The following is a 230686-nucleotide window of genomic DNA, read 5'->3' as shown; positions in this document are numbered from 1 at the left end:
TGGTCGAAGGGCTGAAGCAGGCTGGCGGCGATGCATCCAAGCTGAGTGAAGTACTGGAAAAAGTCAAATACGTTGGGGTAACAGGTGAATTTGTCTTCACGGCTGAAGACCATAACGGCTTGACAGAAGACAGCATGATCATGGTAGAAGTCAAAGATGGCAAATTTCAGATTCTCAAATAAAGGACAATAAGGCTGAAGAATAAAACGGCTGTTCTTTCCGCAAACGGAAGATGCGGGAGGGACGGCTGTTTTCGTCACCTGACGTCAGGGGGGAATGGACATGTCACTACTAAACAGTCTTTTGATGGTAGCGCCGATTTTGCAGAAAGCGTTTTTGTTTGATTGCATGGTGGGGGTCACGGACAGAGAAAAGTTTTTGGCGTATTATCCGGCATCAGACTTGAATCTGGGAATCAAGGTAGGGGACCCTCTACGTGCTGGTAGCATCAATGCGACAGCGGTGGCAGAAAATCGGAGGGTAGTCCGCAAGATTGGCAAGGAGCTTTACGGCATTCCTTATATCGCTGTAGGCTATCCGATCGTGGAGAACGGACAAGTGGTCGGTTGTTTGGCCACCGGCGTGACGACTGATCAGGAAGATCGATTGCGTGCACTCGCTGAGAATTTGACCGATGCGCTCGAAAACATCGCGAACCACACGGAGAGTCTGGCAAAAGAAGCGAACGATCTTGCTGTGGCCAGTCATACATTATCAGAGACGGCAGTTCAGATGGAATCCAAAATTACCGAGACTTCGCAAATCAATCAATTGATTCGTGACATATCCACCCGCTCAAATGTACTAGGGTTAAATGCGGTGCTAGAAGCTGCTCGTGCGGGAACAGCAGGACGAGGATTTTCTGTCGTGGCAGAAGAGATTCGAAGACTTTCCCAGTCGTCCTCGACATCGGCAAAAAGCATTTTTCGCATTCTAGATGAGATGAATGGTCTGGTAGGGACGGTTTCAGGCGAACTTGAAAAGACGATGAATCACAGCCTGCAGCAGTCTACGCGAATTCAGGAACTGGATTCCGTCATGCAACAACTGCGGCAGATGGCGGAGCAATTGAAGGAAGCAGCGGTATCCGGAGGAAGGATGGAATAAATCGGCTGCAATGAAAACGTTTGCACCTATTGCAGAATCGTATGACGATATGTTATTATTACGTTACAAAAACGTATTATAAATTATATGAAATAGACAAGTGCGAAACAGAAGGAGGTCGTTCTTCATGCAAACACCGATGGAACGTTCAGATTTGACAGAAGATGCAAAAATGGAAGCGTTTTTAGCGCGAATTGACCGCGGGGAAAAAATCGAAGCGGACGACTGGATGCCTGATGATTACCGCAACCAATTAATCAAGCTGATTTCGATGCATGGTATCAGCGAGATCATGGGAGCTTTACCGGAAAAAGAATGGGTACCCAAAGCACCGACTCTTCGCCGCAAACTGGCGATCATGGCCAAGGTACAGGATGAGATGGGCCATGGACAGCTATTGCTGCGAGTCGCAGAGGATCTGATTGCTCCTCTGGGCAAAACTCGTGAAGACATCATGCAAGATTTGTTCGCGGGTCGATTGAAGTTTCACAACGTATTTCATATGGAAGCACCGACCTGGGCAGATGCAGGTGTCATTGGCTGGCTAGTAGACGGAGCTGCAATCATTACGCAATCGATGTCGCTGGATACTTCCTATGCGCCGTATGCACGCGCCCTGCACCGAATCTGTGCGGAAGAAAAATTCCACGCACAGCATGGCGAGAGCATCGTACTAGAACTGGCTGAAGGAACAGAGGAGCAGCGACAAATGCTGCAGGAATCGATTACTCGCTGGTGGCCTTCGCTCCTGATGTTCTTCGGACCACCCGAGAATGGCAACATCACGAGCAATCAGGCTTCAAACATGCGTTACAAGATCCGTTCGCAAACCAATGAGGAACTGCGACAAATCTTCTTGAAAAAATATCTCCCACGGATATTCCACCTCGGGTTTACTGTACCGGACGATACGATTTATTTCGATGAAGCAGAAGATAAATGGGTGTACCAACAACCGGATTGGGAAGAGTTCAAGCTGATTGTCAAAGGCAAGGGCCCACGTTCTGCCCAACGTCTGCATCTGCGAGAAATGTCCTATGAAGAAACAAAATGGGTGCGCGACGCGATTCTGTCGTTCGGCCGCCAAGTAGGGTAGGTGAATGCAATGAGCAACCAAACAAACAACGAGAACTTTTTCATCTACGAAGTGTTTAGTCAAAAAAACGTAAGCGCTTCATTCGTCCATCAATTCAGCTTGCTCGCACCAAACGCTGAGGTCGCGCTGACGATGGCACGGGAAAACTTCCTGCGTCGTGAGCCTTGTTTTAACCTTTGGGTAGTCAAGCGAGATGATATCACGGGGTTGCCGCCAGAGGAGCGTCCTTTCCTGGAGCGCATTGACAACAAGAGCTATCGGGAAACAAAAGGATACGGTGATCTGCAGGGAAGATGGCGCCATCACAAAGAAGAATACGAAGCACAGCAAAACACCGGGAGTGGCAGCTGAGAAGGAGGAATCGATCATGGGTGAAGCATTACACGTAGAAACCGTAGAACAGGCACTGCAAAATCAGGAATACAAGCAAGCCTTGGCAGATCTTCTCTTCCAGCTGGCAGACGACGATTTCATTCTGGCCTATCGTGGATCGGAGTGGCTTGGTCTCGCACCTCATATAGAAGAAGATGTTGCGTTTTCCTCCATGTCGCAGGATATGATGGGACACGCGGTCATGTATTATGAAATGCTCGAGGAGCTCGGGTTGGGCAAAGCAGATGACATCGCTCAGCTTCGCGAGTCTGCAGCATTTCGCAATGCGATTCTCGTCGAGCGCAAAAATGGTGTGGGAGAGTACAATGACGATCCCCACTACGACTGGGCGTATGCCATTGTCCGCAGCTATGTATACGGCTTGCATAAGCAGGTACGCTTGGAAGCCTTGCAGCAGTCCTCCTATGCACCGCTCGTCCTCATCAGCCGCAAGATGCTGACCGAGCACCGCTATCACTTGATGCACTGGCAAGTATGGCTGAAGCAACTCGCCAACAGTACACCAGATGCCCGCCAAAAGCTCGAGGCGGCGATAGCAAAAGTATGGCAGGATGCAGGGGAACTCAGCGATCTCGGCTTGGACGCAGACAACATCGTTCGGTTTGGACTGATCGCGGGTGAAGACATACATCGCCAAAAATGGATCAACCTGACAAAAGACATTTTCCAAAAAGCAGGTTTGAGCTGGCCGGGTGAGCCAGGCAAAGCCGCGGAACGCGGTCGTGCTGGAGAGCACACCCCTGAGCTGGCGCAAGCGGTGGCTACCCTTTCTGAAGTGTACCGGATCGATCCGGCAGCGAGTTGGTAAGAAAACGACTACCTAGGACGATTCATGGAGGCGATCTGCATGGCGCACGAGAATATGGAAACGCTTGACCAACAAGAAGCGGCATGCTGGGAACTGCTGCAAGAAGTGAAAGATCCGGAGATCCCAGTGATCAGCATGGTAGAAATGGGTATGATCCACAAGGTACGGGTAGAAGCTGGCGTAGCGCACGTAGAAGTGCTGCCTACCTTTGTCGGCTGTCCTGCACTGGAAATCATGAAGAAAAACATCACTGAAAAGCTGGTGGAAGGGGAGGGAATCAACGAGGTACAAGTGCGTTTCGTGTACGATCCTCATTGGACCTCGGACCGTATTGCCGTAGATGCGCGAGACAAACTGCGCAGCTTTGGTATTGCACCGCCACCGCTTGGGTTTAAACCAGGGGATACGTGGGAAGTGGCTTGTCCCTACTGCGATTCTCCTTATACAACGATTGAAAACCTGTTTGGACCAGCAGCCTGTCGCAGCATTTTGTATTGCAGGCACTGCAAGAATCCGTTTGAGGCTCTAAAACCAATCTATTGAGAGAATGAGAGGAGCGAGTGTCATGGGAGAGAGCAAGCAAATGTATATCAATGGGGAATGGGTATCGGCAGAAAGCGGGGAAACCGTGTCGATCGTCAATCCCGCTACCGGGGAAACTGTCGGGACCGTTTCTTTCGGTGACGACCGCGAAGCCAAAAAAGCAATCGATGCAGCACACGAGGCATTTGGCAGCTGGTCTCGCCTGACCGCACGTGAACGCTCCAAGTATTTGTACAACTTGTCCGAGTTGGTAAAAAACAGCCGCGATGAACTGGCGGGCATCATTTCCGCGGAGATGGGAAAACCGATCGGGGAAGCAAAAGGCGAAGTGCTGGGCGCTGCTGACAACTTCGTCTGGTACGCGGAAGAAGCCAAACGTGTCTACGGCGAAACGATCCCATCATCTGTCGCGAACAAACGGATCATGGTTCTGCGTCAGCCAGTGGGTGTCGTAGGTGCGATCACTCCTTGGAACTTCCCGGTCAACATGGTCGTGCGCAAAATCGCTCCAGCACTCGCAGCAGGCTGCACAGTAGTACTGAAGCCGGCAGAGAGCACACCTCTCTCCGCGATCCGTCTCTTTGAGCTGATTGAGCAAGCAGGCTTTCCAAAAGGTGTCGTAAACCTCGTCGTAGGAAAGCCAGAGGAGATCGGCAAGGAGTTCGTAGAGAATCCAAAGCTGAGCAAAATCGGCTTTACTGGGTCTACGCGCGTAGGGAAACTCCTCATGGAAGGGGCAGCCAAGCAAGTCAAGCGCGTCAGCATGGAGCTGGGCGGTCATGCACCGTTCATTGTGTTCCCTGATGCTGATCTGGACGCAGCTGTAAAAGGACTCTTTGAGAGCAAATTCCGCAACTCCGGACAAATGTGCATTTGTACCAACCGTTTGTACGTGCATGAAGAGGTAGCGGATGCATTCACCGAGAAGCTGGTTGAGAGACTGAAAAAAGCAACAGTAGGGGACGGTCGCCAAAAAGAAACGGAGATCGGTCCACTCGTTAACGAACGTGCGCTGAACAAGGTACTGGAGCACATCGAAGACGCAAAAGGCAAAGGCGGCCAAGTCGTTTACGGCGGAGCTCGCTTGACAGAGGGCGATTACGCAAAAGGCTTCTACTGCGAGCCGACTGTCATCACAGATGTGACGGACGAGATGAAGATCGCTTATGAAGAAACCTTTGGTCCAGTCGTACCAATCGTTCGCTTCACGGATGAAGCGACTGTGGTTCAACAAGCCAACAATACACGCTACGGATTGGCAGCCTATGTCTACACGCGTGACAACCAACGCTGCTTCCGCATGGCCGAACAGCTGGAATACGGAATCGTGGGTATCAACGACGGTTCGCCGACACAGACGCAGGCGCCATTCGGCGGATTCAAAGAAAGCGGAATCGGTCGTGAAGGCGGTCACTTCGGAATGGATGAATATTTGGAAACGAAATTCGTTTCTTTCGGACTGTAATTGAAGGCTTAAGCATGAAGGGGCTATCCCAGTAGTTTTTCTACATTGGGATAGCCTTCTTTTTGTTCTTATTTTGGTTTCTGTTACAAAGTGCAGGCTGGTAAGGTGGTCTCAGATCATTAAAGGATGAAATAGCTTATTAATATTTGCTGAAAAAGCCCCCTCCGTGCGAATTGTATTGCAACCAGCATGCTTTTAATAGACTCAGTAAAAGGCTGTTCCAGAAATGAAAGCTGGTCAGGAAAAAGGAGAAAAAAGCGAAGGTATTTGGGGCACAGCCGTGCAGGGATGACCCCAGCGCAGGTGACCCTACTAACCTGGAGCGTTTTCTCCTTTTTCCTACCCACGGCTACCGCCCATCGATTAGCAAATGGATGAAGGTTTTTTTCTTGCGACTGAGGCTTGTCTACATGAATGTACGTTTGACAAGCTCTTTGTGGGCACTCCATTTTTGTCAACACTTTGTTCATTTTTAACCGGGAAAGAACGTTGGATCAACGGTATAATGGAGAATGTATAGAGGGCACCCTTTCTAGTATGAAGGGAGGATATTCATGGATAGTCAGAATCACCTGCACGGCGTGTCATCGAGCGTGGGGGGCGCGACATTTTCCGACTTATGGAGTCCGGATGTTATGTTGTTGACCTTGCTCTTTGCGATTGTCTATTTTTTGTTGACAGGTCCGTTTCACCAAAGGTTTGCTCGTGCAACGCCGGCGACCACCAGGCAAAAATGCTTGTTTGTATTTGCGTTGATATTGTTTTATGCAGCACAAGGGAGTCCCATCAGTTATTACGGCCATCATTACCTGTTTAGTCTTCACATGCTGCAACAGTCGATTTTGTACTTTGCCTTGCCGCCACTTGTCTTGGTTGCAATACCAGAGTGGCTCATGGAAAAGATTTTTCAACCCAAATGGCTAAAAGCCTTGTTGCGGATCTTTACGCAACCATTAGTGGCAGCCCTTCTGTTCAATACACTGTTCTCGTTCTATCATATTCCTTTCATTTTTGATGCAGCTGCACTCAACCATGAATGGATGACGGTCTATCATGTTGTGTTGTTGCTCGCTGCCTTTTCCATGTGGTGGCCAATTGTGAGTCCGCTCTCGGATAACAAAAAGCAACTGGCGGGATTGAAGAAGCTCGCGTACATCTTTGCTAACGGTGTGTTGATTACACCCGCCTGTGCGCTGATTATCTTTGCCGAAACTCCGTTATATGCCACATACATGCAGGCACCTCAGCTGTTTGTCAGCCTGGATAGCTTCAGTGACCAACGACTGGGCGGGATCATCATGAAGCTCGTACAAGAGCTCGTTTACGGCTCAGTGCTTGCCTACGTCTTCTATAACTGGTATAAACAGGAGAAGCAGGACGATTTATCGATGGATCAGCAGCCTGCAAATATCTTGATGAAGACACCTGCCACTGAAGAAGGTAGCGTGTAAAAAAAGAGACAGAAATACGTGAATGAGGTGTAGGAAATGTCCATCTTGTTGCCTACCATAAGCACTTCGTTTATCGTCCTCAGCGGCATCTTGGTCGCCTTTGGCTGGTATGCGATTGCGAAGCGACAAATAGAGAAACATATGAAAATCATGAAGTGGGCCGCCATTTGTGCGACGATCTTCTTCATTACTTACGTATCCCGCACTGCTTTTTTAGGGAATACGCATTTCGGCGGGCCCGATAGTCTCAAGCCGATCTATCAGACCTTCCTGATCTTCCATATTACATTGGCTACCGTAGGCGGAGTGATGGGGCTGATTACGCTTCGCTTTGCTTACAAAAAAGAATTTGCCAAGCACAGAAAGATTGGACCGTGGACGTCGATTATCTGGTTTGTTACAGCCATTACAGGCGCGACGGTTTATACGTTGCTGTATCTGATTTACCCTGGTGGAGAGACGGCGGGTGTCCTCGACGTTATCTTTGGATGGTAATGGGAATCCCTCTTACAAGTTGACTTGCCTCGCGAAAATTGACTACAATGATGGATAGTTTGTCAATTGCGAATTCGGATGTTCAGATAGATTCAGACAGGAGGTACAAAATGTGGACCAGCAAGTAACGATGCAGGAATCGCTCGAAGCCGATACTGCCTTGCAGGCACAATCGGTAGAACAGGCAACCTGGCGTGACTATGTAGAACTGACAAAGCCTGGTATTACCATGTCCAACCTGATGACGACATTTGCTGCTTTATGGTTGGCATCCTACGGTTTCCCAGACTGGAAGCTAGCGATCCTCACCATGCTTGGCACCGCTTTGGTGATCATGTCGGGTGCGGCGTTGAACAACTTTTACGATCGTGAATTGGATTTGAAAATGAAGCGTACCAAAAACCGAGCAGTAGCTACTGGGCGCATTTCGCCCCGTAATGCATTGCTTGTGGGGATTGGATTGCTTTTGGCGGGATTGGTCGTTCTCGCAGTCTTTGCCAATCCGTTGGCGGCTGTATGGGGATTGATCGGCCACATCTTCTACGTGCTGATTTATACGCCTCTAAAACGTGTGACTACGTTGAACACTGTTATTGGCGGTATTTCCGGTGCTGCTCCTCCTGTCATTGGTTGGGTAGCGGTAACGAATAACATGGACCCGGCCGCTTGGCTATTGTTCCTGATTATGTTCCTGTGGCAGCCTCCGCACTTTTTGGCGTTGGCCATGTTGAAAACGGAAGAGTATCGCGCAGGGAATTTGCCAATGCTACCAGTAGTCAAAGGTTTTGCAGAAACCAAGCGTCAAATGGTGCTCTGGGGTTCTGTATTGTTCCCGGCGTCTTTGCTGCTCTTTATTCACGGCAGTGTAGGATACGTTTACCTGATTGTCATGGGGATTATGGGCCTCGTGTACATGGTGCTGTTGTTCCAAGGCTTCCGTGCCAAGGACGATCTCGCATGGGCTCGTAAGCTTTTCGGCTATTCCATTTTGTACCTGACCGTCTTCTGTGCATCGATTGTCATTAGCACAATGGTGTACCATTATTGACACGAAACACTCACTAAATGTTCACGGAACATCCCTTGCTTAGCAGGGGATGTTTCATTATCGTAAGAGAGGACACTACGCAAGAGGTCAACGTTTCGACAGACCTCAATCCTCACAGGAAACAGGGTGTATTCACTATGGAAAAATGGCTGAAACCTCTCGCCGTTATTGCTACTCTCGTCATGTTTATCGTCATGATTGCCGGGTCGCTTGTAACCAAAACGGATTCCGGCCTTGGATGCGGAAATGACTGGCCACTTTGCAATGGCAAATGGGTCCCGGAGTATACCTTGGCTTCGATCATTGAATACACGCATCGCTTGATTACAGGTATTGCCGGCATCGTTGTGATTGTCTTCTCGGTGCTCTGCTGGCGCTTCTATCGCGGCAATCAAGAAGTTCGCAACCTTGCTTTGTTCGGTTTGTTTTTCATCGTGTTGGAGTCGATTCTCGGTGCTTCTGCCGTGATCTGGCCGCAGTCGTCAGCTGTACTCGCGCTCCACTTTGGCTTTTCCTTGCTAGCATTTACAGGCGTGTTTCTGTTGACCGGGTTCGTATTGCAGCGGGACAGAATGGAAAGCATGGTGCAGACGGGCGTATCCAAAGGCTTCCGCAACTGGATCTGGGGCGTGACCATTTACGCTTATGGCGTCGTTTATTTGGGTGCATACGTCCGACACACAGGTTCCAGTATGGCGTGTACCGATTGGCCACTGTGTCAAGGCAAGCTGATTCCAGAGCTGTCTGGGCAGGTGGGAATCCAATTCGTCCATAGACTTGGTGCCATGCTGCTTTTGATCTTGCTGCTACTGAACTTGATTTATGCGGTCAAGCACTTCAAGGAAACGCGTCGGGATCTTTACGGAGCCAGCATTCTTGCCTTCGTGCTCGTTACTTTGCAGGTATTTAGCGGTGGTTTCGTTGTACTGTTCCAGCTGCATCTGTATGCGACGCTCTTGCACTCCATGATTATCACCATATTGTTTGGGGTTATCTGCTACATGTGTCTCCAGTCACTGAAGACACCTCGATCAAACAAGCTAAGAAAATGAACGGACATGACGAAAAAGCCGCTTGCCCCGCAACAGGGTAAGCGGCTTTGCTGTATGTGGCTCAATCACCACTGTATTCGCTGCGAATAATGCGGACATTTTCCTTGTGAGATTCCTGTGTGGTCGGGGAGAAAAAGGCGTGCTCCTTTTCCATGCTGGCAATCAGTGCTTCATCCTTCGCGATGACGGCATTCGTCAATCTCTCCAAATGATCCAGAGCCAGATGAGCTCGCCTCTTCATCTCCGCTTGGCTGTCGGTCGTTTGACCATGACCGGGAACGAGTAGCAAGATACCGTGGGCGTCGATGATTTGCGAGGCTTTTTCGATGGTCTTTTTGTAGCTCTTGGCGCTGTCATAAATATAGGGCAGCTCGAAGTCAGAGAGGTAATCACCTGCGACGAAAAGGCCAAGGGAATCAACGATGGTAAACAATCCGTCAGCGGAATGGCCGGGAGCTAGGTAAAAATGAAGAGTGGACGTACCAAGGGTCAGCTGCTGGTGATCCTCGGAGATGACGATGTCCAGCTCGGGAAACTCGATCGGGTAGTCTCGGGTCAAATAATAGGTAGCGTCAAAGTCGTGAATTAAATGAAGCTTGTGGTCTTTCTTGGGATGGTTTTGCAAGCCAATACTGCCGATCGACTTGGCGTCAGGAAAGGCACGATAGCCGATAATGTGATCGAAATCCCCGTGAGTAAACAGCAAATAGAGCTCTTTGTCACCTCGAATGGATTGCACGTAGTCTTGAATGGCTCTGACTTCATGAGGGAGCCAGTTTGGATCCACGATCACGATATGCTCGTCCAGTGAAATGACTGTGGATGTCGTTTGAAACAGGGCGCTTTGAAAAACGGTGACTTGTTTTGTGGCGTATTGGATCATGGCAGAAAGTCTCCTTTCCAGGATAATTGCGAGGTGTACCTGTCGATCAGCGTGAAGGTTTGGCTAGTAAATTGCCACTCCACGCCTCTACGATACTGCCGTTTTCGAGATACCACAAGTGGGCTTCATAGATATCGAGCCCTGTTCCACCAGGCTCCTCTCCCAATCTTGATTAGTAAGTAGACGCTAGGGAAACGCCAAAAGTTACCCCTAAAGTGGAGTAAATTTCAACCGCGCACCTCGCTGTCTTTTGTTACAATAAAAAGCAAACACATGATCGTGATGAGAGGATGAAAGGCATGCGCATATTACATACGGCCGACTGGCATTTCGGACGCCAGCTGGAAGGTCGAGATCGCCGGGCAGAGCAAGCGGCATTTGTGGACGAGCTGTGCCGAATCGCGGATGAGCGTAGCGTCGACTTGGTGCTGATCGCAGGCGATGTGTACGATTCCGTCAACCCGCCTGCATGGGCAGAGGAGCTGTTTTACGAAGCCTTGGAGCGGCTATCCTCCGAAGGCACACGGGGAGTCGTCGTCATCGCGGGAAACCACGACCAGCCGGAGCGTGTCAGAGCGGCTGCGCCACTGGCGACGAAGCATGGGATTGTGCTGCTGGGCTTGCCAAAAGAAGCACCGCTCACGCCTGAAGAGACGTTGGAAGGTCGCGTGAGGATCGTTGCAGGTGGGCCTTCATGGCTGGAGCTTTCGGTGCCAGGATGTGAGCATCATGCCGTCGTGCTGGCTTTGCCGTATCCATCGGAATCCCGTTTGAAGGAGCTGCTTTCGGAGAGCTTCTCACAGGAACAGATGCAGCTGGCCTTTTCCGAGCGCATCGCGGAGCTTTTAGCAGACCTTTCCCGTCATTTTCGCGACGATACGGTCAATCTGGTCACTAGTCATCTGTTTGTCATGGGTGGACTGGAGACGGATTCAGAGCGACCCATTCAGATCGGTGGAACCATGACCGTATCACCGATGGCTTTCCCTGAAAAGGCTGACTACGTGGCGCTCGGGCATCTGCATCGACTGCAAAAGCTCAGAGACAAACCAGTGGTCCGCTACAGCGGGTCGCCTTTATCGTACAGCTTTTCGGAGGCAGGACAGAGCAAGGCCGTCGTACTGGTCGATGTCGTGCCGGGTAAAGAGGTGCGGGAGGAAATTATTTATTTGACGAGCGGGCGACCATTGGCGCGGTGGAAGGCGACGGAAGGAATCGGACAAGTAGAGCGTTGGCTTGCTGAAGGCCGAGATGCAGGTGCTTGGATCGACTTGGAGCTGCATGTGTCAGATGTGATTGACCCGGCAGAATTCCAGCGTTTGCGCAAATTAAGCGATGATTTCCTCAAGATTCAACGTGTGGTCGTGCGGGAAGACCACCAGGAGGATGACCATACAGAGCGTGTGGAGTTGACTGAGCTGACACCGGACCAGTTGTTCCGCCGTTTCTATGAACGAAGACGGGGAGCACAGCCAGATGAGCGTCTGGTTGCGATGTTTGAGCGTTTGCTGGCAGAAACCGGGGGAGAGGAGGAAGCAGAGTGAAGCCGATACGTTTGAAGCTGTCTGGAATGCACAGCTATCGGGAAGTGCAGGAAGTCGATTTCGAAATCCTTTGCCAGGCTGGACTGTTCGGGATATTTGGTCCAACCGGTAGCGGAAAGTCCACGATTTTGGACGCGATCACACTCGCCCTCTATGGGCAGGTCGTTCGTCTTGGCGGAGGTAACCATCCCAAGGAAGTACTCAATCAGCTGGAGCAGCGCGTCTTTGTATCCTTTACCTTTGAGCTGGGTAAAGGTGAGGATCGCAAGCAGTATACTGTCGAGCGTGAATTTGGGCTGGATAAAAAGGGTAATAAGCGTCAGCCAGAGGTTCGGCTGATCCAGTCGGGTGCGTTGACGGGAGAGCCGGATGTGGTATTGGAGTCCAAGGCAACGATGGCTACGGCAGCGATCGAAGCATTGATTGGGTTGACTCTGCAAGATTTCACCCGTGCTGTTGTGCTCCCACAGGGGCAGTTTTCCCGGTTTTTGACGTTGAAAGGCAGTGAGCGCAATGAAATGCTGCAAAGGATGTTCCGCTTACATATTTATGGCGAAAAACTGAGTGAGCGCGTTCGACATGCACTAGAACTGGCAAAGGAGCAGCTACATCGCTTGCAGCTGGAAGCAGCAGCCCTGGGAGATGCCGGGTACGAAGCGCTGGAAGCTGCCCGACAAACGTGGACAGATGCGGCGCAAAAGGAACAGGAGTACGTGCAGCAAAAGCAGGAACTGGCGGGTAAGCTTAAGGCAATGGAGCAGCTGTATCAGTGGCAGCAGGAGCTCGTGCGTGTACGAGAGCAGTTACAGGATTTCGAAGCGCGTCAGCCTGAGATCGAGTCGTGGAAAATGCGAATCCGAGGCTGGGAATCCAGTATCCGACTATTCCCACTCGTACAGCAATGGGAGCGTCTGGATCAGGAGTGGCTCAATACCGGACAAGCTGTCGAGCGTAGTCGCGAGGAGCAGGAGAGCGCTCGTATCATGATGGAAGCGGCCGAGCTCGAATACCAGAATGCCCAGTCTGTCTTGCTGTCTCAAGAACCTGATCTGACCCTGCAAAAAGGCAGGTTGGCCCAGGCAGAGGAATGGGAAGTAGAGCTGGCAGCGATCCGCGAAGAGTGGACGGGCTTGGAGCGGGAGCGTAATGAGATTGCGGTAGCACTCAAGCAAACGGAAGAGCAGCTGGCTCGGGATGAGGAAGCTCTGCAAGTCTGGGAGCAGGAGTGGAAGCGGATTGACGAGCAGATGAAACAGGCTGTCGTCACACCGGAATGGCGCGATCAGGTGTCTGCAGCCAGAGAAGCCAAGCAGCAGTGGGAGCGTGAGCGTGCAAAGCTTCTGGAGCAGCAAGATGAAGTCACTGCCGCAGAGCAACAGCTGCAGGAGGCTACAAAAAAGGCCGAGCAGCATCGTCTGACATGGGAGGCGAGTGCGAAGCGGTTGGAGCAAGCCAAAGAACAATTGGCAGCACCCGATTCACAGCCGATTCTCACTGATAGCGAATGGGAGCAAGCAAGGGCTGTTCTGAACGATATGAAGCAAGTAGGTCGCCAGTGGCGTGAGCTTTTGCAGCAACAAGCGGATTGGCAGGAAAAGTGGGAGCGGATCACAGGCGAGCAAGAGCAGGCTAAGTCTCGCTGGAGCGCATTGCAAGCCGAGTGTGAAGCGAAGGAGGAGCAGGTAGCCAAACATCAGGCTCTCTCTCATGAGCTGCGTGAGTCGTTGGAACGCTGGCAGCAGGATAATATGGCGCGGTATTTGCGTGAACGGCTGGAGGACGGTGGTGAGTGCCCGGTTTGCGGCTCGACGCATCACAAGAGCGGGGACGTGCAACACATCGGAGCAGAGGAGGTTCGCTCCGAGGGAGATGAGCTGCGTGCTCGCAGCAAAGCAGCAGAAGAAGCATTACGCGAAGCAGAACGCCTGGCTCGCTTGGCAAAGGAGGCAGTGCTCACCGCAAAAGCCGAGCAGGCAGCTTTCGAGGAGCGGCTGACTACCCTGAAAAACGAACGGGAATCTCTGCTCACACGTGTGGACGCACTCAAGAAAGAATGCCGCAGTTACGGGGAAATGTGGGTGGTCGAATCGTTTGAAGAGCTCTTGGGCGTCTACCAGCGCGAGGAAAAAGAGCTCGCCGCCAAGCAGGCAGAGAGAGAACGCTTGAAGGAAGCACGGGAAAAGCTGACGCAGCAGATCGAAGTGCTACGTGAGGAAGAAGCGGGGCAGAAGCGGCTGTTGGAGCGTAGCACCCTGATCCTCGAGCAACTGGACAAGTCGATTGCAGAGGGGAAAATTCGTTTGCAGGCGGCAGATGAAAAGGTCCAGCGTGTAGCAGACGAGCTGGATTCCAAGCGCAAAGACTTGCTCATCGATGAAATCGAGCAGCACTACGAGGAAATTGGCAGAAGAGATCGCCAAATGGCTGGATTGCAAAACATTCGCGCGGAAAAAGAACAGCTTCGTGGGACGCTGCTGGCACAATGCGATAGCGCCCGAGCTCGTCGCAGTGAATGGAAGTCGCGAGAAACCTCTGTGAGCGAAAAACTTGATGACCGCAAGCGGATGTGGGAGCAAAAGCATGTGCAGTGGCTGGAGCGGACAGGTGGACAGCCTGCCAAGCAGCGATTGCAGCAGGTCGAAGAAACACTCACACGTTTGCGTCAGGCCATAGCTACTGCAGAAGAAAAGCGAAAAGAATCCGCAGCCGTGCGAGAATCGGTGCAGAACAATCTGGTCAAGCATACGGAGGCATACGCTGTTCTGACTCGCCAACGTGCAGAGGCACACGAATCCCTGCAGCATGCCTTGGTGGAAAGTGGCATGGAGACGGTCGAGCAGGTCCGCCAGCAATACGCAGAGCGTGATCAGCTGCAAGAGGCAGTCCAGCTGGTTGAATCCTTTGAGAGAGCGCGGGACCAGCATCGATACGACGAAGGTCGTCTGGTGCAATCGTTGGCGGGACGCTTGGTATCCCCTGAAGAGTTTTTGTTCGCCCGACAGGAATGGGAGGCGTGGGAGCAGACCTTCCAGGAGGTACAAAAGCAGGTCGCCGTGGCCAAAGAGCAGGTAGACCGGATGGAGAGCAACCACGAAAAATGGCTGGAGCTGCAAAACCAACTGGGAGAACAACAGGATGAGCAGAGTCGTCTGGAGGAACTGAAAAAGCTGTTCGAAGCAAAGGCATTCGTCCAGTTCATCGCTGAGGAAAAATTGGCTTCTATCGCGAGGGATGCTTCGTATCACCTAAAGCGGATGACCGCCAACCGTTACGCACTGGAAATCGGAGACGAAGGCGAATTTGTCCTGCGTGATGAGGCAGCGGGGGGAATGCGTCGCCCTGTGAGTACCTTGTCCGGCGGCGAAACGTTCCTGACCTCATTGTCGCTGGCATTGGCGCTGTCGATGGAGATTCAAATGCGTGGCGGCCGGCTGGAGTTCTTTTTCCTTGACGAAGGCTTTGGGACGCTTGACCCTGAGCTATTGGAAGTGGTTATGGACGCATTGGAGCGTCTACGCATGGACGACTTTACGATCGGGGTCATCAGTCATGTCCCGGAAATTCGTGTCCGGATGCCACGTAGGCTGGTCGTCACACCAGCAGAACCGATGGGAGCAGGAAGTAAGATTCATTTGGAAATGGAATAGCGAGGGGAGAAAAACATGGCAGTTCAATTTGTGCTGGGGCGTGCAGGGACCGGGAAAACGACAGCGATACACCAGCAGATTCACGAGCGCCTAAAGGTCGATCCGCTGGGGACGCCGATGATCCTGCTCGTTCCTGAGCAAGCCAGCTTTCAAGAGGAATATGCCTTGGCTACTTTACCGGGCCTGAACGGGGTGATGGGCACACAGGTGCTCAGCTTCGGCAGGTTGGGACATCGTTTGCTGCAGGAGCTAGGAGATTTGACGCTAGTTCCCGTAGATGATCTGGGCAAGCATATGGTATTGCGCATGCTGCTGGAGCGGCATAAGGAAGAGCTGCAAATGTTCGTGCGTTCGGCGATGCAGCCTGGCTTTGCTTCTCAGCTCGGACGTCTGATCAGCGAATTCAAATCCTATGGAGTCACGCTGGCTCACTCGGAGAATCTGGAGTGGGGCAGTGCGAATCTGAATCAAAAGATCAATGATCTGCGACTGATCATGACGGCCTACGAGGAGTATTTGTCCGAAGGGTACTGTGATGCTGATGACATATTGAATCGCGTGGCGGTCATGGTTCCCGACTCTGCGTATATCAAGCGAGCGGAGATTTTTATCGATGGGTTTACAGGCTTCACCAATCAGGAGCTGCGTCTGATCGAGCAGCTGATGATCCATGCCCGTAAAGTGACGATTGCCCTTACACTGGACCCGGCCGAGCGGAATGCTTCTGTAGACGAGCTCGGATTGTTCCATCCTACCTTGCGTACCTACCAGGCCCTGGAGTTGATGGCACGGGAGTCAGGAGTAGGCATCGAGATACCGCTGTTGCTAAACGAATCCATCCGTTTTTCTACAAGTCCTTGGTTACAGCAGATGGAGCACGCCTATTTTCAATGGGGTGATCCGGGTGCAGCTCCCGAACCGAACCGGTCGAATGAGGTATCTCTGCTGTCGGCCGCTAACAGACGGGCTGAAGTGGAGGCAGTGGCCCTCCATATTTTGAAGCTTGCGCGGGAAGAAGGATACCGCTGGAAGGAAATGGCGATTCTGCTCAGGGAAATTGGGACGTACGCGGATGAAATCAGCTCTGTCTTTACGGACTACGGCATCCCGCACTTCCTCGACCAAAAGCGTACCGTGCTGCATCACCCGTTGGTGGAGCTTGTCAGGTCTGCGCTTGAGGTCATCGTGACAAAATGGCGGTACGATGCCGTGTTTCGCTGTCTAAAGACAGACTTGTTCGCTGTAGATATTTTGGATGATGCTGCGACACGCAGAGAAGTCGATCATCTGGAAAACTACGTGCTGGCTCATGGCGTCTATGGATCGCAGTGGGCGGATGAATCAGCATGGCACTTCCGTGGATCATATGGAGCGGAGGAGGATGCGGCAGCAGATGCCTTGCGCCGCAAGTATGGTGCTCCATTGCTCGCCTTTGAAAAAGAAATGAAGCAGGCGGCAGGAAAGAACGTCAGGGAAATGACGACTGCCTTGTACAACCTGCTGATTTCACTGGATGTACCGAACAAGCTGGAGCGCTGGCAGCGAAAAGCAGAGGAATCAAGCGATCTAGATTCGGCGCAGGTTCATGGTCAGCTATGGACAGGGCTTATTGAACTGATGGATCAGGTAGTAGAGGTCATGGGCGGGGAATCTATGGATCTCGCAACGTACGCTCGCGTCCTGGATACCGGTCTGGAGACGATCGAGCTCGGGTTGGTCCCTCCAGCCCTAGATCAGGTACTGGTAGGCTCGATGGAGCGTTCACGTCAGCCGGACGTCAAGGCTCTGTTCGTGATTGGTGTAAACGAAGGCGTCATTCCGTTGCGCCCCAAGGAAGAAGGCATACTTGACGAGGCAGAGCGGGAACGACTCGCGGAGCTGGGGGTAGAGCTGGCTCCAAGTGCCAAGCAACGTCTGATGGCAGAGCCGTACTTACTATACCAAGCGATGACGAGGCCATCTGAGCGACTGATGCTGAGCTGTGCTTTAGCGGATCACGAAGGGTCAGCTTTGCTTCCTTCCTCTGTTTTTTCTCGGGTGAAAGAAGTCCTGCCTGCCATCCCACATCAGTTTTTTCACAATGAGCCGACGGGTGACCCAGAGGCGGACGCTTTTTTGCTAGGGAGTCCCCGACGTGTTTTTAGTCATCTCTTGACCTTGCTGCGCGCGATGAAAAAGACGGGAGAATTGCCGGTTTTCTGGTGGGAGGTCTATGACTGGTTTTTTCGTGCCTCCACCGACGCTTCACGTGAGAAATGGCTGTTGTCCGGATTGCGTTACGTAAACCTGCCGTCAGAGCTACGCTATGAGACGAGTCTCGGACTTTATGGCAAGCAGCTGAAGATGAGTGTCTCTCGTCTCGAGCGCTTTCAGTCCTGTCCATTCTCGCATTTTTCTTCACATGGGCTCAGGCTGTCCGAGCGTACGCTGTATAAGCTCGAACGATTTGATGTAGGTGAGCTCTTCCACGCATCTATGAAACGGGCAGTGGAAAAGATGAACGAGGAACATCTGGAGTGGGGCAGGCTGACAGAGGTAAACAGTATGCAGCTGGCAAGCGATGTTGTCGAAGAACTTGTTCCTGCCACGAGAAGCAGCATTTTGACGCGGACTGCGCGTTATCGTTACCTGTCTGGAAAATTGAAGCGGGCAGTGGGCAGAGCTATCTACGTCCTCGGAGAGCACGCCAAGCGAAGCCGCTTTGCACCGGTTGGTCTAGAGGTTTCCTTTGGACCGAATGGTGATCTGCCGGGCCTCGCCCTCAAGCTGGAAAATGGCGTGGATCTGCAGCTGATTGGACGGATCGACAGGGTGGACCAATCGCTGGATGGAGACGTGCCGTATCTGCGTGTGATCGATTACAAATCCAGTCCCAAGCAGCTGCAGCTCTCGGATGTGTGGAACGGCCTCAACCTGCAGCTGTTGGTCTATCTCGATGTCGTGGTAGCCAATGCCGAAGAATGGCTGGGAAAACAGGCCCAGATGGGCGGAGTCTTCTATTATCAGGTGGCAGACCCGTTCGTTACGGCAAAGCGGCTCTTGTCATCGGATGAGGCAGCAAAGGAACGTGCCAAGCGCTTGCGGATGAAAGGCTTGATGCTGGCTGATCCGGAGCTGGCGCGAATGATGGATGCGCAGGTCGAACAAGGTGCATCCGAGCTGTTGCCATTTGAAATCAAAAAGGACGGGACGCTTTCTTCCCGATCGTCTGTCGCGACCGCAGAACAATTCCAGTCGCTGACGACGTATGTGCGCGATACGGTAAAGGAAATCAGCACGCGCATGACCAATGGTGACATTCACATCGATCCGTATTCAAACGGCACGATGACAGCATGCGATTACTGCTCATACAAGCCTGTATGCCAGTTTGACGGAGAGACGGGCGGCAATCAGCATCGCCAATTGACGAAATGGAACAACAAGCAAATCTGGAGCATGCTCGAACAGCAACAGCTGACAGGAGAGGAGGGGGCACCGCATGACGACACAACAACTCACACAGGCCAAGCCTGAGCAGTGGACGGATGAACAGTGGCAGGCGATTACTCAGCGTGGGAACAATTTGCTCGTGGCCGCTGCGGCTGGTTCCGGTAAAACCTCTGTACTGGTAGAGCGGATCATCCGCCGTATCATGGATGAGACAGAGCCGATTGGTGTAGACCAGCTCCTCGTGGTGACCTTTACGAATGCAGCTGCGGCAGAAATGCGCCATCGGATCGGCGATGCTTTGCGCAAGGCATTAAAAGAAGATCCGCATTCAGCACATTTGCGTCGACAGTTGGCTCTGCTTCAGCGTGCGACGATTACGACCTTGCACTCTTTTTGTTTGGGGATTCTGCGGCAGTACTACTATCTCATTGATCTCGATCCGGATTTTCGTATTGCCGATCAGATGGAGGGTGAGCTGCTGCGGCAGGACGTCCTCGAAGAACAATTGGAAGGCTGGTACGAGGATGACGTCGACTTCCATGCGCTCGCAGATGTCATGCTGGATGGGCAAGACGACCAGATTCTAGCGACTCTACTCTTGCGGCTGTATGAGTTTTCTCGCAGTCATCCGGAGCCTTCGCATTGGCTGCAGGATGCGGCTGACATGTTTGCAGCAGCAGGAAGAAATGGATTGGATGGTCTGAAGTGGGCCAAAAGCGTCTTGCGCTCTCTGGAGCTGGAGCTGGCTGCGATGGAAGGCAAAATGCGCCGTGCCGTGAGTCTCGCATCCTCACCGGAAGGTCCTGCAGCGTATTTACCACTACTCGAAGCAGAGGCGGATGCGCTCAAGCGTGCCAGCTATGCGTGTCGCATGGGCTGGGAAGCGACGCAGCAGGCAGTGAATCTTGTTTCGTTCGCGAAATTGCCTCCAGTCAAAGGTACGGATACTGAAATCAAAGAACAGGTGCAAGACTTGCGCAACAGCGTGAAAAAGTCGTTGGGGGAGCTAAACGAGCAGTACTTTTCTATGTCTGCCGACCAGTACGTGGCTGACTTGCATGCGATCGCTCCGCACATGAATACACTCTCCCGTCTGGTGACGGCTTTTGCAGCAGCGTTCCAGCAGGAGAAGCGGTCTCGATCCATTGTCGACTTTGGCGACTTGGAGCATCTCGCTTTGCGTGTGCTGACGGAAAAGAGAGAGGACGGTACGACCGTGCCATCGCAGGTTTCTTTGCAGCTCCGCGAGCAATTTGCAGAAGTTCTCGTCGATGAATATCAGGATATCAATCTGGTCCAGGAAACGCTGCTGCAGATGGTTTCACGCGATGCCGTGATCAATGGTACAGCGAATCGATTCATGGTAGGAGACGTAAAGCAGAGTATCTATCGTTTCCGTCTAGCGGAACCAAAGCTGTTTCTGGAGAAGTATCTCACCTACCAAAAGGACGGAGAATCCATCGAGTCAGCTAGAGATACCGAGCCAACGGGTCTTCGCATTGACTTGGCAGCCAACTTCCGCAGCAGACGGGAAGTCGTGGACTCCGTCAACTACTTGTTCCGACAAATCATGTCACCTGGAGTAGGGGAAATCGATTACGACCCGTCAGCTGAGCTGATCAACCGGGCGTCCTATCCCGAGGTGGAGGAAGGACGGCTACAGGCTGAGGTTCACCTGATCGATAGGAAAAGCAGCCAAGCAGATGGGGAAGTATTGCCAGTATCAGAAGGAACTGAAGAGGCAGAGACAGCCAGCATCCCGGATGGTACGGTTGAGAATGCAGAAGAAGTGAGTGTAGCTCAGCTCGAGGCGAGATTGATCGCAAGCCGAATCCGCCGCTGGATGGAACCAGGTGAGGGAGAAGCTCCATTGCTCGTCTTTGATAAAAAGGCGGGAGGACTTCGACCGTTGGCGTACCGTGACATCGTGATCCTGCTGCGTGCTACGTCTGGCTGGGGAGAAACGATGCAGGAGGAACTGCGCGAGGCAGGAATCCCTGTGTATGCGGAGCAAACGGCAGGCTATTTTGCCGCAACCGAAGTAGAGACGATGCTCTCCCTTTTGCGAGTCATCGACAATCCGCTTCAGGACATTCCGCTGGCGGCGGTCCTCCGTTCGCCGATCGTTGGTCTGAGAGAGGAGAATTTGGCACAGATTCGGATTCGTTACACATCCGGTCCGTTTTATCAGGCAGTCGTGCAGTATGCGGAAGAGCAACAGGCAGAAGAGGGCTGGGAAAAAAGGCTCCGCTACTTTTTCTCTCGTCTGCGAGATTGGCGGACACATGCACGTCGTGGTGCTTTATCAGAGCTTCTGTCAGTCTTGTACCGTGAGACAGGCTATCTGGATTATGTGGCTGCGCTGGAGAACGGACAGCAGCGCCAGGCCAATCTGCGTGCGTTATACGATCGCGCCCGTCAGTACGAAGCAGGCTCCTATCGCGGACTCTTTCGTTTTCTGCGCTTTGTCGATCGGCTACAGGAGGCGGGCAATGATTTGGGCGAGGCGCGGACGATCGGGGAAAATGAAGATGTCGTTCGCATCATGACGATTCATAAAAGTAAAGGGCTGGAGTTTCCTGTCGTGTTTGTGGCAGGGATGGGTAAACAGTTTAATACGATGGATCTCAAGAGCCAATTCCTGTTGCATAAGGATCTGGGATTTGGACCCATGGCGTTCGAACCCACACTGCAATTGCGCTACCCGAGCCTTGCTGCGTTAGGCATTCGTCAACAGCTTCGTCGGGACATGCTCGCCGAAGAAATGCGGGTCTTGTACGTAGCTTTGACTCGTGCTCGCGAAAAGCTGATCATGGTTGGCTCCGCCAAAGACTTGGCAAAGAGTGTCACAGATTGGGGCAGGCAAGGAGACCAAGAGCGGCTGAGTGACGAGGATTTGATTCAGGCAAAGGGCTACCTCGATTGGGTCGGGAGAGCGCTGTTACGTCATCCGGCTGCGGGACTGCTCAGAGCTTATCCTCAGGAGCGCGGGACAGGAGAGACGGTCAGTGTTAGATCCATTCCGGACGATTCGGAGTGGTCGTTCCACTTTTATCAGGCAGATGAGCTGCGTGAACAGGCTGCTGCTACGGCAGATGCCGCGGCAGTGTGGGAACGTATGAGCAGGCGAGAGGAAATCATCGAGCGACCGGAGGATGCCGGTCAACGAGAGAAGATTGAGAGTACGTTGGGCTGGAGTGATCCCCATCCCGTAGCGCCGCACGTCCCTGCCAAGTGGAGTGTCAGTGAGTTGAAGCGACAAGCGCGAACAGGGAAAAGCGGCGCGCCGATTGTCCTGCCTTCGATCACGGAAAAGCCCAAGTTTTTGACGGAGCAAAAGCCCAGCCGATTGAGTGGAGCAGAAAAAGGAACCATCACCCACCTGCTCATGCAGCATCTCGATTTGCATCGACCTCTCGATGAAGCGGACATTCGCGAGCAATTAGCAGATCTGGCCGCACGTCGCTTTTTGACAGAGGAACAGCTGGGAGCTGTAGATGTTGGACAGATTGTCCGATTCTTCGCTGATCCACTGGGGTCGAAAATGAAGCAGGCAAAAGTGGTGCATCGCGAATTGCCATTTACGATGACCATTCCGGCTCATGAAGTAGAGCCTGAGCTTGAAGAGGAATCAAATGAACAGGTCATTGTTCAGGGTGTCATCGACTGCCTGTTGGAGGAGCAGGATGGACGCTTGGTCCTGATTGACTTCAAGACTGACTGGATGGCAAAGGAGCCTTCGCCTGCTGTCATCGAAGAAATCACCAAGCGTTATGAAGGGCAAATTAAGCTATACGTGCAAGCCATCCAGCAAATTACGAAAACGGAGCGGGAAATTGATAGTTATTTGTATTTGCTCGCAGGTGGTTTTGCAGTACGGGTGTAAAAGATAATGCAGGAAGAAGAACGTACGCTGGTCTGTTACAGGGCCAGCGTTTTTTTGTTGTTTTTTCCTATCATGCATAAATTCTCCTGTTGCGGCTCAAACTTCAACTGTTTTTCTTCTTAAATGAACAACAGAAAGTATGGCCATTATTGGAGGTTCTCATCATGTCATTAGGTAAGCAATTGCTGCGGAAAAAAGCGGTGGAACAGCTGCTTGAGCAATCGGAGAGCAAGACGGGCTCCCTGAAAAAGTCTTTGAGTGCTTTTGATTTGACGATGCTGGGGATTGGCGCGATTGTCGGTACAGGCATTTTTGTATTAACTGGTGTGGCTGCGGCTGTGCATGCAGGTCCTGCTCTGGTCCTTTCGTTTGTGCTATCCGCACTGGCTTGTGTCTTTGCGGCCCTATGCTATGCCGAGTTTGCTTCGACTGTCCCTGTGTCTGGCAGCGCCTATACCTACAGCTATACCGCGTTTGGTGAACTGGTCGCATGGATGATCGGCTGGGATCTGATTTTGGAGTATGGCGTCGCTGCAGCTGCGGTAGCGAGCGGATGGTCCGGATATGCTCAAGGTCTGTTAGAAGGGTTTGGCATTACGTTACCCGTGGCCATCACCAGCGCATTCGACGCTTCGAAAGGAACCATTATTGATTTACCTGCAGTCGTCATCATTTTTGTTATTACCATGCTGTTGATGAAAGGAACAAGTGAATCCGCACGCATAAATACGATCATGGTGTTTGTCAAACTGGTCGTCATTCTCTTGTTCCTGATCGTCGGAATTGGATACGTAAAGCCTGAGAACTGGAGCCCATTCATGCCTTTTGGCTTTTCCGGGGTAGCGACGGGAGCAGCGACTGTGTTCTTTGCTTTTATCGGTTTTGATGCGGTTTCGACTGCTGCTGAAGAAGTGCGCAATCCGCAACGCGATATGCCGATCGGGATTATTGCTTCGCTCCTGATTTGTACAGTTCTCTATATCGCGGTTTCTTTGGTACTGACCGGGATTGTTCCTTATGAAATGCTGAACGTCAAAAATCCAGTGGCGTTTGCGCTGACGTATGTCCATCAGGATTGGGTGGCGGGATTCATTTCACTGGGAGCCATCGTGGGGATTACGACGGTATTACTCGTGATGATGTATGCACAGGCACGTCTGTTTTTTGCGATGAGCCGAGATGGCTTGCTGCCACATATTTTTTCTCAGGTACACAAAGAAACGCAAGTCCCGCGCAAAAGCACGTTGATCGTCGGGATTCTGGTCGCGGTCTTCAGCGGTTTGCTTCCACTGAACAAACTGGCGGAGCTGACGAACATCGGCACATTGTTTGCGTTTATTCTCGTCTCCATCGGCGTCGTCGTCCTGCGCAATACGAATCCAGACTTGCGGCGGTCGTTCCGTGTTCCGTTCGTTCCTGTGATTCCGATCCTTGCCGTGGTATTTTGCGGTTATTTGGTATACAGCTTGCCTTTGGTAACCAAGCTCGGGTTTATCAGCTGGCTCATTGTAGGAGCAGTCGTCTATTTTCTCTATGGTCGCAAGCATAGCCATTTGCAAAAGCATTTCTTAAAAAACCGATAAGCCAGCGATCAGACATGTCTCACGAGGATATGTCTTTCTTCGCATCTGACAAAAAGATCCAATTCGTGGTAGAGTGAAGATAAGAAAACAAGAAAACTTGCTTTGCCAAGCCTTGGCGCCGGCGAAGAACGATAATGATGAGGAGAACGGGCTATGAAGCGAAAACGAGCAGACCGTCCAGGCTGGAGGCGCGTCAAACGGATGGGCTATCAAGAAAAATGGGTAGAAGCTCTTTCTTTTACCGGATATACCGTTCGCTTGACGTTGGACGAAGTAAGTGACCCGGCGTTTATGCCAGTCGGAGGAAAAAATCTTTGCGTGGGCGACAGAGGTTATGTCTATTTGCAGTATTTCCCACAGGGAAAGCCCTACGCTGTGACCAAAATGCTGAACGAGCTGGGGAACACCGTGCAATGGTACATTGATATTTGCAAAGGTCATGGTAAGGACCAAAACGGCTACCTATGGTACGACGATCTTTATTTGGACATCGTCGTTTTGCCTGATGATAGCGTGTATTTACTCGATCAGGATGAACTGGATGAAGCGATGCAAAAAGGGATCATTAGTGGAGAAGATCATCGTTTTGCATGTGAGGTTGCGGATGGGCTCATGACAGAAATTTTGGCAGGCAAGCGGGATGCTTTTGACTTTCCGAACTTCTTTGCTTAAAATAATGGAGAGTTTTGGAATAAACAAAAAAAGGAGGGCAGGTTATGCAAAAAATTGCGCGGATGGACCTGTCTTATTCCTTTGATCCGAAGAACGAAAGCGATTTTGGCTTTCGTTCTTTTTTTGTACGATAGGAATGTTTAAAAAAGGGAAAGGGGTGCACAGCATGCGTTACAAACGAGTCTTGGTCAAATTGAGTGGGGGAGCTGTAGCGGGCGATAACGGCTTTGGGTTCAGCCCGGAGCAGCTCGAGTATATCGCCGGTGAAATATTGGGGCTTTTGGATTTGGGAGTTGAAGTAGCCATTGTTATCGGTGGGGGCAACATTTTCCGGGGGAACATGGCAGACATGTGGGGAATCGAACGGGTAGAGGCCGATAACATCGGGACACTGGCGACTGTCATCAACAGCTTGATGCTTCGTGGCGTCCTCAAAGCGAGAGTAAACCGGGAAGTCCGTGTCATGACTGCTGTCCCGATCAATGCGGTCGCTGAGCCGTACATCCGTCTACGCGCTGTGCATCATTTGGAAAAAGGCTATGTTGTCATCTTTGCTGGGGGGAATGGGCAGCCCTACGTCACAACAGACTATCCCGCCGTCCAACGTGCGTTGGAAGTCGAGGCGGATGCGCTATTGGTTGCCAAACATGGTGTAGATGGCGTATTCACTGCTGATCCACGAAAGGATACAGCGGCAAAGCAATATACGGCGCTATCCTGCGACGAGGTCATTCGGCAAGACTTGCGGGTGATGGATCAGTCCGCCATGATTTTAGCAAGGGACCATGGGCTGCCGCTCCATGTGTTCAATTTCGATGAGCCAGGAGCGATGGTGAAAATTTGCCAGGGTGAACAGGTGGGCACGTATATCGCCAGGGACGTAGAAGTCGCACTGAAATAAAGGGAAAAGCTCTCTCCAGTAGGAGGGAGCTTTGTTGTCTCGTTATACCAAGATGTGCCCGCCTTCAACATGTAGCACAGTTCCTGTCACGAAGCTGTTTTGAAGAAGATATAGCACGCTCAAAGCGACGTCTTGAGCGGTACCCACCCGTTTGACAGGCAGCTTGTTTCCTACTGTCGCATAGAATTGCTGGCGAGTGTCCTCGGGCATTTTACTGCGGGACGGTGTATCAATAATGCCCGGAGAAACGACGTTCACCCGGATCGGAGACAGCTCCAATGCAAGTGTCTGACCGAGGTTCGAGACGGCTGCGTTGACGGCACCTAATGCAGACGAGCCAACCATTGATTTGTACGCGACGACTCCAGAAAATAGTGTGATCGTACCGTTTGGTGAAAGGTGAGGCGCCCCGTATTTCGCTGCGTAATACTGGCCCCAAAATTTATTTTCAAATAGCTGACGGGCTTGAGCAGTCTCGGTTTGCAGGAAGGCACCACCCGTGGTTTCCGCCGCCGTCACGATCAGATGATCAAACGTTCCGACCTGTGCAAAGAATTCCTGAACTTGTTTTTCTTGGGTGGTGTCCAGGACATGAGCCGTAGCTCTTGGACCTAGCTGTTCGAGAGCATGCTGTAATTTTTCCTCGGAACGACTGGCGATGATCACCTCTGCGCCTCTAGCGATGACTTCTTTGGCTGATTCCAGACCAATTCCCGAGCTCCCGCCGATTACGACGACTTTTTGCTCATGCAACATGTTGATTCCTCCTCGTGATTATAAGATGACTACTGAAGACGCTACTCTTTTAGGTATAGTAAATGTAGTTACTTCATTTAGGGAAGTAGTGATATTTATTTCATATAGTTTCCCTGAGGGAAGTATTTTGCTACACTTGAGAAAACAAAGGTTAGGGAGGACCCTGCCATGAATGCCGGTGAGCCGATCGTACTGACCAAGGGAATCCCAGGCGAAACGTGTCCTATCGCGAAAACACTAGATGTGATCGGGACGAAATGGACCTTTCTCATTATCCGTGACCTACTGATTGAAGGGACGATGCGATTTAGTGACCTGTTGAAATCGATGGATGGAATCAGCCCCAAGACATTATCTCTCCGTCTGAAGGAGCTGGAGGAGCATGGGATTGTGGATCGAAAAGTGTATCCGGAAGTGCCTCCTCGGGTGGAATATACGCTGACGGAAAGAGGACGACAATTGGAAGGCATCTTCATTGAGTTAAAAAGATTTGGATTGTACTTATAGGAGTAGGTAAAGAGTAGCGACCACCGGTACGATGAGGTAGTCGCTTCTTTATCGTCGGAAAAAATGATTTGCACGTTTGCAAGGTGGAGCATATAATCACAGTGAAAGCGAGTAATCACTCACTTTTGTAAAACAGTCGTTCGTTCTTATTCATTTATGTTGGAACCAGCAAGCACGCTGGTGTTTTTATTCATACAGATAAGAATTTATTAGATTCTTATCCTGTATAAGTGACTAAGGCTACGCCAAAGGCTTGGCGGAGCCAAGTTTTCTAATAATATCGGAAAGTGCTTTTCAACATAGCGGAGGTAGGAAGAAGCAGGTTTCCGATCTACGCTCCAGCCTACACCCCGCGAAGAAGATTAGACTGTCCGCTCCACAACGATTCACGGGGAAGCGGTAAAGTAGTAGCCGCTACGCAGGGAACTCAGAGGTACCGCTTCTTGATCCCATGAATTCGTTGTTCCGCTAAGCTGGGTTCCGGAGTCGCTCCGCCTGGAAACCTGCTTCTCCTGCGAGCATTTGTTGTTTCTAGCCACCCTTTTTAGCGATTATTCAAGGGGGAGGAGCTTATTCTCCCAATGGTTATCTTCCGTAGGCAGTGCCCCCAGTAGCGTTTTTTTCAAAGAAACCCCATGAAAAGCTCCCCAGGAAAAGGAAAGTTGGATAGCCAAGGATGGCCGAGGAAAAAAGGGAAAAAAGCGGAGGCGTTTGGGACACAGCCCAAGCGGAGTGGAGAAAGGGGAACACGCCTGAGCGTCCACCTCTGAGGAGCTCCCGCGAGCCGGCTACTTTGGACGCCGTTCCACTTTTGGAATGGAGCTGGACAGTTAATCATCTAAGCAGTGTCCCTATCGCTGTAGTGTTTTCCCTTCTTTCCTTCCCTCCACCACCGTTCGATTTACCACCAAACCAAAGGACGCGGGCATCATATCCACGTTTTTCTTAATTGTAAAGCGAGTGATTACTCACTATTTCACAAGAGGTGATCGTATGAAACGTATCAGTCATTTTTTGTTGATCGCTGGACTGTTGTTCACGCTATCAGGTTGTGCTGGATTCTCTCAACAGGAAGCATTGCTATCTGGCACGATCGAAGCGGATGAATGGCCCATCGTGGCAGAGGTCGGTGGCATGGTCACTGAAGTAAAGGCAGAGGAAGGGAGCCGCGTAAAAGCCGGGCAAGTGCTGGCCGTGATCGATGAGCGAAGCTACCAGATCAATGTTTCAGATGCAAAAGCGGCATTGGAGCAAGCGACGGCGCGTCTAGAGGAAGCGAAAGCAGGCTCACGGGATTCATCCATTCAAAAAGGAATAGCGGCTGTGCAACAGGCGGATGCGAATATAAGAATGGCTCAAGCTCGGAAGCAGCAAGCAGACGCGGGAATTAGCAAAGCAAAGGAGCAGCTCGAACAGACGCAGTCTCAGATGCAGGGAGCACAACACACGCTTGCCTATCAGCAAAACCGTCTGACGGAGGCAAATTCGCTGTACCAGCAAGGAGCGATTTCCCAAAAAGACTTCGAAGCGCAAGAGGAGCTAGTCAGTCAGGCTAAGACGCAGGTGAATCAGTTACAAGCCCAGGTGGCGGCAGCCGGGTCTCAATATGTGTCTGCACAGGGAGAGGTCTCGGCAGCAGTCGCTCAAATCGGAACGGCACAGGCTCAACAAGCAGGTGCGACTGCGGATTTACATCTATTGAAGGAAGGCAGTACGGGCTACACGATTCGGGCGCTATTGGCGGCTCAGCAGCAGGCGCAGGCCAAACTCGATCAGGCGCTGCTACAGCTGGAAAAAACCAAAATAACGGCTCCGGCAGATGGCATTCTGCTGCGTTCCGCGATCGAACAAGGCGAGGTGGCGAAAACAGGGGCCAACCTGTTCACGATGATGAAGGCGGATCAGCTTAAGCTGAAGGTATACATTCCCGAAGCCCAGTTAAACCGCGTGCAGGCAGGACAAACGGTAGGTATCCAGGTAGACGCCTATCCGGGGGAAACGTTTGCGGGCACGATCAGCTTGGTAGCGGAGAAGGCAGAATTCACTCCGAAAAATGTGCAAACGCCCGATGAACGAACCAAGCTCGTCTTTGCCGTTACGATCCAGATTGCGGAAGGTCAGGGCAAGATCAAGCCAGGGATGCCTGCCGATGTGATCCTGTCCGCACCAGCCAAGGGGGAAGGACAATGATATCCGCCATCTCCTGCAATCAGCTGACCAAACAATTCGGGGATCGGGTCGCAGTCAATAGCCTGACGTTGAATGTACCAAAAGGCTCGATTTATGGATTTTTGGGTCCAAATGGCTCCGGAAAGTCTACGACGATCCGGATGCTATGCGGACTGTTAGCGCCGACTTCTGGCACCGGCACGGTCCTTGGTCTGGATGTCATGACCCAGAGTGAGGAGATTAAACAACGAATTGGCTACATGTCTCAAAAGTTTAGTCTGTACGAAGACTTGACGGTCGAGGAAAATCTCGATTTTTACGCAGGTGTCTATCAGTTACATGCAGCAGAGAGAAAACAACGGAAGAAAGAATTGATTGAGATGGCGGGGCTGACCGGTAGAGAAAAGCAGATTGCGGGCTCACTCTCAGGAGGCTGGAAACAACGTCTGGCACTCTCCTGCGCATTGCTGCACAAGCCTGAGCTGTTGATCCTGGACGAACCGACAGCTGGAGTCGATCCAGTCTCACGGCGTATCTTCTGGGACGTCATTCACGAGCTGGCCGGCCAGGGCATCACGGTGCTGGTCACCACGCACTATATGGATGAGGCGCAGACCTGCGACTGGATCGGGTTTATCTTTTTCGGAAACCTGCTGGCACAGGGGACGCCACAGGAGCTGATTGATCGCATGGGTGCAGGCAATCTGGAGGATGTATTCATTGATCTAGTCAAACAGGAAGAAGCTCGCTTGGCCGAAAACGGTGCGAGGGGGGCAGGACGATGAAACGCTTCGTCTGGGGGCGCTACTGGTCCGTGGTCAAAAAGGAAATGATCCAGATCAAGCGGGATCGGCCGAGTCTGGCGATCGCTCTCGTCATGCCGCTGATGATGTTGTTTTTGTTTGGATATGCTGTGAATACGGACGTAAATGATATCAAGATGGCGGTATGGGATCAAAGCTCAACTCCCTACAGCAGAGAGCTGGTCGATCAGTTTACCAATACGCGTGTGTTTGAGGTGACGGCCTATACGAGTGGCTACGACGCCATAGAATCGATGCTGGACGATGGTAGTGCCAGTGTTGCGCTAGTGATTCCGCCAGATTATGCACGCAAACACGACCGGAATGAGCAGGCCAACGTGCAGATGCTCATCGACGGCTCTGATCCAAATATTGCCCGTACGGCGACATCCAATGCCCAGCTCATTGTGCAAAACCGTTCCATTTCCATGCAGGAGCAGCGCATGCAAAAAGAAGGGATGGGCGAGCTGGAGTCACCGCTTTCGCTAGATACGCGGGTCCTGTTTAACCCGAACATGGAGAGCATCGTATTTAACATCCCAGGTTTGATCGGGCTTATTATGCAAAACGTGACGATGATTCTGACTGCCTTTTCGCTCGTGCGTGAAAAAGAGCGGGGGACGATGGAGCAGCTCATTGTGACGCCGATTCGGCCACTGGAGCTGATGCTCGGGAAAATCACGCCGTACGTCGGGATCGGCCTGTTTTCCTTTTGCCTCGTGTTGGTAGTCGGGACTTATTGGTTCGGGGTGCCAGTGAAAGGAAGCGTATCACTCCTGGTCAGCCTCTCTGTTCTATTTTTAATCACCACCCTGATTCTCGGAATCTTTATTTCTACGATCGCCAAGACGCAGCTTCAGGCGATGCAGATCGCCTTTGCCTTCATTCTTCCGAGCGTCCTGCTATCGGGATTCATGTTCCCGCGCGAATCCATGCCTCTCGTGATACAATGGTTGGGTGGTCTCGTCCCGTTGACCTATTTTTTGGAAATTTTGCGGGGCATCTTTTTAAAAGCGGTCGATTTATCCGCACTCTGGAAGGACGCGGTGGGCATGGGAATCTTTTGTCTCTTGATCCTGTCCGTCTCGATGCTGCGTTTCCGCAAAAAGATCGAATAGAGGAGCGTATGGAATAAGATGAACAAGCCATCATTGGAAGAGGGCCTGTTGCAATATGTAGAGGAATTGAAAGACGAGAGTGAAATGACAGAAAAGCAGCGGAGCATTCTGCGAGCGTCGATCAAGCTGTTTGCCGAGAAAGGATTTCATGCCAGCTCTACTGCAGAAATCGCCAAGGAAGCCGGGGTTGCTGAGGGCACGATTTTTCGGCACTACAAGTCCAAAAAGGATATTCTGTTAGCAGTAGTAGCTCCGGTACTGGTCAAGTTCGCTGGACCCTTTATCTTGAAGGACGTCCGTGAAATTTTTCGAGAGCAGGCGAAAAAACCGTTCGCTGAAATCGCGAAGGAGCTGTACCGCAATCGTCTTGAAATGATCATCACCAACGAAAGAACGATCCGCATCCTGTTACAGGAAGCATTCTTTCATGACGAGATACGAGAAGCACTGATAGCCACTGTTTTTTCCGATGTAAAGGCAATCGTACAAAAGCTGATCGAGGACAAAATCATCGCAAAAGAACTACGTTCCATGCCAACAGAGGTCGTCTTTCGGGCCCTGCTGTCCTCCATGATAGGCTTGGTGTTGTTTCGACAAGTACTGGATAAGGACGATTTTCGCAAGCATAGCGACGAAGAGCAGATTGATCTCACCGTAGATATTTTGATGAATGGGATTGGATATAGAGAATAATATTTTCGCTGTGAATAAAAATTTTATCGATAAGTGAACCGTGATGGGCCGATTTTGGCTATGGAAATTGATTCAGGGAATGGTATAATTGCAAACAACTTTTTGCTGTTAACCATGGAGGAGAGAAAAGATCATGTATCGTTTATCAGAGAGAGAATGGCAGGCATATACAGAGAAATACAAGGATCGTGCCCGCATGCTCATTTCTTGTCCGGACCGCCCTGGAATCGTGGCAGCGATTTCTCATTTCTTGTACCAGCAAGGGGCAAACATCGTTCAGTCGGACCAATACACGACGGATCCGGAAACAGGTCGCTTTTTCATGCGGATTGAATTTGACTTGACCAATCTGGAAGAGCGCTGCGAAGTGATCAAGGCAGCGTTTAGACCCATTGCCGAAAGCTTTGACATGGATTTTTCCCTGGTACAGGCGAGCAAACGCAAGAAGGTAGCGATCTTTGTGTCCAAGGAAGATCATTGCTTGCTGGAGCTGCTGTGGCGCTGGAAGTCGGGCGAGCTGTATGCAGATATTTCAGTTGTCATCAGTAATCATCCAGATATGAAAGAGACGGTCGAATCGTTTGGCATTCCGTATCACTGCATTCCGGTGACCAAGGATAACAAGCCGCAGGCAGAAGAGGAGCAGATCGCTGCAGCAGCAGGTGCGGATGTAATCGTGCTTGCTCGCTACATGCAAATCCTCTCCCCGCGCTTTTTGGACGATTACGCGATGCGAATCATCAATATTCACCACTCGTTCTTGCCAGCCTTTGTGGGTGCGAAGCCGTATGAGCAAGCATATCGCCGCGGCGTGAAACTGATTGGCGCGACTGCCCACTACGTGACAGAAGAGCTGGACGCAGGTCCGATCATCGAGCAAGACGTACAGCGTGTGACTCACCAGGAAGATGTAGAAACACTGAAGCAGCTGGGGCGCCAAGTAGAGCGTACCGTACTCGCGCGTGCTGTCGGCTGGCATCTGGAAGACCGCGTGCTGGTGTATGGTAACAAGACGATTGTGTTCCCTTAGATATAACGAAAGACTGAAAGGCCCATCCTTTTTGGAGTGGGCCTTTTTGCTGTCTACGCTCGCGTTCCCATTGTTAACTGAAAATAATCTTCTAGACTCTGAAAATAAAGATTTAGACTTGTCATCGAGTAAAATCAGAATACTTGTTAAGATAACAGGTTCGATAGCGGAATAAACACAAATAGAGGCTGCGGTAGTAAGTTCACTAGTGCGGCAGACTTTCTTTTTAGATACCGCTAGTGGGAAATACATCCGGGAAAGATCTACAATCCTGGGCATGTAGATTGGCATCAGAAACTGATTTTACGCCCGTGTCGTAGACAACCGTACCGATGGCATCACGCAAGATGAAGCGGAAGGCGTCGAAAGGGCCTGAAAGTTCTTGCAGCGTAAGCTCCGAGCTGAGAGTCTCGGTCGTGCCCGTTAGGGTGAACGTCCGGATACCGGTAGCGGTGACCACCAGTGACAGGCTGCCATCAGGGAGGGCTGTGCAAGTAGGTGAGCTGATTTGAACAGGCGTATAGACAAAGCTGAAGTCACCGAGGATTTCGTCTGTCGGCGTCGGCGTAGGAGTGGTTGGCACGGTATCGATAAATGTATAGGAGAACGAGCTGCTTCCCGGATCGCAGCTTGGGCAGATATCGGCGAGCAATTGTTCTGTCCCCGTATCAGCAACACCGTCGAAGAAGACAGTGGAGTTGGTCAAGAGAGCGTTGGCCGTTCCCTGGCAGTCGCAGTTTCTGCGCGGGAAGATATCCGGACACTGTGGTGGGAATGTGATCGGCGGGCAGATAAACGATGGAGTTGGTGGAGGTACGGGAATAATCGGACGCGGGTGACAGAACTTCGCCAACACTTCCAGCTTCACTTCTGCTTCTACCTGGATCTCTTTGCAGATGATGACTTCCAGTTCCACCATTCCGCCCAAAAGAATGGTGTTGTTCGGCATGCACTCGACGGCAGTAATGCGGCAGAGGATGTTGGATTCATCCAACGGTTCCGGCAGGCAGAGCACGATTTCGTCATCAAATTGGATAGTAGCCGGGAATTCGCACAGCAGCGTGCCGTTGGCAAATACGCGAATCAAGAGCGTTGCGCCGAACAAGAAACGAACGATAGCAATAGGAACGACGTTTCCATTGACGATGATGTTTTCGCGCCGGATGCCAATGATGGTGCAGGAAAAGTCCATAGACTGTGTAGGTTGTGGTTTGGGGATGAGCGGGAATGTCGGAGGAACGATTGGCTCCACGCATTGGATGGTGATGTTTTGTCCGGTACGGATGGCTTCATCTACCAGCGGTCGGCAATCGTCCGGGATCGGGACTTTATTTCGGTCCCTATTGGCGGCAACGACCCAGTCGTACACCTTTTGGACGCGGATGCAATCCGTCGGAAGTGGCGCAGCCGTTGGCAGAGGTGCAGGAGTCGGAGGGGGTGTGGGCGGTGGGAAAATGATGATCGCGATTCCGGCTAGAAAGGTTCCAGACACATCGATCAGAGCGATCTCGGTATTGAAGGTGGGACTGGCGGGATTCGTGTCGATCTCCGAAACATCGTTAGAAAATGCATTCGTGACATAGGCGCGATTGCCATCCGGTGTGATCGCAATAGCGGCGTGGCCATCTCCGGAGAGCGGGATTTTCAAGATCTCCGTGTTGAAATTGGGACTGGCTGGGTTCGTGTCGATTACGGAAGCGTCGGGGGAAAACAAATTGGCAATATAACCGCGTGTGCCATCCGGGGTGATCTGAATTTCTACGGGACCTACTCCAGTTAAGGATATGTTATCGATCTCGATGTTATAGGTGGGGCTGGCTGGGTTCGTATCGATAACGGAGACATCGTGGGTGCCTAGCTTGGTGACATAGGCGCGAGTGCCGTCTGGGGTGAAGGCTACGTCAATCGGATTCATTCCGGTTACGGGAATCAGGTCAATTTGGGTGTTGAAGGCGGGGCTGGCGGGATTGATATCGATTACAGAGACATTGGCCGAATCGAAATTCGGTACATAACCGCGGGTGCCGTCCGGGGTAATCATAAGAATAGTCGGCCCCAATCCTGTTAATCCGATTGTACCCGTCATCGTATTGAATGTCGGACTGGAGGGATTTGTGTCAATGATGGAGATATTGTTGGTCATTTGATTCGCGACATAGGCGCGATTGCCGTCAAGGGTGATCACGATACCGGTGGGGGCGGATCCAATTCCCAGCAGCGGTATCCGTTGAATCTCGGTGTTGAAGGTAGGACTGGCGGGATTCGTATCGATCACGGAGACATCACCGGAGGTATTGTTCGTGACATAGGCACGCATTGTATCCGGTGTGACTGCAATGATGAGAGGAGTCGTCCCCGATACTGTTATCAGTTTAATCTCGGTATTAAAGGTAGGGCTTGCCGGATCTACATCAATCACAGAGATATTGTCTGAGCCCCTATCGGCTACATAAGCTAGTTGAGTCATAGTTACACTCCTTCCTCTTGAAATTTTCGTTACAAGTAAGAACTTTTTATTTTATGGGGCTATTATCATTTAGGTATAGACTAATGATGACCTAAACAACAAATTAAAAAGAAAAATCCAGAAATGTTGAGTTGGGGGCTGGATCATATCCAAGTTAACGCTAATGACTTTGACTAGGCCTGCGACGTCAAGCGGTCTCTCAAAACATTAATAACGGTGTTATCAACGAACAAGAGTACGAACAGTTAAAACAAGCGTCTGAGAAAATTAAAAATTCCCCTGAAGCGTATGTTTCTGTAGTACCAACTCCATAAACCGAGCGGTCACAGGACGTTGCCCACTCTCTTTATCGCGCAAGCACAAGTACATGGGGCGCTTGAGATCGATCCCGGGGACAGTCACGCGTCCCACCTCTCCCCGTGCAACCAGCTCGCTGACTGCCAGTGCGGGCGCAAGCATAGTGCCGTAACCTGCACGAACGGACTGAATGGATTCAAACAGACCGTGGTACTGCAAGCCGACCTGTGGAGGCTGCACCTGGTGCTCACGACAAAGCGAAAATAGCTTTTCTCGCGTGGAACTGCCAGGCTCACGTAGTAAAAATGGCTCCTGAACCAGTGTCTCTAAAGGGATTTCCTGGCCAGCGTAAGGATGGCAAGGAGGCACGATGAACCAGAAGCGAATATCCATCAGGTGCATTCGATAAATGGGGAGATCATCCCACACCTCATTGGTAATGATAGCGAGATCTGCTTCGCAACGAAGTAATCGCTCGATCGACTTTTGCGAGTTTCCTGTACGGATGTCTACTTCTACATGGGCATACTTTTGTTTGTAGCTTGCGAGCCACTTCGGGACCAGATAATGAGAAGGAAGAAAAGTAGAGGCGAGGCGCAATCGTCCTTTTGTTCCTTCTTTCATTTCGTTGAGCTGCCATTCGATTTCTTTTTCCCAATCGTATATACGCCGGGCTTGTTCATAAAGAAAACGGCCTTCGTCTGTCAGGGAGATGCCTCTACCTTCTGGGAGTACCAGAGCGATGCCCAGCTCGTTTTCCAGCTTGCGGATTTGGGCGCTCACGGCTGGCTGACTGATCGTAAGGGCATCGGCAGCAGCGGTCACACTGCCGCGTCGAGCGACTTCTACAAAGATACGGAGGGCGTGTAAGTTCATAATCATTCTCCATTCATCACGTTTGCTTATGATTCAGTCAGAAAGATGTATTGGATAATCGTATGACTCCTTTGTACTGTAGAGCATAAAGCACGATCAGGCAAAGGAGAAAATCATGAAAGAGATAAAGGGGAAGACACAAGTCATCGCAGTAGCATTGGTGACAGCATTTTGTTTGTTGGGTGATTCCATGTTGTATGTGGTGTTGCCTATCTATTGGCAGGAAGCAGGCTTGTCCTCGCTATGGGAAGTGGGGATTTTGCTCTCTATTAACCGCTTGGTTCGCGTGCCGCTTGGACCGTTGGTAGGCAAATGGTATGAGCGAGCAGGGGGACGGATCGGGCTGGTCGTGGCGGTCATACTCGCGTTTCTTACTACGGTTTCCTATGGGTTTCATGGATTTTGGATTTGGCTCGTCATGCGCAGTGTGTGGGGGATTGCCTGGACGTTTCTCCGATTGGGGGCGTACTCATTGATCGTGTCTGTGTCAGAAGAGAACAATCGCGGTCAACTGATGGGGTTGTACAACGGGTTGTATCGATTAGGGAGTCTGGGCGGAATGATCGCAGGAGCTCTGCTTGCCTCCTGGTTAGGTCTCGGCACTACCGCTCTCATTCTGGGATGTTTTTCGCTACCTGCACTGGCACTAGTGTTTCTCTACATACGTCCCTCGTTTCAAAAGCGTCACGTATACACAGACGCGGTCAGAACCACCGAGCGCTTTTGGAAGCAAAAGAGTGTCTGGGCGACGATGGCGACAGCGCTCGTTGTGGCGATGGTGTACCAAGGGATGTTTGCATCCACACTGAGCAGGCTGATTGAAATTCGGCAACCAGTCGTTTGGATCGGGGGACTGGCGCTAGGCGCGGCTGTCATAGCAAGTCTTGTTCAGGGAGCGCGATGGGGCTGGGAACCGTGGGCGGCTCCCTGGTTTGGCAGATTGTCCGACCGTTATGGGAGAAAAAGCATCTTTGTTTGGGCCTTGTTGGCAGCAGCTGTTTTATTTGGCGTCTTGCACGCTCCGGTGTCCTTTTCCCTCTGGATCTGTATTCTGATGGGAATCCAGCTGACGGCGACCGTCTTGACTACGGTCATGGATACGCTAGCAGCAGACGAAGCGACCAGACAGGCAAACAGTACGGCGCTGATGACGCTGTACTCGGTCGTCACTGATGTAGGAGCTGCTCTAGGGCCGCTGCTTGCCTTTTGGATCGATGGTCGTCTGGGACTGGATGTGATGTACGTAGCGATTGCTGTTCTCTTGCTGCTGCTCGCGATTATTTGGGGAGGTCAGCTGCAGTGGCATAAGAAGCGAAGTGTTCTTTGATTTTGGTCATGACGTGCGCGATCGCCTCTTCTTTATCCGGGCCGTGTAGGATCATGTGGTTGGAATGCTCATACCAGCTGATTTCCGCGGAGGCTGCATCGTTTACGCTGGACGCGAGTATTTCGGCGCTGACGGCGTGGACGGTATCGTCATGGCGAGCCTGCAAGAGAACGTAGGGGGTGGTGATCTTGGGCAGGAGCGGCTTGGTTTCAGATAAAAGTCGACGGAACTGTACCATGCTACTCAACGGAATTCTGCCAATGCCTTGTATGTAGCGACGAGAGTGAGTCGGGAAGTCTTCGCGCAAGTAGTTCATAGCTTCCTTTACATCCCAGTATTTATAAGGGGTATTGAGTGTGATCAGGAGCTCCACCGGGTAGGTCGTCGTCAGGTGAAAGGCGAGGAGTCCACCCATGGAAAAACCGATGACAACGATCGAATCCGCTCGCATCCTCAGGCGTTTGTAGGCTTCGTCAGCGGACCGCAGCCAATCATGACGGGTGCTTTTCGCCATCTGACGGCGCGTGGTTCCGTGTCCTTCCAGTGTGGGGCACTCTACCTGGTAGCCTTCTTCACGCAGACGTTTGGCTAAAGGGAGAATGTCGTTCATGTCTCCGGCAAATCCATGAATAAGGAGACAACCGACTGTTTCTGTCATCCTGTATCGCCTCTCAAATGGGAATTTGTTTGTATACGTATTATATACCGGAAGCGGTAAGGGCGCGACTTTGAGCGTGCGGATTACAGATATGGATAAGAAAAACGGGGGTCCAGCTCCTTTCCAAAAGTGGAACGGCGTCCAAAGTAGCCGGCTCGAGGGCTTCTCAGAAGTGGACGCTCAAGCGTGTTCCACTTTTTCCACTCCGCTTGGGCTGTGTCCCAAACGCCTTCGTTCTTCGTTCTTTTCTTGTTTCACCAACGCCCTTCGAAGCGCAACGATTGGGATAATTAAATTTTCGCCTTGAATAACAGTAAAACAGGTTGCTAGAAACCACAACAGCTCGCAGGAGAAGCATGTTTCCAGGCGGAGCGACTTCGGAACCCAGCCCAACGGAGCAACGAATTCACGGGATTAAGAAGCGGTACCTTTGTGTTACCTCGAAGCGGCTACCACTTTACCGCTTCCCCGTGAATCGTTGTGGAGCGGACAGTCTATACTCCTTTGTGGGGTGTAAACGGGGCCCCGCCGAACACGAGCGTTAGCTTGTGTTCGGTGGGTAAAGACCGGAGCGCAGATCGGAAACCTGCTTCTCCCCACCTCAGCTATGTTGGTATTATAAAAAAAAGACCTCACGCGTCGGCATGAGATCAAAAATGGGTGTGTGGTTATGATGTCCGTGCAGCTTACAGTCCGATCGTTTTGAGAGCAGGGGATACAATCAGTTTTGGTTCTGTGCACGCCTGAATGTCTTCAGCCGTGTAGCCTTCTGCCACTTCCACGAGCACGAGGCCATCTGGAGTGACATCGAGCACAGCGCGGTCTGTAATAATGCGGTTTACGACCTGTTTCCCTGTGAGAGGAAGTGCGCACTCGTTCAAAATTTTCGTTTCCCCGTGCTTGTTGACGTGGTCCATGATGACGACGATCTTTTTGGCGCCATGTACCAGATCCATCGCCCCACCCATGCCTTTTACCATTTTACCAGGGATCATCCAGTTAGCCAGATCGCCCTGTGCGGATACTTCCATCGCGCCGAGAATAGCGAGATCGATGTGTCCACCGCGAATCATGGCAAAGGATTCGGCACTGGAGAAGTAAGCAGCACCTGGGATCGCGGTTACCGTTTCTTTACCCGCATTGATCAGGTCGGCATCGAGCTCATCTTCCGTCGGATATGGTCCGATTCCCAGAAGGCCGTTTTCGGATTGCAGGACGACCGTTTTACCTTCTGGGATGTAGTTAGCGACCAGAGTAGGCATCCCGATTCCCAGATTCACATAAAAGCCATCCTCGACTTCTTGAGCAGCACGAGTGGCGATTTGTTCACGCGTCAGCGACATATCTGTTTCCTCCTTATGAATGGCATTGAATTCCGGTTACGATTAGGAGCGGACCGTACGACGCTCGATTCGTTTTTCAAACGATGGCGCCTCGATGATGCGTTGTACGTAGACGCTCGGTGTCTGAATATGTTCTGGATCCAGCTCGCCTGTTTCTACGATTTCTTCGACTTCGACAATCGTGATTTTGCCAGCTGCCGCCATCATTGGGTTGAAGTTTTGTGCGGTCTTGCGGAACACGAGGTTCCCCATTTTGTCCGCTTTCCACGCTTTGATGAGCGCAAAATCGCCTGTGATGCCTTCCTCCAGCAAATACTCCTTGCCGTTGAATACGCGTGTTTCCCGACCTTCTGCGATCGGTGTTCCTACGCCTGCAGGTGTGTAAAAAGCAGGGATCCCTGCACCACCCGCGCGTACTCGCTCAGCCAGCGTACCTTGCGGAGTCAGCTCGACTTCCAGCTCTCCAGAGAGGAATTGACGTTCGAATTCCTTGTTTTCACCTACGTAAGAGGAAACCATTTTTTTGATCTGCTTTTCGCGCAGCAAAAGGCCCAGTCCCCAATCGTCTACACCGCAGTTGTTGGAAACGACTGTGAGATTGCCTACTCCTTTGTCGCGCAAGGCGATGATCAGATTTTCAGGAATCCCTACGAGTCCGAATCCGCCCACCAGCAAAGTAGCACCATCGTGGATATCGGCCACGATGTCTGTGTAAGAGGTAAAAATTTTTGCCATGTCGATCACTCCCACCGTGAAAAAATGACGTAAAAAGCTAAAGGAAAGCGCTAACAATCAGTAGCGCAACAACGTAATTAAACCGCTTTCTTTTATCATACAGGATTGGAGTTACAAAGAAGTGACGAAAGTAACAACTACATTAATAAAAAAATATAAAAAATGACAGAAAAGTGGTACAACTACTGTGTTTATTCTGTAAAATATATTTTGCCAATTATTATTGTTATTTGGAAGAAACATGAGGCGAAATACGCGGGGCAGCAGGGGTGTATGGTATGAAAAAATGGATCAGTCTTTCAATAGTAGCCCTCTTGCTCACGGGCTGCGAAAAGCTGGACAGCGAAATCGCCCAGTTGAAGAAAAACGATGAGGAGACCGTCATCAAGGTCAAGACGGTCAATGCAATAACGGTTGAACAAAGTCAGGATGCTTTGACGATGGAGGTATCTGGCGTAGTGACACCACGTCAGGAATTGGCTCTATCTTTCGGGGCATCAGGTAAAATTGCACAGATCTTGGTTCAAAAGGGAGCGAGCGTCAAGGCGGGTCAAACATTGGCTACACTGGACGCTGCAGCCCTGCAGCAAGGAGTAAATGCTGCCCAGGGGCAAGTGGCGAGTGCGAATATTCGTCGCAGCAAAGCCGCACAGGGACCAGAGACTCATGAACTGCAGACGCAAAAGCTGCAGGTGGAAAAGGCGAAACAGACAGCTGCAAAGGCAGAGCAGGAGCATGCGCAAGCCAAGGTGCTATACGCAGGTGGAGCCATTTCCAAAGATGAGATGGACAGACTCGCCCTGGCTGAACGGCAGACCAAGCTGGATTTGCAAGAAGAGGAAGTCGCTTACGGAAAGCTGTTAAAGGGTGCGGATCGATTAGATGTGGAGGAGGCCAACGCAGAAGTACAGCAGGCCAATGTCCAGTTGACTCGGGCCAAACAGGAAGCGGCTGACGCCGTGTTGAAAGCTCCCTTCTCTGGTGTAGTGGCAGCAATTCCACAGGCACAGTCCGAGCAGACAGGTCCGGGCAGCGAAGTCATCCGACTCGTGGACACATCGCAATGGCTGGTCAAGCTGCAAGTGGAGAGCGAGCAGATTAGCAGCTGGCAAGCAGGGGCTGCTGTCACAGTGAAAGCGCCAGATGGCAGTCAGGCAGAGGGGAAAGTCACATTCGTCTCGCCAGTCATGGATCAAGGATTGGGCACGTACCCGGTAGAGGTGACCGTTACGGGAAGTGATGTCAATTGGAAGGGCGGCATGACGGTTACCTGTCAGTACGCACTGGAGTCGAAGGATGTTGCTCTCGTGCCTGTCAGCAGCGTGGGGATTTCCGAAGAAGAAAACTACGTGTTGAAAATCATTGAAAATACAGTGGAAAAGACTCCGATCAAAGTGGGAGCCATCCATGGAACGTTCTACGAGGTAGTGGAAGGACTGGAAGTAGGCGATCAGATCGTAGGATCAGGACTTTCTTATCTGGTAGATGGCGAGGCGGTGAAGGTGGCTGATGAGTAATCGGTCGTTTGTATCCATAGTTCCCGCTTTGGCACGTCTTCTCGCAGTCGTTTGCTGCCTGCTGGGGATTGGCGCTGTGATTCGGATGGACATTACCACTTTTCCGGATCGTCCGGTACCAGTCTACACGATTCATTTGACCGTTCCGGGATTGACAACTGGCAAGATCGACGAGACGGTCACTCGGCCAGTAGAGGAATCTGTCCGAGCGGTTGGGAACGCGCTTACGATTACGTCCGAGTCACATCCAGGCTCTGCGTCCGTCACCGTAGAGACCACTGAACGCATCGGGTCTGATTATAAGGAACGTTTGGAAAAGAAACTGAGTGAAGTGACAAAGCAGCTCCCCGTTAAGCAGTGGAGCATCAATCAAGACAATCTGAATGAGAATCGAATCGGGTTTTACCTGCTGCACGGCAACGATGTACAGACGTTATCAGATGTGGCCCATTACACCGTGTACGAAAAGCTTATCAGCCTGCCCGGTATCGCACGTGTAGAGATCGATGACAGCTCGGTCCAAAAACAAGTAGACATTTTATTCCGTCCTTCCATGCTGCTCGCGTACGGGCTGACACCAGGCGATGTCCTCGATCAGCTCCCAGGAGACGTGATCGACGAACAGATGGGAACCGTAGGCCAAAACAAGGATCAGGCATCCTTTCTCTGGTCCAGCATGACGGAAGGGCCACAAGGCTTGGGCAAGCAATTGATTGCGACGGATCAAGGATACGTCACGTTGAAAACACTGGCGGACATTCGCGATTTGCGAGGCAGTAAAGGAGACGAAGTGAGTGTCTATCGCGGCTCACCTGCGGTAGGAATTACCCTTTTGGCTGCTGATGTGGGACAGGTTCCCTCGATGCGTACGCAGGCTGCCGAAGCGATACGCGAATTGAACGAAGCAGCTGGTGGCAAATACAGGATCGATCTGTTTGACGACCACGCCGGGCCTCTCGCGGGTGCGGTCTGGCAGTTCACTTTGCTCGCGGCACTTGCTGCAGTAGCATGCTCGGTGCTCCTCTACGTTTCCCAGAGGAGCGTGGGAGTTTCACTGCTCTCGTTACTGGCGGTCGTCATGGCGACTGGTTGTACTTTGGGGGGCATGTGGCTCACGGGAATCCCGCTGACCTATACCTCGATTGGCCCGGTCATCGTCTTTTCCCTGTTGTACACGGGTGCTGGGTCTGCGCTTGTTCAGCGATTGAGGCGGCAAAAAGGGAATTCTTTTCCCATCAGTTTGCAGGAGTCATGGAAGCTGCTGAAGCCGCTCTTACTCGGGGTTGTGATCCTAGCGGCGTGCTGGACAGGTCTGATGCTGACCGATTTGCTCGAAGGAAGAGACCGGATCGTGCTTTACGATGCTTGGCCTGTGCTCGTACTGGGTACAGTAGCTCTCGTCCTCGTCTATGGATTCATCACTCCGGTATTAGCAGGAACGTGGCTACCAGGTTTGTCAGCTCAGCCTATTCGTCAAGCTCGTAGTCCAGGAAAGGCGACAGGCTACTTATGGAAACGCTGGGAGCGCTTCGTGAAGCAAGGGTATTTACCTTACGGGATTACACTCGTTGCCTCTCTTCTTTTGGTCGTACTGCTCCATTCTTTCGTGATGGTTGATGAATATGGGAAACTGGCGACCAATGATAAGACGCTCACGTTGGAAATGGTTCAAGGAAGCAGCGTGGATGATGCGATGAGAGCGTCCCAAATCGCTGACGAACGATTGCGTGAACTCGCTGAAATTAACGATGTGTATACGGTGGCATCCAAGGATAGACTGTCGCTGCATCTAAAGCTGGCAGACAGGTACGACTGGACGATGACGCTCGCGGATCTGGAAAAGGAACTGGACAAACGCCTTCGAGACATTCCGGGGACGGACCCGTTCGCGTTTGTCGTGAGTGAGGATATGAAGACGCGTCTAGAATTTACTGTGAAGGGACCCTCCTTGCTCACGACGCAAGGAATCGCACAGGAAGTACTGACTCAGCTGCAAAAGTACACGTCACGTGATGAAGACGGACGAGAGATCATTACCGATGAAAGAATCGGAGAAGGCTCAGAGAATACCATCATCGAAATCCGTCCCAAAGCGGACATGCTGGCACGGTATCGGGTATCCGAAGCAGAGATTAAAAAGCAATTGGAAAGCTATCTAGGGGAAAAGTCAGCGGGGAGCGTCTACTGGAACGAGCAAAGTGTACCTGTAGTGGTGCGCTTTCCAGACAAGTGGATGGAGCATCCCGATCAGGTGAAAAACATTTTGATCCGCACGCCAGCGGGAAAAGTTCATCTGGGAGACCTCGTCCATTGGCAGGTCGGGAAAGTGCCGCTTGTTTATCAGCGCGAGGATGGCCTGTACGTCTTTACGGTAAGCAGCGCCGTTCGGGATGCGGGACGGATTGACTCGCTATCCTATGTCTTGCCTTTGCGGATGCAAAAGACGATGATCATTCCCGAAGGATATTCCATTTTGAACGCAGATGAGCTGAAAAAACTGAAGGAAGAGCAAACGGACAAAGTAGACTGGAGTGGGCGTGTGCTCGTTACCACAGGGCTCATCGCCACCGTTCTAGTAGCGAGTCTTCTCTTGCAGCGCAGGAAGCGTGACGGATTGCTGGCCCTGGTAATCTTGCCAGTCCTGTCGGGAGCTGTCTTAGTGGGATTACTGATCATGGATCGACCGATGAACGGAATGGCCTTTTACGGCATGATGGGAGCTGGCGCGATCCTGCTGCAGCAAGCGCTCGTCTTGCTAGATGATATGTTTGCAGCGAGGGGAGAGGGAGAAGAGACTTCGATATGGGATGCGGTCCGCTCTGGCTTTGGGCGAGCTCTAGCCAGCCAATGGACTGTCTTCGCCTCCGTCTTGATCGCTAGTCTGCCACTTTCTTTCGGATGGGGGGCAGGAGTGGATCCGTTCGCTTCCTTTGCTTGCACCCTTCTTTTCGGAACTCTGCTCGCAGCATTTGCTGCTATTGTCCTTGTACCAGGCATACACCATGCTACGGAGTGGTCGCAAGCGACAAAGACCGAGCTCACCCTCCCAATCGTTCTAGAGCGCATCCAGGTCTGGTGGGAGAACGAAAGAGTACGCAAGCAAGATGTGAGAGAACGCAAACGTTGGCTCAAACAACGAAGGAAAGAGCTACTCTCCGACAGAGGGGGCTCAAATGCTCAACCTCCAAAAGACTTGTCCAGAGAAGACTTCCTGCCTCTGCCGGCACAAGCGACCGACGCTAACCAATAAGGGTGGCGTCGGTTTTTCGTCCAATCTCATGTTAAGATAAGTAAATAGGAAGAGAAACGAGGGAGGAGACCCAAGTGCGCCGATATAGCAAGCTCTTTGACTACATTCTGTTGGCCGCCGTCCTCATAGGACTATTCATCTCGTCGTCCACGCCCTACTACAAGCAAGACATGCGGGGCAAGCTTTCGGAGATGGCGGGAGAAAACAATTGGGGAGACCGCATGGCAGACTGGTCGTTCCAGTACGCGGGTAAGGAAATCAGTGTGGAGGAAAAAGGGATTGGGGGATTCATCGAATTTTTCCTGCGCAAGGCTACCCATTTTTCTGTCTTCGCCGTGCTCGCCCTAAGCTTTTATCGCGTTTTCCGCCATCGGCTTTCCTTTCCAGTTGCTTTGCCCTGGAGTGCCTTTTTTAGCTTGTTGGTCGCGGTGCTCGATGAATGGCATCAAACATTCACTCCGGATCGCACGGGAATGGTCGGAGATGTGCTGTTGGATGCCTCCGGTTCGGTGTGTATGTTAGTAGTGGTAACGATTGTCTACTTGTATTCCAGAAAAACCATGTCATAATAGAAATGGTGCTCAACCTCTAAGGGGAGTACGCTTCTCCTATGTGTTTATCGAGAAAGAATAGGCTTTTCAGTATTTGAATTTCTCTGTTATACTAGGAGAATGAGGCTTCGGGTTGAGGTTCTCACCATTTTTCGGAAATGATAAAAGGAGTGCAAACTGGATGGCAGTACAAGTGGGAAGCATCATCGAGGGAAAAGTGACAGCGATTAAACCGTTTGGGATGTTCGTAGCAGTCAGCGAAACCGAGCAGGGGCTGGTCCACATTTCCCAAGTAGCAAACGGTTTTGTAAAGGATATCAATGATCACTTTACCGTTGGAGCACAAGTAAAGGTTAAAGTTCTCTCCATTGATGATGCAGGCAAAATCTCGCTTTCGGTTCGCGCAGCACTCCCAGCGCCTGAGCGTCCGGAACGTGAAGAGCGCCGTGGCGGTGGATATCGTGGAGGCGACCGCGGAGGAAATGCAAAGCGGGATAACGCAGGTTCCTTCGAGGACAAGATGAAAAAATGGATGAAGCATAGCGAAGAGAACCTTGCAACAATTAACAAAAAGAATGCAAAACGCGGCTACTAAGCCTTGCGATAACGCTATACGTAAAAGGACGGGATCCATTGACCCGTCCTTTTTCTATTTTTTTGCTCTATCCGATCAACGGAGCAGTAGTCCCCAGACCACCTTCTACGGGATGTCCTTCCCGGCGCCAATATTCGATTCCTCCCAGCATTTCCTTGACCCGAAAGCCGAGAGCCGCGAGTTTGGCTGCTCCTTTGGTGGCACCGTTGCATGCGGGACTCCAGCAATACACGACGATGAGCTTGTCGCGATCGAGCGCAGCTGTTGTTTCCGAGGAGATCGCTGGATGAGGTAGATGGATAGCACCGGGAACATGGCATTCCTGATAGGCTTTTTCACTGCGGACATCGACGACCTGAAAGCCGGTTACTCCATGATGCAGGTCGTTCCAGACGTCAGACACATCCGTTTCCACAGAAAGCTTGTCGAGAAAATGACGGGCAGCCTGATCAGCAGTGGCGGCTGGGGTTTGTAAAACGAGAGACATAATACTTCCTCCTTGATCGATGGGATGACTATAGCGTAGCATGGTAGTTATCATCAGAGTTATCTATACTATTCGATGAAATGCATTACTTATTTCTATGGGAGGTCATCACATGGAGCTGGTCTATCTGCATACATTTCGCGAAGTCGCCAGATGGGGCAGCTTTACGCGGGCGGCGGAAGAACTGGGGTACGCGCAGCCAACCGTGACCGCACAGATGCAAAAGCTGGAACAGTCGTACGGAGCGCCGTTGTTCGAGAGATTTGGCAGAAAGCTGCGCTTGACGCAGGCAGGGGAAGTTTTGCTGCCGTATGCCAAAGAATTGATTCGCCTCTATGGGGAATCTAAAGATGTCGTGAGCCGTCAACTGAGCGGACCGATCCGCATCGCTACCATCGACACCCTGGCTGCTTTTTATCTCCCGCCGCATTTACAGATGTTCCGTCAATCGTTCCCAGATGTGGATCTGATTTTGCAGACAGGGAGCGAAGACACTATCCTGCAGCAAATTAGAGAAGGCTTGGTGGATGTTGGTTTCATTTTTGATAGGCTTTGCACGGATGACGATTTAGTCACACGTGTGGTGCGCGAGGAGGAGCTCGTGATTGTCATGCCTCCTGATCACCAGTTAGCTTCAACTCTGGCAATCACTGTTCACGACCTCCAAGACGAGTCCTTGATTGTAACGGAAGAGGGCTGTACGTATCGGGGGATGCTGCTCGAAACATTACGGGATGAAGGAGTCGCGCACAGGATCGCCTGCCAGTTTAGCAACCCGGAGGCGATCAAGCAGTGTGTTCGATGCGGTTTAGGAGCAGCGTTACTGCCGCAAATGGCAGTCGAAAAAGAAATCAGGGAAGGCTCGCTTCGGGCAGTTCCGTTTCACACTGACAAGCCGCCGTTTTTCATTCAGGTGGTCTATCACAAAAAGAAATGGCTTTCGCAGGCGTTGGAACAATGGATTCAGAACGTTACAAGTGAGGGAGGGGGGAGCTTATGACGATGACTCCGGAAGAGTCAGTCGTTCCGGGCGTCCTGCTTTATACCGTCAGCTATTACAGCCAGGGCCTGCTCGTCAAGGCAGCACTTGCGATTCCAGAAACATACTCTCAAAAGAAAGAGCCCATGCCTGCCCTGCTCTATTGTCGAGGCGGTATTCGAGGTGTCGGGAAGGTACGACCAGAGAGAATCAGTCAAATGGCTTCGTTTGGCTATATCGTACTCGCTCCCCATTACCGGGGCAACGAAGGTGGGGAAGGCAGGGATGAATTTGGGGGAGCAGATCGCCACGATGTGTTTGCGGCGTACGAGCTGCTGCGTCAAATGCCGGAAGTCGATCAGAAGCGAATCAGTGTCTATGGGTTTTCCCGCGGGGGGATCATGGCGCTATTCGCTGCGATGGAATGCGAAGGTTTGCTTTCAGCCGTAGTGTGGAGCGGGGTGAGTGATCTCCTTTTGACCTATGAGGAACGAGTGGATTTACGACGTATGCTTCGTCGGATTGTCGGCCATCCGCGCAAACAAGAGGACGCCTATCGAGAACGCACTCCCTTGTATCGAATCGAAGAAATTGCCTGCCCCGTCCTGATCATCCATGGAACCGCGGACGAAAATGTAGGCGTCGAACACGCGCACAGACTGGAACATTCGTTGAGCGAGGCAGGGAAGCCACATGAAATATGGCTGGCGGAAGGTGCCAGCCACTTGTTTCAAGGAACAGATATGGAGACGTATACACGCCGTATGTTTGCCTGGCTGGATGAAAAAGGCCAGGAGCGCTTGGAAAGCATCCAAAAGGAGACCGATTACGCTAAGGCAAGTGAGGCTGGAGAGGCAACGAGATAATGATTTCTGTCCCTTCTCCCAGCTTGCTGTTTACTTGAATGTCTCCTCCGTGGTTTTCCACCATTCTGCGGGAGATTGGCAATCCGAGACCGGTTCCTTCTTCTTTTAAAGAGAAAAACGGGTCAAAAATACGGACAAGATATTCTGGCGATATGCCATCTCCCGTATCACGCACATGAAGGTGTACAGCATGTTCGTCCAGGCGGCTCTCGACAGTGAGAATGCCGCCTTCTTTCATGGCTTCGATGCTGTTTTTCATCAAATTGAGGAGGATCTGCTTCAACTGCTCTACATCAACGTGAATGCGCGTATCCGAATCGCATCGGTCGACGATTTCAATGCCATGCAGCAACGCCTCTGCTTTCATCAAAGGCAGAATCGAATGAAACACTTCTGCGAGTTTGACCTCGCGATAATTCGGTAAAGACGGTTTGGAAAGCATCAACAGCTCCGTGACGATTCGATTGACCCGTTCGATTTCCTGCAAGATGAGTGGCAAATAGTGACGTTCCTGCTCCTGATTAGACAGTCGCTGCTGCAAAAGCTGGATGAAGCCGTAAATGACGGTCAGCGGATTGCGAATTTCATGCGCGGCTCCGGCTGCCAGCTGCCCGACCATGGCCAGCTTTTCCGATTGATTCAAGTATTCCTGCACTTGCTCCTGCTCAGTAATATCCAGGAGGGCGACCATCCAACCGGTCTCATGCTCATGTTGGTGGTTGTGCAGGGGGATATAGGATACCAAAGCAGTGAAAGGTGTCTCGTCGTGCTTCAACAGGGTCATTTTCCGGTTCACAAACCAGGGGGAATTTCCCGCGCCTTCCCATAGAGTAGCGGAGTCCTTCATCACTGGGTACCCGTTGGCATCCAGCTTCACCAGATGCTTTGCCAGACGGTTCACGTGGACATCCACGGAAACGTAAGGTCGCGTAATAATACCGACAGGGAGAGAGTTGAGGATTTGCTCACGCACGTTTCTCTCCTCGATTAATACCTGGCGTTGCGCTTTATCCTGTGCAAACAAGGTTGCGATGTTCGTGGACATCTTGTTGAATTCGGCAGCGAGTTCGGAAAACTCGTCCTGATGCTTGTAGACGATCTGTTGGCCAAACGTTCCTTTTGATACTTCACGGACCTGCTGCATCAGGGACTGGATAGGGCGTAGCAGCTGATTGCGAAAGTAAAAGGTGCAAAACAAACCGAACAAGATGGAAGCGACAGATACCGAATAGGTCAGGATCAAAGAGACTTTGATGCTGTCGTTTGTACTCTGGAATTCTTTATTCGTCTTGTACTCCAGTTGATTCAGGGAAAAGGAAAGGTCTCGTTCCAGCTGATCTATCAGCGGTTGAACCTCATGCGAGAGTACATAGCTGACGGCAGGTACGTTGCCTGCCTTTAGCAGCGGATTGATCTTGTTCAAAAACAAAAAATCCAGCTTCGAGATGGACTCGATGATGGTAAAAAGCTCGCTGTTTTCTTCCGTATGAGGAATGCCAGCAAAGCGCGATGTATCAATGAGATTGGTGTAGTAATCGTCCAGGTAAGACTGATCGCGTGTGAGCGTATACGTCTTCAACGAGTACGTTTTCGTGTAGATCTGATTTTTGACTTCCAAGAGGGCGCTTGTCTGCGGCAAGATACTTTGGGTCAAATGCATCTCGTCCGAAGTGACTTTGGTCATTTGGTAGCTGAACAAGCTGGTCACGCAACCGATCAAGAGCATCATCACAAGATAGCTGAGCATCATTTTTTTCTGGAATCCCAGATTAGTAAGCACTGACATACGGACTATCCTCCAAACGAAACAGGGTGTTGAAGGAGCTGTTTCAACTCCCTGTCTATTTCTTCCCGAATCTTTTGTGGAACCATGGGACCAAAAGGACTGAACTGATTGACGCCTTCTCCCAAGCCGTACATGACTTTCCCGCTCGGAAGCTTGTTCTGTGTAAATTGCTCCATGATGATGCGATAGCACTGGCGCACATCCTGTACCATCGAGGCAAGGACGTAATCAGGGGCAATGTATCGCTGGTCTGCGATATACCCGATGGTGTAGACTTTGGCTCGCTGTGCTTCCGTGATCACTTCCAGGTTGAAGCTGTCGCCTGTGGTGTAGATGACATCTACCCCTTGGGCAATCATTTCCCGTGTGGTGCGTACAGCGCCCGCGATGTCATTAAAGTCCGGCACTTTTCCTATGACGACATTCGTGTGTGGGGAGGCTTTTTTGACACCCTCCTGGAATCCGTTGACTTGAGCAAATTCAGGGGGCTTGTCCACGAGGATGTAGCCGACCTTTCCCGTACGAGACATTTTGGCCGCAAACATGCCGACCAGATAGCCTGTTGGCTTCATGTCGTAACGAATTGTCGTTTGATTGGGATACGGTGCTTCGCCATTAAAGGAGACAAAGCGGGTATTCGGATAAGACCGTGCCACTTGTGTAAAAGGATCTGAGAAAATAACGCCATGGCCGAGAATCAAGTCGTAGTCATTGGACGCGTACTTGGTGGCTGCAGCCTTTAACTGATCAGGTTTAAGGTTGTTAGCGATTTCTAGTGAGAATCCAAACCTCTTCTGAAGTTCCTTCATGCTCTCTAGTGCACTGCTGTTCCAGCCCTGGTCGTATGTAGGGCCTTCGAGAAGCAAAGCGACCCGGAGCTTGTCTGTAGAATGTCCTCGTTCATTTATGACTTGAAGATGTGTCATGCTGATGAGAAATTGGCTCGTAATGAGCAATAGCAACCCAGCGACCAAACCGGTAAATAGGACGGGGAATGGGTGCAGTTTGGGCATGGATGATTCCTCCAGTGATTTAGAAAAAGAAAAATAACCGCAATTGAACAGACTTCTATAGTGGGAAGGAAAAATCCTGCTGAAAAAAAGAGGAAACCCGCGTACAAATACGCGGGTTCTTTGTCGGTCGTATTAAAATTTGGTTCCACGTTGCAAAGAATTCTGATTGTCCGTTGTATGCGCGATCTGCGGTGACATGGACATGTTCGGATTAGGCTGCGGGTACGGAGTAAAGTATTGGTTCAGGGATTGAATGGCTTGTGGAGAAACGTGTCCCTGATAGACGAGAGCGGCCGGAGATACTTGGTTGTTGAAGGCCGTTGCCTTTTCGTTGTACGCAGGTTGGTTGATGGCTTGGTTCTGATGGAACGTGGCTTGTTGGTGGTGGAACATGGCTTGCTGCTGATGAGACTCAGCGTGGTAGCGGTGCAGTTGTGCGTGCTGTTGATGAGCGAAAGCCAGTTCGTGGTGTTGACGTGTATGCATCTGCATCTCCTCCAGAACATGCGGTTTTTTCATAACGAATGGGTTCTCAAGTCCCTTCAAAGTATGTCCAACAGCAAGAGGAACATACAGAGGAATGCTGAGATGACACTGGGGCAGGATAAAAAAATAAGTTGCTACGAAAAAAAGGAGGATAATGGAACATGGAAAATGATCAGATTGAAATGCCGCAAATAGAGATTCCAGATGAAGTGAGACAAGTAGAAATACCTGAGATTGGCGAGACGACTCCGCATCCCAAACCGGACAGTCCGCTTGCATCCAGCGATACAGCAGGTCATGCAGAAGGGGAAGCCACAGGAGCTGTCATCCAACATATTGGATTTGTTCCACCGAAGATCTGGTAGAATCAGCTTGAAAAACAGAGAAAAGCGAGGTTTTTGAAAAAGTTCGACAGCTTGCCTTTAGGTTCGACAAAAGAAGTCATTATCTCTCGTGGACAAGCTCAGCTATTTCTGCAAAAGTAGAAAGAAGATGTGAGTATGGAAGCGAAGGGGATTGGACATCATGGCCCGAGTGCTGATTGTAGACGATGCTGCCTTCACGAGACGTATGCTGACTGACATGGTGGGTGGACAACACGAGATCTGTGGCGAGGCTAGCAACGGTTTGGAGGCAATTGAAAAATACAAATTACTAAAGCCTGACATCGTGACGATGGATATCACGATGCCAGAGATGCACGGGATCGACGCGATGGAAGAGATTCTGGATTATGATGGCAATGCCAAGGTGCTGATCTGTTCAGCGATCGGTCACAGGCAAAAGGTCCTCGAAGCCATGAAAAAAGGGGCACGTGACTTTATCGTCAAGCCATTCCAGAAAGAACAGATTCTAGATGCGATCACCCGTATTCTATAGGATGAAATGAACCGACCGCCGATCCTTTGAAAGGAATGGCGGTCGTACTTTTTGCTTGGAAGCTCCCCAGATTAGAGGGAAATGCTTGTCCCCACACCAGCCACCAACGCCCGCTCATAGACGGTCTTCGCCACAGCAGTATCCAGATAAGCAATCCCTACTGATTTGTACAACGTAATTTCGTCTGCATGCTCGCGACCCACTTTTTTGCCCGTCACGATTTCACCCAGCTCTGCGTACAGTTCATCAAAGCTCCATTCACCTTTGCTGACCGGGATGAGCAGATCGCCCGCTTCGTGCAGAGCGCCTTCTTCGGTATCGACGACGACCTTGCTACTTTGGAGCACCGTCGTCAGATCGACCTCCTGCATATGTGGGAGGAAAGCACCGATTGCGTTGACGTGAGTGCCAGGTCGCAGACGTGCACCATCAAAGAGTGGAGCAGTCGCTTTTGTACTGCAGATCACAATATCAGCTTTCTCCACTGCTTCATTTGCGTCTTCCACGACCGTGATCTCTCCGTGCCATTCCGGATAATAGGCGAGGAGTGTTTCCTTCAGTTCGTCCGCCTTGGCTCTCGTGCGGTTGTACAGGACGATCTGTGTCAGCTGACGGACTTCCATCACTGCCTGTATTTGTCCCAGTGACTGTGCGCCACAACCGAGCACGGCGCAGCTCGAAGCATCTTCCTTGGCCAAGTACTTGGTAGCCACTCCGGTGCTGGCACCTGTGCGCATTACCGTAAGCAGGCTCGCATCCATCATCGCGACATGCTGACCGGTTTTGGCCTCCGTCAAGAGAATCACGCTCTGGAGGGACTTGATCCCATGTGCATGGTTTTCTGGAAAGATGCTGATGATCTTCACGGCTACGTAATCATCGGACTCTAGATACGAGGGCATGTACAAGCTGGTCGCTCCGTATTTGGGATGATCAATGGCTGTACGCACAGGTGTCACCACATGTCCTTCCGTATGATCACGGAATACTTTCTCTACATCGCACAAGCATTCTTTCATGGTATAGATGCGTTGGATATCCTCTCGGGTCAAGATGAGCATGTGATCCTTCCTTCCTGAAGATCTGAAATTAAAAAGTGAAGTGTCACTTCAATTAATAAGCATGAAAAAACCACGAATGTGGTAGGAGATTTGTAAAAATTATAAGTTGTAAGAGGAACGGTAGCAATAGGAAAAATGATCAGGACAGCTTCCCCCTATCGCTTTTACAAGAAAGGGGAAGGGCTGGCGAAAGCTTTGCACCTTTGACAACCAAGGAGTATGATAGAGTTATCCTGCTATTTCGAGGTATTACTGATGGAATCCAACTTGGGAAAACTCATTAAAGCATTGCGTGTCGGCAAAAAAAAGACACTTAAGCAAATATCAGAAAAAACGGAACTGTCGATAAGCTTTTTGTCACAGGTGGAGAGAGGAAAGTCATCGATCACTCTGGAGTCATTAAAAAAAATATCAGAGGCACTTGAGGTCAGTCCGAGTTATTTTTTCGCGGATGAGCCTGCACAATCCAAAACCTTGCTGCGAAGAGGGAGTCACGAACCAGAGCGGTCACACTTGGCTCCCTTTGTCTACGAAGACCTGTCTGGTGATCTTGCCAATCCCTCCATGGAGCCGATTTTGGTCACGCTCCAGCCGCATGACGAAAAGGGTACTCCCTTTGTGCACAAAGGCCAGGAGTTTGTATACGTTTTAGAAGGGGTTCTTACTTTGCTGCTCGGGGACGAGGAGTACGATCTCTATCCGGGCGACAGCATTCATATGGAATCTTCTACACCTCACAACTGGTTTAACCGGACTTCGGAACGGGTCAGATTTCTCTGTGTCAACTCCATGCACAAAGCATGAGCGGGTCCTTTACCCTTCGCTATCATCTTTCATATCTGAGGTGGAAATGTGTCTCTTCAACCGAATTTTTTTCAGCAGTATCAGCATGCTGATATCGATGAACTAGCCGATGTGATTGGAGAGCTCCTGCAAAATCCCATTACAATCGAGGATGCTGACCATAAATTGATAGCATACAGCTCGCATGGGGAGAGTACAGATCAGGCGCGCTGGTCGACGATCATGGGGCGGAGAGTGCCAGAGAAAGTATTGACCCGCTTGTGGAAAGACGGTGTATTTCAGGCGCTCTTGACTCAGGACGATCCCGTGCACGTACCGGCCAAGGACGAGATTGGGCTGGGCAAGCGCGTAGCGATCGCGATCAGGCGCAGCAATGACGTGTTAGGCTATATCTGGGCGCAAGAGGTAAACCGTCCGATCACGGCAGATGACGATGAAATCCTGCGCCAGGCTGCACGAGCCGCTGTTGCTCGACTCATGCAGCGCCAGGGAAAACGAAAGGCAGAGGAACAGCGGCGAAAAGAGTTCCTCTGGGAGCTATTACTTGGCAATCACAGCAGCGAGACTGCGATCCGACAAAAAGCAGACAGCTTGCAGATGCAATTGCCCACCTCTTACCTGATTTGTATCGTCGAAGCATCAGGTGCGAGGCTCGACCAGTATTTGTATCCTTTATTGATGCGCGACAAGCTGTACTGGGTCGTGGACGGCTCGCAAATCATTTTGCTGATCGGATTGACCGAGACGAAGAAAGAACAAAACGACGTGTTGATTCGAAAAGTGGAGCAGTTTCTGGCCGACTCTCTGGAAAAGCTGGAGGCGCACGTCAGTGAAGGTCAGGTCACCGCGGGATATGGGCTGGGGTACAAGACGTATACGGATATTGTGAAAAGCTACAGGGAAGCACTCCACGCGGTAAAGGTGAAAAAACTATTTCCGCGGGAAACGGAGGGCATCCACGGGTATCACGAGCTGGGCATATATCGCTATCTGCTGCAGGTAAAGCAATGGGAAGAGGAGCAAGGGTACCGCAACGAGAGGATCGAAAAGCTCAAGCAGTACGACAGAGACAATCAGACGGCGATGCTGGAGACACTGGAGACGTTTCTCGATGCTGCAGGCAAAGTCAATGTGACCGCCCAGAGGCTGCACGTCCACATCAATACGTTGAGCTACCGACTCCGTAGAATTGAAGAGATCGTACGGGTGGATCTGGAGAATATGAACCAGCGTGCCGCTCTTTATTTGGAGCTGAAAATGGCGAAGTTAAATAGCGAACAATAGTTCGTTTGTGGATATTCACAAATAAGAGGACGGCAAGATTAAAGGAATCCCCAAGGAAGCGCATGCAAAAAACGCTGTACAATGATACCAATCTTATTAAATCGGCGTTTCCAAGGAGGACTACCTATCATGATCGTCGGAATTCCAAAAGAAATTAAAAACAACGAAAACCGCGTAGCAATCACCCCTGCAGGTGTAGCAGCGCTGGTACAAAACGGACACAGCGTTGTCGTAGAAAACAATGCAGGTAAAGGTAGCAACTTTACCAATGAAGACTATTCCGCACAAGGTGCGAAGATCGTAGAAACCGCAGCAGAAGCATGGGCTGTCGACATGGTCATGAAAGTAAAAGAACCACTTCCTTCCGAGTACGGCTATTTCCGCGAAGGTCTGATTCTCTTCACATATCTGCACTTGGCTCCAGAACCTGAGCTCACTCGTGCTCTGATGGAGAAAAAAGTAGTGGCAATAGCTTATGAAACCATCCAGCTCGACAATGGCGCATTGCCGCTTCTGATGCCAATGTCTGAAGTTGCGGGCCGTATGTCCGTACAAATCGGTGCACAATTCCTGGAAAAACAATATGGCGGAAAAGGCGTTCTGCTCGGTGGCGTACCAGGTGTGCCAAAAGGCGAAGTTGTCGTAATTGGCGGTGGTATCGTAGGAACAAACGCAGCGAAAATGGCACTTGGACTGGGTGCAAACGTGACAATTCTCGACGTAAACGCAGACCGTCTGCGTCAATTGGATGACCTGTTCCAAGGTCGCGTACAAACACTGATCTCCAACTCCTTCAACATCGCTAGCGCGGTGAAAAAGGCTGACCTGCTGGTAGGTGCGGTTCTGATCCCTGGTGCTCGTGCTCCTCGCCTCGTAACCGAGGATATGGTAAAAGACATGACTCCAGGCTCCGTTATCGTAGACGTAGCGATTGACCAAGGTGGTTCGATTGAAACGGTAGATCGCATCACGACTCACGACAACCCAACGTATGAAAAACACGGCGTCATCCACTATGCAGTAGCAAATATGCCGGGTGCAGTCGCTCGTACATCTACTCTGGCTTTGACCAACGTAACGGTTCCTTACGCAGTTCAACTGGCAAACAAAGGCTATGCGCAAGCAATCCGCGACAACAAAGCGCTCGCAAAAGGCGTAAACGTCATCGATGGCAAAGTAAGCTACAAAGCAGTTGCTGATGCACATAACCTGCCATATGCTTCTGTAGAAGAAGTACTCTTGGTGAAAAACTAAGTCAACCAAATAAGCCAACAGCCTGCCCTTCGCATAAGGGGCAGGCTGTTTTTACGTGTATGGTCATTTCGGAAGCAGATCATCCGGATACTGATACCAGTTTTTTTTCATTTTCCCGGAATCACTCAGGTAGACGTTTACAGTCACACCTTCGAGAGCATCTGCTGATATCTTGTTCGCGTGGTTTTTGGCAAATTGCTTCCAAGCGTTAATATCTCTTCTGTACAGCACTTCTTCAAAGCCGTACAGATCAGTTCCGCGTTCGACTCCTTTCAAAAAAGTTTCCCGTATTTGCTCCGCAACCTCCTTTTCAGCAACCATCTTGATCTCTTCCACAGAGATTTTGCTCATGAGTTCACGGACAAAGCCCTTTAAACGAACGGTTACATGGAAGCGAGGCTTTTCTCCCAATTGAACGGGTAGGATGTCCACGCTTACATTCTTGACTCGCAATGTCGCTCGGGGCTTGTCCTTAACTCGAATGATTATGGATCCAAACTCAGTATGCGGGTTCAACCACCGCAGACCCAGCAGGTCGGTATTTGAGAAGAAACCTTCCCATTGACCCCGGTGAATGGCATGGATGCCATCGATCGAGAGGCGAGAGACGAACTTGTTGTTTTCTTTCCATGATTTCTTGTGAATCGTGATGTTCGGCAGAATGATCGTATTGCCGGGCTCCCAGTAGCGAGATATAAACTTGTAGAACTGAATGGGTTCAATGAAAGAGCGCTGTTTGTAGACTTCATGAGGCTGATGCAGCAGGGAAATCAACGGTGAGAACCCTGTCAAGGAGTGGTTGCTCAGTATGTCCTGAAGCGGTTCTCGCGTGCCAAACACCCATTTGGTGTAGCGGAAAAGGCCATAGCGATTCAAAATGTCGTAGGTTGGCAAAATATCTTTTTTCAATATCCGCTCATGATAGATCAGAGAGGAAACGAAGCCGTTAAATAGGGGAACCTGTGAGTTTTTTTGTAGATTGTCTATGGCGTTTTGCAACGTCTCCCCTCGACCGATCGAAACGACAGCGGGGGGAGAAACTCCGCCCGAAGGAGCTTCCTGCTTGGCAACACTGGCGAGATCGGACGACTGGGCGTAAATCACGTATTCGTTATCGACATAATCGACTCCGATTGCAGACAGGTAAATCATATCTTGAATAGATTTCTGATCCCAGCAACCGCTGAGTAGGGTGAGCGAGCAAATGACCAAGACGCTAGCCATCCATTTGCGTCTCAACTGACATCCCTTCCTTTTTTCTTGCTTTGCTTGAAGATAATAATAAGTGGTCGAAATAAAGCGATATACAGCGTAGAAAGAATATTGGAAGACTGGAGTAGCAAGTAAGGTCTCCCGAAAGAGGTCAAGGTGGACAAATAGTAGATGATCGTAATGATGCTGATCACAAAGCCGTAAGTGCCCACTGTCGCAGAAAGCAAAAATACGAAGAAACGAGCACAAGTAACGGCACCACTTAACGATTGGTTGATCAAGGTAAAGGAAGCGACGACTGTGAGCGATCCAATGAAGAGCATCGAAGGGGAAGTAAACCCAGCACGAATCGAGGCATCTCCGATGATGAGTGCGCCCACGAGTGCAAGCGTTTGTCCGACAGTCTTTGGGAGCCTGGCGCCAGCTTCACGTAAAAATTCGAAGATAAACAAAACGCCTAACAATTCCATGGGCGCGGAGAACGGAAGACCTTTTCTTCCTTGAGTAACGGTCGCCAATAGCTGAAAAGGAAACTCCTCAATATTGTAAGAGGAGAGCGCGATCCAGAAACCGGGCAGGAAGACAGAGATCCAAATGCCACCGAGACGAAGAATGCGTTCCATCCATACATAGACGATGGGATATTGGTCGTCCTCGGGAGACTTGATCAGCTCCAGCAGGGTGACAGGGGCAATCAATGCCACCGGCGATCCGTCGACCAATACAATGGCTTTTCCTTGCATCAGCATGAAAATGGAGTAGTCTGGACGTCCAGTGTAGTCAACGAGTGGAAATAAAGAATACGTTCGGTCACTCAGCTGCTTCTCCAAAATGGCGCTGTTTACGTTTTTCTTCGATTGGCTACCACGTAAACGCTCCCGAATGTCCTCTATGAGGTCTGGAGGAGCGCTATCTCGCATGTAGAGAAGAGCAACTCTCGTACGGGAACGGGTACCGAGCGTAAAATCCTCATAGGAGAGGGTGAGTGTCCGCAACCGCTTGCGGATGAGGGCGACGTTGGCAGAAAGGTCTTCGGTGAACCCGTCCCGCGGCCCTTTGATCGATACTTCGGTATTTGCTTCTTCGGTAGTCCTCTGTGGACGATTGGATATATCCCATGCAAAGGGAGGTGCTTCACCCAAAAATAGCAGAAGATCCCCGGCAAACAATCGATCCACCCACAGGTCCTGATCATCGACAAGAAAGGAGAGGGGGAGAGAACGGATGTCACCTTGAGACAAATCTCTGTTGAGTTGAGGGAGCACGACTTCTTGCATTTGTTTCAGGTCGACAAGTCCCTGACAGTAGACAAGAAGCATTGGTTGGTTCTCGTTCGTGACAAAGCGCATAACCACTACATCAGAACAGTGGGAGAACAAACTCAGAATCTCTTCCTCACGCGTCATGGTCAGCGTTCCCCTCTCTGCTACGTTTCCTCAGGGCAAGTCCAGCAACTGCAAGTGTAACGACGACAACTACGATTAGATAGAGAGGGTAATATACGTCGGTCAAAAATCCAACAAACGCCATGTCGCTAAAAGGAAGGCTTGTGATGGCGATCATGCTTCCTCCCAGTACCAGCAACACGAGAGCACGAGCTTTACGGGTTCGTACTTCCAATATTTCTGCCATCAGCAATAGGCAAAGCGAGATCCGAATGAAAGAGCCCGACAGCCACTGGAATATTGCGAAAAACTCCATGTTCTCAATGTCTTTTCCGATCGTCAGCAGTCGCCATTGTTCAAAGGCAGGGAACCGCTGGCGGGAGGATTCGATAGGGCCAAATTCGGAGATCGCACCGGTAAGAGGGCTTAAAGTAAGGATGACGGTAATGATAATCATGGTAACGAAATGAACGAGTCGCAAAGGTTTTCTCACGTGATGCTGAAGTAAGAGAAGGAGCACCAATTCAGCGAATCCGCCACCCGCGTAAATCATTCCGTGCAGAATCGGAGTTACACCATGCTGAAAAACAGGAAGCATGAGGCTATAGTCTTTTTTTGGCACGTTTCCAAAAGCAACAAAAAAACCAAGCATAGCCACGATCGGGAGCAAGATCGCGGATGTCATGCCTAGAGGACCAATACCCCCGAGTGATGCGATGATACAGATGGCAATCAAAATGAAAGCAGTCATCCACTCAGGCGTAAGCGGTAAATAATTCACTGTGGTCCAAGTTTGTGTATCAATTAAATGAACAAGTGCCATGAGATACAGAGACAAAAGGATCGGGATCAGAATAAGGTAGCTGACAAATTTTCCGCTTGTACGTTTGAGCCAGTGACTAAGCGATTGCTGATCGATACGGGTGTTTATGAATGCAAGCATGCATGCCCAACCCAAAAATGGGATGGCTGCTCCGAGAACACTCAACCAAGAATCTCTTTTGGCTTCGCTGAGCAGAAGCGGGATGACAGTAACGTGATTGGTAATTCCGATGGTCAGCATCATGGTCATGATTGCTTGGCCAATTCCGATTTTCCCGTCCACTTTCATATCGGTTCATCGTCACCTCCATGATGGTGGTACTGCTAGGATTTACCTGCTCACTTGGAAATATGTATCACGGATAAAGGTTACCCACCCTAAGAAAATGTGGTATTCTACAATGAGGCAAAACGGAGTGAGGAGTGCAGCCACGATGTATCAGCTTATACGCAAGTATCTGTTTCAGCAGGACCCTGAAGAGATTCATGAAAAAACCATTCACGCCCTGAAGCTGGCAGAGGATTCCGCTCCGGGCAAAACGTTACTGAAGATGATCTATCAATTGCGAGACGAACGCCTGGAAACGAATGTGTGGGGCCTCAAGTTCCCGAATCCAGTCGGTCTGGCAGCGGGTTTTGACAAAAATGCGGAAGTGTATCATGCGCTTGGTGCACTTGGATTCGGGTTTGTAGAGGTCGGGACGCTTACGCCGCAAGGACAGCCGGGCAATCCGAAGCCGAGACTGTTTCGCTTGCCTGAACACCAAGCCGTCATTAACCGGATGGGCTTTAATAACCTCGGAGCTTATCTGGCCTCTCAGCATCTGGTGGACTTTGCCTATTCCGATGTACCGATAGGCATTAATATCGGGAAGAACAAGGTCACACCAAATGAAGAAGCGGCCAGCGACTATAGCAAATGTATGGACATGCTGTATGCATATGGCCATTATTTCGTCATTAACATCAGCTCCCCGAACACACCAAATCTACGTGATTTGCAGGAGACGGAGAGCTTGCGCGTGCTTGTCCGTGCTGTTAGAGAAAAAGCAGCAGACATGGAAATGCGCGGTGTAAAGAAAAAACCGATTCTCTTGAAGGTAGCACCAGACATGTCGGACGAGCAGATGCACGATGTCGTTCATGCTGCGGTAGAAGAAGGCATTTCCGGCATCATCGCTACGAATACGACACTGTCCCGTGAGGCTGTCGCCAACCATCCAAAAGCGGATGAGGCGGGAGGCTTGAGCGGAAAACCGTTGACGGAACGCTCTACGGCTTGGGTAAAGCAGATTTACCAGGAAGTGGGCGACAAAGTTCCGATCGTGGGCGTCGGCGGTATTTACACTGGTGAAGATGCCTACAACAAGATTCGAGCGGGTGCGAGTCTGGTGCAGGTGTACACTGGGATGATTTATCAAGGACCGGGCATCGTCAAACAAATCAATAAGCAGTTACTGCGGTTGATGGAGAGGGACGGTTTTTCTCACATCAGCGAAGTGGTCGGTGTAGACGCGAAATAATGAAACCGATTCGTGAAAACCGATGGTTCCTTCCATAGCGGAGGTCATCGGTTTTTTTATTGTTTTCCCAATTGTTCTCTTTTTCTATCGCATGGAGTATAATGTTGGTGGACAATTCGGATTGTCTAAGAACTACATATTGTTTGGCATTAGGTGCCTGTATGTGCACGGCATACGGGGTAACAGGGAATCGGGTGAAAGTCCCGAGCGGTCCCGCCACTGTAACCAGGGAGTTCTCTTTGCTAGGAATCCACTCATATATTCTATGGGGAAGGACAAAGAGCGCATCGATCTGGAAGCCAGGAGACCTACCTAGCAGCCACACCCAGAAACCTTCGCGGAAAGGAGCGGTGAATACGAGGCAATATGGCTGAGAAACCAGTCTGTTGTTTTGTGTACACAGATCTCGTCCACTTGGGGATGAGATTTTTTTGTTGCTCGAAAAAGAAATGAGGAGGAAAGGTCATGAATCGTTCTCGCTGGGCGGCTAGCTGTTTGCTGATTGCCGGATTTGTCATCTATTTTATGTTCAATGAACCGCAGACTGGACACGCTATGCACATTATGGAAGGGTATTTGCCTCTATCTTGGGCCTTATTCTGGTGGGTCGTTTTCCTACCGTTCTTCATTTTTGGTGTTCGCTCTATTAATCGGATCGTTAAAGAACACCCACAAATGAAGCTGCTCTTGGGCGTATCGGGAGCCTTTGCTTTCGTACTGTCCGCACTAAAAATTCCTTCTGTGACGGGTAGTAGCTCGCACCCGACCGGTACTGGGCTCGGAGCCATCATGTTTGGACCGCTGGCGATGTCCGTACTCGGCAGTATGGTTCTGCTGTTTCAAGCGTTATTGCTGGCTCACGGTGGATTGACGACGTTGGGGGCCAATGCAGTTTCGATGGCAGTGGTAGGCCCGTTGGTCGCATACGGGGTCTATCGTTTGATCATGAAAAGTGGCCAACAGAGGCTTGCTGTATTTGCCGCCGCAGCATTGGCTGATTTGGCTACGTATGTTGTGACTTCGATTCAGCTGGCATTGGCTTTCCCGGCTGCTAGTGGAGGCGTCCTTGCTTCATTTCTCAAATTTGCCGGTATTTTTGCGATCACGCAGGTGCCGTTGGCGATCAGCGAAGGATTGCTGACCGTCTTAGTATGGAACTGGCTCCAAGCTTACAATGCGAATGAACTGGCGCAACTTCGTTTGCTGAAACGGGAGGAATCGCTGTGAAAAAGGGAATGAACTGGCTATTACTGCTGGGAGTCGTTGTTCTGGCGGTTATGCCGCTTTTGTTTATCAAGGATTCCGAGTTCGGTGGGGCTGATGGCGCAGCAGAAGAAGCGATTAAAGAGATCTCACCGAATTATGAGCCATGGTTCCAGCCGTTTATTGAACCGCCAGGAGGAGAGACGGAAAGCCTCTTGTTCGCTGTACAAGCAGCATTGGGTGCGGGTGTCGTTGGCTATGCGGTTGGAGTGTACAAAGGTCGTACGGAAAAAGGGAAGAAATGAACTGGCAGCAGCTAGATTCCCTATCCTATCAAAATCACTTGAGACATTTGCCGCCAGCTCACAAGCTTTTGTTTGGTTGCGTGCTGCTATTGCTGGTTTTAACGGGACATTCACTCGTGCAACTGATTGTGTTTCTCTGGATGGGAGTGTGGGTGGTTCGTTATGCCCACATTCCTCTCCGGTACCATCTTCTGTTTCTGACCCTCCCGTTATCTTTCTTTGTAGCGGGTTTACCAGCGCTGCTATTTGATCTGGCTCGCAGCGGGTCGAGTGCCATTCCGGCTGACGCGCTGGTAACGTGGAAAGCTGGATCGTATATCATTTTCATTGCACCTGCGTCCGTTACCCGGGCGCTGGAATTGTTTTATCGGATACTAGGAAGCTTGTCCTGTTTCTCGTTTCTGCTGTTTACCGTTCCATTCGCAGAAATCTTGCAGGTTTTTCGCAGGATCGGGATGCCGGAGATCATCACCGATCTGTTGATGATCATGTATCGCTTTATTTTTGTATTATTCGATACGTCGTTTCAACTGTGGGTGGCCCAGCGATCACGTGGCGGTCATCAAGGTTTCCGTTCGCTTTTGCGCGATGTCAGTATGGTAGCGAGCCAGTTGTTTATCCGTGCGATGCGAAAATATCAGTCGCTGTCCATGGGGATCGCAGCCAGAGGGTACGGAGATAGCTTTCATGTGCAAAGCCTGCGCATCCATGCTCGCTCGGTGCGATACGAGTGGGAGTCTGTGCTTGGGTGCCTCGTGCTGATTCTGCTTGAGAGCCTGACGGGAGGTTGGCGGTTTTGACATCATGGTTACTTGAATTCTCTAACTTGCACTACACGTATCCAGGCGGCCAGAAGTCTGTGTTGAATGGGGTAAGCTTGGGAATTCCAGAAGGGAAGAAATGTGCCCTGCTCGGACGAAATGGCTGCGGCAAATCGACGCTGTTTCTACACGCAAACGGGATTCTCCAGCCCCAGCAAGGACAGGTCTCGTGGAGAGGCAATCCGTTTGTCTACAAGCGCTCCTTTTTGCAGGAGATGACGCAAAAAGTGGGACTGGTTTTTCAGGATCCCGAGCATCAGCTGATAGCGAGTACGGTCTCGGAGGATATCTCGTACGGCTTGTTCAACAGAAAGCTGCCACCGGAGGTAATCCGGGAAAAGGTAGGGAATATTCTCGAGACTTTCGGGATGACAGAGCTAGCGGAAGTCCCCATTCACCACTTGAGTCTGGGGCAAAAAAGACGTCTCGCTGTGGCAGGCGTCATGGTTTTGGAGCCGGAACTATTATTGCTCGATGAGCCGACTGCTTACCTCGATCGCTATCAGACGAAAAATCTGCTACGCGAGCTGGACCATATTCATCAGAATGGAACCACTGTTCTGATGGCTACGCATGATATGGATATAGCCTTTGAGTGGGCAGAGTGGATTTGTGTCATGGATGGAGGACGTCTGATCTTTGCGGGAGAACCTCAGGAGGCGCTTGCGCAAAGAGAGATGCTGGAGAGCCTGCATCTAGGCATGCCGTTGCTCGCAGAGGTGTGGGAGGTCTTGCCCGAATCACTGAAAAGGGATATGGGCGGGATTCCTCGATCCGTAGAAGAGTTAAAGAAAAAGCTGGAAGCAAAACAGGAGGTCGCCTCAGTGTGAGGGGCCTTCTGTTTTTTGTACAGAAAGCGAGTACAGATAGGAATATATCAGTATTTTTGTGTGCTGTGGTGGTGGGGAGAAGCAGGTTTCCGATCTGCGCTCCGGCCATCCCCGCCGAACAGGTTCGGCGGCCCTGCAAGGGAGTATAGACAGTCCGCTCCACAACGATTCACGGGGAAGCGGTAAAGTAGTAGCCGCTCCGCAGGGAATACAGAGGTACCGCTTCTGGATCCCGTGAATTCGTTGTTCCCCTCAGCTGGGTTCCGGAGTCGCTCCGCCTGGAAACCTACTTCTTCTGCGAGCTGTCGGGATGGAAGAACCAAGCTGACCTTCTTCAAAGACATGGTTCTATGTAGGGTTTTCTCAAAGAAACTCCTTGGAAAGCCCCCAGAATCAGGCAAGTGGGAGAGCCAAAGCTGGCCGAGGAAAAAGGGCAAATAAGCGGAAGATCTTTGGAACACCAACCAAGGCTCAATGGAAAAAACGAAACACGGTTGTAAGTGTCCACCTCTGAGGATCTCCCTGAGATGGCTGCTTCGGACGCGGTTTCGTTTTTTACATGGAGCTGGAGAGGGATGCCCCCCAGTAGGTGTTCCTATGAAGCTGGAGCGTTTTCCCCTTTTTTCTCCCCTCCACTACAGTCTGACCGAGTGTAAAAAGGAAGCGGGTGTATTTCCCGCGTATCTCTTGGTGCAGAAATGCTATTGGATAAATGGATTATCGAGGTATGGTCCCTTGATGGCGACGCGCATGAGCTGGGTGGCCATATATTTTGGGGTGTAAGGCATGTCTTTTTCTAGCCACCACACAATCACTCCTAGGAAAGCCGCGGCAAAGTACCGAATGGCGAATTCTCTCGGCACCGTAAGGCGATCATCATCCGGTTGCATATTGTTGATGCCTTTTGCGATAAAATCGATCAGTACGTCCATCAGGCGGGATGTGAAGTGGGGCATGTTTCTTTCTGTCAAAAACACCTTGTACAGCCTGCCGTTCTGCGAAATCTGTTCAAATAGGTGGATAAAATTCTCGTGAGGCTGATCACTTTGCCAGTCGAATTTCTCTTTTTCAGCAAAAGCCAAGTTCATACTCTCGACTAGGTCGCTTACGATTTCCTCTGAGCTCTGATAGAAAAGATCGAGTTTGTCGCGATAGTGCAGGTAGAAGGTCGCACGGTTAAGCGTTGCGCGTTTCGTTATATCTTGAACGGTGATCTTCTCGTAGCCATGTTCATGAATCAATTCAACAAGGGCGTCTCGCAGCATTAGACGAGTCCGGATGACGCGTGGGTCCAGCTTTTGATCTTTCTTCGACATTTTTGCTCTCCTTGTATTACTTTTCTCGTTTTAACGACACAATGCAGCGATCTGATGATAAAGCGACGGATCTATGATTCGTGTTGGTTGCCCATTTCTGGAGGCTTGCTATAATTATATTAACAACACGGTGTTGATAAAACAACGTGTTGTCAAGTATTCGCAATATCATGTAGATGGCGTTGCATGATTCTCATAGCCGAATCATTCTACTTTAGAAAGGATTGGTTGAACATGGGTCGTTTGAGCGGAAAAGTAGCAATCATTACTGGTGCTGCAATGGGGATGGGTGCTTCCGAAGCAAAGCTATTTGCACAAGAAGGAGCAAAGGTAATCGCTACAGATGTTCAGGTTGAAACATTGAACCAAGTGGTACAGGAAATTAAAGAAAATGGCGGCGACGCAGTAGCCATTAAACATAATGTGACATCGGAAGAGGAATGGAAATCCGTGATAGCCGAAGCGGTAAGTCTTTACGGAAAAGTGGACGTTCTGGTGAACAATGCAGGTGTATCTTCACCGAAAACCATTGCCAACATGGAGATGGCTGAATGGAACAAAGTGATGGATATCAACCTAAATGGTTGTGTGATCGGGATGAAGTATGTGATCCCGGAAATGAAAAAAGCGGGTGGAGGCTCGATCATCAACATTTCTTCGATTGGCGGCATTGTGGGGATGGCGGGTACAAGCCCGTATACGGCTGCCAAAGGAGCACTGCGTGTGCTTTCCAAATCAGCTGCTGTCGAGTATGGAAAAGACAGAATTCGCGTCAACTCCTTGCACCCGGGTATCGTTGTCACACCGATGACATTACCGTCGATGGAAGAAGGGGGAGCGATACCGTACTATCAAACGTACACACAGCTTCCGTACTTCGGTGAACCAGAAGATATCGCCTATGGAGCTATTTTCCTAGCGTCGGATGAATCGCGTTTCATGACAGGCGCTGAATTAGTGATTGATGGTGGATGGACTGCTCTGTAATACAATTGATCTCTAAATGAAAAAGCCAATCCTTCCAAAGCGGAAGTGGTTGGCTTTTTTCATGAGGAAAAACCAATTAAAATAAGAACTCAAAGAATCCAGTAAGCATTAAATAAGATACCAGACCTATTAAGATATTTTAACGTTAACGTATGAACACGAGGGGAGATGGTAGTCAATTGAAACTAATACCAAAAGTAGCTTATTCAATTGGTATCATAATGCTAGTTGTATATGTATCTATGGTTATTAATACGCCGTCTGAGCCTAGAGATTTAATAATCCGTGCGAGCAATACGTGGCTACATGTAATCGTATTACCATTAATTATCAGTTATTTTTGTTTCGTATCTGCCCAGTGTCAATTGTGTTTCCTTTTATTTATAAATAATTATAATTATTCAAGTAAGAATAGTTGTAAAAATTCATAAGGCAAACTCATCGAAAGGTGGATAAGTAAGACTTTTAGGTCTAATATTTTCCTTTTATATATAATTTTTTTGGACATAAATATCGAAGCTAGCATAAATCGTGAAAGGTATTCTAAAGAGTAGGTTACCTTATTTTTTGGCAACCTGAGAGTGTCCCGAAAAGGTATTAGAAAGGCTAGCCTGGAGCGAAGAATGGAAGCAGGCTTCTCCCCACAACAGCAACTTTCTCGATAGACTGACAGGTCTTAAAAGGCCTGTCTTTTCTTACACGTAGAAAAGAAGCCAATCCTTCCAAAATGGATGCGATTGGCTTTTTTCTTGCTCCTATCAATCACTCAGTATGAAATCCCCAATTCCTTCAGCTTCCTGTAGAAGGTCGTTCGCCCCATTCCGAGCTTGGAGGCGAGCATGGTCTTATCCCCATAATATTTATCGATGTACTTGGTCATGATCACGCGTTCTGCCGCGATCAAGCTCTCACGATAGCTTTCGTGCAGGTCAAACTCCAGCTTCTGGTCGTTGCCTCCAAAATCATTAGATCGGTCCTCCATGCATTCCCAGATGATCTCTTTACAGGTCTCGAAATTCTGCACCTTCTCCGGCTCGCACAGGATAGAAAAGCGCTCCAAAATATTGTAGAGCTCGCGGATGTTTCCGGGATATGTATACTTCTGTAGCTCCGCGCACAATTTCTCGATGCACGGTTTGATGTAATGATAGAGCTCCTTGTTTTGATGCAGTAAAAATTGCATAGTCAAAAGCGGAATATCCTCCAGCCGATCGCGCAGGGGAGGAATATTCAGCTTCAAAACGTTTAGCCTGTAGTAGAGATCAGCTCGGAATTTGCTGGTTTTCACCAAGGGCAGCAAGTCCTCATTGGTGGCCGCGACGACTCGGATATTAATGGGAATGACCTTGTTTCCCCCGACACGGACGACTTCTTTTTCCTGGAGAACCCGCAATAACCGCGCCTGAAAATGAAGAGAAATGGAATTGATCTCATCCAGAAAGACCGTACCGTTGTGGGCGATTTCAAAAAGTCCCTTTTTCCCGTTTTTGGAGGCGCCTGTAAACGCTCCGTCCTCATATCCAAAGAGCTGGCTCTCGAGGAGAGTTTCCGGCAAGGCTGCACAATTGATAGCGACAAAGGGCTGCGATTTTCGGTCGCTGTGATTGTGGATGCTCTGGGCCAAAAGCTCTTTTCCTGTTCCGGTTTCTCCAATGATCAGGATTGTGGAGTCGGTCAACGAGAACCGTTTGGCGCGTTCCACGGTTTGGATCATGGTTGCGTTGGTGCTGATGATATCTTCAAAATGAGCTCTGGCTACCTGCCCCTTCGCTTCATTCTCCAGCCGGTACTTTTGTTCGATATTCTGGATGTGAGTCATGTCCTGAAAGGTGAGGACGTTGCCGATTTTGACATTCTTTTGATAGATTCCGGTTTTGGTTGTATTCAGCCGGGATTGCTTGCATTTGATGATCTTGTCCTGGAAGCTGTCCTCATGAGCGAGCTCCTGCAAAGAGAGATGGGAGAGAGCGTTGGATAGGTCTTTACCTACGAGATTTTCAGCAGGAAGTTGGAGGAGCAGGCGGGCCGCATCGTTGACGATGGTAATCTCGTCGTGGCTGCTCGTCGCGATGATACCGTCGCGCACAGAATTGATGATGGCCATAAAGGCCTGATTGCGTTTTTCTTCTTCTCTTTTAAAATGAATGATTTCCAAAGCGCGCTCGATTGACTCGACAATGCTGTTCTCGGTATAGATAAGCGTTCCTTGCATTCCGTATTGCTTCGCATATCGGACCGCTAGTCCCGTTCCAATCACGGAGCCATCTTTTTCGGAAAATTCCCTTATTTTGAGCTGTAGTTCTGGTGGGGTGTTGTAGTTGATGTATTCCAGCTTGATATTCAAAAGATCCTGCAAGGTAGAAAAGTCGTATCTCAAATCTGCCAGCTCCGCCATCGCGATCGCGATTCGGCGCGAGTAAGGAATGGCCTGATTGACGGCAGCCAGTATATCCGAAGGCGTCAGATGCAGGTGAATGATCGGGATACTGGTCTTGCCTACGAGCAGTCCTTCGATAAAACGGCCGGTGATGATGATGTCGGTGTCGATCTTTTCGATCAGCGAGAGGATGGAAGGCACCAATCCAGGAGAATCGGCCAAATTGATTTCTAACAACTGCAAATGAACATTCAGTTTGTGGGCGAGCTTGGCGGTGACGCGCTTGGCTAGGTTAATAAAATCACCCTGTCCCACGATTGCGATCTTGGTTGTCATGCTGTTCCCTCCTGGTAGGAGAAGTGGCATTTGCAAATGTCTGATGATACCTATTTTAGTACGTTTGTATCAAATATGGAACGGATCACCTGTCCATAATAGATTGCAAATCATATTTTGTGAATATTTAAACTGTTGGCACAACTTTTGCATTCTTGATTCTAGCAAAACGAAAGGGGGAGCTTATCTTGTTTACTGTTAAGCCAAGAGTACAAGGAGTAACGCAAGAGATTCTCGATCTTTACGAGACAGTCAGTCCATCGACCATTGGACATTTCACGGATTTTGGTTTTCTGAATGGACTTACGCCGTTGTTTCGACCCATTCGTCTGGTGGGCAATGCCGTGACGGTACGGATCCCGCATATCGATGCGACGGCGATTCGTCATGCTTTGGACCTGGTAGAGCCGGGGGATGTTCTCGTTATCGATATGTCGGGTGACGAGAAGCGCGCATGCTGGGGGGAGTTTTTGACGTATGCGGCTGTAACGAAAAAAGTTGCGGGCGTCATCATTTCCGGGTGCGTGACGGATGTTCGCCCAATTATGGAATTAGGCTTCCCTGTCTTTTCTCTAGGGGTGAGTGCGCTCACGACCCGTACGCTGGGAATCGAGGGAGAGGTCAATACGACTGTGAGCATTTGTGGAGTGGCAATCCATCCGGGAGATTTGATCGTAGCCGATGATGACGGTGTATTTGTAGTAAGTCCTGATCAGGCAAAAGAGTTCGGGGAGAGAGCCTTGGAAAAACAGCAGAAGGAATTGCAGATGCGTACAGAGCGTGGGTACGACAGGCTTTTTGAATCCCGTGTGACGCGGACTTGAGAACATTCCAAGATAAAAGGGGGAAATCATGAGATGAAACGAAAGCGGATTGGGAAATGGGCAGGTCCTATCGTATTGGCTTTCTCTCTACTTGTATCAGCTTGTGGTACAAGCGAGACTTCCTCTCCGGGAGCGGAAGTGGAAGCGAAGGATTTGATCGTAGGATTGACGGGAGATCCGGTAAGCTTGGACCCGCATATTGCGACAGACACGATTTCCAGCCTGATTAACTATCAAGTATTGGATACGCTGGTTGCCTTCAATGACAAAATGGAGATCGTTCCACGCTTGGCCGAGAGCTGGACGGTTTCCGAGGACGGGAAAACCTGGACCTTCAAGCTCAGACAGGGAGTTACCTTCCAGGACGGGACGCCTTTTAATGCCGAAGCGGTGAAAACGAATTTCGAGCGGGTGGCTGACAAGGGGAAAAAGCTGAGCAGACGTGTGCTGGTGGGCCAATTCATCGACAAGATCACCACAAATGGCGACTCAGAGGTAGTCTTTCAGCTGAACACCCCACAAGGACCCTTTTTAAATAACTTAGCAGTCACGGCGAGCGGGATCCTCAGTCCCAAGTCGATCAAAGAAAACGAGCAAGGAATCGCGAAAAATCCGGTAGGAACAGGACCGTTCAAGTTCAAGGAATGGACACCTGGAAACCAGGTGGTGCTGGAGGCAAACCCGCAGTATTGGGGTGGGAAGCCAGGGGTCAAATCTGTCACTTTCAAACCGGTACCTGAAAATGCGGCACGTGTCATTATGCTGGAAACGGGTGAAGCAGACGTGATCGAAAAAGTCCCAGCTTCGGAATTCGAGCGACTGAAATCAAACGACGAAGTGCAGGTCGTTTCCAGGCCGACGAATCGAGTGCTGTACGTTGGGATCAACACCACGGTCGCTCCCTTTGACCAGGTGAAGGTACGACAGGCATTAAACTACGCGATTGATCGGGAGACATTGGTAAACAAGCTTTACGAAGGTCGGGTCAAGCTGGCAACGGCATCCGTGGCTGCACAAACGTTTGGCTACAGTGATGTGGGAGCCTATGCGTATGACGCAGACAAAGCAAAGCAATTGTTGAAGGAAGCGGGAGTCAAAGAAGGAACCAAAATTCGTTTGATCTTGGCTGCGAATGTGATTCAAGACCGTCCGGCTGCCGAGTTTGTACAGAACAATTTGCAAAAAATAGGCCTGGATGTGGAGTTGAAGATTCTCGAATTGGGATCGTATTTGGAAACGTTGAAAGATCCATCCACCTATGAATTGTTCGTCCGAGGTGCTTCTGCCTCTACTGGGGATGCTGATTCCGTCCTTAGTGATGGCCTCTTGTCTACGAGTGCAACGAACTACTCCCACTATGCGAATCCAAAGGTTGACGAGTGGATCAAGACTGGGGCTGCTCAGACCAAGCCGGATGAACGTCAAAAATCGTACGCCGAAGCACTCAAGCTGATCAAGGAAGAGGCGCCGTGGATCTCGCTTCACGAGGATGTGGGGTATGTCGGCATGCGGAAAAACATAGAGGGTGTCGAGGTTCAACCGACGTATATCTGGGACTTGCGAAAAGTAGTGAAAAAATAAGAGGAGAGTGAAGGTTCATGTCCTTTCAAATCGTGATGGCCCAGCTGGGGGCGACGGATGACAAGAACGTAAATCTGCAGAAAGCGGAAAAGGCGCTGCAGGAGGCGACTGAAGTGTATGGGGCGGATTTGGTGGTCTTCCCCGAGGCGTATATGAGTTATTTTATCGTCGGTACGCCACGCGAGGTGAAGCTGAACGATGCGGAGGCGATCGACGGCCCGTTCGTGAGCGGGATGTGCGAGCTCGCGCACAAGTACAGCGTGTGGATCATTTTTGGCATGAGAGAAAAGGCGGAAGACCCGGAGGATGACAGGGTGTACAACTCTGTCGTCCTGGCAGATTCTAAAGGTCAGGTCGTGAGCACGTACCGGAAAACGCATTTGTACGATGCTTTCGGAGCAAAGGAATCGTCCTCGATCAAGCCGGGCGATTCCTTGTTCCAGCCGGTCGATACGCCTTTTGGTAAAATCGGACTGCTCGTTTGCTACGAATTGCGCTTTCCGGAAATTTCCCGCTATCAGGCATTACACGGTGCAGACGTCCTGATCGTTCCCTCCGGTTGGGTGAAGGGACCTGTGAAGGAAAGGCATTGGGAGAGTCTGGTGACGGTACGGGCATTGGAAAATACGACTTATGTCATCGCGTGCAACCAGGTAAACGACCATTATATCGGGCAGAGTCTCGTCGTGGATCCGATGGGGGTAGTCCTGGCGCGCGGGGTGGAGACGGAAGGGCTCATCCCTTGTCGAATCGATCTGGAACGCGTGCAGGAAGTGCGTTCCAAGCTACCCTCTCATTTGCACCGGCAGCCAGAGTTGTACGTCTGACCAACCATTTCAATATAACTAGGCCGAATCGAGAGAAAAGGAGGCGTCGAGTTGCTGGGATATATCGCAAAACGTCTGCTGCAAATGATTCCAACCTTGATCGGTGTATCGATCCTCTGCTTTATCATCATTCATTCGGTACCCGGGGATCCAGCCAATTTAATTGCAGGAGTGGATGCTACGGCGGAAGAGATCCAGATCGTAAAGGAACGCTTGGGGCTCGACCGCCCCTTGTATGAACAGTATGGAAGCTATGTCATGGGGATGCTCCAGGGGGATTTAGGCAAATCGCTGCGTTCCGACAGACCTGTGGCAGAAGAAATCTTGTCCCGGTTTCCGAGCACCATCATGCTGACGATGCTCTCAGTCGTCGTCATGGTCCTCGTTGGCCTTTTCGCAGGAATCATGTCTGCGATCAGGCCAAACAGCATGAGGGACAACGCGACGATGATGGTTTCCCTGTTCGGAATATCGATGCCGGTATTCTGGTCAGGGATCATGCTGATTCTGGTGTTTTCCTATTACCTGCAATGGCTGCCCTCGGGCGGAAGCACGCAGCTCAAGCATTACATCCTTCCTGCGCTCGCGCTGGGATTGTCTTCCTCCGCCGTATTAGCGCGTTTGACCCGCTCCAGCATTCTGGAGGTGATTCATCAGGACTTTATTCGAACGGCGCGTGCCAAAGGCGTCAGGGAAAAGCTGGTCATCTATAAGCACACGTTAAAAAATGCCTTGATTCCCATCATCACCATTGTGGGTCTGGAATTCGGACATCTGCTGGGTGGGGCTGTTCTGACAGAGACGGTATTTTCCATGAACGGAATCGGGCGCTATATCATCCAATCGATTCAGTTTCGGGACTATCCGGCTATTCAGGGGAGCATTCTGTTTGTTGCTGCGATTTTCGTCATTGTGAATCTCGTAGTCGACTTATGCTACGGCGCGGTTGATCCTCGAATTCGATACGATTAGAAGGGGGCGAAAGCGATGAGCGATACGGAAGTTAGCGTACAGGTAGGCTCCCAACCGGCAGAGATGTCCTACCAACGGCGTTCGCCTTGGGCATCTATGATGCGCAGATTTCGAAAAAACAAGCGCGCTCTGGTAGGTTTCTGGATGGTCGTCGTCTTTGTCAGCATTGCCGTTTTTGCACAAGCGATTGCCCCTTACGACCCGATCGAGCAAGACATGAACGTGATCCTGCAGTCCCCTTCTGCCGACCATCCTTTTGGGACGGATGAATACGGACGAGATATTTTGTCGCGGATTATTTATGGCTCGCAAATCTCGTTGATGATCGGGATTGTCGGTGTCTTAATTTCGGTAGTCGTTGGCGTAGGGCTGGGAACGATCTCTGGCTATTTTGGCGGTCGGACGGACATGTTCATCATGCGGATTATGGATATTTTTATGGCATTTCCTAGCTTCCTGTTGGCGTTGGCTATTGTTAGCGTATTAGGGCCGGGAATGGTGAACGTCATGATCGCGATTGGGATTTTCTCGGTGCCGACCTTTGCTCGGATTTCCCGAAGTGCTGTCATCTCGGTAAAGAACAAAGAGTTTATCGAGGCGGCCAAGTCAATGGGCGCAAGCCATGCCCGGGTGATCTTCAAGCATGTGCTTCCAAACAGCGTAGCACCTATCATCGTCTTGTCTACCATGCGTATTGCGACGGCCATTCTCACCGCTTCGGGGCTGAGCTTTCTCGGGATGGGAGCGCAACCGCCGACACCGGAATGGGGAGCGATGCTGAGTACAGGCAGAGAGTATTTGCGAACTGCTCCACATGTGAGCACGATACCGGGATTAGCGATTATGTTTATGGTGCTCGCTTTTAATATGCTGGGAGACGGTTTGCGGGACGCACTGGATCCGAAGATGAAGCTGTGAGAAAGGGGGATAAGCATTGGAGCGCAAACTGCTCGAGATTAAAGGGCTGAAGACGTACTTTTATACGGACGAAGGGGTAGTGGCGGCAGTTGATGGCGTGGACATCAGCATTCGCGAAGGAGAGACGTTAGGGATCGTGGGAGAGTCCGGCTCCGGTAAAAGTGTAACCTCTTTAACAGCGATGCGACTGACGCCCGGCAAGGTGGTAGACGGCTCGATCACGTTTGACGGGAAAGACATCCTAGCGTTGTCAGAAGAGCAAATGAGAGAGATTCGGGGAAACCAGATGGCGATGATTTTTCAAGAACCGATGACCTCTCTGAATCCTGTTTTCACCATAGGAGATCAGATAGGGGAAGCCGTCCGTATCCACAGGAACTACAGCAAAGCGCAATCTAGAGCGCGGGCCGTGGAAATGCTCAAGCTGGTAGGAATTCCGAGAGCGGAACAAATCGTCGACGAATATCCGCATCGCTTGTCCGGGGGTATGCGGCAGCGGGTAATGATCGCCATGGCGATGGCTTGTGATCCAAAGCTCTTGATTGCCGATGAACCAACGACGGCTCTAGACGTGACCATTCAGGCGCAAATCCTGGACCTCATGAGAGAGCTGAAAGCCACGAAGGGAACAGCGATTCTACTCATTACACACGACTTGGGCGTTGTAGCGGAGATGTGCGATCGGGTCGTGGTCATGTACGGCGGAAAAGTGGTGGAGGAGAGTGACGTCATTACCCTTTTCACCCATCCACGTCACCCGTACACACAAGGTCTGATGAAGTCCATGCCGACACTTGATTCGGAAGAGAAGCGGCTTTATTCCATCAAAGGCAGTGTACCTGCACAAGGCAGCTTGCGAAACGGATGCAGCTTTGCCCCTCGTTGTGAGCACGCTATGGCTATTTGTCGCGACCAGTCACCTTCCTTGGAAGAAATCGAGTTGGGGCATTTCAGCCGATGCTGGCTCCATGCATCCATGGAGGGGAGGACAGGTCATGAATCAGCCGTTAATTGAAGTAACGAATTTAAAGAAGTACTTCCCGATTAAAAAAGGGATATTCAGCCGAACTGCAGGGTATGTAAAGGCGGTCGACGGCTTGGATTTTTCCATTTACAAGGGGGAGACTCTCGGATTGGTAGGAGAAAGCGGCTGCGGCAAATCCACTACAGGTAGAGTGCTTTTGCAGCTGCTTGAGCCAACAGAGGGCGAAGTCAAATACGAGGGGAAAAATCTGGTAGGCATGAACACCTCACAGCTGCGAAAACTGCGCAGGGATATGCAGATGGTTTTTCAGGACCCGTATGCATCCCTCGATCCGCGCCTGACAGTAGGCGACATTATTGCGGAGCCGCTGGAGATTCATCAGATCGCGCGGGGGAAGGAAAAGGATCGGCGAATCGATGAGCTACTGAATGTCGTTGGCTTGAGCAGCTACCATGCCAAACGGTACGGCCACGAATTCAGCGGCGGACAGCGCCAAAGGATCGGAATTGCCCGTGCGCTGGCATTGAATCCAAAGCTGATCGTTGCAGACGAGCCGGTATCAGCTCTGGACGTGTCCATCCAGTCGCAAGTCATCAATCTGCTGCAAGATTTGCAGGAACAATTCGACTTGACCTACTTGTTTATCGCCCATGATCTCAGTGTGGTGAAGCATATCAGCAACCGGATCGGCGTGATGTACTTAGGGAGAATCGTTGAGCTGGCAGACAAACGTGAGTTGTTCGATTCCCCGATGCATCCGTATACGAAAGCCTTGCTGTCGGCTGTGCCCACTCCCAATCCACTGATCAAGAAAGAGCGGATCGTTCTGCGCGGAGACGTGCCAAGCCCAGCCAATCCGCCTGCGGGATGCACGTTCCATCCGCGTTGCCCGGCTTGCATGGACATATGCAAAACGGTAAAGCCCGTGTTTCAAATAAGGAACGGCCGCTTTATCGCCTGTCACTTGTACGAATAATAGCGTAAGCCAATACGGGAGGGGAAATACCATGACTGTGGCAACGAATCGGATGAAAGAGATGAGCTGGACGACATTTCTGGAGCGCAAAAAACAGACCGATCTGGTCATTATTCCGACAGGAGCATGCGAAGTGTACGGTCCACATTTGCCGATGGGTTCGGATATGCTGGTCGCAACCAAAATCGCTGAGCTGGTTGCTGAGCGCGTGCAGGCCATCATCGGTCCGACTCTGGAGGTGGGAGATTCGTCGGCGCTCGATGATTTTCCAGGGACGATTACGATAACGCCGGATAGCTTCAAGGCATATCTGAAAGATGTGGTAGACAGTCTGGTCAAATGGGGATTCAAAAACTTTCTGTTTATTAACGGGCATGCGGGGAACGTGGCGATGGTGAATCACGTTTCCCAGACGCTGAGGCAGCAGCCGGAGCTTCGCTGCGCGCAGATTGACTGCTGGCGTTTTATCAAGGCGCAGGATCAGGGCATCGTAGAGTCGGGAGAAGTAGCGCACGGTCATGCCGGGGAAGCGGGAACGTCTGTCTTGCTATACTTGTATCCGGAGCTCGTCGATCTGGGGCAGGCAGTAGATGAAGTGCCGAAGCAAAAGGATTCGTTCCCCGATGTGATCAAATATGCACGGTACGGTACAAAAACAGATTCGGGTACAATCGGTTATCCGAGCCTGGCGAGTCGCGAAAAAGGAGAGGCGCTGGTGCAGCGATCCGTGGATCGCATAGCTCACTTCCTGAATGAAACGTGGGACGTCTCTTATAAATGAAGTAAGGAAAAAAAGAAGCCAATCCTTCCAAAGCGGAAGCGATTGGCTTTTTCCATGAGGAAAAATCTATATGGATGGAGGATGGAAACAGATTCAGTACTGCCACCGGTCAGAAGAGCCGGCAGAGCTTCCTACAGGTCGTAGTACAGCTCGTATTCTTTCGGATTCACCGTGCGCTCTACTTGTTGGATTTCGCCGCGCTTCAGGGAAATCCAGCTTTCGATCAGCTCTTTCGTGAACACGTCGCCTTCGAGCAAGAATTCGTGATCCGTTTCGAGAGCGAGCAGTGCTTCTTCCAGAGAGCCAGGTGCGCTCTTAATTTCGTGTTTCTCCGCATCGGACAGGTCGTAGATGTTTTTATCCATTGGACCAAAGCCCATTTCACGTGGGTCGAGCTTGCGCTTGATTCCGTCCAGACCAGCCATTAGCATAGCAGCGAATGCCAGGTATGGGTTAGCAGTGGAGTCTGGCGTACGGAACTCGATACGGGATGCTTTTGGAGTAACAGCAGCTACCGGGATGCGGACGGCAGCAGAACGGTTACCTTTGGAGAAGACCAGGTTGACTGGAGCTTCGTAGCCAGGGACCAGACGTTTGAAAGAGTTGGTGCTTGGGTTCGTCAGAGCGATCAAGGCAGGTGCGTGGTGCAAAATGCCTCCGATGTAGTACAGAGCTGTTTGGCTCAGGTTTGCGTATCCACCTTGCTCATAAAAGAGTGGAGTGTCGCCGTCAAACAAGCTTTGGTGTACGTGCATGCCGGAACCGTTGTCACCCACGATTGGTTTTGGCATGAATGTAGCCGTTTTGCCGTGTTTGGCAGCAACGTTGCGCACGATGTATTTGAACAGCAAGAGGTTGTCAGCCGTGCGAGTCAACGTGTCAAAGCGGAAGTTGATCTCGCCTTGACCTGCCGTTGCTACCTCGTGGTGATGACGCTCCACGTACATACCTGCTTGGGTCATCAGGGTGCACATTTCGTTACGAATATCTGCTTGTGTATCTGTAGGTTGTACAGGGAAGTAACCGCCTTTGTTACGCACTTTGTAACCGAGGTTTTGTCCTTCTTTACCTGTGTTCCAGAAAGCTTCTTCTGAATCGATGTGAAAGAAGGAGCCGGATGGACCGGAATCATAGCGTACGGAGTCGAACAGGAAGAACTCGGATTCAGGTCCGAAGTAAGCCGCAGTAGCTACGCCCAGTTGTTGCAGATACGCTTCTGCTTTCAGTGCGATACCGCGTGGGTCGCGATCGTAGCTGGTGTAGTCAGGGTTTACGATGTTACATACGATGTTCATTGTTTTGGCTTCTACGAAAGGATCGATGAAGGCTGTTGCTGGATCAGGCATGGCCACCATGTCACTTTCCTCAATTGATTTGTAACCAATCAGGCTGGAGCCGTCAAAAGCAACGCCGTTGCGGAACGTTCCTTCATCTACCGCATAAGCAGGAACGGTAACGTGGTGTTGGCGACCGAGCAGGTCTACGATTCGAAAGTCAACATATTCGACTTTTTCAGAGTCAATGGTGGACAAGACTGTTTTCATATCCAAGAAAAACACTCCATTCACGAATTATTTTTATTTGTAGAGAGGTAAAGTTCGTTTTTTAATGTTGTTTTATATTTGGAATTATATCGACAACTAGCATCGTTCGTCAAGAGGTTTTCTGACGTTTAGTGTTAGATTTTCTAACATTATATTGTGGGGTTTTGAAAAGAGTTCCGTTTTTGTAGAATATAGACGAACTGTTATTTAGCAAAACTTGGCTAAGCCAAGCTTTTGGCTGAGCCTTAGTTGCGCTTATACTGGATAGGAATTTTTATGATTCCTATCTGTAGAACAATGATGGAGGGGATTCCGAATGAAGGTACTGGTTTTGGGAGCAGGAGGAATTGGGGGCTATTTCGGAGGGCGACTGGCAGAAAAAGGAGTAGATGTAACCTTTCTCGTTCGGGAACGTAGGTACAAGCAGCTTACGGAAAGAGGACTTCGCATCCAGAGCATTCATGGGGATTTCCATCTCGAGCAGCCACAGCTGATCAAAGCAGGGGAAGAAAGCAGCCCGTTTGATGTAGTCTTGCTGTCCAACAAGGCCTATCATCTCGCTGAGAGCATCCAGGACATCGCTCCGTACGTAGGTGAGCAGACCGTCGTCATTCCACTTTTGAACGGGATTGCTCATATGGAGCTGCTGTGGGAGCGCTTTGGCAAAGAGCGTGTTCTCGGTGGGCTTTGCTTTATTGAGACAACCCTGAATGCAGATGGTGACGTGGTCCAGACCAGTGCCATGCATGAAACGGTCTTTGGAGAATGGGAAGGCGGAACGAGTGAACGCGTAGAGCGGATCGCAGATGCTTTCTCTGGTATCAACGGTTCCATGCGGGCTAGTGCAAACATCCAACGCGATGCATGGCAAAAATACTTGTTCATCACCACGATGTCCGGAATTACAACATTGATGAATTCGGCTGTCGGGCCGATCCGTGATTCCCTATACGGAGTCGAACTGACTCGTCAGCTCGCAGAAGAATGTGCGTTGGTCATTCGTGCCTTGGAAGCACCAATCCGTGCCGATATCATCGACAAGCAGATGGAAACATTCCAAAACCAGGGTGCAGCCATGAAATCGTCCATGCTCCGCGATATGGAAAAAGGCTTGTCTGTGGAAGGGGATCATCTGCAAGGTTATCTCCTCGGACATGCAGAAAAACTCGGCTTGTCCACGCCTTTGCTAAAAGTGGTTTACAATAATTTGAAGGTTTATGAACAGAAGCGGAGCGCAGGTAAATAAGGTATAATAAATGGGCGAGACGTCATTTGAATAATTAGGAGGGGTATAGATGGAAGTCATCAAGATTTCCCCCCGCGGATATTGCTACGGTGTCGTAGATGCCATGGTATTGGCATTGCGGACAGCGCAAAACTTTGACCTTCCTCGCCCGATTCACATTTTGGGCATGATTGTACACAATGCTCATGTCGTCGAGGCGTTTGAACAGCAAGGGATTAAAACATTGGATGGGGAAGATCGTCTCGCTCTGCTTGATCAGGTGAATGAGGGAACGGTCATTTTCACGGCGCACGGTGTTTCTCCGGAGGTTCGGAAAAAAGCGCGTGACAAGGGTCTGACTGTCGTGGATGCGACATGCCCGGACGTAACCAAGACACATGACCTGATTCGAGAGAAAGTGGCAGACGGCTACCATGTCCTCTACATCGGCAAAAAGGGACACCCTGAGCCAGAGGGAGCGATCGGGATCGCGCCTGACCACGTGCATCTGGTGCAAAAAGTAGAAGATCTGGAGGCATTGCAGGTACCAACCGACAAGGTGATCGTGACCAACCAGACAACGATGAGTCAATGGGACGTCAAGCATCTCATGGATGCGATCGTCAACCGTTTCGCTCGGGTAGAAGTACACAACGAGATTTGTCTGGCTACGCAGGTGCGCCAAGAGGCAGTCGCAGAACAGGTAGGGGAAGCGGAGCTGTGCATCGTCGTAGGCGATCCGCGCAGCAACAACTCGAACCGCCTAGCTCAAGTATCCGAGGAAATTGCCAATGTTCCTTCTTATCGGATTGCGGACCTCTCAGAGCTGGATGTCGAGTGGCTGAAAGGAAAGAAACGCGTAGCGGTCACATCTGGTGCCTCTACGCCGACACCGTTGACCAAAGAAGTCATTTATTTCTTGGAACAGTATGATGAAAACAACCCAGAGACTTGGGATAAGAAACGTACCGTCAACATGGCGAAAATATTGCCGGCGGTTAAATAGGAGAGCGATATGTCAGGATCACTTTCCGGCAAATTTCAAGGGGGCGCTGCAGGTGGATTCATCAGTTTCAGCGCCCTCTACCTCTTTATTTACTATGGGTTTGGTGCATTTTCCCCACTGATCACTCAGTATTACAAATCCATCCATCTAACGGGTACGCAAATTGGGATGATCAGTGCGGTAGCACCGGTGGTTTCGATTATCGCTCAACCGATGTGGGGGTTCATTTGCGATCGTTTCCAGATCAGGAAGACGGTCCTCTTTGGGACGCTGCTCGTTTCCGGTCTTGTGGGACTCTTATTTTCGACTGTTTCTACATACGCATTTGTCTTTCTCTTATATATTCTCCTGTCCTTTTTTCAAAGTGCGGTCATCCCGATCTCGGACAGCCTGGCATTGGGTTACGCGAAAAAGAACCACTTGCAGTTTGGCGATATTCGCCTGTGGGGTGCCGTCGGATTCGCGCTCGCAGCCTTTCTTACCGGACTCCTAGTAGAGAAGTGGGGGCCATCTGTTCTTTTTTACTCGTACTGTCTGGCACTCATTACAGCCATGCTGTTCCTTATTAAAGTGCCTGAGGAAGTGACTGAATCTTCCCGCTTTACAGTCAGCATGTTTAAGGGAATGAGGCAGCTGCTGCGCATCCCGCGTTTTTTGCTGTTTCTCATGGCGTCCTTTTGTATGTTTGGATCTGTAAACGCCAACAACATTTGGTTTTCCCTGTACTATCAGGAGATTGGTGGAACGGTTGCGGGTGTGGGGCTCGCTTTTCTGCTGTTTGCAGGAAGTGAGGCACCGTTCATGAAGCTGGTGGGTTATTTCGTCCGACGCTGGGGTCTGGAGACCACCCTACTGCTAGCAGCGACCTTTTCTGCCATTCGTTGGTTCTGGTACAGCTCAGCTCCGAGTACAACAGCCGTTCTCATTTTGTTCTTCATTCAAGGCGTATCGGTCGGATTTTACTTGGCGACAGCGGCGCAGTTCGTCCGAGAAAATACACCCGCTTCGCTCCAGGTAACAGCACTTGCTGTTTTTTTCTCTGTAGGAAGCGGGCTGGGCACGATGCTATGCAATCTACTGGCTGGATGGATCAAAGATGAGTTTTCGACACTCGCGATCTATTTGTTTTTCGGTGTAGTGACTACATTGGGGATCATTCCACTCTGCGTGATCAAGTTTGGTCCGTGGAAACAAATCGAGCAAGAGCAAGAATGGGAAGCTACTCAATGACGATGATCCCTTGGTAACCGGTCTCCGGATAACCGGGGGAATCGGAAACAAAGGAAAACTGCCCTTTTTTCTCAGCAGCAAATTGAAGCATCGTTGATTGTGTAGGCTTCAATTCTGTAGAGGAAACATTTAACTCGCGAATGGCGAGGTTATGTGGGCGCGTGTCTGTATTCACGACCATCAGTGTCACGCGCTCACCTTCCCGTACCGAAATGCGATTGGGCAAAAAGCCTGCACTGGAGATCGTGACAGTCTGTGAACGTTGTGAAGCTGCAAAAGAAGTATGTAGGCGATACTGATGATGCGTCCCGAGTAGCGTTAACGTAACAGCCAACGCGATGAGGGGATAACGCAACTGCCGGAACCGTTGACGAGTCATTACACTTCAGCTCCTTTGCGGGCCATAATCCTTGAGTATGTTACCTATTATCCTGTCCTCGTAAGGTTTTGGATAAACAAGAAAAAGTGTGAGAAGATCACACGTTAGATATCGTAAAAGCTCTCGCTGTTGGCGCTACGTCGCATGCGAGGGCTTTTGTCTAGGGGCGAAAAATAAGGTGATAATGGAATAGTCGAGTATATTGAAGTAATCCTATTTTTGTAGTAGGATTACTTTAATTTCTTTCATCACAATTTTCTTTATTTTTAGCCCCTAAGACAAAGGAGAAGAGAGCTATGAAATACGGCTTTTGGTTACCGATTTTTGGTGGATGGCTCCGAAATGTAGAAGATGAAAATATGCCCCCGACGTTTGATTACGCCAAGACGGTGATTCAAGCGGCAGAGCGCTGGGGATACGACACGACTCTGATTGCTGAGTTGTACCTAAACGATATAAAAGGCCCCGAGTCTGATTCACTCGAAGCGTGGTCGACTGCGGCTGCACTGGCTGCGGTAACAGAAAAAATCGAGATCATGACAGCGGTGCGCCCTGGCTTTCACAATCCAGCCGTGGCTGCGAAAATGGCCGCGAACATCGATCACATCAGCAACGGACGCTTTACGCTGAACGTAGTATCTGCCTGGTGGGAAGAAGAAGCCCGTCAGTACGGTGGCATTTTCACCGAGCACGACGAGCGTTATGAGCGCATCATGGAGTTTCTGGATGTGCTAAAAGGCCTGTGGACCGAAGAGACGTTTAGTTATCATGGGAAATATTACGACATTCATGATGCCAAGCTGGCACCAAAGCCAGTCCAACGCCCAAATCCGATCCTGTATGCTGGTGGAGAGAGCGAGCGAGGCAAGCAAGTCATTTCTGCTACGTGCGATGCATATGTGATGCACGGTGGCACGACTGAGGAAGTCGCGAAGAAGATTCAGGATATGAAAGAGCGCCGTCAGCAGACGGAAAAAGCACCATTCTCTTCTTTTGGGATGGCAGCCTACGTCATTTGCCGTCCGACAGAAGAAGAAGCGATGGAAGAGCTGGCAAGGATCACGGATGTAAAGGAATCTAGCGGTTACGCAGGTTATCAGGATTTCATCAACAAGTCGCAGCTTGAACAGCAAATTCAGTTGCGCGATTATTCGGTCTCAAATCGCGGTTTGCGCCCCAATCTGATCGGAACACCAGAGCAGATCGCCGAGCGCATTTTGGCTTATGAAAAAGCAGGGGTAGACCTATTGCTGCTCCAGTTCTCTCCACAGCTCGAAGAAATGGAGCGCTTCTCCAAAGAAGTGATGCCTCTCGTTGAAAGTCTGCGTGCAACAGAGCCTAGCCTATCCTAATCCCTCCCGCTTGTTGGGCAGAGAATCGTAAAAAAGAGGAGAATCGAACGATGAAAAAGATCTACGTCATCCATGAAAATAGCGAATGGACCGTTCATTTGACCAAGCGTCTGCAAGAGCTGGGGCTTCCATACGAGGAATGGCATCTGGACGAGGGTTCCGTTGATTTGACAGAAGAACCACCTGTAGGTGTATTTTACAGCCGGATGAGCGCTTCTTCCCATACGCGTGACCATCGATATGCACCTGAGCTGACTTCAGCTGTACTGAGCTGGCTGGAAAGCTACGGACGCAAAGTCTTTAACGGGACGAGTGCACTGCGTCTAGAAGTGAGCAAGGTCGCCCAATACTTGGCTTTGGCAGGACAAGGTATTCGCACTCCTCGCACCATTGCGACAGTAGGCAAGGATCAGCTTTTGAAAGCGGCACGCGCATTTGAAGGTCAACCCTTCATCACCAAGCACAACCGCGCAGGAAAAGGGCTTGGTGTACAACTGTTCCATTCCCTGCAAGGGCTGGAGTCGTATGTGAACGGACCGACCTTTGATGAGCCGGTGGATGGCATTACGCTCATTCAGGAGTACATTCAGGCTCCACAACCATTCATTACACGCTGTGAATTTGTCGGGGGCAAATTCGTCTATGCGGTACAAGTGGACACATCCGAGGGCTTTGAGCTCTGCCCGGCGGATGCCTGCCAGATCGGCGACCTGTTCTGCCCAGTAGGGGAAGAGGTGCCGACCAAGCCGAAGTTCCAGATCGTCGATGGCTTCGCGGATCCGATTATTGAGAAGTACGAGCGCTTCCTGGCTGCAAACGGCATTCAGGTGGCAGGGATCGAATTTATCCGCAATCAGGAAGGCGAGATCTTTACCTATGACATCAATACCAATACCAACTACAATTCGGATGCAGAAGCAGCAGCTGGCGTCTACGGTATGTTGGAAGTAGCCAAATTCTTGGGCCGTGAGCTGGCAAGCGTCGAGGAAGCCGAGAAGGTAGAAGCATAAAAGGATATAGCAAACAGATGAAAGTCCCTTGGAAACAGGGGGCTTTTTTGTTGGGAATCCCCACCTACAGGCATCCTAACAATCTGGATCTTGTGCTCCTTTATAGCCCCCTCACAAATAGTACATTGTCACACATAGTAATATGTGATAAGTTATACGCAGAGGTGAACAAGATGGGGGAAAGCAGTATCAGCAGTGACATCATTCGCGGACATCTCGATGCCATCATATTGCGCGTCTTGTCCGAGGGTGATAATTATGGCTATGAAATCATCAAGGCGATCTCCAAGAACAGTGGAGGCCAATACGAATTAAAAGAGCCCTCGCTCTATACCAGCTTGAAAAGGCTTGAAACGCAAAAGCTTATCGCCTCCTATTGGGGTGATGAGACACAGGGCGGTCGACGAAAGTATTACAAGCTGACTCCTGAAGGTGCAGAAGCCTACGAAAAAGCACTCGTTGCCTGGAAAGTGGCGAGAGCATTGATCGATCAATTAATTGAAAGGCAGGACTGACAGCGAATGGACAGATTACACCAGCATGTGGAGCAACTGTTTCGTCCTTATCGAGGCATGAAACAGGCCCAGGAGCTGAAGCAAGAGGTCATGAGCAATCTCGAAGCGCGTGTCGCAGATATGACAACGGATGGAATGGACCGGGCAGAAGCTGTACGTCTGGCAATCGCCAACATTCCCTCCATTGCGCACCTGATCGCGGGGAACCATCGCATCTACGTGTACCGCTTTTGGGTGGAGTGGGTGCAAAGGGTGCTGCTATATTCCTTGGTGGCATGGATCGTCACGATGCCGCTGCGAATGGTGGGCGATGGGACCGGTTTGAACACCGCGATATTAGTAGTTTCACTCTTTGTAGGAATCGTGTATGTAGTGCTGCTACTGCTCAGGAGGACTTCCGTTACGAATAAAGAGATGAACATGAATGTGCGAGCAGCTTTTCGACTCAGGAAAATCGGATGGATTCTCTGGTCTATCTTTATTGCTGTCTCGTTGCTCTTTACAACAGCTCTTCATTTTGCGAGCAATTTCTGGTTTTCGCGACCGATCAGTATTTCGGGTCCATACCAGTTTGCTATGGTAGCCATTGCGTATTTCAAGCCATTTGTGTCCATCCTGATTCCACTTGCCCTCCATCTAGCACCAAAGCTACTCATGAAATACGAAGTGGGGGAAGAAGATGGCTGCAAGGAATAAATGGATTATGGCACTGGTCATCGTGGGAGTCATCTTGTTCGCGTTGATCCAAGGAGTCATTATCCCTGACAACATCAAAAAGGCGGAACAATATCGTCTGGACCAGCAAAACCCGCTCACCCACGATCTGAATGCGATCCTGCCCTATAAAAGCAAGTACATGGGGGATGCTTCTAATCTGTCGAATCTGTATGCGCATTTGCCACTTAACGGGGTGAAAAAGACCTTTCAGTTATATCCGGAGGCTTTGACGCTTGAATTAAACTATGAGGAAACAGTTAGCGAAGTGGGAGAAGAATCGGTGAAGGCCGCATTGCTCTACGACTCAGTGGCGGCTTTTGCGTTGATCGACAACCTCCAGGCTATCCGCTATCGCTTCCCCGATGCGACCTATCAGATGACCCGTTTGGATATGCAGCAACTGTTCGGAGAAAATTTGTCAGGACTGTTGAATCAAGAAAAATGGAAAACCGATGTCCAGGATCGATTAAAGGAATGGACGAAGGAGAGCCCTCGCTTTAAGCAATGAGGGCTCTTTTTTTGCCTGTGCTCGATTTTTGACCTCAAAAAAACAGATGCAGAATGCTGTAAATGATCGCGGAGATCACCGCAGAGATAGGGAGGGTGATGAACCAGGTGATAACGATTCGCTTGGCGACACCCCAGTTGACGCTCTTTAGCCGTTTTGCCGAGCCGACTCCCATGATAGCTGAGGAGATGACGTGGGTAGAGCTGACGGGCAAGCCCAATTGGGTAAAGGTAAATATGATGGAGGATGAGGTGAGATCGGCAGTCGCTCCGTTAATCGGCTCGATTTTCGTGATTTTTCCGCCCACCGTTTTGATGATCCTCCATCCACCAACGGAGGTACCCAATCCCATGGATACGGCACAAATCAGCTGGACCCAGAAGGGGATTACGCTCGCATCCGCCTGCAAGTCTGCGGCTACCAGAGCGAACACGATGATCCCCATTGCCTTTTGCGCATCATTGGTCCCGTGGGTAAAGGACTGGAGGGCTGCGGTGAAAATCTGAAAGTAACGAAAGCGTCTGTTGACCTTGGATGGGGGCGTAGCGACTTTTCGAAACAAGAAGTAAAACAGGCTCATGAGCAAATAGCCAGCTACTAGCGCGATGATGGGGGAGAGAATTAATGCCTTAAAGATTTCGGAAAAGCCACTCCAATTGATTTGTTGCCCCCCTGCAGATGCGAAAACGGCTCCGACAATGGAACCGATAAGCGCATGGGAGGAGCTACTGGGAATCCCGTACCACCAGGTGACGAGATTCCAGAAGATAGACGCGAGCAAGGCGGCCAAGACGATAAGTACCCCATATTCCAGCTTGGCTGGATCCGCGATTTTTCCCCCGATTGTTTTGGCGACTCCGGTAAATGTCAAAGCTCCGACGAAGTTCATGATAGCAGCCATGACGATGGCGATTCTGGGTGGCAATGCTTTGGTCGACACGGTCGTCGCGATCGCATTAGCTGTGTCATGAAAGCCATTGATAAAATCAAAGGAAACAGCTAGCACAACGACAGCGACGATGAGTGGAAAGCTCGTATGCATGGGCAGAGTCTCCTTGGGTTATGTGTTGCTCATGATGACCGTCTCCATCGCGTCCGCGACATCCTCGCAATGGTCCATGACTTCCTCCAGCACTTCGTAAATTTCCTTGAACTGCATGATATGGATGGGATCCGTGGAGGAGTGGAAGAGATCCCGAATGCTACGGCGAACCAGCTCATCTCCTGCGCTCTCCAGATCGTTGATGCGGATAATGTACTCTCGCATGTCCGATAGCTTCTGATGTTTGAGTAACTCCATGGCAAGCAGGATTTGCTGGGAGGAGTCCTCGATGATCTGGCCGAATCTCACCATCGTTTCATCGGGCTCCATGATGTCGTACATGTAAAGACGGGACGAACACGTTTCCAGGCCGTCCAGCACATCGTCCATTTTCACAGCCAACTCCATGACATCCTCGCGTTCGATGGCGGTAATAAACGTTTTGTTAATGCGAATGATGATCTCGTGAATCATTTTGTCGCCTTTGGATTCGTATTCCTTCATCGTTTCCGAAAAGGTTTTCAAGGTATCCATAGAAGAGATCTTATATTGATTAAAATAGACCGCGGAATCGTGAACGTTTTTGGCGATTTCGTACAAGTCTTCCAGCAATGCATCTGTTTTTGTAAAAAGCATGGCAACCTCCGCTTGTGAATCCGACTAGGAGTATTTTGGTTGGAGGAGGTGCGGATTATTCACCCAGTACGTTTTAAAAGGAAAACATCATCCACGCCATGTAGGTAGCGACGACCCACATGATGATCGCAGATGCCAGATTCAGGCCGCGCAGCAATGTTCCTGATTGATCCAGACTTCCAATCAAGCGACCAGTCAAACACAGACTAAAAAACCAAATGCAGGAGACCAGGATGCAAGCGATGGTAAATCCCCATTTCTCCCCACCCATATAGCTGAGCGAGCTGGTGCCGATTACGCCAATCGTGTCCAAAATAGCATGTGGGTTGAGTAAGGACACGGAAGCAGCGAACATCACCTGACGTTTCGGGGAAAAGCGCTCCACATCTTCGGAAGCAACAGTCGGTTTGTTGCGCCAAGTCAAATAGCCCATGTACAACAGAAAGCAAACGCCAACTGCGTATAGAACGGTTTTCAACCAGGTGACAGTCAGTACTACGAGAGACACACCTAGCACCGCGAGCAAGATGAGCAATGCATCGCAAATAGCGGCAGTAATAACGACAGGGATCGCACGCCACAGCGTAGGCTGAACGGCTCCTTGATTAAAAATAAATACGTTTTGTGCCCCAAGCGGCAAAATAAGTCCAAATGCAAGTATAAATCCATGCAACATCGCTTCGATCACGTGTCGCTCCTCCTTTGTACGGCTATTCGTGCAGCCTGCTTCGTTCATTATGACGGGAGCTGCTATCGCTGTCTCCAGCCAATTGGTTTACTACCAGACCAACCAATTTGTATAATGGACTATAGAAGAATCGAAAGGGGGTACGACATGCTCACGATTGACTGGAAGCCTGACAAATCATCTGATATCCCAGTATACATACAAATTGTTTCTTACATAAAAAGGAAGATCGCTGCAGGGGAGTGGCCGGTGCATAGCACATTGCCAACACAGCGCTCTTTGGCACAAGCCTTTGGAGTAAACCGCAGCACCGTCGTGACGGCATTGGAAGAATTGAAGGCAGAGGGCTTGATCGAGTCAACGGTGGGGAGTGGGACAATCGTCAGCAATAACACGTGGTCGTTGCTTACGACTGCACCGCCACCTGATTGGCTGGGTTATGTTCAGGGAGGGATTCATCCTCCCAATATACCGACCATTCAGGATATCAATCGTTTCGAACCAGACCCGAGCTATATTCGATTAGGGACAGGGGAGCTGTCGCCACAGCTGCTGCCGACGAAGCAAATGGAAGACATCTTGGGTGGTTTACGTGGAAAAATGACGCATCTCGGCTATGTGGAACCAAAAGGGCTGCTGCCGCTGCGGGAAGAAATCAGCCGTTACTTACGGACGCGCGGAGTAGAAGCTTCTCCTGCTTCCATTCTCGTCGTCTCCGGCGCCTTGCAAGCACTGCAGCTGATTTCTCTCGGCATCCTCCAAAAGGGCTCCGCAATCTTACTTGAGCAGCCGTCGTATTTGTATTCACTACCGTTGTTTCAAACATCGGGTATGCGTTTGGTTGGGGTGGCGATGGATGAAGAGGGAATTCGTCCAGATGCCTTGGCAAGACAAAAACAGGTTCATAATGGGGCATTGCTCTACACGATACCCTCGTATCACAATCCGACAGGAATTCTCATGACCGAGCAGAGAAGAGAGCAGGTGATGGCTGCTTGCGCCAGGGAAAGACTGCCGATTTTGGAGGACGACGTCTACGGGGAGCTGTGGTTCGATCAGCCTGGACCTTTGCCTTTAAAATCGCGTGATCAAAACGGTCAGGTGCTCTATTTGGGAAGCCTTTCTAAAACATTGAGCCCTGGACTTCGCATTGGCTGGATTGTCGGGCCGGAGCCAGTCATCGAAAGATTAGCTGATGTGAAAATGCAATCCGATTACGGGGCCAGCAGCTTATCCCAGTGGGCAGCGGCAGAGTGGCTGTCCACTGGAAAGTACGTACAGCATATGATCGGCATTCGCCATGCACTACGGGAGAGGAGAGATCATGTAGTCGAGCTCTTGACCCGATGGTTTACTGATCTCGCAGAATGGGAGGTTCCGTCTGGTGGTTTCTACATTTGGCTGAAGCTGCGTCACGCTGTCTCCATGCGTACTTTATTCACCAAGGCGTTGGCAGCTGGAATTTTGCTCAATCCTGGCTATGTATACGATCAATCCGACAGCCACCACTTACGGCTGTCCTACGCTTACGCGGATGAGGAGCAGCTGGAGAGAGCGTTATCTGTATTGGCCGGACTGCTGGAGTCATAGAGAAGGGACACCCAGACTGGATGTCCCAAAATAGTGTAGCTTTCTATCAATGATAGGGGAATTGAGTAGAATATCCACTAAATTGCTGATAAGTCTGTTGCAGCTTTTGTTGCTCTGCTGCCTCCAGTTTGTACCAGCCTTTGCGAAACATCAATTCATACGCTTCGCGCTGGCTTTGATGAGTCTCGTTCAGGATTTGCAGGAAGTCTTGATGTAGCTGTTGGTGGCTCGCTTCCCAGACCGCCACATTGAGGCTGTCTGCCAAGTATTTGCACGTGGTCAGACAGTCGTTCATATAATCACGGTCATTCATTTGCGGGCCCTTTACCTGTGGCAGCTGAGCTGATTGCGGATTGGCAATTTGGTTTTGATTTGGCATCCGAATTCCTCCCTTACTGCATTTGAGGTTGCTGTTGTTGGGATTGGGTCTGCGGGATAGCAGCCATCACTGCGGTATTGTTATGTTGGAGATGAGTCAGCAATTTTTGATAGTGCTGCTGATGCATACGCCCGACTTTGTCCAGACATTGCTTGACCTCTGGATCTGTGGCTTGCTGTGCGAACGAATGCAGCTTTTTAAAGGCATCCAACTCCCATGACAAAGCATCCTTCAGATAGCTCAAGTCCTTGGTCGTAATGACACGTGGCGGCTCAGGAATCGGTGCTTGAGTAAAAGGCGCGGAAGACATGATGGTTGGCATCAGACTTCTCCTTTCAAGTGGGGATACACATATAGGATGATCAACAGCTAAACAACTATCCTCTGTGGATTACAGGCAAAAAAAAAGACCAGGCTGTTTAGGCCAGGTCAAGAGCGGTTCGTTTACACATTGGCAATTTCCAGACCAGCGATCTTAACGTCGATACTGGCAGGGGCGATATTGAGGCAGTAGCTTGTTTCTTTGTACAAAGCGTGCTGGATTTCCTTTGCCAGGGCTGGGATGTCTGCGCCGTAAGGGAGCTTTAGGGAAAGCGTCACCTGTATTCGAGGTAGATCTTCGAACGTATACTCCGTTTTCTGAATCTGGTTCACTTCTTCAAAATCGTTGCAAGCACCTTCCACGATTTTGCGTAGTACTTGTGGATGAATGACGATGCGGCCTCCGGAAAAAGGAGGGTGAACCACTGTTGATTCGCCAATGACTTCCTTTTTGGAAGAAAAGATTTGCTGTGCTGACGAAATGAGGCGTTGCAAGAAATCTTTTTCCACTTCCACGCGGGGGATTGGGATGACATGCCTGCCCATCGTCTCGCGAACGTAACGTGCAGCCTCGATTTCTTGAGGAGGCTTGATGGATTCGATGGGAATGTACTCGATTGATGATGTTAGCCCCAGCGCCTCTACGATGCGTTCGATCATCCGACGAGAAGTGCCGAGGATGAGAATACGGCCTGGCTGCAGCTGCTGCAGGGTACGACGAACGTCAGAAGCATGTTCGTCGTAATGGAAGATCGCTCGTTTCACTGCCTGAATTTTGGTCTTCTCATATTTGGCGGAGGTCCCAGCCACCTTGCGACCTTGGTATATGAGGATACCATCGTCGATGATGGCGTCTATGTTCATTCGATGTGCAAGCTCCAGAGCACTGGAGCTTTTTCCTGTTCCGCTAGTGCCGTACAAGGCGTAGATTTCCATGGGTACCTCCTTCGGTGATGCTGTCCTCCTAGTATACATGACAGGCAGAAAAGCAAACAGCTACTGATAAGCGGCGCCCATTTCCCGCGAGCGTTCCGTAGCGCGCAGGATCGCAGAAGTAACGGCCTCCTGGAATTGATAAGATTCTAGCACTTCCAACCCCGCTTGCGTTGTTCCACCAGGGCTGGTGACCTTTTTACGTAGTAGAGCAGGTTCTTCGCGGGTGTCCATCAGCATGTGTGCGGCACCAAGCAGAGTTTGCAGCGTCAGCTGACGCGCCATTTCTCTGTCCAGACCAGCAGTTGCCCCAGCGCCCATCATCGCTTCGACGAGGTAGTAAATATACGCAGGTCCACTCCCGGAAAGGCCCGTGACGATATCGAGCTCTTCTTCAGCGACTGTATAGACGGTCCCGATCGCTTCGAACAAGCGAGTGGCGAGCAAGAGCTGATCTTCCGTAACAAATTGATTGGCCGCGAGACCCGTTGCTGACAAGCCGACGGCGGAAGACGTATTCGGCATGGTTCGGATGATCGGGCAGTTCACTCCCAGCCATTCTCCGATCAAGGTGGTGGAGACTCCGGCGATTACGGAAATCACCAATTGACCGGGATGGACGGAACCAGCCAGTTCCTTGAGCGCTTCTGCCGAATCCTTTGGCTTCATCGCCAGGATCAGAATATCGGCTGCCTTGATCACATCCATCTTTTCATGGGTAGTATTCACCCCGTATGTTTCTGTCAACAGATCCAGTCTCTCCGAATTGCTCCGGTTGGTTACGTAGACCCGATCGGCGGAGAAAAGTCCTTTTTTCAAAATGCCGGACAGCATCGCCTCTACGATGGAACCTGCACCGAGAAAGCCAATTCGTCCTTCGATGGAACTAGCTTGGTGATTGTTCATGGTTGATTCCCTCCTGTTGGACTATCTGATTTGTCCGGTTCCACGTACGACGTATTTATAAGAAGTCAGCGCCGGCAAGCCCATTGGACCTCGCGCATGAAGCTTTTGGGTACTAATGCCGATTTCCGCGCCAAATCCGAATTCACCACCATCTGTGAAGCGAGTAGAAGCGTTGTGGTACACGGTAGTAGCATCGACTGTGGTGAGGAAACGTTGTGCCGATTCGCTGTCCTCTGTGACGATCGCCTCAGAATGTCCGGTGCTATGACGCTGGATGTGATCCAAAGCATCAGTCAGGCTATCGAAGGTGCGTACAGCCATGATGAGTGTGGAGTACTCGGTATCCCAATCTTGAGCGACGGCTTCTTTTAGCAGGTCTGCCAGATCAGCGTGTAGGGCTCTAGTTTGTTCGCAAGCACGCAGCTCCACTCCAGCAGCCAGTAATTGTTTGAGAAGCGCCTTTTGATGGGCCAAAGGCCAATCATGGTGAAGCAAGAGGGTCTCAGCAGCATTACAGACAGCAGGACGGCTCGTTTTTGCATTGAGGACGATCGCCTCTGCCATCTCATAGGAAGCGTTGTAGTCGACGAAGATGTGGCAATTACCTACGCCTGTTTCCAAGACAGGCACACTGGACAGCTGGAGGACTCGTTGGATTAATCCTGCACCCCCGCGTGGAATGATGACATCGATCAAGCCGTTGGCCGTACACAAAATATCGACAGAAGCATGCTCTGCATAAGGGAGGTATTGCACAGCTTCAGCAGGGAGGCCACTCGCGGTCAAAGCGGTGCGAATACTCTCCACTAATGCCAGATTGCTGTGTACGGCGCTATAGCTTCCGCGTAGAACGATGCTGTTTCCTGTTTTCAAGGCGATCGCAGCAGCATCGATAGTGACGTTTGGGCGGGCTTCATAAACCATGCCGATCACGCCGAGCGGGACTCGGATTTGTTCCATGATGAGACCGTTTGGCCGTGTCCAGCGATCGAGGAGCTGACCTACTGGATCTTCTTGTTGAATCAGCTGCTGCAGCCCGTCGACGAGATCTCGGATGCGCGCAGGCGTCAGTCGAAGTCGATCCAGGTATGAGGCAGGCTGAGCATCGGCCTGGGCACGATCCAAGTCTTGTTCATTCGCTGCCAAAATAGCGGCTTCATCTGCTAGTAGCTGTTCTGCGATCAAGCTCAGTGCGTTGTCTTTTTGTGCCCGACTGAGCAAGGCCATTTGACGAGAGGCTTGTTTAGCAAGCGTTAGTTGTTCCAGCACTTTTGTTTTCAAGTTTTCCATGATTTCCCCAGCTCCTTTTTTCTCTCTACAAGACATGTATGTTTTCTCAAGCTTGGCAAAAGCCAAGCTGCTAAAAATCAAATGCTCTGTGTCCATTGATCGCGATGGATCACAGTACCGCTGCGTCGCGACAGGCCTGCAGGGGATAAAAGGCCCTGCAATTCATCTGCGGCATATCGACTAACACCGCGCCCGATCAACGTGCCTTCGCAATATACTTCGATGACTTCATTCGGGCCAAAGCTTCCAGCAACATCTCTCACACCAGCCAAGAGCAAGCTGCTGCGTTTTTTTAGGATGGCTTCTGCTGCACCTCCGTCGATGGTGATGGAGCCACGAATAGGGGAGTGCAAGGCGATCCATTGTTTTCGTGTAGGCAGTCCAGCAGTTGCAGGCGCTTCCGGATGGTAGCTGACATAGGTTCCGTTGCCAAAGCCATTTAGCACATCGAGCAGATCTGTCGGGTGATTCAATTTTCCGATAAAGCTGGGAATGCCCAGACCTTGTGCCGTCTTGGCGGCGATCAGCTTGGAGCGCATGCCTCCTGTGCCTAGTTGGGAGGCGCCACCAGCGAGTGCTTCTACATCTTCGGTAATTTCCTGCAACGAGGAAATGCGTTTGGCATCAGGGTTGTTGCGTGGGTCCTGGTCGTATAATCCGTCGGTGTCCGTAAGAATCATGTAGAGATCAGCATGCACCAAACCAGCCACCAAAGCACCCAGCATATCGTTGTCACCAAATGTCAGCTCGGCCACGGAAACCGTGTCATTTTCGTTGATAATCGGCAAAATGTTTTTATCCAACAGCAGCGACAATGTCTGAAAAGCGTGCTGGTACCGTTCGCGATGGGAAAAGTCGCCCCGGGTCAAGAGGATTTGCGCCACGCTAAAGCGATGGGCGGCAAACATTTGCGTGTAGGTTTGCATCAGCAGACTTTGCCCGATAGCAGCAGCGGCTTGTTTGGCAGCCAGCGTTCGCGGGCGTTGCTGGTAGCCGAGGCTTTGATAACCGCTAGCGACAGCCCCGGAGGAGACTAGCACCACCTGATGTCCCGCTTCTCGCAATTGACTGACAGCCGATACGAGCAATGTCATCTTGTTTCGATCAACACCGCCACTCGCTGCTGCCAGTGAGCTGCTTCCTACTTTTACGACCAACCGCATTTTGCCCTTTTTCATCTTCGTTCCTCCTGGTTCCAGACAATATTAGAAAACTTGGCTGCACTTATACTTTCATCCTTTATCGCGTCAGTGAAGTTAAACTTCCGGAAAGTAAAAAAAGCCCTTTCGTCTCTTTGATAAGGACGAAAGGGCATATGACCTCCGCGGTACCACCTTATTTGACGTCTCAGGCATGAAGCATACTCCAGCCAAGGGGACGTCCGGCTCTCTTTCTTTGATAACAGGTGAAAGAAACCTGTCCAGGTCATCCCTGGATGCTCTAGGGTGGGTTCAAACCGATTCATGCGCGAAACCTCTCAGCCGGTGGATTTCGCTCTCTGGACCTGAAGGGCGGTTTTACTGTTCCCCGTCATTGCCGATCACTATGTGCTTATTAATTAACTATTATTCTCTTGTTGCCAGAGAAATGTCAAGGGGATTTATTGAAATTGCTCACTGCCATATGCGCCCACTCTGGATTTGATTTCAAATCGCTTCGTCTTGGCATCGCGAATGAGTTGGTAACGAAGTGTACGGTCTGTGGAGAAGGCCGGAGTGGTCACATCATCTACCATAACGCGGAGCTCGCCATTCGCTTTTTGGACGTTGGTATTGCGCACGGAAATCAGGACGGGATAATCGGTTCGCGGGATTGATACGTATACCTTTTCCTTTACGAGCTTGGTGGACATGTTGTCGTACATCGCTTCGGCGAGCGGCTTGCTCCAGAAACGCGAAAAGTACCTCACAATTTTGTCCTTGCTGTCAAAGCGCTTTGGTAGCTCCCGATAGTTGATGCCGTCCTCGATAACGTTTTTGCCTTTCGCGTTGTCTGCTGCGGAATAATACACTTCTTCTAGCAAGTGTTCGGCACGATTCAAATAGAGGACAACGTCCATTTTGTTGTCGCCCATTTTCTGAATGGCGGATTGTTTGGGAGGCTTACTCTGCGTTTTTGCCTTTTCCTCTTTGGAGGGTGAATTGCAACCGGAGAGAAGCAGGAGGAGTGAAAGTAGGAATATCCAGTTTTTCCAGTTGTTCATACGTGCATCCCCTTTTGGTTTAACGTAAGCGCACGGGCTTTCCTGTTAGCGTGTGTGAGGTGGGAGGCAGATAGCCATGTAAACATTTTCCTAGGGCAGAGGCTACCCTACTTTGCACCTCCATGGAGAGCAAAAAGGAAACAGGATGGGGGTTGTCTCTCTCTGCGATTATGTCTATCATGGAGAGAGTTGTGCAGATCGAAATAATTGAGGTGGAAATAAATGTTTGGATTTGGAAAAAAGGCAAAGAAGCCGGATGGGATCGATATTTTGATCATCAAGGCAGACGAAGCAAAAAACCGTAATATTTATCAAGTAGCTTTTCCAAGCCTTGTGGCAAATGACATTTTGTCGATGCTGCAAAAATTAGAAAAGTCCAAGTTGAACACGCAAAATGTGCTCGGGGAAATTGGTGGTTTCCGCATCGTGACTCATCTGGAAGCTTTGACCGGCTATGATGTTCTCGATGACGCTGACATCGAAGCTCACCCTGTGGAAATTCAGGATTTTGCAAATATGCTACTGCGTCGTCTGGAAGCCTTGGATGAGAATGGAGATCTCGGGGAATCAGAAGACCTCGCCTTCATCATGGGCGAATTGACCATGCTGCGTGATGGTAGCTTCGTGCCACAAACCTAAGTCTATACGGTTGCGAAAAGAGCTGTAGGATCGCCTACAGCTCTTTTATTTGATACAAAGATAGGGATATAAACATAGCGGAGGCGGGGAGAAGCAGGTTTCCGATCTGCGCTCCGATCTACACCCTGCGAAGAAGATTTGACTGTCCGCTCCACAACGATTCACGGGGAAGCGCTAAAGCAGTAGCCGCTTCGCAGGGAACACAGAGGTACCGTTTCTTGATCCCGTGAATTCGTTGCTCCGCTAAGCTAGGTTCCGAAGTCGCTCCGCCTGGAAACCTTCTTCTCCCACGAGCTTTTGTGGTTTCAAGCCACCTGTTTTCGTGGAGATTCAAGGAATTAAAAGATTATTTATTCCAATTTAGAAGAGCCAAGGCTGGCCAAGGAAAAAGGAGAAATAAGCGGAAGATCTTAGGAACACCAACCAAGGCGCATTGGAAAAAACGAAACACGATCTTAAGCGTCCACCTCTGAGGAACTCCCTGAGACGGCTGCTTTGGACGCGGTTTCGTTTTTTACTTGGAGCTGGACAGGGATGACCTCCAGTAGGAGTTCCTACGAAGCTGGAGCGTTTTCTCCTTTTTTCCTCTCCTCCACTACAGTTTGATTGACTACCAAACTAAATAATTTGGGCGCAGGTTTTCTTAATTCACGAATAACCCGCAACCTTTCATCGTTTTGGGTCGTATAGTTAAGTGGAGGGTTGGGAGGATAAGGAAATTGAGAAACAACAGGAGGGACACAATGATTGAACTGAAAGGCGTGACCAAGAGCTATAACGGCACCACGAAAGCGGTCGACCAGTTGGATTTGACAGTCCCCAAGGGTGAAATTTTTGGGTTTTTAGGTCCAAATGGTGCAGGAAAAACAACGACCATTAAAATGATTACGGGAATTATCCGGCCAGATCAGGGAGATATCACGATCAATGGAAAGCATATCGAAAAGGATGCATTGGCAGCCAAGCGCCAGTTTGGGTATGTTCCCGACAGCCCCGACCTTTTCCTGAGGCTGAAAGGACTGGAGTATCTCAGCTTTATGGCAGATATTTACGAGGTACCACAACAGGTGCGAAAAGAGCGGATCCAACTACTCGCCGAGCGGTTTGATATGACGGATGCACTAGGCGATACCATTCAAAGCTACTCGCACGGGATGCGACAAAAAATCATGATCATGGGCGTTCTCGTTCATCATCCAGAGGTCTGGATTCTGGATGAACCACTGACGGGACTGGACCCTAAATCATCCTATACGTTAAAAGAAATGATGCGAGAGCATGCGGACAGCGGCAGGACCGTATTTTTTTCCACGCACGTACTGGAGGTCGCAGAGAAGCTGTGTGATCGGGTCGCGATCATCAACAAGGGAAAAATTCTCTTTTGCGGTACCTTCCCGGAAATGCAGCAGCATTTTCAGTCTAATCATTCCTTGGAAAGCTTGTTCCTGGAGTTGACCAAGCATGAATAAAATATGGCTGTTGACTAAAATTATGCTGAAAAATGCTGGGCCAGCTTGGGGAGCAAAAAAGGGGAGCGGTTGGAAGAGCGCACTGATTCTGTTTGCCATTGCAGTAGGTATTCTGCCGATGATGGCGGCGTTGGTCGTTTTTGTAGCAGGTCTATATGACGGTTTGGCACAGGTCGGACAGGAGAGTGCCCTACTTGGGCTAGGGGTAGCAGTTACTTCCTTGGCTATCTTCATTCTCGGCATTGTGTACGTAATGACTGTCTTTTACTATTCGCAGGACGTTGAGCACTTTTTGCCAATGCCGCTCTCAGCCAAGGACATTCTCGGTGCCAAATTTCTCGTTGCTCTGTTATACGAATACATGACCTCTTTGATCATGATCGTGCCTATTTTCATTACATTCGGAGTCAAAAGTGGGGGAGGAGTCCTCTACTATCTCTATGCCTTGCTCGTGTTCATCGCATTGCCGGTCATTCCCTTGACGTTGTCCTCTATCATCGTCATGTTGTTCATGCGCTATACGAACTTCGGCAAAAGCAAAGATCGCTTTCGCTTGATCGGAGGTCTGCTCGCAATCGCGTTGGCTGTTGGATTTCAGGCGTTCATTCAGCGACAAACGAGTGGTACAGGGAATAATCTTGAACAGGTGCAGCAAATGATTGCGGCCGGTGATCAGGGACTTTTAGGCATCGTGACCCAGCTCTTTCCGGCAAGTAATCTGGCAGCGCTGGCCATGTTTGAAAGCAGCGCCTGGAGTGGCCTCGGTTATCTCGTTGCATTTTATGTAGTAGCTGTCGTCGGTTTCGGGTTGTTCACTTTTGTGGGAAACCGATTGTACTTTGCTGGAGTCATGGGGATCAGCGAATCCAAGTCCAAACGAAAACGGGTCGAAGAGTCTGCGTTCCAAAAGGGTGTAAAAGCTCGTCCAGTTTGGTTGGCGTATGCGGTCAAAGAGTGGAAAATCCTGTGGCGAACACCTGCCTTTTTCATGAATTGCGCTCTTTCCAGCATCTTCTTTCCGCTATTTGCTTTGATTCCGTTGCTTAGCCGCAGTGATAGTGCCGAAATGTTGGCGGGACTGAGCGATTGGCTACAGGGCGAGCAAGTAGGCGGCATCAGCCTGGCGTTTGCGTTTGCCGCATTTGTGGTTCTCGCGGGAACAAACAGTACGTCGATCACGGCGATCAGTCGGGAAGGTCAAGGATTTTTCCTGAACAAGAGCTTGCCTATTCCTTATGGGCAGCTCATTGTAGCCAAACTCATCCCCGGGACCATTCTCACGGTATTCAGTATGGCCCTGTTGGTAGTTGAGGCCGCCTGGTTCATCAAGCTTTCCCCTCTCTTCGTCATTCTCGCCCTTGTGGTAGGAATACCGGGTATCATCTTTATTAATTTGCTCGGAATCATGGTTGATTTACAGATGCCCAAGCTGAGCTGGAGCTCGGAGCAGGAAGCGGTCAAGCAAAACCTAAATCCACTGTTTTCGATGCTTTTCGGAGCCGTGACAGCAGGGATTTGTATTCTCGCGGCTTTCTCACTGGACAGCTCGATGATCGGTATGGGGCTCAGTCTCTTTATTTTGTTTGCCCTGCTGGACTATGTGTTGTACCGGTATTTACTGAAAAAAGGACCAATCTGGATGGAAAAAATGGATAGTTAATCCATGACCGAGTAGGAAAAGCCGCCCTTTTACATGGGGCGGTTTTTTTGTTGTTGAGAAGACGAAGAAACCCGTAAAAACCATGGTGCAGTATGGTTTTTTGATGCAAAAAGGCTAAATGCTGAGGACGTTCCTCCCGATAAAAAGAAGGAGAAGTTTTACGTGAATGTTTGAAAAAAAGGATGGAAATGGAAGTTCATATTTGGCAGAATGAAGTGAATAGACTAAAAAGGTGAAAAAAGAAGTACGTACAGAAAGGAGAAAAGAATCGTCATGATAAAGCGGATCATTGCAGGTTTTCTCATGGCAATGCTACTGGTACAGAGCGTGTTTACTGGCAGTGTGAATGCAGCCAATGCTTTTAACGACATCAGTGGCCACTGGGCACAAAAGTCTATTAATGAGCTAGCAAGTCTCGGCATTGTAAAAGGCAATACAAAGAAATTGTTCTATCCGGATAGCCCCATTTCACGAGGTGAGGCCCTCGCCATGTTGAATCGGGTGTTCGAATATGTCTACGGACCCGTAGCCAAGCCGGTACGAAAAGAGAATATCGACTATCGTTACCAGCCTCGTTGGGAAATCGAACAGCTACTGACCAACATGAACACGATGCTTCAGATTGAAACAGGAGTCATCGGAGAGTACGATCCAGGAGACAGGATGCTCTACTATCTGTTTCTGTCTGATAGTGGAAAGCTGATCAAAAAGCCCGAGAAGCAAAATCCGGAGTGGTGGTTGTCTTCTTCTGCATTGCAACGGCCGCTGTCGAGGGAAGAAGCGAGTGTGATCTTCTTCCATATGCTCACTCCGCAAATCTTCCGGACCGCCAATATCAAGCCACAGGACGCAGCCTCTTACTTCACGAGCTATTACGAGTGGAAGAAGGAAAGCTATTATCGGGATACATACTCTCCTTATGCGACAGCGATTCGGGAGTTCAACCTGTTTACATCGCCGACAACTTTCAATCCAGACAAGAAGATGACACGAGCGGAATATGCAGTCGTACTGAAGCGTCTTCTCGACTATTACAAAAACCAGGCCGTGCTTCAATTCCAAGCAAAGGGAGTTCCACAACAAAAAATTTCTACCGCTTTCTTGCGGGCAGCCAATCTCGCCTTTGAAACGAAAAATCAGGCAAAGCTGCTCAAATACTACACGCCAGCAGCCCTGACCAGCATGGGCAAACTGGGCCTGGTTCCGCTGCACACCGATCTTACCGGACTGACGGTAAAGGTAGATGAGACGGACGGGAAAAAATTGTGGCTGATTGCGCAATACAAGGTCGGTTTAAATGGAACCGATCAGATCGAGTATCGACTGGATCCAGACCCGACGAGCACCTATGGGCGCAAAATAGCCGCTGTAGTCATGCAAAAATAACGAGAGCAGGGCATCCGGGTAGACGGATGTCCGTTTTCTTTTTAAGAAACACAACAAAGCATTTTTCTCCTTTTTCCGCCCTAACACGATTGCAACTGACAGAATTTTCGATTACAATGAAAATGAACGGTGATTCAGTTGGTGGATACGAAGCATCTCGTGGCGAAAAGTAAGGGCCGAAAAGGGATGTCCTTTTTTACACCCACAAACTGAATGAGCATTCATTCAATTAAATACATGAGCTGCTGCTGACAGGAATATCTATGGAAAAGGAGAAGTTATAGGAATACTCTGCTTGTCTGAAAATTAGGCATTTGCTGTAGCGTCATTTTTGTATCGAGGAGGATATGTAGATGGAACGCAAAATTCGCAAGGCGGCCGTACTGGGTTCTGGCGTGATGGGGGCAGGAATTGCAGCACACCTGGCCAACGTAGGAATCCCCACTTATTTATTGGACATTGTGCCGCGTGAACTGACCGCTGAAGAGAGCAAAAAAGGACTGACACTCGCAGACACAGCTGTGAAAAACCGCATGGCACAAGCGGGTAAGGATCGGCTGTTAAAGGATAAGCCAGCTCCGCTCTACGATAAAAAGAACCTGGATCTGATTACAGTAGGCAACTTTGACGACCATATGTCTGCGCTATCAGGGGTCGACTGGATCATCGAAGTGGTAGTAGAAAATCTGGAGGTAAAGAAAAGCGTGTTTGCATCGGTGGAAGCTCACCGCAAGCCAGGCACGATCATCTCTTCCAACACATCAGGCGTATCCATCAATGAAATGGCAGAGGGCAGATCGGATGACTTCCGAAGGCATTTCCTCGGCACTCACTTTTTCAACCCACCTCGTTACTTAAAGCTGCTGGAGATTATTCCGGGTGATGACACGGATCCTGCAGTAGTAGACTTCATGATGAATTTTGGTGAGTATGTACTCGGAAAAGGGACCGTGCTCTGCAAAGATACACCCAACTTCATCGCAAACCGCATCGGTACATATGGGCTCCAAGTTTCCATTCACGAGCTCGTGCGTCTCGGCTTGGGGGTCGATGAGGTAGACGCCCTCACCGGTCCTGTGATCGGACGTCCAAAGAGCGCCACGTTCCGCACACTTGATGTGGTCGGGCTCGATACGTACGTACACGTAGCCAACAACGTGAAAAACAAGAGCCAAGACGAGCAGGAAAAAGCGGTATTTGAAGTGCCGCCGTTCGTTTTGCAAATGGTCGAGAAACGTTGGATTGGCCAAAAGGCGGGTCAAGGCTTTTTCAAACAAGTAAAATCGGCGCAAGGCAAGGAAATCCAGGCGCTTGACATCAATACGTTGGAGTATCGTCCGAGTGTCAAAGCGAATTTCCCGTCCCTCGATGCTGCCAAGACAGCCAAATCGTTGCCAGAGAAGCTGAAGACATTGGCATACGGCAAGGACAAAGGCAGTGAATTCGTCTGGAATGTTTTCAAAAAGGTCCTGCTGTATTCCGCTGAAAAGACGCACGAAATCACGGATGATATCGTAGCAGTCGACCAAGCGATGAAATGGGGCTTTGGCTGGGAGCTGGGTCCATTCGAGACGTGGGATGCGATTGGGGTAGAGAAGTCAGTCGCTCGCATGCGTGAAGAAGGGGAGACGATCCCGGCACTGGTAGAAGAACTGCTCGCGAGTGGCAAAACCTCTTTCTATCAAAAGAAGGAAGGTGGAGTAGCAGCGTTTTCCATCGGCGGCGTTTACAAAGACGTCGAAGAGAAAAAGGAAAAAATCAATTTGGTAGCATTGAAGGAGCAAGGTAAGCTCATCCGTAAAAATGCGGGCGCAGCTCTGATCGATTTGGGAGACGGGGTAGCCTGCCTGGAGTTTACTTCTCCGAACAATGCACTGGGTCTGGATGTTTTGCAGATGGCGAATATCGCCGCAGAAGAAGTACAGAAAAACTTCCTCGGCCTCGTCATCGGCAATCAGGGCAAAAACTTTTGCGTCGGGATGAACCTCGCGATGGCATTGATGGAAGCACAGGATGAAAACTGGCTCGAGCTCGACATGCTCGTGACCAATTTCCACAAGGCAGCACGGGCGCTGCGCTACATGCATCGTCCAGTGGTGGCCGCACCTTTTGCGATGACGCTGGGTGGCGGTGTGGAAGTGGTTTACTTGGCAGACAGAGTACAGGCGTCGGCTGAGACGTATCTCGGTCTGGTAGAGGTAGGGGTAGGTCTCTTGCCAGGTGGCGGCGGTACCAAGGAAATGCTGTTCCGTGCCATGGAAAATGTGCCGGAGGGTGGCAGTGTTCCCGTCGATTCGTTTGCGTTCGTTGCGAAGGCATTTGAGACGATCTCCATGGCAAAAGTATCGACTAGCGGCCAGGATGCGATCAATCTGGGCTACCTGCGACCGACCGATCGAGTGAGCGTCAATCCGGACCACCTGCTCTATGATGCCAAGCAGCTGGTGCTTGCGATGGATAAAGAAGGCTATACGCCACCGGCACCTCGCAAGATCCGCGTCATTGGGGAGACTGGCTACGCCAACCTGCGCCAGAATGTGTACGCGATGAAAAAGAGCGGCTATATCACCGATCACGATGAGCTCATTGTGAGCAAAATCGCCTATGTCATGTCGGGCGGCAATGTTCCTGCGGGTACGGAAGTGACAGAGGAGTACATTTTGGAGCTGGAAAAGCAAGCGTTCCTGGAGCTGATCAAGACCCACAAATCCCAGCAACGGATGCAGCACATGCTGACCAAAAACAAGCCTTTGCGCAACTAATCCGTCAGGCAGGACATGTAGTTCACAAGTGAGAAGGAGGCAAAAAAACGATGAGAGAAGCAGTTATCGTTGCAGGTGCCCGCACCGCAGTCGGTAGAGCAAAGCGAGGCAGCCTGAAGGACGTACATCCGGTTGATATGGGGGGAGCGGTCGTCAGCGAATTGCTGCGCCGCGTCCCGCAATTGAATCCGGCAGACATAGAAGATGTAATCATGGGAACAGCCACACCAGAAGCAGAGCAAGGTATGAATATGGCACGACTGGTCGGTCTCCGCGCCGGTCTGCCGACCAGTGTAGCGGGCGTCACCATCAACCGCTTTTGCTCGTCCGGTCTACAAAGCATCGCGTATGCCGCGCAACAGATCATCACGGGTAGCGCCGATGTCATTGTGGCGGGGGGCGTGGAGAGTATGAGTCTGTTGCCGATGACCGGCCATAAAGTAGCACTCAACCCGACATTGGTTGAGACAAAGCCTGAGGCCTACATGGGAATGGGACATACGGCGGAGGAAGTAGCAAAGCGCTACAACGTATCCCGGGAAGATCAGGATGCTTTCTCCCTGCAGAGCCATCAACGAGCAACGGCTGCTATCGCATCGGGCAAATTCCAGGATGAGATCGTGCCGATCACAGTGAAGCAACACTCCTTTGACGAAAAAGGAAAGCTGCAAATAAATGAAAAGGTCTTTCAAATCGATGAGGGACCACGTCCGGATACAACGCTGGAAGCATTGGCGAAGTTAAAGCCCGTATTCCACGTACAAGGCTCCGTCACGGCAGGAAATTCTTCGCAAACGAGTGATGGTGCAGCCGCTGTGCTAGTCATGTCCGCAGAGAAGGCAGCTGAGCTGGGTGTAGAACCGATCGCTAAGTTCCTCTCCTTTACGGTGGGCGGGGTAGACCCGGATGTGATGGGAATTGGTCCGATCGTGGCAATCCCCAAAGCATTGAAGCAAGTGGGGCTAAGCATCGAGGATATCGATTTGTTCGAGCTGAATGAAGCCTTTGCTTCCCAAGCCGTTGCGGTGATTCGTGAACTGGGACTGGATCCGGAAAAAGTGAACGTAAACGGCGGAGCGATCGCTTTGGGCCATCCGATGGGGTGCACGGGAGCCAAGCTGACGATCTCCATCATGAATGAATTGAAGCGTCGAGGTGGAAAGTACGGTGTCGTCACTATGTGTGTCGGTGGCGGTATGGGAGCGGCTGGCGTTTTCGAAATGTTGTAAACCATAAAAACCAACCATCTATATTCTATAAAGGAGCGGGATTGCAATGGCAGATACCAAAGAATTGATCCGTGGTGGGAGCTTTCTGATTGATGCAGGTTCGGCAGACGATGTGTTCGTGCCGGAAGAGTATACCGAAGAGCAAAAGATGATCGCCAAGACGACCGAGGACTTTATCAACAAAGAAGTGCGCCCGCATCTGGAAGAAATCGAGAACCACAACTTTGAGATCTCCGTGCGTTTGCTGAAAGAAGCAGGTGAGCTCGGACTCCTCGCTGGAGATGTGCCAGAGAAATACGATGGGTTGGGGCTGGATAAGGTCAGTACCGCACTGGTGACAGAGAAGTTCTCGCTAGCACGCGGTTTTGCCCTCAGCTATGGGGCACACGTAGGGATTGGCTCGCTGCCAATCGTGTATTTCGGAAACGACGATCAAAAGCGCCGCTATCTGCCAGACCTCGCCTCTGGTGCGCGGATCGCTGCTTATTGCCTGACAGAGCCAGGCTCCGGTTCAGATGCACTCGGTGCCAAAACGACTGCTACGCTGTCTACTGACGGTACGCATTACATCCTGAACGGGGAGAAACAGTGGATTACGAACGCAGGTTTTGCGGATGTATTCGTGGTCTATGCGAAAATCGATGGGGATAAATTTACGGCCTTTATTGTGGAGCGTACCTTCCCAGGCGTATCATTCGGTCCGGAAGAGAAAAAGATGGGGATCAAGAGCTCCTCGACTCGCACCGTGATTTTGCAGGATGTTCCCGTACCAATAGAAAACCTGCTGGGAGAGCCGGGCAGAGGTCACGTCATTGCGTTTAACATCTTGAATGTGGGTCGTTACAAGCTGGCGGTAGGAGCAGTGGGTTCCGCGAAACGTGCATTGGAGATTGCGACGAACTACGCCAAGGAGCGCAAGCAGTTCAAGACACCAATCGCGAACTTCACGCTGATCAAGAACAAGCTGGCCAACATGGCTTTGAAAACATACGCGGCAGAAAGCTCGGTTTATCGCACCGTTGGATTGTTTGATACGGCCTTGACTCGTTTGGGTGAAAAAGCGGACGAAGGACCGGAAGTAGCGAAGGCTATCGCTGACTACGCCATCGAGTGCTCCATCAACAAAGTATTTGCTACCGAGGTACTGGATTACTGTGTGGATGAAGGCGTACAAATCCACGGTGGATACGGCTTCATGTCCGAATACGAGATCGAAAACATGTACCGCGACTCCCGGATCAACCGCATTTTCGAAGGAACCAACGAGATCAACCGCTTGCTGATTCCAGACACGTTGGTGAAAAAAGCGATGAAGGGAGAACTGCCATTGCTGCAAGCAGCTGCGAACCTGCAGCAAGAGCTGATGAGCTACTATCCGCAGGAGATTGAAGATGCGCCGCTGGCTACGGAAAAGCACCTGATCGACATGACGCGCAAAATCATTCTGATGGTCGCAGGCTCGGCGCTGATGAAGTACCAGCAAGCTATCTCCAAAGAGCAGGAGCTGCTGGCATTCGCGGCAGACATGCTGATTGAGCTGTATGCGATGGACAGCATTGTGAAGCGTACAGAAAAAGCCGTCGCTGCGAACGGTCTGGAAAACGAACAGCAAAAGCTGGATTTGACTACCGTTTACGTGCAGGATGCATTTGACCGCGTAGAAGGATGGGCCAAAGAAGCACTAGCTTCGATGGAAGAAGGAGACGACCTGCGTCTGCGACTGTCCATCTTGAAAAAACTGACGCGCCGTACGCCTGTCAATACGGTGCATCTGAAACGCACCATTGCGGATCGCGTAATAGCCGCGGGAGGATACACAGTGTAACATATACTCGACGATGATAGAAAGGAGCTGGGGGCCGCCCCCGGCTCCTTTTTTCTCCCCTCTCCCTGCATGGACAGTTTTGGCAAAAACGCATGCATAATTTGGGAACTGGTCACGAACGCTAATAGAACCATACAACAGCAGCAAGGAACGTGCCCATATGAATAATAATTTGAGAGGGTGGCTGAGAGGGAAAAAAGCATTTCACCGAGGAGATGTACCTCTGACTGCTGGTTCTTCCCGACTCATCAGCGAACATATAGCGGAAAACATCGAGGAATTGCAGCGGTTGTTTACTCTGACACCAGACTTGATCATTCGTAAATTTGAGAGCAGGTTCTCGGAAGGCACAATCGCTCTGGTCTTTCTCGAAGGACTGGTGGACAAGAATTCTCTCAATAACAATGTGCTCCGGCCGCTTTTGTCCACTGAAAATCAAGGGAGCAACAGTATCTTTGACCTCTTATCCGTGGGCAATATATCGAGCATCAGCGACTGGAACGCTGTCGAGAGTGCCGTTCTGCAGGGAAGCAGTCTTTTATTTGTGGACGGGAAAAAAGAAGTGTGGGTCATCGAAACACACGGATGGCCGCAACGGGCGATAGAAGATCCGCAGATCGAAGCCTCTTTGAAGGGTGCGCATCAAGGCTTTGTCGAAACAGGCGTACAAAACATTGCCCTAATACGCCGCTATATCCCCAACCGTGAACTGAAAATAAAGGAGCATATGATCGGTGAAAGGGGCACGTGCAAGATCTCCATCATGTATTTGGCCGATGTCGTGCATCCCGAAGTATTGAAAGAGTTGGAGGACCGGCTTCTACAGGTTAAGGTCGACTCGATTCTCAACACAGGGGAATTGGAGGAGTTGATCGAGGACAATCCCTTCTCTCCGTTTCCGCAATTTATCTTAACCGAGCGGCCGGATTCCGCTGCTTCCCACATTTTGCAGGGAAGGATAACCGTGGTGGTGGACCGTTCACCCAGTGTATTGATCGGGCCGGTGACATTTACCTCTTTTTTCCAAAGTGTAGATGATTACAGCACGCGCTGGCCAATTGCCACATTTCTGCGGTTGCTCCGTTTGTTGGGCTTTTTTGTCGCGACATTTTTGCCTGCGCTCTATATCTCGCTGATTTCCTTTAACTATGAGGTGATTCCCTTAGAAATGATGCTGTCTATCGGCGAATCGAGAGAACGCGTTCCTTTTCCGCCGCTTTTAGAAGCCTTGCTAATGGAGATTACGTTGGAAATGCTCAGGGAAGCAGGGGTCAGGCTTCCCGCTCCGATCGGGCAAACGGTCGGGATCGTCGGGGGCATTGTGATTGGTCAAGCGGCCGTACAGGCGGGCATCGTGAGCAATATCATGGTGATTGTGGTCGCCTTCACCGCAATTTCGTCCTTCATTATTCCGAGTTACGATATGGCTTCTGCGATCAGGCTGATTCGTTTTATGATGATGATCATCGCCGCCATGTTTGGGATCGTAGGGATTACGATCGGGATGATGACATTGATTGGGCATCTGATCGCGCTGGAATCGCTGGGAACGCCGTACGGCAGCCCATTGGCGCCGATCAGATTTTCCGATTGGAAAGACATGTTCGTCCGTTTGCCGCTGTGGGTAATGAAAAAGCGGCCGGTGAGTACGCGAGCTGTCCAAGCAAAAAAAATGGGGTCAAACCGTCCAAAGGGTGATGGCAATTGAGAAAGTATGCATTCAATGAGATCACCCTCTTGCAGTACATTTTTTTCATTCACGTGCTGCAAGTTGGCTTGGGAGTATTGACCATGCCTCGTGAATTGGCGGAGTCGGCGGGGACGGACGGGTGGATTTCCATCCTGATCGGCTGGGCGATAGCCAACGCGGCCAGCTTGATCATCATTCAAGTGATGAAAAGGCACCCAGAGGCAACGATCATTGAGATTGTGACATTCTACTTCGGCAGATGGATCGGAGGGGGGATAACCGTTCTCATCGCCCTTTACTTTATTGTGGCTGCGATAATCGTACTCTTTTCCGCAATTTCCCTCCTCAAAGTGTGGGTGTTGACACATACACCCACCTATGTCATCGTCATCCTGCTTATGATTCCAACGTATCTCATCTTGCACAGCAACCTGCGAGTCCTCGGCAGATACAACGAATTGGTATTTTACCTCTCTCTCTGGATGCCGTTCTTGCTGGCGATGACATTACGGGAAAGCCACTTGATCCATCTGCTGCCTGTCTTGAAAGATGGGTGGATGAAAGTGCTGCTTACGGCCAAATCGACGGTGCTTTCTTTTTTTGGGTTTGAAACGGCGTTTTTTTTGTACCCGTTTCTGCAAAAGAAACAAGCGGCTTCCATCGGCATAGTCATTGCCAATACATTATCAATGCTGGTTTTTCTGTTTGTAACCCTTGTCGCTTTCGCTTATTTTAGCCCGGATGAAATTACCCTGTATACGTGGCCTACACTCAGCTTATTGAAAGTGATCGAAATCCGGTTTTTGGAACGGGTTGATATCGTATTTCTCTCTGTATATATGTTTATGCTTTCCACCACATGGATTCCCTACATGTTCTTTGCCCTGTTCAGTACAAGCCAGCTGCTGGGAAAGCAAGATCATAGCGGGCCATTGAAGGTGTTTGCGTGCCTCACCATCGTACTCTCATTCTTCTTTGATCCTTCCTTTATCCAGCTTGAGGCCATGACGAAAATGTGGAGCAAATATGGTTTGATTTTCGCCTATGCATTCCCTCTTTGCTTATGGATGTACGCATGGATGCACGATCTTTTTCACAGGAGGAGGCAAACCGGATGAGACGGCGGCTGATCATCATGCTTTTAACGATTCTCATCGTGTTCTTGTCTGGGTGTTATGATCGCATGGATTTGGAGGATGCCACCCTGACGTTGATGATAGGCTTGGATGTGGATGACAAAGACAATTTGATCGTATATATGTCAAGTCCTGTGTTTAGCAAGGAGGCGAAAGAAAAATCAGAGGAATTCGCAGTGAAGACGAAAACCTTACGTCAATCGAGAAGCCGCTTCGATTCGATGGTGACGGCTTTAACCGTTGCCGGGAAGGTTCAGGTCATTCTCCTCGGTAAACGGCTGCTGCAGCACCCGGACTGGTTTTCCCTTCTCGACGTGATGTTTCGCGATGCCAAATTTACAGTGAACGCGAGTGTAGTGGCCATTGACGGTAAACTCTCAGAGGTCTTTACCTTCCATCCCAAGGATAAGCCCCGGCTTTCCCTTCATTTGACGAAGCTGATTGATACGGCACACGAGAGAAACATTACGGTAAAAACGTCCGTGCAAGAGCTGCATCGGCAAATGTATGAAAAGGGGATGACGCCTTCCCTTACCCTGATGAAAAAAGAGAAGCAGATGGAGATTAAAGGGACGGCGCTGCTTACTGAAAAAGGGACGTACGCTACTATGGTTCGTCTTAAGGAAAATGTGCTTCTGGAATTGGTGCAGCGTGGAGTGAAGGGAGAGATGTCACTAACCATACCCATACGTGAGAAAGAAAAGAAGCAGGGACTTGTGAAACCGAGACTTAGCTTTTTTGTGAAAAAGGCGTCAACCAAAATAAAGCCGACATATGACGGGAATCGATTTCATTTCGACGTCAAGATGAAAATAAATGTCGCTATATCGGAACGGCTATTTTCGTTTGATGTAAAAAATGAGCACAAACGACTGGAGAAGATCATCAGCGACGAGATGAAAAAGGAGATCGAAAGCCTGTTGAAAAAATGCCAAAAGCATAAGGTGGATCCAGTCGGCTTTGGCATATACGCCCGGGCGTATCAGTACGAGGCATACAAACAGGTGGAGAACGATTGGACGAAGGCATTCTCGCAGGCTGACATCAAGGTGTCAGTGGAAACAATCATTAAAGGTAACGGGATCGTTAAGTAAAGACGAAACGAAAAAAAGTCACCCCAGGGCAACGCGGCTCGGGGTGACGTCATTTGCATGAAGGAATGTCGGTATTAGTAGATCGCTTCCCAGCCTGCAGGAGTAACGAACAGGCGGATTGCCTTGATTTTGCGATCATCCATCAGCGTGAAGTAATGGCGGAAGTTCGGCGGTACGGAGATCAGGTCGCCTGGCTCCAGCTCGACGTCAAAGTAGCGGCCGTCGTTGCCTTTGATCGCGAAGATGCCGTGGCCGTCTACGCAGAAGCGGCACTCGTCATCGGTGTGATGATGCTCGCCTTTAAATTTGACGAGGAGCTCATCCAGATTTGGTGTTTTGTCGGACAGGACGATGATGTCAGCAGTCAAATAGCCACGACGTTCACTGATCGCATCGATTTGGGGCTTGAACGTATCCAGAATTTCTTGCTTCTCTTCGTCAGTAGGGCTGTAGTTGTCGCGGTGCTTTGGATCGAGACGATCTACTCCCCATTTTTCATAAATGATCTCTTGCGTATCCAAGAAAGAAATGACTTCCTCTGCAGAACTGATGCGCTCATTGTTGTCGTGAAAACGAATTTGTGCCATCGTTCAAATCCTCCTTAATTTGTGGTTGTAGTGGACACGACTGCTTGACGCAGCTGCAGCAAGCGGGCGTGGTACTCAAACAGGAATTCAAATGCTTCGAGGTGACGCTTTGCCTCGAAGTCGTTTCCACCCCACGCGTAAATGCCGTGGTTGCGGATCAGCACGCCGGGAACTTCCGGAGTGAGCACTTTCTCGATGGCAGCAGCCAAGGTCGGAATATCGGCAAAGTTCTCAACAATCGGAACCGTGATCCGCGCGTTTTCTTCCCAGATGCCGAGACCTTTGATCAGCTCCTGTCCCTGGATAGAGAAGGCGCGCTGGCCAAAGTACAGCTCCGAGATGAGATTGTTCCACACCGTATGGACGTGGAAGCAAGCACCAGCCTGTGGAAATTTTTTATATACCACGGCGTGGATCAGTGTTTCGGCGGAAGGTTTGAGTGAAGTCGAATCCACCGGGCGGGAGTTTCTGTCCACTACCAGATAATCTTCCGGGGAAAGCTTGGTTTTGTCCTTGCCGCTAGCGGTCACCGCAAATTGCAACGGTTCACTTTCTATTTTAATCGAAAGGTTGCCGCTGGTGCCGGGGAACCAGTCCCGTCGGGCAAAAGTCAGTTTGGCATCATCCAGACGGCGAAACGCGTCCAGACGTTGTTCAAATGTGGCACTCATGGGTCAGCCGACCTCCTGTTGTTGTTTTAAATCTTGTAAAATGGCGATCACATCATGGAATGTAGCAAAGGTTCGGTGCGGCAACTGCAGCTCCTCTGCCTTTTGCGCGAGAAACGAACGGGCAATGACGTAGTCAGCGATTTTTGCCCCTGCCAGATCGGTAATCGAATCGCCGATGACGACGCGGAAGTACTCAGCCGAATCGTAACGACGAATGATGGTCGTTTTGCACATTCCACATCCATTGGTGCAGTGATCGTCGCAGGAGTGAGGCCAGGTGATCATGATCTTTTCGCTTGAAAAATCACTGCCGTTGCAATAGATAGGGACGTCCTTCAGATCGAATGGAGAGAGGATCGGTTCCACGAAAAAGTCGATGCCTCCGCTCGTGACCAGCCATTCAACGCCTTCCTCTCGGCAAAAGCGGACGAAATCGGCAAAGCCCGGGCGAATCGTCGCTTCATTCACAATGTAGTGGACGATCTCATCGCGCAAGGAGGAGGGGAGGAGCTGGAACAACTTGCCTACCCCTTCCTGCACGCTCATTTTTTGCGAAAGGATCTGTTCGGTCAACGCTTCCCACTCAGGTGGGGCGAACTTGCGGACAATCGCCACGATATTGTCTTTCTCCGTAATGGTTCCGTCAAAATCGCAGAATAGCACGAGCTTCTTGCTCATCGTCCGCCACCCCACTTCTCGAGCGCGATCGCGAGCTCAGGTGATTCAGTAGCAGCCTCTTGCAAGGTTTTGCCTGCTGTCATCGCTTGAATCGCGGCGACAAAAGCCTGAGCACCTGCAGTAGCACCTCCCGGATGACCGTGGATGCCGCCTCCTGCATTGACGATTTGATCCAGTCCAAAGTCAGCAAACAGCTGTGGCACGAGACCTGGATGAATACCTGCGGAAGGGACCGGGAAGGAGCGACGAACACCATCCAGAGGTGCTGTCAGGTTTTTAGCCAGTTGAAGCGCTTCGTTTTTGTCCAACGCTACGTTTCCGTACGGAGATGGGAACAAGACGAGGTCTGCACCTGCGATCCGCATCAATTTACCGAGCAACAGCGGAGTGGCAATTCCGTAATCAGGCGAAGGATAGTAGGCACCAGCCAGAGCTGGGTGAGCCATAATCGGAACGTGTACATCTGGATCAGCAGCCAGACGGTGCAGGGCATCAAAGCCAAACGCCAGTACATTGAACAAAAGGCAATCGGCACCAGCTTCAACAGCGCGTTTAGCTTTTTCGTTTAATTCGTTCACAGGACCAGTCAAGTTGGCCGCATAGAGGACAGGCTTGCCGATCTCTTCTTCGGTCTCAATTGCGATCTGTTTGAACGCCTTGATTCGTTCCAGGAAGGGAGCGCGTTCATCCGCAAAGAAAATTTCGTCATCTTTGACCAGGTCAACGCCACCTAATGCCTGAGCGCGAAATTGTGTTTTCAAATCATCAAACGGCAGGCCGAGGCAAGATTTGAAAATACTCATCAAGAGCGGGCGATTCTGCGCATCGAGGCGTCCGCGCAGTCCTTCAATGCCATATTTCGGTCCAGGGAACGTTCCGAGGAACGAATCCGGAAAGTCGATGTCGATCAGCTTGATTTTTCCATCCATGGAGAGCTTGCCAAAAATACCAGTCAAGAGTGATGGAATATCGTTGGTGAAGTTGCGGGTCGGATAGCTGACGGTGATCAGACCACGTGTTTCCCCGTTTTCCAACGTTTCGAGCGGAGTAGCACTGACGGCTTCGCCCAAATACGGTTTCAATTCCGCTTGTTTGGCAGCCGGCAATTCCGTCCAGGAACCGACAGTCATACCAACAGCGATAGATTCCGCTTTTTTGTTTAAGTCTTTGGCTTGTGTCAAATAGGTGACGAGGATACGGTGCTCACTCATTGCTAGGACTCATCCTCCTTTGGTGTGTCAGAATTAGAAAACTTGGCTGCGCCAAGCCTTTTGGCGGAGCCTTAGTACCCAGAGGGCACAAGTCTCGCTTTCTCACTATGCTGCACTTATACTTTCGTCTTATATCGCGATAGCGAACATGATCTTTCCGAAAGTAAAAATAAAAGAGCCTCCCCATCGATCAGGGAGGCGGTTGTCGACTATCATAACGTCTTCGTCTCCTCTCATCTCTCGGGTTAGTAGTCGAGTAATAGGAAAAGCTTCCAGATCTCGACTCTCATCCGTTGGAATTAGCACCGTTTCGCTCTCAGAAAAAGATAGAGTAGCGCCGGTTGCCGGGCATCATAGGGCCAGTCCCTCAGCCAGCTCGCGATAAGAGTTATGTGGTTCACACGGATAAAATGTGTGTGCGATATTTTCATGATAAGACGTTCAGAAGCGGGAGTCAAATTGTTTTTTGCCGAGTTTGCACATAGGAGCAGAGGAAAATGAAGCGGCGAGATGAAACTTTTTCCCGCAAAAAACGTGGTAAGAAACGAAAGGGTGTGGAAGCGTTGGGAAAGTAGGCTTAGAGGACGTGTATCGCCTGCACGTAAACGATATCTACCGCTATCTTTTCCGGCTGACACGGGATGCGCGGCAGGCAGAAGACCTGACGCAGGACACTTTTTTCCGTGCCTTTTCGTCACTGGATGATTTTCGCGGGGAAAAAGTAAGGCCATGGCTTTTCAAGGTGGCGTACCACGCCTTTGTGGATTGGCACCGCAAGCAGGTGAAGAAGCCACTGCAATTCACTGAACAAATGCCGGAACGAATGGATACGCAGGCAATCGACCCTGCAGAGTCACTGGTTCACAAGGAAATGTGGGAATCGGCACAGCTTTTTCTGGAGCGGCTGCCGGTAAAGCAAAAGCAAGTCATTTTGCTGTCGGCCATGCAGTTTGCCTATGCAGAAATTGCCGAGGTGCTCGGGATAGATCTGGCTGATGTAAAGCGCTCGCTGTTTCGTGGGCGGCAAAAGATGCGCAGGATGTGGAGGGAAGAGGTCGATGACGAACAATAGCGATGATAGCCGGGAACAAAAGCTGCTGGCTTATTTGAGAGGAGAACTGGACGAGAGGGAAGCGAAGAAGCTCGAAGACGATGTAGCGGATGACGAGGAGGTTACGGGCCGTCTCGAACGGCTTCTTTTGGGGGAAGGAGACGGGGAATCACAGACGCAGGCAGCACAAACGCTCTCGGATGAAAAACAGCGAGCCATCATTCGTCGTGGAAAGTGGAAGATGCGATTGACCAACTCTGTCTATACATTCGGCATTTTCTTTCTGGTAGGGGCTGTCTTATTGGTAGCAAATGGATGGATCGGCTCATGGATGCACGATGATCTGTTCCGGGTCACCAAAGACATGGTCAATTTCACCCAGCCAGGGGTTAGTACGGGTAGCAGTGGCTCACAAGTCGGAGTGGTGTACGGTCAGATCAACATGGAACTGCGGGAGCAAGTAGGTGCCGAGGAACAGAATATCGGTTTTTTGGAGAGCACCAACTTCTTGTGGAGTGTCCGTGCTGAACCGAAATGGGCAAACGGAATCAGGGAGACAAAGCTGTTTTTCCGCTATCCGACTGATGAGAAGATGACGGAGGAAGAAACGGCTTATCTGCGAACACCTGCCTGGAATACGATGAACAGGTTACCGGAAGGAACGGTGAGCCAGCTAGCCGTTTCGTTTGACCATCCGTTGACGTACGACGATTACCAAAAGCTGATTGCCCGGCATATATTCGCACACAATGCAGAGACTGTATGGTTTGCGATCGATACGGGTGTCGAGCTAAAGGATCATGACCAAGATGGAGGCAATCTCTTGCTGTCCGCCGGGGAAGTGTGGGGATACGCTGAGCGCAATCTGGATTATGGCAATGCTCCGATCCAGGTGAATGGGGAAGGGGATCGACGGACGGCAACATTTTTGGCGGAGATGAAGTATCTCACCGAGCATGATCGGTTGACCCGTGACATCGGCCGGATCCTGGTTTCGCATCAGGATCCGAAAGTTGCAGAACGTTACGCGTATTTGCAGGAAAAAGGGGTCCGTATCTACGGTGCTGTCCTCACAGGACCGACCAAGGAATTGCTCAAACTGCAAGCTGAGAAATCGATCGCAGCGGCCTTCCTCGGCAAAGTAGAATGGTGGAATTGGGACCGTCCTGGGGCTTCAGGGATGCAATATAGCTGGTAACGGGCAGGAGCATATTCAACCGAAAAATGGTGTTGACAGCATCCGAGCGTGGTTGTATGATTCAAACTAAATTAAAAACTGCATACGTTGGATACCTTATCCAGAGAAGGTGGAGGGACTGGCCCGATGATACCCGGCAACCGACATGACGCTTTTCAGACGCTCGAGACGACTGAAGCAAAGGCGACGTGCACGGTGCTAATTCCTGCAGAAACAAAAGTAGTCTGGAAGATAAGGGGGACATAGGCACGTTTCTCTATACGTGACGATAGCGACCTCTTTTCTTCGGGAAAGAGGTCTTTTTGCATGCTTGACCGCAAGGCTGGGAAGCATGACCAGCCCACTGGAAATATACAAAAAAATGGAGTAGAGGGGAGAAATAGAATCATGGCATATCGCGCATTGAGTGAACAGGAGGCAGTAGAGTACGTAAAGGCATTGCCGGGTCTGTTTACCGAGGGAGCAACTCTTAGCAGCAAGGAAATCGGCGACGGTAACCTCAATCTGGTGTTTGACATTCGCGAAGACGCTACAGGCAAAAGCGTTATCGTAAAGCAAGCTTTGCCGTACGCACGGGTGGTAGGGGAATCCTGGCCGCTTACAGTAGATCGCGCTCGCATCGAGAGTGAAGCACTCCGCATTCAGCACAAATACGTACCGGACCTGGTGCCTGAAGTGTACCACTTTGATCAAGAGCTGGCGCTGACGGTGATGGAGCACGTAGGGGATCACATCATCATGCGCAAAGGTTTGATCGAAGGCAACCGCTACCCGTTGTTCGCCAAGCAGATCGGCAAGTTTCTCGCTCATACTCTGTTCTACACATCTGATCTGGGCGCAAATCCGTACGATAAAAAAGCGCTTGTCGGAACATTCTTGAATCCGGAATTGTGCAAAATTACGGAAGATCTGGTGTTTACTGATCCTTATGAAAATGCGCCAACGAATGACTTCAATCCGCTGATCAGCAAAGAAGTAGAAGCGATCTGGAACAACAAGCCGCTCAAGCTGGAAATCGCCAAGCTGAAATTCGATTTCCTCACTCGCGCAGAGGCTTTGTTGCACGGCGACCTACACACCGGCAGTATTTTCATCACAGAGACCAGCATGAAAGCGATCGATCCTGAGTTTGCTTACTATGGTCCGATCGGTTTTGACATCGGAGCGGTCATTGCTAATCTGCTGCTCAACTACGCTGGACAGCACGGTTTGCAAAAAGACCAAGGAGATCGGGAGTCGTACCGCGAATACTTGCTTACGACGGTGGAAGATGTCTGGAATGAGTTCGTCTCCCAGTTTGTCCAGCTCTGGCATAAGCAGGCAAAAGAGCGCAGCGCCCATGTCGAGGGCTTGTGGCAAAGCTATGTGAAGCGCCTGATTCAGGATGCTGCTGGTTTTGCTGGCTGCAAAATCTTGCGTCGTGTCATCGGCTTGGCAGGTGTGGCTGACTTGAACAGCATTGAAGACGTAGAAACGCGTGCAGATGCAGAGCGTCTGGCTCTGGCGATCGGGGAAGCATTGATCCTCGGCCGCGGCGACGTGGAGGAATCTACGGATATTACGGACCTGGTCCGCACCGTGACAGCACGATTTTATCAGGAGGCAACGACCGTATGACAACTAGTACCCAACTCGCGCCAGTCAAGTGGGAGAATGATGCACTCGTCCTGCTTGATCAGACGCGCTTGCCAGTAGAAACTGTTTATTTGACTCTGACGACTCCAGAAGAAGTATGGGGAGCGATCCGCCATTTGCAAGTACGGGGTGCTCCCGCCATCGGGATGTCCGCGGCATATGGCTTGTACCTCGGGGTTCGTAACAGCGAAGTGACTTCCTATGAGGCGTTTTGGAACGAACTGCTAGTCAAAGCAGAATATTTGGGTACGTCCCGCCCAACGGCAGTAAACCTCTTCTGGGCACTCGATCGGATCAAAGCACGTGTACAAAAAGAAGGAGACAAGGCGGTAGCTGAATTGAAAGCGGCTGTTCTCGACGAAGCGCTGGCAATCCAGAAAGAAGATGCTGAGGTGTGCCGAACGATCGGCGAGCATCTGTTGACTCTGCTGCACGATGGCATGGGTGTACTGACTCACTGCAATCCGGGAGCATTGGCTACAGCAGCTTACGGAACGGCTACAGCTCCATTCTACCTCGCAAAAGAGCGCGGCTGGAACATAAAAGTATTTGCCGACGAAACGCGTCCGGTGCTTCAAGGCGCTCGTCTTACTGCATTCGAGCTGCAACAAGCAGGTATCGACGTCACGCTGATCTGTGACAACATGGCAGCGATGGTGATGTCCCAAGGGAAGGTAGAGGCAGTCATCGTCGGAACCGACCGCGTAGCGGCAAACGGAGACGTGGCCAACAAGATCGGGACCTATGGCGTAGCCGTTTTGGCAAAAGCACACGGCATTCCATTCTACGTAGCAGCTCCGCTCTCTTCGGTGGATTTGGAGACAGCAACCGGTGCGGAAATTCCTATTGAGGAGCGTCCAGCCGAAGAAATCACCCACGGCTTGGGCAAACAAGTAGCGCCAGATGGTATCAAAGTGTACAACCCGGCGTTCGATGTAACACCTGCCCAATACATCACAGCGATTGTGACGGAGACCGGTATTTTCAAACCAGAAGAAATCCGCAACAGCAAACAATCATAAGTAAGATGCACCTACTTCCATTCAGGAGGTAGGTGTTTTTTTTCGTCTGGAAAAGCATGTAACAGGAAGATGTTGACAATAAATAGGAATGTATTATAGTAGTATCAACAATCAATTCCGATTATTTAGATAAGGATAATCAGTATAATATTTTGGATCGATAGACGAACTTATGGAGGAACAGGGAATGAGACGATTATGGCAACCTGCGGTGGCGATGCTGCTTTCTTTATCCGTAGTGATCAGTGGCTGCTCTTCTTCTGGTTCGGGGGTAACGACAAAGCCCGCTGAATCAAGGGCAGAAGAAAGCAAAGGGAACGAGAAGATGGTCAGAATCGGTGTGTTTAATGCGCCTCTGTCCTTCAATCCGTTGATCAGCTCAAGGGACTTGTCTTCGGCAGAAACGAGCACGTTGATCTTTGAACCGTTGATCAATCGAATCAAGCCCTTGGAATTTTTACCACAGCTCGCAGAGTCCTTTGAAACGCAGGATAAACAGACGTACACGATCAAGCTGAATCCGAAAGCCAAATGGACAGACGGGACTCCTGTCACGACGGAGGATGTGGCGTTTACCTTGCAGTTGATTGCCAATCCGAAGGTAGAATCTACGTTAGGTTCGTCGATCGCCTTTTTGGAAGGAGTGGGTCCAGATGGCAGGCTTCCCGAAGGACAAACGGATATACAGGGCCTAAAGGTCATCGATACCCAAACCTTTGAGCTCCGAGCGAAGAGCCCGACAGATCCAAACATGATCAAGGAGCAGTTCGGTATGAAATTCAAGCCGTTGCCCAAGCACGTATTCAAAGATGTGAAGCCAGAGGATCTGGCAAAGCATCCTTTCATGCAAAAGCCAAACGTGACGAATGGTGCATTTACCTTTGTGAAATACGAAAAAGACCAGTACGTGGAGTTTGCTGCCAATAAAGAGTACTACCGTGGCGCACCGAAGCTGGATAAAATCTTCGTGAAAATCATGCCGAGTACCAATCTGGTAGCCCAGCTGCAGAGCGGGGAAATCGATATGAACTACGGTCTAGGCATCGGTAATCTCCCCGATCAGGACTACGACTTGATTCGGAAAAACGAGAGCTTGCGGACAAAGTTGGAGCCGCAGATAGGGATTCAAGCGATGATGTTGAATACCGTTACCATAAACGATGTGAGAGTTCGTCAGGCTATCGCACATGCCGTTAATCGTCAGCTAATCGTTGATAACTTAATGAAAGGCGATGCTGAAATTTTTGATGGTCTGTACCCGTCCCTCAGTGCGTATCAAAATAAGAGCCTTTCGCCTATTGCGTTTGATCCTGAAAAAGCAAAGAGCTTGTTGCAAGAGGCAGGGTGGGATAGCAACAGGGAGCTCGATTTCATCGTACCGACGGGAAATCAGATTCGGGAGCAATCCGCACAAATCATCGCAGAAAATTTAATAACCGTCGGCATCAAAGCTAAAATTACCAAATTCGATTTCGCGACGGTCAGCCAAAAGCTACGCAAACATGAGTTCGATCTGGCATTGAGCGGTTTGTACATGAACATTGACCCGGACTCGTCTGCGTACTATCACAGCGAGGGTCTTAGCAATTCATCCGCATACTCCAACCCGAAGGTAGACGAACTGCTTGAACAAGGAAAAGCGGAGGCGGACGAGAAACGCAGAAAAGACATTTATGATCAGGTCCAAGCGCAGGTACAAAAGGATCTGCCATTACTAACACTGTATTACAATCCGGCATTGGTAGCTGTAAACAAGCGCGTCTTGAAAGGAGAACCGCGACTTTTCGGGACCACCTATGATGTACAGGAGTGGGATGTTAACCAATAAACCAAAAGGGGTAGAGGCAAATGACAGCGACTGCAAAGAAACAAATGAGTGTACGCGCACAGTGGCAAGGCAAGCTCCAATTCCAGGCTGAGGGACCGAGCGGATATCCCGTCTTGATGGATTCAAGCGTGGCATTAGGGGGAGAGGGTGCGGGCAATAGCCCATTGGAGCTGATCTTGGTCGGCCTGGTTGGCTGCATGGGGATCGGCGTAACCAAACTGCTGGAAAAGATGAGACAGTCGCCGGAAGGAATTGAGATCGTCGCAGACGGGATTCGCGATGAGGCTGTTCCACATGCCATCTCAGAAATTCACCTGACTTTTCATGTGAGTGGGGGGGTAGCCTCTTCCCGCATCTGGCAGGCAGTCAAGCTGGAAAGTGAGCAATATTGTCCGGTCGCAGCTTCCTTGAGAGCCACCATTGTCCCCCATGTATTCATCAACGGAAGTGAAGTTCCGGAGCCTCAAGGGAGCGAAGAACAAGAAGCGTAAGAAGCTGACCTCTTTGTCAGCTTTTTCTTTTATTTGGTGTCTAATGAATATTCGCACGATCTTGCCAAACCAATTCCCCTGTTCCATAATCGAGCGTAAGAACGAAGATGATGGAACCGAAAAATTACAGAGAGAAGCCATGGAGGGGTAGCTCGTGAGACGGATACTGATGACGGAAAATTCTTTCCTCAAACAATTGGAGCCAGGTGATGCAGGGGAAATGTATTGGCTGACAGATTCGAATCGCTCCTATTTAAAGGAATGGCTGCCTTGGCTGGACTATACGAGACAGGTTGAGGATACAGCGCAGTTCATCAACATGACGATCAATCAGCACAACAACAATCAAGGTACGCACTACGGCATCTGGTACAACGGGCGTTTGGCAGGGACTTTGGGCGTTCACAATATTGACTGGATCAACAAGAAGACATCCATCGGGTACTGGCTAGGGGCTCAATTCCAAGGCAAGGGATTAATGACAGCGGCAGTGGCTACCTATGTCGATCGGCTAATTTTCGGTTCGTGGGATTTGGAAAAAGTGACGATCCAAGCGGCGACCGAAAACTACAAGAGCAGATCGATACCTGAGCGACTCGGGTTCCAACAGGAGGGCATTCTACGGAGAAACGAATTTCTGTACGATCACTTTGTCGACCACGCAGTCTACAGCCTTCTTCGCTCAGAATGGGAAGAGGCGCGGAACAGTAAAAAACGGTAGATTGACAAGGAAAATTCAGTAAATTACGATGGAGAAAGTGAAAAGGGGGTTGCTTGAGCAGCCCCCTTTTTTGGTGAAATGGTTTAGCGAGAAGAGGTGAATGGTTTGCACACATTACGGCAATTGTCCTGGTTTTTCAAAGCTCATTGGAAGCGATATTCGATCGGCATTACCTTTTTGTTCCTCATCGATGTCCTTGTATTATGGCCGCCGCGTCTGATTGGAGATATAGTCGATTCCATCCGCAACAGTTCGTTGACGACAGCGGAGCTGATGAAAACCGTCCTGATTTTACTATCACTTGGCCTGGTCTTGTACGGCATGCGATATATGTGGCGTTACCTCTTGAATGGAGGAGCGTTGATTTTGGAGAAAACGTTGCGGGAGCGGCTTTTTTCCCACCTGACTCGCATGTCGCCTTCCTTTTATCATCGCAAGCGCAGCGGAGATCTGATGGCTGTGGCTACCAACGATATACCTGCCATTGAACAAACGGCGAGCACGGGTGTGCTGACACTGGTGGATGCCTTGTTCATGACGCTGCTGACCTTGATCGTCATGCTGACGTCAATCGACTGGAAGCTGACACTGGCCGCCTTGATTCCCATGCCTTTTTTGGCTTGGTCGACGGCGTATTATGGAAGGCTGCTGCATGAGCGCTTTTACTTGGCGCAGGAAGCATTCGGTGAAATGAACGACCATGTCCAGCAATCCGTTTCAGGGGTTCGGGTACTGCGTGCTTTTGTTCAGGAAAAAGCGGATGTGGAGGCTTATCGACGCGTGAGTGAAAAGACGCTCGAACGAAACGTGAGTGTGTCTCGTATCGACGCCTTGTTTGAGCCGACGATTGCCATTATTATCGGCTTCAGCTTTTTGATCGGATTGGGATATGGGACGTATCTCGTCTTTACGAGCGTCATTTCTTTGGGGGAATTGGTTGCGTTTAACCTTTATCTGGGGCTGTTGATCTGGCCGATGTTCGCATTTGGGTGGCTGGTCAACGTATTGCAGCGCGGTGGAGCTTCGCATAAACGCCTCTCGGAACTGTTAGTAGAGGAGCCGGATGTAGCAGAACAGGAGCATCCCGTGTCTGCCGTCGCTTCCAATACGGTAGAAGCTCGTCATTTTACTTTTACTTATCCAGGCACAGAAAAGCCTGCCTTGCGTGATATCACCTTTACGCTGGGAGAGGGCGAAACGCTGGGAATCGTTGGGCGCACAGGGAGTGGAAAGTCGACCCTTTGCCGTTCCTTGCTTCATCAATACCAAATGAATGAAAGCTCGCTATTCGTCGGTGGTGTACCGATCGAATCGCTGTCGCTCTTTGCTTTGCGCGAAAAGATCGGCTACGTCCCTCAGGAGCATCTGCTCTTCTCACGGAGCATCGAGGCCAATGTGACATTCGGGAAACCGGGAGCTTCTGCAGAGGAAGTGCTGCATGCCTTGGAGCTGGCTGAAATGGGAAGTGACCTTTTACAGTTCAGAGAAGGCGTGCAAACCATGGTAGGGGAGAAAGGTGTCACACTCTCCGGAGGACAAAAGCAACGTATTTCCATCGCCCGTGCCTTGTTGATGGATGCAGATATTTTGATTTTGGACGATTCTCTGTCTGCTGTAGATGCTCGAACCGAGGAAAGCATCGTGCGCCACTTACGAAAGGAGAGAACGGGTAAAACGACGATTATTACGGCGCATCGATTGTCTGCCGTGCAGCATGCCCAACTGATACTCGTATTAGATGAGGGACAGATTGTGGAACGTGGCACACATGATGAGCTGATGCGACAAAATGGCTGGTATGCCGAACAGTTCAGGCGTCAGCAGATGGAGCAGGATGTCGCTGGTTAGGGACAGGAAGGAGAGCGTTTCATGAGCGGGCAAAACGTATGGAAACGTCTGACCAATTACGCCAGACCGTTCCAGAAACAGATAGTGGGAGCGCTGATTTTGCTCTTGCTCGGTACGAGTGCAGAGCTGGCGGGACCGTTCTTGGCGAAGGTGATGATCGACAATCACATTCTCGCGATTCAAAAGCCATGGTTTGAATATAATGAGCGACCACAGGCGGTAGCGAATTCGGCCGTGGAGTTGAACGGAAAGTTTTATGTTCGTCAGGATGTGCTCGAAGAAGCAGGTGTAGCTCCGCAGAGCACCGAGGCCAAACAGGTGAGCATTCTGGCGGAAGGAACGACGTATTATCTCGTAAATGGGAACGTCAATCAAAACGAGGAAAAACGGATTACACCACTACCCCTTGAGAATGGCCGTGAGCGGGTAGAAGTGGTCACAGGTAAGGGAGCGGAAAGTACTGCAACTAATCCGGGGTTGACAGGTATACGCCTGACCGCTGTAGAAGTAAAAGCGATGTATCAAGGCGAAATCCTGCCGATTATCTGGTTGTCCGTTGGTTACGCGGTGCTGATCTTGCTGTCCGCCGGCTTTAACTACGTTCAAATTCTGTGGCTGCAGACGATCGCACAGCGAATCATTCAGCAGATGCGGATGAAGCTGTTCATTCATTTGCAAAAGCTTCCCGTCTCATTCTTTGACAAAACGCCAGTTGGCTCACTCGTCTCTCGGGTTAGTAATGATACGGAAGCGATACGCGAGCTGTATGTCAGTGTGCTGGCGACGTTTGTGCAAAACGGCATATACTTGATTGGGATTCTCATTGCATTGTATATCCTCCAACCTGAGCTGGCATTGATCTGCTTTTTGACGGTTCCTGTGCTGGTGGTGCTCGTTGTGGTCTATCAAAAGTACAGCTCACGCTACTACGCCATCATTCGTTCCCGCTTGAGCGACATGAATGCGACGATTAACGAGATGATCCAGAATATGGCGATTGTTCAAGCGTTTCGTCGTGAAAAAGGGGTTCAGGAAGAGTTTGCGCAGGTGAACGAGGAATACTTCAGGGTCAAGCTGAAGGAAAACAATCTGGAATCGCTCTTGCTGAGACCGGCTGTAGACTTGATCTGGAAAGTGGTGTTGACCTTCATCGTCTGGTACTACGGCTCCACTTCTTTTCACAGCGCCATATCCTTTGGTGCGTTGTTTGCCTTTGTCGACTATATGGGTCGTTTCTTTGAGCCAATCAATATGATCATGAATCGACTTTCGCAGCTCCAGCAGGCTACGATTTCGGCAAAGCGCGTGTTTGACATCCTCGATACCGATCAGGAAGCGCCAAAAGGTATCACAGATCAGGAGATCGAGCGGCCACAGGGAGAAGTGGTCTTCGAAAATGTTTCGTTTGCCTATACGGGCGATGAGTATGTGTTGAAAAATGTCTCGTTCACGGCGAAGCCAGGTCAGACGATCGCTTTGGTCGGGCATACGGGGTCTGGGAAAAGCTCCTTGATGAACCTGCTGCTCGGATTTTATCCGGTGACCGATGGAAAAATCCTGATCGACGGGACGGACATGAACAGCATCGATACACAGGCACTGCGTCGCCATGTGGGATTGGTCCTGCAAGATCCGTTTTTGTTTACGGGCAGCATCGGCTTCAATATCCGTATGTACAATGAAAGCGTCACAGACGATGTCGTTCGACGTGCGGCAGAGGCGGTACGCGCAGATGAATTCATCCGACAGCTTCCTGGTGGATATGAGGAGCCAGTTGTGGAACGGGGCATGACCTTGTCGGCTGGTCAACGCCAACTGATTTCGTTTGCACGGGCCTTGGCAGCAAATCCGGCTATTCTCATCCTGGATGAGGCAACCGCGAGTATCGATAGCGAGACCGAGTCGGCGATTCAGGAAGCCTTGCATGTCTTGTCTCGCGGACGCACGACCTTTATCATTGCCCATCGTTTGTCGACCATCCAGCACGCTGATCAAATACTGGTGTTGTCCCGTGGGGAAGTCGTGGAACGGGGAACCCATGAGGAATTGATGGAACAGGATGGGTTGTATCAAAAAATGTACCAACTCCAGCAGGGAAATGTATCCGTTACAATAAACGGGTAGAGATGTTGGAACGAAAATAGGGAGAAAGGAGATCAACACCGATGGCAGCCTCGCGTTACACCTTTTGGGTGTTGATTTTAGTAGTAGCAATCGCCGGACTTAGCCAGGGGCTGAGCATCCCTCTATTGGCGGTTTTGCTTGAAAAACAAGGCGTCTCCTCGATGACGAACGGACTGAATGCAGCCGCGTTGTACATCGGCATGGTGCTGATCTCGCCGTTTCTCGAAATTCCGCTCAGGAGATTTGGCTATCGCACGACCATTATTTTTGGGCTGATGCTTGTGACTGCAGCGACTGCGTTGATTCCCATGTTTTCACATTTGGCCGTCTGGTTTGTTCTGCGGCTTTTGATGGGAATTGGCGATTCGGGTCTGCATTATTCCAGTCAGATGTGGGTGACCAAGATTGCAGCACCGCAAAATCGCGGGCGAGATCTTTCCATCTATGGGCTGGCCTATGGCGTGGGCTTTAGTGCAGGACCTCTGGGCTTGAACCTGCTGCCATTCGGATTGTGGGTGCCATTTGGAACGCTGATTGTCTTGTATGCCGTCGCTTTTGTTTTGCTCGGTCGCATGAAAAATGAGTTCCCGGATGCAATCGTTCAGACGGAAAAGAAGCAAAACAAATATGCTGTCGTGCTACGCCTTGGTTGGTTGGCACTGATTCCATCGTTTTTGTACGGGTTCATGGAGACTTCGTTAAACGGGAGCTTTCCGGTCTACGCTTTACGTACAGGACTTTCGATTGAATGGGTTTCCGTTATCTTGCCATCCTTTGTGGTTGGGAGCATCATTCTGCAAATGCCACTTGGCTCGTTGAGCGACAAGATTGGACGCAAGCAGGTCATGACAGCTTGTGCCTTGATCGGAGGCATTGCCTTTTTCCTCTTCCCTCTCTCGGGGGAAAACGTCTGGCTGATGATGCTATTGCTCGCCATTGCAGGAGCGGCGGTTGGCTCGTTTTATTCACTGGGGCTTGCGTTTGCCGCAGATATTTTGCCTGCTTCGATGGTACCGACTGCCGGGATCATCGCGGGTATAAATTTTGGAATCGCCAGTATTTTGGCTCCAAACGTAAATGGTGTATTGATGGAAGTTTGGGAGCCATGGACCATTTTCTGGCTCATGGGTGCGTTCCTGCTCGTTTTTGCCGCTGCTTGTCTAGCTGCCCGACGTGGAACTCCGCACTCCGAGCATGTCCCGGTACCGATGCAAAAGCAAGGCTAATCGTAACAACCTATAGCAGGTGTCTGTCTCGGCAACGGGAAGGCACCTTTTTCCTTTCCAGAAAATAAAAAAATAGCAATAAAAAAAGGAAGAAAGAATAAACGGGCGCAGGGGAGGGAAGCGTAAATATAGTAAGGTAAGATACGCTTGGAAGGGGTTGACCCGATGCTTACTCCGTGTATTTTCAAGCGGGGAATCGTCTGGATCTTGTTTTTCGTGATCAGTCTGGTGATTATTCCGTTCTTTTCCGATGACAGCCCGACGCCGCCCGCTCCTGCTGCCTCTAAAGTAACGGTGCAATAGAACAAGAAAAGAAGGTTGAAAAAGACTCTCCTCATAAAAGGAGAGTCTTTTTTAGTAATCCACGATTATTTAGATTTGGCTACAAAATTTTGCGTGTAGAACGGACGGCCATCCTTGTACGAGATGCCTACGCCGATCTGCTTGAAGTTAGGATTGAGCAGATTTTGGCGGTGGCCGGCAGAGTTCATCCAGCCCATGTGGACTTCAATTCCGTCCAGCTGGCCGTAGGCAATGTTCTCACCTGCGTAACCAAACAGGATACCGGCGTGCTGCAAACGATCAAATGGGCTGCCTGTCGTCGGAGACACATGGTTGAAATAGTTGTTTAAGGCCATATCCTGACTGTGTGCACGAGCGACTGCAGCCACTTGATTATCCCAGGTGAGTACAGGGAGATTGGCACGGGTACGGGCGACGTTGAGCAAGTCAAAATTCTCTTTTTCGTAAGCGAGTGCAGCTTGCTTGATCTGCGCGTCTGTCAATACTGGCTTGGCAGGCAGCTTGCTATAAGAGATCGGATACATCAATCCGATAGCAATGGTAGAGAAATGGTCCGGGGTAGAAATGCGTACACCCGCGACTTTATTGCCCCCCAGCTGGTCGATGGAAAACGTTACCGTCTGATTGTTCAGCAAATACGTAGGATGGTTGATCGTGTTGTTATTAATCTTAAAAGTGGACGTGATTCCAAGTGTGCTTTGTGGAGCACCCCACGCTTTTTGTAGGGCGGCAGTAGTAGCTCCGAAGCCAATTCCTTTGAGATTAAACTTGGCCCCATTCGTAAACAAGGTGACCACTTTGGCATTTTGAATCCCGACTTGTATGTAATTGGTGAGGTCTTTATTGTAAATCCACCATTCGACTCCGGTTGTGCTCGGGTCTTTGCGTGCGGGCTTGCCCAATACTTGCTCGACCTGAGAGGTGCTCATCCCCAATTGGATACCGTACACCGAGATGGCGCTGGTAGCTGCAGCCTGCTTGGTTGTGACAAGGGAAGCTGTCGCTGCATGGGCAGGTAACATATGGCCGAACAGAGCGAATGAAAGGCTCACGGCGAGGATGCTGGATATACTCTTCTTACGCATAAATCTACCTCCTCGATTTGGCATTGCCATGGAGGTAATTGTAGCGGTCATGCAGTTTTCTCACAATAGGGACAAGGCAGTAAATCTATTTCCGACAAAAATAGCCCCCGCCTATCAAGCGGGGTTTTTCGCGAATAATGTCGTGCGACTTTCGTCAGACACGTCGCTCGTAAATGACGTACGTTTTGGCGAGAAGATCGTGCCAGCCTTGTTTGCGCCGATTCCAGCCGACCCACATATACCCGAGGGAGAAAGGGAGGGAGGAGAGGAATTTACCGATGACCTCGCGCAGAAAGACTTGCCCAGCAGTCAAATTTCCTCGGGACTGGCGTGCGTTGATGACACGGATGCCCAAGATCATTTTGCCCAGAGTCTGCCCCGTCCACCAGGTCAGCAAGATGAGGTATAGCAGGTCGAAGACGATCTCGATCAGATCGATGAACGAAAAGAACGCATCTGTTAGGCCCCAAGCCCGACGTAACGGGTTGAAGATCAGCATGTTGATACCGATGAGAAACAGAGAGTCCAGCATCGTGGCGGCCACCCGAATCCAAAAACCGGCGTAGTGATGGACGGGCTGAGTCTCAGGAATCGGTTGCAGCTGTTGAGATGGATTGTGATACGTAACTTCGTCCATGCGGATACCTCCTGCTATTTTTATGGCATGAACTGATACAGCAATTTTGGGGAGCTCTGCCGCTCCAAAACACGTGAGAGTCCCAGTGGATCGGGATTCGACCAGTGCTGCTTCATGCTGAACAACAATTTACTGAGCGAGATCTGATCGGTATAGCGGACGACCAAAGCTTCTGATACCCCGGAGAGGGAGAGGGCATAACGGGTCGCATCGTCCAGATCACCGAATTGATCGATGAGACCAAGACGTTTGGCTTGCTCACCGGAGTAGACTCGTCCATCTGCGATCTCAAGCACTCGTTGACGAGAGAGGTTGCGGCCTTTGACAATCACATCGACAAACTTGTTGTAGCTCTCATTGACGAGCGTCTGAAAGATTTTACGCTCTGGATCTGTCAGTGGGCGTGAAGGACTGCCAATATCTTTAAATCGGCCGCTCTTGATGGCAAACTGATGGACCCCCAATTTATTCGCTGCGTCGCTGTAGTTGAATAGATTGAAGATGACACCGAGACTGCCGGTCAAAGTGTTGGGATTGGCGAAAATAGCGTCGCCGGTAGTAGCCAAATAATATCCACCCGAAGCGGCGGTCGATCCCATGCTTATTACGATGGGGATATGGCGCACTTGCTTGAGGCGTGAGAGTCGGGTATGTAGCTCGTCTGTGGCAACGACTTCCCCACCTGGGCTGTCAATTCGCAGAACCAAAGCTTTGACAGTCGTATCCTCTTCCACGCGCCGTAGCTGCTCCGCGAGAAGCTGACTCATGGATGGTACGCCTGTGGTATTTTGCTCGCCGGAGATGACGCCCGTGACAAAGAGCTGGACGATCTTGCCTGAGCCGGAGCCAGATACGACATTCTCATCCCAGGAGAAGCCTGGATTATCTGCGAGCTCGTCATAAGTTCCGGTAATGAGTTCAACGAAGAGTCCCGCGAAAAAAACTACCAAAACGATAAGTAGTGCGATCCATTTTTTTCGATGCATGAAAACCACCTCATTCTATAGCATGAGCAGGGAGAGGCAGAGTTACGCATGGGACCGGCGATGGAAAAAAAGGGATTGACGAAAAGTGAATATCAAATTAGAATGATTATAAAATTATTTCCTTTGCGCAAAAAAATTCGCCTAGGTAAAGATAGGAATAATCATTATCAATTAGGATGCTGTTGCCTTCGGGCAGCAGCTTCCACTGTTTTTACGGGGGAAATAAGTCTGATTCTCTTTCTCAACTAAGAATGCTTGATAGTAACCAATATCTATAGAAAAAAGGGAGATGGAAAGCATGATGCAAAAAGCAGCAATGATCGTATCGGGTGCAGGATTACTGGTCAGCTGGCTATACGGAGAGATTGGAGGGCTAGATCCTTCTTGGATCGCCGTATTCTTATGCGGAGTACCGATCGCATGGACGGCACTCAAGGAGCTGTTCCTAGAAAAGACGATCAATAGTGATGTTCTGGTGACCATTGCGATCGTGGCTGCAGTCTCTATCGGTGAAATTTTTGCTGCCGGTGAAGTAGCGCTGATCATGATGCTCGGCATGTGGTTGGAAAATCGGACGGTTGCGCGGGCAGCATCAGCCTTGGAGGAAATGGTGCAAATGGCTCCACAGACAGCTCGAGTCAAACGCCAGGAGGAATGGGTGGAGGTCGCCCTAGCAGAAGTCGTACGTGGAGACTTGATTTTAGTGAAGCCAGGAGAGAAGGTTCCTGTAGATGGAAAGGTAGAGAATGGGCAGGCTGCAGTGAATCAGGCGGCTCTGACAGGTGAGTCACTGCCTGTGGAAAAACGCTCAGGTGACGAAGTCTTCATGGGAACGATCAATACAAATGGTTCGATCGAAGTGGTAGCCCAGCGAGTAGGTGAAGAAACGACATTTGCCAAGGTGACTCGTCTGGTGGCAGAAGCGATGGAGCGCAAGGCACCTGTCCAGCGTCTGCTGGATAAATGGGCGGCGTGGATTGTACCGAGCAGTCTCACCCTCGCAGTTCTGATGTACCTGTTTACCGGCGATCTGGTGCGTGCCGTCACCATTCTCATTGTCTTTTGTCCGTGTGCACTGGTGCTCGCTACACCGACCGCCATCATGGCAGGGATCGGTAGCGCAGCCAAGCACGGTATTTTGATTAAAAGCGGTGTAGCACTGGAACAAATCGGTTTAGTCAATGCCTTGTTGTTTGATAAGACAGGAACACTCACGGAAGGCAAGCTGCAAGTGACCGGTGTCGCACGATTACACAATCAGAAGCAGGAAGATGTACTGCGTCTGGCAGCTGCACTTGAGCGTCACTCGGAGCATCCGCTGGCACAGGCCATCGTCACAGCGGGTGAGCAGCAACGTCTTGAACTGCCTGTGGTAGAATCGTTCCTGGTCCATCCGGGTAATGGCGTTTCTGGACGGGTAGAAGGACGTGAAGTACTTGTAGGGAATCGTCGCTTTTTCGCTGACATGGGAATCTCCACAGACGAGCTGCGTCCTCTCCAGGAAGAGCAGGAAAAAGCAGGGCAGACCGCAGTCTTTGTTGCAAGCGAAGGTCGGCTGATCGGCATGGTGTCACTGGCAGACCGTGTGCGGATGGAATCGCGTGATACGGTTGGGCGTCTGCGTCTGTATGGCGTAGGTGAAATCGCCATGCTGACAGGAGACAACAAAGGAGCTGCTGGTCAAATCGCTCGTCAGGCTGGTGTGACCACGGTCTTTGCAGAACAGTTTCCGGAAGCCAAATACCAGCGAGTCGAAGAGTATCGGGATCGCGGTCTGGTCGTCGGGATGGTTGGGGATGGCATTAACGATGCTCCGGCACTTACCTCCGCACATGTGGGGATTGCTATGGGGGCGGGCGGTACGCAGATTGCTGCTGAAGCGGCTGACATCGTCATCATGACCGACGACATTTCCAAAGTGGCAGATGCTGTGAAGCTCGGACGCAAGGCCTTGCACGTGATTCGGCAAAACCTGATTATATCCAGCGCGATTAATGCTGGGGCAATCATCCTAGCGATGGCAGGAATACTTGGTCCGGTCGGCGGGGCCTTTGTGCACAATGCGACATCTGTGCTGGTCGTACTCAATTCTGCACGACTGATTCACTATTTGTCTCGCAAGGATAAAGCGAAACGGATGACACCTCCGACGATTTCTTCCTGCGGTTCCTGTACTTGCACGAAAGGATTCTGCGATCTCGGAACATCCAAAGGCTGATTGAAACGAAAAAACCCGAAAGAAGAGAGGCTGGGCAATGAGGTTCATTGTTCCGGCCTTTTTCTTCTCTACACGAACACACGTTCAAAATTCATGCAATTTTTCCACTATTCATGTAAACTATAAGCACAGACGAAACCGTATAGACGGATATAGGGGGTGCCGAACATGATTATTCAAGTATCCGATTTGAAAAAAAACTACGGGCAATTACAGGTCCTGAAAGGCATTACGACACAGGTGGCCGAGCGGGAAGTGGTCTGTGTCATTGGGCCATCTGGATCGGGAAAAAGCACATTCTTGCGCTGTCTCAACCAACTGGAAGAATCGACGAGTGGGAGAATTGTCATCAATGGGCACGACTTGTCGGATCCCAAGGTCGATATCAACAAAGTTCGGGAAGACGTAGGCATGGTCTTTCAACGATTCAACCTGTTTCCGCACAAAACGGTGTTGGAAAACGTCATGCTGGCTCCAGTGAAAGTACGAAAAATTTCCCAGGAGCAAGCGCGCAAGCAAGGCCTGGAGCTGTTGAAGAAAGTAGGCCTCCAGGACAAGGCGGATGTCTATCCGGATCGTCTGTCTGGTGGGCAAATGCAACGGGTGGCGATCGCTCGGGCGCTGGCGATGAATCCAAAAGTCATGTTGTTCGACGAGCCAACCTCTGCGCTCGATCCTGAACTGGTGGGAGAAGTGCTGGCTGTTATGAAGGATCTCGCCAAGGAAGGCATGACGATGATTGTCGTTACTCACGAGATGGGCTTTGCGCGTGAAGTGGGCGATCGCGTCATCTTTATGGATCAAGGCATCATTATGGAAGAAGGAAAGCCACAGGAGCTATTTGAAAATACACAAAACGAACGACTTCGTTCATTCCTGGGAAGGGTGCTGGTAAAATGACAAAACCGCTCACGCTTTCATCGATTCCAACTGAATTTGTGGAAGCTGATGATTGGGGCAAAATGACTACTCTTTTTTTGGGGGCAGCCGCTGGTAGTGAAAAGCTCTACGCCAATATCGACAAAGTTCAGCCAGGCGCAAAAAGCGTCAAGTATCATAGCCACTCGCTGCAAGAGGAGTTCTTCTTCATTTTAGCTGGGACAGGCACACTCAGACTGAACGGCGAGGAATATCACGTTACAAAAGGCAGCTTCGTCGCTAAGCCAGCGGGAAAGAATATCGCACATCAGTTCATCAATACAGGGACAGACGTTCTGGAGATTTTGGATGTGGGTATGAAGGTCGAAGGGGATGTCGCGTACTATCCAGATGAAGATGTCTATTACATTCGAGGGAAAAAAGCCTTCAAAGGAACGGATTCTCTCGAGGACTGGGATTCAGAGCCGAATCGATAAGCGCTTAAAAAAAGCACCAGACGCTTCGCGGCAAGCGACGCGTGCTGGTGCTTTTTAGCCTCACTTGGCTGCGTCCAGTAGCTGACTGACGGTGACAAATCGGTAGCCTTGAGAACGCAAATCCGTGATGAGCTCCTGCAGGGCAGCGACGGTCTGCCGTTGATTCAGACCACCGTCATGGAAGAGGATGATATCTCCTGAGGAAACGTTGCTTTTCACGCTTTTGGCGATGACAGAAGCCGTACGTGCGAGTGACCAGTCTCTGGGGTCAACCGACCAATGGATGATGTCATAGCCGCTGGATTGCACGGCATTCATGACATCATGCGTCATGACTCCTCCTGGTGGACGGTAATACTGTGCGAGTATCCCGGTGGTTTTCAGGATCGAGCGCTCACCTTGCTTGATGTCATCGTAGACCTCATGCTCGGTCAGCTTGTTCATGTCATAGTGGTGATAGCCGTGATTGCCAATCTCATGTCCTGCCTTGTAAATCCATTGCATGACGCGAGGGTGCTTGTCCACCTGGGAGCCGAGCACAAAAAAGGTGGCGAGTACTTTGTTTCGATGCAGCACTTCCAGAATTTTCGGTGTGTACTTTGCATCTGGGCCGTCATCAAACGTAAGCGCAACGACTTTTTTCTGCGTGTCTATCCGGTGGATCGGTTCGTATAACGGGGTAGGAGAGCTCGCCCAAGCAGGCAGGATGTCCCAGCTGAGAAGGCAGGCTATGAGACAGACGTATAACGCGCCACGGCGCATGACGATTGCCCCCTTCGTTTTCGTATGGCTATAGGTTCACCCCCTTTAGGGAAAACATGCTGCCAAAAGAAAACAGCGGTCAGCTTAGGATAGGGATATGTTAGAATAAATAGACCGTACATAGGAGAGGAGAGAATTCAGTGGAACTCCGCGGTATTTTACATGGACTCACCCACGAATATCACGGGAAGGACAAGCCCGTTGACTATTACTTACAAATCGGCGAGGATCGCATGCCATTGAACGAATGGCTGGGAAGCGAATTGACGATTACTTTTTTAGGGGAAAAGAACTGCATCGCTTGTGGTCGAAAAACGAACAAGACCTTTAACAGCGGGTACTGCTATCCCTGTTTCACCAAACTGCCGGAAAATGACCTCTGCATCGTCAAGCCGCACGAGTGTCATTTTGACTTGGGAACGTGCCGAGATGAGAGCTTTGGCGAAAAGTATTGCATGATTCCCCATTTTGTCTATCTGGCCGTTTCCAGTGATATGAAGGTAGGATTGACGCGCAAGCACAATCAGTTGAAACGTTGGGTAGACCAAGGCGCGATCAGGGCCATCCCGATCGCTGAGGTGCCGACGCGACGCATGGCTGGTGAACTGGAGTTTCATCTTAGCCAATTTTTGCCTGACAAGACCAACTGGCGCAAAATGCTCAAGGGCGATGTAAAGGAAATCGATTTGCTCGCGATGCGCGACGAAGTATACGGCCATTTCCCGGATGAGTTCAAGCCATTCCAATATCGGGACGACGAATGGGTAGATATCACGTATCCGATTCTGGAGTCCTTGGACAAAATCAACTCCAAGTCGCTGGACAAAGAGGAAAAGCTCGGGGGTCGCTTGATCGGGGTCAAGGCGCAGTATTTAATCTTTGACAACGGAGTATTCCAGACGCGAAAACACGCTGGTTACCAGGTAGAGATTACAACCTCATCTTCTGCATAAAGAAACGCAAACTCCTCACACTGAAACAAAACGTCAGGGAGGAGAGATGTGCAGTGAGGGACGAGCATATCGAATATACGGAGCCTTTGACAGGGACGCTTGCTGAGGCAGCTGAAGCGCAGGAATGTTCGCAACTGGGTGTGCCTTTTTCACCATTGGCGCAGACCTGGCAAGTGAATCCCGGAGCAGAAGCAGTGGAACAGGAAAAGCAGTAATGGAAGGCAGATAGACTTCTACACGATCAGCGAAGAAACGGCAGCCATTGATTTCGTGATGGCTGTCATTTTTTTACCTTCTTTTATTTATAGAAGGAACAGGGCCGAGTGCTCCGATCAAATCATTGAAATATCATCTCTTTGATTTTGTCGGAATTGTGGGTATGATCTATCTATTTAAAGCCATATTCGCGCTCTTACCAGAGTAAATAGCTGAATTTGGACAGGAGGACTTATGAAAGGATTAACTTTTGCAAGCCACTATGCTTCGGAGATGGACAGTCGAGAGACGTTGTATCCGCTGTTTGAACGCGTGTTTGACATTCCGGTTGAAGTACTGAAGGACTTTTATGCCAGAGGTTTTTGGGATCCTACCTATTGCCCCTATACGTTCTTTGACGGTACGAGGGCCGTAGCAAACGCCTCCTGTTTTACGCTCGAGCTGCAGCTAGGTGGTCAGGGAGTAAAAGCGGCTGGGATCCAGTCTGTCATGACCCACCCGGATTATCGGAAGCGAGGCCTCATGCGTCAGCTCTGTGAACAGATGCTCGTGGACGTGGATCAGAGCTTCCAAACGTCTTGGCTGTTTACGGATTCACCAGAGCTGTACACACCGTTTGGGTTTCAGGTGGTGCCGCAGTATGCATTTGTAGCGGAGTATTCGCACGACGGTGACCCAGAAGCGCAGCTTCGCCAGATCGATTTTCAGCAGGAGCAGGATGTTCGGTTGGTGAGAGAGTGCTTTGTTGACCACCAGCCTATTTCTCAGACGTTTGCCCCAGTCGGCTACGAATCGTCCTTTTTCCTCCATATGTACAGTCCTGACTTCCAAAGCTACGTCCATTATTCCGAGCGATTACAGGCGATCATCGTATTTGCCGTGAAAGAGCAGACCTTGCACCTGTACGATATCATCGGGAAACAGTTGCCGTCCTGGACCGAATTGTGCACAGAAATACCTGAGCCGTTTTCCCGAGTTACCTCGCATTTTTGTCCTGATCAGTTTGCAGATCGAGTTTTTACTCCCATCTTGTATGACGGTGGGGGAAAACTCATGGTACGAGGACAGCTGAGTCAGGAGCAGAGCCATCTACGCATGCCGATGACAGCGGCCTTTTAAAATCAGGGTTATGGATAGGATGCACAGTCATCGCGCGCAATGGTATCCTAGCCTTAAGACAAACATACCAGCAGCAGACCAATTAACCGAGGTGAACCCACATGGCGATCAAAGCTTATTTGTACAACAAATGCGATACGTGCCGCAAAGCGAAAAAATGGCTCCAGGACGAAGGGGTAGGATTCGAGGAAATTCCGATTGTTGACGCGCCTCCTTCCAAGGACGAGCTGCGCAGCATTTGGAAAGCAAGCGGTCTTGACCTGCGCAAGTTTTTTAATGTCAGCGGCGTGCAGTATCGAGAGCTGGGGCTTAAGGACAAGCTACCTAGCATGTCTGAAGAGGAAATGCTCGATCTGTTGGCGTCCAACGGCAAGCTGATCAAGCGACCATTGATTATCAATAACGAGACAGTGACCTTGGGCTTCAAGGCAGATGAGCTAGAAAAAGCTTGGGGAGGTAAATAAACATGCGCCAGCCATCCAAACGACTGGAGCATCTGTCCGCGGCTATATTTTCGGAGATGGCATCGCGCAAACGCGAGGTGGCTAAAAAGAGGGTGGTCTACGACTTGAGTATCGGAAGCCCGGACCACCAGCCTGATGCGCGACTGTTGGAGACGCTCGTGGCAGCTATCCAGCAACCGGGAGCGTTTGGTTATGCCTTAAGTGAAGGAACGGCAGCGTTTCGCGAGGAGGTCGCTCGATGGTACCAATTCCGTTTCGAGGTGGAGCTCACTCCGGACACAGAGATCCATTCTTTAATGGGCTCGCAGGATGGCCTCGCTCACTTTGCCTTGGCATGGACAGATCCTGGAGATCTGGTGCTGGTGCCCGATCCTGGCTACCCCATTTATGCCGGTAGTGTCCATCTCGCAGGAGCTGTTCCCTATGCGATGCCTCTTCGTCAAGAAAATGGGTTCCTCCCTGACCTGACAGCCATTCCTGAGGATGTGGCGAACCGAGCCAAATTTATGATCTTAAACTATCCAAACAACCCCGTCTCCGCAGTAGCGACGCTGTCCTTTTTTGAAGAGGTCGTCGCGTTTGCCAAACGGCATGATATTATTGTCGTTCACGATCTGGCTTACTCGGAAATGGCTTTTGACGGCTATCAGCCACCGAGCTTCTTGCAGGCGCCAGGAGCAAAGGATGTCGGAATCGAGTTTAATTCCTTTTCGAAAAGCTTTAATATGGCGGGCTGCCGAATTGCCTATGTCGTAGGAAATAGCGAGATTATCAAGCCGCTTGCCGTTGTGAAATCCAATGTGGATTACGGAGTCTTTTTGCCCGTGCAGCAAATGGCGGTCGAAGCATTGAGGGCGGATCGCCTGTCCGGAGGAGCGAATGCGGTAGGCCCTGTTTATCAGGAGCGGCGGGACGTGCTACTGTCTGCTCTGGCTGAAGCTGGCTGGAAGATTGAACCACCAAAAGCGACCATGTTTGTCTGGGCGCCGATACCGGATGGCTGGACCTCTCGTGAATTCGCGTTTGCCCTGCTAGATGAAGCGGGTGTAGTCGTCATTCCAGGCAGTGCATTCGGAGAGGAAGGCGAGGGCTATGTTCGCATCGCGCTCGTACAGACTCCTGATGTTCTCAGGCAAGCCGCACAATCTATTTACGAATCAGGTATCCTTACACGCAAAACGGAACGCGTATAGCACTATGCAGAACTGGATAATCTATTATCTGTTGTGATTGGACGGATGAATGGGTGTAATTGAAAAAGAATAACAGGTTGAAATCATTCCTATATTGTATTGACTATAAAGTAGGATGTTTGTTATCATTGGACAGGCAGGCAAGAACACATTCCTAAGGAGGTTTTACATAATGGCTCAACGTCTAGTAGGAAACAAAGCTCCAGACTTTACACTGGAAACAGCACTGGGCAATGGTAAAGATTTCGGCAAGGTTTCCCTGTCCGACTACCGTGGAAAATGGTTGGTAATGTTCTTCTATCCACTCGACTTTACTTTTGTTTGCCCAACTGAAATCATCGCTCTGAGCGATGCAATCGAAGAGTTTACTGATCTGGATGCAGAAATTCTGGGTGTATCCACTGACTCCGTTCACTCCCACCGCGCTTGGATCAATACTCCTCGCGACCAAAACGGTCTGGGTGGCCTGAACTACCCACTGGCTGCTGACTTCAACAAAACAACTGCTCGCGATTACGGCGTACTGGATGAAGAAGGCGGACAAGCTTACCGCGGTCTGTTCATCATCGATCCAGAAGGCGTTTTGAAATATCAAGTAGTGAACGACCTGAACATCGGACGCTCCACTGACGAAACTCTGCGCGTACTGCAAGCATTGCAATCCGGTGGTCTGTGCCCAGCTAACTGGCGCCCAGGTCAAGCTCAACTGACTGCGAAATAATTTCGCTTCACTAGGGAATAAGAGGGTCTAACTTTTGTTAGGCCCTTTTTTAACAGAATTTAATTAGTTTTTTTGTGTGCTGTGGTGGTTGGGAGAAGCAGGTTTCCGATCTGCGCTCCGGCCTACACCCTACGAAGAAGGTAACACTGTCCACTCCACAACGATTGACGGGGAAGCGGTAAATTAGTAGCCGCTCCGCAGGGATTACAGAGGTACCGCTTCTGGATCCCGTGAATTCGTTGTTCCGCTGAGATGGGTTCCGGAGTCGCTCCGCCTGGAAACCTGCTTCTCCTGCGAGCTGAAATGGTTTCTAGGTACCTGGTATTATGATGTTTGAGGGAGCAAAAGCTTAATTTTCCAATCGTAACGCTTCGAAGGACATGAGTGAATCAAGTGTAGACGAGCGTCAATTATGTCGGTTCGACGTGTCAAGGGAGCAATTGATAAGGGGAACCAAGCCGTCGTTCTTCGTAGGTATTATCCCAGGAAGGGTTTGTCTCAACCAAACTTCTTGGAAAGTCTCAGAATAAGCCACGTGGGAGAGCCAAAGCTAGCCGAGGAAAAAGGGGAAATAAGCGGAAGATCTTAGGAACACCAGACGAGGCGCAATGGAAAAAACGAAACACGGTTGTAAGCGTCCACCTCTGAAAAGCACCCCGAGACGGCTACTTTGGACGCGGTTTCGTTTTTTGCATGGAGCCGGACAGGGATGACCCCCAGCAGGTGTTCCTATGAAGCTGGAGCGTTTTCCCCTTTTTCCTCTCCTCCACTACAGTCTGACCGAGTGTAAAAAGGAAGTGAATGTAATTCCCACGTTTTTTGAAAAAGAAAAGGGGTGTTCGAGTATGCGTTTGCGCGAAGAATTGCCTGATTTCCCAGGGATTACCGAATGGGTAAATGGTCAGGTGACAAAAGCAGATCTGGCTGGTAGCCCGGTATTGGTCCATTTTTGGTCCGTCAGCTGCTACATGTGTAAGGAGTCCATGCCGAGTGTGAATGAATGGCGGGACAAATATGCAGCAAACGGATTGAAAGTGATCGGTATTCACATGCCTCGTTCCGAACAGGACATGGACATGGAAACCATCAAGCAAACGATTGTCGAACACAACCTGACTCATCCTATCGCCATCGATAACGAGATGAAAACCGTCGATGCATTTCAGAACGAGTATGTACCAGCCTTTTACTTGTTTGACGAGAATCTGCAGCTGCGTCATTTCCAGGCGGGAGAGAAAGGTTTGAACCTGGTAAAAAAACGTCTGTTTAGAATTTTGGGGATCGAAGAGGAATCCTAGAATGTTCGTCAAATATGTATGAGGTATGGACAGTACCTGATAGGAGGATACGTAAACGATGGAATTCCCGAAAGATCTACGTTACAGCGAAGAGCATGAGTGGGTACGTGTAGAAGGAAACAAGGCTTATATCGGAATTTCTGCTTTTGCTCAGTCCGAGCTGGGTGACATCGTGTTCGTCGAGTTGCCAGAAGTAGGCGCGACAATCCAACAAGATGAGCCATTTGGCAGTGTGGAATCCGTAAAAACGGTTTCCGAGCTGTACGCTCCAGTAACCGGAAAAGTAGTAGAAGTAAATGGTGAGCTGGAAGATGCTCCAGAATTAGTCAACTCCTCGCCTTATGAAAAAGCATGGATGATCGCTGTGGAGCTGTCTGATGCAGCTGAACTGGAAAAGCTGATGGACGCTGACAAATACGAAGCAATGGTAAAAGAATAAGCAAGCAGCAAAAAGCCGAGCGATGGATAACAACGCTCGGCTTTTTTGTATCCTTACGATAGCTTGAATACACGGATCGCGTCGTTCATTTCCTCCGCCATTTTGGCGAGCATGGTCGCAGCAGCGGAAATTTCCTGCATAGACGCGTTTTGTTCTTCGGCTGCAGCAGCTACGTTTTGAGAGTTGGAGGCTGAACGTTCGGAAATGACAGAAATGTGATCGATAGCGGTGATGATACTCTCCATCTGCTCACTAATTTGCTTCATTTCACTGCTTAATTCATCGGTGCGGGTAAATAGTTGTCGGGTAGAACCGGTAATCTGGTCAAAAGCTGTTCCCGTCGATTGTACAAGGCTCATGCCTTCGCCCAAGATCGTTTCGCTGTGATTCATCCCGGCAATTGCTGCTTCGGTATCTCGCTGGATGTCGGCGACGATCCGACTCACTTGCTCAGCAGCAGAACTGGATTGCTCGGCCAGCTTCCTCACTTCATCAGCTACAACAGCAAAGCCTCTTCCTTGCTCTCCGGCACGAGCCGCCTCGATCGCGGCATTCAGAGCCAGCAGGTTCGTTTGGGCTGCAATGGTGGTGATCAAGGAAATCATTTCGCCAATCTCTTGGGATCGCTGCCCCAGTGTGTTTACCATCGCAGACGTTTGTCCCAATTGCGAGTGAATGGCACTCATCTGTGCTACTGTCTGGATCGCCATTTGGTTCCCAGCCGCTGCTTGTTGATTGGCTTCAGAGGTGGAGGAGCTGACGACTTCAATTCCTTTTTCCATTTGCGCGATCAGCTTGGCGATCACTGTCACGACATCGCCGCCTTTATTTGTCGCATCTACCTGCTGTTCGGTGCCATAGGCGATTTCCTGAACGCTCTGTGCGATCTGCTCCGTGGCATGGCTCGTTTGCTCCGCGCTTGCCATCAGCTGTTCGGAGGTGGCAGCTACTTGCTGAGAGCTGTAGCTGACGCGCTCCAGCGTTTCGCGCAACGTGGCGGTCATCGTATTGAAGCGTTCGCCCATTCGTCCGATCTCATCGGCTGTCTGAATCTCCATGGAGGCCGTAAAGTCACCTTGGGACAGAGAGAGGGACAGTTGATTGGCTTTGTCGATCTGCTTGGCGAGACCTTTACTGAATAAATGAATGACAACAATCAGAACAGCGAGACCTGCGATACTGACGGCCAACAGCTTGAAAAAGAGCAAACGCAACGGCGTGTAAAGCTCATTTTCCGGCATGACGAGAGCGATTGTCCAATTGGTTTGGGGAATCTTTTGATAAAAGATACGATTGTTTCCATTTGGATCGGTAAAGGTGGAGACCCCTTCTGCTTCAGCCATCACGGACGAGCTGATTCCCACCAGAGAAGGGTTGTCATCCGAAGTGATTTTTTGCTTCATCAGCTTTTCTGCATTGGGATGGGCGAGATATTGGCCTGTTTGATCGAGTAAAAATGACCATCCCGTTTCACCGACTTTGGTTTCAGAAATGAACTTTTGAATATCGCTTAATTCGATATCATCCGTAATCATCCCTAACATTTTTTTGTCGGGAGTAAAGAAGGGAGCTACCACTGTCAACATGGACGTTTTCGATAGATCGTCGTAGTACGGCAAGGAGAAGTCGGTGACCTGCTTGGTGCTTTCTCCTAGGCGGTACCATGGCTGATTCGGGTAGTTATACGATGGGTCACTATATTCCTCTGTCATTGTGACCGTTCCGTCATCCTGCAGTGTACCGTAGGACGAAACATACTGTTTATTCGGATCCAAGAGGTACGGCGCAAAGAAGATACCCATTCCCAGAGAACTTTCATTAACAGGGACGAGTTTGTTGAGCAAAGATTTCAGTTGCTCCGTGTTCGAAGCGGGTGGTAAGCTTTCCATGACACGCGCTGTGCTTTCTGCCACTTTACTATGTGCTTCCAAACGTTTTTCAACGGTGCCGCTGATCATGTCCAACTGGTAGTTCATTTTGCTGGTGATTTCATCGTTCAAGAGGGTTACGGATAACCAGTAGGACAGTGCCATGACGACCAACAGTGTGACCGAGATGACGGGGAGCATGGTGCTGAGCGTTCTCGAGCGGATGCTTGTAAACCGGAACATGAAAGGTGGCTCCTTTTCTGATTTAGATGCCAATATATTTCCCCAGTCCAGATTCACTCAAACATGAATATAAGGTTTAGGCAAAAGAGGGAAAAATTTCAAACTAATCAGAAAACAATGGTCAACGTATGGGGAATCAAGTACAATAAGGGGACCATTACTTTTACCATCAACCTATTGGTATGTTTTGCGGGTAGAGAGTTCCGTGTAGAGTGCGCTACAATTGCTGTTACAGACAGAGTGTCGGCCAGACTGTGTATCGTTTGGCGAAGAAGGAGGGAGACTATATGAGTTATTGTTGCGGTGCCGGAATGGTAGGATCAGTAGGGTCTGTCCGTCATTATAAAACGCTGGTGCATAACGTCCCCATCATGTTTTGTCCTGTATGTGACAGAATTGAAGTCCATCCCGCTATTGAGGGAGAGTATGAAATTCTAGTAGAATATGCTCAAGGAGATCAGGCACCGGAAGTGGACTTTGCCGATTTTGTGAGTGTTGACAATACATCCGAGTTGTTCGAGAATTGTACCATGACGGATGAAGCAGCTAGCTTCGCCGATGTGCTAAAGCAGCAGATTGATGTTTCACTGGATCTTCTCGGTGTCGCCAAAGAATTAAAGGACGATGAATGGCGAGATGCCTTGATGATTCGTTTAAAACGGTTAAGTGAGCGGCTGAAACAGTACAATAAGAGAAAGCAAATGTCGCAGAAAAGCGCTTGACCAGAGTTGACGTGGGAGGCAGTGTGAATGTTTCATTTGAAAGGCGTTCATCACATCGCATTGAATTGTAGCGATGTTGTGAAGGTAGCTCATTTTTTTAAAGAGATATTGGAAGTTCCCATCCCAGAAGAGAATATAGTGGAAGGAGCGCCTGTCTACTTTCAAATCGGCACATACACACGGATCGGACTCCATCCATTTAGTGGGGACAATGGCAAAGGTGGAGTGGGTCAAGTCGACCACATTGCATTTTCCGTAACAAGCCGCGCTGAATTGGACTATCTGGTGGATAAGCTCGAAGCAGAAAATATTTGTTACAGAGGTCCGATTGCTCGACCGGCAAGCTTTAATCTCTATTTTGAGACACCGGATGGGCACCATTTAGAAGTACGTTTGGATAAGGACGAATTTGACGAATAGAACATACATGGCATCTAAAAAAGACTTCCACTCTCTTGAGTGGGAGTTTTTCTTTTCTCGGGCTCGGCATCTACGTGTCGAGAAAAAGAAGCCCTTCCTGACAGAACACGACAGTGCTTCCCATTCCTCGTCAAAGGATTCGACCAAACGATCCGCGAACCCAACAAGGGAGAGGGGTGGCGAGTATGGTCGGGATCGGTGGATTGCTAGCGGAAGTAGCAGAACGGCTGCAAAGAAAAGCACATGTGCGACTGTTGACGACAGGATGGGAGCGACGGATCGGGATCGTGGAGGTTGATTCTCAACTGCGCTGGCAATTGACGTTCTCGCAGGGACGCGCATTTTGCGGAGAGTGGACCGACGAACAGTCAGCGGATGTGGTCTTGCAGGGGCATGAACGGGAATTGCGCATGCTCCTGGAGGGTGATGAGCTTTTGTATACGAGTGCCAAGCAACATGTCCGGATAGCAGGAGCACTGCGTGATCAGCTAAAACTCGATGCGATCTTGCGACTCACAAGCAAGTGAGAGGAAGACGTTATGGTATAATAGAAAAAAACGAAACATTCGAGGAGGAACGGTCTATGTCCACGACTTTTTCTTTGAAGCAAACCGTGACCGAACGTGAATCATCTATTGCCGAAACATTCGGTCATTTGCATGCGAATCCGGAAATTAGCTGGAAGGAAGTGCAGACGACACGCTATTTGGTGGAGCGGATGCGCGCTCTCGGCCTGCGTGTCACGACCTTTGAAGATTGTACTGGCTTGGTGGCAGAATGGGGAGAAGGAAAGCCAGTGGTGGGACTGCGTACGGATATCGACGCCCTCTGGCAGGAAGTGGACGGAGAATGGAGAGCGAACCATTCGTGCGGACACGATGCACATATGACGTTGATTGTCGAAGCGGTGGAGTCATTGATCGCTTCGGGCTATCAACCTCCTGGAACGGTAAAAATCTTGTTTCAGCCGGCAGAGGAAAAAGGGACGGGCGCACTGAAGCTCGTGGAAAAAGGCGTCGTAGACGACATCGACTATTTGTATGGGGTGCATCTTCGTCCCATTCAGGAAATGAAGGGCGGCTTGGCGGGTCCTGCTATTTACAACGGAGCGGCGATGTTTTTGTACGGCGAAATTACTGGGGTGTCCGCGCATGGTGCACGACCTCATCTGGGCATCAATGCGATCGAGGCAGCGAGTGCCATCATCACGGGAATCGGACAAGTACATACAGACCCTACTGTTCCTGCTACGGTCAAAATGACCATGCTCCAGGCAGGCGGGGAGAGCTACAATATTATTCCGGATAAAGCGCGTTTCGCACTTGACTTGCGCGCACAAACGAATCAAGCGATGGATGACCTGATTGCTCGTGTACGCCAGGTGATTGATGGGGTAGCCGTCACCTTTCAGGCAACGATCGACGTGCAGGCAGGCTCCCGAATGGTGGCAGCCGAGGTGAGTGACGAGGCAAAGCTTTTGATGGAGCAGGCGATCATCGATGTGCTGGGTGAAGAGAATCTGAGGGCAGCCCCCGTGAGCCCTGGTGCGGAGGATTTCCATTACTACACGGTAGAGCGTCCGCAGATCAAAGCTACGATGCTAGCACTGGGTTGCGATCTTACGCCAGGCTTGCATCATCCGCACATGCAATTTGATCAGAAGGCGTTGGTCAAGGGCGTCGAAATTTTAGCGAACGTCGTCGTCAGGACGTTTGAACAGCTCAAGTGATCGAGCCAAACCATGAAAAGAAGGAAGCCTGTACCTGAGGGGTACTAGGCTTCTTTTGTGGTATGTTTTGCGTTAGTTAACTAGATCGTGAAAAGGTGGTGTACGTTTATGAACAGAGTGACGCAGATGTTTGCCTTTTCCAAACGAAATCCTGATTTGCCTCTCATGGGGGCTGCTTACGCCACGACACAACCCGAGATCATGCCTTTCGCATACGGATTTCCCGCACCGCAGGCGTTTCCGGTAGAAGCCTTTCAGGAAGCGGCTCATTCTGCCTTGCTGCTAGAGGGGACAAGAGCTCTGCAATACACAGGGGGGCCTGGTCAAAAGCAGGTTGTCTCATGGATCATTGAGCGCACCCCCCTTCGTGGCATGGAGGCTGGACTTCATCAAATCCTCGTGACGACAGGTTCGATGCAAGCGATTGATATGGCCACGCGGGTTTTGACAGATGAAGGAGATGATGTCTGGGTAGAGTCTCCTTCGTTTTTCGGGACGATTCGTTCGTTCATTACAAATGGACTGAATATTCGTTCGTTTCCGATTGACGATGAGGGACTCTGTGTAGAGGAGCTCGAGGCAGCCTTGCAGGATGCGAAAAGACTTGGTGAGAAATTGCCCAAGCTCCTTTACGTCATGCCGCACTACCAGAATCCCTCGGGTATCACACTCTCTGTAGAACGGCGCAAGAAGTTGGCTGAACTGGCTCTTCACTACGATTTTTATATTCTCGAGGACGATGCCTACGTCGAACTCAACTTCTCCGGTGACTACATACCTTCGATTTATTCGTTTGCACCTGAGCGGGTCGTCTACATCAGTACATTCTCCAAGATTCTGGCTCCTGGTATTCGATTGGGCTGGGCCATTGCAGATAGCGAAGTCATCGAAAGAATGAAATTGTTCAAGCCAGACGGACTGACCAGCGTATTCGTCCAGGAGGTCGTCGGTCAGATGCTGCAAAAGATGGACTTTTCCGCTCATATCAAGCGCCTGAATGAGATGTACCGTGTGCGCAGAGATGTCATGATCGCAGAGCTCCGACGGGTCTTTGGGGATGGGATCACCTTTCAAGTTCCGGACGGGGGCTTCTTTCTCTGGGTTCGTTTTCCCGAGGGGGTGAATACCACTGATATGCTGACACATGCGCTTGAGTGTGGGGTAAGCTTTTTGGATGGACAAAACTTTTATCTTACCGGAATAGATGGAACACGTTATGCGCGGTTATGTTACACCTATTGCGATGAAGCCTCGATCATAAAGGGTGTGGCGGCATTACACGAAGCCTCGATCAGGTGTCGATGTCCTCAATAGTTGGGGGATGAGAGCGTGAGGGAGTGATGGAATTGCAGATAGTAAGTGCCCGGTGCCTACATGGTACTGGGCTTCTTCCGTGTATCCAGTAATTCACTGCCAAGCCACAGTCGTACCATGGAAAAGAAACGGAAGGAAGGGGAAACCTAGCGGGGACGGTTATTCACACATTCTCCATAAGAGATTATAAAATTATGTAGCTTATTTGATTAAATGTGATATACTAATTACAAATTGAACGACAATTCGAGGCTAACTCGGGATGAGCGATAAGCGCACACGCTTATAAATTTCTACACGTTAGAAAATCACAATATCACACTATCACAATAATGGATATACATTTGGGAAGGAGATCGTTCACACATGGAGACCAACACAGTTCATAAGCTTACTGACATTCTAGGGGCTGCAAAGGTTTATAACAACTTGCCTGTTGCGAAGCTCGTGGAAATGGCGGTTAAGCGTGGCGAAGGGATTTTGACCGACAAGGGGGCGCTCAATGCGCTAACAGGCAAGTTTACTGGCCGTTCGCCAAAGGACAAATTTGTGGTGGACGAAGCTTCCGTACACGATAAAATCAACTGGGGTCCGGTTAACCAACCAATCTCCTCTGAGAATTTTCTGCGTTTGCAACAAGATGTACTCGAATACCTGCAGGGAAAAGAACTGTTTGTGTTTGACGGTTTTGCCGGTGCGGACACAACTTACCGCTTGCCGATCCGTGTAGTGAACGAATACGCTTGGCACAATCTGTTTGCTCGTCAACTGTTCATCCGTCCTTCTGAAGAAGAACTGGCGAACCACGAAGCAGAGTTCACAGTAGTGTATGCACCAAACTTCAAAGCAAACCCGGCTGTACACGGAACCAATTCCGAAACGTTCATCGTGCTGAGCTTTGAGCACAAAACCGTTTTGATCGGTGGTACAGAATACGCAGGTGAAATGAAGAAATCGATCTTCAGCGTCATGAACTTCATGCTGCCTGAGCGCAACGTGTTGTCCATGCACTGCTCTGCAAACGTGGGCAAAGATGGTGACGTCGCTCTGTTCTTCGGTCTGTCCGGTACAGGGAAAACGACGCTTTCTGCTGACCCGAACCGCTTCCTGATCGGTGACGACGAGCACGGCTGGTCTGACAACGGCGTGTTCAACATCGAAGGCGGATGCTACGCAAAATGCATCAACCTCTCTGCAGAGGGCGAGCCGCAAATCTGGAACGCGATTCAATTCGGTACCGTTCTGGAAAATGTAGATATCGACAGCGAAACACACAAAGCAAACTACGATAGTGCAAAATACACGGAAAACACCCGTGCAGCATACCCGGTTGAAATGATTAACGGCGCTGTAATTCCTGGCGTAGGTGCTCAACCAAACGTGATCGTGTTCCTGACAGCAGACTCTTTCGGGGTATTGCCTCCGATCTCCAAGCTGACAAAAGAACAAGCGATGTACCACTTCCTGTCCGGTTACACAAGCAAAATGGCAGGAACAGAGCGTGGCGTAACTGCTCCGCAAACCGAGTTCTCCACTTGCTTCGGATCCCCGTTCCTGCCGCTGCACCCAGTGGTATATGCGGAAATGCTCGGCAAGAAGATCGATGAGCGCGACGTACAAGTATATCTGGTGAACACTGGTTGGACTGGTGGACCAGTGGGCGTAGGTAGCCGTATGAAGCTGTCCTACACGCGTGCAATGGTTACCGCAGCATTGAACGGCGAGCTGGAGACAGTAGACTACGTGGCAGACGCAACCTTTGGCGTACAAGTGCCAACGACTTGCCCGAACGTACCTGCTGAGGTTCTGCAACCACGCAACACATGGGCAAACAAAGAAGACTACGATAAACAGGCTGCTGATCTGGCTTCCCGTTTCATCGAAAACTTCCAAAAGAAATTCCCGAACGCTGCGGATATCGCACAAGCAGGTCCAAAAGCGTAAAGATATAGGCTTTATGACAGAAAAAACGGTTGGACAATGACGTCTAACCGTTCTTTCTTATGTTCGTAGGATTATTGATCCGCCATTGTTAGGATAATTGGGCAGTGGTCGCTCCCCGTTATGTCTGCATCTATGTGAGCATCCAGCAGGGAGGGGGCAAGTCTTTTTGAGGCGAGGAAATAATCGATACGCCATCCGATATTACGCTCGCGTACATTTGCCATATAAGACCACCATGTATAAGCATCGGTCTGGTCTGGGTAGAAATAACGGAAAGTGTCGAGGAAGCCAGACTCGAGTAGCTGGGTCATTTTGCCCCGCTCTTCCGGAGTGAAGCCGGAGTTGTTGCGGTTGGATTTTGCATTTTTGAGGTCAATCTCCTGATGAGCGACATTGAGATCACCGCACACGATCACTGGCTTTAGCTCGTCCAAATCTAAGAGGTAACGGCGAAACCGATCTTCCCACTCCAGTCGATAATCGAGTCGGGAAAGGTCGCGCTTTGCGTTTGGCGTATAGACATTGACGAGGTAAAAGGAATCAAACTCCAGGGTGATGATCCTTCCTTCGGGCTCGTGATTTTCTTCCAAGCCGTAGCGGACGGACAGGGGCTTGATTTTCGTAAATACGGCGGTACCCGAATAGCCCTTCTTCACTGCATAATTCCAATATTGCTCGTACTCCGCGCCACATTCCGCCGTAAATTGTCCCTCCTGCAGCTTGGTTTCCTGGATGCAGAAAATATCAGCATCTGTTTTGGCGAAGTATTCGTTAAATCCTTTATTCACGCAAGCTCTTATTCCGTTTACATTCCACGATACCATTTTCATTGTCGGCCAGATCTCCTTGCAGCAATTTGGCAGATGCCGTTTCCCTCCATCCTAACACATCTTGAAAGGGTATTACTGTTTGATCATAGAAAATCCCCCTGCAGCCAGACCTCAATCGGATCCTGCTGCAGAGGGAGCTTCATTTGCGTGTGGAGGTGGAAGAGGCTATCTCATTCATGCGGTTGGCGATAGCTTCCACCAAATCAGTGGTCATCTCAGGAACGTAGTTTTTCAGAACGGGGTTGATCACTGGGGCTTTGACTCCCTTTGCTGTGATTTCGATGAAGCCCGTCATCTTCGTGTGCTGTTTGCCTAATTCCTGTGCTTTGAAGTAGCCTTCTCCGGAGAAATTCTCGTTGATGCCCGTCAGGTTAAACTTCACCAAGGTGGGCTCTACCCATTTTGTGATATCTACCTGAAGATGGATTTTTTTCTTCAAGATGCCGATGTCGGTTGTAAAAGTCCAGGTCGATTGACGATCATTGATGATCTCATGGCTGATGTAGCCGGGTACCAGCGGAATCCAGTTCTCCATGACACTCACGAACTCCCAGACCGATTGGATGGGGAGATTCAATTCGATGGTGTGTATCCCTTGAGGCATGGTTACTCATTCCTTTCCCATTGTTGTTTATCTATCCTGATATATGTATGGTCGCGAGTCGCTATATATTTCGGGAAGTTGATGTGGATTATGATAGGAGGGTAGTAATTTCTAAACCTGAAATGGCAATATGGCCGTTTTGGGTTTTTTTCTTTTGTAAAGCAAACGTTTGCAAAATATTGACAAGTATATTTTTCTGAATATAATTTAAATTAGCAAAAAGCAAAGGTTTTAATGATAATTGCAAAGTTGGTGCGAATAATGCAAAGAAAAGTGATGGATGTTGTCGTGGTTGGCGGAGGGATTGTGGGGACAGCCATTTTGCGAAAGCTCTCGTTTTATGACTTGACCGTCGCGCTGGTGGAAAAACAGCCAGATGTATGCGAAGGAGCGAGCAAGGCCAATAGCGGTATTATCCACACCGGCTTTGATGCCAAGCCACAGACGGTGGAAGCGGAATGCTTGAGACTTTCGCGTGAGTTGTGGCCAGATCTGGTCAGCCAATTAAAGATTCCGTACATCTCCTGTGGTGCGGTCATGGTCGCGACAAGTGAGGAAGAAAAGGAAATCATCTTTTCTACCTATGTACCAAATGCACAGGCAAATGGGGTAGAAGTCCACTGGATGGAAGCTGAGGAATTGCGGGAGATGAATCCAGCTGTCTCCGATCAAGCGCTGGGTGGGCTGGTTATTTCGGATGAAGCCATTTGCGATCCATTCTGGGCGACACGGGCAAATGCGGAGCTGGCTGTATTGAATGGCGCAGAGGTCCTACTTGGTGCAGGGGTGGAGCGAATCGAGCAGGAAGTTGATCATTTGCGGCTCGTCCTGGATGATGGTCGGGAAATCTTGACGCGTTACGTAGTAAACGCAGCGGGGCTATGGGCCGACGAGATTGCGAGAATGATCGGTGATGACAGCTTTACGTTGACGCCTCGTAAAGGGCAGTTTCTCTTGACGGAGGAGCAGGTGGACATCACGCAGATCATCCTGCCGGTGCCGACCAAAATCTCCAAAGGAGTGTTGATCTCGCCAGTCGTGTTTGGCGGATTCCTCCTCGGTCCGACTGCAGAAGATCAGGAAGACAAATGGGATCGTTCAACTACATCAGAAGGGCTCACTTTTGTATCGGAGGGCTGTTCCAAGCTCGTCCCACAGACTCGGAATATGTCTACGATTCGCCAGTTTGCCGGCTTGAGAGCAGTCTGTAGTGAAGGCGACTTTGTCATTCGACCTTCCTCGCAAAATCAACGTATGGTGCATGCGGCAGGGATCCGCTCCACGGGAGTGTCAGCATCACCTGGCATCGCAGAGCTCGTCGTGGAAAAGCTGGAGCAGGCAGGCCTGATGCTCGATCCGAAGTCAGATCCCACCCTCGAGCTCCCAGAATTGTTCGGCGAGGCTGATGGAAGCGAAACGGGAGAGATTATTTGTCTCTGTCGCTCGATTTCGAGAGGAGAACTGCTTGGGGCGTTGTCTCGACCCATACGTTGTACGACGGTCGATGGGCTGAAACGACGAACAGGAGCTACCTTGGGAGAATGCCAGGGGAACTGCTGCATTCCGAAAATAATGGACATCCTGGCGGAACAGTCAGCTATGGGTCCAGAGCAGCCGTTAAAAGGATTGCGTCATTCGCACGTAGCGATGAGAGGAGCAAAGTAGATGATGAGGTATGACATCGTAATCATCGGAGCAGGCATATCCGGGTTAACGACGGCGGCTGCTCTTTTTGAAAAAGGCGTGCAGAATGTCCTCGTCGTGGACTATCAACAAGACCGTGGAGGCTTTGCTTCTCCTTTTCATCAGATGGCTTCGTTTTCGCTGGAAAGAGAAATCGTGCAAAAGAGCCATACCCTTCCCTACGATATATGGACACAAGCTACCGTCATTGGGTTTTTTCCAGGGGATGGGGGAGAGGCACATCAAATCTACGTGCAGACTGTGAAGGGTACCAAAACAGTGGAAGCAAAAATAGTGGTCATTGCTTCTGGAGCTTTGGAGAAGCCGAGGGAAGCCCATCGAATCGCGGGCACGCGCCCTGCCGGAGTGATGACTCCATCGATGGTGGCCCAACTACTCAAACGAGGCTTCCTACCGGGTGAGAAGATTACCCTGCTGGATACGGGGCGTATGACAAAAGGGATTGCCGAGCTACTGGCTGACCAGGACGTTGAGCTGTATATGTTCGACTCGGATGAATGGGAAGTCGTCGAAGTAGCGGGGAGAGCTAGACTCGAGGAAGTCCGTCTGCAGCACTGGGCAAATCAAGACAGGCTGAGCCAGCCTTGCGATACGCTGATCTACAGTCGGGGGCGTATCCCGAGTAGCTTTTTTCTGAAGGGAACACCAGTCAAACGGGATGAAACTCATGCCATACTCATCGATGAAAAAGGACGAACGAACGTGGAGCGGGTTTTTGCCACTGGCAGTTGCACCAGCCTCGGCGATGATGAGCATCTGGTTTCGATCGGGTTGGCGCGCAACATGGTGCCTGAACTTCTCAAGAGCGTGAAATAAGAGGAAAGGAGAAAACGTATGCAACTGAGTGATTCGTTTACGATTGCCGCAAATAAACAGGATGTCTGGTCGGTCTTCATGGATGCGGAAAGGCTCGCCACCTGTGTGCCTGGCTGCAAAGAAATCCAGACGGTAAGCCCGACGAAATACGACGCTGTCATGGAAGTAAAGATTCAATTTATGACCATCCAATTCAAGGCGACGGGAGAATTGAAGGAAGCCGTGGAGGGGGAGGAGCTGAATGTCGAGATGATCGGTCAGCCATTGGCTCTGGCTGGTTTATTTCGCAATCGTTTGAAGTTACAATTGGTAGAACTGGAACCTCTGTTGACGCAGGTCAAGTATGAAATGGATCTGCAAATGACGGGGCGTCTTGCCTCTCTCGGTGAGATTTTGATGAAGGGAACCGTCAAGAAGTCTGCCGCAGAGTTCGCCCAGAGCGTCCAGGGACTATTTGTAGCCTAATAAAGGTGGTATCTGTTATCCATGTTGCAAGAGAAACGGCTGGAGACAATCCTGGAACAACTAAAAGAGAATCGAACAGCTCGTATCGCTGATCTGTCCAAGAAGCTGGGGGTCACACGCGAGACGATCCGTAAAGATTTGTATGACCTGGAAAAGCAGGGGCTCATCAAGAAAGTGCACGGTGGAGCCATTTTGGCCAAAACCAATCTGGAGCCGACGTATGCGAATCGCAGTGGATCCAATGTCAGGGAAAAAGAAGCGATTGCCAGACGTGCGGCGCAGCTTGTAGAGGATGGCGAGGCTATTTACATTGATTTGGGGACAACAACGCAGCTTTTTGCCAAGTATTTGGATCAAAAGAAAGGAATCACCGTGATCACCAACGCTCTGCTCGTGGCACTTGAGCTGGCCAATCACCCGAGCTGCAAAGTCATTCTCAGCGGTGGAGAGCTCCGTAGTGGCGATCTGTCTCTATCCGGGCCCGTTTCTCGTAAAAGCGTGGAGGACTTTTTTGTAGACAAGGCATTTATTGGTGTGGGTGGATTGGCATTGTCGAGCGGTTTTACCGATTACCATGTCGGAGAGTCGGAAATACGCCGTCTGATGATGAAAAAGGCAAAAGAAACGTATGCGCTGATTGATTATTCCAAATTCGATGTAACCGCATTTACCAAAGTTGCTGGTATCGATGAAATAGACGTAGTGATTACGGATGCACAAGCTCCCCAGTCGATTGTCCATCAGCTAGAAGAGAATGGCGTTGAAGTAATCGTAGTAGAAATAGAAGAAGCTTAAAAAGCCACTTGGTTAGCGGTCACGTCCACATTAATGGAAAACGTCCAGACGTTTTTCACAGAAAAAGGGGAATGAACCGTGAGTAATGATCAGGTAAAGCGAAGCGATTCCAATGACATGAGGACTTTTCACTACAAGCAAGAGCTGAAGCGGACGCTGAAATTGTTTAGTTCTTTTGCCGTTGCCTTTTCGTTTATTTCGATCACAACAGGGATCTTCACCAATTATGGATTTGTGTTGTCCACATCGGGTCCAGCGGGGATCTGGACTTGGCCCATTGTGGCGATCGGACATTTAATCGTGGCCATCATCTTTGCTGAACTGGCAGGGCGTATTCCTCTCAGTGGCTACTCGTACCAATGGGTTTCTCGTCTGGCGAATCGAGGGATGGGGTGGTTTGCTGGATGGGTCGCCTTTTGCTTTCTCGTGCTCGTCGTGCCGACCGTGGATTATGGGATGGCACCGATCATTGCGCAGCTGCTTGGAATGGAAATCAGCTCGTCGGTACTTGCCTGGATCGTGATAATAACTTTAATCGTTCAAGCATTTATCAATATTTATGGGGTCAAATTGGCTACGAAAATCAACGACACGGCTGTTTATACGGAAGTCATCGGCATGGTGGGCATTATTCTCTTTTTGGGCGCAGTCATTCTGTTTGGCAAGGCTGACTGGAGCATGCTTGCCAACACCGGTCTTTCTGCTGCCGGTTCGGATGGCTCTTATCTCGGTTCGTTCATACTAGCTGCGCTGATGGGTGCCTTTACGCTCGTTGGCTTTGAAGCAGCAGCCAATCTGTCGGAAGAAACGATTGACGCAAAGACGAATGTACCCAAGGCGATGATCTTGTCCGTTGCTCTATCCGGCGGGATCGGCACGATATTTCTGATTATTCTGTCTGCATCCATAACGGATTTGGCAGCGGTTGTTCATTCCGCAAACCCGATCCCTTACATTTTGACGGAGCGCTTTGGCAATATTGGCGCGAATGTATTTCTCGTTCTTTGCATTATTTCGATTTTTGCATGTGGATTGATTATTATGGCCTCAGCATCCCGCCTGATCTATGCACTCTCCCGCGATAATGTGTTCTTTGCTCCTCGCGTATTTAAGAAGGTCTCCACGAAAACATCTGTACCGGCAAATGCCATTGTGCTGGTGCTTGTATTAGGGATCATCGCAGTCATTTTCTCCGATTCTCTGACCATGCTAGTGGGAGCTACTGCCGTACTACCCGCCGTACTCTACCTGATTACGATTTTGGCTTATGCGTTAAAGATCAAGGATCTGCCCGCGACGGATGGCTTTGATTTAGGAAAATGGCGGACACCACTCACGATCATTGCCATTATCTGGCTCGTATTTGAAATCGGCATCCTGACTGTCCCAGCGGATTTTCATAATGTAGCGATCGTTGCGATCGTTTTGATGATCGTCGGGGCGCTCGTTTATTTCATCGGCTTCCGAAAGGGCATAGCAGAAGGAAGAATTGGTATCCAAAAAGACGAGTCCGGAGATTCTCATTATCACATCGGATAGAACGTAGCAAAAGAGGTGGCGTTATACGATGGCAGAGCAACCATATATTCTTTCGATTGATCAAGGAACGACAGGTACCAAGGCATTACTTGTTGATCAGGACGGCAATATCAGGGCGGAGAGCTATCAAAAGCACACGCAATATTACCCGCATTCGGGTTGGGCAGAGCATGATCCGACGGAAATATGGCAAATGGTACTCGCTGCGGTTGCCGACATTTTGGAAAAAGCCAACATCGCTCCGCATCAGGTCCATGCAGTCGGCTTGGCCAATCAGGGTGAGACCGTAATGGCATGGGATGTGACTGACAGCTCTCCGCTATACCCTGCGATTGTCTGGTCGTGCCGACGCTCGATTGCTATTGCGGATCAGTGGAATGCAGATCATGATTGGCGACAACGGGTCAAAGAAAAGACGGGTTTGCGCATTGATCCTTACTTTTCGGCGACCAAGGTCAAATGGTTGATGGAAGAAGTGCCTGAGGTCAACGCAAAGCTGGAGGAAGGCTGCGGTCGTTTTGGAACACTGGACACGTGGATGATCTGGAACATGACGGGCAAAAAGCAGTTTGTCACGGATGCTTCGACGGCTGCCAGAACGCTGTTGTTTAACATCCAGCAGGGAGAGTGGGACGAGGAAATCCTCCAATACTTGGGGATCAAAAAGGAATGGCTCGCGCAAGTTGTCCCGTCTGTCGGGGAGCTAGGTGTGACTTGTCCAGATCATTTTCTCGGTATTCAGGCGCCGATCCGTGTGAGTATGGTGGATCAACCTGCTGCGCTATACGGTCATTTGTGTGTCGAGCCGGGCATGTCAAAGTGCACGTATGGAACCGGGTGCTTCGCCTATCTAAACGTAGGGACGCAACCATTGACTGATCATACAGATACGCTGTTGTCCACGATTGTCTGGCAGCGGGAAGACGCGTATACCTATGCCTTGGACGGAGCGATTTACTCGGCTGGTTCCGCGATTGAGTGGGGGATGAATGGATTAGGCTTGTACGACAGTATCGAACAGCTGCAGGAATGGTCCAAGCAGTGGGAGCTTTGTCTAAACGGTGGAGCCGTGGAAAAGGAACTGGATAACGAAATATTGTTCATCCCTGCCCTGAGCGGTCTAGGAGCACCGTACTGGAGCTCCGATACGCGAGGGATGTTCGTAGGGATGTCTCACGATACGACGAAACAAGATTTGGCACGTGCCATTCTGGAGGGCATTGCCCACCGAATTGCCGATGTACTGGAAGCCATGCAGCTTGTCTCGGGGCAGCAACTAAAATCGCTGCGAGTAGATGGAGGCCCAACGCGGAACCCTTATTTGATGCAGGTTCAGGCAAATATTTTAGGGATTCCAGTGGAAGCACCCAAACAGGCTGAGACTACAGCGATGGGCGTAGCCTATCTGCAGGGAGAATCGCTGGGATGGTGGACGCAGGAACAACTGCAAAAGAAAATCCTGATCTCCAGGCGATACGAGCCACAGTTGTCTCATGAGCGAGTACAGCTCAAGCGAAGGCGATGGAAAAAAGCCATTCAGCTGTTGCAAGACTTTCAATAATTAAAGGGAGGTGTCTCGTTTCGCGGTTATCCGCATCGAGGCACTTCTTTTTTCCATGTCGCTGAATTTTCACAAGCAGGCTGCCAAATGGTACCAATTCCGGCTTTTGATGAAGTTCGCACTAGCGAAAATAGGATGATGAAATTCTTGCGCGCTATATACTTGGCTGCGTGGGTATTTCCTGAAGAGCGTAAGGGTAAGATGTTCCAGTAGCAGGCGGATAAGGCGATTGTCAGTCGCCAAAAACCGACTTTCTAAATATAATGATTTAAAAATTACAGATATGTTTCATTCCTTGATTTATAATTATTCTTATTATAAGATGGGTATTGAGAATGGATTGAGAATTAACCAACTCACTTCTGACGTTTATGGAGGGAATTCAGATGACAGCAGTACCGCATTTGCAAATAAAAAACCTTCGCGCCAAGATCGAGGATAAAGAAATCCTCAAAGGCATGAACTTGGAAATCAAGGGCGGCGAAGTCCATGCAATCATGGGCCCGAACGGAACTGGTAAATCAACTTTGGCTTCTACTCTGATGGGTCACCCGAAATATGAGGTAACCGCAGGCGAAGTAATCATCAACGGTGAGGATCTGCTGGACATGGCAGTCGACGAGCGTGCACGCGCTGGTCTGTTCTTGGCGATGCAATATCCGTCCGAAATCAGTGGCGTTACCAACTCCGACTTCCTGCGTTCCGCAATCAACGCTCGTCGTGGTGAAGGAAACGAAATTTCCCTGATGAAGTTCATTCGCGAAATGGACAAGAAAATGAGCACGCTGGAAATGGACGAATCCTTCTCTCATCGTTATCTGAATGAAGGCTTCTCCGGTGGGGAGAAAAAGCGCAACGAGATTCTGCAAATGATGCTCATCGAACCTACTTTCTGTATTCTTGATGAGATCGACTCTGGTCTCGATATTGACGCATTGAAAGTAGTAGCGAACGGCGTGAACGAAATGCGCTCTGCTGATCGCGGATTTTTGATCATCACTCACTACCAGCGTTTGCTGAACTATGTGAAGCCTGACTTCGTACACGTCATGATGCAGGGTCGTATCGTGAAGTCCGGTGGTCCAGAACTGGCTGAACGTCTCGAGGCAGAAGGCTACGATTGGATCAAGGAAGAGCTCGGCATCGAGGATGAAACCGTAAACGCCAACGTGTAGGAAGAAGGAGGCAGCAGTGAAATGAGTGTGGATGTACAGCTCCGCTTCGACTCTGAAGCGATCACCGAGTACTCCAAAGCCAATCAGGAGCCTGCCTGGTTCCTGGAAAAGCGTCTCGCCGGCTTAAAAGCGGCGGGAGAGCTGAAACTGCCCGCTTTGGAGAAAACGAAAATTGATAAATGGAATACGACTGAGTTTGATCCGTTCCAAACTGCAGCTACTGTGGCGACAGCAAACGAACTGAGCGAACTGGTCAAAGCGCAAATCGACGTCGACAGCGTGAAAAACCTGTTGGTGCAAAAGAATGCCTCTTCTGTTTTTGAAGCTGTTTCCGACGAACTGAAGAGCAAAGGCGTCATTTTCACTACGCTCGCAAAAGCTCTGGTAGAGCACAGCGATCTGGTGCAAAAATACTTATGGAATGTCGTAGCTTACGACGAACACAAGCTGACCGCTTTGCACACAGCAGTAGTAAATGGCGGCGTGTTCCTCTACGTACCGAAAAACGTGGAAGTAGAAGTGCCATTGCAAGTTGTCTTTGAAGTAGCAGGCGACCACGCACTCCTTTCCCCACACGTTCTGATCGTAGCAGAAGCGAACAGCAAAGTGATTTACGTGGATACATTCGTGTCTGGAGAAGGTACGAGTATGGTAGCAAACAGCATCGTGGAAGTATACGTTGGAGCAGGTGCATCTGTACAAGTAGCGTCCGTACGTTCCCTGTCCACAGATGTACACGACTACAGCTTCCGTCGCGCGACCGTAGATCGTGACGGGAAAATGGAATGGATTCTGGGTGAAATGAACGACGGAAACACGGTTGCGAACAACACCACGATCCTCAAAGGTACCGGCTCCACTGCCGAAACCAAATCCATTTCTGTAGGTACGGGTTCCCAACGCCAAAACCTGACTTCCCAAGTACAGCACATCGGTACTCATTCCGAGTCTGACATGGTCAGCAAGGCCGTTATGACTGGAGAATCCGTGAGCATTTTGAACGGGATTACCAAAATCGAAAAAGGCGCTGAAAAAGCAAACGGCGTACAGGCGGAGAACATCCTGATGCTGAGCGAAAAATCTCGTGGAGACGCCAACCCGATTCTTTTGATCGATGAGGACGACGTCAAAGCAGGTCACGCAGCTTCCGTAGGACGTTTCAGCGAAGAGTCTCTCTACTACCTGATGTCGCGCGGTATTACCCGCCAAAATGCGGAACGTCTGATCATTCTGGGCTTCCTCGATCCGGTAGTAGCTGAGATCCCGGTAGAAGAAGTGAGAAACAGGCTCCGCCAAGCGCTCGAAAGGAAGTTGGGCTAATGAACGCCAAGGAGCTTCGGCAATATTTTCCCATCCTGCACCAAGAGATCAACGAGCATCCACTTGTGTATCTCGATAATGGAGCGACCTCGCAAAAGCCGATTCAGGTAATCGAGGCGATGGATAAATACTACAAGGCATTCAACTCCAACGTGCACCGCGGCGTGCACACCTTGGGCAACATGGCGACAGACGCTTACGAGGGAGCGCGCGAGAAGGTTCGCGCGTTCATCAACGCTCGTGAAGCAGCCGAGGTGGTATTTACCCGCGGAACGACGTCGGCGATTAATACCGTAGCGTACGGTTATGCTCGCGCGGTTCTAAAGCCTGGAGATGAGATTGTGACCACAGTTGTGGAGCACCATGCCAATTTCATTCCATGGCAGCAAGCAGCCAAAGCGACCGGAGCTACCTTTAAGTTCATTCCCCTGGCAGAGGACGGTACCGTCACGCTGGAGGCAGTGAGAGCAACAGTCACAGACAACACCAAACTCGTCGCGATCCACCATATTTCCAACGTGTTGGGGGATACTACTCCGATCAAGGAAATTGCCAAGATCGCACATGAGCATGGTGCCCTTTTACTGGTTGATGGGGCGCAGGGAGCTCCACACAAAAAAATCGACGTCCAAGATTTGGATTGCGATTTTTACGCGTTTTCCGCCCACAAGATGGCAGGTCCGACAGGTGTCGGCGTCCTCTACGGCAAGCGTGAAGTGTTGGAGAGCGTCGAGCCGATGGAATTCGGCGGTGAAATGATCGACTTCGTGGAGTTGTACGATTCTACGTGGAAAGAGCTGCCTTGGAAGTTTGAAGGCGGGACTCCGATCATTGCAGGCGCGATCGGCCTTGGAGCCGCCATCGACTTTTTGGAAGAGATCGGCATGGAAAACATCGAGCGTCATGAAAAGCACCTCGTGAAATATGCGATGGAGCAAATGCGCGAGATCGATGGCTTAACGATTTACGGCCCGCAGCAGGACCGCAGCAGTTTAATAACATTCAATCTGGATACGGTACATCCGCATGACCTGGCTACGGTTCTCGACAGCTATGGAATCGCAGTCCGTGCCGGTCATCACTGCGCGCAGCCGCTGATGCGTTGGTTGAATTGCACGGCTACCGCACGGGCAAGCTTCTACCTGTACAATACAGAAGAAGAAGTAGATGTACTGGTAGCAGGATTGAAGAAGACGAAGGAGTATTTCGGCAATGTCTTCTCTTGATGATTTATACCGCCGCGTCATTATGGATCACTACCAGAAACCGCGCAACCGCGGGAAGCTGGAAGAATCCGACGGACTCATTGTGAATCTGAATAACCCGACCTGTGGCGACAGCATCTCTCTCTCCTTGAAAGTGGAAGAGGGTAAAGTGGTGGACGCGAAGTTCATGGGCGAAGGCTGCTCGATCAGCATGTCCTCCGCTTCGATGATGACGGATGCCGTCAAGGGCAAGCCAGTGGATGAAGCACTCGAGCTAGCCCACAAGTTTTCGGATTTGATGCAAGGCAAGGAGATCGATGATTCGATCGATCTGGGCGATATCGAGGCACTGTCGGGTGTCGCCAAGTTCCCTGCCCGCATCAAATGCGCTACGCTGGCTTGGAAGGCACTGGAGCAAGGCATCAAACAGGCCGAGCAGGAATAGCAATCAGCATATGAAAATAAAGGAGTGAGCAACGATGGCTAAAAAAGCCCCTGAAATACAGGATTACCAATACGGTTTTCACGATAAGGACGTTTCTGTATTCCGTACGAAAAAGGGTCTGACACGTGAAATCGTCGAAGAAATTTCGCGCATCAAGGACGAGCCAGAATGGATGCTGGAGTTTCGTTTGAAAGCTCTGGACATCTTCAACAGCATCCCAATGCCTAAATGGGGCGGCGATCTGGATTCCCTCGACTTTGACAGCATCACGTACTATGTGAAGCCGTCCGAAAAACAAGGTCGCAGCTGGGATGAAGTACCAGAAGAAATCAAAGCGACTTTTGACAAGCTGGGGATTCCTGAGGCGGAGCAAAAGTTCCTCGCAGGTGTATCTGCTCAGTACGAGTCCGAAGTTGTATATCACAACATGCAGGAAGACCTCGAAAAATTGGGCGTTCTCTTCTGTGATATGGATTCCGCAGTAAAACTGTACCCAGACATCGTGAAGGAATACTTCGCGACCGTCATTCCTACGGCAGATAACAAATTCTCTGCCCTGAACTCGGCAGTATGGTCCGGTGGTTCTTTCATTTACGTACCAAAAGGCGTAAAAGTAGAGACTCCACTGCAAGCCTACTTCCGCATCAACTCGGAGAACATGGGTCAATTTGAGCGTACCCTGATCATCGCGGATGAAGATTCCTTCGTTCACTATGTAGAAGGCTGTACAGCTCCGATCTACAGCACGGACTCCTTGCACTCCGCTGTTGTAGAAATCATCGTGAAAGAACGCGCTCGCTGCCGTTATACCACGATCCAAAACTGGTCCAACAACGTATACAACCTCGTTACCAAACGTGCCGTTGCTTACGCGGATGCGAACATGGAATGGATCGACGGGAACATCGGTTCCAAGCTGACGATGAAATATCCAGCCGTTATCATGAAAGGCCCACGCGCGAAAGGTACGGTTCTTTCCATCGCAGTAGCAGGAAAAGGACAACACCAAGACGCAGGCGCCAAAATGATTCACTTGGCTCCGGATTGCACGTCTACCATCATTTCCAAATCCATCTCCCGTGATGGCGGAAAAGTAACCTATCGCGGCCTGTCGCAGTTTGGACGCAAGTCGGAAGGCTCCAAGTCCAACATCAAATGCGATACGCTGATTCTGGATAAACTGTCCACGTCCGACACGATCCCGTACAACGAGATCATGAACGACAACATCACGCTCGAGCATGAAGCGACTGTATCCAAAGTATCCGAGGATCAACTGTTCTACCTGATGAGCCGCGGATTGTCTGAAGCAGAAGCTACTGAGATGATCGTTATGGGCTTCATCGAGCCGTTCACAAAAGAACTGCCAATGGAGTACGCGGTAGAGATGAACCGTCTGATCAAGTTCGAGATGGAAGGTTCTATCGGGTAAGCCTTTCCGTTACCTTAGTAGTAATAGGTAAATACGCGTCTGTAGTGACTGTAAGGCTCTCGAGTCTTAGTCACACAGACGCGTATTTTTTGTTGTTACAGGTACCCTTTTTCTCGCATGCTTCTTCCAGCAGCGAGAGCAATCTCTGCATGCCCTTTTGTATAACCATTGCCGATCAACATGCGCACATCTTTACCAGCACCTTCCGCGCCCAACGCTGCTGCAGTGAAGCTGGTTGCCATACTGAAAAAGTAAACCGTTCCGTTGTCTTTCGTACACAAGATCGAGCTCATTTCTGTACCAGGGACGTCTACGCAATTAATCGTCAAATCAGCGAGGGCGCCATCGGTGGCTACCTGAACTTTATGCAAAATCGCAAGCGTCTGGCGAGCATCCCCTACCAAGATCACGTCTGCCAGTTGAGAGCGAGCAATCCGCTCATAATCCCTTTCATCATATGCCAAGGCGATCACTTTTCCAGTGACGCCTACACGTTTCTTCGCTTCATAGAGACAGAGCAAGCCAGATTTTCCGCCAGCACCGATAATCAGCACGGTATCACCAGCTTGGACAAGCTTGGCAGTTTGGGCCGGTGCTCCAGCTACATCCAGAATAGAGAGAGCAAAATCCTGTGGTAAGTCGGCAGGGAGTACAGCAAATAGGCCGCTTTCAAAGAGTATAGCTTGACCAGTGACACGTACCTGGCAAGTGCTCAAATTAATAGAGTGAATTTGTTCCAAGTTCAATGGAGTCAAAGAGAGTGAAACAAGAGTAGCGATTTTGCTACCAACTGCCACATTCCCCGTCCATCCTTCTCCGACCTCCCTAACCGTTCCGATTAACATCCCTCCTGAGCCTGTCACGGGGTTGTGCTGTTTTCCCCGGTCCCGGACGGTTTGTATAATCAACTCTGCGATGCCATCCTCCGTTCTAGCTTGCTCGCGCATTTGCCGAAAGCTGGCTGCATCAATATTTAACATCTCGACGTCAATCAACAATTCATTAGGATAGATAGGCAGCGAATGCTCTAGCTTCCAAGCAGCTTGTGGCAGAACACCTACCGGCTCTAAAACTCTATGACTCCCATAAGGGCATCCCATTTTCAATTTACATGCCTCCTCATTCTCTTTTTAGTGGGAAAATTGCAATTTGTGTGCCATATTAATAGTTAATCATAGTGTACATTATTTAGAGAGGAGTGAAAGCGTTGCACAAGTGGGACTGGGAGAAAATCATGGACACTTTTCATAATGATATTACGATTGTAGACAAAAATGGGGTCATCGTTTATATAAATGGTGCTTTGGAAGAGGTCTATTCGGTTTCCAAGTCGTATCTGCTCGGAAAAACGGTAGACGAAATGGAGAAGGGGCGAATTTTTTTCCCTTCGGCAGCAAAAGCAGTCTTTCGCTCGGGGAAAAAGGAAACGGTGATACAGGAATCGGGTACAGGAAACAAGGTATTCGTGACGGCCACCCCGTTTTTTGACGAGGCTGGTGAACTGATGTACGTCGTCTGTTGCGCGAATGACATTACAGAATTGCTGCAACTCAGGGAGCATCTGCAAACGGTCGAAAGAGAAATGGAGACCGTAAAAGAAGAGCTGGATAAATTGCGAAACAATCAATCGTTGAACGACATTCCGTGGAGTAGTCAAGGCATGGCTAAGGTGGAGACTACCATCCGCAAAGTGGCGGAAATAGACGTTTCTGTCTTGCTGACAGGAGAATCAGGCGTAGGGAAGACAACCTTTGCACGTCAATTGCACCATTTGAGCTCTCGGAAAGATAAGCCGTTCGTCGAAATTAATTGCGGTAGTATACCGGAAAGCCTGTTGGAATCGGAGCTGTTTGGCTTTGAACCGGGTGCGTTCAGCGGGGCGAGCCTAAAGGGAAAGAAAGGTCTAGTGGAGCAAGCGGAGAAAGGAACATTGTTTCTTGATGAAATTGGTGAATTGCCGATGAAGCTGCAGGTCAAGCTGTTGATGCTCATTCAGGAAAAGACCTTTTATCGCGTAGGAGGAACGACTCCGAAAAAAGTGGATTTTCGCCTCGTTGCCGCTACCAATGTGGAATTACTAGAAAAAGTGAACAGAGGAGAGTTTCGACAAGATTTGTATTTTCGCTTGATCGTGTTCCCCATCAACATTCCGCCGTTACGGGAACGTTCGGAAGATATCTTGAGGATGTTGCTCAATTTTTTGGACCGTTTTAACCAGCTCTATAAAAAGAAGCTTGTCCTGCATCAACGTGCCATCGACAAATTGCTAGCGTATGCGTGGCCGGGAAATGTCCGGGAACTGGAGCATATGGTACAACGACTGGTGTTGACGGTCGATGACGGAATGATTATGGTAGATGATCTACCAGAAAGCATCCTCGGCAAACCACAGCCACCGCTCTCAGAGCAGACGAACCAGACGTTACCGCAAACACTTCAGGAAGTAGAGCGCTTTATGCTCCAGCAAGCTTACCAAGAGTGTAAAAGCACAACAGAGATGGCCAAGGTTCTGGGGATCAGCCAACCGAGTGTGGTGAGGAAGCTGAAGCAGTACAAACATCTATTTGAAAGTAAATAACACCTATCCAGAAGTAAATAGGTCGTGTGAATGCCTGAAAACAAAGAGAATATCTCGATTTTTCCGCAGCTGCCTTATCCAAAAGTGAATAAGCGACGCTTGACTCCATGCGGTTTTTCTCTCCCGAATGATTGGCATACTTTGTGCCTGTATAAGAGGGCATCATCTCATTTCCATTGGAGGAAATGAAAAGAAGGAGAACTGCCTGTGAAAGCACTCATTCGCATTCGTATCAGCGCACATGACAGCCATTATGGGGGCAATCTAGTGGATGGAGCAAAAATGCTGCAATTGTTTGGAGATGTGGCAACGGAATTGTTGATCCGCTCTGATGGGGACGAAGGGCTTTTTGTAGCTTATGATAACGTTGAATTTGTCGGACCGGTTTACGCAGGAGATTATATCGAAGCGATTGGCGAAATCCAAAAAGTAGGGAACACCTCCCGGAATATGACCTTCGCCGCTTATAAAGTCATCCAAGCCCGTCCTGATTTGAACGATTCAGCTGCTGAGGTACTAGAAGTGCCACAGCTGGTTTGCAAAGCCTCTGGGACTTGCGTCGTGCCAAAGGGAAAGCAGCGACTGAAGCAGGAAGCACAAGGAGGGCAATAATGTGGAAAAGCTGATCATCACGGCGGCCCTGACTGGTGCGGAAACGACCAAGGAACAGCAACCGAATCTTCCTGTCACACCGGATGAAATTGCCCAGGCGGCATACGAGTGTTATCAAGCGGGTGCTTCGATCGTACACATCCATGCGCGAGATAAACAAGGAGCAGCGACGCAAGATATAGAGGTTTATCGAGAGATTTTTTCCAAAATTGCAAAAAAATGCGACGTGATTATCCAGCCATCGACTGGTGGTGGAACGTGGCACACGTTAGAAGAAAGATTGCAGCCTGTGTACCTCAAGCCAGAGATGGCTACTCTCACAACGGGCACCTGCAACTTTGGCGGCGATGTATTCATGAATACACGCGAGTATATCGAGAAGTACGCGGAGGAAATGACACGCTTGCAGGTCAAACCGGAATTTGAAATTTTTGAGCGAGGTATGATCGCAAACGCCCTGGACTTACTGAGAAAAGGCTTGGTTACCGAGCCACTTCATTTTGACTTCGTAATGGGTGTATCAGGGGCGATTACCGCAGAGCCACGTGATTTAGTCTATCTGGTGGAAAGCATTCCTGAAAAATCAACGTGGACCGTTGCGGGCATCGGTCGCCATCAGCTCCCGCTAGCGTTACTCGCGATAGCGATGGGTGGGCACGTCAGAGTAGGCTTTGAGGATAATATCTACTATTCAAAAGGTGTTTTGGCTTCGAGTAATGCTCAACTGGTCGAAAGGATCGCGAATATCGCCAAAGAGTGCGGGCGAGAAATTGCTACGCCAGAGGAAGCCAGGCGAATTCTAGGGCTCAACGTCAAATGAGCAAATAAAGTTTGCCACTATCTCAGTTCTGCCATCAATCAAAACGATCCGGGAGGTATGACTCATGAATAAAAGAAAGTACGCCGTGGTGCCATTGTTGATCGCATCCATAACCATGCTCCTGATCTCGGGCTGCGGCAAGGAAAGCGTAGGAACGAACGCTGCGGGAAGTGAAGGAGCGACGCTAAAAATCGCGGTAACGGAGGCGAGCCCGCCTTTCAGCTTTGTGGACAAGGACGGCAAGCTGGTAGGGTTTGATGTGGATTATGCCAATGAGATCGGAAAACGCTTGAACCGGAAAACAGAAATCGTCAGTACCGCTTGGGACGGAATCATTCCAGGTCTCCTGGCGGATAAATACGAGCTGATCATTGGAAGCATGGCCATTACAGAGAAGCGAAAGGAATCGGTAGCTTTTAGTTCGCCTTACTATGTATCGGGTGCTGCCATAGTCGTTCACCAGGATAATCAAGAGATCAAAGCTCCAGCTGATTTGAAAGGCAAAAATGTGGGCGTAACTTTGGGCACTACCTACGAGGAGGAAGCGAAAAAACTCGGGGCAAACGTCAAGACATACGATTCCGAAGTCGCTCAATTGACTGACTTGGAGAACAAACGAATTGAAGCCATGGTAACAGACAAGTTTATTGGAGCATTTACGATTAATGAAACGAAGCGTCCATTGAAACTTTTAGATGGCTTGCTGTATGAGGAGCAGATTGGCGTTGCCATGCGCAAGGAAGATAAGGACTTGTTGACGCAGGTAAACAAAGCAGTCGAAGAGATTATCAAGGACGGGACTTATGAAAAGCTGGCAATGCAGCACTTTGGGACAAAGTAAGCCTATTCGTCGGATGGCAACAAGAGGGGAGTGATCAGACGTGGATTTTCAGTTAATGATCGATTCGATTCCAGTCCTGTTAAAAGGGGCTTGGATTACGGTCACCGTAACGATTATTTCGATGGCGTTAGGGCTATTTCTGGGGATGGGTGCTGCTCTAGCCAAGCTGTCCAATGTGAAAATCGTTCGGTGGGTGGCAACACAATACATTGACATTGTGCGGGGAACACCATTGCTAGTGCAATTATTTCTGATCTATTACGGGCTGCCACAGATTGGTCTCACCATTGATCCGTTCCCCTCGGCTGTGCTGGGACTTGGAATCAATACAGGTGCTTACGTTGCGGAGGTGATTCGAAGCGGCATTCAAGCTGTAGAAAAGGGGCAGCGGGAAGCGGCCTTTGCACTTGGACTCTCCTCTTCGCAAACCATGCGTCTGATTATTCTGCCACAAGCTTTCAAAATCATCATTCCGCCCCTTGGAAATCAATTTATTCTGCTCATTAAGGATTCCTCGCTGGTTTCCACCATTACACTGGTTGAGTTGACCAGAACAGCACAGCGCATTATTAGTACGACATACAAGCCGATAGAGCTGTATATCGCAGCAGCAGTCTTGTACTATATCGCTTCTCTGCTTGCGACAAAGCTGATTAACAGACTGGAGAAGAAAGTGCGTGCAAGCGAGTAGGAGAAAGTGAGCAGGCAAGGAGGCATATGCTGATGGCGGATAAGCCAATCGTAGAAATCAAAAATTTGTACAAAAGCTTTGGGGAAATAGAAGTGCTAAAAGGAGTGAGCCTTTCCGTTTCCAAAGGAGAGGTAGTCGTGATTATCGGAAGTAGTGGCTCGGGAAAAAGCACACTATTGCGATGTATTAACCGACTGGAGGAGTTCACAGGCGGCTCGATTCATTACAATCAGCAAGACATTTTGACGAGTCAAAATGCACTGCGAGAAATCGGGATGGTTTTCCAACAGTTTAATCTGTTTTCACATAAGACGGTGCTGGACAATATTATGCTCGCGCCCATCCAGGTCCTGAAAAAAGCAAAGGAAGAAGCATCGGTAGAGGCAAAGGCTTTGCTTGGCAAGGTAGGGTTGGAAGAAAAAGCGAGTGTGTTTCCCTCCAAGCTATCAGGTGGACAAAAACAGCGAGTGGCGATTGCCCGTGCTTTAGCTATGAAACCGCAAGTCATGCTGTTCGATGAACCTACTTCAGCCCTCGATCCCGAACTGGTGGGTGAAGTGTTACGGGTGATGAAGCAACTGGCGGAAGAAGGCATGACAATGCTGATCGTCACACACGAGATGGGTTTCGCACGTGAGGTGGCGGATCGAGTGGTTTTTGTTGATAAAGGAGTGATCGTGGAGGAGGGACCGCCTGAGGAACTATTTAACAATCCGCAAACAGAACGTTTGAGGCTGTTCCTCAGGCGCGTTTCTGAGACCGAGGAGTAAAAGATATAAAAGGCAAAAGAGCTCTTCTGACACACATGTGCAGAAGGGCTCTTTTGTGTGAAGGACTTCCATGAGTGTTACGGAAGTGCAATAAAAAGTCGGGAAATTCAGACTAGATGGATACAAAGATGACCAAATTTTGGTTATCGATCTGCTGAAAGAAAAAGGCTATGACGTACAACGAGTGAAATAGTAAAAAGGCACTCTAAAGTGGCTCCCCCACTTGAAAGTGCCTTTCTTCGTCATTTTTCGCTTATACTGTAGATAAATGATATTTCGTACTGGTGCAGGATAGGGAGCTACATATGATAGTAGTAAAACAACTGTTGGAGCATTGCAGCAGAGCTTTTGGCAGCCGGGTAGAATTGTATCAATCGGATGAAGCGGACGTCCTGATCGCTGTTTTTCCACCTACCAGGAGGCGAGGGTGGTGGACGTATGTCACGCTAGAGCTGTTCCGAGCAGGATCAACTGAGTGTCTGATGTACTCGTACAAGTTTGAGCGGGAAATGATCACCTTGTTGGCGCGAGTAGCTGCTCAAGTCATGAGAAAGGGGGAGCAGCAGCAACTGCGTTATCGACTTGCGCCGGGAGAGGTCTTTTTTTTGGAAAGCTCGATTCTGGAAGCATCCAGCTTGGACTTCGTGATTGCGACGCCGGCAGATTATGAAGAGGATGGATTTGATTATTTTACGAACGGTACAGAGGTCGTTCGTTTCATTATGCTTCATGCGATAGCCAGGTCTGAGGCGGCGTTTGCGCAGAATCATGGACTGGATGCATTGGAGGAATTGTTTGCGAGTGCCGATGTCGATTCCCTGGACTTCATGCGTACCCCAGCCATATGAGAAGGGAGCGAGCGGGATGAAAACAGTTCGAGTGAGAGTAACCGTGGTAGTCGTTTATCAAGAGCAAATCCTGCTAATTCGGGAAAAGTCGGGTGGAAAAATAGGTTACAGTTTACCGGGTGGCAACGTCGAGTATCTCGAGGGGATCCCGGATGCCGTGAGAAGAGAAGTGTGGGAAGAAACAGGATTGCTCGTAGAGATGGATCGTCTGCTCTGGGTAGACGAACGCATCGATCGGACAGGTGAAGGAAAGCATACAGTCGGGATTGCGGTGCTGGCTAGGCTCATTGGCGAGGACACGACTCCCATACCAGGTGGATTGGATGACGAACATATCGAATGGGCGGGCTGGGTTTCGCTTGCGGAGTGGAAGACGCTCCCGCAATACGCCTATTCCAGACAAGAGCAGGTCATCCAGGCGCTAGAAGGTGACCATTACAAGCCTGCATACATCGGAAACATGCTCGACAAGCAGAATCCATGAGCCTGACGTTGATGCAATCCGTATGGACTCAAGCACCAGAGCTCCGAGGACACCTTTGTTATCTGGCTTTTGCGGGCAGTCATAGCTACGGTACGAGTACCGCAACCAGTGATGTCGACTTGCGGGGAATTGCCTTCGCCCCCGCAGAGGCGATGTTTGGGCTGCAAAGCTATGAGCAAACGATCCTGTCAGAACCGGATCTGGTCGTGTACGCGTTGAACAAGTACATTCGCTTGGCGGTAAAAGGCAACCCCAATATCGTGGAGATGCTTTACGTGAAGCCGGAGCATATCGTTTATACTACGGCGCCTGGGGAAGAACTGAGAGCGAGCCGTGAGCTGTTTTTATCCAAGCAGCTGTACCATTCATACGGTGGCTATGCCATTCGCAATCTACGAAAGCTGGCGAGTGCCGGGCAGCAGTATGATGCCAAGGACGCCCATCATTTGATCCGCCTCCTGCAAATGGGCAGAGAGCTGCTGGAATCAGGAGAGCTTGAAGTAGCTCGGCCAAATGTGGAGGAGCTCATGGCGATCAAACGAGGGGAATGGAGTGTGAACGATCTGCTCCCCTATGCAGAAGAGCTGTTCGCTCAGATGACGGCCGCTCATGAAAGCTCGCAACTGCCGGAAGTGGTAGGTGGAGAGGCACTGCAAAAGCTGGCGATTCGTTTGAATCAGGCGTTTTATACATGAATCTAGATAGATAAATGGGAATAGCAGAACACCGACCCTTCATTCTCAGGTCGGTGTTTTCGTATTTCATTGCTTTGCTTCTATGCCTTCTGTTTTACTACTGCAGTTCTTCCTTTGGCCACAGACGCTACCACGATCAATGCGGCCAATATAGCGCCAAGGGTGACGGACTCGGAGAGCAACAGCCACGAAGCCAGTATAGTTAAAAACGGTTGAAGATATTGTGTCTGACCGACTCTCGCTACACCGCCAATAGCCAGACCGTGGTACCAGGCGAAAAAGCCAAGAAACTGGCTGATGACACTGACGTAGCCAAACCCTAACCATGCCGTCCCTGAGGCATGCTGTAACTGGGAAAGAAGCGGCCCTGCGATCGGGATGACCAGAAAAGGGAAGGAAAATACCAAAGACCAGCTAATGACTTGCCAGCCACCCATCGTTCGGGCTAGCTGTCCACCTACCGCATAGCCGATTGCTGCAGAGATCACGGCCGCGAGCAACGCCAAATCCGCCCAATGCAGGGCACCGAATCTGGAGCTGATGGCATACCCGAGAATGGCGAGGCAGCCGACTCCGCTCGAAACCCAGTACATCCGGGCAGGACGCTCACCTGCAAAGAATGTGGCTGCGCCAGCCGTCGCCAGTGGCAGCAACGCAATGATAATCGCGCCGTGTGTGGCTGGGACGCGCTCCATGGCCCAAGCCGAGAAAAAGGGAAAGCCCACTACGACTCCTCCCGCGACAAGAATCAGCTGCTTGGTCTCCTTCCACGAGGGAAAGGGAACTCGTCTGATCAGCAATACAAGTGCAGCCAGGATGGCAGCGACCAAGGCGCGTCCCAGACCAGCCGTCATTGGTGTAAGCGCGGTCAATGCCACTTTCGTCGCTGGCAGTGTTAGGCTGAAGCTGCATACGCCCAGTAACCCGTAGAGCATTCCTGCCTTTTCATTGTAGAGGCCACTTCCTACCGTCAAAGGTTGTGCCACCTGTTTTTTTTCGAGCGATACTTCCGCCTTCATGAGAATCCCTTCCTTCATATGCGTGACGATCGTTTTTTTCATCGTAAGACTCTGAGTCGATAAAGGGTAGAGCCAATTGGCCGGAGGATTGGTAGGCCAATTTGTCGAACGTCATCGTACAGGTATCCATAAGCGAAAGGGAGGTCAAGGAAAATGGAGTGGCAGCCAGACAAGCAGGGGGATACCCCGGTCTACCAACAAATTACGCGATGGCTGGAACAGCAAATCATACAGGGAGATTTGCCCCCTGGTTCTTCGCTTCCGGCAGAGAGAGTGTTGGCCCAGCGCTTTGGAGTAAATAGGGGAACGGTGTCCGCCGCTTATGAAGAATTGCGTGCAGCGGGATTATTGCAATCCATGCAAGGCAGCGGGACGTGGGTCAGTCGTCATTTATGGGGAGTACAGCGGGTTCCGAATTGGCACAAATATACGAATGGGGGAGCTTTTTTGCCTGCCTATCCTTTGGTCAAACGAATTCAGGAGGCATGCTTCGATCCATCGATCATCAATTTGGCCAAGGCTGAGTTAGCGACGCCGCTCATTCCATCCCTCGATGCAGAGGCATTATTGCGATTGCAGCAATCCCCACAGTTTGAGCTCGGATACACCCACCCCAAGGGAGATCAAGGATTGCGAGAGGTTCTATCGCGGCATTTGGGCAAACAATACGGAATCTCAGCTTCGCCGGAGGAGATTCTCGTGACATCTGGCGCGCAACAAGCGTTGCATCTGATTTCGCTTTGCCTGCTGAGTCCGGGAGATGCGGTGGCAATGGAGGGGCCGTCTTACTCGTACTCCTTGCCCTTGTTTACCTCAGCGGGACTGCGTCTGTACAAGCTATCGATGGATGCAGAGGGTATCATTCCTGAAGAAATCCGCCGTTTACATCAGGAGCACAAGCTGCGCATGGTATTTGCTAATCCGACGTACCACAATCCTACCGGCTCCGTCATGAGTGAACGTCGCCGGAGGCAAATTCTCGATACATGTATGGAATTGCGAATTCCGTTGGTAGAAGACGATGCGTATGCTGCTCTTGCCATGAAAGATAGCAAGAGACCGCCGCTGCCGATCAAGGCTATCGACACGAGCGGTACCGTTCTTTACGTAAATAGCGTGTCCAAGACGATCGCACCTGGCCTGCGTATCGGCTGGTTAGTCGGACCGCGTTCCGTCGTAGAAAGGCTGGCAGATGCCAAGCAGCAGATGGATTTTGGTACGAGCACGGTCTCCCAGCAGCTGGCCCGATCGTTTTTGGAGCATGACAGATGGGAAGCGCAGATCGAGCGGTTGTCGACGTATCTGTACCACCAACGACGCGCAATGGTAACAGCCTTGGAGACTCATCTGGCCGACTGGGTAGAGTGGAATGTCCCAGAGGGCAGCTATCATGTGTGGTGCCGTCTGCGTGAGCCGTGTGATGAGCGCCTGTTGTTGGATGCAGCCATACGGGAGGGAGTCGTGTACAATCCAGGTAGCGTGTACGGAGCAGAAGCAGGGTGGCTTCGGTTGACGTATTCATGGGAGAAGCATGAATCCATCGATGAAGGAGTACGTCGACTGAAAAAGGCGCTTCTCGCGACACAGTAGTACTGTTTTGGCTATAACCTGGAGGATTTGGGCTCATACTAGTGACGGTTACAATGATACCGGAACGAGGTGTGAACCGGATCAATGCGATCGATGCGCCTACGACCCTGATAAGTCGAATGGCAGAACTGATCATCCAACGCTCATAGTAGTCGTCAGGGGCTTGAAACAGCATGGAAAATGTGACTGGGACAATTAGGACAAATGGGCTACCATCCACCATGATGGCCACGCGTCCTTCCACCAAAGCAGCCAGGACGTTGGATGGGCGTTCAGTATACTTTTAGTTCTGGATCCGGATATCTGCGCCTGATCAGCGACAGATTCGTGTGCAGGGATTCCACAAAGCTGTCCCGTGGTCCACGAAGCGAGCTTTCATTCTCGGATTCCTGAATGCTTCTGTGTTCCATACCTTTGCCAATAGCGATATAGGCTGTTTGATCGGAATCTTTGATGATGACCAGATTGCCTTGAAGAATCTCATTCATCGCTTGATCCAGGGAGGTTAACGCCGAGAATGGCATTTCATTGTTGGGCCAATGTAGCTTTTCGATAATATGATCTTGAATGTAGGGAGAATCGATTAGGCTTTCTAGAAAACAGAGGGTAAAGGACTCGTCTTCGATGCTGATTTGACTGCTTTGATAGTCGGAGCTATCTCTTAAGCGAGCGGATAGTTCCTGAGACCAATTCATGGCAGTACCTCCTGATGAAGGAATATAGGTATTGTGAGACAAAATGGCAGCATTATGCACGAAAGGGCGAATTTTATGCAGAAAAAACGGTCTTCTCGGGCAGTTGCAAAACGGAACGAAAGGAGTATAATAGGGATATGTTTCGTTAGGTAAACATTTTTGGTCATAGCAAATCCTATATTTTTTTATCTAAAAGTTGCACATGCGCAAAAAAAATGGATAAGACCACAAAGGTGGGTGGAAATAATGAGAACTGGATCAAATACGAGTGAAGCAGTTCAAGAAAGTAGTTGGAGAAACGAGACATCACAGCCGTCATTGCCCGAAGTTCACCGGTCGTTGAAGGTTCCTCAAAAGGGTTCCGTGATTCGCAAGTTTCTCGCGTTTGCGGGCCCTGGGTACCTCGTAGCGGTCGGTTACATGGACCCAGGGAACTGGGCGACCGATATTGCCGGGGGATCGTTGTTTGGTTATTCGTTGCTGTCTGTGATCATGCTGTCCAATCTGATGGCGATCCTGCTGCAGGCACTGGCTGGAAAACTAGGGATCGTGACAGGGCGAGACTTGGCACAGGCTTGTCGGGATCACTACAGCAAACCAGTGGCCATGGGCTTGTGGGTGCTGTGCGAGCTGGCCATCGCGGCTTGCGATTTGGCAGAGGTAATCGGGGCGGCGATTGCTTTGAATCTGTTATTTGGAATTCCGCTTGTATATGGGGTACTGATTACGGCCCTGGACGTCCTGATCGTGCTCCTTTTGCAAAACAAAGGCTTTCGCTACATTGAAGCGATCGTGATCGCATTGATCGTGACCATCGGCGCGTGCTTTGCATTTGAAATGATTTGGTCTCAGCCGGAAGTGAAAGAAATCTTGGGTGGATTTATCCCGACTGCCGAGATCGTCAAAAACCCGGCAATGCTCTATATCGCGATCGGAATTTTGGGTGCAACCGTCATGCCGCACAACCTGTATCTACACTCGTCCATCGTGCAGACACGACAATATGAACAAACAACACTCGGCAAACGAGAGGCGATCAAATACGCAACAGCCGATTCTACGATAGCCCTAATTTTCGCGCTAGGGATTAACGCTGCGATTCTGATCTTGTCTGCAGCGACATTCCACAGAGCGGGTATGACAGAGGTAGCAGAAATCGGTGACGCGTATCACTTGCTGGCTCCTCTCCTCGGTACGACGCTTGGTAGCATTTTGTTCGGTGTAGCCTTACTTGCAGCAGGGATGAACTCGACGCTGACAGGGACACTGGCAGGGCAAATCGTAATGGAAGGATTCCTGAACCTGCGAATCACTCCGTGGCTCAGACGATTGATTACACGGATGATCGCCATTATTCCGGCTGTTATTGTGACGGCGCTATACGGTGAGAGCGGAACGACTCAGCTGCTCATCCTGAGCCAAGTCATTCTTTCGCTCCAGCTGTCCTTTGCTGTGGTACCGCTGGTGAAGTTTACGAACGACAAAAAGAAAATGGGGGAGTTTGTAAATGCCCCTTGGCTGAAAGGATTGTCCTGGATCGTAGCGATCATCATCATGGTGTTAAATGCCTATTTGCTTTATCAAACTGTATTTGGATAACGATTCACCCTTATCCCCTCCACATTTTTGGAGGGGATTTCCTTATTTACGCAACCTTTTTCTTTCTGGATCGTATGAAAAATAGATGCATTTATGGAAAGGAGTGACAGTTGTGGGTGTACTTGAAACCATCTACATCGTCTGCCTTGTGTGCGGCATCCTTTACGCACTGGCTTCATTGATCTTCGGTCATACCGGTGGTGACTGGATGAGTCACGGTCATTTTCATTTGCCTGTGCTTCAGCCGATCCTGCTCGTGAGTGGCGCGACGGCTTTTGGCGCAGCAGGGTATCTGCTCAATCGCTTTACGTCCTTATCTGATCTGATGGTTCTGGGTTTGGCAATCCTGATTGGGATCGGACTGGCAGTGGCCTCGTACTTCCTTTGGGTAGAGCCGATGAGCAAGGCGGAGAATTCCACCGGCTACGCGATGAGCCAGCTGGGAGGAAAACTGGGAGAGGTCAGTACAACGATTCCAGCAAACGGATTGGGAGAAGTGCTGGTGAAAATGGTCAGTGGAACTACCTTTCACATGGCAGCCACTCTCGATGGTGTACCGATCAGGCAAGGATCGCGCGTCGTCGTGGTAGAAGTGCGCGACCACGTTTTGTACGTCACCCCATTTCCGCATGATGATGCAAAAAAAGAGGAGGAATGAGTAATGACGCTAGAACCGGGCATTTTGGCGATCGTAGTGGTTGTCGTGGCGGTATTCGTCGTATTGGGTATCGCATTTTGGGCGAGGTACAAAACCGTTGGTGCCGATGAAGCCATGATCGTGACGGGAAGCTATCTCGGCTCGAAAAACGTGCTGAGTGACGATTCCGGTCGCAAGATGAAGATCGTTCGCGGCGGTGGTGCTTTTATTTTGCCAATTTTTCAACAAGCTAATTTCTTGAGCCTGCTGTCCCACAAGCTCGATGTGTCGACGCCAGAGGTGTACACGGAGCAGGGAGTGCCGGTCATGGCGGACGGGGTAGCCATTATCAAGGTAGGCGGCTCGATTGATGATATCGCTACAGCAGCCGAACAGTTTATGGGCAAGACGGATGAAGCGTTGAAATCAGAAGCACAGGAAGTGTTAGAAGGCTACCTGCGCGCCATTCTGGGCAGCATGACAGTCGAGGAGATCTACAAGAACCGGGAGCGCTTTGCTCAAGAGGTCCAATCCGTAGCGACCAAAGACCTGAAGAAAATGGGGCTGTCTGTGGTCAGCTTTACCATCAAGGACGTGCGTGACAAAAACGGCTACCTGGCAGCCCTCGGGATTCCGCAAATCGCTGCGGTCAAACGCGACGCGACAATCTCTCAGGCGGATGCAGACAAGGAAGCTCGGATCAAGCAAGCACAAGCAGAGGAAGAGGCTCGTAAGGCAGAGCTATTAAAAGAAACGAACATCGCAGAAGCCGAAAAGGAAAAAGAATTAAAGGTCGCAGCCTTCAAGCAGGAGCAGGATAAGGCGAAAGCGAGTGCGGACCAAGCCTACAAGCTGCAAGAGGCAGTCGCGAAGCAGCAAGTAACGGAAGAGGAAATGAAAGTCGATCTGGTTCGCAAGCAAAAAGAAATCGAGCTGGAGGAGAAAGAAATCCTCCGTCGCGAACGCCAATACGACGCAGAAGTGAAAAAGAAAGCGGATGCGGATCGTTATTCGGTCGAGCAGGCGGCAGAAGCGGAAAAGGCCAAAAAGCTGCGTGAAGCGGATGCTGTCAAATACCGAATCGAAGCGGAAGCCAAAGCGATGGCAGAGCAGAAACGACTGGAAGGTCTGGCGATTGCCGAAGCCGAAAAAGCGAAAGGTAGTGCGGAGGCAGAAGTCACTCGCCTGAAGCTGGAGGCAGAAGCAGAAGGGAAAGAAAAACTGGCAGATGCATTCGAAAAATTCGGGCATGCAGCTGTTCTCGACATCATTGCGAAAATGCTGCCGGAGTTGGCTGAAAAAATCGCCGAGCCGATGAAAGCCATCGACAAGGTGACGATCGTCGACGCAGGTGGTGGACAGGGAGACGGAGTCAATCGCTTGAGCGGGAATGTGACCAAGCTGATGGCGCAGCTGCCTGAAATGTTGAAAGACGTTTCTGGCCTCGATATGAACAAGATGATTACGGACTTTATGCAAAAAGGGGGGACGGCACAGCCTGCAATCGAGACACCTGTAGCCATGAAGCTTCCGGAAGAGGTAGAGCTCGCACCGATTGCCGCTACTACAGATTCCAAAAACTAAACAATGGTAGCTGGATAGATGATGGCAAAAAGCCCCTCCCAATAGGAAGGGGCTTTTTGGCGCTAATCGCTTCCTTGGTCGCCCTGGCCGACTTTTTTTGTCTTTCCGTACAAGCGCATCATCTCGGAAACGGTTACGAACTGATACCCGCGTTTTTGCAGCTCAGGAAGGATTTCTCGCAGGGCTTTGACAGTCTGGCTACGATTGCCCCCGTAATCGTGAAAGAGTACGATGTCGCCGTTGCGAGCATTGTTTAGCACTTTGTTTACGATCCTGCGGACACCTGGGTCGCTCCAGTCTCGCGTATCCTGGTGCCATGACCACATGACGACGAGAAAACCCTCCCGTTTTGCGACGTTAACCACCGAATCACTGTAGTACCCTCCCGGAGGCCGGAACAATTGGGGTCTTATACCGGTGCTCTCATAAATGATTTCCTGCGTTTTCTCCATTTCCGTTTGCAAGCGAGCATTGGAAATCCGTCGTACATCCGGGTGGCTGTACGTATGGTTCGCCAACTCGTGCTGTTCCTTAGCCAGCTGGCGAGCGACCTCTGGAAAGGATTTTACACGAGAACCAACAACAAAGAAGGTTGCCTTTGCGTTGTACTGCTTGAGCAGTTCTGCGATTTGTGCGGTGTACTGGGGATCGGGTCCATCGTCAAAGGTCAGAGCCATTACTTTCGTGTTCGTAGGTACTTCCCAGACAATTTCGCCACGGGTTTCGTAATAATCGCGGTCCCTTTGTGTTCGGGCCAGAGCAGAGCCAGTCAGAGACGGAATGAGCAACATCATCCCGATGAAAATGGCCAAAGCCTGCTTCTTCATCTTTATTCACCTCTTGGCAATGGAAGATAGAACGTGCATGCATTCGCGTTCTTAACGTGTAAGGATTAATAAGCGCGAGCGCTTATTAATTATGGAGCGCATGTAAAACCTTCCGCCAAAACGCGGTCGCTCCTCTATGGACCAGCCTCGATAGAGGTTTTCTTACTATGCGCCAAGCGTTGGCGATTATGTGGTGGACAGGAAGTCTGCCGAAAAAGCATGGATGGGTAAACGATCCTTGTATGGTCAAGCGAAACAACGGGTTTGTGTCCTAATTGCGATGTCTGTCAGGAAAAGACACTTGTGCTTTTTAGATGGATACTTTAATCTAGTATCAGATTTGCCTGCAGAAAAACAAGCTGGGTGAAAGAGATAGGCAGATGGAGGAGAAAACATGAAGGTTGCAAAATTTGGTGGTACTTCACTTGCGAATGCAGAACAGATAAAAAAAGTATGCAGCATCGTTAGGGCAGATCAAGAGAGACGTCTCGTAGTCGTCTCCGCCCCGGGGAAGCGATTTAAGGATGATACAAAAGTAACCGACTTGTTGATCAATTATGCCGAGCGCTATCTGGAAACGGGAGAAGCAGCGGCAGAAAAGCAGGCGATTCTCGGTCGTTATCAGGAAATCGTGGCGGAACTGCATCTGTCCGTTGAGGTAGGGGCACAGATCGAAGCCGAACTGGATGAAGTCCTCTCCAATGAGAAGAGACTGTCCCCGGATCGGTTCATGGATGCGGTCAAAGCAGCAGGAGAGGATACGTGCGCAAAGGTCGTCGCGCATTATTTACGCAGCCTGGGTGAGGAGGCACACTATATAAATCCGCAAGAGGCGGGCATGCTTGTCACTGATGAAGTCGGGAATGCTCACGTCTTGCCGGAAGCCTACGAGAAGCTGTCTGCGTTGCGTTCCGGGTCCGGCATTACAGTCTTTCCAGGATTTTTCGGGTTCACCAAGACAGGGGATCTAGTGACGTTCTCACGCGGTGGGTCTGACATTACGGGATCGATTTTGGCAGCGGCGGTCAAAGCGAATGTATATGAGAACTTTACGGACGTCGATTCGGTCTACGTGGTAAATCCGAATCTGATCGCACATCCAGTAGAAGTAAAAGAGATTACGTACCGTGAGATGAGGGAGCTGTCGTATTCGGGGTTTGGGGTCTTCCATGAGGAAGCGTTGATCCCTGCTTACCAAGCCAACATCCCGGTCTGCATCAAAAATACAAACAATCCATCTGCACCGGGCACAATGATTGTGAGCGAGCCGCCTGTATCCACTAAACGAGTATCGGGTATCGCCAGTGACAGCGGTTTTTGCAGCATATATGTCAGTAAATACTTGATGAACAAGGAAATTGGCTTTGGACGCAAGCTTCTGCAAATTCTGGAGGAGGAATATCTCTCCTACGAGCATACGCCATCTGGTATCGACAACATTTCAGTCATTTTGCGGGAACGTGATCTGACGGCTGATAAGGAGCAGCGGATCGTGGAGCGGATCCAGAGTGAGCTTAGGGTAGACGACGTCTCTGTGACGCACGGACTCGCTCTAGTGATGATTGTGGGCGAAGGCATGAGACAGTCGGTAGGGACCACTGCGCGGGCTACGGCTGCCCTGGCTACTGCGAAGATCAATCTGGAAATGATCAACCAGGGCTCGTCTGAGGTAAGTATGATGTTCGGGGTCAAGTCAGAGGAGGCAGACCGTGCTGTGATCGCCTTGTACCAGGAGTTCTTTGGCTGTGAAGAGGATGAGAAAGCGACTGCCCATCAGGCTTCCTCTGTTATGGTGTAAGAGCGTAGATCAAATCCTCCCTCGTTCCATTGGTACGCCCGCCACTCTGGCTCGCTGCTGGCGAGACTGACGATCCAGTAGCTGAGTGATCGATAGTGCCAGCCATTGCGGTCGCTCTGGGAAGGAATCGGTGGAGTATGCGGATGGGTATGCAAGACACCTAACCATTGCAAGTTCGCTTCACGGATGATGGCCAATGCACGGAGGAAGGCAGCGCCATCCCACGAAAAGGTGTGCATGTCCTTCTTGGGAGAAGTCATGGGGATATGATCGGTGATAGCTGCTCCCCGTCCGATCAGCAAAGCTGAATATTCATATGGGAACGCCTCTTGTGCTTCAGCCAGGAGGCGTTTGTGTACTTTTCGGGTCAGGGATAATTTGTTATTCTTAAACGCAAAGGGTTCGCCTAACCAATCTGGTGACATGGATGCCCTCCGTTTCTTTTCCGATCGAAATCTTTGGACCTGGAGGTTTCAGGACAATGAGTACCATACATATAGGAGTCTGCGGCTGGGGCGATCATCACGATCTGTACACGCAAGGTGTAAAAAACCGCGACAAGCTTTCTGTCTACGCAAGTCATTTTCCCATTGTCGAAGTAGACAGCTCCTTTTATGCCATTTTACCACAACGAAACTATGAGTCTTGGGTCCGGGAAACACCGGATCGTTTTGGTTTTGTCGTCAAACCGTATCAAGCGATGACTGGGCACCAGCGGGGCAGTGCACCCGTGGACAGACGGGAGCTGTTTCGACAGTTTGAGGAAAGCATCCAACCGCTCGTAGAGGCAGGCAAACTCAAGGCGCTGCTGTTTCAATTCCCGCCGTGGTTCGATTGCACGAGGGAAAATGTTCAGTATGTAAAGGCATGTCGCCAAGCACTCGCAGCCTATCCGTTTGCAGTAGAATTTCGGCAACGAAGCTGGTTCAATGTTCAATTTCGCGAGCGTACGCTGGATTTTTTGCGGACAATCGAAGCGGCGCATGTCTTGTGTGATGAGCCACAAGTGGGGAATGGTTCCGTGCCGATTGTGGTCGACGTCGCACATCCCGCACGGGCGCTGGTCCGCTTTCATGGACGCAACCATTCTGGCTGGAGAGATCCAGGGGAAGGTCAGAACTGGCGAGATGTTCGCTACCTGTACCGTTATTCGGAGGAAGAACTGGCAGAATGGGTTCCCCGAATTCAGCAGATCGCCGACGATGCGGATGAAGTGTGCATTTTGTTCAACAATAACTCTGGGGGCGATGCGGCTTTCAACGCGAAGCAACTTGCAGACATGCTAGGTGTGCGTCCCAGCGGGCTGAATCCCCGACAGATGGAGTTGTTTTAAACAGAGAAAGAAGGGTTCACATGCTTGCAGCTATGGCAATCTTGTTTTTATTCATTGGAGTGGCGGCAGGTGTCGTCGGCAGTATTGCTGGTCTGGGTGGAGGGATCTTTTTCGTTCCTGCTCTCTTGTTTTTTGCGAACGCCTATATTCCGGACTCCATGACAGCGCAGGTTGCTGCGGCGACCTCATTAATCGTCATCGCAGTAACGGCCTTATCTTCTTCCATTTCGTACCTCAAACAAAAGAAGGTAGACGTCCAAAGTGCCTTGCTCTTTTTTATAGGTAGCGCGCCAGGTGCTATTGTGGGTGTCTACCTTAATAAATTACTACCATTAGAAGGATTTACGCTTTTGTTTGGCTTGTTCCAGCTGCTCATGTTTGTACTGATGATGATCAAAGACAAACTCAAGCCGAGAAATATCCAATGGGAAGTCAAACGCCATTTCGTCGACCATGAGGGGAACGAGTACGAATATGGATACAGTAGATGGACCGCCATATTGATCGCCTTTTTCGTGGGAATTACTTCTTCCCTGTTTGGAGTAGGTGGCGGTGTACTGATGGTACCTGCGATGATGATTTTGTTTCGCTTTCCTCCACATATCGCGACGGCGACATCGATGCTCGTCATTTTCTTCTCTGCTGTGATCGGTTCGGTAACGAATGTGTTGCACGGCAATATCGACTGGTTGTATGCAGCGATGCTTGCGCCGGGGGCATGGGCAGGAGGAAAGCTCGGTGCCATCGCAGCCAGCAAGATGAAAGGACGCACGATCGTGCTTGTCTTGCGCGTGTTGATCTTGGGCATAGCCATACAAATGATTGGGGAATCCATCCTCGGATAAGCTCGTACAGAGAGGGAGGGGAAAGTCTTGGCAGACACCTGTACCTTGCACATGCTGCACACCAACGACCTGCACAGCCATTTCGCAACGATGCCGCGTATCGCGACCTGCTTTCGTACGCATCGGGAGAAGTGGGAACACCGGGGAGAGCATGTACTAATTGCAGACATCGGTGATCATATGGACCGAATGGACATCAAATCTGAAGCGAGCTATGGGAAAGTGAATGTCAGCGTGATGAACCGGACTGGCTACGAGTTTGCGACGATCGGGAACAACGAAGGCATCACGCTCCCGAAGGAAAGGCTCAATGACATGTACGAGGAAGCTGCCTTTACCGTCATTGCAGGCAATCTTCTGGATCCTCAGAGTCAGACGACGCCAAAGTGGGCCGTACCGTATGTCATTCATGAATATCAGAACTTGCGGGTAGCACTATTGGCAGTGACGATTCCTTTTGTCCCCTCATACAGCAGCATGGGCTGGGAGATACGAGAACCGATCCCGATCATTCGAGAGCAGCTAGCGGCCTTACGTGATCGAGCAGATGTCTTCGTGCTCTTGTCCCATCTGGGATACCAGGCAGATTGTCGCCTCGCTGCGAAGATTGAGGGACTGGATGTCATTCTGGGAGCTCATACTCATCACACGTTGCAGCAAGGGGAGAGAATCGGCAAAACGCTAGTCGCACAGACAGGTAAATTCGGGCAGCACGTGGGGCATGTACGTCTGGTTTGGGACCGCATGACCAAGCAGGTGACAGATGCCAGCGCAGAGCTGTTTGCTACCGCTGATTATTTGCCTGACGAAGAATTGACGACGTTTCTATTCGAGGAACATGTGAAAGCAGAGCAAATCCTTCTACGCCCTGTTGCTGAGCTGGAGCACGATTTGCAGGCAGCATGGATGGAGGAGACGCCGTTTGGATCATTTCTGGCTGCCAGCATTCGTTCGTGGACGGGGGCAGAGATCGGTTTGGCCAATGGGGGCTTGCTACTCGCGGATCTGCATCAGGGCAAGATTTCTTTCGCTGACCTGTTACACAGTCTGCCGCATCCGATCAATGCATGTGCAGTCACGCTGACAGGAGAACAGCTGACAAATGTCCTGGAGCAAGCGATCCAGCCAGAAACTATCCAACGTGAGCTGCGTGGCTGTGGTTTTCGCGGAAAGGTAGAGGGCTGGATGGGCGTCGATGGGCTGCGTATACGCTACATCGCAGGAGAACACCCTCACATCGTACAGATCGAAGTCAATGACCAGCCGTTGGTTATGGATCGGGAATATCGGGTTGGCACGGTAGACATGTACATGTACAACCGGCTTTTTCCAGACTTGCTGCAAGGAAGCCAGATACAGTTTTTTCTCCCGCAAATGCTTCGGGAGGTCGTAGCCCAAACAGTGATGGATCAGAGGATCGTTCAGCAATCCTTTCTTCCCAGATGGGAACGGGTGACTCTCCCTTGAGGAAAAGGATGCTCCCCAATGACAAATCTAGGGCATGCTAATTAGAGAGGGGGGAGCGAACCATGCGGTTTATCGACGAAGTATATGAGCTGTACAAGGGGCATTTCAACGGGGCCGAAGAGGACATCACGGCGATTGTCGTAGGGATTCTGGATGAACAATCGCGAGAAGACTTGCTTGATCTGGTAGACGAGATGGACGGAGAAGAGCTTTTTCACATGCTGGCGACATATATGATCGAGGTCATGAAGCGCAAAGTGGCGATGGAGGACGAGAGCTCCCCAGCGACTTTGATGCATTGACTTACGCAAACACACATTTCTTTCTCGTGTCATAGGATGGTAACGCTACGAGACAGGAAAGAAAAAGGAGGGTTGCGCAATGGTCGAGGTAGTACCTGTTCATTTTCCAGAAGGAACGGCCATCGCCGTCACGGTTCGACTGCCAAAGACGACATTGTTGGCTGTAACGACAGACAATGGATATATCATGTGTGGGGCGCTGGATGTGGGACTGTTGAATGAAAAGCTCGCCAGTCGGGAGATTTTGGCGGGGCGGGCAGTCGGAGTCAAAACGATTCAGGAACTGCTGGATGCACCCCTTGAATCAGTAACGACAACTGCAGAAAAACAGGGAATTACAGCAGGGATGATCGGGCGGGATGCCGTCGTGAAGATGCTGTAGCTCTAAATACAGGATTTGTAAAAAGAAAGACGCCTTTGTCGAAGAGACAAGGGCGTTTCTTGGTTTATGACGTAGAAAAAATAAGCATGTAGAATCCAGTCGAATCACGCTATAATAGGGGTACCCTGAGGAAAGGCGAATGTTGGAAATGAGACTGAAATCCATTCAAAAGTGCCGGCCGGGTGACACGCTGGCCCGTTCTATCTATACGGAAAACGGAACGGTTCTCGTTGGGGCTGGCGTGGAACTTACCCAGCGAATGCTAGAAAGACTCAAAGGTAAGAACATCACAACTCTTTACATACAGGATAAGCGCACAGAAGACATTATGGTGGAAACTGTCATATCCGAGCATACCCGAAGAGCGGCGATGTCGATCATTCACGATACGTTTCGCACAGTAAATGACTTTCCCCAAAAATGGCAGCAGATCTTTACAGACAAAGCATTTGGTCGCGAATTGCGTCAAGTGATGACAGCTGTCGCGGATGAATTAAATGCTTCTCGTTCTGCCATGAACTTACTGGCGGATGCATGTGCTTTCGACAATTACATATTTACACACTCTTTCAACGTCGCTTTGTACAGTACAGCGTTGGCATTGAAAACGGACTGTTCTGAGAAGGAAGTGCTGGAAATCAGCATAGGCGGCATGCTACACGATATAGGGAAAATCCACGTTCCGGATGAAATCTTGAAAAAACCCGGTACACTCACGACAGAAGAATATGAATTGATGAAAAAGCACGCGGAAATCGGATTTGAAATGCTGCGGCGTCAAGAGGACATCCCTTTGTTGGCTGCTCACTGCGCGTTTCAGCATCACGAGAGATGGGATGGTTCCGGCTATCCACGACGATTGAAAAAGGATGAAATCCATCCGTTTGGGCGGTTGATGGCGGTCACGGACGTCTTTGACGCACTGACTTCTCATCGGGTCTATCGTCGCGGGATGCTGCCGCATGAAGCCATGGAAATCCTATACTCAGGCTCAGGCAGACTGTTTGACCAAAAGTATGTAGAAGCGCTGCGGGACACGATCGCCCTCTATCCATTGGGACTGAGTGTCACGCTGAATACGGGTGAAACCGGGGTCATCGTGGATTCCAATAAAGGAATGCCCAGTCGCCCTATTATACGGATTCTCCTGGACGAAGACGGGCAAGAATTGACTCAGCCTTATGAATGTGATCTATCCAAAAAATTAACCCTCATGATTGTAGCGTGCGACGAGCTTGTCTAGTCAGTAAGGATGGACAAGCTACAGCCATTCCTTCCTTTTGAAAATGAGGAACATCGTCAGTCCGATCCCTGCCATGACGCCTAGCACGATAAAGTAGCCATAGGGTTGTCGCAGCTCCGGCATGTAGTCAAAGTTCATGCCATAGATGCCTGTGACGATCGTCAATGGCATGAAGATCGTGGTCAGAGCGGTAAAGACGCGCATAATGTCATTGGCGCGTCCGGCGAGTGCGGACTGATACGCTTCTCGCAAGTTCCCGATCAGCTCGCGAAAGGTCTCAAAGCTTTCTACGACTTTGGCGGCATCCTCCATAATATCCCCAAAGTACTTCCGCATGGATGGTTGAATGAGCGGAAGTTCTTTTTTATGTAGAGCGTCTATCAGATCCCGTTGTGGCACAAGCATTTTGCGAGCGTATAAAATTTCACTGCGCAGTCCAATGATTTGATCCAAATGGGATTTGCGCGTGTTCATCAAGATTTGTGTTTCCAGATCTTCAATCAAGTCTTCGATCTTCTCGATCACGTCGAAATAACGGTCGACGACTAGATCCACCAAATAATAGAGAAATACATCAGGACGATTCCCTTCTTTTTCGCGGAGGAGGGCAAGCATGGAAGTGAATTCAGGAGCCTCTTGCTTTGTGACCGTAATGATCGTATTGCTGCCGAGGAAGACATTGATTTCGCGCAAAAAAATGTCCTGATCATGAAAAGCGATTCCGTTCATGACGAGAAAGTAATGGTCGTCGTACACCTGGAGCTTGGGACGTTGTTCTTCCTCGTCGATACAGTCTTCTACGGCCAGATGATGCAAGCCGAACAAGGGTTGCAGAACATCCAGATCAAACGGGGTAGCATCGATCCAGTAAAATCCGTTGACGGGCGGCTGTACAGTCTCCTCCACGTCGTCAATCTCGGTAATCAATCCGTTTTGTATCAACCGTATCTTCATCATCATCGATTCTCCTGCAGGTAGAATGGTTGGGATTCATGCGCGGCCATATGTGGGTGAGAATCAGCTCGTAGGCGTTGCGCAAGGCCTGTCGACTGGGAGGTTGAGGTGCTACCGGCTTCTCTTTTGGCGTATCCATCTAAAGAATCGCCTCCTTCACAGCTCTCTCTCATACGTATGACCTTCGGCTCGTCTATTTTCGTATATGTGCCAGACGGGATATCTCGTCAGATGGATAAATATGATTACCGTCTATTTCCTGACGCGAAACATGGATCATAGCAGCAGCCACGTCATTCGCTTGTACAGGACGGAAAACACGGAAAGGCCCGATCATTAGATGGGTGAGCAAGGGGGATATACGAGCACCGAATGCTTCGCCTCTGCGGTATTCCTGGCGGTTGCCCAGCAACAGGGACGGTCGAAAGATGTGCAGGGCTGGCAGTCTCAGCTGCTGCAAGGCATTTTCCAAGTCTCCCTTGACCCGGTTATAGAAAAACGAAGAGTGGCTATCTGCGCCCATTGCAGTGATGATGAGGAACTGACGAGCGCCGGCAAGACTCGATAAGCGGGCAATTTCCAACGGATAGGTGTAATCCACTTCGCGAAAAGCTTCCCGGCTGCCCGCTTTTTTCATCGTGGTCCCCAGACAGCAAAAAACATCAGATCCGGATAGCCATTCCTGGCACTCCTCCAGGTGGTGAAAATCAATCGTTCGAAAGTGGAGGCGAGGATGGTCAATCGCGAGCGCACTTCTGCCGAAAGCGATGATGTCCGAGTAGACTTCTTCCGCGAGCAAAAGATGGAGCAAGGTGTTGCCGACCAAGCCACTCGCGCCAAATAGTACGGCTCGTTTCATGGGATAGTGTTCCTCACTTTCCAGATTTCATCTAGATGATTTTACCATATCTCGTAAAGCATGGTCTGTGGACAAAAGAACCGTTGTCCACTCGCTATTGACAGAGGTGGAACAAGCAGATGAAAATAATGGTAGGAAGCGCTTTCAAATAATTCCGAATCGTGTGGAGGGGAATTGGATGATGCGTACACGCAAAGTAGTATGGAAACCGTCACAGGAATGGCACGAGTCGAGCAATCTCGCACGTTTCATGAAACAGGAGCAGATTGCCGATTACGAGACATTGATCAGGCGGTCCGAGGAAGATGTGAGCTGGTTTTGGAACGCCTTTATTCGCTTTGCCGGTATTGAGTTTGCCCAGCCCTATCGTGAAGTACTGGATTTCTCAAAAGGGTTGCCGTGGCCACAATGGTTTGTGGATGGAAAGATCAATCTCGTGCATAACTTTTTGGACAAATGGGCAGAAAATGAAGCTACCGCAGGCCGGCCTGCACTTTTCTGGGAAGGAGAGGCAGAGGAAGAGAGACGGTATACGTTTCGCGAGCTGTACCTCCAGGTGAATCGGTTCGCCAACGCGCTAAGCAACCTCGGTGTTGAGCGGGGAGATCGAGTCGCGATCTACATGCCGATGATACCCGAGACGGTCATTGCGCTGTACGGTATCTACAAGGCCGGAGCGATTGCTGTTCCGCTCTTTTCAGGATTTGTGCCTGAGGCCGTTGCGGTGCGCTTACGGGATGTAGAGGCCAAGGCAGTCGTGACCGCTGACGGATTTTATCGCGGAGGACAGCAGGTGCTGCTCAAGCATGTGCTGGACAAGGCGTTGGAGACGGCCCCCACGGTACAATGTGTACTGATCGCAGAGCGGATAGGGGAAAAGGCAATGCTCGTACCTGGGCGTGACTGGCATTGGAATGAGCTCATGACGGATGCGTCGGACGAATTCACGACGATCGAGACGGACGCAGAGGAACCGTGCATGGTCAGCTATTCCTCAGGGACGACAGGAAGTCCGAAAGGCATCGTCCATGTTCACGGCGGGATTGCGGTGAAGACGGCAGAGGTCGGGATGTTCATCTACGACACACATCCCGATGATGTTTTTACCATGGTGACGGATTTCGGTTGGATGATGGGTCAGCTTCCGCTATTCTCTGCTCATAGTGTCGCGGCACCCTTTTTGATCTATGAAGGGAGCCCGATGCATCCCAATCCGGGGCGGTTGTATCAGATCATTGAGAAGTACAAGGTGAAGGTGTTTGGTGCGCCAGCAACGGCATTGCGGATGCTAAAGACGTACGCGGAGCCTTTCCGTGAAAATGCGGACCTCTCCACACTGCGAATATTGGGACATACAGGAGAGCCGATTGACGAAGAGACGTGGACATGGTATTTGTCCTGGACGAATGGCAAGGCACCCATCATCAATGGAAGTGGCGGCACCGAGGTATTTGCGGAGATTCTTTCTTCTACGTGCCTAACTCCGCAAAAGGCAACGTGCCTGGGAGCGACCCCTGCAGTCGGAGCGAGAGTCGTGGACGAAGCAGGCAATCCGGTGCCTGCTGGAAAGTCGGGCTACCTCGTCTTTACCGTGCCGCAGCCGGCACAGACCCGTGGCTTTTGGAGAAATCGCCAGCGTTATTTGGATACGTATTTTCCACTGGGAGAGCATATGTGGTATCAAGGCGATATGGTCACGATGGACGAAGAAGGCTATTGGTTCCACCAAGGGCGGGCAGATGATGTCATCAAGATATCAGGCAGACGGACGGGGCCAGGCGAGCTGGAGGATGTGGTGAGCCAGTATCCGGGCGTGCTGGAAGCGGCAGCGATTGGTGTCCCCCATGCGGTCAAAGGAGAAGAAATCGTCCTGTTCATTGTGATGACACCAGGTGCGAGTCTGAAAACGAGCGAGCTCAAGTGGCACGTGACGAGCTCGCTGGGCAAGCCATACGAACCGGCTGAAGTACACCTCGTTTCGGATCTGCCGAAAACGCGCACCCAAAAAATCATGCGCCGCCTCATTAAGCAACGATTTCTGGGCGAAGCGTTGGGTGATACCTCCAGCCTGATGAATCCGGGGGCACTGGAAGGTTTGCCGAAGCGTTCGGCAGTGGATCAATGACGTAGCCATCCCATTTCAATCGCAAAGCTCTCCTGAAGTGCTAATCGGCATTTCGGAGAGCTTTTTTACTTGCTTCTTTTTTTCGTTCGCGGTGATAATGGGAGGAGAAGAACCACGAAAAAGGGTTGCGCATATACGGGAGCGAACCATTATAACATGGAGATGGGAGAGGAGTCGAACCATGCAATCATACGTAGATCAACAAAACGGGGTATTTCCATCGGTATGCTCCTTGGATTGTCCAGATCAGTGCGGGCTGCTTGTCCATAAAAAAGACGGGAAGATCGTCAAAGTGGAGGGCGACCCGGATCATCCGGTGACGCAGGGAAGCATTTGCAACAAAGTGCGCAACATGGCGGAGCGGATCTACGACTCGAAGCGGCTCACACATCCGCTCAAGCGTGTCGGTGCAAAAGGAGAAGGGAAGTTTGAGCCAATCAGTTGGGAGGAAGCGATCCGGACCATCACCTCCCATTGGAAGCAGCTCATTTCTGAATCCGGGCCTGAAAGCATTTTGCCGTACAGCTTTTACGGAAACATGGGCAGGCTGAATGCGGAAACCATGGACATGAGATTTTTCCATCGCCTCGGAGCCAGTCGACTGGATCGAGCGATTTGCAACGCAGCAGGTGGCGTCGGATACAATTATACGATGGGCGCCAATTACGGAACGGATCCGGAAGAAACGGTGCATACCAAGCTGTTCATCATGTGGGGCATCAATGCAGTGAGCACAAACATGCACCAGGTCATGCTGGCAGAAAAAGCGCGCAAGAACGGAGCGCAAATAGTTGTCATCGATGTTCACAAAAATCAGACGGGACGTTGGGCAGACTGGTTCATCCCTGTATTGCCAGGTACCGATACCGCATTGGCTCTGGGCCTCATGCACATCCTCTTTGCGGAAAACATGGTAGATACGGCCTTTATGGAGCAGTATACGGTGGGTCATGAGGAGCTGCGTGAGCACGTCCGGCAGTACGATCCGACTACGGTCTCCGTGATTACCGGTGTTCCGGTGGACGATATTTACCGATTGGCACGCTTGTATGGCCAGACATCCCCTTCATTGGTTCGCATCGGGAATGGTTTGCAGCATCATGACAATGGCGGTATGTGCGTGCGGACGATTGCTTGTTTGCCGGCGCTGACAGGGCAGTGGCTCGTTCAGGGCGGTGGAGCCATGAAAGGAAATAAAGGCTTTCTCGAACACAATAAACAGACGTTGCAACGCCCGGATGTATTGGTCAACAAACAAACGCGGCGAATCAACATGAATGTGATCGGCAGTGCGCTTCTGGAGCTCGAACAACCGATCCGATCGATGTTTGTATACGGCTGCAATCCTGCGCTGGTCGCACCGGAAGGGAACAAAGTCAAAAAAGGGCTGGAGCGGGAAGATTTATTTACCGTCGTACACGATCTGTTTTTGACGGAAACAGCGGCCTATGCCGACATCGTGTTGCCTGCGACCTCTGCAATTGAAAATACCGATTTCTACACATCTTACTGGCACCATTACATGCAGCTGCAAAAACCAGTAATCGCTCCATACGGCGAAAGTAAATCCAATGTGGATGTCTTCCGTCTACTGGCAAAAGGAATGGGCTACGAGGATGAGATGTTTGACGAATCCGAGGAAGAATTGATTCGCCAAGCCTTGGACTACCCAGCCAATCCATATTTGAGTGCCATCACCTATGAGGATCTGGTGGAGAAAAATTTCAGGAAAGCTGCCGTTACCCCACGATTTTTCGAGAACCTGCCCACACCGAGCGGAAAAATCGAGCTGTACTCGAAACAACTGGAGTCGCAGGGGTATCCACCATTGCCGACCTATACGCCACTCGTCGTCGAGAGCAGCTATCCCTACCTGTACGTGCCAGGGCCGAATCACAATTTCCTCAACTCGACCTTTTCAAACAACGCCAAGCACGTGAAGCTGGAAAAGTTCCCGCGCCTGTTTATGAACACGGCGGACGCTGAGTCGGCAGGCATTGGTGATGGGGATAGGGTCCGTGTCTGGAACGATCGAGGGGAGTGCGAGCTGACGGCGTCTGTCGGAGAGACTGTTTTGGCAGGTGTAGTGGTGAGCCAAGGTCTATGGGCGGATACACCAGGGTCCAAGCATCATATCAATGCACTCACTCCTGACCGCATCGCAGATATGGGAGGCGGAGCGACGTTCTTCTCCGGCCGTGTCAACGTGGAGAAGCTCGTTTAGGAAATAGCTCAACCATTCTCAGCTAAAAAGCTTCGCTCGGCCATGCGGCTTGGCGGAGCATTTTTTTCTTTCGGAAATGTAAATTTTGCCGACGTGATAAAGGATGAAAGTATAAGAAATACATAGCGAGACTTCGAACGAAAGTGAGAAAGCGAGACTTGTGCCCTTTGGGTACGAAGGCTTTCGCTATTACTTGCGATTAGCTACGTTTTTCTAATTACATACTAGGATTACCAGTAAGAAATGAAAGGTGGAGTGTTGAATGTGGGCAAGCAAATGGATCGGCATTGTGGGGAGCATGATCTGGGGCTTCGGAATGAGTGGAACAGGACTCGCGGTTCCTACGCCAGAGGCAAGTCAGATTGCTCCTGCCCCTGCCGTCTATGAGGAGCTGAAAGTAGCGAGACAGGATGTGACAGGAGATGGGCGGCCCGATCTGATTACACTGCTGGGCAAGCGATTTGCCTCGGACAGCCCGTACTATGAGCAGCTGAAGCTGATGGTGCAGGATCCCGTAGCCAAAAAGGTGTCCTTTTTTCAAACGACCTACGGTGGCTATCAGCCAGAGATGACTTTTTGCGACTTTATCGGGAACAAAACCAATCAGATCCTTGTGCAGGCTCAAACAGGTGGGAGTGCAGGCACATCTGACTATTATTTGTTCAGTGACAAGGACAACAATCCTGCCGTACTGCCTGTTCCACAGCCGTTGACCATCACAGGCTCCTATCAGGACGGCTACAAGGTATCACTGACTATCAAAGAGACGAATCAAACGACAGTTCTCGATCTGAGTGATCGCAAAGATATTTACGAGGAAAATGGGGTCTACAAGAATGGCAAGCTGGTGCAGCCGACAGAAGTGATGCCCAATACGTTTAGTGTGCTTGCGCCTATCGAAGGAAGAGACGGAATCTGCAAGCTGAAGGGCGAGCAACGAGTGAGCGGAGTAGCCAATGCCGATACGATCGCTTACGTAGAATCCTTGTGGAAGTGGGAGAACAATGGCTGGAAGCTGCAGAGCGCCCGGGTGAAAAAGGCAGAAAGATAGGCCCATAACACGATAGAAGAGGCAGAAAGGACTGCTCCAGTTGCTAGTAAACCGGAGAGTCCTTTTTCACTGTGATAAAGAGAGGTTTTCTGGTTTGTACTCCTACCATAATGGGTATATAGATATAATCCAAACGATATACCCATATGGAAAAATCTATAGTATAGTACAAAGAGAATAAGTCGAGTACCCATACAGAAAAAGGAGTCCATCCAATGAGCACATGCCCGATTTCCAGCCTGTTTGGTTTGAAAGGAAAAGCGAAAAAAGAATCATTCTTTCGAGATAATAAGGAAAAGGGAGAAGTGCATATCGATTCAGGGTCTCAACTGGCGAAGCAAATGTCGCTGATTCATTTGACAGAGCAAGATCTGGCTGTCGCAAAAGCACTTCAGCCATTGATCATTCAAAATATTGATAAAATAGTGGGCTTTTTTTATGAAAATATAGAAAACGAACAGTTGCTCATGTCCATCATTGAAAAATACAGCAGCATTGAGCGACTCAAACAAACGCTGACCAGACACATCCAAGAGATGTTTAGCGGAAAGATCGACAGCGAATATTACGAGCAGCGCAGTCGTATTGCGATCATGCATATGCGCATCGGACTAGAGCCGAAATGGTACATGTGTGCGTTTCAAAATCTGCAGGTGTCCATCATGCAGCTCTTACATGAAAACATCGCGGACAAGCAGGAATACGTCTATGCGATACAGGCTGTGACCAAGATTCTCAGCATCGAACAGCAGATTGTTTTGGAAGAGTACGAGAATGAGCACGAACGAGTGCGCAGACTTGAGCAGGATAAAAAAGAAAAGCTGCGGGTGCTCTTGGCAAACTCGGCTCATGAGCTGGCGGCCGTATCTGAGGAAAACAGTGCTTCCGTCGAGCAATTGACCGAACAATCCCGCGAAGTCTTGCGCTTTGCTGAAAATGGCACAACGTTCTCCAACAAGGCTCACCAGCTTTCCCAGGAAGGAAAGGAAAAGCTGGAGAAGCAGCAGGAACAGATGCAATTGATCCAGGGTAGTGCCAAGCAAATTGCAGAGGAAATGAACACTCTCGAAGAAAACTCGGAAAAAATCCGCGGCATCGTCAATGTCGTGACAGCAATCGCGGAACAAACCAACCTATTGGCGCTCAACGCGGCGATTGAGGCTGCTCGCGCGGGGGAACAGGGGCGTGGCTTCGCTGTGGTTGCGGATGAAGTGCGCAAGCTGGCCGAACAGACGAAGAAGTCGGTCTTTGGCGTGAGAGAATTGATCGAGAAGACGAATCAGCAGACATCCGTACTGTCGACGGTCGTCGGAGAAATCCAGACTCTCGTACTGTCCAGCACGTCGATGACCAACGAGACAAATGCGTTCTTTGAGGGTATCATGAGTGCCGTGATGGAAGGTAAAGAACAGAGTACGTACATTCAAAAGGAATTTGAAAATTTCTTTAGAGTCATGGAAGACATGAACCAGGCGGTAGCGCAGGTAGCCAGCTCGGCAGATGAGCTATCGGAAATAACAGAAAACCTGTAAGGCTAATAGGAATAGTAGTCTCTATTGCAAAGCACATCCCATCTTTACCGAGGATGTGCTTTGTTTGTTGTTCACACACATAGCGATTCGTAATGTCTGGTCGAGCTGTCGGAATTAATGATTGACTCCACCCATTATTGTGCTAAAATGAAAAACATTAATCTTCATAAGTTTACTCGGAATTATAAGGGTGGAGGACAGAAATGTTAGGACAAATGATTTTCACGGGGTTATTGTGCGGTGCGTTGCTCGGTTTCGTCATGCAACGAGGTCGCTTTTGTCTGACGGGCGGCTTCCGGGATATGTTTTTAACAAAAGATTATCGGATGTTTTATGCGCTGTTAATTGCCATCGCTATTCAAAGTATTGGTGTATTCGCACTTATTCAGTTGGGATTGATTGAGTTTAAAGCTGGCGCGTTTGCTTGGCTGGGTACCATCATCGGGTCCTTTATTTTCGGGATCGGAATTGTCTTGTCTGGTGGTTGCGCGACGGGTACCTGGTATCGTGCAGGTGAAGGCTTAATTGGTAGCTGGATTGCCTTGTTTGCTTACATGCTGATGAGTGCCGTCATGAAGAGTGGTGTATTGGTACCATTGAATGATGCCTTCAAAGTGTATACATTGCCAACCAACTCCATCCCGGCGACCTTTGGCATTTCGGTATGGCCGTTCATTCTGATTTTGGCAGCGGTCACGATTTATTTGGTCGTCAAGCATCTGCGCAAACCAAAGGTAGCGATTCCTGCATTGCGAGCAAAACGCAGTGGGTTGTCCCATCTGTTGTTTGAAAAACGCTGGCATCCTTTCGTAACGGCAATTCTCGTAGGCTTGATTGCCATGCTGGCTTGGCCATTGAGTGAAGCGACTGGGCGTATGTCTGGTCTGGGAATTACGACGCCATCTGCAAACGTTTTGCAGTATCTCATCACAGGCAATAGCGAGAAGTATGTAAATTGGGGAGTCTTCCTCGTCCTGGGCATCCTGATCGGATCCTTTATTGCTGCAAAGGCGAGCCGTGAATTCCGTTTCCGCGCTCCTGACGCGAAGACGACCATTTCCAGCTTTTCGGGTGGGATTTTGATGGGATTCGGTGCTAGCTTGGCTGGCGGATGCTCGATCGGTAATGGTCTGGTCATGACAGCGATGATGACGTGGCAGGGCTGGACTTCGTTGCTCTTCATCATTTTAGGCACATGGACGGCTTCGTATTTTGTGTATGTACGTCCTCGTGTACAGGCGAAAAAACAACAAAGCACGAGCATCACAACTGCTTAGGAGGAAAGATAGATGCAACACAAACTGGCTGTACTTGGTATGGTATGTCCCTTCCCTTTGATCGAGGCCAAGGAAAAGATCGAGACATTGAGCAGCGGCGATGAGCTGGTGATTGATTTTGATTGCACGCAGGCGACTGAGAGCATTCCTCGCTGGGCTGCGGAATCAGGTCATTCCATCACGAATTACGAGCAACTCGACGATGCTTCCTGGACGATCACGGTGAAAAAGAAATAGCGAACAAGACAAACTCCCCTCAACTGGGAAACCAATGAGAGTTCATCGCTTCCGATGGTCTCGGTCCCAGTCAGAGGGGAGTTTTCTATTGTCATGGAAGGAAAAATAGGTACATATGTTAAAATATAGAATAATCTTGCGCTTCAAATTGTTGGCAATGGTTCAGTGGTGGCGTATAGGCATTGATGGAGACGACGGGGATTTCTCCTTGATTGCGAATCGCGTGGATTTCTCCGGGTGATACATAACAGAATTCTCCTGAACGGACCGTAATCGATTTCTCCGGGCGCACCTCTTGTCCGTCTTCTGCCAGTGAATAGATAACGTTGGTGAGATCACCGGAAAGGATCCATTCCCAACCGAAAGAATCACCATGATTATGGGGAACTGACTCCTGAGCAGGAGGCAGTTGAATAAGAACGATTTCGATATGCTCCGTGACGAGCAAGACCCGTCGCCCATATGGAAGGCCGGCTGGCTCGGGGATGATTGGAGCGACCGTTTCCATGCTTAGCGGCAGAGACTCCAAAGCCTGTCTGAGGTCAGCAGGAGTGGGACAAGTCAGGGTGCGAAAAGCTTTTTCCAATAATGCTTGAATCATGGACAACCTCCCAAAGCAGTAATCTTGTTCAAGATCAAGATATGAAAAGCAGGGAGGAACGGTGAGGACGTCTGCACCGGGACGATAGCGTTTTTTCGGGGGCTCTAGTTGAAGAGCGGCCTTTTTGGTATGAGTATCAGACCTTATACGTTTTCTAGCAAATGGAACGATGGAGGATTTTGAGATGAAGAAAAAAGCAAACCTGCTCGCAAACAGCCTGCTCATGCTGCTTGTCATGAATGCAGCGGCACCCTGGACATACGCAGCAGGAACAGCCCCTGCCCAACCTGCAATCAAGCCACCAGCGGCTGCGGTGATGGATATTCCCGGAGTCATCGCACGTGTTTCGGCTAGCGTCGTTGCGATTGTCGGGAAGCCAGAGGTCAGAGGGGCTAACAGGGACAATCGATTTAATCTGGCACACGGAACAGGCATCGTAGTCAAGGCTGATGGCTGGATCTTGACAAATGCCCACGTAGTCAAAGAAATGGACAACCTGACCGTCATTACGGTGGACGGCAAGCAGTACGCAGGGACAGTCACCAACATGGATGAGGAAAGTGACCTTGCGTTGGTAAAAATCGCGGCAACGGGTCTTGTGCCTGCCAAGTTTGCTACGAACTATTCGATTAAAGTCGGCGAGACTGTAGTAGCGATTGGAACGCCGATCTCCGTATCCTTGCGAAATTCGGCTTCAGCGGGAATCATCAGTGGCGTGAATCGTTCGGTCAGCTCTACCTATCGCTTGATTCAGACGGATGCGTCGATCAACCCGGGGAATAGCGGGGGACCACTGGTCAACCTCAGGGGCGAGGTAGTTGGAATCAATTCGTTGAAGTTTGTCTCGATCGGGATTGATAATTTGAGCTTTGCGATCCCGGCAGATACTGCTCAATATGTCATGAGTCACTTTTTTACGTATGGAAAAGTAAACAGGCCGTATTGGGGTGCTGAACTGGAGGAGAGCTGGGCTGCTGTCGTCGGACTGCCTACCAAGGAGCCGTTGCGCATCATTCGTGTAGAACCAGGCTCCCCTGCTGAGAAGGCAGGCTTTCAGTCTGGAGATGTCATTTATTCCGTGAATCAGTCGTCCTTTACGACCCTCGTGGAGTTTAATGAGCTGTTAAAGCGCTATTTGCCAGGACAAACCGTGGAAATCGTGGTTCAGTCTGGTGGAGATCTGATTACACGCAAAGTAACGTTTGGAAAACAACCGTAGAGAGCAAATGGATGGGGGAAGAATCGGATGGTTCAAAAGAAATGGCAAGTGCTTTGCGTGACAGCTGTGTTGTCGGCAGCGCTATGGACGAATCAGTCAGTGTGGGCAGCAGAGCAGCCTGCCGAGCGTGTGGAAGTCAAACTCAAATTGAATGCGGCCCAGGCCAAAATAAACGGCCAAGATATGGAGATCGAGCAACCCTATTTATCTCAGGATACAACGATGGTTCCACTCAGTCTCCTGACTGCGGCCTTCGGAGCGGGCTTGCAATACGACAGTCAAAATCAGATGATCGAGCTTACGTACAATGGCAAGGTCATCAAATTAAAGGCAGGCAGCAAACAAGCATGGATCAACGGCAAAGAGGTCACGCTGGCCGCTTCGCCCGAGCTGAAAAACGGAAAGACAATGGTGCCACTCACGCTACTGACTCAAGCGATGGGTCTGCAGGTCATCATCGATGTGAAAACAAAGGACGTCAGCATTTTGGGTGCGAAGCAGGGAGAAACCGCCTCGACAAACGTGTCTTTAGACAGTGATCTCGGAAAGACCATGATTGGGGACAGCTATTACGGATGGAAAATGAAATATCCGACGGGGCTGGTCAAGGACTTTCAAAGCTTTCAAGGCGACTACGTCAGCTTTCGAGATGCCAAGGACACGTACCAATTGGACATTTATATCGTCGACGGGCAGCCAGAGAATCTGTCGGGAACGGGCTTGCTGACCCGATTAGTGGACTCTTCGGAATATACCGTGCTGTCCAAAGGATTTGTCAATGATGCCAAGCAACCATTCGCTCGGCTGGTTTCCAAAGGCGACGACGGTGCGATGAATGAAGAGAGGGCCTACCAGAGCGGGACGCGAATTTACTACGTCACATTGGTGATCAATGACGAGGCCGACTTCCGCAATCCTGCCAAGTACAGCAGCTACAAGGATTTACTGGACAGCTTTTCCTTGTCTTTTCCAAAAGGGGATACTACGGTAAAGGACCTTTCCACAGTGGAAGGGAACTATCGCTGGTATACCCAAGAGGATTTTGGCTTGAAGGTAAAGGTCCCGGCTGACTGGCAGAATACGTATAATCAGTCGTTTACACAATTCTCCAGCGAGGGTGGCAGGCAGTGGCTGAAGATCAAAATTACCTCAAAGGAAGATGGTCTGACGCTGGACGATTGGGTGAAAAGGCATGAACAGATGTATCGGGACTCCGTGAATGAAAACTATTTGAAGGTTGATTCTACGGTGACGAGCTCCATGATTGCAGGGGTTCCCGCCAAGGAGCAGAAATTCAGCAGCTCGGATGGCACAGGCTGGTTCCCGGAGCAAGACTTCTTTTTCTTCAAAGGGGACTACAAAGTATACGTAGAAATCGCCTATAACCCGGAGGCGAGCGCAGAGAAGATAGCAGAGTTGATCCAGACGATCAAACAGTCGCTTACCATCAACCAAAGTGCGATGAATCCGGTGATGGGTGAAATTACGGATGACGATCTGATCGACAAGGATCAGATGGCCACGCTCAGGTTTCCTGACTATCAATTTTCCATCAACATTCCGGAGCATTGGAAGGAATTGCGAAGCGATGCCGCCATGCGGATGTACGAATTTGCAGGCGGGTATGCAACAGTGCTTGCCATGCCAGGAAAGATAAGTGATGCTCGCAAGGAAGTGGAGCAATCCATCAAGGAAAATACCGAAACCTATGGATATAAGGAAAAGGAAAGCAAGGCAGTTACTCTTTCCGGTGCCCAGGGTTACAAGATGGTCTTCGTGGGAAAAGACGAGGGAATCCGTTTCGAGAAAAATATTTACCTGCTGGAAAAAGGAAAAAACGCTTATATGGTCGCCTTCAAGATTTCAGAATGGGTCAAAACCAAGTCGCTGGAGCAGCGTTTGCAAAAAATCGTCGACTCTATTCAATTTCCCGAGGCAAAGTAGAATAGGATGGCATAAAGGCGCGGGACATAATTGCTTCCGCGCTTTTTTTGCTGAATCAGAAAGTATAAAACTTCTAAGCCTATCTACCTGATTCAGCAAGAACAACATTCCGCCAAAGCGCGGTCGCTCCCCTGTGAACATGCCTCGTTTACGTGCTATGGTGGTGGGGAGAAGCAGGTTTCCGATCTTCGCTCCGGTCTTTACCCACCGAACACAAGCTATCGCTCGCGTTCGGCGGGGCCCGGTTTCACCCAGTAAAGGAGTACAGACTGTCCGCTGCACAACGTTTCACCGGGAAGCGGTAAAGTAGTAGCCGCTCCGTAGAGAATACAGAGGTACCGCTTCTGGATCCCGTGAATTCGTTGTTCCGCTAAGTAGGGTTCCGGAGTCGCTCCGCCTGGAAACCTGCTTCTCCTGCGAGCTGTAGTGGATCTAGCTGCCTGGTATAAGAAGTTCAAAGGATCAAAAGCTTAATTTCCCAATCGTTGCGCTTCGAAGGACATGGGTGAATCATGAGAAGAACGAAGTCGTCAATTATGTCTGTTCGACATGTCAAGAGAGCGATTGAATAAGGAGAACCAAGCTTTCGTTCTTCTTCATAGGCATTGTCCCGCGAAGGGTTTCCCTCAATTTAACATCGTGGAAAGCTCCCGAGAAAAGGCACGTGGAAGATCCAAAGCTGGGCGAGGAAAAAGGGGAAATAAGCGGAAGATCTTTGGAACACCAACCAAGGCGCAATGGAAAAAAACGAAACACGGTTTTAAGCGTCCACCTCCGAAAAGCTCCCTGAGATGGCTACTTTGGACGCGGTTTCGTTTTTTCCATGAAGCCGGACAGGGATGACCCCCAGTAGGTGTTCCTATGAAGCTGGAGCGTTTTCCCCTTTTTCCTCTCCTCCACTACAGTCTGACCTAATGGGAATAAGGACGCGAATGCATTTTCGAGTATTACTTACTTTCAGTACGTACGCGTTCGCTGATAAGATGAGTGTACGGTGCCGAGCGCCGTGCAGGACGATTTGGGGAAGCGCCCCCGTTCGCTTTGCAACGAGCCAGGTCATTTCGGAATGTAGGAAAACGAGGAGGCATGTGCATGTCAACGGCCATAATCAGTGTACGCACCCGCTAGACGGGGGCGTGAGATCTGAACCGCCTGTTATGATCAGGAGGTTTGGATGAGTGATGATTCAGATGAAGACGTATTTGTATGTAAATGCGCTGTCCTCTTTAGGATCGCGAATGGATTTAATCGCATGCAGCGCACTGATTTTTACATTTGAGCACAGCGCGTTTTGGCTGACGGCCTTTTTTGTAGCGCGTCAGGTCGGGGGTATCTTGTTCAGTCCGATAGCGGGGGTATTGGCGGATCGGATGGACAGGAGAAGGGTGATGATCGCGAGCGATGTGGGAGCGGGTCTGGCTGTCTTGTCCATCGTGTTATTCCCACACCCTTTGGTAGTGGTAGCGGCAGCCTTTGTCAAAGGCATGCTGTACAGCCTGTTTCATATCAGCTTTCAATCATCCTTGCCTCAGATGTTTGGGCGTGAGGATCTACTCAGAATCAACGGATGGACGGTCAGATTGGAGTCTCTGGTCGGCATTGTCGGATTTGCGCTCGGAGGATTTTTGACGGACCACGCCGGGTATTTAGTCGTAATTGCCTGCGACGCAGCGACTTTTCTCTTGTCTGCTGCTGTACTGACGCGAATGCGTTGGGAAAGTGACGAGAAATGTGCGGAGTCAGCCGATGCTCTGACGGACGCTCCTGTGAGAGTTTCGGAAGAGAGAAGTCTGCGAGCAACAATCCCCTATTTGGCGAAGCAACCGATTCTTTTGGTGATTAGCCTGCTAGCTTTGTTTGAGTCCCTCAGCACGTCAGCCCATAACTACGGTCTGCCATTTCTAGCCGAACAGCTCTCTTCGAAAGACGCTGCCTTGCATGGGGTGATGTGGTCGACGATGAGTCTAGGAGCAATGGTGGGTTCCTTCTTGGCTACACGCTGGAGCGCAAGAAAGGTAGAGGGGATGTTTGCCGCCTCGATGCTGCTCGCACTGGTTGTCACGGCTGCTTTTGCGGGGGGTGAAATGGCGCGCGTCTTGTTGTTGCTTGCGGGCGCTGGGCTATTTGCGGGAGCGGCGCAAGTGTACGAGAGCACCTTGCTTCAGCAGGCAGATAACCAAATACGTGGCAGGGTCATGGGCGTACAGAGCTTGCTTAGCCGCACCGGATTTTTTGTCGGATTTGTCATGGCTCCGTCTCTTACTGCCTGGCTGGGTCTGTATGGAATGGTAGCGATGGCGCAACTGGTTTTCTCGCTCGGATTGCTAGGTTTGGGCTGGTTTTATCTGCGGAAACGTTAGTCTTTTTTCCCGTCTCAGACCATAGGATGTACCAATTGGGAGGTGACGGGCGTGGCGATGTTTCGACCCCGTCGGCGTTGGAAGAACCCGCTTTCCCGAACAAAGGCGTTTTTTATCGCATTGGTCATTTTTTTGGTGCTTTCGATACAGACGCTTGTTTTCCTAGAAAAACGGCTCGAGCCCACGCTTTTGATCCTGGCTTCGCAAAAGACGGAGCAGTTGGCCAAGGAAGCGATCACGGATGCAGTAACCAAGCGGATTTCCCAGCAAGGCGTCGACTTTAATCAAATCGTGCAGATTGAAAAAGACAATCAGGGGCAGATTCAGGCGTATCAGTTTAACTTCAAGGAGTACGCGCGGATTGTTGGAGAAACCACTTCCCGCATCCAGAACAAGCTCCAGGAGTTTGAGGCAGAAAAGGTAGACCGTACGATACCGCTCGGCTTGGCGACGGGTAACAGCTTTTTAGCAAACATGGGGCCGGACTTGCCTGTGACGTTTTTGCCCATCGGATCGGTCAAGACCAAGCTGGAGACCGAACTGAAGGAAGCGGGCATCAACATGGTGCTGGCGACCGTCTACATTTACGTCGAGGTCGACCTGCGTATCGTCATTCCGTTTGCGACTGACGAGCAGACGGTCACCACGAAAATACCGATCACACACTCGCTGATTGTCGGCGATGTGCCGCAGTATCTGTACAACAACCCCGAAGGAAAGCCTGATGTCCCGAGGGCGCAGACGCCACAAAGTCAAGATGTCCCAGATCCAGACAAACCATAGTCAAACAAACACGCAGCGACAGCCCGGTGCATGAAGAGTCATGTCCGGAGCTGTCGCTGCGTTGTTTATTCCTGCATATTTACCTGGCTGGGAGCCATGTGGCGAAATCATCAGCCAACATTTGCAGCTCTTGAAAAAGCATGCTGGCATGATACCCGTCACACACGGCGTGATGCATCTGCACCGCTAACGGCAGCAAGATGCTGTCTGCCTGGCTGAAGTATTTTCCGATCGTAAAGATAGGCAAGAGGTAGGTTGCTTCGTTATAGATGTTCAGGTTAAAGCCGGTGAAGCTCACCCACGGCAAGCACGAGATGGGAAACGTGTTTGGCGGCTCATTGGACTTGGGAGTAAATTGCTTGATGCCACCGTACACTTCCAGATCCGCCAGATAGTGATGGTGGAACTCACGAACATCTTTGTGGTAATCAGTCCAGATGCTGCTGAACGTCTTGTCATCGTCATGGAAAATGGTATAGCTGGGAGACATGCTTTCCCAATACCCGACGTTTCCATCTGGATCATAGCTCATACGGAACTCGATGTGGCGGTTGACGACTGTCGTGAGCATATGAATCACAGCCGGATATAGCTTGATCCCCTTGCTTTTCAGCTCAGGGAGCAGCAAGGTCATGTCTATGTTTGCCGTCATGCTGTAGGTGCATCTGACTTTGTGCAGATAATGCTCAAAATAAGGCTTTCTGCTCCAAGATTCCAGGTCAATAGGGTGGAAAATCATGTTTGGTAACCTCCTAAAATGAAATGGCTTTTTCGTTTTAGGAGGTTGGATCCACTGCTTTAACCATTTCCTCATCACGTTCCTCGTGAGATTTTGAGCATCGCATCGCGATACTCATGAGTAAAGTATATCGCATAAGGGTGTTCCGTGAGCAACTTTCCCGCTACTATTAGAAGAAAGCAGTCAAGCGGACGAGGAGGAACCTATGAGCCACCACTACAACAAAGGGATTATCTTTGATATGGACAATACGTTGCTGAAATCCAAGATCGATTTTCCTCGCATGAAGCACGCGATCTTTCAGGTTCTCGTAGAGAATGGATGCTGCCAGCCGGAGGTGGATTGGCGGAGTCATACAGCGTCACAGCTGATAGAAATAGGGAGACGGTCGGCGCAAATGACGCAAGAGCTGGAAGACGAGATGTGGGCAGCTGTCACGGCAGTGGAAAAGGAAGGGATGCACGGAGCCGTACTGGAGGAGTACGCTGTCGAGGTGCTGGCCGAGCTGCAGCAGCGTTACCAGCTCTATATCTTGACAAATAATGCTTCTGCTGCTGCGGTGGAAGCGTTGCAGGAAACCGGAATCGCCCACTATTTTTCGCAGATCGTGGCTCGTGAGCAAATGACCGAGCTGAAGCCTTCTTCGTCGGGGGTTCACTATATTTTGCGCCAGCATCCCGAATGGTCAGTAGATGCGTGGACGATGATTGGAGATTCATGGATCGACGGAAAGGCAGCGCAGGATGCCGACATCCGGTTTATTGCCTACCAGTCGGAGGCGCAGGAGATGGAGCGTAGAGGGGTTAGGCCTTATGCCACGTTAAGCGATTTACGAGAGCTGCTGGCCATTTTCTGAATGAACGAACAGTTGGCAAACGCTTTTACAGCATAAAAGTGTCGGATTCGTCCAGAAGTGTGCTATACTCTACATAACTGAATACCAGCCTTCAGGGTAGGGTGCAATTCCCGACCGGCGGTAATGACGAACGCACGTCTGAGCCCGCGACTCGCTCTCTGCTTTTTAGGTAGCGACTGACTTGGTGAAAATCCAAGGCCGACGGTACAGTCCGGATGGGAGAAGGTATTTGGAATAGCCTCTTAGCTGTTTTTTGCAAAAAAACGGTTAAGGTAAGGCTTTTTTCTCGATGCCCTGAGACGAACACTCATGGGCATTTTTATTTTTCACAAGGGAGGGAAACACAGTACAGCAGGAACTTCATATGTAGCAACTTCAGGGCAGGGTGTAATTCCTGACCGGCGGTAATGACGCAGCTGCGTCCGAGCCCGCGACTCGCTGAACCGCACAAGGAAAAGCGACTGATCTGGTGAGAATCCAGAGCCGACGGTACAGTCCGGATGGGAGAAGATGCAAAGTGCTTTCTTCATTTGTTTTTTCGAAAAAACGGGTGGAGCAAGGCTTCTTTCCCTATGCCCTGAAACGAAAGGTTTCGAGGGCTTTTTGCTTTGGCTGGAATCTAGAGGGATAGGAGAGAGAGATGGAACAAGACACACGCTTCATGGAAATGGCGTTGGAGCTGGCACGAACGGCGAGAGGACAGACGAGCCCCAATCCGCTGGTCGGAGCTGTGGTCGTCAAAAACGGTCAGGTCGTCGGCATGGGAGCACATCTGAGGGCAGGAGAACCGCATGCAGAGGTGCACGCGCTGCGTATGGCAGGTGAGCAAGCGAAGGGTGCGACCTTGTATGTGACACTAGAGCCTTGCAGTCATCATGGGAAGACACCGCCATGCGCGGAAGCAGTCGTGGCTTCAGGAATCTCTCGGGTGGTGGTCGCCGTTTTGGACCCGAATCCAATGGTGGCCGGAAAAGGAATCGACGTCCTGCGCGTAGCGGGAATTGATGTGCGGATTGGTGTGCGTGAGCAGGAAGCGAAAAAGCTCAATGAAGTCTTTTTTCACTACATCCAGACAAGGCTCCCTTTTGTCACCGTGAAAACGGCGAGTACGCTGGATGGGAAAATCGCGACAGTCACGGGACATAGTCGCTGGATCACGGGGGAAGCAGCTCGAAGTGAGGTCCACGAGCTGCGCAGGACGCACGATGCCATATTGGTCGGTGTGGGCACTGTCTTGGCGGATGATCCAGAGCTCACGGCTCGTGTACAGGGAGAGCTGTACGGTCGGCAACCCGTGCGGGTCATTCTGGACAGTCAGTTGCGTACGCCACTGAATGCCCGCCTTTTACAAGATCAAGCTGCGCCTACCTGGATCATTACCACTCCGTCTGCGCCAGAGGAGAGGCGCCGTACACTTTCCCATGCAAAAGGTGTGACGCTGATCACGTTGGATGCTCCCCTCTTGGTGACTGACGTATTGAAGCGATTAGGTGAGCTGGGCATTACCTCTCTTTTGGTGGAAGGGGGAGCAGAAGTAAATGGCTCCTTTTTGCGAGCGAGGGCCATACAGAAAATCATTAGCTACGTCTCGTTGAAGCTGGTCGGTGGCAGCCAGGCTCCTACTCCATTTGGAGGGACAGGCTTTGCCACTATGGATGAGGCGGTGAGCCTAACTAATCTATCCATCGAGCAAGTGAACGAACAAGATGTACGTATCATTGGCTACCCGCAATGGGAGTAGCTCAATCAATCGAGGTGAGAGAAATCATGTTTACGGGATTGATAGAAGAAGTAGGCACACTGGAGGCAATGACTGGCAGTGGGCAGGCGAGTCGGCTCGTCATTCGGGCAGCGCGTGTGCTCGAAGGTGTGAAAACAGGCGACAGTATTTCAGTGAACGGCATTTGCCTCACCGTCACCTCTTATACGTCTCGCCATTTCACGGTGGATGTCATGCCCGAGACGCTAAACAAAACGAGCTTGCGCCAATTGAGGCAGGGACAGAGGGTTAATCTGGAGCGGGCCATGCGCCTCGGCGACCGTTTTGGCGGACACATCGTTTCTGGCCATGTGGATGATACGGGGACGATCGTTTCCCGTCAGCCACACGCGAATGCCGTATTGTTTCGGATTGCAGCAGATTCGTCTCTCTTGAAATACGTAATCCCACGTGGCTCTATTTGTATCGACGGCATTAGCCTGACCGTTGTGGATGTGAATGAGAACGATTTTTCAGTCTCGATCATCCCTCATACTTTGGCGGAAACGAGCCTGCAAGATCGTAAAGTAGGTGACCAGGTGAACCTGGAAGCGGATGTTATCGGCAAATATGTGGAGCGTTTGATGGGAGTACGAGCAACATATGAGGCGGACGTACGCGCGGAGCCGTCATCTCGATTGAGTCTGGCATTTTTACAAGATAACGGATTTGCCAAATAGAGGAGGGAGAACCATGTTTGACAGCATAGAAGCAGCTTTGGAGGATTTGCGTCAGGGAAAGGCAGTGATTGTGGTAGACGACGAGGATCGGGAAAACGAAGGCGATTTTGTATGCCTAGCTGAAGCGGCGACTCCCGAGATGATCAATTTCATGGTGACGCATGGACGGGGACTGGTCTGCGTTCCGGTTACGGAGGAGCGCGCAGCTCGGTTGCGCCTGAAGCCAATGGTTGAAGTGAATACGGACTCACATGGAACTGCTTTTACTGTTTCGATTGATGAACAGAGCACGCATACCGGCATCTCAGCACATGAACGGTCTCAAACGGTGTTTGCCATGCTGGATGAAAACAAAACAGCGGAAGACTTCAGACGTCCTGGTCATATTTTTCCGCTGATTGCCAAGGCGGGAGGAGTCTTGCGCAGAGCGGGACATACCGAAGCGGCTGTTGATCTTGCGCAGCTGACAGGAGCGTCACCGGCCGGCGTTATCTGCGAGATCATGAACGAGGACGGATCCATGGCACGTCTGCCACAGCTCGAGGAAATCGCACGTCGGTTCGACCTCAAGCTGATTACGATTGCGGATCTGATCCGCTACCGGATGGCACGAGAGTCATTGGTCAAAAAGGAGGTCGAAGTCCAGCTTCCTACGATCTATGGTGATTTTCGTATAGCAGCCTATACAAATGAGCTCGATGGAAAAGAACATGTCGCTTTGATCAAGGGGAACATTTCACCGGAAGGGCAGATCCTGGTTCGCGTGCATTCCGAGTGTCTGACTGGCGATATTTTCGGTTCGTACCGTTGTGATTGTGGGCCGCAGCTGCATACGGCTCTCGAGCAGATCGAGGCAGAAGGTCGCGGTGTCCTGTTGTACATGCGGCAGGAGGGGCGTGGGATTGGTCTCATCAACAAGCTGCGTGCCTATCAGCTCCAGGAAGAAGGCATGGATACGGTCGAGGCAAACGAAAAGCTGGGATTTGCTGCCGATCTGAGAGATTACGGGGTAGGTGCACAAATCTTGAGAGACCTGGGCGTGCACCGGATGCGACTTTTGACCAATAATCCACGGAAAATACGCGGGTTGGATGGCTACGGCTTGAAAGTTGAAGAACGAGTACCGATTCAGATGCCAGAACATCCGCATAACGAAAAATATCTAGCAACCAAACAAGAGAAGCTGGGTCACCTGCTTCAACTACATCGATAGGGAGTGGAAGAGACATGAAAACATTTGAAGGACATTTGGTAGGCACCGGATTACGCGTAGGGATCGTGGCAGGACGCTTTAATGAATTGATCGTCAGCAAGCTGGTTGGTGGCGCTTTGGATGCTCTGAAACGACACGGCGTAGAAGAAGAAAACGTCGATGTGGCATGGGTGCCAGGAGCCTTTGAAATTCCACTCATCGCCAAGAAAATGGCGGAGTCGGGTCGCTATGATGCTGTTGTGACGCTGGGAGCAGTCATTCGCGGGGCGACACCTCATTTTGATTACGTCTGCAGCGAGACGGCAAAAGGTGTTGCCTCTCTCTCACTGACAACAGGCATTCCGGTGATCTTCGGCGTCCTGACGACGGACTCCATCGAACAGGCAATTGAGCGGGCTGGAACGAAGGCTGGGAACAAAGGCTGGGAGGCAGCAGCTGCCGCGATCGAAATGGCAAATCTCTCCCGACAGTTTGCTTAAAATCAAGTATCAGAGGAAGGGCGCCCCGTGCGTCCTTTTTTCGTTCTACAGATAAGAATGCATAAGTTTCTTATCCAGTATAAGGGCAACTAAGGCTCCACCGAAGGCTTGGCGTGGCCAAGTTTTCTAATGGATAAATTCCCCACAGCAGGGCAGAGTAAGAAGGATTTTCCTGTAAAGGTTGGGGATTCCATGGTGAAGCCAACTGAATGGTGGAGAAAGCAAGTAGAGGAGGTGCTCGCTTCGACGGAGGGCTACACCTACTCTCCCAATGAGCGAGGCGGCAAAATTACTCCTGATCAGATAAAAGAGAAACTAAATAATGTGGATGACCTCAGCAGCTTTGCGATGAACATAAACGGTGAGAGAGTGCACGTTTTTTATCTGGATACCATGGTAGACTCGGCCCAATTGTATGAAATGATATTTTTGCCCTTGCAGCGCTCAGACGGCAGAGATCCGTTACAGGTACTTCCATTCGCTCAACCGAATGAGTCCGATGACGTATCGCTCCTGATGAACAACTTGCTTCGGGGGCACACGATTCTGTTCTTTCTCGACCGAAATCTTATTCTGCAAGTCAATACATTTCATGTGGAGCATCGCTCCATTTCCAAATCCGAGAATGAATCGACTGTTCTTGGACCGCAAGACTCTTTTGTTGAAATGCTGGAAATCAATCTGTCCTTGCTACGGCGCAGAATCGCTTCACCCAACTTGAAGATCGTCGCTTCTACTGTCGGAACTGAAACACATAACCGGGTAACCGTTATTTACATGGAAGATATCGCAAATCCCGAAAACGTGGAACGAGTGAAGGAACGAATCAACAATGTCGTATACCAAGGCTTTGTTGGCATGCCGATATTAAAACAAGCGTTGGAAGACAAACCATATTCACCTTTTCCGCAATTCGGTCTTACCAACAGGCCTGACAATGCTACCGCTGCCTTATTGGATGGGAGAATCCTCATACTCCTGAACGGAAGTCCGGATGCTGCGATCTGTCCAACCTCCTTTTTAGAGATGTTTAGCAGTCCGGAAGATTTCTATAATCGCTGGTCTACGGCGAGTCTGTTGCGGATTATTCGCTTTTTCGGTCTGTTCGTAACGATCATGCTGACCTCCAGTTACGTGTCTGTTCTCACCTACCATCCCGAAATGCTGCCGCCTGCCTTGCTCACGATCCTCTCCGAATCCAGGAGTAGGGTACCATTTCCGCCAGTAGTGGAAGTCGTTTTTATTGAGTTGATCATCGAAATTTTGCGTGAAGCAGGAATTCGGATGCCGACCAAAATCGGACAAACGATCGGTATCGTAGGTGGTATCGTAATCGGAACTGCGTCCGTTCAAGCAGGGTTGGCCAGTAACATCCTGATTGTTCTGGTTTCTGTTTCGGCTCTGCTTTCATTTGTCCCACCCAACTTTCTGATGAGCAATGCGATTCGCCTCGTACGTTACGGATTTATTCTTATCGCAGGAGTCCTCGGGATGTACGGTCAGATGCTGATGCTTGCCTTTTTATTTGCTCATCTACTGGATTTGACTTCACTGGGCGCGCCTTACATGACAGCAGGAGTGCCGAGAAAGTGGACAGACTTGATGAACAGTCTCATCCGTACACCAATGAAATTCATTATTGATCGCAGTGGCATGTCTCGAGCGAAACGGAAGAAAGCGAGGCCGATTGGCGAGGAGTAGGTTAGATGGACCGTGGGAAGATTCATAACCTCAATCCCTATCATGTGATTGGCTTGGTTCTAAATACGTGTATCGGCGTCAATCTGCTCATGCTGAGCCATTCTGTCAGCAAAATGGGCTACAACCAATGGTGGATTCCATTTGTATTGGGTGCCATCGTTTCACTTACGCTCATACCGATGATTGCTCTGTGCAAACGATACCCAGAGGATTCCTTGTTTCGGATCAATGAAATATTGTTAGGAAAATGGCTAGGAAGATACGCAAACTTGTTGGTTATCATCTATGCCATCCTAAATGTGTCGACAATCAACTCAGGTTATATACGGCTGGTTCAAACTTCGATGCTGAGCAATCAGACGGTCACGTTGCCATTGATAGGTCTTACGTTGGTGATGCTCTATATTACAAATGGCGGGATCAAGCTGGTGGCGCGCTTCTGCTTGATATCCTTCTTTTTTACCGGTTGGATGGTTTACTACCTGCAGTGGGGGTTTCAAAAAGGAGGATTCACGCATATCTTTCCTTTGTTTAATACCAATATCGCAGACGTTCTCGATGCGTTAAACCATTCGTTTGCTAGCATGTTTGGCTATGAGCTCGTGCTTATTTACTATCCGTATATTCAACAGAAGGACAAAGCAATGCGTCATGTCCTGATCGGAGTCTGGTTGGTCGTTCTGTTTTACGTGCTGATTCTGCTCACCAGCGTGGCTTACTTTTCCGTGTGGGAGATGGAGCATTTGATCTATCCCATTTTGAACCTGTTCAAGGCAGTAGAGCTTTCCTTTATGGAGCGGATAGAAAATCTGGGGATAGGCATATGGGTCTTTCTCGTTTTGAGCACATGTGCGGCGTATTTATGGGCTGCTCGCAAAGGGATAGAGGAATTAGTAGGGCACAAGAAATTGTGGCATCTCCTGTTGCCGGCGATAATCTCGTATTTCATGATCCGCGGTCCTCTTACGATGGAAATCCAGCAATTCCTGTACCACAAAGTCACAGTCTACATGGGATACGGCGTGATCCTGTGGCCCATTTTTTTACTTCTTGTTCATGCCATCCGAGGTGAAGGTAGAGGGAAGGTAGTATGAAGAGGCTGGGAATCTTCATGTCTGTGGCTTTGATAGCCGTAATCTGCCTTGGTGGATGTGCACCGGAGTTTGAGAAACCATCGCTGGAAGATATGGCGATGATTGGTGTTATTGGATTCGATTACACAGGGGATCAAGATGTGAAGGTGAGTGTATCCATCCCTGTTCCCTCTAGTCGCGATAAGGAAATGACGCAGACCTATACCACAAATGCAAGTGTGACAAGTGAGGCAATGGTGATGCTCTCTACCATGGCGGAGCGAACGATGTCTCTTTCGCAGCTGCGTGTCATTCTTTTTAGCGAGGAATACGCGCGCAAGGTAGGACTTAGCAAGGTGCTTTTGGATTTGTACCGCAATCCGATCGTCGGAGAAAATGTGTTTGTGGCTATTGTGAAAGGCAGAGCGGAGGATGTCATCCGGGGAGAATTCAAGCACAAGCCGGAATTAAACACCTATTTGAACAATCTTCTGCGTCCTCGTGTGGAGACGGCGTTTACTTCCTTTGCTAGTATCAAGGACTTCGTCTACATGTTGACCAGTGAGGTATGCGATCCGAATCTGCCCTATTTGGTGAAACGTGGGGAGGATGTCGAGGTGTGGAGAGTCGCCTTGTTTCGTGGGGATAAAATGATTGACTATATGTCCCAGCGAGAAGGCAAGCTGGTTCAGGCGATGGTAGGCCGGGGCAGGCTTCCCCGTATGAACTTTACATTTCCGAAGAAGGAGAAGAAAGGGACGAAAATAGAAGGGGTGTCTGCGGAAAAGAGCTCAGAACAGAAAGAAGAGCAGATCGTACTTGATTTCGTCTGGGCAAAGGGAAGAGTCAGAAGCAACGGCAGCCAAACGAAACCGCTGATTCATATCAGCCTAGAGATGCGTGCTTCACTGGTTGGGTATACGGGAACGAAAGATCTGGAAAAGAAGGCGCAATTTGATGCGCTGAAAACCCAACTAGAAGCACAAATCAAGAAGGAAGCGACATTGATGCTCGATCGATTACAGAAAGCAAATATCGATCCGGCCCAGCTGGAGGAGAGTCTACGACAAAAGTACCATGGTGCTTGGAACCGTACAGTTGGGCTGAAACTCTATCAGAAGGCCGAATTCGATGTGCAAGTCAGCATAGAAATCATCGGATTTGGAACGATGGACTAGCGAATGCTAAAACAACCGCTTTAATTCACGCCAAATGGCTCCCAGCACGCCACGATTCCACTTGCGTTTTCGGGCGTAGAGGAAGTCGGTCAGGCCAACAAAAAGCCTTCTCTGATCCTCAGTGTACGGATACCAGTTAACTTCCCGTTTTCGGGTACCCGGGTCGTGAATAATGGAGATGCTGTGGGTGAATGCTTGCAAGCCAGATGGACCGCGGTACCGGCCAATGCCGCTGCTTTTTACGCCGCCAAACGGAAGGTAGGGATTGGCGTAACTGATAATGACGTCATTCATACACACATTTCCGCTCTCCAGTTTTTCCGCGACGCGCCGCGCTCGCGTTTTGTCCCTTGACCAGACAGATGCATTCAAACCGTAGGGTGAGGCGTTTGCCAGACGAATCGCTTCCTCCTCGTGGGAAAAGGTCATGATCGGGAGAATGGGGCCAAACGTTTCTTCCTGCATGATTTTCATGTCTGACGTGACATTGGTGAGAATGGTTGGAGGCAAAAACATGCTGTCGGAGGTAACGGGGAATTGACCCCCAATCACAGCGGTTGCCCCTTTTGCCAGTGCCTCTTCCACATGCTGTCGTACGATTCCAATCTGCTGAGGCGAAGTCATCGAGCCGACTTCTGCCTGATCAGGATAGCCTTGACGCAGGGCAGAAGCTTTTTTCGTGACAAGCGCTAGAAAGTCTGGATAAATGCTCTCGTGTACATAGAGGCGTTCGACCGACATACATACTTGACCGGAGTTGGTAAAGGCTCCCCAGACAGCTGCATTGGCTGCCCGCTCCAGATGAGCATCCTCCAGTACGATCATCGGGTCTTTGCCGCCTAGCTCCAGCTCGACAGGAATCAGATGCTCTGCCGCAGCCGCCATGATTTTCTTGCCAGTCGCTACAGAGCCTGTGAAAAAGATTTTGTCAGGGCGCTCCGTTACGAGCGCCTGTCCCACTTCTCGTCCACCGTGCAGCACAGAGACGACGCCCTTCGGCAAAGGGACTGCCCGGAACAGCTCTTCGATGAGCAAGCCCGTAGAGGGTGTCACTTCCGAAGGCTTCAGAATCACGGTGTTTCCTGCGACGAGAGCAGACAGGACGGGAATCATGGCGAGCTGGAAAGGATAATTCCAGGGGGAAATGACAGCCACGACGCCCATTGGTTTGTAGTGAATGTACGATTTTTTTGGCCAGAGCACTAGATTGGTAGGAACCTTTTGCGAAGACAACATGCGGTGTGCATTTTTTTCGTAAAAACGGATGGTATCGACAGTGACGAAGATCTCCGTCATGAAGGCTTCGAGAGTGACCTTTCCGGTATCCTGACTGATTTGGAGAGCGAGCTCTTCACCGTGTTCGACAAGATAGTGGCGGAGTCGGACCAGATAGTCCAGTCGCTCGGACAGGGAGGTCTGCGACCAGGAAGCAAACGCTCCACGGGCACTCTCCATTGTCTGATGGATCTGTTCGGGAGTGGCTTCAGCCAGCGTACCCAGCGATTCGCCTGTAGCCGGGTTTTGAAGAGAGAGTATAGCCATCAGAAAGCACCTCTTTTCGTAGGGATGGGGGTGGTGGTGGTAGTAATCGGAATGAACATCATGTGTAAAAGCTGTAGGAGTGTCTGCTCAAAACGGGACAATGCGTTTTCGGGAGTGGTGGCCTCCTCCAGTATGGATTGCAAGAATAGTCCGTCGACTTGAGCGTAAATCAGGGAGACAGCACCATCTACGCTCATACTCATGGAATGAGTGGCAGGAGGGAAAAATTGCCTCACTAAACGGGCGATCAGATCGTGTAGGCGGGCTCGTATCTCGTTGACGTGGTGGCGAAAGGCCGGGACGTACATGGCCTGTACTTGTAAGTCGTACCAGAGGCGGTGCAGCGCCTTTTTTTTCGTCAAAGAATGGTGCAGTACCTCCAACAACTGTTCCAGCCATCTTTGGGGCGAGGCATTCACAACGGCCGTCTCCAACTCCTGAATAAAGCTGTCCTTGTAGCTAGCGATGACAGCGAGCAGAAGATCTTCCTTGCTGGCAAAATAATAGTGTAAAATCCCGAGTGAAACACCGGATGCTTTGGCGATGTCCCGCAAAGATACATGAGCATAGCCTTTCTGCGCCAGACAGAGCGTGGCCTGTTCAATGAGAAAGGAGCGTTTCGCTTTCGCTTTTGATGGAGCGGGCTGTGAACTTGACGGCATGTGTTCACCTCTTTTTGGACGATCGTCCAATTTTGTTGCTTTCATTGTAGGAGGCACCTGATCCTCCTGTCAAATAAAAAGAAGCGGTCCGAAAACCGCTTCCTTACGCGCCGCATGGAACGCCCTGCATTTACTATTTTCTGTTTTGCCGCTCCCAACGTCTCAAATACGGATAAGGGTCAAAAGCCCAATCAGGACCGCCGGATTCACGGTACATCCCGTAGTGGAGATGAGGAGGGAACTTGCCTGCAGTACCGGGTTTACCATACCCAGAGCTGCCGACGTAGCCTAACACTTGTCCTGGTTCGACGATGTCACCAGGCTTTAGCCCTTTTTTAAAGGAGGAGAGATGGGCAAAATAATGGTAAACGTTCCCCATGTCTCGCATCCCGATACGCCAGCCACCGTAACGGTTCCAGCCGATGACCTCAATGACACCGTAGGCTGTGCTGAGCACTGGCGTTCCGTACGATGCGAATATATCGGTCCCTTCATGAATGCGCCGTCCCCCCCAGCCGCGCGCATCACCCCAAGTGCTGCGATAGCTGTAAGAATAGCGTGGAGGAATGGGAAAATGGCGATCATCCAGATGAAGATGCTGGTACTTGTCATAGACCTGTGCAAATTGCTTGATCGTTTTCACAGAGCGATCTCGCTGGTAGTACGACCAAAGAGCGATTTTCCAGTCTTCCGGGGAATAGCCGTACGTAGATAAATAATGAATGACGGAGGATAGTACATCCATGTCATTGTTGCGGTCGGCGATCCCGTCTCCATCTCCGTCCTTACCCATTCCCTGAAAGAAGCTGATGGATGCAGGGTTCGTGTCTTCCACGTCAGGATTCCATAACCCGATCCAGCGTTCAGAAGGGATATCGAACGCAGTCAATCGTGAGGAAGGCTCTTCGTTGGCAGATTTCCTCTTACGTATTTTCATGGTCCGCTCGTATTGATCAATGGCTGCCAAATACGCCCAGGGAACGCCGTGCAACGACTCCATCCGTTGAAACAACTGCAGTCGCGCCTGTAAAACAGGGTCCCCTACAGGTGCGGATGGAGCAGCCTCTGCGACTGATTCCAAAGGGAGGATAGCAGCAGCCACGCACAAGCTAATCTGAATGATTAGGCGGAAAACTCGCATTCCGTCACCCTCCAGCCCAGATAGTCTCCTTTGTAGTTTCTGCCAGTGTAAAAGGTTTATCCAAGATACTTTCTGGAAGATTTGAGGTATGATGCTAAAAAAGAACAAGTGGATGGAATTGGAGGCAAATAAACATGAAGCTGGTCATTCGTGCTGATGCTCCACTAACGCTGAGACAGCTGATCGAGCCTCTCCGGCGTGTGGGTGCGCTTAGCCACGAGAAGCAAGTAGAAGGCGTGGTATTGGGGAAGAGAGTAAAGGAGCTGGCTCAGCGCTATCGGGTACTATGTCCTCGGACAGATTGGGAAGAGGAAGAGGCGGCGTTGATGGAATTGGCAGAGTGCTACCCTATCCCTTTGCTCAGTGGGGATCTCTTGGTACAACGCTTGCCTGTTCCTACTGGTCTTCCGTTCCGCTTTCTCGAGCTCATGACGGGTTGGGTGATGAAGGAAAGCTCCGCGTGGGGAATCGAGACCTTCTCTCCACATGCGATGCTGTGGCTGCGTGAAATAGGAGCGGTACCTCTGTCACAGCTTGGTGGGCACTTGCAGCGTATCGAATACGGACAGGATGTTGCCGTCCTCGTATTGGATGAGGAAGATCAGCAGAGCGCCGTCCCGATCGTCCGGGAACAAAAGAACCATGCCGAAGAGCACATCGATGAAGGCATGTTGATCATGCAAGTCAATCTGGATGACAGCAGTCCGGAATGGCTGGCGTATGTCATGGAGCAGTGCCTGCAAGCGGGCGCCAACGACGTGCATTTCTTGCCTGTCACGATGAAAAAAAGTCGACCGGGCACACTCTTGCAGGTCATGTGCTATCAGAGTGAAGCAGAGGCGCTAAAAACGATCCTTTTTACGGAGACGACGACGTTTGGGATTCGGTCGTTCCCGGTCGATTGCCATCGATTGGCACGCCGCTTTGTCACGGTCGATACGCAGTGGGGGGAAGTGGTGGTCAAGCTGGGATACCATCGGGGTCAACGAGTGCAGGTCGCGCCAGAGTACGCTGTATGCGCAAGACTGGCTGAAGCCGCCAAAATCCCGCTCAAGCAGGTGTATCAGCAGGCCATCAGCTTGGCTGTCGAGAAAAGTCTTGTGAATTTCCTGTAAAGACAGCAGGAGCCGAGCTGCTATCCAAAGAATTGGAAAACGAGGATTTTTTCCTCTAACCCAGTTCTACGAGGAGGCTGTGAGATGAGCAAAAAAGTGTTGATTGTCACAGGAGATGCAGTGGAGGCATTGGAAGTTTACTATCCGTACTACCGTTGTCTGGAAGAAGGTTATGAAACCGTCATTGCAGCACCAAGTGTAAAAAAGCTCCATACGGTCTGCCACGATTTTGAAGCTCACAGCGAGACGTACACAGAAAAACCAGCGTACCAGCTTCCAGCCCAAGCGGCGTTTTCCGAAATTAATCCGGAAGCTTTTGACGCGTTGATTATCCCTGGAGGACGAGCACCTGAGCACATCAGGCTCAACGAAAACCTGAAGCCGATCGTCGCTCACTTTTTTGAAGCCAACAAGCCTGTTGCCGCGATTTGCCACGGGGCGCAAGTGTTGACGATCGTTCGCGAATACCTGCAGGGCAGAGAAATGACTGCTTATCAGGCGTGCAAACCGGACGTAGAGGCTTGCGGCGCTATTTATCAAACAGAAACGTTGCATGTCGACGGCAATCTGGTATCAGGACATGCTTGGCCGGATTTGCCTGGATTTATGCGCGAGTTTTTCAAATTGCTGAGGTAATAAACAGCCATAATTACATCCGCTTCCATTTTCCACTCGATCAAACTGTAGTGGAGGAGAGGAAAAAGGAGAAAACGCTCCAGCTTCATAGGAACACCTACTGGGGGTCATCCTGTCCGGCTCCATGTAAAAACGAAACCGCGTCCAAAGCAGCCGTCTCGGGGAGCTTATCAGAGGTGGACGCTTAAAACCGTGTTTCGTTTTTTTTATTGCGCCTTGGTTGGTGTTCCTAAGATCTTCGCTTTTTTTCCCTTTTTCCTCGGCCAGCTTTGGCTCATCCACGTGCCTTTTCTTGGGAGCCTTCCACGGGGTTTATTTGAGAGAAACCCTTCGTGGGACAATGCCTAAGAAGAATGAAAGCTTGGTTCTCCTTATTCAATCGCTCCCGTGACACGTCGAGCAGACGTATTTGACGACTTCTCGTTCTTCTTTTGATTCACCAACGCCCTTCGAAGCTCAAGCGATAGACAAAATAAGCTTTTGCTCCCATGAATCTCTTAATACTTGGTAGCTAGAAACCACAACTGCTTCCCCCCACCATCACAGCACTCAAATAAAACAGACCTCCCGACGTAGCATGGATCATCGATACCATGCCCCTCGGGAGGTCTGTTTATGTTTAGGGAGTGAATTGCCCGACCAGCAGCCTAAGTACGTTCGGCTGATCAGGCAGATCCCGAGTTCCTGCGCCGTAGCCAATCGACTCGACTTTCATCGAAGGGAGCGGGCCAAACTCGTGAACCAATGCGGCAGCGACTCCAGCGCCGGTAGGTGTCGTCAGCTCCTTGTCAATCGTCGTCCGTCGCAGCGGAATACCGACGAGCATTTCCATCGTAGCAGGCGCAGGGACGGGATAGAGACCGTGATCACAACGGACGTAGCCGTTCCCAGTAGGGACGGGTCCTGAGTAGAGCTGATCAACCTTTAAATCCTCCAGACCCAGCGCTATTCCGACGACGTCTACGATGGAATCGAGGGCACCAACTTCATGAAAGTGTACCGTTTCAACAGGCACCCCATGAATTTTCGCTTCGGCTATCGCGATCTTTTCAAAAATGGCCAATGCTCTCGCTGTCACACGGGGGGCGAGTTCAGCAGCTTCAATCATTTCCACGATCTCTTTGTACCCCCGATGGTGATGATCGTGCTGGCCCAAGACTTTGAGCTGCTTGAGTGGCTGGACAGGCGGTGGTGTCTCGTCAATGACATCCAGCTTTAATGCGGTGACGCCAGCTTTCACAACGGTTTTCCACTCTAGGCGGAAGTCTCCAAATGATAGCTTTCGCAGTTCACCCTCTATTTGATCGCGATCTGCGCCTGCGTCGACCAGAGCGGCCAGCAGCATATCTCCACTAATTCCCGAAAAACAGTCTAGGTAAGCCATGCGCACATGAATCACTCCTTTTCAAATGGACTTTTTTTCCTGTATCATAAAGGGAAAGTATGTTCGTCTACATTCCGTTTTTCTGTCCAAATTGTACCATTGACGATGTAGGTTGTCATGGGAGGAGTTGAAGTCTTGTGTTGTCATTTATTCATACAGCGGATGTTCATTTGGATGCTCCGCTACATACATTATCTGAGCTGTACGAGCTGCGGCAGGACGATTTTCGCAAAACGATTCGAGCGATTCGTGATCTCGTGCTGGACAGGCAGGTCGATTTTTGGCTGATTGCAGGTGATTTGTTGGAATATCACGGAGGTCGCAGATCGACTGCACTGTTTTTACGAGACCTGTTTGCGAGTGTTGCTCCGATTCCCGTGTGCATTGCACCTGGCAATCACGATCCTTGGCGTCCAGACTCTTTTTATCAGACGCTCGAATGGTCGGGGAATGTCCATTGGTTTACGCCGGAGTGGGGGGCGTATGAATTTCCGGAGAAGTCGTGTGTTGTCTACGGCTGGGGATTCCCTCAAGCCCATGTGTATGAGTCCCCGTTGACGTCGTTCCCAGGAAAATTGGGAGGCTATCAGCGACATGTGATGGTCTTGCACGGCAGTTTGCTCGGTAAGGAAACGGAGGAGCACCATCCGTACGCACCGATCAACGTACAGGACTTGGCGGATACGGGAATGGATTATGTAGCGCTCGGGCACATTCACAAGCCAGGACAGTTTTTGCATCCTGTGAGAAAGACACCCTTTGCGGCATACCCCGGATCACCAGAAGGCCTGAATACAAAAGAAGAGGGCGCGCGCTGTGTCCTGTACGGGGAGATCGATGAATCGGGAAAAGTAGCGCTCGAAGCAGTTCCAGTGGGGCAAAGGCAAATTCGTAAACGGGAAATCAGTCTCGACGGTGCCGAAACGATGGAGCAGCTAGTAGAGCATTTGGAGCAGAAGCTGGCTAGTGAGCAGTCCGCAGATATGCTCTACATCACACTGACTGGCGAGCGGGCAGCCCATTTCATCCCTTCTACTGCTGTGCTGCAGCAACGATTTTCCCGTTTTTTCCTCTTTCAGGTCACCGACCAGACATGGCCTGATGTCGATGCAGAAAAGCTGATCGCGGACGGTGGAATCTGGGGAAAGTGGCTAGCTAAGCTGGAACAGCGGGAAGAGCAGGCTGCCAGTGAAGCGGAGAGGGATGTCATCAGACAATCCCGCCGCGAAGTGTTGGCCAGGATAGGAGGAAGTGCTCGATGAGAATGGACGAACTCCAGCTCAAAGGCTTTGGAAAATGGCAGGATGCGTCCTTTCGCTTTGCACCGGGAATCAACGTCTTTGCCGCTCCGAATGAAGCAGGAAAATCGACGTTACTGCAAGGAATCTTTGCCGCCCTTTACGGGATGAAACGGGATTACGTGAAAGGCGCCCGCTACTTGCCTGAGTATGAAAAATACCGTCCCTGGCATCAGGGAGATTACGAGACGATCATTACCTATCATCTGGGTGGCAAATCGTATCGGCTGCATCGATTTCTGCAAAAGGAACGGGAGCAGGCTCGAATCTTTCTCGACCCGGAATGGACGGAGCTGACGGATATCTACATGGAGGACAGGCGCAAGGAGCGCGATTTCCTCGAAAAGCATCTGGGGCTTACTCGGAGCCTTTTCACTGACATCACCTGGATCAGACGGGAGCCGTTGTTCGCAGCTGAGCATCTGATGCCTTCCCTTGCTCGGACGGATGAAGCCAACCCGGCAGTCAACAATATGCTGGCAGAGCTGGATCGCGATCTGACGGCGATCGGCAAAAAGGAGCGGGCAGAGAACACGCTGCTGGGTAAAGCCGGTGCGCTGGTGGCGCAAAAAGAAGCGGAGCTCTCGAATGCAGAGTCGGCCTGGAGAATCATCAGTCAGCTGACGCAGCAGATCGCCGATTGGGAGCTGGAGAGGCAGGAGCTGGACCAACAGCGCAATCGCCTGCAGCAACGAAAGCAACGGGTGAGTACTCGGGAGCTGGCATGGCAGGAAAAATGGCAAAAAAGCTATTCAGTACCTGCAGACGCAGATGTGTGGGAATGGTGGGAGCGAACGGCGACATCCCTAGAGGAAAAACAAATCCATGGGGAAGCGATGGCAGCTCTCACTCGCGTACTTGCTTCCCCATCAGAAGAGACGGTAGAAATCTTGCCAACATTCGATCGGGAAAAGCTGCAGGCTGATTATGCCAAAGGTGTCCAACTGCGCAAGCGATGGGAAGAGGCGCACCTGCAGCTGGCAAAGCTCGCGGCGTCAACGATGAACACAGGCGCACGCCGCCAGGACAGGCACATGGAAGGGCAGAAAAAGCAACAGCGATACCCTGTGGGGATGTGGGGAAGTGCTGGTTTATTGGCTGTCATAGGCTTCATTTCCGGTGTCATGGATCAAACAGCGCTCAGCGTCATCCTCTTGGTGCTCTCGGCTGTTGTGGCTGGCATGGCATGGATCAAAACGCGTTCCGTAGCGAAAGAGGGTGGGCAGAGTCCTGGTACACCAGCTACAACAGATTTGGCTACCCTAGCATGGCAGAGGCAGCAAGAAGAGCTTTCAACTTTGGACGCTGAGCTGCATCAGTTGATCGGGGCGTGGGGCGTAAATGATTGGGAAGCTTTTGCCGAGAAACGGGATGCTCTGCTGAACAGCCTAACCTCGCGTGAATCCAGCCAGCTGAAAGCCCAGCTTTCTCAAAAGCATGAGGAAGAACAAATCATAACGCGCTGGGGGGAGCGACTCCGTACTGTCTTGGAACAGGAAAAGACCTTACTGGAGAGTGAGCAAGGGGCGTGGAGAACAGAGTGGCAGCACATCGAAGAACGCATGCAGCATATACGGGAACAAATTGCCCGAGCAACCGGGGAAGTGGCTGCTCACGATACGGTATCCCTTGCCAAGGCAAAAGGAGAGTATGACGAGGCTGTAGCAGGACTCAGACAATTGCAGCAAAAGCGTGAGGCATTGCAGGTCGCTCGTGATACCCTGCAGGAAGCACTGGCTGAATGGAATCGAGACGTCTCTCCAGGCGTCAATGAACAGGCTTCGCATGTACTAGGCCGGATCACCGGAGGCGCTTATCGAGATGTCCGCCTAGATCCTCATGAGCGGTTTTCGATTCGGGTAATGGAGCCTTCCCGGCAGCTGGTATTGGAGCAGGAGCAGTGCTCGACGGGTACACAGGATCAGCTCTACCTGTCCCAAAGATTCGCGCTACACCAGCATGTTAGCCAGCAGTCGGAGCCATTACCGCTCTTTTTTGACGATCACTTCGTTCACTATGATGAAGAGCGTCTGCAGCGTACGCTGGAGTATGTAGTGGAACGATCCCAAGAGCATCAGATCTTTCTATTTACGTGCCAGGAAAGGGAGAAGAAGATTTTGGAGCCGTTGCTTGGTGTTTCCAACCGCCATTTGGTGCATACTCTCGGGTAGGAAAGAGGTTGCCCCCTAGAAATCCAAGCTCTATAATGGAGATTGACCAAGTCACATGAGGAGTGAGCCCTATGACGCAACGAAAGCCGGAGTGGCTCAAGATCAACCTTGTTTCAGGATCCGAACTAGCCAGCTTTAAGGAACTCAAGCAAACCATGCGTAGCAAGACGCTACATACCGTTTGTGAAGAAGCGAAATGCCCTAACATACATGAGTGCTGGGCGAGCGGGACAGCAACCTTCATGATTTTGGGTGATATATGTACCCGAGCTTGTCGTTTCTGTGCCGTGAAGACAGGACTGCCGACTGAACTGGATGTAGCCGAACCAGAGCGCGTGGCGGAAGCAGCAGAGCAAATGCGTCTGAAGCACGTCGTCGTGACCTCGGTAGCCAGAGATGATTTGGCTGATGGTGGTGCCCAGATCTTCGCAGAGACGATCAAGGCGATCCGCCGTCGATTGCCATTTGCTTCGGTGGAAGTGCTCATTCCTGACTTTATGGGGAACTGGGATGCGCTGAAAGTCGTGATGGATGCGAAACCGGATGTTTTGAACCACAATATCGAAGCGGTTCGTCGCATGTCGGATCGGGTTCGTGCTCGCGCGAAATACGACCGGACGTTGGAATTACTGAAAAAAGCGAAAGAATTCCAGCCGACTATTCCGACGAAGTCCAGCTTGATGATCGGTGTAGGTGAGACGATCGAGGAAATCATCGAGACGATGGATGATCTTCGCTCCGTAGACGTCAACATCATGACGATCGGACAGTATCTGCAACCGACGAAAAAACATCTGAACGTAGAAAATTACTACCATCCAGATGAGTTTGCGCGATTAAAAGAAGAAGGCATGAAGCGCGGCTTTAGCCATGTGGAAGCAGGACCTTTGGTTCGCAGCTCCTACCATGCTCATGAACAGGCAAGCGCAGCAAAAGAAACGATAGCCAAGGCGCAGTAATCGCCAAGGCGCAGTAATCGCCAAGGCGCAGTAATCGCCAAGGCGTAGTAATCGCCTGCGCAATAATCGATACACATCAAAAACACCCTCCTGCGGCCGGATCAGCACACAGGAGGGTGTTGCTATATGGTGCGCAGCGAAGCCTATTGGTTAACGGCTGGTTGTCCCCATATGGCTTTTTGTCTTGCTCGTACTCGTTTCTTTGGCACGCATTTGCTCAGCGACAGTCGTACCACCCATTCGCTTGATCAGCGTGTTAATGCTGGTAGTATCTTCTGCTCGCGCAGTGTGCAGATTGCTGGAACGTGCAGCGACACGAGCGATTTCCTGGATGTCATTCTGGTTGTCGGTCACGTACACCTTGTAGTAGCGAGGGGATACCGACATGGCATTCATCCGCGCTTGGTTTTTCACTGTACGCGCGTCCCCGCCTTTGTGGTGCAAACCGACAAAGATTTCTTTATCGGTGACCAATACAGTCGAGCGCTGTACCCCAGGGCAGCTTGCGGTTACATTTCCTACCGCTTGCGCCAATGCATCACGGTCGACATAGACGTTGTGTGCGCTAGCCGTACGCATATGCTGGCGGTCCGTTTGGACGTACCCCATGCGTGGCATGCCAGTTGCCATGACACCAGCTCCGGCACGATTCCAAGCATGCTTTTGGTAGATGGAATGGTGGGTACCTGTTCCTGTCATTCCAGTGCCCGCCCCTGTACCTGCACCAGTAATGCCTCTGATGCCAGCGGTACCAGTAATGCCTCTGGTGCCAGCGGTACCGGTAATGCCGTTCATCCCTACATTTCCATCAGGAAACGCGGTGTAAGGACGGACTCCATGGGTGTAAGCGTTAGTTCCAGCGGTTGGGCCAGGGGCTACATTGCCCATTCCATAACCGGTATGGCTACGGGTATGGATTCCGTCAATGTCACGTGTATGCACGCCGTCGTAATTACGGACATGAATACCGTCGAAGTCGCGTGCACGCATACCATCATAGGAGCGTGTATGCAGACCGTCGAAGTTGGTCACGTGAGGAGCAACTTGATTCGTCGTCGTGCGGTTTGGCGTCGTGTAGTTAGGTGCAGCGTTGTTCGAGCAGGCAGAAGCCAACAGAGCAATACTTGCGATAGCTGGATACAACCATGTCTTTTTCAATGAAACACCCCCTACACGATAGAATGTCCATCAGTCATCTGCTGTTTTCGTGGGAAAATTATCTCTTGCTGCATGAATTATGGTAAGATGGACGTAGTATACGTGTGTAAGGAGGAAGCGGACTTGATTCGCACGCAAGCCGGTACTTATGAAGTCATGGAAGAAAATCGCGATGGCTGGAACCCGGAAGCTTTCAAAGAGCGCTACAGCGATATCCTGGACAAATACGACTATATCGTAGGGGACTGGGGATATGGACAGCTTCGTCTACGGGGATTTTATACAGACCTCAACCGTAAAGTGCCGTTTGAGCAGCGAATCGCCGCTTTGGATGAGTATCTGCATGAATTCTGCAACTTTGGGTGCCCGTATTTCGTTTTGCGCAAAGTAAAATCATATCTGGGCCCAGAGGATAGCCAAAGTCAGGATGATGCGGGAATCGATGTGGTGATTGATTTACGGCAGGATAGTAACCGCGAAGACAATGCCAATTCTTACGGTGAACGTAAAGAGCGCCGTAGGTTCCATCCGCGCCAGAACAAACAGGAACGGACGGATCGCAACAACGGTCCATCTACTGAACGCTCCTCAGGACGTAATGATCGAGCTGACAAGCCCAAGTTCTCCAAGGATAAGTCAGATAAAAACGGCAGGGACCAGGGGAAAGATCGTCGTCCCAATCAAATGAGACCGAACCGAGAGCGCGATAAGGTGCCAACAGGATCCAACCCGCCCAAACGGGATTCCTAAGCAGATCGAATCATACAAAGGATAATAAACGAGCCTTTTTTGGCTCGTTTTGTTTTGGAGAAGTGCTATGGCTTAAAAATTTGCAGGAGCGAACCATTTGCCGCCTTTCTCTTTCATGTTGCATTGATCATAAAAAAGGCATTCAAGCCGGATTGGCGTTTGAATGCCTTTTTTATGGAATGAGGTTGTCGTAGCTAATTATTTGTTAGAGAAGGGCAGGCTTACCAACCGCCCCATCCGCCACCACCGCCCCATCCGCCACCACCGCCCCATCCGCCGCCACCGCCCCATCCGCCGCCACCGCCCCAGCTTCCCCAGGGATTCCAGGGGGTCCAAGGGCACCAAGGATTCCAGGGGTTCCATCCCCAAGAAGGCGGAAACGGTTGGATGGGCACGATGAAGGATACGTCAGGGCGTCGTCTTCCACCGAAAAAGACGGGATGAGCATGGTCTTCAGGAATCATTTGATATCCCTGTTCAGGTAAGTAATTCTGTTGTTGTTGTAGTTGTTGGTCATATTCATATTGATTTGGTTGCATCTTGCGAATTGCACTCCTCTCGTTGTCTGCCTGTGCAGTAGCAGTATACGAGGCATTCGCCCGTCTGGAGCATTGTCCGGTAGGAAATGGGCAAACGTCCATGAGGGGTGCAAAATCAAAAAAGGAAGGGCGCAGTAGAGCCCCTCCTTCCGTCACTTCACAATGATTAAATAACGGTTTCCAAAAATGATTTCAACTCTTCTGCTTCCTGCTCGTTCAGGTTGTATGCGAATTCCAGGTAGCCTTCTTCCTCCAAGTCATCCTTGCCGATGATCGCCGAACGACCGTTTTGAATATTGATCACCAGTTTTTTTCCGTAAAAACGGTTCGAAGTCGTGATAGCGAGATCAAAGCGAGTGGCTTCCGCCATAAAGCTGACGAATCGCGTCTTGGTTTCCTCGACATCATCGTACAGGTAAAACAAATCAGACATGAGTTTCCCTCTACTTCCATAAGAGATTAGGTTTGTGTTCTACATTGTGCAAGGCTCGAACAAAGCGAATGGTTTTGGTCTGGGCACGCATGACGATCGAATGAGTCTCCACCATGTCGTCTCCGAGATAGCGGACACCTTGCAGCAATTCGCCATCCGAGACGCCAGTGGCTGAAAAAATGGCATCTTCGCCTTTGACCATATCATTTAGGGTGAGCAACTGCTCCGGATTGGAGAGGCCCATCTTGATGCAGCGTTCCCGTTCTGCATCGTTTTGAGGCTTGAGCTGAGCTTGCATGTCGCCACCCAGACATTTGATCGCAGCAGCACTGATGACGCCCTCGGGTGCTCCGCCGATGCCGAGGAAAAGGTCAATCCCAGTATGCGGCAAGCAGGCCGCAATCGCGGCACCGACGTCACCGTCACCAAATAGCTTCACACGCGCGCCTTTTTCACGGACCGCATCGATAATGGCCTGATGACGCTCGCGTTCCTGAATGATCACAGTTACGTCAGAAATCCGCTTGTTGTTTGCTTCTGCTACGATCTCTATCATTTTATCCACAGGATCGTAAAGGTTGATTTTCCCTGCCGCACGTTTTCCGACTGCCATTTTCATCATGTACATGTCAGGCGCATGCAACAAGGTTCCTCGGTCGCCAATCGCAATAACCGACATGGCGTTGTTATGGCCTTTGGCAACGATTGTAGTTCCTTCCAAGGGATCGACAGCGACGTCGACTTCTGGCCCGCCTGCGTCCGGATTTCCTAGCTTTTCACCGATGTAGAGCATAGGGGCTTCGTCCAGCTCACCTTCGCCGATGACGACGGTTCCCCGCATGTTGATCGTGTCAAACATGGCGCGCATGGCGCTGGTTGCTGCTCCATCAGCCTCGTTCTTTTTCCCTCTTCCCATCCAGTGAGAGGAGGCGAGAGCAGCCATTTCCGTTACACGCACGATTTCCAGTGCCAGTTCGCGTTCCATTGTTGTGTGTTCCTCCCTTATGCCGGTAAAAATTCACCCCACCATTGTATCATAAAGTACAAGCTGTCGCGTTTGCCCGCACAAATTTGGTATACTGATGGATGAAAAGAGGTGAAACCCGTGAACAATTCCTATTTGCAGGAAGGGGAATTGGTGCTTCTCGTCCTGGTGCTTACTTTTGTGTTTACGATATACTACGCAAAGCGCAAAGCAAAAAAGCGAAAATAAGGAGAATTATCCATGTACGATGTGAATACGAAACGAATCGACCAAGTTTTGGCATATATGTCTTCCAT

At 50.4% G+C, this 230686-nt stretch carries 212 protein-coding genes, 1 pseudogene and 5 riboswitches (2 of these 218 running past the window's edge); of the genes and pseudogenes, 154 read left to right on the top strand and 59 right to left on the bottom strand.

From position 1 onward, the window contains the following. The 11 genes from AN963_RS15070 to AN963_RS15015 form a co-directional block, all read left to right on the top strand. On the top strand, positions 1–182 hold the 3' end of the coding sequence (locus tag AN963_RS15070) for an ABC transporter substrate-binding protein (RefSeq protein ID WP_055745375.1). 1024 nt of this gene lie to the left of the window's left edge; only the last 182 of its 1206 coding nucleotides appear in the window; its start codon lies off the left edge, out of view; the stop codon is at positions 180–182. Between the two features lie 100 nt (positions 183–282). Further along, entirely contained in the window at positions 283–1107 is an 825-nt protein-coding gene (locus AN963_RS15065) for a methyl-accepting chemotaxis protein (protein ID WP_055745374.1), read from the top strand. A gap of 127 nt (positions 1108–1234) precedes the next feature. Then, positions 1235–2203: a 1,2-phenylacetyl-CoA epoxidase subunit PaaA gene (gene paaA, locus AN963_RS15060; protein ID WP_055745373.1), complete on the top strand. Its 969-nt coding sequence runs from the start codon at positions 1235–1237 to the stop codon at positions 2201–2203. 9 nt (positions 2204–2212) lie between these two features. Next, positions 2213–2554: a 1,2-phenylacetyl-CoA epoxidase subunit PaaB gene (paaB, locus tag AN963_RS15055; protein ID WP_055745372.1), complete on the top strand. Its 342-nt coding sequence runs from the start codon at positions 2213–2215 to the stop codon at positions 2552–2554. Between the two features lie 16 nt (positions 2555–2570). Next, positions 2571–3404: a 1,2-phenylacetyl-CoA epoxidase subunit PaaC gene (gene paaC, locus AN963_RS15050; protein ID WP_055745371.1), complete on the top strand. Its 834-nt coding sequence runs from the start codon at positions 2571–2573 to the stop codon at positions 3402–3404. 39 nt (positions 3405–3443) lie between these two features. Continuing rightward, positions 3444–3947, top strand: coding sequence for a 1,2-phenylacetyl-CoA epoxidase subunit PaaD (gene paaD / locus AN963_RS15045; RefSeq protein ID WP_055745370.1), 504 nt, complete (start codon positions 3444–3446; stop codon positions 3945–3947). A gap of 22 nt (positions 3948–3969) precedes the next feature. Further along, the gene (locus tag AN963_RS15040) at positions 3970–5412 is read left to right on the top strand and encodes an NAD-dependent succinate-semialdehyde dehydrogenase (RefSeq protein WP_055745369.1); all 1443 of its coding nucleotides are present in this window, start codon (positions 3970–3972) and stop codon (positions 5410–5412) included. A gap of 554 nt (positions 5413–5966) precedes the next feature. Continuing rightward, on the top strand, positions 5967–6863 hold the full coding sequence (locus tag AN963_RS15030) for a cytochrome c oxidase assembly protein (RefSeq protein WP_055745367.1): 897 nt from the start codon (positions 5967–5969) through the stop codon (positions 6861–6863). A gap of 36 nt (positions 6864–6899) precedes the next feature. Then, the gene (locus AN963_RS15025) at positions 6900–7358 is read left to right on the top strand and encodes a DUF420 domain-containing protein (protein ID WP_055745366.1); all 459 of its coding nucleotides are present in this window, start codon (positions 6900–6902) and stop codon (positions 7356–7358) included. A gap of 112 nt (positions 7359–7470) precedes the next feature. Next, the gene (gene cyoE / locus AN963_RS15020; RefSeq protein WP_055745365.1) at positions 7471–8406 is read left to right on the top strand and encodes a heme o synthase; all 936 of its coding nucleotides are present in this window, start codon (positions 7471–7473) and stop codon (positions 8404–8406) included. A 137-nt stretch (positions 8407–8543) separates the two neighbouring features. After that, positions 8544–9458: a COX15/CtaA family protein gene (locus AN963_RS15015; protein WP_055745364.1), complete on the top strand. Its 915-nt coding sequence runs from the start codon at positions 8544–8546 to the stop codon at positions 9456–9458. A gap of 61 nt (positions 9459–9519) precedes the next feature. Here AN963_RS15015 and AN963_RS15010 read toward each other — a convergent pair whose 3' ends face one another. Beyond that, on the bottom strand, positions 9520–10341 hold the full coding sequence (locus tag AN963_RS15010) for an MBL fold metallo-hydrolase (RefSeq protein WP_055745363.1): 822 nt from the start codon (positions 10339–10341) through the stop codon (positions 9520–9522). A gap of 299 nt (positions 10342–10640) precedes the next feature. Here AN963_RS15010 and AN963_RS15005 point away from each other — a divergent pair, with 299 nt between their 5' ends. The 7 genes from AN963_RS15005 (at position 10641) to pyrH (ending at position 26006) form a co-directional block, all read left to right on the top strand. After that, entirely contained in the window at positions 10641–11885 is a 1245-nt protein-coding gene (locus tag AN963_RS15005; RefSeq protein WP_055745362.1) for an exonuclease SbcCD subunit D, read from the top strand. After that, positions 11882–15532, top strand: coding sequence for an AAA family ATPase (locus tag AN963_RS15000; protein WP_055745361.1), 3651 nt, complete (start codon positions 11882–11884; stop codon positions 15530–15532). Before AN963_RS15005 ends, AN963_RS15000 begins: the two co-directional genes overlap by 4 nt. A 15-nt stretch (positions 15533–15547) precedes the next feature. Further along, a complete protein-coding gene (gene addB / locus AN963_RS14995; protein ID WP_055745360.1) occupies positions 15548–19048 on the top strand; it encodes a helicase-exonuclease AddAB subunit AddB in 3501 nt (1166 codons plus the stop codon). Then, the gene (gene addA, locus AN963_RS14990; protein ID WP_055745359.1) at positions 19014–22850 is read left to right on the top strand and encodes a helicase-exonuclease AddAB subunit AddA; all 3837 of its coding nucleotides are present in this window, start codon (positions 19014–19016) and stop codon (positions 22848–22850) included. Before addB ends, addA begins: the two co-directional genes overlap by 35 nt. A 164-nt stretch (positions 22851–23014) precedes the next feature. Next, entirely contained in the window at positions 23015–24433 is a 1419-nt protein-coding gene (locus AN963_RS14985) for an amino acid permease (RefSeq protein WP_055745358.1), read from the top strand. Between the two features lie 153 nt (positions 24434–24586). Further along, a complete protein-coding gene (locus AN963_RS14980; protein ID WP_055745357.1) occupies positions 24587–25105 on the top strand; it encodes a DUF402 domain-containing protein in 519 nt (172 codons plus the stop codon). Between the two features lie 166 nt (positions 25106–25271). Beyond that, on the top strand, positions 25272–26006 hold the full coding sequence (gene pyrH / locus AN963_RS14975; RefSeq protein WP_055745356.1) for a UMP kinase: 735 nt from the start codon (positions 25272–25274) through the stop codon (positions 26004–26006). Between the two features lie 42 nt (positions 26007–26048). Here pyrH and AN963_RS14970 read toward each other — a convergent pair whose 3' ends face one another. Then, entirely contained in the window at positions 26049–26762 is a 714-nt protein-coding gene (locus AN963_RS14970; protein WP_055745355.1) for an SDR family oxidoreductase, read from the bottom strand. A 168-nt stretch (positions 26763–26930) separates the two neighbouring features. Between AN963_RS14970 and AN963_RS14965 the strand changes: the two genes are divergently transcribed. From AN963_RS14965 to purU, 6 genes are all read left to right on the top strand, one after another. Next, positions 26931–27269, top strand: coding sequence for a winged helix-turn-helix transcriptional regulator (locus AN963_RS14965; RefSeq protein ID WP_055745354.1), 339 nt, complete (start codon positions 26931–26933; stop codon positions 27267–27269). Between the two features lie 993 nt (positions 27270–28262). After that, the gene (locus AN963_RS14960) at positions 28263–29459 is read left to right on the top strand and encodes an HlyD family secretion protein (RefSeq protein WP_055745353.1); all 1197 of its coding nucleotides are present in this window, start codon (positions 28263–28265) and stop codon (positions 29457–29459) included. Then, positions 29456–30223 carry an ABC transporter ATP-binding protein gene (locus AN963_RS14955; RefSeq protein ID WP_055745352.1) on the top strand — a complete coding sequence of 256 codons (768 nt, stop codon included), beginning with the start codon at positions 29456–29458 and terminating at the stop codon, positions 30221–30223. Before AN963_RS14960 ends, AN963_RS14955 begins: the two co-directional genes overlap by 4 nt. After that, the gene (locus AN963_RS14950) at positions 30220–31359 is read left to right on the top strand and encodes an ABC transporter permease (protein WP_055745351.1); all 1140 of its coding nucleotides are present in this window, start codon (positions 30220–30222) and stop codon (positions 31357–31359) included. The genes AN963_RS14955 and AN963_RS14950 overlap by 4 nt, the downstream gene beginning before the upstream one ends. An 18-nt stretch (positions 31360–31377) precedes the next feature. After that, a complete protein-coding gene (locus AN963_RS14945; RefSeq protein ID WP_055745350.1) occupies positions 31378–32052 on the top strand; it encodes a TetR/AcrR family transcriptional regulator in 675 nt (224 codons plus the stop codon). Between the two features lie 133 nt (positions 32053–32185). Further along, a complete protein-coding gene (gene purU, locus AN963_RS14940) occupies positions 32186–33082 on the top strand; it encodes a formyltetrahydrofolate deformylase (RefSeq protein ID WP_055745349.1) in 897 nt (298 codons plus the stop codon). 226 nt (positions 33083–33308) lie between these two features. On the opposite strand, the gene AN963_RS30360 is transcribed toward purU, so the two are convergent. Continuing rightward, on the bottom strand, positions 33309–35549 hold the full coding sequence (locus AN963_RS30360; RefSeq protein WP_083496949.1) for a BMQ_0737 family morphogenetic spore coat protein: 2241 nt from the start codon (positions 35547–35549) through the stop codon (positions 33309–33311). Between the two features lie 267 nt (positions 35550–35816). Next, positions 35817–36722: a LysR family transcriptional regulator gene (locus AN963_RS14930; protein WP_055745348.1), complete on the bottom strand. Its 906-nt coding sequence runs from the start codon at positions 36720–36722 to the stop codon at positions 35817–35819. 115 nt (positions 36723–36837) lie between these two features. Here AN963_RS14930 and AN963_RS14925 point away from each other — a divergent pair, with 115 nt between their 5' ends. Beyond that, positions 36838–38049: an MFS transporter gene (locus AN963_RS14925; RefSeq protein ID WP_055745347.1), complete on the top strand. Its 1212-nt coding sequence runs from the start codon at positions 36838–36840 to the stop codon at positions 38047–38049. Here the strand turns inward: AN963_RS14925 and AN963_RS14920 are convergent. From AN963_RS14920 to AN963_RS14910, 3 genes are all read right to left on the bottom strand, one after another. Then, positions 38000–38707: an alpha/beta hydrolase gene (locus AN963_RS14920; protein ID WP_055745346.1), complete on the bottom strand. Its 708-nt coding sequence runs from the start codon at positions 38705–38707 to the stop codon at positions 38000–38002. The two genes, AN963_RS14925 and AN963_RS14920, sit on opposite strands and share 50 nt — an antisense overlap. A gap of 686 nt (positions 38708–39393) precedes the next feature. Then, positions 39394–40050: a CoA transferase subunit B gene (locus AN963_RS14915; RefSeq protein ID WP_055745345.1), complete on the bottom strand. Its 657-nt coding sequence runs from the start codon at positions 40048–40050 to the stop codon at positions 39394–39396. A 42-nt stretch (positions 40051–40092) separates the two neighbouring features. Beyond that, positions 40093–40785, bottom strand: coding sequence for a CoA transferase subunit A (locus AN963_RS14910; RefSeq protein WP_055745344.1), 693 nt, complete (start codon positions 40783–40785; stop codon positions 40093–40095). Between the two features lie 278 nt (positions 40786–41063). On the opposite strand from AN963_RS14910, the gene AN963_RS14905 reads away from it, so the two are divergent. The 4 genes from AN963_RS14905 (at position 41064) to AN963_RS14890 (ending at position 46698) form a co-directional block, all read left to right on the top strand. Further along, positions 41064–42302, top strand: coding sequence for an efflux RND transporter periplasmic adaptor subunit (locus AN963_RS14905; RefSeq protein ID WP_055745343.1), 1239 nt, complete (start codon positions 41064–41066; stop codon positions 42300–42302). Continuing rightward, entirely contained in the window at positions 42295–45552 is a 3258-nt protein-coding gene (locus AN963_RS14900; protein WP_055745342.1) for an efflux RND transporter permease subunit, read from the top strand. The genes AN963_RS14905 and AN963_RS14900 overlap by 8 nt, the downstream gene beginning before the upstream one ends. Before the next feature lie 74 nt (positions 45553–45626). After that, complete coding sequence (locus AN963_RS14895; protein ID WP_055745341.1) at positions 45627–46121, top strand: VanZ family protein; 495 nt, start codon at positions 45627–45629, stop codon at positions 46119–46121. 163 nt (positions 46122–46284) lie between these two features. Further along, positions 46285–46698, top strand: coding sequence for a S1 RNA-binding domain-containing protein (locus tag AN963_RS14890; protein ID WP_055745340.1), 414 nt, complete (start codon positions 46285–46287; stop codon positions 46696–46698). Positions 46699–46765: 67 nt separating this feature from the next. Here AN963_RS14890 and AN963_RS14885 read toward each other — a convergent pair whose 3' ends face one another. After that, positions 46766–47185: a rhodanese-like domain-containing protein gene (locus AN963_RS14885; protein ID WP_055745339.1), complete on the bottom strand. Its 420-nt coding sequence runs from the start codon at positions 47183–47185 to the stop codon at positions 46766–46768. 112 nt (positions 47186–47297) lie between these two features. On the opposite strand from AN963_RS14885, the gene AN963_RS14880 reads away from it, so the two are divergent. Together AN963_RS14880 and AN963_RS14875 are read left to right on the top strand one after the other, a co-directional pair. Further along, the gene (locus tag AN963_RS14880) at positions 47298–48185 is read left to right on the top strand and encodes a LysR family transcriptional regulator (protein WP_055745338.1); all 888 of its coding nucleotides are present in this window, start codon (positions 47298–47300) and stop codon (positions 48183–48185) included. Further along, positions 48182–49030: an alpha/beta hydrolase family protein gene (locus AN963_RS14875; RefSeq protein ID WP_055745337.1), complete on the top strand. Its 849-nt coding sequence runs from the start codon at positions 48182–48184 to the stop codon at positions 49028–49030. The genes AN963_RS14880 and AN963_RS14875 overlap by 4 nt, the downstream gene beginning before the upstream one ends. Here AN963_RS14875 and AN963_RS14870 read toward each other — a convergent pair. The 3 genes from AN963_RS14870 to AN963_RS14860 form a co-directional block, all read right to left on the bottom strand. Next, the gene (locus AN963_RS14870) at positions 48996–50816 is read right to left on the bottom strand and encodes a sensor histidine kinase (RefSeq protein ID WP_055745336.1); all 1821 of its coding nucleotides are present in this window, start codon (positions 50814–50816) and stop codon (positions 48996–48998) included. The two genes, AN963_RS14875 and AN963_RS14870, sit on opposite strands and share 35 nt — an antisense overlap. A gap of 5 nt (positions 50817–50821) precedes the next feature. Continuing rightward, a complete protein-coding gene (locus AN963_RS14865) occupies positions 50822–51829 on the bottom strand; it encodes a BMP family ABC transporter substrate-binding protein (RefSeq protein ID WP_055745335.1) in 1008 nt (335 codons plus the stop codon). A 132-nt stretch (positions 51830–51961) separates the two neighbouring features. Next, complete coding sequence (locus AN963_RS14860) at positions 51962–52315, bottom strand: hypothetical protein (protein WP_055745334.1); 354 nt, start codon at positions 52313–52315, stop codon at positions 51962–51964. Positions 52316–52476: 161 nt separating this feature from the next. Between AN963_RS14860 and AN963_RS31350 the strand changes: the two genes are divergently transcribed. Together AN963_RS31350 and AN963_RS14850 are read left to right on the top strand one after the other, a co-directional pair. Continuing rightward, positions 52477–52680, top strand: coding sequence for a hypothetical protein (locus AN963_RS31350; RefSeq protein ID WP_055745333.1), 204 nt, complete (start codon positions 52477–52479; stop codon positions 52678–52680). A gap of 160 nt (positions 52681–52840) precedes the next feature. After that, positions 52841–53194, top strand: a complete 354-nt coding sequence (locus tag AN963_RS14850) for a response regulator (RefSeq protein ID WP_055745332.1) — start codon at positions 52841–52843, stop codon at positions 53192–53194. Positions 53195–53265: 71 nt separating this feature from the next. On the opposite strand, the gene AN963_RS14845 is transcribed toward AN963_RS14850, so the two are convergent. Next, positions 53266–54255 (bottom strand): ornithine cyclodeaminase family protein, encoded by a 990-nt coding sequence (locus AN963_RS14845; RefSeq protein ID WP_055745331.1) that lies wholly within the window; start codon positions 54253–54255, stop codon positions 53266–53268. Positions 54256–54510: 255 nt separating this feature from the next. Between AN963_RS14845 and AN963_RS14840 the strand changes: the two genes are divergently transcribed. The 3 genes from AN963_RS14840 (at position 54511) to ald (ending at position 57597) form a co-directional block, all read left to right on the top strand. After that, a complete protein-coding gene (locus AN963_RS14840) occupies positions 54511–55059 on the top strand; it encodes a helix-turn-helix domain-containing protein (RefSeq protein WP_055745330.1) in 549 nt (182 codons plus the stop codon). A gap of 48 nt (positions 55060–55107) precedes the next feature. After that, positions 55108–56343, top strand: coding sequence for a PucR family transcriptional regulator (locus tag AN963_RS32670; protein WP_055745329.1), 1236 nt, complete (start codon positions 55108–55110; stop codon positions 56341–56343). A gap of 129 nt (positions 56344–56472) precedes the next feature. Further along, complete coding sequence (gene ald, locus AN963_RS14830) at positions 56473–57597, top strand: alanine dehydrogenase (protein ID WP_055745328.1); 1125 nt, start codon at positions 56473–56475, stop codon at positions 57595–57597. Positions 57598–57660: 63 nt separating this feature from the next. Here ald and AN963_RS14825 read toward each other — a convergent pair whose 3' ends face one another. Genes AN963_RS14825 through AN963_RS14815 form a run of 3 tightly spaced genes read right to left on the bottom strand, consistent with a single transcriptional unit; the run spans position 57661 to position 61305 of the window. Beyond that, on the bottom strand, positions 57661–58836 hold the full coding sequence (locus tag AN963_RS14825) for a Ger(x)C family spore germination protein (RefSeq protein ID WP_055745327.1): 1176 nt from the start codon (positions 58834–58836) through the stop codon (positions 57661–57663). Next, positions 58833–60215 carry a spore germination protein gene (locus tag AN963_RS14820; protein ID WP_055745326.1) on the bottom strand — a complete coding sequence of 461 codons (1383 nt, stop codon included), beginning with the start codon at positions 60213–60215 and terminating at the stop codon, positions 58833–58835. Before AN963_RS14820 ends, AN963_RS14825 begins: the two co-directional genes overlap by 4 nt. After that, complete coding sequence (locus AN963_RS14815) at positions 60205–61305, bottom strand: GerAB/ArcD/ProY family transporter (protein WP_055745325.1); 1101 nt, start codon at positions 61303–61305, stop codon at positions 60205–60207. Before AN963_RS14815 ends, AN963_RS14820 begins: the two co-directional genes overlap by 11 nt. A 145-nt stretch (positions 61306–61450) precedes the next feature. Between AN963_RS14815 and AN963_RS14810 the strand changes: the two genes are divergently transcribed. The 5 genes from AN963_RS14810 (at position 61451) to AN963_RS14790 (ending at position 65698) form a co-directional block, all read left to right on the top strand. Continuing rightward, positions 61451–62539: a quinone-dependent dihydroorotate dehydrogenase gene (locus AN963_RS14810; RefSeq protein ID WP_055745324.1), complete on the top strand. Its 1089-nt coding sequence runs from the start codon at positions 61451–61453 to the stop codon at positions 62537–62539. A 134-nt stretch (positions 62540–62673) separates the two neighbouring features. Beyond that, positions 62674–62869, top strand: a riboswitch (cobalamin riboswitch). A gap of 135 nt (positions 62870–63004) precedes the next feature. Then, the gene (locus AN963_RS14805) at positions 63005–63766 is read left to right on the top strand and encodes an energy-coupling factor ABC transporter permease (protein ID WP_055745323.1); all 762 of its coding nucleotides are present in this window, start codon (positions 63005–63007) and stop codon (positions 63764–63766) included. After that, a complete protein-coding gene (locus AN963_RS14800) occupies positions 63763–64047 on the top strand; it encodes an energy-coupling factor ABC transporter substrate-binding protein (protein WP_083496948.1) in 285 nt (94 codons plus the stop codon). The genes AN963_RS14805 and AN963_RS14800 overlap by 4 nt, the downstream gene beginning before the upstream one ends. Next, positions 64044–64847 (top strand): cobalt ECF transporter T component CbiQ, encoded by an 804-nt coding sequence (gene cbiQ, locus AN963_RS14795; RefSeq protein ID WP_055745322.1) that lies wholly within the window; start codon positions 64044–64046, stop codon positions 64845–64847. Before AN963_RS14800 ends, cbiQ begins: the two co-directional genes overlap by 4 nt. Next, a complete protein-coding gene (locus AN963_RS14790; protein ID WP_055745321.1) occupies positions 64844–65698 on the top strand; it encodes an energy-coupling factor ABC transporter ATP-binding protein in 855 nt (284 codons plus the stop codon). Before cbiQ ends, AN963_RS14790 begins: the two co-directional genes overlap by 4 nt. Before the next feature lie 701 nt (positions 65699–66399). On the opposite strand, the gene AN963_RS14785 is transcribed toward AN963_RS14790, so the two are convergent. Continuing rightward, on the bottom strand, positions 66400–67014 hold the full coding sequence (locus tag AN963_RS14785) for a TetR/AcrR family transcriptional regulator (protein ID WP_055745320.1): 615 nt from the start codon (positions 67012–67014) through the stop codon (positions 66400–66402). A 234-nt stretch (positions 67015–67248) separates the two neighbouring features. Between AN963_RS14785 and AN963_RS14780 the strand changes: the two genes are divergently transcribed. Then, positions 67249–68001, top strand: coding sequence for a glucose 1-dehydrogenase (locus AN963_RS14780; RefSeq protein ID WP_055745319.1), 753 nt, complete (start codon positions 67249–67251; stop codon positions 67999–68001). A 766-nt stretch (positions 68002–68767) separates the two neighbouring features. On the opposite strand, the gene AN963_RS14775 is transcribed toward AN963_RS14780, so the two are convergent. Continuing rightward, entirely contained in the window at positions 68768–70714 is a 1947-nt protein-coding gene (locus tag AN963_RS14775; RefSeq protein WP_055745318.1) for a sigma 54-interacting transcriptional regulator, read from the bottom strand. A 188-nt stretch (positions 70715–70902) separates the two neighbouring features. On the opposite strand from AN963_RS14775, the gene AN963_RS14770 reads away from it, so the two are divergent. From AN963_RS14770 to AN963_RS14735, 8 genes are read left to right on the top strand one after another with little or no spacing between them, the layout of a single operon-like run. After that, complete coding sequence (locus AN963_RS14770; protein ID WP_055745317.1) at positions 70903–71538, top strand: RraA family protein; 636 nt, start codon at positions 70903–70905, stop codon at positions 71536–71538. 33 nt (positions 71539–71571) lie between these two features. Beyond that, positions 71572–73119, top strand: coding sequence for a glutathione ABC transporter substrate-binding protein (locus tag AN963_RS14765; protein WP_055745316.1), 1548 nt, complete (start codon positions 71572–71574; stop codon positions 73117–73119). Positions 73120–73136: 17 nt separating this feature from the next. Further along, positions 73137–73946 (top strand): carbon-nitrogen hydrolase family protein, encoded by an 810-nt coding sequence (locus AN963_RS14760; protein ID WP_055745315.1) that lies wholly within the window; start codon positions 73137–73139, stop codon positions 73944–73946. A 51-nt stretch (positions 73947–73997) separates the two neighbouring features. Continuing rightward, entirely contained in the window at positions 73998–74918 is a 921-nt protein-coding gene (gene nikB / locus AN963_RS14755; RefSeq protein WP_055745314.1) for a nickel ABC transporter permease, read from the top strand. 15 nt (positions 74919–74933) lie between these two features. Then, entirely contained in the window at positions 74934–75836 is a 903-nt protein-coding gene (gene nikC, locus AN963_RS14750; RefSeq protein WP_055745313.1) for a nickel transporter permease, read from the top strand. Between the two features lie 16 nt (positions 75837–75852). Beyond that, entirely contained in the window at positions 75853–76851 is a 999-nt protein-coding gene (locus AN963_RS14745; protein WP_055745312.1) for an ABC transporter ATP-binding protein, read from the top strand. Next, positions 76832–77797 (top strand): ABC transporter ATP-binding protein, encoded by a 966-nt coding sequence (locus tag AN963_RS14740; protein ID WP_055745311.1) that lies wholly within the window; start codon positions 76832–76834, stop codon positions 77795–77797. The genes AN963_RS14745 and AN963_RS14740 overlap by 20 nt, the downstream gene beginning before the upstream one ends. A gap of 31 nt (positions 77798–77828) precedes the next feature. Then, complete coding sequence (locus tag AN963_RS14735; RefSeq protein WP_201783755.1) at positions 77829–78578, top strand: creatininase family protein; 750 nt, start codon at positions 77829–77831, stop codon at positions 78576–78578. Positions 78579–78709: 131 nt separating this feature from the next. Here AN963_RS14735 and glnA read toward each other — a convergent pair whose 3' ends face one another. Beyond that, positions 78710–80128, bottom strand: a complete 1419-nt coding sequence (glnA, locus tag AN963_RS14730; protein ID WP_055745310.1) for a type I glutamate--ammonia ligase — start codon at positions 80126–80128, stop codon at positions 78710–78712. A gap of 310 nt (positions 80129–80438) precedes the next feature. Between glnA and panE the strand changes: the two genes are divergently transcribed. From panE to AN963_RS14715, 3 genes are read left to right on the top strand one after another with little or no spacing between them, the layout of a single operon-like run. After that, complete coding sequence (panE, locus tag AN963_RS14725) at positions 80439–81368, top strand: 2-dehydropantoate 2-reductase (protein ID WP_055745309.1); 930 nt, start codon at positions 80439–80441, stop codon at positions 81366–81368. A 49-nt stretch (positions 81369–81417) separates the two neighbouring features. Then, a complete protein-coding gene (locus tag AN963_RS14720) occupies positions 81418–82353 on the top strand; it encodes a 4-hydroxy-3-methylbut-2-enyl diphosphate reductase (protein ID WP_055745308.1) in 936 nt (311 codons plus the stop codon). Between the two features lie 9 nt (positions 82354–82362). Next, positions 82363–83583: an MFS transporter gene (locus AN963_RS14715; RefSeq protein ID WP_055745307.1), complete on the top strand. Its 1221-nt coding sequence runs from the start codon at positions 82363–82365 to the stop codon at positions 83581–83583. Here the strand turns inward: AN963_RS14715 and AN963_RS14710 are convergent. Further along, positions 83573–83962, bottom strand: a complete 390-nt coding sequence (locus AN963_RS14710) for a cupredoxin domain-containing protein (protein WP_055745306.1) — start codon at positions 83960–83962, stop codon at positions 83573–83575. The genes AN963_RS14715 and AN963_RS14710 overlap by 11 nt on opposite strands. 296 nt (positions 83963–84258) lie before the next feature. On the opposite strand from AN963_RS14710, the gene AN963_RS14705 reads away from it, so the two are divergent. The 5 genes from AN963_RS14705 (at position 84259) to AN963_RS14685 (ending at position 88064) form a co-directional block, all read left to right on the top strand. Then, positions 84259–85314 carry an LLM class flavin-dependent oxidoreductase gene (locus AN963_RS14705; RefSeq protein ID WP_055745305.1) on the top strand — a complete coding sequence of 352 codons (1056 nt, stop codon included), beginning with the start codon at positions 84259–84261 and terminating at the stop codon, positions 85312–85314. A 50-nt stretch (positions 85315–85364) separates the two neighbouring features. Next, entirely contained in the window at positions 85365–86324 is a 960-nt protein-coding gene (locus AN963_RS14700) for an ATP-grasp domain-containing protein (protein ID WP_055745304.1), read from the top strand. 173 nt (positions 86325–86497) lie between these two features. After that, positions 86498–86839, top strand: coding sequence for a PadR family transcriptional regulator (locus AN963_RS14695; RefSeq protein WP_055745303.1), 342 nt, complete (start codon positions 86498–86500; stop codon positions 86837–86839). Positions 86840–86845: 6 nt separating this feature from the next. Further along, complete coding sequence (locus AN963_RS14690) at positions 86846–87535, top strand: permease prefix domain 1-containing protein (protein ID WP_055745302.1); 690 nt, start codon at positions 86846–86848, stop codon at positions 87533–87535. After that, positions 87519–88064 (top strand): DUF4825 domain-containing protein, encoded by a 546-nt coding sequence (locus AN963_RS14685; RefSeq protein ID WP_055745301.1) that lies wholly within the window; start codon positions 87519–87521, stop codon positions 88062–88064. The genes AN963_RS14690 and AN963_RS14685 overlap by 17 nt, the downstream gene beginning before the upstream one ends. Before the next feature lie 34 nt (positions 88065–88098). Here the strand turns inward: AN963_RS14685 and AN963_RS14680 are convergent, their stop codons facing one another. The 3 genes from AN963_RS14680 to AN963_RS14670 all read right to left on the bottom strand — a co-directional run bounded on the left by AN963_RS14680 (position 88099) and on the right by AN963_RS14670 (position 90430). Then, complete coding sequence (locus AN963_RS14680; RefSeq protein WP_055745300.1) at positions 88099–89106, bottom strand: inorganic phosphate transporter; 1008 nt, start codon at positions 89104–89106, stop codon at positions 88099–88101. Between the two features lie 18 nt (positions 89107–89124). Next, positions 89125–89742 (bottom strand): DUF47 domain-containing protein, encoded by a 618-nt coding sequence (locus AN963_RS14675; protein ID WP_055745299.1) that lies wholly within the window; start codon positions 89740–89742, stop codon positions 89125–89127. 73 nt (positions 89743–89815) lie between these two features. Further along, positions 89816–90430: a LysE/ArgO family amino acid transporter gene (locus tag AN963_RS14670; RefSeq protein WP_055745298.1), complete on the bottom strand. Its 615-nt coding sequence runs from the start codon at positions 90428–90430 to the stop codon at positions 89816–89818. A gap of 147 nt (positions 90431–90577) precedes the next feature. Here AN963_RS14670 and AN963_RS14665 point away from each other — a divergent pair, with 147 nt between their 5' ends. Then, entirely contained in the window at positions 90578–92020 is a 1443-nt protein-coding gene (locus AN963_RS14665) for an aminotransferase-like domain-containing protein (RefSeq protein ID WP_055745297.1), read from the top strand. A 46-nt stretch (positions 92021–92066) separates the two neighbouring features. Here AN963_RS14665 and AN963_RS14660 read toward each other — a convergent pair whose 3' ends face one another. The 7 genes from AN963_RS14660 to AN963_RS14625 all read right to left on the bottom strand — a co-directional run bounded on the left by AN963_RS14660 (position 92067) and on the right by AN963_RS14625 (position 98052). Continuing rightward, positions 92067–92399, bottom strand: coding sequence for a spore coat protein (locus AN963_RS14660; protein ID WP_055745296.1), 333 nt, complete (start codon positions 92397–92399; stop codon positions 92067–92069). Positions 92400–92412: 13 nt separating this feature from the next. After that, a complete protein-coding gene (locus tag AN963_RS14655; protein ID WP_055745295.1) occupies positions 92413–92721 on the bottom strand; it encodes a ferritin family protein in 309 nt (102 codons plus the stop codon). A gap of 122 nt (positions 92722–92843) precedes the next feature. Further along, positions 92844–93656 (bottom strand): hypothetical protein, encoded by an 813-nt coding sequence (locus tag AN963_RS14650; protein ID WP_055745294.1) that lies wholly within the window; start codon positions 93654–93656, stop codon positions 92844–92846. Positions 93657–93716: 60 nt separating this feature from the next. Continuing rightward, entirely contained in the window at positions 93717–94559 is an 843-nt protein-coding gene (gene proC, locus AN963_RS14645; RefSeq protein ID WP_055745293.1) for a pyrroline-5-carboxylate reductase, read from the bottom strand. 21 nt (positions 94560–94580) lie between these two features. Continuing rightward, the gene (locus AN963_RS14640; RefSeq protein ID WP_055746319.1) at positions 94581–95849 is read right to left on the bottom strand and encodes a glutamate-5-semialdehyde dehydrogenase; all 1269 of its coding nucleotides are present in this window, start codon (positions 95847–95849) and stop codon (positions 94581–94583) included. Between the two features lie 77 nt (positions 95850–95926). After that, entirely contained in the window at positions 95927–97027 is a 1101-nt protein-coding gene (gene proB / locus AN963_RS14635) for a glutamate 5-kinase (protein ID WP_055745292.1), read from the bottom strand. Between the two features lie 422 nt (positions 97028–97449). Beyond that, positions 97450–98052, bottom strand: coding sequence for a hypothetical protein (locus AN963_RS14625; RefSeq protein ID WP_055745290.1), 603 nt, complete (start codon positions 98050–98052; stop codon positions 97450–97452). A 222-nt stretch (positions 98053–98274) separates the two neighbouring features. Between AN963_RS14625 and AN963_RS14620 the strand changes: the two genes are divergently transcribed. From AN963_RS14620 to AN963_RS14575, 10 genes are all read left to right on the top strand, one after another. Next, the gene (locus AN963_RS14620; RefSeq protein WP_055745289.1) at positions 98275–98691 is read left to right on the top strand and encodes a hypothetical protein; all 417 of its coding nucleotides are present in this window, start codon (positions 98275–98277) and stop codon (positions 98689–98691) included. A gap of 743 nt (positions 98692–99434) precedes the next feature. After that, positions 99435–100160: an ABC transporter ATP-binding protein gene (locus AN963_RS14615; RefSeq protein WP_055745288.1), complete on the top strand. Its 726-nt coding sequence runs from the start codon at positions 99435–99437 to the stop codon at positions 100158–100160. Next, positions 100153–101820, top strand: a complete 1668-nt coding sequence (locus tag AN963_RS14610; protein WP_055745287.1) for a putative ABC transporter permease subunit — start codon at positions 100153–100155, stop codon at positions 101818–101820. The genes AN963_RS14615 and AN963_RS14610 overlap by 8 nt, the downstream gene beginning before the upstream one ends. Positions 101821–102093: 273 nt before the next feature. Beyond that, positions 102094–103206 carry an S-layer homology domain-containing protein gene (locus AN963_RS14605; RefSeq protein WP_055745286.1) on the top strand — a complete coding sequence of 371 codons (1113 nt, stop codon included), beginning with the start codon at positions 102094–102096 and terminating at the stop codon, positions 103204–103206. 353 nt (positions 103207–103559) lie between these two features. Beyond that, complete coding sequence (locus tag AN963_RS14600; RefSeq protein ID WP_055745285.1) at positions 103560–105968, top strand: 3-hydroxyacyl-CoA dehydrogenase/enoyl-CoA hydratase family protein; 2409 nt, start codon at positions 103560–103562, stop codon at positions 105966–105968. Positions 105969–106018: 50 nt separating this feature from the next. Further along, positions 106019–107197 carry an acetyl-CoA C-acetyltransferase gene (locus AN963_RS14595; protein ID WP_055745284.1) on the top strand — a complete coding sequence of 393 codons (1179 nt, stop codon included), beginning with the start codon at positions 106019–106021 and terminating at the stop codon, positions 107195–107197. Between the two features lie 46 nt (positions 107198–107243). Continuing rightward, positions 107244–109022: an acyl-CoA dehydrogenase family protein gene (locus AN963_RS14590; protein ID WP_055745283.1), complete on the top strand. Its 1779-nt coding sequence runs from the start codon at positions 107244–107246 to the stop codon at positions 109020–109022. Positions 109023–109182: 160 nt separating this feature from the next. Further along, positions 109183–110730 (top strand): spore germination protein, encoded by a 1548-nt coding sequence (locus AN963_RS14585; protein WP_055745282.1) that lies wholly within the window; start codon positions 109183–109185, stop codon positions 110728–110730. Beyond that, positions 110727–111830, top strand: coding sequence for a GerAB/ArcD/ProY family transporter (locus AN963_RS14580; RefSeq protein ID WP_055745281.1), 1104 nt, complete (start codon positions 110727–110729; stop codon positions 111828–111830). Before AN963_RS14585 ends, AN963_RS14580 begins: the two co-directional genes overlap by 4 nt. Next, positions 111827–112942 (top strand): Ger(x)C family spore germination protein, encoded by a 1116-nt coding sequence (locus AN963_RS14575; RefSeq protein ID WP_055745280.1) that lies wholly within the window; start codon positions 111827–111829, stop codon positions 112940–112942. Before AN963_RS14580 ends, AN963_RS14575 begins: the two co-directional genes overlap by 4 nt. Before the next feature lie 74 nt (positions 112943–113016). Here the strand turns inward: AN963_RS14575 and AN963_RS14570 are convergent, their stop codons facing one another. Genes AN963_RS14570 through AN963_RS14555 form a run of 4 tightly spaced genes read right to left on the bottom strand, consistent with a single transcriptional unit; the run spans position 113017 to position 116089 of the window. Then, entirely contained in the window at positions 113017–113529 is a 513-nt protein-coding gene (locus AN963_RS14570; protein ID WP_055745279.1) for a 1,2-dihydroxy-3-keto-5-methylthiopentene dioxygenase, read from the bottom strand. Positions 113530–113543: 14 nt separating this feature from the next. Continuing rightward, a complete protein-coding gene (locus AN963_RS14565; RefSeq protein ID WP_055745278.1) occupies positions 113544–114200 on the bottom strand; it encodes a methylthioribulose 1-phosphate dehydratase in 657 nt (218 codons plus the stop codon). 3 nt (positions 114201–114203) lie between these two features. Beyond that, positions 114204–114878, bottom strand: coding sequence for a 2-hydroxy-3-keto-5-methylthiopentenyl-1-phosphate phosphatase (locus tag AN963_RS14560; RefSeq protein ID WP_055745277.1), 675 nt, complete (start codon positions 114876–114878; stop codon positions 114204–114206). Beyond that, the gene (locus tag AN963_RS14555) at positions 114875–116089 is read right to left on the bottom strand and encodes a 2,3-diketo-5-methylthiopentyl-1-phosphate enolase (RefSeq protein ID WP_055745276.1); all 1215 of its coding nucleotides are present in this window, start codon (positions 116087–116089) and stop codon (positions 114875–114877) included. Before AN963_RS14555 ends, AN963_RS14560 begins: the two co-directional genes overlap by 4 nt. Before the next feature lie 230 nt (positions 116090–116319). Then, positions 116320–116477: riboswitch (SAM riboswitch) on the bottom strand. Positions 116478–116675: 198 nt separating this feature from the next. On the opposite strand from AN963_RS14555, the gene AN963_RS14550 reads away from it, so the two are divergent. The 11 genes from AN963_RS14550 (at position 116676) to AN963_RS31515 (ending at position 129536) form a co-directional block, all read left to right on the top strand. Beyond that, entirely contained in the window at positions 116676–117161 is a 486-nt protein-coding gene (locus AN963_RS14550; protein WP_055745275.1) for a sigma-70 family RNA polymerase sigma factor, read from the top strand. Beyond that, positions 117148–118338, top strand: coding sequence for an anti-sigma factor (locus AN963_RS14545; protein WP_055745274.1), 1191 nt, complete (start codon positions 117148–117150; stop codon positions 118336–118338). The genes AN963_RS14550 and AN963_RS14545 overlap by 14 nt, the downstream gene beginning before the upstream one ends. A gap of 93 nt (positions 118339–118431) precedes the next feature. Next, positions 118432–118576, top strand: a riboswitch (SAM riboswitch). Between the two features lie 149 nt (positions 118577–118725). Beyond that, complete coding sequence (gene mtnK / locus AN963_RS14540; protein ID WP_055746318.1) at positions 118726–119955, top strand: S-methyl-5-thioribose kinase; 1230 nt, start codon at positions 118726–118728, stop codon at positions 119953–119955. Continuing rightward, positions 119952–120995, top strand: a complete 1044-nt coding sequence (gene mtnA, locus AN963_RS14535; RefSeq protein WP_055745273.1) for an S-methyl-5-thioribose-1-phosphate isomerase — start codon at positions 119952–119954, stop codon at positions 120993–120995. Before mtnK ends, mtnA begins: the two co-directional genes overlap by 4 nt. Positions 120996–121182: 187 nt before the next feature. After that, positions 121183–122823 carry an ABC transporter substrate-binding protein gene (locus AN963_RS14530; protein WP_055745272.1) on the top strand — a complete coding sequence of 547 codons (1641 nt, stop codon included), beginning with the start codon at positions 121183–121185 and terminating at the stop codon, positions 122821–122823. 20 nt (positions 122824–122843) lie between these two features. After that, positions 122844–123314 carry an OsmC family protein gene (locus AN963_RS14525; protein WP_055745271.1) on the top strand — a complete coding sequence of 157 codons (471 nt, stop codon included), beginning with the start codon at positions 122844–122846 and terminating at the stop codon, positions 123312–123314. A 169-nt stretch (positions 123315–123483) separates the two neighbouring features. Continuing rightward, entirely contained in the window at positions 123484–124035 is a 552-nt protein-coding gene (locus tag AN963_RS14520; protein WP_201783767.1) for a GNAT family N-acetyltransferase, read from the top strand. 105 nt (positions 124036–124140) lie between these two features. Further along, the gene (locus AN963_RS14515) at positions 124141–125883 is read left to right on the top strand and encodes an ABC transporter ATP-binding protein (RefSeq protein ID WP_055745269.1); all 1743 of its coding nucleotides are present in this window, start codon (positions 124141–124143) and stop codon (positions 125881–125883) included. 21 nt (positions 125884–125904) lie between these two features. Beyond that, positions 125905–128007: an ABC transporter ATP-binding protein gene (locus AN963_RS14510; protein WP_055745268.1), complete on the top strand. Its 2103-nt coding sequence runs from the start codon at positions 125905–125907 to the stop codon at positions 128005–128007. Positions 128008–128048: 41 nt separating this feature from the next. Then, on the top strand, positions 128049–129233 hold the full coding sequence (locus tag AN963_RS14505; protein ID WP_055745267.1) for an MFS transporter: 1185 nt from the start codon (positions 128049–128051) through the stop codon (positions 129231–129233). Between the two features lie 165 nt (positions 129234–129398). Next, positions 129399–129536 (top strand): hypothetical protein, encoded by a 138-nt coding sequence (locus tag AN963_RS31515; RefSeq protein ID WP_169791926.1) that lies wholly within the window; start codon positions 129399–129401, stop codon positions 129534–129536. A 65-nt stretch (positions 129537–129601) separates the two neighbouring features. Here AN963_RS31515 and AN963_RS14500 read toward each other — a convergent pair whose 3' ends face one another. From AN963_RS14500 to sppA, 3 genes are all read right to left on the bottom strand, one after another. Beyond that, positions 129602–130621, bottom strand: coding sequence for a CAP domain-containing protein (locus tag AN963_RS14500; protein ID WP_055745266.1), 1020 nt, complete (start codon positions 130619–130621; stop codon positions 129602–129604). A 154-nt stretch (positions 130622–130775) separates the two neighbouring features. Continuing rightward, complete coding sequence (locus AN963_RS14495) at positions 130776–131258, bottom strand: RDD family protein (protein ID WP_055745265.1); 483 nt, start codon at positions 131256–131258, stop codon at positions 130776–130778. A 20-nt stretch (positions 131259–131278) separates the two neighbouring features. Beyond that, positions 131279–132244 (bottom strand): signal peptide peptidase SppA, encoded by a 966-nt coding sequence (gene sppA, locus AN963_RS14490; RefSeq protein ID WP_055745264.1) that lies wholly within the window; start codon positions 132242–132244, stop codon positions 131279–131281. Positions 132245–132542: 298 nt separating this feature from the next. Here sppA and AN963_RS14480 point away from each other — a divergent pair, with 298 nt between their 5' ends. From AN963_RS14480 to AN963_RS14470, 3 genes are all read left to right on the top strand, one after another. Beyond that, positions 132543–134462, top strand: a complete 1920-nt coding sequence (locus tag AN963_RS14480; RefSeq protein ID WP_055745262.1) for a heavy metal translocating P-type ATPase — start codon at positions 132543–132545, stop codon at positions 134460–134462. A gap of 168 nt (positions 134463–134630) precedes the next feature. Continuing rightward, entirely contained in the window at positions 134631–135362 is a 732-nt protein-coding gene (locus AN963_RS14475; protein ID WP_055745261.1) for an amino acid ABC transporter ATP-binding protein, read from the top strand. Then, entirely contained in the window at positions 135359–135817 is a 459-nt protein-coding gene (locus AN963_RS14470) for a cupin domain-containing protein (protein WP_055745260.1), read from the top strand. Before AN963_RS14475 ends, AN963_RS14470 begins: the two co-directional genes overlap by 4 nt. Positions 135818–135877: 60 nt before the next feature. On the opposite strand, the gene AN963_RS14465 is transcribed toward AN963_RS14470, so the two are convergent. Beyond that, positions 135878–136579 carry a polysaccharide deacetylase family protein gene (locus tag AN963_RS14465; protein WP_055745259.1) on the bottom strand — a complete coding sequence of 234 codons (702 nt, stop codon included), beginning with the start codon at positions 136577–136579 and terminating at the stop codon, positions 135878–135880. 140 nt (positions 136580–136719) lie between these two features. On the opposite strand from AN963_RS14465, the gene AN963_RS14460 reads away from it, so the two are divergent. The 8 genes from AN963_RS14460 (at position 136720) to gcvH (ending at position 142982) form a co-directional block, all read left to right on the top strand. Next, positions 136720–137532 carry a DUF2797 domain-containing protein gene (locus AN963_RS14460; protein ID WP_055745258.1) on the top strand — a complete coding sequence of 271 codons (813 nt, stop codon included), beginning with the start codon at positions 136720–136722 and terminating at the stop codon, positions 137530–137532. 53 nt (positions 137533–137585) lie between these two features. Then, positions 137586–137747: a hypothetical protein gene (locus AN963_RS31510; protein WP_169791925.1), complete on the top strand. Its 162-nt coding sequence runs from the start codon at positions 137586–137588 to the stop codon at positions 137745–137747. Between the two features lie 235 nt (positions 137748–137982). Beyond that, positions 137983–138867, top strand: coding sequence for a GNAT family N-acetyltransferase (locus AN963_RS14455; protein ID WP_055745257.1), 885 nt, complete (start codon positions 137983–137985; stop codon positions 138865–138867). 101 nt (positions 138868–138968) lie between these two features. Then, positions 138969–139331, top strand: coding sequence for an arsenate reductase family protein (locus tag AN963_RS14450; protein ID WP_055745256.1), 363 nt, complete (start codon positions 138969–138971; stop codon positions 139329–139331). A 2-nt stretch (positions 139332–139333) separates the two neighbouring features. After that, entirely contained in the window at positions 139334–140524 is a 1191-nt protein-coding gene (locus AN963_RS14445; protein ID WP_055745255.1) for an aminotransferase class I/II-fold pyridoxal phosphate-dependent enzyme, read from the top strand. A 172-nt stretch (positions 140525–140696) separates the two neighbouring features. Then, on the top strand, positions 140697–141245 hold the full coding sequence (locus tag AN963_RS14440; RefSeq protein WP_055745254.1) for a peroxiredoxin: 549 nt from the start codon (positions 140697–140699) through the stop codon (positions 141243–141245). 845 nt (positions 141246–142090) lie between these two features. Beyond that, complete coding sequence (locus tag AN963_RS14435; RefSeq protein WP_055746317.1) at positions 142091–142543, top strand: redoxin domain-containing protein; 453 nt, start codon at positions 142091–142093, stop codon at positions 142541–142543. A gap of 58 nt (positions 142544–142601) precedes the next feature. Next, positions 142602–142982, top strand: coding sequence for a glycine cleavage system protein GcvH (gene gcvH / locus AN963_RS14430; protein ID WP_055745253.1), 381 nt, complete (start codon positions 142602–142604; stop codon positions 142980–142982). A gap of 53 nt (positions 142983–143035) precedes the next feature. Here gcvH and AN963_RS14425 read toward each other — a convergent pair whose 3' ends face one another. Further along, positions 143036–145093, bottom strand: coding sequence for a methyl-accepting chemotaxis protein (locus AN963_RS14425; protein ID WP_055745252.1), 2058 nt, complete (start codon positions 145091–145093; stop codon positions 143036–143038). A 287-nt stretch (positions 145094–145380) separates the two neighbouring features. On the opposite strand from AN963_RS14425, the gene AN963_RS14420 reads away from it, so the two are divergent. The 6 genes from AN963_RS14420 (at position 145381) to pckA (ending at position 151222) form a co-directional block, all read left to right on the top strand. Beyond that, positions 145381–145815: a hypothetical protein gene (locus AN963_RS14420; protein WP_055745251.1), complete on the top strand. Its 435-nt coding sequence runs from the start codon at positions 145381–145383 to the stop codon at positions 145813–145815. A 27-nt stretch (positions 145816–145842) separates the two neighbouring features. Beyond that, positions 145843–146235, top strand: coding sequence for a VOC family protein (locus AN963_RS14415; protein WP_055745250.1), 393 nt, complete (start codon positions 145843–145845; stop codon positions 146233–146235). A gap of 185 nt (positions 146236–146420) precedes the next feature. After that, positions 146421–146762 carry a hypothetical protein gene (locus AN963_RS14410; protein WP_055745249.1) on the top strand — a complete coding sequence of 114 codons (342 nt, stop codon included), beginning with the start codon at positions 146421–146423 and terminating at the stop codon, positions 146760–146762. Between the two features lie 56 nt (positions 146763–146818). Continuing rightward, the gene (locus AN963_RS14405; RefSeq protein ID WP_055745248.1) at positions 146819–147964 is read left to right on the top strand and encodes a M20 peptidase aminoacylase family protein; all 1146 of its coding nucleotides are present in this window, start codon (positions 146819–146821) and stop codon (positions 147962–147964) included. 108 nt (positions 147965–148072) lie between these two features. Further along, positions 148073–149278, top strand: a complete 1206-nt coding sequence (locus AN963_RS14400; protein WP_055745247.1) for an aminotransferase-like domain-containing protein — start codon at positions 148073–148075, stop codon at positions 149276–149278. A gap of 366 nt (positions 149279–149644) precedes the next feature. Beyond that, complete coding sequence (pckA, locus tag AN963_RS14395; protein ID WP_055745246.1) at positions 149645–151222, top strand: phosphoenolpyruvate carboxykinase (ATP); 1578 nt, start codon at positions 149645–149647, stop codon at positions 151220–151222. A gap of 71 nt (positions 151223–151293) precedes the next feature. Here pckA and AN963_RS14390 read toward each other — a convergent pair whose 3' ends face one another. Both AN963_RS14390 and AN963_RS14385 read right to left on the bottom strand, forming a co-directional pair. Further along, positions 151294–152052: an exodeoxyribonuclease III gene (locus tag AN963_RS14390; protein WP_055745245.1), complete on the bottom strand. Its 759-nt coding sequence runs from the start codon at positions 152050–152052 to the stop codon at positions 151294–151296. Positions 152053–152191: 139 nt separating this feature from the next. Beyond that, the gene (locus tag AN963_RS14385; RefSeq protein ID WP_055745244.1) at positions 152192–152656 is read right to left on the bottom strand and encodes a CoxG family protein; all 465 of its coding nucleotides are present in this window, start codon (positions 152654–152656) and stop codon (positions 152192–152194) included. A gap of 261 nt (positions 152657–152917) precedes the next feature. On the opposite strand from AN963_RS14385, the gene AN963_RS14380 reads away from it, so the two are divergent. The 11 genes from AN963_RS14380 (at position 152918) to sufB (ending at position 165113) form a co-directional block, all read left to right on the top strand. After that, positions 152918–154321: an NAD(P)/FAD-dependent oxidoreductase gene (locus tag AN963_RS14380; RefSeq protein WP_055745243.1), complete on the top strand. Its 1404-nt coding sequence runs from the start codon at positions 152918–152920 to the stop codon at positions 154319–154321. Further along, a complete protein-coding gene (locus tag AN963_RS14375; RefSeq protein WP_236707989.1) occupies positions 154322–155176 on the top strand; it encodes an FAD-dependent oxidoreductase in 855 nt (284 codons plus the stop codon). Positions 155177–155194: 18 nt separating this feature from the next. After that, positions 155195–155641: a CoxG family protein gene (locus AN963_RS14370; RefSeq protein ID WP_055745242.1), complete on the top strand. Its 447-nt coding sequence runs from the start codon at positions 155195–155197 to the stop codon at positions 155639–155641. 21 nt (positions 155642–155662) lie between these two features. Then, the gene (locus AN963_RS14365; RefSeq protein WP_055745241.1) at positions 155663–156436 is read left to right on the top strand and encodes a DeoR/GlpR family DNA-binding transcription regulator; all 774 of its coding nucleotides are present in this window, start codon (positions 155663–155665) and stop codon (positions 156434–156436) included. Between the two features lie 78 nt (positions 156437–156514). Continuing rightward, entirely contained in the window at positions 156515–157975 is a 1461-nt protein-coding gene (locus tag AN963_RS14360) for an APC family permease (RefSeq protein ID WP_236707988.1), read from the top strand. Positions 157976–158003: 28 nt separating this feature from the next. Beyond that, positions 158004–159536 (top strand): FGGY family carbohydrate kinase, encoded by a 1533-nt coding sequence (locus tag AN963_RS14355; protein WP_055745240.1) that lies wholly within the window; start codon positions 158004–158006, stop codon positions 159534–159536. Between the two features lie 386 nt (positions 159537–159922). Beyond that, the gene (gene sufC / locus AN963_RS14350; RefSeq protein WP_055745239.1) at positions 159923–160711 is read left to right on the top strand and encodes a Fe-S cluster assembly ATPase SufC; all 789 of its coding nucleotides are present in this window, start codon (positions 159923–159925) and stop codon (positions 160709–160711) included. Between the two features lie 21 nt (positions 160712–160732). Beyond that, entirely contained in the window at positions 160733–162031 is a 1299-nt protein-coding gene (gene sufD / locus AN963_RS14345; RefSeq protein WP_055745238.1) for a Fe-S cluster assembly protein SufD, read from the top strand. Then, positions 162031–163257, top strand: a complete 1227-nt coding sequence (locus AN963_RS14340; RefSeq protein WP_055745237.1) for a cysteine desulfurase — start codon at positions 162031–162033, stop codon at positions 163255–163257. Before sufD ends, AN963_RS14340 begins: the two co-directional genes overlap by 1 nt. Further along, on the top strand, positions 163244–163681 hold the full coding sequence (gene sufU / locus AN963_RS14335; protein WP_055745236.1) for a Fe-S cluster assembly sulfur transfer protein SufU: 438 nt from the start codon (positions 163244–163246) through the stop codon (positions 163679–163681). Before AN963_RS14340 ends, sufU begins: the two co-directional genes overlap by 14 nt. 34 nt (positions 163682–163715) lie before the next feature. Beyond that, positions 163716–165113 (top strand): Fe-S cluster assembly protein SufB, encoded by a 1398-nt coding sequence (gene sufB / locus AN963_RS14330; RefSeq protein WP_055745235.1) that lies wholly within the window; start codon positions 163716–163718, stop codon positions 165111–165113. A gap of 95 nt (positions 165114–165208) precedes the next feature. On the opposite strand, the gene kdd is transcribed toward sufB, so the two are convergent. After that, positions 165209–166213 (bottom strand): L-erythro-3,5-diaminohexanoate dehydrogenase, encoded by a 1005-nt coding sequence (kdd, locus tag AN963_RS14325; RefSeq protein WP_055746314.1) that lies wholly within the window; start codon positions 166211–166213, stop codon positions 165209–165211. Positions 166214–166347: 134 nt separating this feature from the next. Here kdd and AN963_RS14320 point away from each other — a divergent pair, with 134 nt between their 5' ends. The 9 genes from AN963_RS14320 to AN963_RS14280 all read left to right on the top strand — a co-directional run bounded on the left by AN963_RS14320 (position 166348) and on the right by AN963_RS14280 (position 173452). After that, a complete protein-coding gene (locus AN963_RS14320) occupies positions 166348–167691 on the top strand; it encodes a sigma-54 interaction domain-containing protein (RefSeq protein ID WP_152985670.1) in 1344 nt (447 codons plus the stop codon). Between the two features lie 207 nt (positions 167692–167898). Next, a complete protein-coding gene (kal, locus tag AN963_RS14315) occupies positions 167899–168303 on the top strand; it encodes a 3-aminobutyryl-CoA ammonia lyase (RefSeq protein WP_055745233.1) in 405 nt (134 codons plus the stop codon). Between the two features lies 1 nt (position 168304). Then, positions 168305–169123 (top strand): 3-keto-5-aminohexanoate cleavage enzyme, encoded by an 819-nt coding sequence (gene kce / locus AN963_RS14310; RefSeq protein WP_055745232.1) that lies wholly within the window; start codon positions 168305–168307, stop codon positions 169121–169123. 64 nt (positions 169124–169187) lie between these two features. Next, positions 169188–169964, top strand: a complete 777-nt coding sequence (locus AN963_RS14305) for a transporter substrate-binding domain-containing protein (protein ID WP_055745231.1) — start codon at positions 169188–169190, stop codon at positions 169962–169964. 40 nt (positions 169965–170004) lie between these two features. Continuing rightward, positions 170005–170655, top strand: coding sequence for an ectoine/hydroxyectoine ABC transporter permease subunit EhuC (ehuC, locus tag AN963_RS14300; protein ID WP_201783753.1), 651 nt, complete (start codon positions 170005–170007; stop codon positions 170653–170655). 47 nt (positions 170656–170702) lie between these two features. After that, positions 170703–171425, top strand: coding sequence for an amino acid ABC transporter ATP-binding protein (locus tag AN963_RS14295; RefSeq protein WP_055746312.1), 723 nt, complete (start codon positions 170703–170705; stop codon positions 171423–171425). A gap of 305 nt (positions 171426–171730) precedes the next feature. Beyond that, a complete protein-coding gene (locus AN963_RS14290; protein ID WP_055745230.1) occupies positions 171731–172273 on the top strand; it encodes a suppressor of fused domain protein in 543 nt (180 codons plus the stop codon). A gap of 16 nt (positions 172274–172289) precedes the next feature. Then, complete coding sequence (locus tag AN963_RS14285) at positions 172290–172757, top strand: NUDIX domain-containing protein (protein WP_055745229.1); 468 nt, start codon at positions 172290–172292, stop codon at positions 172755–172757. Positions 172758–172768: 11 nt separating this feature from the next. Beyond that, positions 172769–173452, top strand: a complete 684-nt coding sequence (locus AN963_RS14280) for a nucleotidyltransferase domain-containing protein (protein ID WP_161827284.1) — start codon at positions 172769–172771, stop codon at positions 173450–173452. A gap of 80 nt (positions 173453–173532) precedes the next feature. On the opposite strand, the gene AN963_RS14275 is transcribed toward AN963_RS14280, so the two are convergent. Further along, positions 173533–174513 (bottom strand): DMT family transporter, encoded by a 981-nt coding sequence (locus AN963_RS14275; RefSeq protein WP_407922546.1) that lies wholly within the window; start codon positions 174511–174513, stop codon positions 173533–173535. A gap of 111 nt (positions 174514–174624) precedes the next feature. Between AN963_RS14275 and AN963_RS14270 the strand changes: the two genes are divergently transcribed. Continuing rightward, complete coding sequence (locus tag AN963_RS14270; protein WP_055745227.1) at positions 174625–176061, top strand: aminotransferase-like domain-containing protein; 1437 nt, start codon at positions 174625–174627, stop codon at positions 176059–176061. A gap of 139 nt (positions 176062–176200) precedes the next feature. Here AN963_RS14270 and AN963_RS32560 read toward each other — a convergent pair. Beyond that, positions 176201–176284: pseudogene (locus tag AN963_RS32560) on the bottom strand (spore germination protein); the annotation flags it as partial. 49 nt (positions 176285–176333) lie between these two features. After that, entirely contained in the window at positions 176334–176756 is a 423-nt protein-coding gene (locus tag AN963_RS14265) for a spore germination protein (RefSeq protein ID WP_055745226.1), read from the bottom strand. Between the two features lie 246 nt (positions 176757–177002). Between AN963_RS14265 and AN963_RS14260 the strand changes: the two genes are divergently transcribed. The 3 genes from AN963_RS14260 to AN963_RS14250 all read left to right on the top strand — a co-directional run bounded on the left by AN963_RS14260 (position 177003) and on the right by AN963_RS14250 (position 180576). Beyond that, positions 177003–178355, top strand: a complete 1353-nt coding sequence (locus AN963_RS14260) for an Nramp family divalent metal transporter (protein WP_083496942.1) — start codon at positions 177003–177005, stop codon at positions 178353–178355. Between the two features lie 112 nt (positions 178356–178467). Continuing rightward, entirely contained in the window at positions 178468–179013 is a 546-nt protein-coding gene (locus AN963_RS14255) for an NfeD family protein (protein ID WP_055745225.1), read from the top strand. Positions 179014–179016: 3 nt separating this feature from the next. Then, positions 179017–180576 carry a flotillin family protein gene (locus AN963_RS14250; RefSeq protein ID WP_055745224.1) on the top strand — a complete coding sequence of 520 codons (1560 nt, stop codon included), beginning with the start codon at positions 179017–179019 and terminating at the stop codon, positions 180574–180576. Between the two features lie 62 nt (positions 180577–180638). Here AN963_RS14250 and AN963_RS14245 read toward each other — a convergent pair whose 3' ends face one another. After that, positions 180639–181403 carry a polysaccharide deacetylase family protein gene (locus tag AN963_RS14245; protein ID WP_055745223.1) on the bottom strand — a complete coding sequence of 255 codons (765 nt, stop codon included), beginning with the start codon at positions 181401–181403 and terminating at the stop codon, positions 180639–180641. A gap of 394 nt (positions 181404–181797) precedes the next feature. Between AN963_RS14245 and AN963_RS14240 the strand changes: the two genes are divergently transcribed. After that, the gene (locus AN963_RS14240; protein ID WP_055745222.1) at positions 181798–183201 is read left to right on the top strand and encodes an aspartate kinase; all 1404 of its coding nucleotides are present in this window, start codon (positions 181798–181800) and stop codon (positions 183199–183201) included. Here AN963_RS14240 and AN963_RS14235 read toward each other — a convergent pair. Next, the gene (locus AN963_RS14235) at positions 183177–183626 is read right to left on the bottom strand and encodes a M67 family metallopeptidase (protein ID WP_055745221.1); all 450 of its coding nucleotides are present in this window, start codon (positions 183624–183626) and stop codon (positions 183177–183179) included. The two genes, AN963_RS14240 and AN963_RS14235, sit on opposite strands and share 25 nt — an antisense overlap. A gap of 56 nt (positions 183627–183682) precedes the next feature. Here AN963_RS14235 and AN963_RS14230 point away from each other — a divergent pair, with 56 nt between their 5' ends. The 6 genes from AN963_RS14230 to AN963_RS14205 all read left to right on the top strand — a co-directional run bounded on the left by AN963_RS14230 (position 183683) and on the right by AN963_RS14205 (position 188773). Next, positions 183683–184534 (top strand): DUF72 domain-containing protein, encoded by an 852-nt coding sequence (locus AN963_RS14230; protein WP_055745220.1) that lies wholly within the window; start codon positions 183683–183685, stop codon positions 184532–184534. Between the two features lie 20 nt (positions 184535–184554). Beyond that, positions 184555–185379 (top strand): sulfite exporter TauE/SafE family protein, encoded by an 825-nt coding sequence (locus AN963_RS14225; protein ID WP_055745219.1) that lies wholly within the window; start codon positions 184555–184557, stop codon positions 185377–185379. 27 nt (positions 185380–185406) lie between these two features. Beyond that, positions 185407–186846: a bifunctional metallophosphatase/5'-nucleotidase gene (locus tag AN963_RS14220; protein ID WP_055745218.1), complete on the top strand. Its 1440-nt coding sequence runs from the start codon at positions 185407–185409 to the stop codon at positions 186844–186846. Between the two features lie 62 nt (positions 186847–186908). After that, on the top strand, positions 186909–187148 hold the full coding sequence (locus AN963_RS14215) for a DUF6154 family protein (RefSeq protein WP_055745217.1): 240 nt from the start codon (positions 186909–186911) through the stop codon (positions 187146–187148). Between the two features lie 79 nt (positions 187149–187227). Then, positions 187228–187530 carry a YunC family protein gene (locus AN963_RS14210; RefSeq protein WP_055745216.1) on the top strand — a complete coding sequence of 101 codons (303 nt, stop codon included), beginning with the start codon at positions 187228–187230 and terminating at the stop codon, positions 187528–187530. 148 nt (positions 187531–187678) lie between these two features. Further along, positions 187679–188773: an HD-GYP domain-containing protein gene (locus AN963_RS14205; RefSeq protein WP_055746309.1), complete on the top strand. Its 1095-nt coding sequence runs from the start codon at positions 187679–187681 to the stop codon at positions 188771–188773. A gap of 18 nt (positions 188774–188791) precedes the next feature. On the opposite strand, the gene corA is transcribed toward AN963_RS14205, so the two are convergent. Genes corA through AN963_RS14195 form a run of 3 tightly spaced genes read right to left on the bottom strand, consistent with a single transcriptional unit; the run spans position 188792 to position 190586 of the window. Further along, positions 188792–189727 (bottom strand): magnesium/cobalt transporter CorA, encoded by a 936-nt coding sequence (corA, locus tag AN963_RS14200; RefSeq protein ID WP_055746308.1) that lies wholly within the window; start codon positions 189725–189727, stop codon positions 188792–188794. Next, positions 189684–189866 carry a hypothetical protein gene (locus tag AN963_RS30895; protein WP_152985669.1) on the bottom strand — a complete coding sequence of 61 codons (183 nt, stop codon included), beginning with the start codon at positions 189864–189866 and terminating at the stop codon, positions 189684–189686. The genes corA and AN963_RS30895 overlap by 44 nt, the downstream gene beginning before the upstream one ends. A 54-nt stretch (positions 189867–189920) precedes the next feature. Beyond that, on the bottom strand, positions 189921–190586 hold the full coding sequence (locus AN963_RS14195) for an NAD(P)H-binding protein (RefSeq protein WP_055745215.1): 666 nt from the start codon (positions 190584–190586) through the stop codon (positions 189921–189923). 178 nt (positions 190587–190764) lie between these two features. On the opposite strand from AN963_RS14195, the gene AN963_RS14190 reads away from it, so the two are divergent. From AN963_RS14190 to AN963_RS14165, 6 genes are all read left to right on the top strand, one after another. Continuing rightward, positions 190765–192711: an AMP-binding protein gene (locus AN963_RS14190; RefSeq protein WP_055745214.1), complete on the top strand. Its 1947-nt coding sequence runs from the start codon at positions 190765–190767 to the stop codon at positions 192709–192711. Between the two features lie 181 nt (positions 192712–192892). After that, positions 192893–194935 carry a molybdopterin-containing oxidoreductase family protein gene (locus AN963_RS14185; protein WP_055745213.1) on the top strand — a complete coding sequence of 681 codons (2043 nt, stop codon included), beginning with the start codon at positions 192893–192895 and terminating at the stop codon, positions 194933–194935. Positions 194936–195197: 262 nt separating this feature from the next. Then, positions 195198–195986, top strand: a complete 789-nt coding sequence (locus AN963_RS14180) for a hypothetical protein (RefSeq protein WP_055745212.1) — start codon at positions 195198–195200, stop codon at positions 195984–195986. Between the two features lie 215 nt (positions 195987–196201). Beyond that, positions 196202–197518 (top strand): globin-coupled sensor protein, encoded by a 1317-nt coding sequence (locus tag AN963_RS14175; protein ID WP_055745211.1) that lies wholly within the window; start codon positions 196202–196204, stop codon positions 197516–197518. A gap of 215 nt (positions 197519–197733) precedes the next feature. Continuing rightward, positions 197734–198795: a YeeE/YedE family protein gene (locus tag AN963_RS14170; RefSeq protein WP_055746307.1), complete on the top strand. Its 1062-nt coding sequence runs from the start codon at positions 197734–197736 to the stop codon at positions 198793–198795. 12 nt (positions 198796–198807) lie between these two features. Beyond that, a complete protein-coding gene (locus tag AN963_RS14165; RefSeq protein ID WP_055745210.1) occupies positions 198808–199032 on the top strand; it encodes a sulfurtransferase TusA family protein in 225 nt (74 codons plus the stop codon). 118 nt (positions 199033–199150) lie between these two features. Here AN963_RS14165 and AN963_RS14160 read toward each other — a convergent pair whose 3' ends face one another. Then, positions 199151–199633, bottom strand: coding sequence for a cysteine dioxygenase (locus AN963_RS14160; RefSeq protein WP_055745209.1), 483 nt, complete (start codon positions 199631–199633; stop codon positions 199151–199153). A 184-nt stretch (positions 199634–199817) separates the two neighbouring features. On the opposite strand from AN963_RS14160, the gene AN963_RS14155 reads away from it, so the two are divergent. The 4 genes from AN963_RS14155 (at position 199818) to yunB (ending at position 205939) form a co-directional block, all read left to right on the top strand. Further along, positions 199818–200852, top strand: coding sequence for a S1C family serine protease (locus AN963_RS14155; protein WP_055745208.1), 1035 nt, complete (start codon positions 199818–199820; stop codon positions 200850–200852). 27 nt (positions 200853–200879) lie between these two features. After that, entirely contained in the window at positions 200880–202796 is a 1917-nt protein-coding gene (locus AN963_RS14150; protein WP_055745207.1) for a copper amine oxidase N-terminal domain-containing protein, read from the top strand. 1181 nt (positions 202797–203977) lie between these two features. After that, a complete protein-coding gene (locus AN963_RS14145; RefSeq protein WP_236708034.1) occupies positions 203978–205156 on the top strand; it encodes an MFS transporter in 1179 nt (392 codons plus the stop codon). A 57-nt stretch (positions 205157–205213) separates the two neighbouring features. Next, entirely contained in the window at positions 205214–205939 is a 726-nt protein-coding gene (gene yunB / locus AN963_RS14140; RefSeq protein WP_055746305.1) for a sporulation protein YunB, read from the top strand. A gap of 79 nt (positions 205940–206018) precedes the next feature. Here yunB and catA read toward each other — a convergent pair whose 3' ends face one another. After that, the gene (gene catA / locus AN963_RS14135; protein ID WP_055745206.1) at positions 206019–206678 is read right to left on the bottom strand and encodes a type A chloramphenicol O-acetyltransferase; all 660 of its coding nucleotides are present in this window, start codon (positions 206676–206678) and stop codon (positions 206019–206021) included. Between the two features lie 205 nt (positions 206679–206883). On the opposite strand from catA, the gene AN963_RS14130 reads away from it, so the two are divergent. The 8 genes from AN963_RS14130 to AN963_RS14095 all read left to right on the top strand — a co-directional run bounded on the left by AN963_RS14130 (position 206884) and on the right by AN963_RS14095 (position 215617). Next, positions 206884–207534: an HAD family hydrolase gene (locus AN963_RS14130; protein WP_055745205.1), complete on the top strand. Its 651-nt coding sequence runs from the start codon at positions 206884–206886 to the stop codon at positions 207532–207534. A gap of 83 nt (positions 207535–207617) precedes the next feature. Continuing rightward, positions 207618–207765, top strand: a riboswitch (FMN riboswitch). Positions 207766–207901: 136 nt separating this feature from the next. After that, a riboswitch (FMN riboswitch) is annotated at positions 207902–208050 on the top strand. Between the two features lie 124 nt (positions 208051–208174). Further along, the gene (gene ribD / locus AN963_RS14125) at positions 208175–209275 is read left to right on the top strand and encodes a bifunctional diaminohydroxyphosphoribosylaminopyrimidine deaminase/5-amino-6-(5-phosphoribosylamino)uracil reductase RibD (RefSeq protein WP_055745204.1); all 1101 of its coding nucleotides are present in this window, start codon (positions 208175–208177) and stop codon (positions 209273–209275) included. A gap of 26 nt (positions 209276–209301) precedes the next feature. Further along, positions 209302–209973, top strand: coding sequence for a riboflavin synthase (locus AN963_RS14120; protein ID WP_055745203.1), 672 nt, complete (start codon positions 209302–209304; stop codon positions 209971–209973). 13 nt (positions 209974–209986) lie between these two features. Continuing rightward, complete coding sequence (locus AN963_RS14115) at positions 209987–211186, top strand: bifunctional 3,4-dihydroxy-2-butanone-4-phosphate synthase/GTP cyclohydrolase II (protein ID WP_055745202.1); 1200 nt, start codon at positions 209987–209989, stop codon at positions 211184–211186. A 14-nt stretch (positions 211187–211200) separates the two neighbouring features. Beyond that, the gene (ribH, locus tag AN963_RS14110) at positions 211201–211665 is read left to right on the top strand and encodes a 6,7-dimethyl-8-ribityllumazine synthase (protein WP_055745201.1); all 465 of its coding nucleotides are present in this window, start codon (positions 211201–211203) and stop codon (positions 211663–211665) included. 192 nt (positions 211666–211857) lie between these two features. Next, positions 211858–213366 carry a spore germination protein gene (locus AN963_RS14105; RefSeq protein WP_236707986.1) on the top strand — a complete coding sequence of 503 codons (1509 nt, stop codon included), beginning with the start codon at positions 211858–211860 and terminating at the stop codon, positions 213364–213366. Positions 213367–213371: 5 nt separating this feature from the next. After that, a complete protein-coding gene (locus AN963_RS14100) occupies positions 213372–214460 on the top strand; it encodes a GerAB/ArcD/ProY family transporter (protein WP_055745200.1) in 1089 nt (362 codons plus the stop codon). Beyond that, positions 214457–215617: a Ger(x)C family spore germination protein gene (locus tag AN963_RS14095; protein ID WP_055745199.1), complete on the top strand. Its 1161-nt coding sequence runs from the start codon at positions 214457–214459 to the stop codon at positions 215615–215617. The genes AN963_RS14100 and AN963_RS14095 overlap by 4 nt, the downstream gene beginning before the upstream one ends. Before the next feature lie 6 nt (positions 215618–215623). On the opposite strand, the gene AN963_RS14090 is transcribed toward AN963_RS14095, so the two are convergent. From AN963_RS14090 to AN963_RS14080, 3 genes are all read right to left on the bottom strand, one after another. Next, positions 215624–217159 (bottom strand): aldehyde dehydrogenase family protein, encoded by a 1536-nt coding sequence (locus tag AN963_RS14090; protein WP_055745198.1) that lies wholly within the window; start codon positions 217157–217159, stop codon positions 215624–215626. Continuing rightward, positions 217159–217821: a TetR/AcrR family transcriptional regulator gene (locus AN963_RS14085; protein ID WP_055746303.1), complete on the bottom strand. Its 663-nt coding sequence runs from the start codon at positions 217819–217821 to the stop codon at positions 217159–217161. The genes AN963_RS14090 and AN963_RS14085 overlap by 1 nt, the downstream gene beginning before the upstream one ends. Before the next feature lie 133 nt (positions 217822–217954). Beyond that, positions 217955–218962, bottom strand: coding sequence for a M23 family metallopeptidase (locus tag AN963_RS14080; RefSeq protein WP_055745197.1), 1008 nt, complete (start codon positions 218960–218962; stop codon positions 217955–217957). Between the two features lie 134 nt (positions 218963–219096). Here AN963_RS14080 and larC2 point away from each other — a divergent pair, with 134 nt between their 5' ends. Together larC2 and AN963_RS14070 are read left to right on the top strand one after the other, a co-directional pair. Beyond that, the gene (gene larC2 / locus AN963_RS14075; protein ID WP_055745196.1) at positions 219097–220077 is read left to right on the top strand and encodes a nickel pincer cofactor biosynthesis protein LarC2; all 981 of its coding nucleotides are present in this window, start codon (positions 219097–219099) and stop codon (positions 220075–220077) included. Between the two features lie 84 nt (positions 220078–220161). Then, the gene (locus tag AN963_RS14070) at positions 220162–220713 is read left to right on the top strand and encodes a DJ-1/PfpI family protein (RefSeq protein ID WP_055745195.1); all 552 of its coding nucleotides are present in this window, start codon (positions 220162–220164) and stop codon (positions 220711–220713) included. A 619-nt stretch (positions 220714–221332) separates the two neighbouring features. Here AN963_RS14070 and larC read toward each other — a convergent pair. After that, on the bottom strand, positions 221333–222097 hold the full coding sequence (gene larC / locus AN963_RS14065; RefSeq protein ID WP_236708033.1) for a nickel pincer cofactor biosynthesis protein LarC: 765 nt from the start codon (positions 222095–222097) through the stop codon (positions 221333–221335). A 137-nt stretch (positions 222098–222234) separates the two neighbouring features. On the opposite strand from larC, the gene AN963_RS14060 reads away from it, so the two are divergent. The 3 genes from AN963_RS14060 (at position 222235) to lipA (ending at position 226525) form a co-directional block, all read left to right on the top strand. Continuing rightward, the gene (locus AN963_RS14060) at positions 222235–223359 is read left to right on the top strand and encodes a metallophosphoesterase family protein (RefSeq protein WP_055745193.1); all 1125 of its coding nucleotides are present in this window, start codon (positions 222235–222237) and stop codon (positions 223357–223359) included. Next, positions 223356–225566: an AAA family ATPase gene (locus tag AN963_RS14055; protein WP_055745192.1), complete on the top strand. Its 2211-nt coding sequence runs from the start codon at positions 223356–223358 to the stop codon at positions 225564–225566. Before AN963_RS14060 ends, AN963_RS14055 begins: the two co-directional genes overlap by 4 nt. A 71-nt stretch (positions 225567–225637) precedes the next feature. Further along, entirely contained in the window at positions 225638–226525 is an 888-nt protein-coding gene (lipA, locus tag AN963_RS14050) for a lipoyl synthase (protein ID WP_055745191.1), read from the top strand. 150 nt (positions 226526–226675) lie between these two features. Here the strand turns inward: lipA and AN963_RS14045 are convergent, their stop codons facing one another. After that, positions 226676–227683 (bottom strand): YhcN/YlaJ family sporulation lipoprotein, encoded by a 1008-nt coding sequence (locus AN963_RS14045; RefSeq protein WP_055745190.1) that lies wholly within the window; start codon positions 227681–227683, stop codon positions 226676–226678. A gap of 87 nt (positions 227684–227770) precedes the next feature. Between AN963_RS14045 and AN963_RS14040 the strand changes: the two genes are divergently transcribed. Then, entirely contained in the window at positions 227771–228433 is a 663-nt protein-coding gene (locus AN963_RS14040) for a YutD family protein (RefSeq protein ID WP_055746302.1), read from the top strand. Positions 228434–228654: 221 nt separating this feature from the next. Here AN963_RS14040 and AN963_RS31710 read toward each other — a convergent pair whose 3' ends face one another. The 3 genes from AN963_RS31710 to glpX form a co-directional block, all read right to left on the bottom strand. Next, positions 228655–228972: a hypothetical protein gene (locus AN963_RS31710; RefSeq protein ID WP_055745189.1), complete on the bottom strand. Its 318-nt coding sequence runs from the start codon at positions 228970–228972 to the stop codon at positions 228655–228657. A gap of 166 nt (positions 228973–229138) precedes the next feature. Then, positions 229139–229405, bottom strand: a complete 267-nt coding sequence (locus AN963_RS14030) for a DUF3055 domain-containing protein (protein ID WP_055745188.1) — start codon at positions 229403–229405, stop codon at positions 229139–229141. A 10-nt stretch (positions 229406–229415) separates the two neighbouring features. Further along, the gene (glpX, locus tag AN963_RS14025; protein WP_055745187.1) at positions 229416–230390 is read right to left on the bottom strand and encodes a class II fructose-bisphosphatase; all 975 of its coding nucleotides are present in this window, start codon (positions 230388–230390) and stop codon (positions 229416–229418) included. A gap of 120 nt (positions 230391–230510) precedes the next feature. Here glpX and AN963_RS14020 point away from each other — a divergent pair, with 120 nt between their 5' ends. Both AN963_RS14020 and AN963_RS14015 read left to right on the top strand, forming a co-directional pair. Further along, positions 230511–230618 carry a hypothetical protein gene (locus tag AN963_RS14020; RefSeq protein ID WP_049741614.1) on the top strand — a complete coding sequence of 36 codons (108 nt, stop codon included), beginning with the start codon at positions 230511–230513 and terminating at the stop codon, positions 230616–230618. Positions 230619–230630: 12 nt separating this feature from the next. Continuing rightward, positions 230631–230686, top strand: the beginning of a protein-coding gene (locus tag AN963_RS14015; protein ID WP_055745186.1) for a DUF86 domain-containing protein. It continues 379 nt past the right edge of the window; the window shows 56 of its 435 coding nt (coding positions 1–56); it begins with the start codon at positions 230631–230633; its stop codon lies off the right edge, out of view.

This window comes from Brevibacillus choshinensis, assembly GCF_001420695.1.
GTDB lineage: Bacteria > Bacillota > Bacilli > Brevibacillales > Brevibacillaceae > Brevibacillus > Brevibacillus choshinensis.
This window is presented reverse-complemented; position numbering and strand designations above follow the sequence as displayed.

Coding starts and splice junctions, on each gene's coding strand:
- AN963_RS15065 (WP_055745374.1), top strand. CDS start 283: ATGTCACTACTAAACAGTCTTTTGATGGTAGCGCCGATTTTGCAGAAA.
- paaA (WP_055745373.1), top strand. CDS start 1,235: ATGCAAACACCGATGGAACGTTCAGATTTGACAGAAGATGCAAAAATG.
- paaB (WP_055745372.1), top strand. CDS start 2,213: ATGAGCAACCAAACAAACAACGAGAACTTTTTCATCTACGAAGTGTTT.
- paaC (WP_055745371.1), top strand. CDS start 2,571: ATGGGTGAAGCATTACACGTAGAAACCGTAGAACAGGCACTGCAAAAT.
- paaD (WP_055745370.1), top strand. CDS start 3,444: ATGGCGCACGAGAATATGGAAACGCTTGACCAACAAGAAGCGGCATGC.
- AN963_RS15040 (WP_055745369.1), top strand. CDS start 3,970: ATGGGAGAGAGCAAGCAAATGTATATCAATGGGGAATGGGTATCGGCA.
- AN963_RS15030 (WP_055745367.1), top strand. CDS start 5,967: ATGGATAGTCAGAATCACCTGCACGGCGTGTCATCGAGCGTGGGGGGC.
- AN963_RS15025 (WP_055745366.1), top strand. CDS start 6,900: ATGTCCATCTTGTTGCCTACCATAAGCACTTCGTTTATCGTCCTCAGC.
- AN963_RS15015 (WP_055745364.1), top strand. CDS start 8,544: ATGGAAAAATGGCTGAAACCTCTCGCCGTTATTGCTACTCTCGTCATG.
- AN963_RS15010 (WP_055745363.1), bottom strand. CDS start 10,341: ATGATCCAATACGCCACAAAACAAGTCACCGTTTTTCAAAGCGCCCTG.
- AN963_RS15005 (WP_055745362.1), top strand. CDS start 10,641: ATGCGCATATTACATACGGCCGACTGGCATTTCGGACGCCAGCTGGAA.
- addB (WP_055745360.1), top strand. CDS start 15,548: ATGGCAGTTCAATTTGTGCTGGGGCGTGCAGGGACCGGGAAAACGACA.
- addA (WP_055745359.1), top strand. CDS start 19,014: ATGACGACACAACAACTCACACAGGCCAAGCCTGAGCAGTGGACGGAT.
- AN963_RS14985 (WP_055745358.1), top strand. CDS start 23,015: ATGTCATTAGGTAAGCAATTGCTGCGGAAAAAAGCGGTGGAACAGCTG.
- AN963_RS14980 (WP_055745357.1), top strand. CDS start 24,587: ATGAAGCGAAAACGAGCAGACCGTCCAGGCTGGAGGCGCGTCAAACGG.
- pyrH (WP_055745356.1), top strand. CDS start 25,272: ATGCGTTACAAACGAGTCTTGGTCAAATTGAGTGGGGGAGCTGTAGCG.
- AN963_RS14970 (WP_055745355.1), bottom strand. CDS start 26,762: ATGTTGCATGAGCAAAAAGTCGTCGTAATCGGCGGGAGCTCGGGAATT.
- AN963_RS14965 (WP_055745354.1), top strand. CDS start 26,931: ATGAATGCCGGTGAGCCGATCGTACTGACCAAGGGAATCCCAGGCGAA.
- AN963_RS14960 (WP_055745353.1), top strand. CDS start 28,263: ATGAAACGTATCAGTCATTTTTTGTTGATCGCTGGACTGTTGTTCACG.
- AN963_RS14955 (WP_055745352.1), top strand. CDS start 29,456: ATGATATCCGCCATCTCCTGCAATCAGCTGACCAAACAATTCGGGGAT.
- AN963_RS14950 (WP_055745351.1), top strand. CDS start 30,220: ATGAAACGCTTCGTCTGGGGGCGCTACTGGTCCGTGGTCAAAAAGGAA.
- AN963_RS14945 (WP_055745350.1), top strand. CDS start 31,378: ATGAACAAGCCATCATTGGAAGAGGGCCTGTTGCAATATGTAGAGGAA.
- purU (WP_055745349.1), top strand. CDS start 32,186: ATGTATCGTTTATCAGAGAGAGAATGGCAGGCATATACAGAGAAATAC.
- AN963_RS30360 (WP_083496949.1), bottom strand. CDS start 35,549: ATGACTCAACTAGCTTATGTAGCCGATAGGGGCTCAGACAATATCTCT.
- AN963_RS14930 (WP_055745348.1), bottom strand. CDS start 36,722: ATGAACTTACACGCCCTCCGTATCTTTGTAGAAGTCGCTCGACGCGGC.
- AN963_RS14925 (WP_055745347.1), top strand. CDS start 36,838: ATGAAAGAGATAAAGGGGAAGACACAAGTCATCGCAGTAGCATTGGTG.
- AN963_RS14920 (WP_055745346.1), bottom strand. CDS start 38,707: ATGACAGAAACAGTCGGTTGTCTCCTTATTCATGGATTTGCCGGAGAC.
- AN963_RS14915 (WP_055745345.1), bottom strand. CDS start 40,050: ATGTCGCTGACGCGTGAACAAATCGCCACTCGTGCTGCTCAAGAAGTC.
- AN963_RS14910 (WP_055745344.1), bottom strand. CDS start 40,785: ATGGCAAAAATTTTTACCTCTTACACAGACATCGTGGCCGATATCCAC.
- AN963_RS14905 (WP_055745343.1), top strand. CDS start 41,064: ATGAAAAAATGGATCAGTCTTTCAATAGTAGCCCTCTTGCTCACGGGC.
- AN963_RS14900 (WP_055745342.1), top strand. CDS start 42,295: ATGAGTAATCGGTCGTTTGTATCCATAGTTCCCGCTTTGGCACGTCTT.
- AN963_RS14890 (WP_055745340.1), top strand. CDS start 46,285: ATGGCAGTACAAGTGGGAAGCATCATCGAGGGAAAAGTGACAGCGATT.
- AN963_RS14885 (WP_055745339.1), bottom strand. CDS start 47,185: ATGTCTCTCGTTTTACAAACCCCAGCCGCCACTGCTGATCAGGCTGCC.
- AN963_RS14880 (WP_055745338.1), top strand. CDS start 47,298: ATGGAGCTGGTCTATCTGCATACATTTCGCGAAGTCGCCAGATGGGGC.
- AN963_RS14875 (WP_055745337.1), top strand. CDS start 48,182: ATGACGATGACTCCGGAAGAGTCAGTCGTTCCGGGCGTCCTGCTTTAT.
- AN963_RS14870 (WP_055745336.1), bottom strand. CDS start 50,816: ATGTCAGTGCTTACTAATCTGGGATTCCAGAAAAAAATGATGCTCAGC.
- AN963_RS14865 (WP_055745335.1), bottom strand. CDS start 51,829: ATGCCCAAACTGCACCCATTCCCCGTCCTATTTACCGGTTTGGTCGCT.
- AN963_RS14860 (WP_055745334.1), bottom strand. CDS start 52,315: ATGCATACACGTCAACACCACGAACTGGCTTTCGCTCATCAACAGCAC.
- AN963_RS31350 (WP_055745333.1), top strand. CDS start 52,477: ATGGAAAATGATCAGATTGAAATGCCGCAAATAGAGATTCCAGATGAA.
- AN963_RS14850 (WP_055745332.1), top strand. CDS start 52,841: ATGGCCCGAGTGCTGATTGTAGACGATGCTGCCTTCACGAGACGTATG.
- AN963_RS14845 (WP_055745331.1), bottom strand. CDS start 54,255: ATGCTCATCTTGACCCGAGAGGATATCCAACGCATCTATACCATGAAA.
- AN963_RS14840 (WP_055745330.1), top strand. CDS start 54,511: ATGGAATCCAACTTGGGAAAACTCATTAAAGCATTGCGTGTCGGCAAA.
- ald (WP_055745328.1), top strand. CDS start 56,473: ATGATCGTCGGAATTCCAAAAGAAATTAAAAACAACGAAAACCGCGTA.
- AN963_RS14820 (WP_055745326.1), bottom strand. CDS start 60,215: ATGACGCGTGAGGAAGAGATTCTGAGTTTGTTCTCCCACTGTTCTGAT.
- AN963_RS14815 (WP_055745325.1), bottom strand. CDS start 61,305: ATGAAAGTGGACGGGAAAATCGGAATTGGCCAAGCAATCATGACCATG.
- AN963_RS14810 (WP_055745324.1), top strand. CDS start 61,451: ATGTATCAGCTTATACGCAAGTATCTGTTTCAGCAGGACCCTGAAGAG.
- AN963_RS14805 (WP_055745323.1), top strand. CDS start 63,005: ATGAATCGTTCTCGCTGGGCGGCTAGCTGTTTGCTGATTGCCGGATTT.
- cbiQ (WP_055745322.1), top strand. CDS start 64,044: ATGAACTGGCAGCAGCTAGATTCCCTATCCTATCAAAATCACTTGAGA.
- AN963_RS14785 (WP_055745320.1), bottom strand. CDS start 67,014: ATGTCGAAGAAAGATCAAAAGCTGGACCCACGCGTCATCCGGACTCGT.
- AN963_RS14780 (WP_055745319.1), top strand. CDS start 67,249: ATGGGTCGTTTGAGCGGAAAAGTAGCAATCATTACTGGTGCTGCAATG.
- AN963_RS14775 (WP_055745318.1), bottom strand. CDS start 70,714: ATGACAACCAAGATCGCAATCGTGGGACAGGGTGATTTTATTAACCTA.
- AN963_RS14765 (WP_055745316.1), top strand. CDS start 71,572: ATGAAACGAAAGCGGATTGGGAAATGGGCAGGTCCTATCGTATTGGCT.
- AN963_RS14760 (WP_055745315.1), top strand. CDS start 73,137: ATGTCCTTTCAAATCGTGATGGCCCAGCTGGGGGCGACGGATGACAAG.
- nikC (WP_055745313.1), top strand. CDS start 74,934: ATGAGCGATACGGAAGTTAGCGTACAGGTAGGCTCCCAACCGGCAGAG.
- AN963_RS14740 (WP_055745311.1), top strand. CDS start 76,832: ATGAATCAGCCGTTAATTGAAGTAACGAATTTAAAGAAGTACTTCCCG.
- AN963_RS14735 (WP_201783755.1), top strand. CDS start 77,829: ATGACTGTGGCAACGAATCGGATGAAAGAGATGAGCTGGACGACATTT.
- panE (WP_055745309.1), top strand. CDS start 80,439: ATGAAGGTACTGGTTTTGGGAGCAGGAGGAATTGGGGGCTATTTCGGA.
- AN963_RS14720 (WP_055745308.1), top strand. CDS start 81,418: ATGGAAGTCATCAAGATTTCCCCCCGCGGATATTGCTACGGTGTCGTA.
- AN963_RS14715 (WP_055745307.1), top strand. CDS start 82,363: ATGTCAGGATCACTTTCCGGCAAATTTCAAGGGGGCGCTGCAGGTGGA.
- AN963_RS14710 (WP_055745306.1), bottom strand. CDS start 83,962: ATGACTCGTCAACGGTTCCGGCAGTTGCGTTATCCCCTCATCGCGTTG.
- AN963_RS14705 (WP_055745305.1), top strand. CDS start 84,259: ATGAAATACGGCTTTTGGTTACCGATTTTTGGTGGATGGCTCCGAAAT.
- AN963_RS14700 (WP_055745304.1), top strand. CDS start 85,365: ATGAAAAAGATCTACGTCATCCATGAAAATAGCGAATGGACCGTTCAT.
- AN963_RS14695 (WP_055745303.1), top strand. CDS start 86,498: ATGGGGGAAAGCAGTATCAGCAGTGACATCATTCGCGGACATCTCGAT.
- AN963_RS14690 (WP_055745302.1), top strand. CDS start 86,846: ATGGACAGATTACACCAGCATGTGGAGCAACTGTTTCGTCCTTATCGA.
- AN963_RS14685 (WP_055745301.1), top strand. CDS start 87,519: ATGGCTGCAAGGAATAAATGGATTATGGCACTGGTCATCGTGGGAGTC.
- AN963_RS14680 (WP_055745300.1), bottom strand. CDS start 89,106: ATGCATACGAGCTTTCCACTCATCGTCGCTGTCGTTGTGCTAGCTGTT.
- AN963_RS14675 (WP_055745299.1), bottom strand. CDS start 89,742: ATGCTTTTTACAAAAACAGATGCATTGCTGGAAGACTTGTACGAAATC.
- AN963_RS14665 (WP_055745297.1), top strand. CDS start 90,578: ATGCTCACGATTGACTGGAAGCCTGACAAATCATCTGATATCCCAGTA.
- AN963_RS14660 (WP_055745296.1), bottom strand. CDS start 92,399: ATGCCAAATCAAAACCAAATTGCCAATCCGCAATCAGCTCAGCTGCCA.
- AN963_RS14655 (WP_055745295.1), bottom strand. CDS start 92,721: ATGCCAACCATCATGTCTTCCGCGCCTTTTACTCAAGCACCGATTCCT.
- AN963_RS14650 (WP_055745294.1), bottom strand. CDS start 93,656: ATGGAAATCTACGCCTTGTACGGCACTAGCGGAACAGGAAAAAGCTCC.
- proC (WP_055745293.1), bottom strand. CDS start 94,559: ATGAACAATCACCAAGCTAGTTCCATCGAAGGACGAATTGGCTTTCTC.
- AN963_RS14640 (WP_055746319.1), bottom strand. CDS start 95,849: ATGGAAAACTTGAAAACAAAAGTGCTGGAACAACTAACGCTTGCTAAA.
- proB (WP_055745292.1), bottom strand. CDS start 97,027: ATGAAAAAGGGCAAAATGCGGTTGGTCGTAAAAGTAGGAAGCAGCTCA.
- AN963_RS14625 (WP_055745290.1), bottom strand. CDS start 98,052: ATGAACAACTGGAAAAACTGGATATTCCTACTTTCACTCCTCCTGCTT.
- AN963_RS14620 (WP_055745289.1), top strand. CDS start 98,275: ATGTTTGGATTTGGAAAAAAGGCAAAGAAGCCGGATGGGATCGATATT.
- AN963_RS14615 (WP_055745288.1), top strand. CDS start 99,435: ATGATTGAACTGAAAGGCGTGACCAAGAGCTATAACGGCACCACGAAA.
- AN963_RS14610 (WP_055745287.1), top strand. CDS start 100,153: ATGAATAAAATATGGCTGTTGACTAAAATTATGCTGAAAAATGCTGGG.
- AN963_RS14605 (WP_055745286.1), top strand. CDS start 102,094: ATGATAAAGCGGATCATTGCAGGTTTTCTCATGGCAATGCTACTGGTA.
- AN963_RS14600 (WP_055745285.1), top strand. CDS start 103,560: ATGGAACGCAAAATTCGCAAGGCGGCCGTACTGGGTTCTGGCGTGATG.
- AN963_RS14595 (WP_055745284.1), top strand. CDS start 106,019: ATGAGAGAAGCAGTTATCGTTGCAGGTGCCCGCACCGCAGTCGGTAGA.
- AN963_RS14590 (WP_055745283.1), top strand. CDS start 107,244: ATGGCAGATACCAAAGAATTGATCCGTGGTGGGAGCTTTCTGATTGAT.
- AN963_RS14585 (WP_055745282.1), top strand. CDS start 109,183: ATGAATAATAATTTGAGAGGGTGGCTGAGAGGGAAAAAAGCATTTCAC.
- AN963_RS14575 (WP_055745280.1), top strand. CDS start 111,827: ATGAGACGGCGGCTGATCATCATGCTTTTAACGATTCTCATCGTGTTC.
- AN963_RS14570 (WP_055745279.1), bottom strand. CDS start 113,529: ATGGCACAAATTCGTTTTCACGACAACAATGAGCGCATCAGTTCTGCA.
- AN963_RS14565 (WP_055745278.1), bottom strand. CDS start 114,200: ATGAGTGCCACATTTGAACAACGTCTGGACGCGTTTCGCCGTCTGGAT.
- AN963_RS14560 (WP_055745277.1), bottom strand. CDS start 114,878: ATGAGCAAGAAGCTCGTGCTATTCTGCGATTTTGACGGAACCATTACG.
- AN963_RS14555 (WP_055745276.1), bottom strand. CDS start 116,089: ATGAGTGAGCACCGTATCCTCGTCACCTATTTGACACAAGCCAAAGAC.
- AN963_RS14545 (WP_055745274.1), top strand. CDS start 117,148: ATGACGAACAATAGCGATGATAGCCGGGAACAAAAGCTGCTGGCTTAT.
- mtnK (WP_055746318.1), top strand. CDS start 118,726: ATGGCATATCGCGCATTGAGTGAACAGGAGGCAGTAGAGTACGTAAAG.
- mtnA (WP_055745273.1), top strand. CDS start 119,952: ATGACAACTAGTACCCAACTCGCGCCAGTCAAGTGGGAGAATGATGCA.
- AN963_RS14530 (WP_055745272.1), top strand. CDS start 121,183: ATGAGACGATTATGGCAACCTGCGGTGGCGATGCTGCTTTCTTTATCC.
- AN963_RS14525 (WP_055745271.1), top strand. CDS start 122,844: ATGACAGCGACTGCAAAGAAACAAATGAGTGTACGCGCACAGTGGCAA.
- AN963_RS14520 (WP_201783767.1), top strand. CDS start 123,484: ATGACGGAAAATTCTTTCCTCAAACAATTGGAGCCAGGTGATGCAGGG.
- AN963_RS14510 (WP_055745268.1), top strand. CDS start 125,905: ATGAGCGGGCAAAACGTATGGAAACGTCTGACCAATTACGCCAGACCG.
- AN963_RS14505 (WP_055745267.1), top strand. CDS start 128,049: ATGGCAGCCTCGCGTTACACCTTTTGGGTGTTGATTTTAGTAGTAGCA.
- AN963_RS31515 (WP_169791926.1), top strand. CDS start 129,399: ATGCTTACTCCGTGTATTTTCAAGCGGGGAATCGTCTGGATCTTGTTT.
- AN963_RS14500 (WP_055745266.1), bottom strand. CDS start 130,621: ATGCGTAAGAAGAGTATATCCAGCATCCTCGCCGTGAGCCTTTCATTC.
- AN963_RS14495 (WP_055745265.1), bottom strand. CDS start 131,258: ATGGACGAAGTTACGTATCACAATCCATCTCAACAGCTGCAACCGATT.
- sppA (WP_055745264.1), bottom strand. CDS start 132,244: ATGCATCGAAAAAAATGGATCGCACTACTTATCGTTTTGGTAGTTTTT.
- AN963_RS14480 (WP_055745262.1), top strand. CDS start 132,543: ATGATGCAAAAAGCAGCAATGATCGTATCGGGTGCAGGATTACTGGTC.
- AN963_RS14475 (WP_055745261.1), top strand. CDS start 134,631: ATGATTATTCAAGTATCCGATTTGAAAAAAAACTACGGGCAATTACAG.
- AN963_RS14470 (WP_055745260.1), top strand. CDS start 135,359: ATGACAAAACCGCTCACGCTTTCATCGATTCCAACTGAATTTGTGGAA.
- AN963_RS14465 (WP_055745259.1), bottom strand. CDS start 136,579: ATGCGCCGTGGCGCGTTATACGTCTGTCTCATAGCCTGCCTTCTCAGC.
- AN963_RS14455 (WP_055745257.1), top strand. CDS start 137,983: ATGAAAGGATTAACTTTTGCAAGCCACTATGCTTCGGAGATGGACAGT.
- AN963_RS14450 (WP_055745256.1), top strand. CDS start 138,969: ATGGCGATCAAAGCTTATTTGTACAACAAATGCGATACGTGCCGCAAA.
- AN963_RS14445 (WP_055745255.1), top strand. CDS start 139,334: ATGCGCCAGCCATCCAAACGACTGGAGCATCTGTCCGCGGCTATATTT.
- AN963_RS14440 (WP_055745254.1), top strand. CDS start 140,697: ATGGCTCAACGTCTAGTAGGAAACAAAGCTCCAGACTTTACACTGGAA.
- AN963_RS14435 (WP_055746317.1), top strand. CDS start 142,091: ATGCGTTTGCGCGAAGAATTGCCTGATTTCCCAGGGATTACCGAATGG.
- gcvH (WP_055745253.1), top strand. CDS start 142,602: ATGGAATTCCCGAAAGATCTACGTTACAGCGAAGAGCATGAGTGGGTA.
- AN963_RS14425 (WP_055745252.1), bottom strand. CDS start 145,093: ATGTTCCGGTTTACAAGCATCCGCTCGAGAACGCTCAGCACCATGCTC.
- AN963_RS14420 (WP_055745251.1), top strand. CDS start 145,381: ATGAGTTATTGTTGCGGTGCCGGAATGGTAGGATCAGTAGGGTCTGTC.
- AN963_RS14415 (WP_055745250.1), top strand. CDS start 145,843: ATGTTTCATTTGAAAGGCGTTCATCACATCGCATTGAATTGTAGCGAT.
- AN963_RS14410 (WP_055745249.1), top strand. CDS start 146,421: ATGGTCGGGATCGGTGGATTGCTAGCGGAAGTAGCAGAACGGCTGCAA.
- AN963_RS14405 (WP_055745248.1), top strand. CDS start 146,819: ATGTCCACGACTTTTTCTTTGAAGCAAACCGTGACCGAACGTGAATCA.
- AN963_RS14400 (WP_055745247.1), top strand. CDS start 148,073: ATGAACAGAGTGACGCAGATGTTTGCCTTTTCCAAACGAAATCCTGAT.
- pckA (WP_055745246.1), top strand. CDS start 149,645: ATGGAGACCAACACAGTTCATAAGCTTACTGACATTCTAGGGGCTGCA.
- AN963_RS14390 (WP_055745245.1), bottom strand. CDS start 152,052: ATGAAAATGGTATCGTGGAATGTAAACGGAATAAGAGCTTGCGTGAAT.
- AN963_RS14385 (WP_055745244.1), bottom strand. CDS start 152,656: ATGCCTCAAGGGATACACACCATCGAATTGAATCTCCCCATCCAATCG.
- AN963_RS14380 (WP_055745243.1), top strand. CDS start 152,918: ATGCAAAGAAAAGTGATGGATGTTGTCGTGGTTGGCGGAGGGATTGTG.
- AN963_RS14375 (WP_236707989.1), top strand. CDS start 154,322: ATGATGAGGTATGACATCGTAATCATCGGAGCAGGCATATCCGGGTTA.
- AN963_RS14370 (WP_055745242.1), top strand. CDS start 155,195: ATGCAACTGAGTGATTCGTTTACGATTGCCGCAAATAAACAGGATGTC.
- AN963_RS14365 (WP_055745241.1), top strand. CDS start 155,663: ATGTTGCAAGAGAAACGGCTGGAGACAATCCTGGAACAACTAAAAGAG.
- AN963_RS14355 (WP_055745240.1), top strand. CDS start 158,004: ATGGCAGAGCAACCATATATTCTTTCGATTGATCAAGGAACGACAGGT.
- sufC (WP_055745239.1), top strand. CDS start 159,923: ATGACAGCAGTACCGCATTTGCAAATAAAAAACCTTCGCGCCAAGATC.
- sufD (WP_055745238.1), top strand. CDS start 160,733: ATGAGTGTGGATGTACAGCTCCGCTTCGACTCTGAAGCGATCACCGAG.
- AN963_RS14340 (WP_055745237.1), top strand. CDS start 162,031: ATGAACGCCAAGGAGCTTCGGCAATATTTTCCCATCCTGCACCAAGAG.
- sufU (WP_055745236.1), top strand. CDS start 163,244: ATGTCTTCTCTTGATGATTTATACCGCCGCGTCATTATGGATCACTAC.
- sufB (WP_055745235.1), top strand. CDS start 163,716: ATGGCTAAAAAAGCCCCTGAAATACAGGATTACCAATACGGTTTTCAC.
- kdd (WP_055746314.1), bottom strand. CDS start 166,213: ATGGGATGCCCTTATGGGAGTCATAGAGTTTTAGAGCCGGTAGGTGTT.
- AN963_RS14320 (WP_152985670.1), top strand. CDS start 166,348: ATGGACACTTTTCATAATGATATTACGATTGTAGACAAAAATGGGGTC.
- AN963_RS14305 (WP_055745231.1), top strand. CDS start 169,188: ATGAATAAAAGAAAGTACGCCGTGGTGCCATTGTTGATCGCATCCATA.
- AN963_RS14290 (WP_055745230.1), top strand. CDS start 171,731: ATGATAGTAGTAAAACAACTGTTGGAGCATTGCAGCAGAGCTTTTGGC.
- AN963_RS14285 (WP_055745229.1), top strand. CDS start 172,290: ATGAAAACAGTTCGAGTGAGAGTAACCGTGGTAGTCGTTTATCAAGAG.
- AN963_RS14280 (WP_161827284.1), top strand. CDS start 172,769: ATGCAATCCGTATGGACTCAAGCACCAGAGCTCCGAGGACACCTTTGT.
- AN963_RS14275 (WP_407922546.1), bottom strand. CDS start 174,513: ATGAAAAAAACGATCGTCACGCATATGAAGGAAGGGATTCTCATGAAG.
- AN963_RS14270 (WP_055745227.1), top strand. CDS start 174,625: ATGGAGTGGCAGCCAGACAAGCAGGGGGATACCCCGGTCTACCAACAA.
- AN963_RS14265 (WP_055745226.1), bottom strand. CDS start 176,756: ATGAATTGGTCTCAGGAACTATCCGCTCGCTTAAGAGATAGCTCCGAC.
- AN963_RS14260 (WP_083496942.1), top strand. CDS start 177,003: ATGAGAACTGGATCAAATACGAGTGAAGCAGTTCAAGAAAGTAGTTGG.
- AN963_RS14250 (WP_055745224.1), top strand. CDS start 179,017: ATGACGCTAGAACCGGGCATTTTGGCGATCGTAGTGGTTGTCGTGGCG.
- AN963_RS14245 (WP_055745223.1), bottom strand. CDS start 181,403: ATGAAGAAGCAGGCTTTGGCCATTTTCATCGGGATGATGTTGCTCATT.
- AN963_RS14240 (WP_055745222.1), top strand. CDS start 181,798: ATGAAGGTTGCAAAATTTGGTGGTACTTCACTTGCGAATGCAGAACAG.
- AN963_RS14235 (WP_055745221.1), bottom strand. CDS start 183,626: ATGTCACCAGATTGGTTAGGCGAACCCTTTGCGTTTAAGAATAACAAA.
- AN963_RS14230 (WP_055745220.1), top strand. CDS start 183,683: ATGAGTACCATACATATAGGAGTCTGCGGCTGGGGCGATCATCACGAT.
- AN963_RS14225 (WP_055745219.1), top strand. CDS start 184,555: ATGCTTGCAGCTATGGCAATCTTGTTTTTATTCATTGGAGTGGCGGCA.
- AN963_RS14215 (WP_055745217.1), top strand. CDS start 186,909: ATGCGGTTTATCGACGAAGTATATGAGCTGTACAAGGGGCATTTCAAC.
- AN963_RS14210 (WP_055745216.1), top strand. CDS start 187,228: ATGGTCGAGGTAGTACCTGTTCATTTTCCAGAAGGAACGGCCATCGCC.
- AN963_RS14205 (WP_055746309.1), top strand. CDS start 187,679: ATGAGACTGAAATCCATTCAAAAGTGCCGGCCGGGTGACACGCTGGCC.
- corA (WP_055746308.1), bottom strand. CDS start 189,727: ATGAAGATACGGTTGATACAAAACGGATTGATTACCGAGATTGACGAC.
- AN963_RS30895 (WP_152985669.1), bottom strand. CDS start 189,866: ATGGATACGCCAAAAGAGAAGCCGGTAGCACCTCAACCTCCCAGTCGA.
- AN963_RS14195 (WP_055745215.1), bottom strand. CDS start 190,586: ATGAAACGAGCCGTACTATTTGGCGCGAGTGGCTTGGTCGGCAACACC.
- AN963_RS14190 (WP_055745214.1), top strand. CDS start 190,765: ATGATGCGTACACGCAAAGTAGTATGGAAACCGTCACAGGAATGGCAC.
- AN963_RS14185 (WP_055745213.1), top strand. CDS start 192,893: ATGCAATCATACGTAGATCAACAAAACGGGGTATTTCCATCGGTATGC.
- AN963_RS14180 (WP_055745212.1), top strand. CDS start 195,198: ATGTGGGCAAGCAAATGGATCGGCATTGTGGGGAGCATGATCTGGGGC.
- AN963_RS14175 (WP_055745211.1), top strand. CDS start 196,202: ATGAGCACATGCCCGATTTCCAGCCTGTTTGGTTTGAAAGGAAAAGCG.
- AN963_RS14170 (WP_055746307.1), top strand. CDS start 197,734: ATGATTTTCACGGGGTTATTGTGCGGTGCGTTGCTCGGTTTCGTCATG.
- AN963_RS14165 (WP_055745210.1), top strand. CDS start 198,808: ATGCAACACAAACTGGCTGTACTTGGTATGGTATGTCCCTTCCCTTTG.
- AN963_RS14160 (WP_055745209.1), bottom strand. CDS start 199,633: ATGATTCAAGCATTATTGGAAAAAGCTTTTCGCACCCTGACTTGTCCC.
- AN963_RS14155 (WP_055745208.1), top strand. CDS start 199,818: ATGAAGAAAAAAGCAAACCTGCTCGCAAACAGCCTGCTCATGCTGCTT.
- AN963_RS14150 (WP_055745207.1), top strand. CDS start 200,880: ATGGTTCAAAAGAAATGGCAAGTGCTTTGCGTGACAGCTGTGTTGTCG.
- AN963_RS14145 (WP_236708034.1), top strand. CDS start 203,978: ATGATTCAGATGAAGACGTATTTGTATGTAAATGCGCTGTCCTCTTTA.
- yunB (WP_055746305.1), top strand. CDS start 205,214: ATGTTTCGACCCCGTCGGCGTTGGAAGAACCCGCTTTCCCGAACAAAG.
- catA (WP_055745206.1), bottom strand. CDS start 206,678: ATGATTTTCCACCCTATTGACCTGGAATCTTGGAGCAGAAAGCCTTAT.
- AN963_RS14130 (WP_055745205.1), top strand. CDS start 206,884: ATGAGCCACCACTACAACAAAGGGATTATCTTTGATATGGACAATACG.
- ribD (WP_055745204.1), top strand. CDS start 208,175: ATGGAACAAGACACACGCTTCATGGAAATGGCGTTGGAGCTGGCACGA.
- AN963_RS14120 (WP_055745203.1), top strand. CDS start 209,302: ATGTTTACGGGATTGATAGAAGAAGTAGGCACACTGGAGGCAATGACT.
- AN963_RS14115 (WP_055745202.1), top strand. CDS start 209,987: ATGTTTGACAGCATAGAAGCAGCTTTGGAGGATTTGCGTCAGGGAAAG.
- ribH (WP_055745201.1), top strand. CDS start 211,201: ATGAAAACATTTGAAGGACATTTGGTAGGCACCGGATTACGCGTAGGG.
- AN963_RS14105 (WP_236707986.1), top strand. CDS start 211,858: ATGGTGAAGCCAACTGAATGGTGGAGAAAGCAAGTAGAGGAGGTGCTC.
- AN963_RS14100 (WP_055745200.1), top strand. CDS start 213,372: ATGGACCGTGGGAAGATTCATAACCTCAATCCCTATCATGTGATTGGC.
- AN963_RS14095 (WP_055745199.1), top strand. CDS start 214,457: ATGAAGAGGCTGGGAATCTTCATGTCTGTGGCTTTGATAGCCGTAATC.
- AN963_RS14090 (WP_055745198.1), bottom strand. CDS start 217,159: ATGGCTATACTCTCTCTTCAAAACCCGGCTACAGGCGAATCGCTGGGT.
- AN963_RS14085 (WP_055746303.1), bottom strand. CDS start 217,821: ATGCCGTCAAGTTCACAGCCCGCTCCATCAAAAGCGAAAGCGAAACGC.
- AN963_RS14080 (WP_055745197.1), bottom strand. CDS start 218,962: ATGCGAGTTTTCCGCCTAATCATTCAGATTAGCTTGTGCGTGGCTGCT.
- larC2 (WP_055745196.1), top strand. CDS start 219,097: ATGAAGCTGGTCATTCGTGCTGATGCTCCACTAACGCTGAGACAGCTG.
- AN963_RS14070 (WP_055745195.1), top strand. CDS start 220,162: ATGAGCAAAAAAGTGTTGATTGTCACAGGAGATGCAGTGGAGGCATTG.
- larC (WP_236708033.1), bottom strand. CDS start 222,097: ATGGCTTACCTAGACTGTTTTTCGGGAATTAGTGGAGATATGCTGCTG.
- AN963_RS14055 (WP_055745192.1), top strand. CDS start 223,356: ATGAGAATGGACGAACTCCAGCTCAAAGGCTTTGGAAAATGGCAGGAT.
- lipA (WP_055745191.1), top strand. CDS start 225,638: ATGACGCAACGAAAGCCGGAGTGGCTCAAGATCAACCTTGTTTCAGGA.
- AN963_RS14040 (WP_055746302.1), top strand. CDS start 227,771: ATGGACGTAGTATACGTGTGTAAGGAGGAAGCGGACTTGATTCGCACG.
- AN963_RS31710 (WP_055745189.1), bottom strand. CDS start 228,972: ATGCAACCAAATCAATATGAATATGACCAACAACTACAACAACAACAG.
- AN963_RS14030 (WP_055745188.1), bottom strand. CDS start 229,405: ATGTCTGATTTGTTTTACCTGTACGATGATGTCGAGGAAACCAAGACG.
- glpX (WP_055745187.1), bottom strand. CDS start 230,390: ATGGAACGCGAACTGGCACTGGAAATCGTGCGTGTAACGGAAATGGCT.